General features: G+C 50.4%; 143 protein-coding genes, 1 tRNA gene, 1 CRISPR repeat array and 1 riboswitch (1 of these 146 cut by a window edge). Of the genes, 93 read left to right on the plus strand and 51 right to left on the minus strand.

The genetic code is table 11. The features are described 5' to 3' along the window. Nucleotides 1-263 precede the first annotated feature (263 nt). The 6 genes from HHO50_RS21280 (at nucleotide 264) to HHO50_RS10440 (ending at nucleotide 3,344) form a co-directional block, all read left to right on the plus strand. Nucleotides 264-407, plus strand: coding sequence for a hypothetical protein (locus HHO50_RS21280; protein WP_255478688.1), 144 nt, complete (start codon nucleotides 264-266; stop codon nucleotides 405-407). After that, nucleotides 404-616, plus strand: coding sequence for a type II toxin-antitoxin system RelE/ParE family toxin (locus HHO50_RS21285; protein ID WP_255478689.1), 213 nt, complete (start codon nucleotides 404-406; stop codon nucleotides 614-616). Before HHO50_RS21280 ends, HHO50_RS21285 begins: the two co-directional genes overlap by 4 nt. Next, nucleotides 603-902, plus strand: coding sequence for a helix-turn-helix domain-containing protein (locus HHO50_RS10425; protein WP_181305964.1), 300 nt, complete (start codon nucleotides 603-605; stop codon nucleotides 900-902). The genes HHO50_RS21285 and HHO50_RS10425 overlap by 14 nt, the downstream gene beginning before the upstream one ends. A 99-nt stretch (nucleotides 903-1,001) precedes the next feature. Beyond that, nucleotides 1,002-1,493, plus strand: coding sequence for a RimK/LysX family protein (locus tag HHO50_RS10430; protein ID WP_181305965.1), 492 nt, complete (start codon nucleotides 1,002-1,004; stop codon nucleotides 1,491-1,493). Then, complete coding sequence (gene rimK, locus HHO50_RS10435) at nucleotides 1,490-2,425, plus strand: 30S ribosomal protein S6--L-glutamate ligase (RefSeq protein WP_181305966.1); 936 nt, start codon at nucleotides 1,490-1,492, stop codon at nucleotides 2,423-2,425. The genes HHO50_RS10430 and rimK overlap by 4 nt, the downstream gene beginning before the upstream one ends. Further along, nucleotides 2,403-3,344, plus strand: a complete 942-nt coding sequence (locus tag HHO50_RS10440; RefSeq protein ID WP_181305967.1) for a succinylglutamate desuccinylase/aspartoacylase family protein — start codon at nucleotides 2,403-2,405, stop codon at nucleotides 3,342-3,344. The genes rimK and HHO50_RS10440 overlap by 23 nt, the downstream gene beginning before the upstream one ends. Before the next feature lie 240 nt (nucleotides 3,345-3,584). Here HHO50_RS10440 and metF read toward each other — a convergent pair whose 3' ends face one another. From metF to HHO50_RS10490, 10 genes are all read right to left on the minus strand, one after another. Beyond that, the gene (metF, locus tag HHO50_RS10445; protein WP_181305968.1) at nucleotides 3,585-4,538 is read right to left on the minus strand and encodes a methylenetetrahydrofolate reductase [NAD(P)H]; all 954 of its coding nucleotides are present in this window, start codon (nucleotides 4,536-4,538) and stop codon (nucleotides 3,585-3,587) included. 351 nt (nucleotides 4,539-4,889) lie between these two features. Next, nucleotides 4,890-9,062, minus strand: coding sequence for a methionine synthase (gene metH, locus HHO50_RS10450; protein ID WP_181305969.1), 4,173 nt, complete (start codon nucleotides 9,060-9,062; stop codon nucleotides 4,890-4,892). An 80-nt stretch (nucleotides 9,063-9,142) separates the two neighbouring features. Beyond that, nucleotides 9,143-9,249, minus strand: a riboswitch (SAM riboswitch). A gap of 436 nt (nucleotides 9,250-9,685) precedes the next feature. Then, nucleotides 9,686-10,195, minus strand: coding sequence for a hypothetical protein (locus HHO50_RS10455; protein ID WP_255478690.1), 510 nt, complete (start codon nucleotides 10,193-10,195; stop codon nucleotides 9,686-9,688). A 141-nt stretch (nucleotides 10,196-10,336) separates the two neighbouring features. After that, nucleotides 10,337-11,122 carry a class I SAM-dependent methyltransferase gene (locus tag HHO50_RS10460; RefSeq protein ID WP_181305970.1) on the minus strand — a complete coding sequence of 262 codons (786 nt, stop codon included), beginning with the start codon at nucleotides 11,120-11,122 and terminating at the stop codon, nucleotides 10,337-10,339. Between the two features lie 273 nt (nucleotides 11,123-11,395). Next, nucleotides 11,396-12,058, minus strand: a complete 663-nt coding sequence (locus tag HHO50_RS10465) for an oxidoreductase (RefSeq protein ID WP_181305971.1) — start codon at nucleotides 12,056-12,058, stop codon at nucleotides 11,396-11,398. Between the two features lie 2 nt (nucleotides 12,059-12,060). Continuing rightward, nucleotides 12,061-14,559: a DUF5916 domain-containing protein gene (locus HHO50_RS10470; protein ID WP_181305972.1), complete on the minus strand. Its 2,499-nt coding sequence runs from the start codon at nucleotides 14,557-14,559 to the stop codon at nucleotides 12,061-12,063. 186 nt (nucleotides 14,560-14,745) lie between these two features. Then, nucleotides 14,746-15,582 carry a S1 RNA-binding domain-containing protein gene (locus tag HHO50_RS10475; RefSeq protein WP_181305973.1) on the minus strand — a complete coding sequence of 279 codons (837 nt, stop codon included), beginning with the start codon at nucleotides 15,580-15,582 and terminating at the stop codon, nucleotides 14,746-14,748. 927 nt (nucleotides 15,583-16,509) lie between these two features. Next, complete coding sequence (locus HHO50_RS10480; RefSeq protein WP_181305974.1) at nucleotides 16,510-17,541, minus strand: type IX secretion system membrane protein PorP/SprF; 1,032 nt, start codon at nucleotides 17,539-17,541, stop codon at nucleotides 16,510-16,512. A gap of 12 nt (nucleotides 17,542-17,553) precedes the next feature. Beyond that, nucleotides 17,554-21,333, minus strand: coding sequence for a PKD domain-containing protein (locus HHO50_RS10485; protein WP_181305975.1), 3,780 nt, complete (start codon nucleotides 21,331-21,333; stop codon nucleotides 17,554-17,556). A gap of 209 nt (nucleotides 21,334-21,542) precedes the next feature. Continuing rightward, nucleotides 21,543-23,423, minus strand: coding sequence for a hypothetical protein (locus HHO50_RS10490; RefSeq protein WP_181305976.1), 1,881 nt, complete (start codon nucleotides 23,421-23,423; stop codon nucleotides 21,543-21,545). A 203-nt stretch (nucleotides 23,424-23,626) separates the two neighbouring features. Here HHO50_RS10490 and HHO50_RS10495 point away from each other — a divergent pair, with 203 nt between their 5' ends. The 3 genes from HHO50_RS10495 (at nucleotide 23,627) to HHO50_RS10505 (ending at nucleotide 25,973) form a co-directional block, all read left to right on the plus strand. Further along, on the plus strand, nucleotides 23,627-24,892 hold the full coding sequence (locus tag HHO50_RS10495; protein WP_181305977.1) for a putative DNA modification/repair radical SAM protein: 1,266 nt from the start codon (nucleotides 23,627-23,629) through the stop codon (nucleotides 24,890-24,892). 80 nt (nucleotides 24,893-24,972) lie between these two features. Next, nucleotides 24,973-25,119, plus strand: a complete 147-nt coding sequence (locus HHO50_RS10500; protein WP_181305978.1) for a hypothetical protein — start codon at nucleotides 24,973-24,975, stop codon at nucleotides 25,117-25,119. 17 nt (nucleotides 25,120-25,136) lie between these two features. Continuing rightward, entirely contained in the window at nucleotides 25,137-25,973 is an 837-nt protein-coding gene (locus tag HHO50_RS10505; RefSeq protein WP_181305979.1) for a TIGR03915 family putative DNA repair protein, read from the plus strand. A gap of 878 nt (nucleotides 25,974-26,851) precedes the next feature. Here HHO50_RS10505 and HHO50_RS10510 read toward each other — a convergent pair. From HHO50_RS10510 to HHO50_RS10555, 10 genes are all read right to left on the minus strand, one after another. After that, the gene (locus HHO50_RS10510) at nucleotides 26,852-27,205 is read right to left on the minus strand and encodes a type II toxin-antitoxin system HigA family antitoxin (protein ID WP_181305980.1); all 354 of its coding nucleotides are present in this window, start codon (nucleotides 27,203-27,205) and stop codon (nucleotides 26,852-26,854) included. A 78-nt stretch (nucleotides 27,206-27,283) separates the two neighbouring features. After that, entirely contained in the window at nucleotides 27,284-27,577 is a 294-nt protein-coding gene (locus tag HHO50_RS10515) for a type II toxin-antitoxin system HigB family toxin (RefSeq protein ID WP_181305981.1), read from the minus strand. A 277-nt stretch (nucleotides 27,578-27,854) separates the two neighbouring features. Beyond that, a CRISPR array of direct repeats spans nucleotides 27,855-37,352; the repeat unit is 37 nt; unit sequence GTTTCAATCCTTGTTCTTCTGGAAAAGCTACTGGAAG. Nucleotides 37,353-37,548: 196 nt separating this feature from the next. After that, the gene (cas4, locus tag HHO50_RS10520; protein ID WP_181305982.1) at nucleotides 37,549-38,121 is read right to left on the minus strand and encodes a CRISPR-associated protein Cas4; all 573 of its coding nucleotides are present in this window, start codon (nucleotides 38,119-38,121) and stop codon (nucleotides 37,549-37,551) included. 6 nt (nucleotides 38,122-38,127) lie between these two features. After that, nucleotides 38,128-38,418 carry a CRISPR-associated endonuclease Cas2 gene (gene cas2, locus HHO50_RS10525; RefSeq protein ID WP_181305983.1) on the minus strand — a complete coding sequence of 97 codons (291 nt, stop codon included), beginning with the start codon at nucleotides 38,416-38,418 and terminating at the stop codon, nucleotides 38,128-38,130. Then, nucleotides 38,415-39,413 carry a CRISPR-associated endonuclease Cas1 gene (cas1, locus tag HHO50_RS10530; protein WP_181305984.1) on the minus strand — a complete coding sequence of 333 codons (999 nt, stop codon included), beginning with the start codon at nucleotides 39,411-39,413 and terminating at the stop codon, nucleotides 38,415-38,417. Before cas1 ends, cas2 begins: the two co-directional genes overlap by 4 nt. Before the next feature lie 185 nt (nucleotides 39,414-39,598). Further along, on the minus strand, nucleotides 39,599-40,270 hold the full coding sequence (locus HHO50_RS10535) for a CRISPR-associated endonuclease Cas6 (RefSeq protein ID WP_181305985.1): 672 nt from the start codon (nucleotides 40,268-40,270) through the stop codon (nucleotides 39,599-39,601). A 90-nt stretch (nucleotides 40,271-40,360) separates the two neighbouring features. Further along, on the minus strand, nucleotides 40,361-42,778 hold the full coding sequence (gene cas3 / locus HHO50_RS10540) for a CRISPR-associated helicase Cas3' (protein WP_181305986.1): 2,418 nt from the start codon (nucleotides 42,776-42,778) through the stop codon (nucleotides 40,361-40,363). Next, entirely contained in the window at nucleotides 42,775-43,566 is a 792-nt protein-coding gene (gene cas5b, locus HHO50_RS10545; protein ID WP_181305987.1) for a type I-B CRISPR-associated protein Cas5b, read from the minus strand. The genes cas3 and cas5b overlap by 4 nt, the downstream gene beginning before the upstream one ends. Continuing rightward, nucleotides 43,556-44,479 (minus strand): type I-B CRISPR-associated protein Cas7/Csh2, encoded by a 924-nt coding sequence (gene cas7b, locus HHO50_RS10550; protein ID WP_181305988.1) that lies wholly within the window; start codon nucleotides 44,477-44,479, stop codon nucleotides 43,556-43,558. Before cas7b ends, cas5b begins: the two co-directional genes overlap by 11 nt. A 4-nt stretch (nucleotides 44,480-44,483) precedes the next feature. Further along, nucleotides 44,484-46,361: a TIGR02556 family CRISPR-associated protein gene (locus tag HHO50_RS10555; RefSeq protein ID WP_181305989.1), complete on the minus strand. Its 1,878-nt coding sequence runs from the start codon at nucleotides 46,359-46,361 to the stop codon at nucleotides 44,484-44,486. Between the two features lie 779 nt (nucleotides 46,362-47,140). On the opposite strand from HHO50_RS10555, the gene purN reads away from it, so the two are divergent. From purN to rodA, 7 genes are all read left to right on the plus strand, one after another. Beyond that, nucleotides 47,141-47,752, plus strand: a complete 612-nt coding sequence (gene purN, locus HHO50_RS10560) for a phosphoribosylglycinamide formyltransferase (RefSeq protein WP_181305990.1) — start codon at nucleotides 47,141-47,143, stop codon at nucleotides 47,750-47,752. A gap of 211 nt (nucleotides 47,753-47,963) precedes the next feature. Beyond that, the gene (purH, locus tag HHO50_RS10565; protein WP_181305991.1) at nucleotides 47,964-49,493 is read left to right on the plus strand and encodes a bifunctional phosphoribosylaminoimidazolecarboxamide formyltransferase/IMP cyclohydrolase; all 1,530 of its coding nucleotides are present in this window, start codon (nucleotides 47,964-47,966) and stop codon (nucleotides 49,491-49,493) included. An 838-nt stretch (nucleotides 49,494-50,331) separates the two neighbouring features. Continuing rightward, nucleotides 50,332-51,360 carry a rod shape-determining protein gene (locus tag HHO50_RS10570; protein WP_181305992.1) on the plus strand — a complete coding sequence of 343 codons (1,029 nt, stop codon included), beginning with the start codon at nucleotides 50,332-50,334 and terminating at the stop codon, nucleotides 51,358-51,360. 12 nt (nucleotides 51,361-51,372) lie between these two features. Continuing rightward, nucleotides 51,373-52,278, plus strand: a complete 906-nt coding sequence (gene mreC / locus HHO50_RS10575) for a rod shape-determining protein MreC (protein ID WP_181305993.1) — start codon at nucleotides 51,373-51,375, stop codon at nucleotides 52,276-52,278. Further along, the gene (locus tag HHO50_RS10580) at nucleotides 52,271-52,795 is read left to right on the plus strand and encodes a hypothetical protein (RefSeq protein WP_181305994.1); all 525 of its coding nucleotides are present in this window, start codon (nucleotides 52,271-52,273) and stop codon (nucleotides 52,793-52,795) included. The genes mreC and HHO50_RS10580 overlap by 8 nt, the downstream gene beginning before the upstream one ends. Next, nucleotides 52,792-54,630 carry a penicillin-binding protein 2 gene (gene mrdA, locus HHO50_RS10585; protein WP_181305995.1) on the plus strand — a complete coding sequence of 613 codons (1,839 nt, stop codon included), beginning with the start codon at nucleotides 52,792-52,794 and terminating at the stop codon, nucleotides 54,628-54,630. The genes HHO50_RS10580 and mrdA overlap by 4 nt, the downstream gene beginning before the upstream one ends. A gap of 10 nt (nucleotides 54,631-54,640) precedes the next feature. Next, nucleotides 54,641-55,918, plus strand: a complete 1,278-nt coding sequence (rodA, locus tag HHO50_RS10590; protein ID WP_181305996.1) for a rod shape-determining protein RodA — start codon at nucleotides 54,641-54,643, stop codon at nucleotides 55,916-55,918. A 428-nt stretch (nucleotides 55,919-56,346) separates the two neighbouring features. Here the strand turns inward: rodA and HHO50_RS10595 are convergent, their stop codons facing one another. Beyond that, complete coding sequence (locus tag HHO50_RS10595) at nucleotides 56,347-57,366, minus strand: hypothetical protein (RefSeq protein WP_181305997.1); 1,020 nt, start codon at nucleotides 57,364-57,366, stop codon at nucleotides 56,347-56,349. A gap of 61 nt (nucleotides 57,367-57,427) precedes the next feature. On the opposite strand from HHO50_RS10595, the gene HHO50_RS10600 reads away from it, so the two are divergent. The 4 genes from HHO50_RS10600 to HHO50_RS10615 all read left to right on the plus strand — a co-directional run bounded on the left by HHO50_RS10600 (nucleotide 57,428) and on the right by HHO50_RS10615 (nucleotide 63,940). Next, entirely contained in the window at nucleotides 57,428-57,748 is a 321-nt protein-coding gene (locus HHO50_RS10600) for a 2Fe-2S iron-sulfur cluster-binding protein (RefSeq protein ID WP_181305998.1), read from the plus strand. 268 nt (nucleotides 57,749-58,016) lie between these two features. Then, nucleotides 58,017-58,610 (plus strand): thymidine kinase, encoded by a 594-nt coding sequence (locus tag HHO50_RS10605; protein WP_181305999.1) that lies wholly within the window; start codon nucleotides 58,017-58,019, stop codon nucleotides 58,608-58,610. Between the two features lie 418 nt (nucleotides 58,611-59,028). Further along, nucleotides 59,029-62,304 (plus strand): S41 family peptidase, encoded by a 3,276-nt coding sequence (locus HHO50_RS10610; protein ID WP_181306000.1) that lies wholly within the window; start codon nucleotides 59,029-59,031, stop codon nucleotides 62,302-62,304. 412 nt (nucleotides 62,305-62,716) lie between these two features. Next, nucleotides 62,717-63,940 carry an RtcB family protein gene (locus HHO50_RS10615; RefSeq protein WP_181306001.1) on the plus strand — a complete coding sequence of 408 codons (1,224 nt, stop codon included), beginning with the start codon at nucleotides 62,717-62,719 and terminating at the stop codon, nucleotides 63,938-63,940. A 61-nt stretch (nucleotides 63,941-64,001) separates the two neighbouring features. Here HHO50_RS10615 and HHO50_RS10620 read toward each other — a convergent pair whose 3' ends face one another. Next, nucleotides 64,002-64,280, minus strand: coding sequence for a hypothetical protein (locus tag HHO50_RS10620; RefSeq protein ID WP_181306002.1), 279 nt, complete (start codon nucleotides 64,278-64,280; stop codon nucleotides 64,002-64,004). A gap of 319 nt (nucleotides 64,281-64,599) precedes the next feature. Between HHO50_RS10620 and HHO50_RS10625 the strand changes: the two genes are divergently transcribed. After that, on the plus strand, nucleotides 64,600-66,783 hold the full coding sequence (locus HHO50_RS10625; protein ID WP_181306003.1) for a bifunctional alpha,alpha-trehalose-phosphate synthase (UDP-forming)/trehalose-phosphatase: 2,184 nt from the start codon (nucleotides 64,600-64,602) through the stop codon (nucleotides 66,781-66,783). A gap of 841 nt (nucleotides 66,784-67,624) precedes the next feature. On the opposite strand, the gene HHO50_RS10630 is transcribed toward HHO50_RS10625, so the two are convergent. Together HHO50_RS10630 and HHO50_RS10635 are read right to left on the minus strand one after the other, a co-directional pair. Further along, nucleotides 67,625-69,409 (minus strand): glycoside hydrolase family 15 protein, encoded by a 1,785-nt coding sequence (locus HHO50_RS10630; protein ID WP_181306004.1) that lies wholly within the window; start codon nucleotides 69,407-69,409, stop codon nucleotides 67,625-67,627. 235 nt (nucleotides 69,410-69,644) lie between these two features. Beyond that, nucleotides 69,645-70,958, minus strand: coding sequence for a leucine-rich repeat-containing protein kinase family protein (locus HHO50_RS10635; protein ID WP_181306005.1), 1,314 nt, complete (start codon nucleotides 70,956-70,958; stop codon nucleotides 69,645-69,647). A gap of 528 nt (nucleotides 70,959-71,486) precedes the next feature. Between HHO50_RS10635 and HHO50_RS10640 the strand changes: the two genes are divergently transcribed. From HHO50_RS10640 to HHO50_RS21555, 7 genes are all read left to right on the plus strand, one after another. Beyond that, on the plus strand, nucleotides 71,487-72,236 hold the full coding sequence (locus HHO50_RS10640; protein ID WP_181306006.1) for a phosphoadenylyl-sulfate reductase: 750 nt from the start codon (nucleotides 71,487-71,489) through the stop codon (nucleotides 72,234-72,236). A 20-nt stretch (nucleotides 72,237-72,256) separates the two neighbouring features. After that, nucleotides 72,257-73,165: a sulfate adenylyltransferase subunit CysD gene (gene cysD, locus HHO50_RS10645; protein WP_181306007.1), complete on the plus strand. Its 909-nt coding sequence runs from the start codon at nucleotides 72,257-72,259 to the stop codon at nucleotides 73,163-73,165. Between the two features lie 314 nt (nucleotides 73,166-73,479). Continuing rightward, nucleotides 73,480-74,757 carry a sulfate adenylyltransferase subunit 1 gene (locus HHO50_RS10650; protein WP_181306008.1) on the plus strand — a complete coding sequence of 426 codons (1,278 nt, stop codon included), beginning with the start codon at nucleotides 73,480-73,482 and terminating at the stop codon, nucleotides 74,755-74,757. Between the two features lie 210 nt (nucleotides 74,758-74,967). Beyond that, nucleotides 74,968-75,780 (plus strand): uroporphyrinogen-III C-methyltransferase, encoded by an 813-nt coding sequence (cobA, locus tag HHO50_RS10655; RefSeq protein WP_181306009.1) that lies wholly within the window; start codon nucleotides 74,968-74,970, stop codon nucleotides 75,778-75,780. 10 nt (nucleotides 75,781-75,790) lie between these two features. Further along, a complete protein-coding gene (locus HHO50_RS10660) occupies nucleotides 75,791-77,506 on the plus strand; it encodes a sulfite reductase flavoprotein subunit alpha (RefSeq protein WP_181306010.1) in 1,716 nt (571 codons plus the stop codon). 332 nt (nucleotides 77,507-77,838) lie between these two features. Further along, on the plus strand, nucleotides 77,839-79,518 hold the full coding sequence (locus HHO50_RS10665; RefSeq protein ID WP_181306011.1) for an NADPH-dependent assimilatory sulfite reductase hemoprotein subunit: 1,680 nt from the start codon (nucleotides 77,839-77,841) through the stop codon (nucleotides 79,516-79,518). Nucleotides 79,519-79,986: 468 nt separating this feature from the next. After that, complete coding sequence (locus HHO50_RS21555) at nucleotides 79,987-81,492, plus strand: TSUP family transporter (protein ID WP_181306012.1); 1,506 nt, start codon at nucleotides 79,987-79,989, stop codon at nucleotides 81,490-81,492. A gap of 202 nt (nucleotides 81,493-81,694) precedes the next feature. On the opposite strand, the gene metX is transcribed toward HHO50_RS21555, so the two are convergent. Further along, complete coding sequence (gene metX, locus HHO50_RS10675; RefSeq protein WP_181306013.1) at nucleotides 81,695-82,750, minus strand: homoserine O-acetyltransferase; 1,056 nt, start codon at nucleotides 82,748-82,750, stop codon at nucleotides 81,695-81,697. Nucleotides 82,751-82,806: 56 nt separating this feature from the next. On the opposite strand from metX, the gene HHO50_RS10680 reads away from it, so the two are divergent. Both HHO50_RS10680 and HHO50_RS10685 read left to right on the plus strand, forming a co-directional pair. Continuing rightward, nucleotides 82,807-83,229: an OsmC family protein gene (locus HHO50_RS10680; protein WP_181306014.1), complete on the plus strand. Its 423-nt coding sequence runs from the start codon at nucleotides 82,807-82,809 to the stop codon at nucleotides 83,227-83,229. Between the two features lie 408 nt (nucleotides 83,230-83,637). After that, nucleotides 83,638-84,807: a PLP-dependent aspartate aminotransferase family protein gene (locus tag HHO50_RS10685; RefSeq protein ID WP_181306015.1), complete on the plus strand. Its 1,170-nt coding sequence runs from the start codon at nucleotides 83,638-83,640 to the stop codon at nucleotides 84,805-84,807. A 272-nt stretch (nucleotides 84,808-85,079) separates the two neighbouring features. Here HHO50_RS10685 and HHO50_RS10690 read toward each other — a convergent pair whose 3' ends face one another. Continuing rightward, a complete protein-coding gene (locus HHO50_RS10690; protein WP_181306016.1) occupies nucleotides 85,080-85,976 on the minus strand; it encodes a polysaccharide deacetylase family protein in 897 nt (298 codons plus the stop codon). 298 nt (nucleotides 85,977-86,274) lie between these two features. Further along, nucleotides 86,275-86,466: a cold-shock protein gene (locus tag HHO50_RS10695; protein ID WP_062542753.1), complete on the minus strand. Its 192-nt coding sequence runs from the start codon at nucleotides 86,464-86,466 to the stop codon at nucleotides 86,275-86,277. A gap of 399 nt (nucleotides 86,467-86,865) precedes the next feature. On the opposite strand from HHO50_RS10695, the gene HHO50_RS10700 reads away from it, so the two are divergent. Then, the gene (locus HHO50_RS10700) at nucleotides 86,866-87,936 is read left to right on the plus strand and encodes an oxidoreductase (RefSeq protein ID WP_181306017.1); all 1,071 of its coding nucleotides are present in this window, start codon (nucleotides 86,866-86,868) and stop codon (nucleotides 87,934-87,936) included. Between the two features lie 756 nt (nucleotides 87,937-88,692). Here the strand turns inward: HHO50_RS10700 and typA are convergent. Further along, on the minus strand, nucleotides 88,693-90,492 hold the full coding sequence (gene typA / locus HHO50_RS10705; RefSeq protein ID WP_181306018.1) for a translational GTPase TypA: 1,800 nt from the start codon (nucleotides 90,490-90,492) through the stop codon (nucleotides 88,693-88,695). A 531-nt stretch (nucleotides 90,493-91,023) separates the two neighbouring features. Here typA and HHO50_RS10710 point away from each other — a divergent pair. The 4 genes from HHO50_RS10710 to metG all read left to right on the plus strand — a co-directional run bounded on the left by HHO50_RS10710 (nucleotide 91,024) and on the right by metG (nucleotide 95,130). After that, nucleotides 91,024-91,848 (plus strand): DUF3050 domain-containing protein, encoded by an 825-nt coding sequence (locus HHO50_RS10710; RefSeq protein WP_181306019.1) that lies wholly within the window; start codon nucleotides 91,024-91,026, stop codon nucleotides 91,846-91,848. Nucleotides 91,849-91,911: 63 nt separating this feature from the next. Then, complete coding sequence (locus tag HHO50_RS10715; protein ID WP_181306020.1) at nucleotides 91,912-92,217, plus strand: hypothetical protein; 306 nt, start codon at nucleotides 91,912-91,914, stop codon at nucleotides 92,215-92,217. Between the two features lie 10 nt (nucleotides 92,218-92,227). Further along, nucleotides 92,228-92,581 carry a hypothetical protein gene (locus HHO50_RS10720; protein ID WP_181306021.1) on the plus strand — a complete coding sequence of 118 codons (354 nt, stop codon included), beginning with the start codon at nucleotides 92,228-92,230 and terminating at the stop codon, nucleotides 92,579-92,581. A 503-nt stretch (nucleotides 92,582-93,084) separates the two neighbouring features. Beyond that, nucleotides 93,085-95,130, plus strand: a complete 2,046-nt coding sequence (metG, locus tag HHO50_RS10725; protein ID WP_181306022.1) for a methionine--tRNA ligase — start codon at nucleotides 93,085-93,087, stop codon at nucleotides 95,128-95,130. Between the two features lie 268 nt (nucleotides 95,131-95,398). Here the strand turns inward: metG and HHO50_RS10730 are convergent, their stop codons facing one another. From HHO50_RS10730 to atpD, 8 genes are all read right to left on the minus strand, one after another. Then, nucleotides 95,399-96,277 carry a hypothetical protein gene (locus tag HHO50_RS10730; protein WP_181306023.1) on the minus strand — a complete coding sequence of 293 codons (879 nt, stop codon included), beginning with the start codon at nucleotides 96,275-96,277 and terminating at the stop codon, nucleotides 95,399-95,401. A gap of 165 nt (nucleotides 96,278-96,442) precedes the next feature. Beyond that, nucleotides 96,443-97,435 carry an NAD(P)H-quinone oxidoreductase gene (locus HHO50_RS10735; RefSeq protein WP_181306024.1) on the minus strand — a complete coding sequence of 331 codons (993 nt, stop codon included), beginning with the start codon at nucleotides 97,433-97,435 and terminating at the stop codon, nucleotides 96,443-96,445. A gap of 5 nt (nucleotides 97,436-97,440) precedes the next feature. After that, nucleotides 97,441-98,529: a lactonase family protein gene (locus HHO50_RS10740; protein WP_181306025.1), complete on the minus strand. Its 1,089-nt coding sequence runs from the start codon at nucleotides 98,527-98,529 to the stop codon at nucleotides 97,441-97,443. A 268-nt stretch (nucleotides 98,530-98,797) separates the two neighbouring features. Then, nucleotides 98,798-100,021 (minus strand): MFS transporter, encoded by a 1,224-nt coding sequence (locus HHO50_RS10745; RefSeq protein ID WP_370457577.1) that lies wholly within the window; start codon nucleotides 100,019-100,021, stop codon nucleotides 98,798-98,800. Between the two features lie 174 nt (nucleotides 100,022-100,195). Continuing rightward, nucleotides 100,196-100,756 (minus strand): aminoacyl-tRNA hydrolase, encoded by a 561-nt coding sequence (gene pth / locus HHO50_RS10750; protein WP_181306200.1) that lies wholly within the window; start codon nucleotides 100,754-100,756, stop codon nucleotides 100,196-100,198. 187 nt (nucleotides 100,757-100,943) lie between these two features. Continuing rightward, nucleotides 100,944-102,071 (minus strand): aminotransferase class I/II-fold pyridoxal phosphate-dependent enzyme, encoded by a 1,128-nt coding sequence (locus HHO50_RS10755; protein ID WP_181306026.1) that lies wholly within the window; start codon nucleotides 102,069-102,071, stop codon nucleotides 100,944-100,946. A gap of 240 nt (nucleotides 102,072-102,311) precedes the next feature. Then, nucleotides 102,312-102,560: an ATP synthase F1 subunit epsilon gene (atpC, locus tag HHO50_RS10760; protein WP_181306027.1), complete on the minus strand. Its 249-nt coding sequence runs from the start codon at nucleotides 102,558-102,560 to the stop codon at nucleotides 102,312-102,314. A gap of 171 nt (nucleotides 102,561-102,731) precedes the next feature. Then, nucleotides 102,732-104,237: a F0F1 ATP synthase subunit beta gene (atpD, locus tag HHO50_RS10765; RefSeq protein WP_181306028.1), complete on the minus strand. Its 1,506-nt coding sequence runs from the start codon at nucleotides 104,235-104,237 to the stop codon at nucleotides 102,732-102,734. 365 nt (nucleotides 104,238-104,602) lie between these two features. Between atpD and purL the strand changes: the two genes are divergently transcribed. The 5 genes from purL to HHO50_RS10790 all read left to right on the plus strand — a co-directional run bounded on the left by purL (nucleotide 104,603) and on the right by HHO50_RS10790 (nucleotide 112,336). Beyond that, the gene (purL, locus tag HHO50_RS10770) at nucleotides 104,603-106,822 is read left to right on the plus strand and encodes a phosphoribosylformylglycinamidine synthase subunit PurL (RefSeq protein ID WP_255478691.1); all 2,220 of its coding nucleotides are present in this window, start codon (nucleotides 104,603-104,605) and stop codon (nucleotides 106,820-106,822) included. A 94-nt stretch (nucleotides 106,823-106,916) separates the two neighbouring features. Next, nucleotides 106,917-106,989, plus strand: a tRNA-Gln gene (locus tag HHO50_RS10775). 570 nt (nucleotides 106,990-107,559) lie between these two features. Then, complete coding sequence (locus tag HHO50_RS10780) at nucleotides 107,560-108,924, plus strand: BNR repeat-containing protein (RefSeq protein ID WP_181306030.1); 1,365 nt, start codon at nucleotides 107,560-107,562, stop codon at nucleotides 108,922-108,924. A 70-nt stretch (nucleotides 108,925-108,994) separates the two neighbouring features. Then, nucleotides 108,995-110,146: a glycoside hydrolase family 88 protein gene (locus HHO50_RS10785; protein ID WP_181306031.1), complete on the plus strand. Its 1,152-nt coding sequence runs from the start codon at nucleotides 108,995-108,997 to the stop codon at nucleotides 110,144-110,146. Between the two features lie 6 nt (nucleotides 110,147-110,152). Continuing rightward, nucleotides 110,153-112,336, plus strand: coding sequence for a DUF2264 domain-containing protein (locus tag HHO50_RS10790; protein WP_219921512.1), 2,184 nt, complete (start codon nucleotides 110,153-110,155; stop codon nucleotides 112,334-112,336). Between the two features lie 287 nt (nucleotides 112,337-112,623). Here HHO50_RS10790 and HHO50_RS10795 read toward each other — a convergent pair whose 3' ends face one another. Beyond that, on the minus strand, nucleotides 112,624-115,467 hold the full coding sequence (locus HHO50_RS10795) for a TonB-dependent receptor (RefSeq protein ID WP_181306032.1): 2,844 nt from the start codon (nucleotides 115,465-115,467) through the stop codon (nucleotides 112,624-112,626). Nucleotides 115,468-116,240: 773 nt separating this feature from the next. Here HHO50_RS10795 and HHO50_RS10800 point away from each other — a divergent pair. The 17 genes from HHO50_RS10800 to HHO50_RS10880 all read left to right on the plus strand — a co-directional run bounded on the left by HHO50_RS10800 (nucleotide 116,241) and on the right by HHO50_RS10880 (nucleotide 154,559). Then, nucleotides 116,241-118,583, plus strand: coding sequence for a beta-galactosidase (locus HHO50_RS10800; RefSeq protein WP_181306033.1), 2,343 nt, complete (start codon nucleotides 116,241-116,243; stop codon nucleotides 118,581-118,583). Nucleotides 118,584-119,150: 567 nt separating this feature from the next. Further along, nucleotides 119,151-120,221, plus strand: a complete 1,071-nt coding sequence (locus HHO50_RS10805; protein ID WP_219921513.1) for a glycoside hydrolase family protein — start codon at nucleotides 119,151-119,153, stop codon at nucleotides 120,219-120,221. A gap of 852 nt (nucleotides 120,222-121,073) precedes the next feature. Continuing rightward, nucleotides 121,074-123,281, plus strand: a complete 2,208-nt coding sequence (locus HHO50_RS10810) for a hypothetical protein (RefSeq protein ID WP_219921514.1) — start codon at nucleotides 121,074-121,076, stop codon at nucleotides 123,279-123,281. Nucleotides 123,282-123,422: 141 nt separating this feature from the next. Further along, a complete protein-coding gene (locus HHO50_RS10815) occupies nucleotides 123,423-124,574 on the plus strand; it encodes a glycoside hydrolase family 105 protein (RefSeq protein ID WP_255478692.1) in 1,152 nt (383 codons plus the stop codon). A gap of 11 nt (nucleotides 124,575-124,585) precedes the next feature. After that, complete coding sequence (locus tag HHO50_RS10820) at nucleotides 124,586-126,040, plus strand: glycoside hydrolase family 28 protein (protein WP_181306036.1); 1,455 nt, start codon at nucleotides 124,586-124,588, stop codon at nucleotides 126,038-126,040. Nucleotides 126,041-126,076: 36 nt separating this feature from the next. Then, on the plus strand, nucleotides 126,077-127,378 hold the full coding sequence (locus HHO50_RS10825; protein WP_255478693.1) for a polysaccharide lyase family 1 protein: 1,302 nt from the start codon (nucleotides 126,077-126,079) through the stop codon (nucleotides 127,376-127,378). Nucleotides 127,379-127,544: 166 nt separating this feature from the next. Further along, nucleotides 127,545-129,968 carry a glycoside hydrolase family 31 protein gene (locus tag HHO50_RS10830; RefSeq protein WP_255478694.1) on the plus strand — a complete coding sequence of 808 codons (2,424 nt, stop codon included), beginning with the start codon at nucleotides 127,545-127,547 and terminating at the stop codon, nucleotides 129,966-129,968. 1,146 nt (nucleotides 129,969-131,114) lie between these two features. Next, nucleotides 131,115-132,131, plus strand: a complete 1,017-nt coding sequence (locus HHO50_RS10835; protein ID WP_181306038.1) for a GntR family transcriptional regulator — start codon at nucleotides 131,115-131,117, stop codon at nucleotides 132,129-132,131. Nucleotides 132,132-133,066: 935 nt separating this feature from the next. After that, nucleotides 133,067-136,258 (plus strand): TonB-dependent receptor, encoded by a 3,192-nt coding sequence (locus HHO50_RS10840; RefSeq protein ID WP_181306039.1) that lies wholly within the window; start codon nucleotides 133,067-133,069, stop codon nucleotides 136,256-136,258. A 22-nt stretch (nucleotides 136,259-136,280) separates the two neighbouring features. Beyond that, nucleotides 136,281-137,792 carry a RagB/SusD family nutrient uptake outer membrane protein gene (locus HHO50_RS10845; protein ID WP_181306040.1) on the plus strand — a complete coding sequence of 504 codons (1,512 nt, stop codon included), beginning with the start codon at nucleotides 136,281-136,283 and terminating at the stop codon, nucleotides 137,790-137,792. A 286-nt stretch (nucleotides 137,793-138,078) separates the two neighbouring features. Beyond that, nucleotides 138,079-141,798 (plus strand): DUF4450 domain-containing protein, encoded by a 3,720-nt coding sequence (locus HHO50_RS10850; protein WP_181306041.1) that lies wholly within the window; start codon nucleotides 138,079-138,081, stop codon nucleotides 141,796-141,798. 142 nt (nucleotides 141,799-141,940) lie between these two features. Beyond that, entirely contained in the window at nucleotides 141,941-143,554 is a 1,614-nt protein-coding gene (locus HHO50_RS10855) for an arylsulfatase (RefSeq protein WP_181306042.1), read from the plus strand. After that, the gene (locus HHO50_RS10860) at nucleotides 143,551-144,375 is read left to right on the plus strand and encodes an SUMF1/EgtB/PvdO family nonheme iron enzyme (RefSeq protein WP_181306043.1); all 825 of its coding nucleotides are present in this window, start codon (nucleotides 143,551-143,553) and stop codon (nucleotides 144,373-144,375) included. Before HHO50_RS10855 ends, HHO50_RS10860 begins: the two co-directional genes overlap by 4 nt. 39 nt (nucleotides 144,376-144,414) lie before the next feature. Further along, the gene (gene rhaM, locus HHO50_RS10865) at nucleotides 144,415-144,726 is read left to right on the plus strand and encodes an L-rhamnose mutarotase (RefSeq protein ID WP_181306044.1); all 312 of its coding nucleotides are present in this window, start codon (nucleotides 144,415-144,417) and stop codon (nucleotides 144,724-144,726) included. An 84-nt stretch (nucleotides 144,727-144,810) separates the two neighbouring features. Then, on the plus strand, nucleotides 144,811-147,672 hold the full coding sequence (locus HHO50_RS10870; RefSeq protein ID WP_181306045.1) for a glycosyl hydrolase: 2,862 nt from the start codon (nucleotides 144,811-144,813) through the stop codon (nucleotides 147,670-147,672). 913 nt (nucleotides 147,673-148,585) lie between these two features. After that, nucleotides 148,586-151,504 carry a glycoside hydrolase family 2 protein gene (locus tag HHO50_RS10875; protein WP_181306047.1) on the plus strand — a complete coding sequence of 973 codons (2,919 nt, stop codon included), beginning with the start codon at nucleotides 148,586-148,588 and terminating at the stop codon, nucleotides 151,502-151,504. A 1,102-nt stretch (nucleotides 151,505-152,606) separates the two neighbouring features. Beyond that, complete coding sequence (locus HHO50_RS10880) at nucleotides 152,607-154,559, plus strand: rhamnogalacturonan lyase (RefSeq protein ID WP_304621529.1); 1,953 nt, start codon at nucleotides 152,607-152,609, stop codon at nucleotides 154,557-154,559. Nucleotides 154,560-154,844: 285 nt separating this feature from the next. Here HHO50_RS10880 and HHO50_RS10885 read toward each other — a convergent pair whose 3' ends face one another. The 3 genes from HHO50_RS10885 to HHO50_RS10895 all read right to left on the minus strand — a co-directional run bounded on the left by HHO50_RS10885 (nucleotide 154,845) and on the right by HHO50_RS10895 (nucleotide 160,584). After that, on the minus strand, nucleotides 154,845-157,874 hold the full coding sequence (locus tag HHO50_RS10885) for a DUF6298 domain-containing protein (protein WP_181306049.1): 3,030 nt from the start codon (nucleotides 157,872-157,874) through the stop codon (nucleotides 154,845-154,847). A 169-nt stretch (nucleotides 157,875-158,043) separates the two neighbouring features. Continuing rightward, nucleotides 158,044-159,486 (minus strand): glycoside hydrolase family 28 protein, encoded by a 1,443-nt coding sequence (locus HHO50_RS10890; protein WP_181306050.1) that lies wholly within the window; start codon nucleotides 159,484-159,486, stop codon nucleotides 158,044-158,046. 36 nt (nucleotides 159,487-159,522) lie between these two features. After that, the gene (locus HHO50_RS10895) at nucleotides 159,523-160,584 is read right to left on the minus strand and encodes a family 43 glycosylhydrolase (protein WP_181306052.1); all 1,062 of its coding nucleotides are present in this window, start codon (nucleotides 160,582-160,584) and stop codon (nucleotides 159,523-159,525) included. Nucleotides 160,585-161,798: 1,214 nt separating this feature from the next. On the opposite strand from HHO50_RS10895, the gene HHO50_RS10900 reads away from it, so the two are divergent. The 11 genes from HHO50_RS10900 (at nucleotide 161,799) to HHO50_RS10950 (ending at nucleotide 186,927) form a co-directional block, all read left to right on the plus strand. Continuing rightward, on the plus strand, nucleotides 161,799-164,024 hold the full coding sequence (locus tag HHO50_RS10900; protein WP_181306053.1) for a fasciclin domain-containing protein: 2,226 nt from the start codon (nucleotides 161,799-161,801) through the stop codon (nucleotides 164,022-164,024). 28 nt (nucleotides 164,025-164,052) lie between these two features. Next, nucleotides 164,053-167,334 (plus strand): SusC/RagA family TonB-linked outer membrane protein, encoded by a 3,282-nt coding sequence (locus tag HHO50_RS10905; protein ID WP_181306055.1) that lies wholly within the window; start codon nucleotides 164,053-164,055, stop codon nucleotides 167,332-167,334. Between the two features lie 21 nt (nucleotides 167,335-167,355). Continuing rightward, entirely contained in the window at nucleotides 167,356-168,855 is a 1,500-nt protein-coding gene (locus HHO50_RS10910; protein ID WP_181306057.1) for a RagB/SusD family nutrient uptake outer membrane protein, read from the plus strand. A gap of 20 nt (nucleotides 168,856-168,875) precedes the next feature. After that, nucleotides 168,876-170,534 (plus strand): fasciclin domain-containing protein, encoded by a 1,659-nt coding sequence (locus HHO50_RS10915; RefSeq protein WP_181306059.1) that lies wholly within the window; start codon nucleotides 168,876-168,878, stop codon nucleotides 170,532-170,534. Between the two features lie 106 nt (nucleotides 170,535-170,640). Beyond that, nucleotides 170,641-172,125, plus strand: coding sequence for a fasciclin domain-containing protein (locus tag HHO50_RS10920; protein ID WP_181306060.1), 1,485 nt, complete (start codon nucleotides 170,641-170,643; stop codon nucleotides 172,123-172,125). Between the two features lie 176 nt (nucleotides 172,126-172,301). Then, nucleotides 172,302-175,367, plus strand: a complete 3,066-nt coding sequence (locus HHO50_RS10925; protein ID WP_255478695.1) for a SusC/RagA family TonB-linked outer membrane protein — start codon at nucleotides 172,302-172,304, stop codon at nucleotides 175,365-175,367. Nucleotides 175,368-175,403: 36 nt separating this feature from the next. Next, nucleotides 175,404-177,086: a RagB/SusD family nutrient uptake outer membrane protein gene (locus HHO50_RS10930; protein ID WP_219921516.1), complete on the plus strand. Its 1,683-nt coding sequence runs from the start codon at nucleotides 175,404-175,406 to the stop codon at nucleotides 177,084-177,086. A 350-nt stretch (nucleotides 177,087-177,436) separates the two neighbouring features. Next, the gene (locus tag HHO50_RS10935; RefSeq protein ID WP_181306062.1) at nucleotides 177,437-180,400 is read left to right on the plus strand and encodes a glycosyl hydrolase 115 family protein; all 2,964 of its coding nucleotides are present in this window, start codon (nucleotides 177,437-177,439) and stop codon (nucleotides 180,398-180,400) included. 476 nt (nucleotides 180,401-180,876) lie between these two features. Continuing rightward, the gene (locus HHO50_RS10940) at nucleotides 180,877-183,870 is read left to right on the plus strand and encodes a sugar-binding domain-containing protein (protein ID WP_181306064.1); all 2,994 of its coding nucleotides are present in this window, start codon (nucleotides 180,877-180,879) and stop codon (nucleotides 183,868-183,870) included. A gap of 318 nt (nucleotides 183,871-184,188) precedes the next feature. Continuing rightward, the gene (locus HHO50_RS10945) at nucleotides 184,189-185,493 is read left to right on the plus strand and encodes an acetylxylan esterase (protein WP_181306065.1); all 1,305 of its coding nucleotides are present in this window, start codon (nucleotides 184,189-184,191) and stop codon (nucleotides 185,491-185,493) included. 108 nt (nucleotides 185,494-185,601) lie between these two features. After that, complete coding sequence (locus HHO50_RS10950) at nucleotides 185,602-186,927, plus strand: glycoside hydrolase family 105 protein (protein ID WP_181306067.1); 1,326 nt, start codon at nucleotides 185,602-185,604, stop codon at nucleotides 186,925-186,927. 851 nt (nucleotides 186,928-187,778) lie between these two features. Here the strand turns inward: HHO50_RS10950 and HHO50_RS21430 are convergent. Further along, nucleotides 187,779-188,813, minus strand: a complete 1,035-nt coding sequence (locus HHO50_RS21430; RefSeq protein WP_304621530.1) for a PKD domain-containing protein — start codon at nucleotides 188,811-188,813, stop codon at nucleotides 187,779-187,781. A gap of 629 nt (nucleotides 188,814-189,442) precedes the next feature. On the opposite strand from HHO50_RS21430, the gene HHO50_RS10960 reads away from it, so the two are divergent. Then, a complete protein-coding gene (locus HHO50_RS10960) occupies nucleotides 189,443-190,801 on the plus strand; it encodes a biopolymer transporter Tol (protein ID WP_219921517.1) in 1,359 nt (452 codons plus the stop codon). A gap of 355 nt (nucleotides 190,802-191,156) precedes the next feature. Here the strand turns inward: HHO50_RS10960 and HHO50_RS10965 are convergent, their stop codons facing one another. From HHO50_RS10965 to HHO50_RS10975, 3 genes are all read right to left on the minus strand, one after another. Beyond that, on the minus strand, nucleotides 191,157-192,524 hold the full coding sequence (locus HHO50_RS10965; RefSeq protein WP_181306070.1) for a glycoside hydrolase family 28 protein: 1,368 nt from the start codon (nucleotides 192,522-192,524) through the stop codon (nucleotides 191,157-191,159). A gap of 58 nt (nucleotides 192,525-192,582) precedes the next feature. Further along, nucleotides 192,583-194,004: a glycoside hydrolase family 105 protein gene (locus tag HHO50_RS10970; RefSeq protein WP_181306072.1), complete on the minus strand. Its 1,422-nt coding sequence runs from the start codon at nucleotides 194,002-194,004 to the stop codon at nucleotides 192,583-192,585. Between the two features lie 246 nt (nucleotides 194,005-194,250). After that, nucleotides 194,251-195,537, minus strand: a complete 1,287-nt coding sequence (locus HHO50_RS10975) for a DUF4861 domain-containing protein (RefSeq protein ID WP_181306073.1) — start codon at nucleotides 195,535-195,537, stop codon at nucleotides 194,251-194,253. A 549-nt stretch (nucleotides 195,538-196,086) separates the two neighbouring features. On the opposite strand from HHO50_RS10975, the gene HHO50_RS10980 reads away from it, so the two are divergent. From HHO50_RS10980 to HHO50_RS11075, 20 genes are all read left to right on the plus strand, one after another. Next, a complete protein-coding gene (locus HHO50_RS10980) occupies nucleotides 196,087-197,937 on the plus strand; it encodes a rhamnogalacturonan lyase (RefSeq protein ID WP_181306075.1) in 1,851 nt (616 codons plus the stop codon). A 6-nt stretch (nucleotides 197,938-197,943) separates the two neighbouring features. Further along, complete coding sequence (locus tag HHO50_RS10985) at nucleotides 197,944-198,729, plus strand: rhamnogalacturonan acetylesterase (protein WP_181306076.1); 786 nt, start codon at nucleotides 197,944-197,946, stop codon at nucleotides 198,727-198,729. A 63-nt stretch (nucleotides 198,730-198,792) separates the two neighbouring features. After that, nucleotides 198,793-199,626 carry a rhamnogalacturonan acetylesterase gene (locus HHO50_RS10990; RefSeq protein ID WP_181306077.1) on the plus strand — a complete coding sequence of 278 codons (834 nt, stop codon included), beginning with the start codon at nucleotides 198,793-198,795 and terminating at the stop codon, nucleotides 199,624-199,626. Nucleotides 199,627-199,787: 161 nt separating this feature from the next. After that, nucleotides 199,788-200,936: a glycoside hydrolase family 88 protein gene (locus HHO50_RS10995; protein WP_181306079.1), complete on the plus strand. Its 1,149-nt coding sequence runs from the start codon at nucleotides 199,788-199,790 to the stop codon at nucleotides 200,934-200,936. Nucleotides 200,937-201,040: 104 nt separating this feature from the next. Beyond that, entirely contained in the window at nucleotides 201,041-201,523 is a 483-nt protein-coding gene (locus tag HHO50_RS11000; RefSeq protein WP_181306081.1) for a hypothetical protein, read from the plus strand. 342 nt (nucleotides 201,524-201,865) lie between these two features. Continuing rightward, complete coding sequence (locus HHO50_RS11005; RefSeq protein ID WP_181306083.1) at nucleotides 201,866-203,170, plus strand: rhamnogalacturonan acetylesterase; 1,305 nt, start codon at nucleotides 201,866-201,868, stop codon at nucleotides 203,168-203,170. A 41-nt stretch (nucleotides 203,171-203,211) separates the two neighbouring features. Further along, on the plus strand, nucleotides 203,212-204,741 hold the full coding sequence (locus HHO50_RS11010) for a glycoside hydrolase family 28 protein (RefSeq protein WP_181306084.1): 1,530 nt from the start codon (nucleotides 203,212-203,214) through the stop codon (nucleotides 204,739-204,741). Nucleotides 204,742-205,051: 310 nt separating this feature from the next. Then, nucleotides 205,052-205,990: a glycoside hydrolase family 43 protein gene (locus HHO50_RS11015; protein ID WP_181306085.1), complete on the plus strand. Its 939-nt coding sequence runs from the start codon at nucleotides 205,052-205,054 to the stop codon at nucleotides 205,988-205,990. A gap of 335 nt (nucleotides 205,991-206,325) precedes the next feature. Beyond that, nucleotides 206,326-207,378, plus strand: a complete 1,053-nt coding sequence (gene rhaT / locus HHO50_RS11020) for an L-rhamnose/proton symporter RhaT (protein WP_181306087.1) — start codon at nucleotides 206,326-206,328, stop codon at nucleotides 207,376-207,378. Between the two features lie 79 nt (nucleotides 207,379-207,457). Continuing rightward, on the plus strand, nucleotides 207,458-209,584 hold the full coding sequence (locus HHO50_RS11025) for a bifunctional aldolase/short-chain dehydrogenase (RefSeq protein ID WP_181306088.1): 2,127 nt from the start codon (nucleotides 207,458-207,460) through the stop codon (nucleotides 209,582-209,584). A 405-nt stretch (nucleotides 209,585-209,989) separates the two neighbouring features. Then, entirely contained in the window at nucleotides 209,990-211,264 is a 1,275-nt protein-coding gene (locus HHO50_RS11030) for a sugar isomerase (RefSeq protein WP_181306090.1), read from the plus strand. 108 nt (nucleotides 211,265-211,372) lie between these two features. Then, a complete protein-coding gene (locus tag HHO50_RS11035) occupies nucleotides 211,373-212,764 on the plus strand; it encodes an FGGY-family carbohydrate kinase (RefSeq protein ID WP_181306092.1) in 1,392 nt (463 codons plus the stop codon). Between the two features lies 1 nt (nucleotide 212,765). Beyond that, complete coding sequence (locus tag HHO50_RS11040; RefSeq protein WP_181306094.1) at nucleotides 212,766-213,506, plus strand: (Fe-S)-binding protein; 741 nt, start codon at nucleotides 212,766-212,768, stop codon at nucleotides 213,504-213,506. After that, on the plus strand, nucleotides 213,503-214,891 hold the full coding sequence (locus HHO50_RS11045) for a lactate utilization protein B (protein ID WP_181306095.1): 1,389 nt from the start codon (nucleotides 213,503-213,505) through the stop codon (nucleotides 214,889-214,891). The genes HHO50_RS11040 and HHO50_RS11045 overlap by 4 nt, the downstream gene beginning before the upstream one ends. Further along, nucleotides 214,884-215,471: an LUD domain-containing protein gene (locus tag HHO50_RS11050; protein ID WP_181306097.1), complete on the plus strand. Its 588-nt coding sequence runs from the start codon at nucleotides 214,884-214,886 to the stop codon at nucleotides 215,469-215,471. Before HHO50_RS11045 ends, HHO50_RS11050 begins: the two co-directional genes overlap by 8 nt. 462 nt (nucleotides 215,472-215,933) lie before the next feature. Further along, on the plus strand, nucleotides 215,934-216,203 hold the full coding sequence (locus tag HHO50_RS11055) for a hypothetical protein (protein WP_181306098.1): 270 nt from the start codon (nucleotides 215,934-215,936) through the stop codon (nucleotides 216,201-216,203). Between the two features lie 57 nt (nucleotides 216,204-216,260). Next, on the plus strand, nucleotides 216,261-216,422 hold the full coding sequence (locus HHO50_RS11060) for a hypothetical protein (protein ID WP_181306100.1): 162 nt from the start codon (nucleotides 216,261-216,263) through the stop codon (nucleotides 216,420-216,422). A 369-nt stretch (nucleotides 216,423-216,791) separates the two neighbouring features. Next, nucleotides 216,792-217,388: a glutathione peroxidase gene (locus HHO50_RS11065; protein WP_181306101.1), complete on the plus strand. Its 597-nt coding sequence runs from the start codon at nucleotides 216,792-216,794 to the stop codon at nucleotides 217,386-217,388. 585 nt (nucleotides 217,389-217,973) lie between these two features. After that, nucleotides 217,974-218,906 (plus strand): ribose-phosphate pyrophosphokinase, encoded by a 933-nt coding sequence (locus HHO50_RS11070; protein WP_181306103.1) that lies wholly within the window; start codon nucleotides 217,974-217,976, stop codon nucleotides 218,904-218,906. A 194-nt stretch (nucleotides 218,907-219,100) separates the two neighbouring features. After that, a complete protein-coding gene (locus HHO50_RS11075) occupies nucleotides 219,101-219,688 on the plus strand; it encodes a 50S ribosomal protein L25/general stress protein Ctc (RefSeq protein ID WP_181306104.1) in 588 nt (195 codons plus the stop codon). A 324-nt stretch (nucleotides 219,689-220,012) separates the two neighbouring features. On the opposite strand, the gene HHO50_RS11080 is transcribed toward HHO50_RS11075, so the two are convergent. The 3 genes from HHO50_RS11080 to HHO50_RS11090 are packed head-to-tail and all read right to left on the minus strand — an operon-like array spanning nucleotide 220,013 to nucleotide 222,425. Further along, nucleotides 220,013-221,149, minus strand: a complete 1,137-nt coding sequence (locus tag HHO50_RS11080; protein WP_181306106.1) for a DegT/DnrJ/EryC1/StrS aminotransferase family protein — start codon at nucleotides 221,147-221,149, stop codon at nucleotides 220,013-220,015. Beyond that, nucleotides 221,146-221,805, minus strand: coding sequence for an acetyltransferase (locus HHO50_RS11085; protein ID WP_181306107.1), 660 nt, complete (start codon nucleotides 221,803-221,805; stop codon nucleotides 221,146-221,148). The genes HHO50_RS11080 and HHO50_RS11085 overlap by 4 nt, the downstream gene beginning before the upstream one ends. Next, nucleotides 221,802-222,425 carry a sugar transferase gene (locus HHO50_RS11090; RefSeq protein ID WP_181306109.1) on the minus strand — a complete coding sequence of 208 codons (624 nt, stop codon included), beginning with the start codon at nucleotides 222,423-222,425 and terminating at the stop codon, nucleotides 221,802-221,804. The genes HHO50_RS11085 and HHO50_RS11090 overlap by 4 nt, the downstream gene beginning before the upstream one ends. Nucleotides 222,426-222,641: 216 nt before the next feature. On the opposite strand from HHO50_RS11090, the gene ispE reads away from it, so the two are divergent. Then, the gene (gene ispE / locus HHO50_RS11095; protein WP_181306110.1) at nucleotides 222,642-223,457 is read left to right on the plus strand and encodes a 4-(cytidine 5'-diphospho)-2-C-methyl-D-erythritol kinase; all 816 of its coding nucleotides are present in this window, start codon (nucleotides 222,642-222,644) and stop codon (nucleotides 223,455-223,457) included. Here the strand turns inward: ispE and HHO50_RS11100 are convergent. The 3 genes from HHO50_RS11100 to tgt form a co-directional block, all read right to left on the minus strand. After that, nucleotides 223,434-224,357, minus strand: a complete 924-nt coding sequence (locus HHO50_RS11100; RefSeq protein WP_181306111.1) for a DMT family transporter — start codon at nucleotides 224,355-224,357, stop codon at nucleotides 223,434-223,436. The genes ispE and HHO50_RS11100 overlap by 24 nt on opposite strands. A gap of 294 nt (nucleotides 224,358-224,651) precedes the next feature. After that, nucleotides 224,652-225,728 (minus strand): LptF/LptG family permease, encoded by a 1,077-nt coding sequence (locus HHO50_RS11105; RefSeq protein ID WP_181306207.1) that lies wholly within the window; start codon nucleotides 225,726-225,728, stop codon nucleotides 224,652-224,654. A 119-nt stretch (nucleotides 225,729-225,847) separates the two neighbouring features. After that, nucleotides 225,848-226,978: a tRNA guanosine(34) transglycosylase Tgt gene (gene tgt, locus HHO50_RS11110; RefSeq protein WP_181306113.1), complete on the minus strand. Its 1,131-nt coding sequence runs from the start codon at nucleotides 226,976-226,978 to the stop codon at nucleotides 225,848-225,850. 170 nt (nucleotides 226,979-227,148) lie between these two features. On the opposite strand from tgt, the gene HHO50_RS11115 reads away from it, so the two are divergent. The 3 genes from HHO50_RS11115 to rsmG all read left to right on the plus strand — a co-directional run bounded on the left by HHO50_RS11115 (nucleotide 227,149) and on the right by rsmG (nucleotide 229,802). Continuing rightward, nucleotides 227,149-228,279: a glycosyltransferase gene (locus tag HHO50_RS11115; protein WP_181306114.1), complete on the plus strand. Its 1,131-nt coding sequence runs from the start codon at nucleotides 227,149-227,151 to the stop codon at nucleotides 228,277-228,279. After that, nucleotides 228,270-228,878 (plus strand): RNA polymerase sigma factor, encoded by a 609-nt coding sequence (locus HHO50_RS11120; protein ID WP_062542709.1) that lies wholly within the window; start codon nucleotides 228,270-228,272, stop codon nucleotides 228,876-228,878. The genes HHO50_RS11115 and HHO50_RS11120 overlap by 10 nt, the downstream gene beginning before the upstream one ends. 282 nt (nucleotides 228,879-229,160) lie before the next feature. Beyond that, nucleotides 229,161-229,802: a 16S rRNA (guanine(527)-N(7))-methyltransferase RsmG gene (rsmG, locus tag HHO50_RS11125; protein ID WP_181306116.1), complete on the plus strand. Its 642-nt coding sequence runs from the start codon at nucleotides 229,161-229,163 to the stop codon at nucleotides 229,800-229,802. A 231-nt stretch (nucleotides 229,803-230,033) separates the two neighbouring features. Here the strand turns inward: rsmG and HHO50_RS11130 are convergent, their stop codons facing one another. Next, on the minus strand, nucleotides 230,034-230,686 hold the final stretch of the coding sequence (locus HHO50_RS11130; RefSeq protein ID WP_181306118.1) for a peptidylprolyl isomerase. The gene runs 1,291 nt beyond the window's last position; 653 of the gene's 1,944 nt are visible here — the last part of the coding sequence; its start codon lies off the right edge, out of view; it ends in the stop codon at nucleotides 230,034-230,036.

The raw sequence follows: 230,686 nt of genomic DNA on the forward strand, positions 1-230,686 counted from the left end.
GCGCTCCGGAACGTGCGCCGAGAGCGAGAAGCGCAGCTCCTTCTCATCGGCAAAGTGCTTCCTGCCCTGCATCGGTAAAAAGATTTGGTGCTACATCCTTTAACGTTTATCTTCAGTCGGTTGTGCAACAAGCACAATGTGCAAACATCATGCTACGGCCGACGGCCTAGCACGTTGTTTGCACTAGACCGATATACGTGAGAAAACAGGCTTCAGCGTCTTGAACTTCTTGTGTATGTTATCTTTTAAGATAACTTTGTCGTATGCCTAGACAGATCATCTTCCACGGGGAGTACTTCTTGGACTTCTACAAAGGCCTTGATGCCAAAGTAAAAACCAAGATTCAGTACGTGCTGGAGGTGATAAAGCAGGTGGAGCGGGTGCCTGTGAAATTCCTTGCCCCATGAGCGGGTACGAGGGGCTCTACGAAGTAAGGGTAGAGTACCAATCCAATATTTACAGGATATTCTGCTGCTTTGATGAAGGTAAGATAGTAGTGCTGTTCAACGGATTCCAGAAGAAGACACAGAAAACACCCAAGGAGGAGATTGAGAAAGCAATGCGACTTAAGAATGAGTATTTTAAACTAAAGGGAGATAGCCATGACCGACTATAAAGGAATCAAAACATTCGACGAATTGATAGAGCGGGAGCACGGGAAGGTAGGGACAGACAGCCGTAGCGAATATGAGGAAAGTGCCCAAATGTTCATCTTAAGCGAGATGCTCAAGGAAGCGCGAAAAGAAGCCAAACTGACGCAGGAGCAACTAGCGGAGAAAGCGGGGACTAAAAAAAGCTATATCTCCAGAATAGAGAATGCGCGCGGCGATATCCAACTCTCCACCTTGATCCGGATATTTGAGAAAGGGCTGAACAAGAAGATCGGCTTGACCTTTCTGTAAAAATCACGCTTACCAACGGTTAGAACATCTTGCTGTTTCAGGGCAGATTCTCAGAAATCGGCTCTGAAACGGTTATTCACGTTTCTTGAAATCTGCAGCATGAAGGAAAGCCCAGAGAAGAAGGTTATAGGAAGGCGGGAGATGGTGGATTTCCCCGAACTGGAACTGTTTGAGATAGAAGCCAAGGTAGACACCGGGGCGTATACGTCTTCTATTCACTGTGACAATATCTGCGAGGTAGAATTGCCGGACGGGCGCAAGGCCATCCATTTTGAGTTGCTGCATGACAGCAATCCGGCGTACAACCACAAGGCCTTTGAGTTCACCAACTTTGATTTGCGCACGGTAAAAAGTTCGTTCGGTGATGTGCAGGAGCGCTACGTTATCCGTACTAAAATAAGTATCTATGGCCAGGAGATTGAGACCGAGTTCTCGCTCTCAGACCGCAGTGATTTAAAGTACCCGGTGCTGCTGGGGCGCACCTTGCTCCGGAAACGGTTCATAGTAGACGTCGCCAAGAAATACCTGTCGCTCAAGGCCAAGAAGAAGACCGAGAAAAAAAGAACCAAACCCAAGAACCCTCCTGTATGAAAATTGCGATTCTCTCGCGAGACCCCAAGTTATATTCTACCCGCCGGTTGGTGGAAGCCGCCCAGCAGCGGGGCCATGAGGTGGTGGTGCTTGATCATCTGCGCTGTGACCTGGTCATGGAGAAAGGCGACCCGCACATTCTCTACAAAGGCGAGCTGTTGACCGGTATTGACGCCATCATCCCCAGAATTGGGGCCTCGGTCACGTTCTACGGCACGGCGGTGGTGCGGCAGTTTGAGATGATGAAAGTGAAAAGCGTGGTGGCCTCCCAGTCCATTGTGCGCTCCAGAGACAAACTCCGCAGCCTCCAGATCATGGCCCGGGCCGGACTGGGAATGCCCAAAACCGCGTTCACCAACTACTCCAAAAAAGTAAAGGAACTCATTGCCGAAGTAGGCGGCGCGCCCCTGGTGATCAAGTTATTGGAAGGCACCCAGGGCTTAGGCGTCGTCTTAGCCGAAACCCAGAAAGCCGCCGAGTCGGTGATTGAGGCGTTCTACAACCTCAAGGCCCGCATCATTGTGCAGGAGTACGTAGCCGAAAGCAAAGGCGCGGACATACGGGTGTTTGTGGTGAACGGCGAGGTAGTGGGTGCCATGAAACGGCAGGGCAAAGAAGGCGAGTTTAGGTCTAACCTGCACCGCGGCGGCAGCGCGAGTCTTATCAAATTGAGTAGGGCCGAGAAAACCGCCGCCCTCATGGCCGCCAAGTCCTTGGGTCTGGACGTGGCCGGGGTAGACATGCTCCAATCCAAGCGCGGACCGCTTATTCTGGAGGTGAATTCCAGCCCCGGGCTGGAAGGCATTGAGAAAGCCACCCAAAAAGACATCGCCGGTAAGATCATAGAGTACACCGAGTTACTGGTATCCAAAGGGAAAAAGAAGAAGTCGAAACAAACCAGTGCCCCCGATGGCGGAGATGACCATCAATGACATAGAGATCAAGCCCGGTGACGACCTCCTGATCCGGCTGAACATCTCCAAGCTGCCCAGCGGAACCCAGATTGATATTCCCATCCACGTCTTCCGGGCGAAGGAGCCGGGGCCGGTGCTGCTGCTCATGGCCGGCATGCACGGCGATGAGGTGAACGGCATAGAAAGCATCCGGCGCATGATCCGTCGCCGGATGCTGCAGCCGCTGCGGGGTTCCGTTTTGGCGGTTCCCATTCTCAACATCTACGGTTTCCTGAACTTCTCGCGCGAGGTGCCGGACGGCAAAGACGTGAACCGGAGCTTCCCCGGCAGCCCCACCGGCTCGCTCGCCAGCCGGGTGGCCGCCCGGTTCACCCAAGAGGTGTTGCCGCTGATTGACTATGGCCTGGACTTCCACACCGGCGGTGCCAGCCGTTCCAATTTTCCCCAGATCAGGTGTGAACTGGACAAGGAGCAAAGTGCGGCTATGGCCGAAGCCTTCGGGGCGCCATTTATTCTGAACTCCAAATTAAGACCGGGCTCGCTGCGCGAAGAGGCTTCCAAACTGGGCAAGCCCATTCTGGTGTATGAGGCCGGCGAATCCCTGCGATTCGATGAAAGCAGCATCAACACGGCCATTGAGGGTGCCATGCGCGTGATGCACCACCTGGGCATGACCGACTCTTCCGTCCCCATCTCGCACCCGCCCATCATTTGCCAAAAGACCACCTGGATACGCGCGCGCCGGGCCGGCCTGTTCAGGAGCTTCGTGAAGAACGGACAGGCCATCAGCCGAGGCCAGCAAGTGGGCACCGTGGCCGACCCCTTCGGCTACGCCAGCCATCCCATCACCTCCCCGGTGAGCGGCTACGTCATCGGCCTTAACCACATGCCCGTCGTCAACCAAGGCGACGCCATCCTGAACATTGGGATGATTTAGTTTTTGGCCTGTTTACAATGAAACAGGCCAAAAACGGAAAATGTAGCGTCTTACTATTAGTACGACGTGTCACCATGCAACAAGAGCGCCACTCCTGCAACAGACCCAACCAGAAAGCAGAATCCAATGCAAAGGTGTTTCTGATTGATTGCAACATTTCTGTTTCGTATAACCTCGTCGTAATACTATTACGACGCTACGTTTCAGGGCCGTTTCCTGCAAAACGGCCCCGAAACAGCCTTAGAAAATAGCCCGGGCTACGGCCTGGGTAGCATCAGATTTACTCATGGTATAGAAGTGCAGGCAGGGCACGCCAAATTCCATCAGTTCCTTGCACTGCTGAATGGTCCACTCAATGCCCACCTGTTTCACGGCTTGCGGGGTTTTGGCCGCCTCCACCGCGTTCACCAGGTCTTCGGGCAGGTCAATGTTGAAATAGCGCGGCAGCACGTTCAGCTGATTGCGGGTGGTAAGCGTTTTCAAGCCCGGAATGATGGGCACGTTGATCCCCGCGGCGCGGCAAGCGGTCACGAAATCGCAGAACTTTCGGTTGTCAAAGAACATCTGCGTGATGATGTAGTTGGCACCCAAGTCTACCTTCTGTTTCAGGTATTTCAGGTCAGTGGCCAAGTTGGGGGCCTCGGTGTGCTTCTCGGGATATCCGGCTATGCCGATGCAAAAGTCAGTAGGGACGGGGTTTTCCATCTCCTCGTCCAGGTACACGCCGTGGTTCAGCTGCACCACCTGTTTAATCAGGTCAGCCGCGTAGGAGTGCCCGTACTTGTGCGGCCGGAAACCGGGTTCTGTCTTCACGGCATCGCCGCGCAGCAGCATCACGTTGTCAATGCCCAGGAAGTTCAGGTCCATGAGCGCGTTTTCGGTCTCTTCCTTGCTGAAGCCCCCGCAGATAATGTGCGGCACCGCGTCTACGTGGTACTTGTGCATGATGGCAGAGCAGATGCCCACCGTGCCCGGCCGCTTTCTAATGGTGATTTTCTCCAGCAACCCGTTTTCCCGCTCCTTGAACACGTACTCCTCGCGGTGGTAGGTCACGTTGATGAATGGCGGCTTGAACTCCATGAGCGGGTCAATGCCCTCGTAAATGGATTGGATGCTGGTACCCTTTACCGGCGGAAGTATCTCAAACGAGAAAAGGGTGTTGGTGGCGTTCTGTAAATGCTCAGTAACTTTCATTGAAGTTATTTGTGTGCAGGCCGAGGCCTTGGTATTATTATTTCTGTCACTCTCGCGTTTGGCGAGGGTGAGTATTCATGAGGCGTTCGCCTCATGAATGGTTGTTTTTTTATTTTCTTCCCTTGCCTTCCTCTCTTACTTTCCCACTCTCTTTGTCATCTTGGAAAGATCTTGTGGAAGAACGGTAGTAGCGCTTCTTCAATGCTTTTCTAGTTCGCCCACAAGATCCTTTCAGGATGACAGGAGGGGAATACTAAAGGGACTAATCTTGTAAGAAAGAGAATTCATCTGTTGTTGAAGGCTTGTTTTCTGTTTCGGGGCTGTTTTGATGAAAACAGCCCCGAAACGAAACTAGTAATTCAAGTTAGGCGACAACCACCGCTCTACTTCCTCCACGGTCATGCCTTTGCGCTGGGCGTAATCCGTTACCTGGTCTTTCTCAATCTTGCCTAGTCCGAAGTACCTTGACTGCTTGTGCGCGAAGTACATGCCAGACACCGCCGCGGTGGGGTACATGGCCAGGCTCTCCGTGAGGGTGATGCCGGTATGTTTCTCCACGTCCAGCAACTGGAACAGCGTCGTTTTCTCGGTATGATCCGGGCAGGCCGGATAACCGGGCGCCGGACGGATGCCCTGGTACTTCTCCTTGATTAGCTCGTCGTTGGTAAGGCTTTCCTCCGGTTCATAGGCCCAAATTTCCTTGCGCACGATCTCGTGCAGCTTCTCCGCGAAGGCCTCGGCCAGACGGTCGGCCAGGGCTTTGGCCATGATGCTGTGGTAATCGTCATGGTCGGCTTCAAACTGTTGCACCAGCTCGTCCAGGCCAATACCGGCTGTCACCGCGAAACCGCCGGCGTAATCTGCTAAGCCGGTTTCCTTGGGCGCCACAAAGTCCGCCAGCGCGATGTTGGGAACGCCAGGGCCTTTCTGCCCTTGCTGGCGCAAGGTGCGGAAGTGGGTGAGCACCTGGGTGCGCTGTTCATTCGTGTAGATTTCCACGTCATCGTCGCCCACAGAGTTGGCCGGGAATATCCCAGCCACACCATTAGCCGTTAATATTTTTTCGTCCACAATGCGTTTGAGCAAAGCCTGCGCATCGGCGTACAGTTTGGTGGCTTCGGTGCCTACAACCGGGTCTTCCAGCAGTTTCGGGAATTTACCGTGCAGTTCCCAGGCTTGGAAGAACGGTGTCCAGTCCATGTACGGCACCAGTTCTGCCAGCGGGAAGTTCTGGAACACCTGTACGCCGGTTTTGGCGGGTGTGTACACGTCTTCGGGGTTCCAGGCAATAGGCAGCTTGTTCGCACGGGCCTGCGGCAAGGGCAGGTACTTCTTGTCTTTCTGGCGGCTCAGGTAGCCTTCCCGCATCTGGTCATACTCCAGGCGGGTGTCAGCGGCGAACTTCTCTTTATTATCAGGGCTCAACAGGTTTCCTACCACCGGCACGCTGCGCGAGGCGTCCAGCACGTGCACCACCGTGCCACTGTAGGCCGGGGCCACTTTCACGGCGGTGTGCGCGCGGGAGGTGGTGGCCCCGCCAATGAGCAGCGGAATGGTGAAGTTCTGGCGCTCCATCTCGCGGGCTACGTGCACCATCTCGTCCAACGAAGGCGTAATCAAACCACTCAGGCCGATCACGTCCACGTTGTGTTCCCGGGCGGCATCCAGAATTTTATCGGCGGGCGTCATCACGCCCAGGTCAATTACTTCATAGTTGTTGCAGGCCAGCACCACGCCCACAATGTTCTTGCCGATGTCGTGCACGTCGCCTTTCACGGTGGCCATCAGGATTTTGCCGGCGAAGCGGGAGGCCACCTCACCCCCCTGCCCCCTCTCCCGCGGAGAGGGGGTGTCCGCTGATGGGATTGGGAGCGGTAATGGTTCCCTTTGGAGTTCCTTTCTGATTTTTTCTAACACCTGCGGTGTTTGGTGGAGCACCTCCTCGTTGGTGAAGCGGATAACTCTGAAACCAAGGCTGTTCAAATACTCAGTTCTCAGCGCATCGTATTCTTGCTGCTGCTCATGAATTTCTCCGTCTACTTCTACCACTACGCGTGGATTCAAGCACGCAAAATCGGCGATGAATTCTTCAATAGCGTGCTGTCTCCTAAACTTGAAGTCTTCTAATTTTCGATTTCTAAGAGCTTGCCACAGCACATCTTCTGCCTGGGTAGGCTCATTGCGGTTGTGTCGCGCAAATTCCTTCAAAACTTTCCATTTCTCCGCCGGCGATGTGAAGACAAAGTCTCCCACCGCATTAGCAGAACCCCCCTCTCCGTGGGAGAGGGGCTGGGGGTGAGGTTCCTCCAATGCCGCCACCCGCGCCTTCTCTTCTTCAATGTAAGGCAGCAGATACGCTACCGCTTTCTTCATCACCCGGGCGCTTTTCACCACTTGCGGCAAAAACATCTTGCCTTCCTGGAACAGGTCACCCACCACGTTCATGCCGTCCATGAGCGGGCCTTCAATCACTTCCAGCGGTTTCTGGTACAGGTGGCGGGCTTCTTCCACGTCTTGGTCAATGTATTCCACCAGTCCTTTCACCAGCGCATGCGTTAAACGCTTTTGCACCGGATCATTGCGCCAGGCCTCGTCCCGCACCACTTCCTTGCCTTTGTTCTTCACCGTCTCGGCGAATTCCACCAGGCGCTCAGTAGCGTCTGGACGGCGGTTCAGCAGCACGTCTTCCACGCGTTCCAGCAGGTCTTTCGGGATTTCCTCGTAGACTTCCAGCATACCGGCGTTCACAATACCCATGTCCAGACCGGCTTGGATGGCGTAGTACAAAAACACGCTGTGCATAGCCTCGCGCACGGGATCATTGCCCCGGAACGAGAAGGAGATATTACTCACGCCACCGCTCACTTTGGCCCCCGGCAGGTTCTGTTTGATCCAGTGGGTGGCATTGATGAAGTCTACGGCGTAGTTGTTGTGCTCCTCCATGCCCGTGGCCACGGTCAGGATGTTGGGGTCAAAGATGATGTCCTCGGCGGGGAAACCTACTTCCTTGGTTAAAATATTGTAAGCCCGCTCACAGATTTGGATGCGGCGCTCGTAGTTGTCGGCCTGGCCTTCTTCGTCAAAGGCCATTACTACCACCGCGGCTCCGTAGCTGCGCACTTTGCGGGCGTGTTCTTTGAACGCTTCCTCGCCTTCTTTGAGCGAGATGGAGTTCACGATGGCTTTGCCTTGCACGCACTTCAGGCCGGCCTCAATCACGCTCCACTTAGAGGAGTCAATCATGATGGGCACCCGCGCAATGTCCGGCTCAGAGGCAATCAAATTCAAGAACAAGGTCATGGCGGCCTCAGAGTCCAACATGCCTTCGTCCATGTTCACGTCAATAATCTGGGCACCGTTTTCCACTTGTCCACGGGCGATGGCCAAAGCTTCTTCGTACTGTTCATTCAGAATAAGACGCTTGAATTGCTTGGAGCCGGTGATGTTGGTGCGCTCGCCAATGTTGATGAAGTTAGAGCCTTCAAACACGGTCAACGGCTCCAGACCTGAATAGGTGGGCACGGCCGGAAGTTGCGGCAACGGACGCGGCGGGTACTGTTTCGCGATCTCGGCGATGACTTTGATGTGCGGCGGCGTGGTGCCGCAGCAACCGCCCACAATGTTCACGAAATTGTTGTCCAGGAAATCCTTGATGTGCTGGCCCATCTGCTCCGGCGTCTCATCGTACGCGCCAAACGCATTGGGCAGACCGGCATTTGGGTAGGCACTGATGTAGAACTTGGATGCTTTGCTCAAACTCTGCAAGTGCGGCCGCAGCTGCTTTGCCCCTAGGGCGCAGTTAAAGCCTACGCTCAACAACGGCATGTGCGACACGGAATACAGGAACGCCTCCACGGTCTGGCCGGATAAGGTTCGACCACTAGCATCAGTGATAGTACCGGAAACCATCAACGGCAAACGTTTACCGGTTTGTTGGCTGTATTGGTCAATGGCGAACAGCGCTGCCTTGGCATTTAAGGTATCGAAAATGGTTTCCACCAACAGCAAATCCACCCCGCCGTCTACCAGGCCACGCACTTGCTCGGTGTAGGCTTCCACCAGGTCATCATAGGTGATGGCACGGTAACCGGGGTTGTTCACGTCCGGGGACAAGGAAGCAGTCCGGTTGGTGGGGCCAATGGCGCCAGCCACAAAGCGGGGTTTCTCCGGGGTTTTGGCCGTCCATTCATCGGCGGCTTCACGGGCGATGCGCGCCGATTCAAAATTCAGCTCGTAGACCAAATCCTGCATGTCGTAGTCGGCCATGGCGATGGAGGTACCGCTGAACGTGTTGGTCTCGGCTATGTCGGCGCCCGCCTCAAAGTAGAGGCTGTGGATTTCCTGGATGATGTGGGGTTGGGTAATGGAGAGCAGGTCATTGTTGCCCTTCACGTCCAGGTGGTAGTCTTTGAACCGTTGGCCGCGGTAATCGGCCTCTTGCAGGTTGTACCGCTGGATCATGGTACCCATGGCACCGTCCAAGACTAAAATTCTCTTTTGTACTTCTTCCTCTATTCTTGTCATCTTCTTTGCACACCAAAGGGTTGGTCGCGGCTCAAGAAAGGGCAGGAGGAAGGGTGCAGGGTAGGGTAAGGCAAGGCCTGCACTCATCTCCCCATCGGCCGCAGGCCGATGGTAGGAAGTAGCACCCAACTGAATTGGGTTGCTAAGACATCACAGGGCCTAATCCCTCCGTCTTTCTTGATAAGCACCGGCAAAGGTACGCGCTGGGGTTGGTTTCTGCAAATTGGCAATGAGTGATGGAATGATGGAGAGATTGCGTGAATGGAAAGTGTGTTTTGGGCTTGTTTTGGGAAAACCAGGCCAGAAACGGAACGGTAGCGTCTTTACCCTCTAACAACGTGGTTCTACGCAGTGGCGCAGGTTCAATTCACAAGGAACCGTACCTCGCCAAGGCACTTCTTTTTGCCTAGGAGAAAGGTTTATTTCAGGAAGAGGTTTCCTTGTTTCAGGGAGACACGTCGTTACGTGTAACGACGCTCCATTTTTCTGTTTGGGGCCTGTTTGCAGAAAAACAGGCCCAAAACGGGTCTCGGGTAACTCCCCTCTCCGAAGGAGAGGGGCCGGGGGTGAGGTAATGAAAAAGCCTGCACGAGGCAGGCTTTTCAAGTAGGTTCGGGGAAGCATTAGAATGTGTAGCGGACGGTCAGAGCTCCGTCGCCATACAAGAAAAGACCGTCTCGGTTGATATCGATAAATGGCTTAAAATCGATGCCTACTGAAATCGGAATCTCCGTAATCTGATATTCCAAACCTACAATACCGTCTACTCCCAACGTGGCGAGAGTTCTATTGTAAGAGTCTCTATAGTGTTTGTTGGAGGGCGCATGGTAGTATCTTCCTTTGAAGATGCCAATGTGCGCGCCGGCTCCATAAAACCACTGCAGTCCCTGTATGCCAAAGGCCGAGGCATGTTGTTCCACCAAACCAGTCAACTGAAAGCCTCTGCGGCCAAATTCAGTTCCCAGGATTCCTTCAATCGCCAGGGCGTCTCTGAAGAAATACTTTCCAGAAATACCGGAGGTATACCCTCCCACCCGAAGACCGAGGCCCACGGTTTGGGCTTGGGCGCTTTCCAGATTGGTGAAGGAGAGCAACAGCAATGCCAGCCCAAAAATAAGATGTTTGTTTTTCATAGTAAAAAGATTCTTCACAAAAGACCGTGCAACAGGGTTTGTCTTCTTTAAACTTCTCTGAACCGGTGAATATTTCACCTGTGGATAAAAACAGGTAAAATGCTGTTTAAGTGGTTTTTGGTGGAAGTCTGAGGCCGCAAGTTAGCCCTTTTTATAGGATTGCAGGTACGCCCCGCGGGAGGTGCGCTGCCCAATGAGCCGGAAGAAGCTGATTTGCTGCTCGGTATCTTTTTTAAGGCCTCGGGCAAACGGGTCTTTTTTCTGGCCGTGCTCCTCAAAATCACGCACGTATTGTTCCCGGATCAGGTCGGCGGCGGGCAGGAGCTCGGCGGATTTGATCTGCACCAGACCCGTCTTTTCCCAGAGCTTGCGCCACCAGGCCACCGAGTGGATGTAGTACCAGTAGGCCTGGAAATCCTCGCGCAGAAACTCGGGCACCTGGTCAAGGGTCTCAATCTCATCTTTGAAACACACGTCCACAATCCCGATGTACCCATCCGATTTCAGGAAGCGGCAGATGTAGGGCAAGTACTTGTCATCGGTGCCAAAATAGGTGTACGAGTCAATGACCAGCACCACGTCAAAGAACTCCTCGGGGAACGGCAACGAACGGGCGTCCAGCTGCAGCGGGAACACGTGGTTCTCCAGGTTCTCTTCCTGCACCCGCTGGTAGTTGGCCGTGGCCGAGATGGCTTCGTCTACCGCCCACACCTGCACGTCAAACTCCTTGGCCAGAAAGATGGAGCTGGCCGCCTTGCCGCAGCCCAGATCCAGCACGCGCATGCCTTTCTTGAACGGAATGAGGGAGGTGATGCTCTCCAGGTTGAAGAGCACGTTCTCGCCCATGGAGTGCTCGCGCACCCACGTAGGGTCATACTGGGTACTGCGGGGGAAATGGTGTTGTATCTGGTGCTGGGCCGAGTCCATGGTTTGCGTTGGTTTTGCAGAAAGTACGCGCGAAACGCAAGGAAGTTGGCCCTGAGAGCGGTTTCCGTTTCAGGCCTGTTTTACAGGAAATAGCCCTAAAACGGAACTGTAGCGTCGTGGCACTGACACGACGTGGTTCTACGCAGCAGAAATACCGCTTCCCGCAAAGAACCGTTCATTGCAACAATATGCCCTGGATAAGGGTTTATTTTAGACGGAGGCGTCTCTGTTGCAGGGAGGCACGTCGTTACAGGGTAACGACGCTACGTTCAATCAGGCGAACTGCTGCATCTGCTCATTTGGGTGCACCAGTACGCCGCCGCCGTCTTGTTTGGCGGCCTCCAGCATGGCTTTGGCGACGCTCTTGGCGGGAATGCCTTTGTATTTGCGCAAGGGGCCATTGAACAGAAAACCCGCTCCCTTCATGAATACCTCGGCGGCTTTCTCTCCAAAGCGTACCTCCTGCCGTTCGCCCAACAGCAAAGACGGCTGGAAGATGTGCACGGCCGTGAAGGGTAGTTTCTTTACCGCCTCTTCCATTTCGCCCTTCACCTGGTTATAGAAAATACGGGAATCGGCATCGGCGCCCAGCGCCGACACCACCAGAAACTGCGCCGCGAAATGGGCAGCGGTGATTTTGGCCAGGTTCACGACGTAGGTGTAATCCACCTTCCGGAAGTTCTCCTTGGAGCCGGCCTGCTTGATGGTGGTGCCCAGGCAGCAGTACACGTCATCCGCGATAAGGCTGTGGCGGTGCTTCCCCAGGTCGTCAAAGTCCACGATGATCTGCTGCAGCTTGGGGTGGCTGATGTCCAGCTTCTTGCGGCCCACGGCAATCACTTTGCTGTACCGGGGGCTGTGCAGCAGCAATTGGAGGCAATGACTGCCCACCAGTCCGCTGGCACCGGCAATAAGAGCAGCTTTGGGAGAGACCATGGCTAAGTTCTGGTGTTAAGGGCGCGTTTGAGCACCTGATAGTCCAGGTAATATAAAACCTTAACGGAGAAACTGTTCAATTGTTTGGCCTGTAGCGTGCTGCTCAGGTTCAGGAAGTAGTCGGTGCGTTCGGGCAAAACAGAGTTGTAGATGGCGTTTTTCCAGACCACGCTCACCTCGCTGCCGGGAGCAAATCGCCAACTGTACACCAGGTCAATGTTGAAGGCGTTGAAGTTGCGCGGCTCCGCCGAAGGCGTAAGCGGCCGGTAGCCTAAAGCCGACCCGTTGCCGTTTTCCTGCAGTAGGAAGTACTGATCAAAAGTGGCGTTAGACCAGTAGTGGCGCATGTTCAGGTTCAAAGCGGTGCGGGCGTTGAAGATGTAGGTGCCCGTCAAGGTGTTGTTCACCGTCCGTACTTCTCTTCGGCCAAAGAAAATGCTGTCCTGAATACCATTTCCGGCAAAGCCGAAGTCGCGGGGCGCGTGGTTGTAGTTGAGGCCATAGACCAGTTGCAGGTTGTCATTGACGCGAACGCGGGGACTCACGCCTATCCATTTGTCAAACTGGTCGTACTCCGGGGCCAGGTAGAACCCGAAGTTCACGTCTATCGCCAGTTTCTTGCGGTAGTCGCTGGAAACATAGCTGCTCACTTCCCAACCGGCGGGTTTGCGCCATTTCCTATCCGGCACGCCGTTGTTATAGGAGCGGGGCTCAAAATAATCATAGCCATCCAGGGGCAGCCACACGATGTTAGACCCCAAAGACAGGAATTTCTTGGTGGTGGCGTTGGTCTCCAGAAAATAGGCCAGCTGGGTAAACACCGAGGGCTTGTACAGCATGCGGTGCTGCACGCCCAACGCGTTGTACAGGTTGTTCAGCTTCCAGAACGGTTTGTAGACGTTGTAGGCGACGTGCACCTGCGTTTCACGGGAGTTGTTGTTGTCCAGGTAACCCAGGTCATTGATGTCATAGGTGTGGCTTTCGGCGGTGTGCCGCGCCTGAAACTGGAAATTGCCGCTGGTTTTGCCAAAGCTGGCGGAATACATGTGGCCCAGTTCCATCTTATCTGTGCCTACGGGTATTTCCCCTTTGTTGTAGCGCTGGCTCAGGTTACCGGTGAGGTTGAGGGTGTAGGAGTTCTTCTTATTGGTGAGTTTGCTCATGAGCCCGGTCACGTTGGCGTTGTAGAAACCGGCCCCACGGGTGACGTTGGTGTTGGTGAACGTGATAAACGAACTGTTAGGCAAGCTTTGATCCAGCACCAGCACATTGTAGTTCGTCACCGGGTCGGTCAATACCCGGAACTCCTCGTTGGTTACTCCGCTTCTGAGGGTGGCGTAGGCGTTGCTGGTAACCGCGTTGAACAGGCCAATCCCCAAGCCTTTGTTCGTTCGGCCAGATAATTTGGTGGCGTTGACCAGGCTGGTTTTCTCCGGATTTTCCAAAACCGCCGCATTTTCGCCGTAGCGCTCCCGGTCATAGGTGTAGTTGTAGTAGTTGAGGGGCTGCGCCCCGATACGGCGCGAATAGAAAAGCCCTGCCTTGTTGAACAGCTCGGTGCCTTCGGTGAAAAACTGCCTGTTTTCGTCAAAACGCACCTCAAACGGCGACAGGTTGAGCACCTGCGCATCTGATTGCGTCTGCCCGAAATCGGGTACCAGCGTCATGTCCAGGGTGAAGGCGTCGTTGATGCCGTATTTAATGTCCATGCCGCCGTTCAAGGTCGTCTTCAGGTCTTTTTTGCCGGGCTGGTCTTGCGGGTAATGGTCGGCGTAGCCGGAAAGATAGGGCATTAACGACAAACGCAAAGGAGCTTGCAGACCGCTGATGCCGTGCGCCTCGCCAAACTGGTTCACGAACCCTTGGATGGAGCTGTCCACGAAATTCCAGTACGAATCTTCGCGGAACCGCCGGGTAGAGCGCCAGAAATTGATGCCCCAGGTCTGCACGTCTTTCTTGGGAAACCGGAGGGCCGAGTACGGGATTCTGAGCTCCACGCTCCAGCCTTGCGGGTTTCGGGAAACGGCACTTTGCCAGACGGCATCCCAGGAGTTCTCATTGCCGTTGCTGGTGGCTTTGAAATCGGTCTGCACCCCGGCCGTGGACACCTCAAACCCGAAGGCATTCTGCTTGTCCAGGTACGTGTCAAAGTAGACCCCAAACATGTCGGCGTTTACCTGACCGCCGTCACGTTGACTGAGTTGAGTAAGGATGGAGTCTGGCGCGGTGTCAAAGAGCAGGGCGGCTACGTACACGGCCTCATCGTCGTACAACAGGCGTACTTCGGTGCGCTGGCGGGCCGGTGAGCCGTTGGCCGGATTGGTTTGGATAAAGCCTGTGGCGGGGGCTACCTGTTGCCAGATCTCTTCGTTGGGGATGCCGTCTAGTTTGGGTGGCGTGGCGGTACGGACTGCGGTAAGTTGCTTTGTGATTTTAGGCGCTTGGGCATAGCTGAGGAAGGTACTGCCAATACAAAGCAAGAGCAGACAGACGTATTTCATGGGCAAAGAGAGACAGGTAGTGGAAAGACAGACTAGAGCATGTTTAAATTTCATCTTTGCGCTGCAAACAATCCTAAAAAGAACCTGCGTTCACGGTTGCGTCGCGCCGTAGCGCGGCTCAAAAAACGCTTCCGCAGAACCTTTCTCTGGCCGTTTCCGCCGGTAAACCTGAAATCCAAACAAGCTCTAAGACTTGGTCAAAAGACTGATCCCTTCTGGCAATAATTGCACGGTACCCCGCTTATACAAAGCCCCGATGGCTTTTTTAAAGGTTTTCTTGCTCATGCCCAGCGTTTGGTAAATCAGGTCGGGGCTGCTTTTGTCGGTGAGGGGCAGGTGGCCGTTCGCTTCCTGCAATTTGGCCAGAACGGTCTCGGTGGCTTCCCTAACCTCGTCATACCCTTGTTTCTGCAGGCTTACGTCCAGTTTGTTGTCTTCGCGCACCTGCTTCAGGTAGCCCGGGGTGTATTCACCGGGTTCCAACGTGCGGAACACCTCATTGCGGTACAGCATGCCCAGGTACTTGTGGTTCACGATCACCTGGTAGCCCAACGCTTTCTCGGGGCCAATCAACAACTGCACCTCGTCGCCTTCCTCCAGTTCTATGGGGTCGTAGTTGAGGAAAGGCCCCAGTTTGGTGGAGCCTACCAGGCGGTCTGAGTTTTCGTCCAGGTACACGTACACCAACGCCCACTGGCCGGGGTAGAGCGCCTCGTGCTGGTTTCTGTAAGGCACAAACAAGTCCTTCTCCAGCCCCCACTCCAGAAACGCCCCAAAGTTGTTCACGTCCCGCACCTGCAAACAGGCAAACTGGTCTACTTTGGCCTTGGGCTCCAGCGTGGTGGCAATCAGTCTATCCTCAGAGTCACGGTACACAAACACCGAGATCATGTCGCCTACCTGCGTGCCTTCCGGAATGTACTTGCGGGGCAGCAGCACATCACCGTCGTCTGACCCTAAATACATGCCATGTTCCAAATCCCGAAGGATCTCCAAGTAGTTGTAATCGCCTAAGTGCAGCATACCAGTGGTGGGTTGTAAGAATGAAACAAATGTAGAGAATCTATACGGCACCAATCAAGGATAGGGAAAACTTTGTGCAATGCCGCGCGTTTTGAGGCTGTTTTTGGGAAAATAGGCTTGAAATGGAGTGCCGTGTTGTAGTAGATAAGATTTTGAATGAGATAACGGGGCACGCATTTTGCCTATTGCTGGCGTGGTGGTGGGTTGATGCGGTGCCCTTATGCTTTTGTTGTTGCATGGTTTCCCTTCGTGCGCTCACGGCCGCGGGGCCCCGTCTTCCCCTCTCGCACTGCCCTTTCGGCCTGAGGAGTCTGTTCCTCTTAGCTGAGGTCTGTCCAGGGCCAAAAGCGAGGCGCGCTCGGGAAAGACTGGAGGGGAGAAAGTAGCAATGGACTTCTACCTCTTAAAGCAGAGACTCCCCCTTTGAAGGGGGCGAAGGGGGATGTTTACACCTGCCGGTTCATGCATTTCTATGTTCTTCAATGGGTATTGTCTTTTAGCAATAAGGGCATGTTTAAATTTCAGGTTTGCTGGCGAAAATGGCCAGAGAAAGGTTCTGCGGAAGCGTTTTTGGAGCGGCGTAGCAGCGCTACGGGGCGAGAAGAAGGCGAACGCAGGTTCTTTTTAGGATTGTTTGCAGCGCAAAGATGAAATTTAAACATGCTCTAAGGTTAATTCATTTCTACAAAAACATGGTTCAAGTCTGTGACTTAGACCTACCATGACCGGAAGTTTGCAACTTCCGTGAGCCAGAAAGTTAAAAAGCTGTATTCCCCTTCTTGGAAGTGTAGCTTCCGTGCCAGATCCCGTTTTAGGCTCCTTTTCCTAAAAACAGGTCAAAACCGGAAGTAGAGTACAGAGAGGAAATTTAGACGCAACACTAATTCCGTTTTCAACCTACTTTCTCTAAAACACGCCCAAAACGCCTTACCAGTACTGCGAAGGGGAATAGACGGTGCGCCGGTTGCGGAGCATGAGGCCCAGTACAAGCTCGTGCGAGCCGTAGCTTACCTGGTTCAGGCCCGTAGTGGTGAGGTCATACGCGTAGCCCAGGTGAAACCGCTGTTTGTACTGGAAACCCGCCATGAGCACGGCCGCATCCTCTAGCCGGTAAGAGCCGCCCACCCAGAACTGGTCGCGCCAGAAAACCTTGGCGTTCAAATCTACGGAGAGTGGACTAGGGGCTGCGTACTTCACCACCACCGAGGGGGTCACGCTCAGGAATTGACTGACGGAAATGCGGTACCCGCCGTGCCCGAAGAAATGCCGCTGCTGTTTGGCCGGAACGGTGGAGCGGGTCTCGCGGGAACCGAAAGGCGTAGGCAGCACCTGTGCCACCGAGGCCCCCAGGAAAAACCGGGAACTGTAGAGAAGCGTGCCCACCCCAATACTGGGCAGCATGCGGTTGTATTCATCGGCATTCAGCACGGGGTCTCCGCCTGTGCCCGCAAACGTGAGCATGTCACGGTTCAGGCCGAACTGGGTGAATCCGGCGGCCACACCCGCCGCCAGCTTAAGGGTGGCCGTAAGCGGTTGGTGGTAGGCGTACAGCAACTGCACCTCGGTGCGTTTGAGCCCGGCGGCTTTGTCTGCCTGCACCAAAATCCCCACGCCGTGGTGCGGGCTGGTTTTCTGGGCATTGTTGCGGCGGTCAGGCCGCCACTGGATGCGCCCGTTCTCTATGACCGGCCGCGCCTTGAAGGAGGTAGGCGGGCTCAGGTAATCTAACCGCCCGAGGGGCAGGTGGGCGCTCATATAATAAGAGGTGGGTGCGCCCTCCAGCCCAGTCCACTGGTTCCGGTACCCGGCCCGTACATCCAGGTAATTATCGGTACCGCTCACCGCCGGGTTCAGGAGAAGGGGGTTGAGCATGTACTGGCTGTAGTGTGGAATCTGCTGCGCCAGTCCCAGAAGCGGGAGGCCGAGCAGAAAAAGCAAAAAGTAGCTGTTCTTTCTCATAGGCTCTTGGCGTTACCGCAGAATGGTGAGGGGCCCCGTGATCTTAGGCCGCCCGTTGTGTGGGTCAATGATGTAGTAGTAGGCCCCAATGGGTAAATCACTGCCGTTCCGTTTGCCGTCCCAGGGGCTGGGATACCCTTTGGTAGAGTACACCTGCTGGCCCCATCTATTGTAAATCTCAATGCTGATGCGCGGATAATCCTGGATCCCCTCCAGTTCCCACGTGTCATTGGAACCATCGCCGTTAGGCGAAAACGCCGTGGGAATGTTCAGCCGCTTGATCACCGTCACCGTCATGCTGTCTACATTGGGGCAACCCGCCTCTGAGACACTGCTCAGGTAGTATTTGAAAGTGCCGGTCTGTGAGGCCGTGATGATTGGATTGGCGATGGCAGGATCACTTAAATCTGTGGCGGGGCTCCAGGTGAGTTTGCCCTGTCCGCTGGCCTGTATCTCTGCCCGCTCGCCTTCCACCAGCAAGAGATTGCTGCCGGCACTCACTTCGGGCGTAGGCCGCAGTCTGATTTCCACTTCATCTGTGGCGTTGACGCAAGGACTGTTACTTACTGTCCAGCGCAAGGTATAGGTGCCGCCCATGGTACCGGTGAAGGTAGTGGTAGGGTTGGCCGCATTCGCGAAAGTTCCGCCCGTGCCCTGCACCACCGTCCATTGGCCCGTAGCCGGGGCGGGGGTGTTTGCTTCCAGGCGGGCCGTAACAGCCCCGCAAATTACCCGGTCTGGCCCTGCTAGCGCGATGGGGGCCGGAGAAATGGTGATGGCTTTCGTGATGGTATGGGTGCAGCCCAGTGCAGAGCTAACCGTGAGTTTAACCGGGTAGGTGCCTTCTCTGGCGTAGGTATGGCTGGGGTGCTGCGTACTGGCGGTGGTTCCGTCCCCGAAGTCCCAGGCCCAGGTAGTAAGGTTTCCATTTAAAAGGCTGCTCATGTCCTGGAAAGAAACCACATCGGTCACGCAGCCAACGCTAGGGGAGAAGTCCGCTTTGGGGGTAGGATAGACGGTGATGGAACTGGTAAACGACTGCTCACAGGAATTGGCTGCTTTCACCGCCAATGCTACCGTGTACGTGCCGGGTGCCTTGTACAGGTGCGCAGGGCTGGGCTCAGAGGAAGTGGTGCCATCGCCAAAGTTCCAGGTGTAGGTGAGGGCACCACCTCCACGTATCTGGGTGGTGTTGGTAAAGCGGGCGGGAGTGCCCTCGCAGACGTTGGCCGTCGTAAAGCCTGCGGCCGGATTGGGCATTACCTCAATGGTTTTGGTGAGGGACTCGGCGCAGACAATACCAGACCATACTTCCAAGATGACTCTGTAGGTGCCGGGCTCCTTGTACAAATGCCGGGGGGTGGTTTCCTCAGAGAAAGTACCGTCCCCAAAGCTCCAGCGGCGCTTAATGATCTTCCCGAAGGCGATGGTACTGGCATCCTGAAAATTCACGCCTTGTTCCTGGCAAAAGGAGGAAGCCGTGAAGTTGGGCACAGGAGTGGCCCCGCTGATGGTGTACGTGTGCGAGACACTGTCCTGACAGCCTTTGCCGGAGGTTACCACCAGTTTTACGGTGTACTCTCCTTCTTTGGCATAGCGGTGGCGGGGAGCCGGAGCCGTAGAAGTAGTCCCGTCCCCGAAATCCCAGTGGTAACTCAGCGTGCCAGCCGCTATGGTAGACTCGTTTTTAAAAGCCGCTTCGTCCCGTACGCAGATGTCAGGGAGGCTGAAGGCGGCCACCGGAATAGGATTGATGGTGATGGTCTGTTGGGTGGAATCCTGGCAGCCCTGGTCTGAAAACGCCTTCAGTTTTACGGTGTAGGTGCCCGCCTGCGGGTAGACGTGTTGCGGGTGCTGCTCGGTACTACGGGCGGAGCCGTCACCGAAGTCCCATTCCCACCGCGCCACACGGCCCACTGGTACTGTGCTCTGGTCTTGGAACACCATGGTGTTTTTCGCGCAGGTTTCAGGGGCTATGAATTTCGCCACGGGCGGGGCTAAGATGGTGACCTCGCGGGTGAGAACTTCCGAGACGCAGCCGTTCTTGCTGGTGACGGAGAGCGTAACGTTATAGGTGCCCGGGCTTTTGTACCGGTGAGCCGGATTCTGCTCCGTAGAAGTGGTGCCATCGCCAAAATTCCAGTTCCAGGCCACCATGCTTTCGCCCGTGGTAGCTTTGCTGGCGTCTTTGAAGCGGGTGCTTTCATTGGAACACGCTACCTCGTAAGTGAAATCTGCCACCGGGTTAGGGAAGACCTCTACCTCTATGTACGTAGAGTCCTGCGAGTCGCAGTCATTGCCGTTAGACTTGGTAGTGACCAGAGATACCGTGTATTTCCCTGGCCCGGGAAACGTATGGGAAGGATTCTGCTCAGCGGAGGTTGCCCCGTCACCGAAATACCACTTCCAGGCCAGGGGTTGGTAAATGGCGTATCCTTTGAACCGGATGTTATTGCCGTCGCAGATACTGTCAGAGAGAACCGTGATGTTCTGGTTGAGGTTGGTCACGTTGGCCCCCGCCGAATAGGCGTATGATTCAAAGCTTCCCAGCCCATAGGCAAAGGCATTGAAGCCGCTGTCGGCGGTAAGGGTGTGGTTGCCGGCCATCACCTGGTTCTGGGAGAAGGAATAGGCGGGGTTTGAAGGAACAGGGGAAAAGGAAACAGGCCGGCCATCTAACTTGAAAGAACCGGTATTGGCCGTTTTCATGGTGATGTTGATGTAATGGCTGGAGATCTGGAAATTTGGCGAGGAATACAGCGTAATGTTGTTCAGAGTCTGTTCCACGGGGTTGACGAGCACCATGTCGGGGTCGCTGAGCACGCCGTCGCAGGCCTGTGACTTGGTGTAATGGGTTACCTGTACCGGCTCAGAAGCAGAGATGTAGTTGGCACCGCTGTTCTCAAACTCATGGAACTGGCCCTGGTTTATGGTAACAGATTGGCCGTTCACCGTAACAACCGTGTTGTCTTTAGAGGCCAACACCCGGTAGATATCACCGGCGGTTCTGCTCATAAAAGGGGCCGTCACAAAGTTCTTGCCCCAGGCGCTCACCGGGTACAAATGCTGGTACAGATTGTCTCCGCTGATGTTTCGGCCTGGGCAGGTATAGGGCTCAGGGATGGCGGTATAAGAGCTTCCGGAGAAAACCGCGATTCGTTTGCAGGTGCCTGAGCCAGAGACAGACTCTACCTTCGTACCCGTCAGGTCTTTTAAAGAGCGCACCTGGTACACATCGCCCTTCATCAACGTTGGTGGAGAGAATGTCCTTCCGGCGGGTTTTCCGCCCAGGGTTGTAGCAGTTGGGGTGATTTCAATGGTGGTATTGTCTTCCAGCGCCACCACCATCAGTTGGGAAGCGGCTACGGCGCCTTCCTGAACAGATTGGTTGTAGCTGACCGCGTAATAAGAACGCCCCAGGGTATTGGTGGGCAGCACCAGCGTGGCCCCAGATTTATTGAGGTGGTAAATGTGGGCATAGACCACCACCGGCGCATCTGACGTCACGTGAATCGCCTTTTTCTCAATTTCCTCGCTGGAACCCACATACGCCTGTGAAGGGCTAATGGGAATAACCGTGACCGAATTGGCGGTAACCGGGTAGGAGGCAACTGCTCCCTGGCCTACCGTTACCCGGGCGGTGGTGTTGACATCTGAGGTAACGTACAGGTTCATCTGGGAGATACCACCTTGCGGATTGGGGCCTAATTCATTCTGAATGTGCGCCATGTATCCCAGCCAGAAGTCCCGGCCTTTGTTGGATGTGCTTTGGGCGTTTGCGGTGTAGGCCATTAAAAGCAGCAGACACGCACAAAGGCCCCTACTTAAAGAAGGGTAAAAGTTCACTTTCTATAGCTTACAGGTTTATATGAATGCTCGGCTAGGCCGCGATAAAATCATTTGCTTCTTATATACCTATATGCGGATATTATTATTTGGTTGCCTTGTTTTGGTATTTAAATGAAGATTTTTTGATGTATAAGGCAATTTTTGGGGAGAGTTTATCTGAACTCGGTGATGAGGGGTTGGGTGAAGCGCAGGTCGTTGAAATCATAGTACTGCCGGGTGCTCTGAAACAGTTTGAAATCCTGTTGGCCGTTTAGCTGTGGCAGCCGTGGGTAATAGCCCAAAAGCACCTGAATGGTATTGATGGGGAGGAATTCGTTCCGGAAACGCAGGCCCAGGCCGAAGCCGGTATAGGGCTTTTCCTTCAAGGGGGACTTGTTCTCTACGCTGGTGAGCCAGGCCAGGTCTGCAAACCCGATGATGGCGAGTCTGAACCCCAGCAGCGTCAAGGGCGTGAAGAAGTTGGTTTCATAGTTCAGCACAAACTTGCGGTAGCCCCGCACGTCGCCGGAACTGAACCCCCGTATGCCGTCTTCCTGGTCAATGTCCAGGGCAAACAGGTCTGGGCGGCGCATGCCCAGCGAGGTTCTGTTCCAGATAAAGTGGCGCCAGCGCCAGTTGCGTAGCCGGTACAAGGGCGTGAAATACAAGGCTTCGGTGGTTAGTACGCCCTGTTCCCAAACATTCTTGTGCCGGTAACTCCCGTACTCCAGGCCCCCGTAGAGATACCCAAAGTTAGGCTGGTATTTCCCGAAGGCTCCTTTTACCCCCAGGTACAGGCGGTTTTTCAGGGAGCCGTCTTCATACCCGGCCGTAAGGGCCAACAGGTTTCCGGCCGGAATATCCTCCGTTCGGCCAAACCCGAAAAGGTACTGGTCTTTGTAATACCTTCTAAAACTGTACCCGAACGCGGTGAGGTACAGGCGGGCACTCTGAATGGTGGGGCCGCCCCCCTGGGTGTACTTGATGTTCAAAAAGCGCGCGGCGGTGATCAACTGGCTGGGGTTGTTCTGGGCCAGGTCATACGATTTCAGTTTGAAGGCGCGGCCTATCCAGAAATCCTGGATGTTATAATCCAAAGGAACGTGTTCAATAAACTGGTTCTGTTCGCCTTCCAGTTCGCCCTGCTCATAATAATCGGGAATTAGGGTCTGGTACCAGGCAGCTGAGGCCCCGCCCGCGTATTTGGTGTTGGTGGTGTAGAAATCCCGCCGGAAACTGAGGCTCTGCTGTTTGTAGTAATGGGTGTTCTGGTAAATCAGCTCTGCCGAGATAAAGCTGCGGGAGATATTCTGGATGAAATAACTACCCGAGAATTGCCAGGGCTGCGGTTCTGATAACCCAAACCGGTAATTGGTTCTTATCTGGTGGCCCACCCCCATAAAGTTGATGTCGCGCAGGGCGATGCGCGTACTGGAGGTGCTGGCCGAGCCCGAGCCGCTGATGCTGAACACGTCTTTGGTGATGACGACAACATCTACGCTGTCATTGGTGGAGGTAGAGTCATTGACAAACACCCGCGCATCTAAGAGGTAATCGGTTTGGCGCAACAGACGCTCAGATTCTGCCAGGGCCAACGGTTCCAGCAAATCCCCCTCCCTGAAAAGGATCTGGTTCCGGAGCAGGTTCTGTTTGGTGCGCATGTGCAGGGCGTTCCCCAAACGCTCCAGGCTGTTGTCTGGCAAAGCCAGGGTGTCATTGATGGAATAGCCAAACGCATCGAGCCGTTTGAAATAGATGCTCCGCACCACCTTGTAATTATGTTGGGCATGGGTAGAAGGCAGCAGCGCGTTTTCAATGGGGCCCTCTATCCTTTTGGGCTTGAAGATAACCAAGGCTTTTACCGCCCGGCCTAAGAGGGTCTTCTTTTGGCTGATGCGCTTGAGGGAGGCCAGAAAGTGATTGGTGTCAGTGGTGTCTTCCAGCGGGGGGCTAACTACGGGGGCGGTAGTGACGGGAGGAGTTTCCTGGGCCTGGGCGCAAACGCAACTGCATCCTACCGCGGTGGCTAGCAGAAATAGCAGTCGTGCGTGCACAAAAAATCTTGAGGCCGTCTTCATACCTTATTATCCATCCCTAAAATACGGCAAATTCCACTTAGAACAACATGGAGCTAGTTAATGCTATTGTAATTAGTTTATCAACACCCCTGTTGATAAGTTGTGGCTAAAATCATTAGTTTATTAGCAGCACGTACTGTATCTTGCTAACGTATTCAGGGACTTAAAACGCATAGCACATGCACACTCCGATTCTAGAAAAACTAAGTATTTTGGCAGATTCTGCGAAATATGACGTTTCCTGCTCTTCCAGCGGCGGCAAACGCAAGAACGAGGGGAAAGGGTTGGGCAACGCCGAGGGCATGGGGATCTGTCACAGCTATACCGAAGACGGCCGGTGCGTGTCTTTGCTAAAGATATTGCTCACCAACTTCTGCATTTTTGACTGCGCCTACTGCGTGTCGCGCAAAAGCAATGACGTAAAACGGGCGGCTTTCACGGTGCAGGAAGTGGTGGATTTGACCATCAATTTCTACCGCCGCAACTACATTGAAGGGCTTTTCCTGAGCTCCGGCATTTTCAAGAACGCTGATTACACCATGGAGCGCCTGGTACGGGTAGCCAAGAAACTGCGGCTGGAGCACAAGTTCAACGGTTACATCCACCTGAAAACCATTCCGGGCGCCAGCGAGGAACTGGTGAAAGAGGCCGGCTTGTACGCCGATAGACTGAGCGTGAACATTGAGTTGCCTACAGAGGAAAGCCTGAAAGCCCTGGCTCCTGAGAAAAATTTCAAGGAAGTGCTTACGCCCATGGGCCACATCAAAGACCAACTGGTGCTGGTGAAAGAAGAAAAGAAGCTGTTCAAATCTACGCCTTCCTTCGCGCCCGCCGGACAAAGCACCCAATTGATTGTAGGGGCTACCGCCGAGAGTGACCGCCAGATTCTGACCCTCGCCGATGGCCTGTACCAGAACTACCAACTCAAACGCGTGTACTATTCGGGTTACGTGCCGGTAGTGACGGACAGCCGTTTGCCCCTCATCAGTACACCACCCATCATCCGGGAAAACCGGCTGTACCAGGCCGATTGGCTGGTGCGGCTCTACGGCTTCGGGGTGAATGAACTACTGGATGAGCAGAACCCTCAGTTAGACCTACAGATTGACCCCAAGCTGGCTTGGGCGCTGCGCAACCGGCACGTGTTTCCGCTGGAGATCAACACCGCCGATTATGAGATGATTTTGCGGGTGCCGGGCGTGGGCATCAAATCAGCGAAGAAGATAGTGGCGGCCCGCCGCTTTTCTCACCTCACGTGGGAGCACCTGCGCCAGATTGGGGTGGTGCTGAAACGGGCCAAGTATTTTATCACCTGCGGCGGGCGCAGTTTGGAGACGAGAGAATGGGACGAACAAGCCATCCGGAGAAGAATCATTTTCGGGGAGAAGGGGGGCCGGGCCAGCCTGTGGGGCAGCCAACTGGATTTGTTCCAGCAGGCAAGCTAAGCCAGAACCCAGCAGCACCGCTTCCGCCCTATAAGAGAAAAAGCATTGTTTTTGTAAAACCACATCAAAACCTACCCAATATGCCAACTTTAGCCAATCGCCAGACCGTAGCCCCTGTTTCTTTCCGTTGCAAACTCAGTACTTTGGTGCCTTATCTGCGCCAGCTTTCGGCCCAGCGGCATGAAAACAACGGTGGCAGACGCAGCACCATTCGTGTGGCCTCTTAATTAACATCACCGCGCACATGCATTTCTATACCTATGACGGTTCCTTTGAAGGCCTCCTGACGGTGGTGTTTGAGGCGTATGAGCGCAAAGAATGGCCCACCCAGATTGGCAAAGAAGGAGAGGCCCCGCCCGGTATTTTCGCGACGCACCATTTTGTACCCACGCAGGAAGACAAAGCCAAACGCGTGTGGAAAGGTTTAGGGAAGAAACTGTCCAGAGCTGCCTGGGAAAACGTGTACAAAGCGTACCTCTGGGAGCAGCCCGGTTTTGAGATGCTCATCTTCCAGTTCGTGCGCCTGGTTTTCTCCAGTCCCAAAGAAGGCATAGAGGAGAACTTCGCGGAGACGTACGTGCAGAAAATGGCCGTGGTAGGCAAGCAGATGCACCGGGAAAAGCACCGCATGGAGGCGTTCATCCGGTTTCAGCGCACGCAGGACGGCTTGTTTGTGGCACCCATCAGCCCAGACTTCAACGTGCTTCCGCTGGTGGTGGAACACTTTGAGAAACGCTACGCCGACCAAACCTGGCTTATTTACGATGTACGCCGCCAGTACGGGGCCTATTATGATTTGGAGCAGGTGAGCATCGTCTCGCTGGAAGAAACTCCGTTAGATCTACGGAAAGGGCAACTCTCGCCGGATATTCTGACGTCGGTAGAACCCATGTACCAGCAACTGTGGCAGGCCTATTTTGACCACGTGAACATCCCGGAACGGAAGAATAAGAAACTGCACCTCCGGCACATGCCCAAGCGCTACTGGAAATACCTCACGGAGAAAAAGCCAAGGACACAGGCGCACCAGCCCATCCAGAACAAACAGGTGCCTACCGGAAGGCCGCGGTTGACTTCGTGAGATATAATGTTTTAGGGCTGTTCTTTAGAAAATAGGTTAGAAACTGGATTTCTTGAGGAGTTTGCCAAAGAGATTACGCCTCTTGCTTTCAACGTCTGGTATTGGTAAACAAGCTCTAAGTGCAGCAGTGGTTTTTGTGTGGGCTTGTGCGGTAGAGGAACTTGGGTGACACCTCCACCATCTCTATGCGTTGGGAGTAACACTTGGTCTTCCTCCTGAACCGAACCAGGTTTAATCAGGCTTGAGTAGCCTTACTCCCATTCTCCTTTAAGAATGATACGTGTGCAGCATCATGCCAATCACATCTACGCTAGCGCTACACTTACGGTAAGTTGATCTGGCCTTCCGCAGAAAGAGACCTCACCCCCGGTTTTGCTGATGCGTTTTGGGGCTATTTTGCGGAAAACAGGCCAGAAACGGCATTGGCGTAGACGCCCGCAGGTCTAAAGACGCTATGAGGTCTTTGGAGCAGGCGGCATCGCGGAAGCAGGCTTTAGAAAGTAAACTGGCGCGAGACTCCAGTCTCGTGACATGGGATGAAGCGAGTCTCCGGACTCGCCGGGAACCACCAGCCGGATAGGGGTATTATTCTGGGGTGTCATTCTTATAGGTGAGTGAGGGTAACAGGTATAGGATTCCTTTTTAGAGATAGAGCGCTTCACTGGCGGGAGGCACCTGCGGCTTCCCAGTTGCCGTTGAATAGTGTCTTGCCGCCTCTATCTTTCTATGACGTTTCAATCCTTGTTCTTCTGGATATAGTTGCAGGAATGATGACTCCAGTAGCAATCTACGTGCGCGTCTCCGCATTGCAATCCTTGTTCTTCTGGATAAGCAAACAAAAAGCCCTACCAATCCGGTGGGGCCTTTTTTGTTTTGCTTTAGGCCAGCAGTACCTCTGCCGGAAAGCCTAGACCCTTATGCAGGGATCGGATATGCTGGAGGCTCAGGGGCCGTGACCGGTTGAGCACCTTTGAGACAGTCCCTTTGTCCCCTAAAAATGGTACGAGGTCATTCTGGCTTAAGCCCAGTACCTCCATTCTTATCTTCAGGTACTCGATAGGGTCAAGGGCTTCCGATGGATAGTTCTCTGCCTCATACTTCACAAGCAGCAGGGTAAGGAGTTCCGCTTCATCGTACTCCGGTGTTCCTTCATCTGGATCACCTAACTCACGCACCCTTTTAAGTGCGTCTTGGTACTCTTCCTCAGAGTGGATAACTTTTAAATTCTTCATAACAGCGAGGGCAGACAGACAACAAACAACTTCAAACCAGGAGGGTGACAAGCCCCTCCCTTTATGTAAGACCTTCTATCAGAGGTCTTGGACTTTTACTTTATCATACTCGGCATGGGTTCCGATCCACAAGACCTGAACTCTTTTCGGCCTGAATAACACTATCGCAACGAGCCTGAAGTCATTAGCCTTGATATTAAAGACAACCTTGTTGTCTACGACCATCTCGGCACTTGGGAAATAATTCCGCAGATCGTTCATATTGTTCCAGTTGGAGTTCTTGGTTGTATAGTACCAATCCAGAAGGTATGCTTTTGATGCGGCGTGTTTCTCAAAGTAAGCCTTGATGGTGGGGAAGCTAAGTACGTTCATCTCTGTTACCGTTTGAATTATTGTACGGCAAAGATAACAGATAGTTGACGGTTCGCCAACCATAACAGGGTGAAAAGTTTCTATTTCGCCAACTCTTATTTGCCCTAAAGAAGTCTATCCCCAAAACTGCGACATTCAACCCCTTCTGCATTACTGTGTTATATGGAGAATTTATCAAAGGTGTGCACGATTGAGATCCGCCTCGATGCGGCCCAACGACAGTTGGCGGATGCTTACCAAAAGCTTCAGGATTTGGGAAAGCAAATCATCTTGATCCGTTTCAATCCTTGTTCTTCTGGAAAAGCTACTGGAAGCGGCTTATGATTTCCTTTTTCTGGGTGTCACCGGCAGTTTCAATCCTTGTTCTTCTGGAAAAGCTACTGGAAGACTGTATGCGCATCACCAAAGAGCGCGACAAAGAGGGTTTCAATCCTTGTTCTTCTGGAAAAGCTACTGGAAGTTCTCTTCTATGTCCAGTTCTTCCATCTGCGTAAGATGTTTCAATCCTTGTTCTTCTGGAAAAGCTACTGGAAGCTTAGGTATCTCTCTGGTGGAGTTGCAAAAGGAGAGTTTCAATCCTTGTTCTTCTGGAAAAGCTACTGGAAGTGCGGCGCTTGTTTCTTGCCAGCAGCCGCAAAGGTTGTTTCAATCCTTGTTCTTCTGGAAAAGCTACTGGAAGATAACGGTTTCATGTCGCCAAACACAGCCAGGACAGGTTTCAATCCTTGTTCTTCTGGAAAAGCTACTGGAAGTTCCCCTTCGCCCAGGAGAAGGAGGCCCAGGACGAGTTTCAATCCTTGTTCTTCTGGAAAAGCTACTGGAAGACCTCGGTTCGCTTCTGGATCATAATAAGGAACTTGTTGTTTCAATCCTTGTTCTTCTGGAAAAGCTACTGGAAGTAGCCCACGGCGGGGTTCCAATGGTCTTTTTTTATAGTTTCAATCCTTGTTCTTCTGGAAAAGCTACTGGAAGAGTTTGAGCAGAAGCTTTCCATGGAGTTCGCAAGACGTTTCAATCCTTGTTCTTCTGGAAAAGCTACTGGAAGTCTTTTCCAAATTTCATAGGAGCGTAGTTGAGAGCAGTTTCAATCCTTGTTCTTCTGGAAAAGCTACTGGAAGAACAACTCACCATTGCCATGAAGGCGCTGACTGAAAGTTTCAATCCTTGTTCTTCTGGAAAAGCTACTGGAAGAACAAAGCACACCAGAAGAGTGCTGGAAGTAACACGTTTCAATCCTTGTTCTTCTGGAAAAGCTACTGGAAGTTGCTATTATAGAATCAAGGTTATAGGCTCTTATAGCGTTTCAATCCTTGTTCTTCTGGAAAAGCTACTGGAAGCGATGGACCCTAGAAAGTGGATAGGGCAAGCTTAGAGTTTCAATCCTTGTTCTTCTGGAAAAGCTACTGGAAGGTCAAAAAAGACTTCATTTTTGATCGGTGAAAAAGACTTAGTTTCAATCCTTGTTCTTCTGGAAAAGCTACTGGAAGATGGAGAGAGCTGGAAAGGTGATCAACAAACTCGCGTTTCAATCCTTGTTCTTCTGGAAAAGCTACTGGAAGGCAATATCTTCCATGTGCGCCGGGCTATCCAGAAAAGTTTCAATCCTTGTTCTTCTGGAAAAGCTACTGGAAGCACCGTCCCTTTTTGGTATTCCACCTTCCCATTGTGTTTCAATCCTTGTTCTTCTGGAAAAGCTACTGGAAGCGCTGGTGCGCATACGCCTGGAGCAGCATCAGTTTCGTTTCAATCCTTGTTCTTCTGGAAAAGCTACTGGAAGCCTCCACAACGCTCACACTTTTTCATATTCTGCTCCAGTTTCAATCCTTGTTCTTCTGGAAAAGCTACTGGAAGTATTTCACGAACATTGTGGTGTTAGGCTTAGGCTTATCTCGTTTCAATCCTTGTTCTTCTGGAAAAGCTACTGGAAGATGAAGCTACGGGCCTGCTCTGCCTCCCTCTCCAGGTTAGTTTCAATCCTTGTTCTTCTGGAAAAGCTACTGGAAGACCATTGCGCGCAACTTGCTCTGGTCTGCGTGGGCAGTTTCAATCCTTGTTCTTCTGGAAAAGCTACTGGAAGAAAGAAGTCAGTTTGCTGTTCGCCTGATACCATCTGGGTTTCAATCCTTGTTCTTCTGGAAAAGCTACTGGAAGGTCCCTCTAAGTAATGATGCCATATTTTTATTTCTTTTGTTTCAATCCTTGTTCTTCTGGAAAAGCTACTGGAAGATGGCCCTGCGTACCAGCATCAGGCTGCCCTAGGGTTGTTTCAATCCTTGTTCTTCTGGAAAAGCTACTGGAAGCAAGGAAGACACCGCCGCCGCGCCGACGTTCTTTACGTTTCAATCCTTGTTCTTCTGGAAAAGCTACTGGAAGTCCATGACAACATTAGCCTCTATTCTTTCTCAGACATGTTTCAATCCTTGTTCTTCTGGAAAAGCTACTGGAAGACCTTAAGGGAAGAACTCACCAAACTTGAAAACATTGATGGTTTCAATCCTTGTTCTTCTGGAAAAGCTACTGGAAGAAATTCCCCATCATCAGAGCCTATGTCTGAATTCCAGTTTCAATCCTTGTTCTTCTGGAAAAGCTACTGGAAGCGAATTTGCTAGGTAGTTGCATAATTACAGTTATCTGTTTCAATCCTTGTTCTTCTGGAAAAGCTACTGGAAGTAGCCTTGCCAATGTGGACATCAGCGGCAAGGTGGAGTTTCAATCCTTGTTCTTCTGGAAAAGCTACTGGAAGTTTTATTGATGAAACCAATATCAGAGCTATCATCAGTTTCAATCCTTGTTCTTCTGGAAAAGCTACTGGAAGGCAAATGCAGAAAGAAATCAATGAATTACTTAGAAGGTTTCAATCCTTGTTCTTCTGGAAAAGCTACTGGAAGCCTACGCCTCATTTTCGGGCACAAAGTGAAGCATTAGTTTCAATCCTTGTTCTTCTGGAAAAGCTACTGGAAGAAGGGTTCTCTAGCGATAGAGAACCCTTTTTTCATGTTTCAATCCTTGTTCTTCTGGAAAAGCTACTGGAAGGCCTTTTCTGGAAGAAGTGCTGGAAGAGAAGAAAAAGTTTCAATCCTTGTTCTTCTGGAAAAGCTACTGGAAGTTCTACCAAGCAAAGACAAAGGATTTCAAGTACAGGGGTTTCAATCCTTGTTCTTCTGGAAAAGCTACTGGAAGAATCTCCGGTAAGATTGACTTGGCCGAAGACTTCAGTTTCAATCCTTGTTCTTCTGGAAAAGCTACTGGAAGGCGGAGATATGAGCGAAGCGGAACTAAGGGGTATTTGTTTCAATCCTTGTTCTTCTGGAAAAGCTACTGGAAGCGTTTCTTGTCACGGTAAATTCCTTCCCCTCGTACTGTTTCAATCCTTGTTCTTCTGGAAAAGCTACTGGAAGTCCCCTGCCAAAGAGTGATTTTCTCGCGAAGTAGCTGTTTCAATCCTTGTTCTTCTGGAAAAGCTACTGGAAGTTTAATAAACCTAAATCGGTGAACTCTATTACTCTGTTGTGTTTCAATCCTTGTTCTTCTGGAAAAGCTACTGGAAGTTGTATGTAAATGAATACATATCTTTGTTACGAAGATGTTTCAATCCTTGTTCTTCTGGAAAAGCTACTGGAAGAGTAGAATTTTGTACAAGAGAAGAATTTGAAACACTTCGTTTCAATCCTTGTTCTTCTGGAAAAGCTACTGGAAGGCTTAGGGGGCACCATGAAAGACACCAGTAAGTTTCGTTTCAATCCTTGTTCTTCTGGAAAAGCTACTGGAAGGCTTAGGGGGCACCATGAAAGACACCAGTAAGTTTCGTTTCAATCCTTGTTCTTCTGGAAAAGCTACTGGAAGGACGTTGGCGAAACTGGCAAAAATGCCGCTGAACGCGTTTCAATCCTTGTTCTTCTGGAAAAGCTACTGGAAGCGGCAGTGTGGGAAATAAACTTAATCATTATTTAAATTGTTTCAATCCTTGTTCTTCTGGAAAAGCTACTGGAAGTGTTAGTATGTGCGCAAATCAGATACAAAGCTGAATTGTTTCAATCCTTGTTCTTCTGGAAAAGCTACTGGAAGTTACAACGTGGCCAGAAACGCCGCCTTTGGTTTTGAGTTTCAATCCTTGTTCTTCTGGAAAAGCTACTGGAAGGCGGAGCTGCTGCCAATGGACAAACTTATCAATGATGTTTCAATCCTTGTTCTTCTGGAAAAGCTACTGGAAGCTTTGTCGATTTTCTGGATTTCAAGAGCGTTGGCGGTTTCAATCCTTGTTCTTCTGGAAAAGCTACTGGAAGCGGCGTTTGTTTGTGGCTGGCAACCAGCAAAGGTTTGGTTTCAATCCTTGTTCTTCTGGAAAAGCTACTGGAAGTTCTTCTGAACGTATAAGCTCTGCTGAGGAGCAACTGTTTCAATCCTTGTTCTTCTGGAAAAGCTACTGGAAGTTACGCTCATGCAGACCAGACAAAGTTGCGCGAAATGGGTTTCAATCCTTGTTCTTCTGGAAAAGCTACTGGAAGATTAAGCGTCAGATGTTGAACAGGTTTCTGGAAAGAAGTTTCAATCCTTGTTCTTCTGGAAAAGCTACTGGAAGACCGACTGCGTGAAGGAATTGATTTCAATTCAGCGGTTTCAATCCTTGTTCTTCTGGAAAAGCTACTGGAAGGTTTTAAGTGACTTGCTCGCTGTTCTTTCGATGTTTGTTTCAATCCTTGTTCTTCTGGAAAAGCTACTGGAAGCCTGGACAACACCAAGCAGATCCTTTCCCTGGACGGGTTTCAATCCTTGTTCTTCTGGAAAAGCTACTGGAAGTTGTGAACACATTCAAAATATCCACATCGATAATAACGTTTCAATCCTTGTTCTTCTGGAAAAGCTACTGGAAGAGGTTCAGGGCGCCCAACAGGCATGGAACGCAACCCTGTTTCAATCCTTGTTCTTCTGGAAAAGCTACTGGAAGAATCGGTTTCTGAGTATTTGCAGGACTTGGGAATAAGGTTTCAATCCTTGTTCTTCTGGAAAAGCTACTGGAAGATATCAAAGCAGGGTTTGATGAGTGTATGCGGGTGCGTTTCAATCCTTGTTCTTCTGGAAAAGCTACTGGAAGTTTCTCTTCTCCCAGGAATTGAAAGGTTTCAGGGCGTTTCAATCCTTGTTCTTCTGGAAAAGCTACTGGAAGAGGGGAAAGCCTTCTTTCATTTGCTAGGAAGATAACGTTTCAATCCTTGTTCTTCTGGAAAAGCTACTGGAAGGCGGCTTTGCTCTACCTCTTCACCGCATGGAAAGCAGTTTCAATCCTTGTTCTTCTGGAAAAGCTACTGGAAGTGCCTTTTGCTGCGACTAAGTTCCGCACCTATGAGGGTTTCAATCCTTGTTCTTCTGGAAAAGCTACTGGAAGTTTTTTAGATATTGATACAATCAAGATTCTCTTTTTGTTTCAATCCTTGTTCTTCTGGAAAAGCTACTGGAAGTTGGGGGCATCCTAAGAACTATGACATCAAAGTCAAGTTTCAATCCTTGTTCTTCTGGAAAAGCTACTGGAAGGGCGTTTCTGTTCTGATAACTGGCCCGATTGGAGTTGGGTTTCAATCCTTGTTCTTCTGGAAAAGCTACTGGAAGTACTATTTTCGATGTATTACTTATATAATACGCTGGTTTCAATCCTTGTTCTTCTGGAAAAGCTACTGGAAGGCTTCAAGGTGAAGCCAGGTATTCCGGAAGATGTAGGTTTCAATCCTTGTTCTTCTGGAAAAGCTACTGGAAGAATCGTAATTTTCGTTACGTAAATAGATGGTTTTCAGTTTCAATCCTTGTTCTTCTGGAAAAGCTACTGGAAGCTTTTTGCTGAAGTGGGTCAGCTCATCAAATCCGAGTTTCAATCCTTGTTCTTCTGGAAAAGCTACTGGAAGACAAGGTTATTGCGTTCATGCGAAAAGAAGAAATCAGGTTTCAATCCTTGTTCTTCTGGAAAAGCTACTGGAAGTACAGAAACCTATGTTCATTGGAAAGAGGCTGGTATCCGTTTCAATCCTTGTTCTTCTGGAAAAGCTACTGGAAGGCGGTTCCAGGTGATATGGTTATAGCGGGAAAGCAAAGTTTCAATCCTTGTTCTTCTGGAAAAGCTACTGGAAGAGAGCTGGAAAATGAGAAAACCTATGGAACAGAAAGGTTTCAATCCTTGTTCTTCTGGAAAAGCTACTGGAAGCTTTGTACCCGCCATGATCCAAATGAAAAACGGATGGTTTCAATCCTTGTTCTTCTGGAAAAGCTACTGGAAGCACCTATAAGAACATCTAGCCATGGGCACTGAAAATGTTTCAATCCTTGTTCTTCTGGAAAAGCTACTGGAAGTGGTATTGATGTTGTTTCAGGAACGGTTGGTGGATCGTTTCAATCCTTGTTCTTCTGGAAAAGCTACTGGAAGTATTCACCAATATTTTACACATGGAAAACAACACAGGTTTCAATCCTTGTTCTTCTGGAAAAGCTACTGGAAGAGCAACTTGTTGATGAACGAATTATCAATTTGGAATGTTTCAATCCTTGTTCTTCTGGAAAAGCTACTGGAAGTTTTGCGCGACGCATGGCATAGACCGCTTCAATCTATCGTTTCAATCCTTGTTCTTCTGGAAAAGCTACTGGAAGGCGTTGGGCCGTGAGTTTGCGGCTCCGTAGAAGTGGTAGTTTCAATCCTTGTTCTTCTGGAAAAGCTACTGGAAGACGCGCTGCTTATGCCGAACGAGGGCGTGATGCCGGGTTTCAATCCTTGTTCTTCTGGAAAAGCTACTGGAAGCTGACCAGGGGTGGGGTGAAACCTACTGAGGCCGCGTTTCAATCCTTGTTCTTCTGGAAAAGCTACTGGAAGAATACTGCTTACGCCAGGGCCTGTATGCGTGACTGCGTTTCAATCCTTGTTCTTCTGGAAAAGCTACTGGAAGTGAAGAAACGGCTGAAGTTACTTACGTACCTGAATTGTTTCAATCCTTGTTCTTCTGGAAAAGCTACTGGAAGTATCAAAGTAGAACGAACCCAAACTAGCCTCTGCGGGTTTCAATCCTTGTTCTTCTGGAAAAGCTACTGGAAGTATAGCAAGTTTACCGGGCGGTAGTCTTGGCGGGAGTTTCAATCCTTGTTCTTCTGGAAAAGCTACTGGAAGTTAGAAATTCTGCGGTTTTCATTGTGCTGTTTTTAGGTTTCAATCCTTGTTCTTCTGGAAAAGCTACTGGAAGAACGGTAGCCTTGCCTGGGGAACTCCCTAATTTCGAGTTTCAATCCTTGTTCTTCTGGAAAAGCTACTGGAAGCGCTTCTATTAGCTTCCAATCAAGATCTTCTTTTAAGTTTCAATCCTTGTTCTTCTGGAAAAGCTACTGGAAGATCTATTACCTTTGATTTTTCGGGCGGCACAACCCTGGTTTCAATCCTTGTTCTTCTGGAAAAGCTACTGGAAGATGAGGTGATATTCCCGCTTGTGGAGGCATTCCATGGTTTCAATCCTTGTTCTTCTGGAAAAGCTACTGGAAGTCAAACACCCGCAATCCCCAGTCTACCGGGGCTAGGGTTTCAATCCTTGTTCTTCTGGAAAAGCTACTGGAAGAAATTTTAGAAATGCTTCCTCCCCCTTTTCTGCCTCTTGTTTCAATCCTTGTTCTTCTGGAAAAGCTACTGGAAGAAGTTCTGCACGTATCTGCTCATAGAAACATTAGTGTTTCAATCCTTGTTCTTCTGGAAAAGCTACTGGAAGATTTCGACAACCCCGGCACTCTAAGGGTAGGCTATCGTTTCAATCCTTGTTCTTCTGGAAAAGCTACTGGAAGAATAGTTGGGCGCGGGTATGAACTACATAAAGCTTAGTTTCAATCCTTGTTCTTCTGGAAAAGCTACTGGAAGTTTTGGAATACGTGAGGGGTATTGTATAATGTCAATGTTTCAATCCTTGTTCTTCTGGAAAAGCTACTGGAAGTTCCAGCCCGATTGAAGAGCTTGTTGCCAACATGGAGTTTCAATCCTTGTTCTTCTGGAAAAGCTACTGGAAGAAGCCGCCAAAAAGAAGGCTTTTAAGAAGGTTTTGAGTTTCAATCCTTGTTCTTCTGGAAAAGCTACTGGAAGAGTACTATCTGTACGGCTCTTTGCGCTTTGACTGCCGTTTCAATCCTTGTTCTTCTGGAAAAGCTACTGGAAGAAGAATTTGAAACACTTCTAAAAGTAGCCACCAATTGTTTCAATCCTTGTTCTTCTGGAAAAGCTACTGGAAGTCACAAAAATAGACTTCAACCCAGAGAATGATAAAGAGTTTCAATCCTTGTTCTTCTGGAAAAGCTACTGGAAGAGATTTTATTCTTACGCGTGTACTTTGCGCTGATAAGTTTCAATCCTTGTTCTTCTGGAAAAGCTACTGGAAGAACCGGAACAGATATTTTGTCCCTGACAAAAGCAGGGTTTCAATCCTTGTTCTTCTGGAAAAGCTACTGGAAGAAAGTGATTTGCCCTGTTCTTTGGAAATAAGCCTGGGTTTCAATCCTTGTTCTTCTGGAAAAGCTACTGGAAGCTTTACGGGATGGTGACAGGTCTTTATACCGGCCAGTTTCAATCCTTGTTCTTCTGGAAAAGCTACTGGAAGCCCCTGGGTTTAGCTTTGACAACATTAAGAAAATAAGTGTTTCAATCCTTGTTCTTCTGGAAAAGCTACTGGAAGTCACAGGCTTTGGCGCAAGAAAGCCTGACCATGATGTTTCAATCCTTGTTCTTCTGGAAAAGCTACTGGAAGAGCCCGGCTAGGTAGCAAGAAACAAATAGATGCCTGGTTTCAATCCTTGTTCTTCTGGAAAAGCTACTGGAAGGGTTTCGGCATCTTTGCCGGTGTTCCCTATCAGGAGTTTCAATCCTTGTTCTTCTGGAAAAGCTACTGGAAGAACGGTAGCCCATTCGCCTGTAAGACGGGCAAGGCAGTTTCAATCCTTGTTCTTCTGGAAAAGCTACTGGAAGGAGGCCGGGGCGAAGATACTTAGTTTCATTGGCGGGTTTCAATCCTTGTTCTTCTGGAAAAGCTACTGGAAGGTAGTCTCACCCGTAATAAGGAAATAAGAAGTATCCCGGTTTCAATCCTTGTTCTTCTGGAAAAGCTACTGGAAGTTGTGCAGGAAAACGGGCAACGGTTTATCAGGTTGGGTGTTTCAATCCTTGTTCTTCTGGAAAAGCTACTGGAAGCTCAGCATCTACGCCGTGGGCATGGTACAGGTCATGGTTTCAATCCTTGTTCTTCTGGAAAAGCTACTGGAAGGGTTCTGCGCCGTGGCGTTGCCAGACGTGTACACATGTTTCAATCCTTGTTCTTCTGGAAAAGCTACTGGAAGTGAAGTCGAGTACCGTGCACCGGCATTACAAGTTCAGTTTCAATCCTTGTTCTTCTGGAAAAGCTACTGGAAGATTGGGGCGTTGATATTGATTGGCCGGAAGAGGAAGGTTTCAATCCTTGTTCTTCTGGAAAAGCTACTGGAAGAGTGTCACACAGGCCGTTTATCGGGGGTTCTGCCGTGTTTCAATCCTTGTTCTTCTGGAAAAGCTACTGGAAGCTTTGGCTCGCTCCACGTAGGCAGCGTGCGCCTTTTTGTTTCAATCCTTGTTCTTCTGGAAAAGCTACTGGAAGGTACACCTTCAGGGGGGTATCATATCATTTACCGGAGTTTCAATCCTTGTTCTTCTGGAAAAGCTACTGGAAGATGTTCAGGCTTTCTTCAGCCAATAAGCTTGAGCCGGTTTCAATCCTTGTTCTTCTGGAAAAGCTACTGGAAGTCGTGGTTATTCGGTAACGGTTGATTTTCAGTTAGATATCTGTTATTTGTTAAAGCCCAATTTCCTGTTTTACAATATGTCAAGGAGCATAATTTCATACCTTTATACGGTTTTTCCGAATAAATTTCTTTTTGATAATCAATAAGTTACACCTTGTTTTTGGGTTGCCAAAAATAAATCTGTATCCGGAAAGGATCTATTTGATGCAGATATTCCGGTATGTGCAATCTAAACACCTTTTGCGACACTTGGTAGCCTTGGGGAAATAGTTTTGGTCAATAATCGTGTATATCTGGTTGGCGCAATGCTCCACCTCCTGTTTGTCTGTAATAGTGATGGGTACTTCTATTAGTTTATTCTGGCTCCTGGTGTATACCAAGTACCCGCGGTTTACCTCTTTTCCGAAATTCTTTTCTATGAGCCAAGCATAGCAGTAGAGTTGCGTGCGGTACGTCTCGTATACTTTGTCTTTGTACTGGGCAAACTTATAATCCAGCGGAGCCATGGTGTCGTCTTGCAATAAAAGCACTTCATCAACGCGACCGCGGAGCAGATCGTTGGTCAGGTATTGGTCTGCAAATTTCTCCTGTACGCCAATCTTTTTGCGCAGGTAATCTTTGTTGCGCTCCAACTTCAGGTCGTGTACCTCGCGGCCCCGCATGACTTTGTAGTTCTTCGTCTCGTACTGCGGAATACCCAGCACATACTCAAAGTAGGTGAACCGGGGGCAGTACAGAAATTCAATGATATGAGAAGGAGTCAGGCTCATAATGGTTCAGAAAAACAGGGCTCTTACTTCGTCCGAAATCAAATCCTTGTCAAAGGCTTGCCCCAGAAGTTCTGTCTGCTGAAGCTCTGTTTTGTTCATCGGGAAGATGTAGACGCTGTCTTCTTCCTCATCAATGTAATCTTCTATCTGCAACCGTAACGTGTCTTTCTCATGGGCATTCAGGGAGCCAAGAAACACGGAGAACTGCACCCGGTAAAGCCCCGCCTGCTTACAAAGCTTTGCCACTTTGGTGCGGTTGCGATCGTTCTTGATGTCATATAGTACCCAAATAATCATGCCTTCTGAATTAAGCTGTTGGCAAACGTATGGGCGTCATACTGGATGGTGTTGCTGCGGGTCTGGTTTTTGCCTTTGTAGCGGATGGTTTCTTCATCAAAGTATTTGTTGAAGGCGGCCACCAACAGGGCTTTCCCCTCATTGTTGAGCGAGTAACCGTTGGTGATTTGGTCTGAGTGGATTTTGTTTACCTTCTTGCCCGAGAATAAACGGAAAACAACTGTCTCGGCATAGATGCGGTAGGGTTCTATGAAATCATATACAAAGCTGAGTTGGTTGTAATCATCCCGGTGCAGGAAGCCCAGGTAAGGGTCCAATCCAGCTATGATAAGGGCTTTTTCTATTTTGCTGTACAAGATGCCAAAAGCATAATTCAGGAAAGCGTTAAATGGGTCTTTGGCCGGGCGGCTGCTCCGGCCACTGAACTGGTGCTCCTTGGTGAGTACGTAACTCAATGTCTCAAAGTAAAGCCTGCCGGCCGTGCCTTCCAGCCCCCGCAAGGTGTCGGCGATGTCCGCTACGCGCTCCGCCTGTAAAGATGAAATAGAGATTGCCAACGCCTCCAGCCGGGCAGTTTTGTCGTTCAGGTAATCGGCCTGCGGGGTGCGGTGCTTCTTCAGATCCTGGATAAAGTCCCGCTGGTTTTCTAACTTGGTCAGCAGCCAGGCCTTGGTCCAGTCAACTCCGGTCTTGTTCAGGCTGGCCTCCAGTTGGCATTTGCGTATTTTGGTGGTGCTGCCCAACTTGCTATGCCACACCCGCCCCAGCGGGTGGCCGTCTTTCTCAGTGAATACAATATCCACGTTGTTTAAGATTGCCAGCCTGATGGCATCGGTGCTGAGGGCCGCCCCGGTGGTCATGATAATGCTGGTTACCTTGGAGGCGGCGAAGTGGTGCTTCTTTATATCATTGGTTTCTTTCTCCCTGATGCGCACCTCAAATAGCTCGTCCTTGATATGCACATAGGTACCGTACGTATTAATGTGTAGTTGCATAGACTTATTGAAGACAAAAGAAAAACCTGTTTAGATAATTTAGCATTAGCTGCGCTTGCCTTTTCCCTTGTCATTGGCTTAGGCAGCATTTTACTAGATGTTTGACTGTTTTAGGTCTGTTTTCCGTAAAACTGACTTAAAACAGCTTTGATAGGTAAGTGCTTCACAAGGGTGGTGGGTAGGTGTTAAACCTTTTTGACCGTCCCAAACCCTCTGGATACTGATTTGCCCAGTCCGGCAAAGTCAGGGAGCAAGGCATTGGTGGTGAAGCCGCCGCTGAAAGCCAGCATGTGCTGGTCTTTGAAGCGGGTGCTTTTCTCCTGCACCTGCAGGTTTAGCAGAATGCGCTGTTCCTTGGGCAACAGCAGATCAAACGACTTATAAAACGCCAGAATGTTACTGATAGCGATGCGCTTCAATTGCTCCTGCCGCTCCTGCACCGACTCCGTTTGCAGGTATCGCCGGTGGTTATCCTGGTTCAGCCCCATCCAAAGCGTCTCGTAGCGGTAGTGGTGCAAGTCGCTGTCTACCCCAATGGCCCAGCGTTGGTTCTTGATGTTCTTGCTATAGACTGGGTACACACGCCCATCCAACTGCAACTCCTGCACCTTCAGAAACAACGAGGTGAGCAGTTCTGCCCCTTCGTTAATGCCCAGCAGCATGGGCGTTTGGTTTGTTACCTTGTACTGCACCAGCGGGTACCGGTAATGGCTCTCGCCGCTCTCCAGGTGGTTGTGCAGCAACGGCGACTGGTCTTTGAACAAGCTGCCGAAATACCCCCGCAGCTTGTGCGCATCCCGCGTTTTCAGTTGGATTTCTGGGAAGGTGATGGTGGTGGTGTGGAGCGTTTGTTGCATGTTGCCGCTGTGTATGAAATGTTTTAATTGAAAAAGAGTTTATCTTCCTCCCGTTTTTCAGGATTGGGCAGAATTTGGTCTTCTATCCGATTACAACACATAAGCACCGACTTCTTTATAGCCAATATTTCGGGTGTAATCATCTTCATCATATTGGTAGTATTGTGACGGGTTATTAGAATATGAGATGTAAAAGCCGAAGCATTGTTCTGAATCAAATAAAATTGATTTTAAACCATAAGGAATAGGCACATTAACAACATAATCATAGAACACAGCTTTTATTTTTGAGAAAGCGGTTCTCTTTTCTCTAATGTCAAGTGATTCATTGCTATAAATAGAGATAAATTTCTCCCAAGCTGTTACAGCCTCCTGATTCAATTGTATAAAAACAGATTCTGATTTAGTTTCTTCTATCAGGCTAAAATTTCCTAGATCTTCAAATTGTAAATTGGTTAAAAATTCAAGTTCTTTTGAATGGTAATTATCAGATTGGGTTTTTACTTCTTTAAAGTAACTCTCAATGAGTTGAAGATAATTGCACTCATCTATTTCTTTTACCTGTTTCAGAACGTTTTTTGTTTTCTGAATAAGGTCGCTACCGTAAATGAGAGAAGTGGCTCTGGCTATCTCCTTTATTTGGTAAAGAAATATTGTTCCTCCCAATATACCCTTTTCATTGTAGCGGTTCGCTCTTCCTGCTGCCTGAATGATGGCGTCGATAGGTGCAAGAGTTCTGAAAACAGTATCTACGGAAAGGTCAACGCCTGCCTCTATCAATTGTGTGGAAATGATAACCTGCTGCTTGCCCGATTTCTTTTCTTTTATTCTTTTGATGATATTTTTGCGTTCAAAAGGAGTGATGAGGGTGGATAGATAATAGATTTCCGTTTTGTCTGTTTCAATCATTCTTACCAATTCCTCGAAACAATATAAACACTGTTTTTTGGTATTGATAATTACCAGGATGTCTTTTGTGGGATTGTCATTGATGTAGCTGAATACCTCTTCATTAAATGCATCAATGGTAAGTTCTGTATTTGTTCTATTTACAAGCTTGGTGCGGTTAAAAAACTTGAAGTAATCTTTGTAGGCGGGTATAATTTCCTGAATTTCCTTTCTTCCCACAATAACTTTTTCAGGGTTGAAAATGAGCGGCTGAGTGGCCGACATAAAGATAAAATAACAGTTAAAAGTTTCTCCCAAAAACTCAAATACGCTTTTCAGCAACTGCCAGTAGTGGTAAGGAATAGTCTGAACCTCATCAAGAATAATAATGGAGTTAACAAGATTTGGAATCTTTAGCAGTTTTGATTTATCATTGGAAAAAATAGAATCAATAAGCTGTACGAATGTTGTTACCACCACCTGCGCCTGCCAGGTTTCAATTAGGAACTGACTCTTATCTGGGTCAAACACATCTTCGTTTATTTTATAAGACGGTTCTGCCAGGTGGTGGTGCTTGAGTAGCAGGTTCGTGTTTTCAGAATTTATTATCTGCTTGTAAACATCAAAGTTCTGGTCAATGATAGATGTAAAAGGAATTGCAACTATCAGTTTAGTATCGGGTGCATCCAAGAGCTTTTTCATTTCCAATGCAACCGCGAAGGAAGTAATAGTCTTGCCTAAACCTGTTGGCAAGGTTAAGGAGTAAATGTGCTGGTACGGAGAAAATACTTCTTGCAGGTTATCGATTGCTTCACAATATGCCTGATTCTTCTTCCCGTCAAGTTCTGTTCTGGCAGTTTCGAATTCTTTTTCCTTCCTGAACCTTTGCACAAGGTTTTCCTCGAGTAGTGCCTTTTCTTGTTGATTTTCTTGAAGTATAACATCAGTCTTGTCAGCAAAGAGAAGGCAGCTATAAAGTAATTGGTGGGCGTAGAAGTAACTTATTTTAGTTTCCGAAGGCACATTCTCGTAATCTCCCCAAGTAAATTCATCCATGTAAAAATCAAGCATGTCCTTTTCATAGGACTTGGAAATGATGTATTCCTTAAAATTCTGCAATGAATATTTAACAGGAAGCTGAATTGCAAAATGAGTAAGAATTTCCTGCACTTCCGCTTCTTGAAAGCTGATTAGTTGCTCCTGCAATTCATCTGATTTGCTGGTAATATCAAATTCATCGACAAAATTTTTCAATTTGCCGTGATGCCGTTTTACTCCTGTGAAAACAAAGTGTGCAAATAGTGCTTTTTCAAAATCTGATAAGCTGGTGCTTTTTAAATAAGCTTTGGCCAATTCTTTAACAAACAAAGCAGAAACGAGTGCGTGGTTTTTTGGGCCAATTTGCTCGTGGTCTGGGCTAAGCAGGTAATGCTGGAAAAATTTGGTTCCTTTTCCTATGTCATGAAATGCACCGCAGATAAAGGCTAAGTTCTTTAGTGTTTCCTTTAATTCAGTATTTGCAAATACCTGCCGATTATTTTGGAAGAAAGAGAGGCAACTTTGGGCTACTTCTTCCAAATGCTTAATCAGTGGTTTACCTGGGTGCGAGTAAAGTGTCATAAGAAGGAGATGTTGCCGTATTGCTGTGCTTTGTAAATGTTGTTTAACTTTGCACGGGTAGTTTTTCCGTTCGTTTCCACCAGTACATCTGCATAGTCGGTTACTATTCGGTCTGCCCGCATTTCTATTGGCATAGTGTCTGAAGTATACCTGCCAGCTTCATAATCAAACTGGATAGGGTCGTTTCCTCTGACCTTGGATAAATTTATTGCCGTAACCACATCTTCATAATCGCCTGATTCTACTAATTCTGCCTGGCAAGTATCTATAAATGTAAGCTGCGCAGTGAACTGGCTAAGACCTAGATAAGGTGTAAAGTGCGTTCTGTTTTGCTTTACATTTTCGATTAGTTTCTGGAACAAGCCTTGGTATTCCCAAGAGATGAAAATTCGGAAAGAAGGATTCTTCAGGAGCTCAAACTCAATCTGGGTTCTTCGGTAAGTGTCTTTTATACTGCCTGTGGCGTCCTTGTCGTTGATGTTGAAGTAATCCCTGAAATTTTTCGTACTTACCAGGTTAAACCCAATGTTCGTTTTCTTTACAGGTGCCAGAATCTGTACCGCAATAGATGCGTTTTGTCGGGAAAGTAACTCAGGCAAGGGGATAGCACCTTCCTTATACTTATTGGGTCTTGTCTCGCGCTCTATTCCAACAATCGCCCCTATCAGACCTGCAATGGCAGGTCGTGTAGGGATAGAGTAGGTAAGGGGAGAAGTAGTGGTATTGAACTTTCGGAAATGCCCATACTCACTACTGATGTCAAAGATAAGAAAGTCCTTATAGTTCATCGAGATTCAGGATTTGCGCAGCGGGTTTAAATGCTGTTCCGTTATAGCGCATTATTAGCCTGGAATCTATCTTTAGCTCAACCGACTGAATTTTGTCTTTATGCGCTTTTATCTCTTCCAATACTTTTGTTACATCAAGCTCAAAATCGTCTACCTTGCGCAGGTGCATCTCATTTACATCTGGGTGGTGCAAAGACAGTCTCTGGCGTAAGCTTCCAATATAAAAAGGCTCTTTATAGGTTATGTGCAACAAGAACAAAGGAGCTTGCCCAAACTTGGAGCGAGAGATTAAGTTTTTAGTTCCTTCCCAGATTCCTTCCAGCAGCAGCTCTTTATCATCGGCAGACATTAATGAATATTTCGCTGCTTTTTCGTTGATGATACCGTTAAACCCGATGATGGCATAAGGTACTTTGTATTCAGTTCTGAAAGTTGCCTGCCCTTTTTTATCGCCTGATGCAAATGCTCCTGTACCTTGTTCCGTAATTATTTCTACTTTATTCAGGGAACGCCCCATTTGGAATTGAGTGGGGCCTGTTAATGTAATAGAGTCATTTTTTAAAGGCAACACTCCCCCGAAAGTTCTTACATCAACACACATGTCGAGTACTTTCTCCTTGCTTTCGCCAAAGGCGGTAGCGCGGCGTTTACCATCCGAAATATAAGTCTTATCACCATCTTGGTAGGTTGTTTCGCGTACGAAAATATCTTTGCCATTTTCGCCGTTGAAGCCTTTGTACTCAAACCAGTAATCGCGAATAGTGCGTTTTAAACGAACATCCGACACAATTACGGTGCTGTCCTCGGCATCGTAACGAGGACGATTTTCATTTAAAGGGTCGCCGTTAGGATTTGCATTTTCGATGTCATACAAGAATAAAATCTCGCTGCGGTTGTTGATTGTTTCTGCCATGGGTTTAGATATTTTCTGATGTTTCTAATTCTTTTTTAGATTTGAATTTATTGCCAAATTCCAAGCCTGCAACAAAATAGAAAGATAGTTCGTTGTTGGAGATTTTATTCAGGAGGTGGCTGTTCAGGATAAAGTACTCATCTACAAACTCTCTTAAGTTTCCATAAGCATAGAATCCCTGATATTGGGAGAGCTTACTTAGCGTTTCTATATAAATGCTTTTAAGAAGGTCAGCGCTTAAATTGTAGCCTCTAAGCTTCTTTTCGAAAGGCGTATTGCTCAGGCTTCTATTCTGAATGTTTAGCAGCAGGCGTACCATTATGCCAACAGCGAAAACTCCGACTTTATAATTTTCGTCGAGAAACCCTTTGTTTTGAACGATAAAGGCTTTTAGCTTCTCGAGGTCAAAGCTTTCCTTCTTTTCTTTTACCTCTGTATTGTCTTTTTCCATAAATATGTATTTGTCGTTAAAACTGATGATGCCTAAGTGCTGGAAGTATTTTAAAGTAAGATGTGCTTTAAGAATGGTTAAATAGGTATTCTCAACGTAGCCGTCTGAGCTCTGTATTTTGGAATAGTTTTGCCTGATAACCTGCATGAATTTATTAAACAGCACCTCCTTTGAAAGTGGCTGCCCCAGAAATACCTTCTGAATCAAATTATAAAAATCTTCCTCAAAAAAAGTCTTTAAAATTCCAAAGCTGAACCGTAAGTCGTGAGCTTCCTTTTTTATTATAAATGCTTTTAGGTATAATGGGCTTGAATTGACTATGGCAGGGATATCAACATACAATTTCCTGAAACGCGAGGGTAATATTTCCTCAAGTAGTAGCTTTATTTTAATTGCTTTGTTTTTAGGGTCTTCTTCATAAAAAAGCAGATTCAGGTTAAAGAAATTTTTCTCGTTGGCTATCAATTCCCCAAATCTTTCCTCGCTCCTTTTGATTTGTGAGCCTTTTGATGCTGATTCAAACTTATGTGAAAGAAGCATTTTGATGGCTTTGTCTAAAGCATTTGTATCTGTAGATAAAATCGTTTTAGGAATAATGTAATAAGACTTTCCGTAAAAGTTGCTGTTTAAATTATTTGTAATGAATGTTTTGCCTAACTCAAATTTTAGTGAGCAGTCGGTGCATATAGGATAATTTTTCCAATTATTCTTTTGCTCAAAAAAACCACTTACCATCCCAGGTTTGTCTACTGTAGCATACTTAAAAGGAGATGCGAAGCCATGTAGCGTATTTTTAATCTGATAGCAGATAGAGCATAAGTTGTTTTTGCCCTCTGATTTTACACTATATTTCTCAGATTTATCTTGTGACCCGCTAATAAGAAGTATGTCTTTTATAATATTGAAATCAGCTAAATATTTTTTTTCTCCATCAATCTCAATTATTATAGATAAGCCTGTAGCCAATTTTTCATCTTTGGATAATGTATTATATGTGTTTGATAATTCTTCTTTTATAAAATTTTTATTTTCTTCAAAGCACACCTGAAAAGCTTTAAATAAAGCTTTTTCTTCTTTGTAATTTGCTTCTCCTAGTTTTTTAATTAGTTTTTTTAACTGAATATCTTTGATTGTGTTAATCTTGGTCTCAACTTCATTGAGTTTAGTTGTAAATGTAATATCTCCCCCCCGGGCGGAACCTTTGCGATAAGCAAATTTCAAGAAGTTGGCTTTATTTACCTTTTCTAAATCAATGCCTTTGTATCTACATACATCCGAGTCACCTTCTTTAGAAATGCAAAACACAATGATAGCCATCCCATAATTGCCTTTTTTAGGAAACATGTTTTCAATAAACAGCTGATAAGGTTCTTTGTCAACTGCGATTTTTTGCTCCAATTCACCTATCTGAGATATCGCTTTATCTTGCATGGGCTTTAGTTTGTGCTGTTGATATGCTAATTATTTTGAACCTGTTTAGAGTTTTTCATGAACCGGCATTTAAAGCAATTCTTCTGGGGCAAGCGTCAACCAGCGCCATCGTTTTTAGGCTACTTTTATGAAAACAGGCAGAAAACAAGAGGCGGTTATTTGCATACTGGCGCAAGCATCTGCTTGTACCGCCGTTTTCAGGGTGTTTTTAGGAAAACAGGCGCAAAACTCTAAACAGCTTCTTTGATAATAAGCTAAAGATATGTTTTTCTTCCGAACAAAAATAGTAGTACATTAAAATATTTTTACAATAACAATACTTAACCTTCACTCCTTATTGTAATGGATACGGTTAAATATTACCCGAGCAAACGAAGTAGTACATGTTTCAATCCTTGCTCTAGTGGAAAACCTGCTCTGCTGGAAGAATGGAAGCGTAAGTTTACTAAATTCTCCAATAGAATAAGGATTGAAACGCTATTCATTTCATCAAATCCTGAATTGAACCTGATTCAGACTAAGGGCCGCCTACTCCAAAGACCTCGTCGCGTCCGCAGAACCTGCCAGCATCTGTGCCAGCCATGCAAAGTACAACCCATTGCGCCTCACTCAAAAAGGCGTTTTAAGCCTCCTTTCCCCAAACCAGCCCCAAAACGCATCAACCGGAACTCCCCTCTCCACGGGAGAGGGGCTGGGGGTGAGGTTTCTTTTTTTGCCTCTTTTCCAGAAAATACCCCAGAAACACTATCTTTGCGCTTCCATTGACAGCACCGGCAGTTTTGGGTACCTCCGCAAAGAAAAAAAACATCGTCATTTTCGCTTCCGGCTCCGGGAGCAATGCCCAGCGGCTGCTGGAGCAGTTTGAGCACCACCCGCAGATTCAGGTGGCGGCGCTTTTCTCCAACAACCCCGAGGCCTTTGCCCTGCAACGGGCGCAGAACTATGGCGTGCCCACCGCCGTCTTTGACCGGGCCGCTTTGCGGAGCGGAGAGGTGCAGGCGCAGGTGGAAGCCTATAATCCAGATTTGATTGTACTGGCCGGGTTCCTGTGGTTGTTGCCCGCCGCGTTTGTGCAGGCGTTCCCCCACAAAATCATCAACATCCATCCGTCGTTGTTGCCCAAGTTCGGGGGCAAAGGCATGCACGGCCAGCACGTGCACCAGGCGGTCATCAATGCCCAGGAGGCCGAAACGGGCATCACCATCCACTTCGTGAACGAGCATTATGACGAGGGCGCGCCCATTTACCAGGAGCGCTGCCGCGTGCAACCCGATGATACCTGCGAGACCCTGGCCGCCCGCGTGCTCACGCTGGAGCACCGGCACCTGCCCCGCGTGGTGGAGGAATTGCTCTCTTCCGGCCAAAACAGCCCCCAAACGCCCGCCGCCTAACCCAAACCAAAAGATGAAGCGACTGACACGGCCCTTACTGCTGCCCTTGCGGCAACCAACGTGTCATCTGCGGGCCTTTTCCGGGCTACTTTCTTTGAATTTCCTGTGCCAAACTCAACGCCAGTTCCTGATGAACAAAGTCAAGGAGCGGGATTTCTGTGTTCGTTTTCAATGGCTTCTTCCTCTCTAACCTACATTTTTCGCTACCTATATGAATTCCGTTAAAATCAAATCTGCCCTCATCTCAGTGTACTACAAAGACGGCCTGGAGCCGTTGGTGCGCGAGTTGCAGAAACAAGGCGTGACCTTTTATTCCACCGGTGGTACCCAGACGTTTCTGGAAGGCCTGGGCGCCGAGGTGGTGGCCGTGGACAGCGTCACGGATTACCCGTCCATTTTTGGCGGGCGCGTGAAAACCCTGCACCCCAAAATCTTCGGGGGAATTCTGCACCGCCGCGGTCACGAACAAGACCAGCAGGAAGTAGCGCAGTTTCAGATTCCGGCCCTGGATTTGGTGATTGTGGACCTGTACCCGTTCGAGGAAACCGTGGCGTCCGGCGCCGCAGAAGAAGACGTGATTGAGAAAATCGACATCGGGGGCATTTCCCTCATCCGCGCCGCGGCGAAGAACTTCCAGGATGTGCTCATCGTGTCTTCGCGCGAGCAGTACAGTGAGGTGGTAGAGCTGCTGCAAACCAAAGAGGGCAACACCGACTTAGCTGACCGCAAGCGGTTCGCGGCCAAAGCCTTTGATATTTCCTCGCACTATGACACCCACATCTTCCATTATCTGAGCCAGGAACAGGACTTGGCCCCCGCGTTCAAGCAGAGCCAGCGCCAAAGCCAGACCCTGCGTTACGGCGAGAACCCGCACCAAAGCGGCACCTTCTACGGCGATTTAGAAGCCCTTTTTGATAAACTGAACGGAAAAGAGCTGTCTTACAACAACCTGGTAGACGTAGATGCCGCCGTTCTTTTAATGGCTGAATTCGCTGATCAACCGGCCGTCGCCATTCTCAAGCACACCAATGCCTGCGGCGTGGCCGTCGCCGATTCTTTGCACCAGGCCTACGTGAACGCCCTGGCCTGCGACCCAATCTCCGCCTTCGGAGGCGTGATCATCACCAATAAAACCATAGACCTGGCTACCGCCGAAGAGCTGAACAAACTGTTCTTCGAGGTACTGATTGCGCCGGAGTTTGACCAAGATGCCCTGGAACTGCTACGGTCTAAGAAAAACCGCATCCTGCTGCGTCAGAAGCCCGTGCAAATGCCGTCCAAGCTGTTTAAAACCTTGCTGAACGGCGTAATTGAGCAAGACAAAGACCTAGCCGTTGAAACCGCCGCTGATTTCAAAACCGTGACCCAACGCGGTCCGTCTGCAGAAGAAGTGCAAGGCCTGGAATTCGCCTTGAAGGTTTGTAAGCACACCAAATCCAACACCATTGTGCTGGCCCGCGGAAACCAGTTGCTCGCCAGCGGTGTGGGCCAAACCTCCCGCGTAGATGCGCTGCGCCAGGCTATTGAAAAAGCCCAGGGCTTCGGGTTTGATCTGGAGGGGGCTGTCATGGCCTCAGACGCGTTCTTCCCGTTCCCAGACTGCGTAGAGATTGCCGCCGAAGCCGGGATCACCGCCGTGGTGCAGCCCGGCGGTTCCATCAAAGACCAGGATTCCATCCAGGCCTGCGATGCCCGCAACATGGCCATGGTCATGACCGGCGTGCGTCACTTCAAACATTAATCTCACTCATATTGATCAACAGAAAGCCCGGCCACTCAAGTAGAGGCCGGGCTTCGTTTTTGGCTTCTTTTCTGAAAATAGTTCTAAAACCCAATCACCTAAAGTGTCTTCCGTAACTAGTTAGAACCTCCTGGCGCAAGCGTCCGCTTGTGTCTGCCCGCATGGCAGATCATAAATGCCCGCGGACACAAGCGGACGCTTGCGCCAGAAAACCAAGGAAAGCAGGTAAATACCAGTTGGTGTAAAATGGGTAGTCCTTTAAAGTAATGATTTCACACGCGTCTGAGAGGCGAGCGGGTGTTCTGTTCTAGCATATCATTACTTTGAGGTTGTTTAGAGTTTTCAGACTGTTTTCCTAAAAACAGCCTGAAAACGGCGGTATAAACGGATGCTTGTGCCACTGTACAGATACCCTCTTGTTTTATGCCTATTTTCATAAAAACAGCCTAAAAATGCTGGCCTACATGGCCCCTCGCACCAGAGGAATTGCTTTAGATGCCGGTTAATGAAAAACTCTAAACAGGTTCTTTGCTAGAACTATCCTGAAACCGAGCCGGAGGGAACCAGATTTGGAGAACTTAAAGATCTGCGTTAAGGCAAGCCGATGATCAGCTTCCGTCCATAATATTTCTTCCGTTCTGCCAGTTATGTAGGTGAATGCCGGTGAAATGCGGCTGTTTTGGAGTTTTTCTACAGAAAATAGTCTAAAAGCTGAACTGTCTCACGCGCAAGCGTAATTATTAGCGGGAAATACGTAATTTCGCGCCATTAAAGTACCTTGTAGAGGAAATAGATTTCATATATAGCATTCTAACAGTGAATGCACCACAGACAAATAATGGGATTATTTAATTTTTTTACTTCTGATATAGCGATTGATTTGGGTACGGCCAATACCCTCATCATTCATAATGATAAAATTGTAGTTGACGAGCCTTCCATCATTGCCCTTGACCGCCGAACCAACAAAGTTCTGGCGGTAGGGCGTGAGGCGCAGCAGATGCACGAGAAAACCCACGAGAACATCAAAACCATTCGTCCGCTCAAAGACGGCGTCATCGCTGACTTTACCGCCGCCGAGATGATGATCAGAGGGTTGATCAAGATGATTGACAAAGGCAAGAAACGCCTGTTCCAGCCCTCGTACCGCATGGTGGTGTGTATTCCCTCCGGGATTACCGAGGTGGAAAAACGCGCCGTGAAAGACTCCTGTGAGCACGCCGATGCCCGCGAGGTCTGGATGATCCAGGAACCCATGGCCGCCGCCATTGGGATTGGGATTGACGTGGAGCAACCCATTGGCACCATGGTGGTGGACATAGGAGGCGGTACCACTGAGATTGCCGTCATTGCCTTGTCTGGGATTGTGTGCGACCAGTCCATCCGCGTAGCGGGAGACGTGTTCAACAAAGACATCTTAGACCACATGCGCCGCCAGCACAACCTGTTGATTGGCGAGCGGTCAGCGGAGAAAATCAAGATTGAGGTAGGGGCGGTGTTGACCGAACTGGACAACCCGCCCGCCGACTTTGATATCAGGGGCCGGGACTTGATGACCGGTATCCCGAAGGTGATCAAGGTAACGTACCAGGAAATCGCCATCGCGCTGGATAAGTCGGTGTCTAAGATAGAGGAGGCCGTTCTCAAAGCGCTGGAGATTGCGCCGCCGGAGCTGTCTGCGGATATTTACGATAACGGGATTCACCTCATTGGGGGCGGGGCGTTGCTCAGGGGCCTGGACAAGCGACTGGCCGCCAAGACCAAACTGCCCATCCACATTGCCGAAGACCCGTTAAGAGCCGTGGTGCGGGGCACCGGTGCGGCCGTGAAAAACATTGAAGCTTTCCGCAACGTGCTGTTGAGCTAAACACACGCGCCCATGCGGAAACTCTTTATTTTTATCTTCCGGATTAGGGCTTTTCTGGTGTTCCTGCTGTTGGAGGGCGTTTCTTTGTACCTCTTGTACCGAAGCAACACCTACCACAGTGCGGCCTTCTACCAGTCGTCTAACTATTACGTGGGGCGTGTGCTGGAGATCCAGAGCCAGGTGGCTGATTATTTCCGGCTGACGGAGGTAAACCAAGGCCTGGCGCAGGAGAATGCCCGTTTGCGCGGTCTGCTTACGCAAAGGAAGGAGCAGCAGTTAGATGACAGCTTGGGTACCGTCAAGGATTCCCTTTTTGTGAACGCCACTACAACTGACCCCCAGGATTCTCTCTTGGCGGTGCTGGATACGCTTGGCCCGGCGGTCTTCACCTACCGGCCGGCGCGGGTCACCAGCAATTCTGTGCGCGGGCTGAACAACCACCTGACCCTTAATGTAGGGACAGATGCCGGTATACAGGCGGGCATGGGCGTTTTAACCGCCAACGGGGTAGTGGGAAGAGTCAAAGCGGTGTCCAGGCATTACGCCACCGTTACCTCACTGCTGCACTCCCAAACGCTGATCTCGGTGAAACTGCGGCGGAACAAAAGCCTGGGTTCCATTAGGTGGGATACGGAAGATTCCAAAACGGCCAGTCTGCACTACATTCCGTTGAGCGAGAGAATCTTCAAAGGCGACTCTGTGGTGACTTCCGGGGCCGGGGGCATTTATCCGCCGGGTATTCTGGTGGGGCGCGTGGTAAGTGTGCGCAAAGAGCTTGACAAAAGCTTCTACACCATCTTGGTGCAGCTGAGCGTTGACTTTGAGAAACTGTCTTACGTGTACGTGGTAGAAAACAAACGCAAGCCCGAACTGGACAGCTTGCTGCTTAGATCAGGCATAACCGAAGGGAATGAATAGTTTTAGGTTCATACATGTCATTCAGTTTGTGGTCTTGATGGGCCTGCAGGTGCTGCTCATGCGCAACCTGGTGCTGTTTGAGACTGGGTTCTGCTTTGTCTACATCGGGTTTATCCTGTTCCTGCCCCTTGAGATAGACAAGGTCTTGCTGTTGCTGCTGGGCTTTGTCTGCGGGTTCACCATTGACCTTTTCTATGACACCTCTGGGATGCATGCCGCCGCTACGGTATTGATGGCGTACCTGCGGCCGTCTATGCTCAAATTGCTCACGCCCCGCGACGGGTATGAGGTCTCAGACCATGCCAGTTTGCCTTCTATGGGCTGGCTTTGGTTTCTTACCTACGGCCTGGCGCTTATCTTTGTGCACCATTTCACCCTATTTTTTCTGGAGCTCAACGGATTTAAACTGATAGGTTTTACGTTAGCCAAGATAGTCGCCAGTACATTGTTCACCGGAACCGTACTGGTGATCTTCCAAATGTTATTTTTTGAGCGAAGGGCAAGAGGTTTTAGATGAAGTACTTAGAAGGCCGCAAATACGTCATTCAAGCAATTTTTATAGCGATAGGGGCGGTTTATCTCATCAAGCTTTTCTACATACAGGTACTGGACAGCAGCTACAAAACCGCCGCCGAAAGCAATGCCATGCGCCGGGTGGTGCAGTATCCGTTCAGAGGACTGGTGTATGACCGCCACGGAACCCTGCTGGTGGAAAATACTCCCGTGTATGATTTAATGGTAGTACCCAAAGAAGCCCGTGCCATTGATACCCTCAAATTCTGCCAATTGGTAGGCATGACCTTGCCCGAGTACCGGGAGAAAATCACCGCCGCCAAGAAATACTCTTACGTGAAACCGTCGCCGTTTCTACAGCGGCTCACCAACGCCGAGTTTGCGGCCATCCAAGACAACCTGGTAGATTTCCCGGGGTTCTACATCAATGCCCGTACCGTGAGAAGTTACCCGCATTCCAGCCTGGCGCACGCCTTGGGCTATATTGGGGAGATCAGCCCAAGGCAGTTGGAAGATAGCTCTTACCACGGCTACCGCCAAGGCGATTACCTGGGCATCAGCGGGATTGAGCGGGAGTATGAAAAGTACCTGATGGGCAAGCGGGGGGTAAAATACACCATGGTAAACGTGCGGGGCATTGAGAAAGGCTCTTTCAAAGACGGCGCCTATGACACGCTCTCTGAGGCCGGGCAGAACCTGGTGACCACCATTGACCTCAAATTGCAGGAATACGGCGAGAAACTTATGTCGGGCGGGAAGGTAGGCAGTATTGTGGCCATTGAGCCCCAAACCGGCGAGATCCTGGCTCTGGTGTCGGCGCCGTATTTTGATCCATCGCTGCTGACCGGAAAGGAGTTGGGGAATAACTACATGAAGTTGCTCCGTGACCCTGCCAAACCGCTGTTCAACCGTCCGCTAATGGCCACGTACCCGCCGGGCTCCATCTTCAAACTGGCGCAGGCCCTGATTGCCATGCAGGAAGGCGTGCTCACGCCAGAGACGGGCTACGCGTGCAACTGGTCTCTGGTGAAGTGTTCGCACCGGCACCCGTACGCGTCTAACCTGTACATTGCCATTGAGCACTCCTGCAACCCTTATTTCTACCAGGTGTTCCGCTCGGTGGTGAACCGGGGCAAGTACCGCAACGTGTACGAAGATGCCCGCCAAGGCCTGGACAACTGGAACAAGCACATCAAGACGTTCGGGTTTGCCAGCAGCCTGGACATAGACTTGCCCGGCGAGAAAAAAGGAATGATGCCGAATGCCAACTTCTACGACCGCATCTACAAACGCGACGGCTGGAAATATCCTACTATTTACTCGGTGAGCATTGGGCAGGGCGAGACGGGCGTAACCCCGCTGCAGATGGCGAACTTTGCCGCCACCATCGCCAACCGGGGGTTTTACTACAAGCCCCACATTGTGCGCTCCGTGGGAGAAAATGGAAAACCGCTGCCCGAGTACTTGGTGAAGAATTACACATCCGTAGATCCTATGTATTTTCCGCCGGTGGTGGACGGCATGCAGTTGGTGGTAGACAAAGGAACCGGCAGAAACGCCAGCTTAAAGCACATAGGCGTGACCGTGTGCGGAAAAACCGGCACGGTGCAGAACCCCCACGGCAAAGACCACTCGGTGTTTATTGCCTTTGCCCCCAAAGAGAACCCTAAGATTGCCATTGCGGTGTACGTAGAGAACGCCGGGGGCGGGGCCATTGCCGCCGCGCCCATGGCCAGTCTCATGATTGAAAAATACCTCACAGATACCGTGAAGACCACCCACCGCAAGCGTTGGGAAGCAGACATGATCAGCGGTGGTTTCTACAAATGGTCTGATTAGCGAAAGAGAAATGCGCACTTCCTATAAAATTGCCAACAACATAGACTGGGTCACCATTGGGCTGTACCTGCTCATGGTCACGCTGGGCTGGATGAACATCTACGCGGCCGTCTACAACCCAGAGCACGTCACCAGCATCTTTGACTTCACCCTGAACTCGGGCAAGCAATTGGCCTGGATTGGCACGTCGCTGGTGATCATCATCATGTTGTTCGCCATTGACTACAAGGCGTATGACTCGCTGGCCTACGGTATTTACTGGTTTGTGATTCTAGTGCTGTTGGGTACCTTGCTGTTGGCTTCGCCGATCAAAGGCTCCCGCTCCTGGCTCGTGATCACTGAGTCTGTGCGCTTGCAGCCCGCCGAGTTCGCCAAGTTCGCCACGGCCCTGGCGGTGTCTAAGTTCATGAGCAACATCAACCTGCGGCAACAGAACTGGAAAGACCAGGCCAAACTGGCGGGGCTGACGCTGTTGCCGCCCATCATTATCGTTCTCCAGAACGAAACCGGTTCTGCGTTGGTGTTCGCGGCCTTCACGCTGGCGTTCTTTAGGGAAGGAATGTCGCCCCTGATTCTCATCATTGGCGCGGTAGCCGTATTTGTCTTTGTGCTCACGCTCCTGATTCCGCAGTGGTACCTGGCGGGCATTATTACGGTCTTGATGGGGGCGTACCTCTGGCTCAACTTCCACCGGATTAAGCGGTACCTGCCCACCTACATAGGCATGTGGGCGGTCATTCTGGCGGTGGTGTTCAGTGTGACCTACTTTATTGACAACGTTTTGCAGGAGCACCAGCAGAACCGGATCAAAGTATTGGTAGACCCTGAGATTGATCCTTTGGGTGTGGGCTGGAACGTGACCCAATCCAAGATAGCCATCGGCTCTGGCGGCTTCTTCGGCAAAGGCTTTCTGGAAGGTACCCAAACCAAATTCGACTTCGTGCCCGAGCAAAGCACCGACTTTATCTTCTGCACCGTGGGCGAAGAGCACGGCTGGCTGGGCAGCCTGGTCATCATCGCCTTATTCATGGCCTTGCTGACGCGCATCATCCATGTGGCCGAGCGGCAGCGGTCGGTGTTTGGGCGTACCTATGGGTACTGCGTGGCTTCCATCATCTTTTTCCATTTTCTGGTGAACGTGGGCATGACCATCGGGCTGGCCCCGGTAGTGGGCATTCCGCTGCCGTTCTTCAGCTACGGCGGATCGTCTTTGTGGTCTTTCACCATTCTGCTGTTCATCCTGCTCGCCATTGATGCCCACCGCAAACTAGATCTGGGCCGAGGGTAAGCCGCGTAGCAGGTAGCACGTATCAAGTAGCAAGATATTCTTCTGTTTTTAGCCTGTTTTTAGGAAAGTGGGCTCAAAACAGAAGTGCAGGAGACGCTCGTAGAGCCTTCGGGCACCACAAGTTATTTTGAGCTGCTAACTGCCTCTGGCGCGAGTTTTTAAACTCGTGCCAGAGGATGATGCGAGTCCCCAGACTCGCCGAGAACCACAAGCAATATCGTTGTGCGTAGAGTTAGCGTCAGCGCTCTACGCACCAACGGACAGCCAATCTCCTGATTGGCGAAAAGGGAAGGCAATCGACACAGACGTTCGCAGGTTCTCCGAACGCTACAAGGTCTTGTCAGTTAACAGATAAACTAAAAACGCCTGCCTCTTCTATAGAAGAGGCAGGCGTTTTTGGCTTGTTTTGGCAAAAGTAGGCGAAAAGCTTACGCGAATTTTCGTTCAATCAGCTTCGTCAGTTTTTGCACGTGTTCTTCTTTGCGGCTCCAGTTGTATTTGCTGCCTACTTCCTGCACCAGGTACTGCTTGGCCAGGTCTGGGTTTCCATATTCATCCAGGTTTTTGATGACGGCATGGTAGGCCATGTTGTCGCCTTCAAACAGCTCGTTGATGAACGAGAACCGTTGGTTAATGGAGATGGCCTCTTTCAAAGAACCTATTTTCTGATCCTGCTGCCGGTCGGCCATGGAAACTGCCACGGGTTGTTTAAAGCGTTCGTTCAGGGTGGGCCGTTGCTCAGGGGTAAAGCGCTCGTTCAACTTAGGCTCAGCGTGCAGCGTGGGCCGGAAGCTGGGCTGCGTGCTCACCACGTGCGTACTAACTGCCGGGGCTGGTGTAGGAGTCGGGGCGGCTACCGTTGGGAACAGATCCTCTACCTGTAGCGGCTGCAAGGCATTGAACCTACCCACCAACTCATCCACTGACATCCGCTCGGCTTCGTGTTCGGCCAGAAAGCGGTTGAGCCTGGGAATTACCTGATGGCGGTCAAAGCTGCCGTTGGCCAACGTATCCAAGAACTGGCGGTACACGTCTCTGTCAATATCCTGGTACTTGAGGCTCTCCTGCAATTTGGCCACCGAGAGATCATCCAGGCGCATGAATTTCTCCTCAAACACCGCCACCGGCTCCAATACGGTGCGTAAGGTGTCTTGGATGGCCTTGAGCAGCAGCGGCTCAAAATGCGGGCGTTTGATGGAAATCTTACGGGAAAGCACGTTCATGAACTGTACCAGGGCGTCTTTCACCTCGGGGTGTTCAAAATCAAAGTACGGGCTGCGCAGGTTGGCCATTTCATGGTTCCAGAGCGTGAGCAGCTCTCTAATCATGTACAGGTTCACCTGTTTGATAGGGGTAAAGGAGATCAGTTGTTGGGCGGTAACGTTCTCATGATGAGCAAAATGTTCTTCGCTGAGGCGTTGGGCAAGGGCCTGGCTGTACTGTGCCAAGCGTATTTGATTATATTTGTCTTTCATTGGAGGAAGCATACGCTCGTAAATATAGCGAAATATGGCCGAATTAACGGTTCAAAATCTAGGTGGAGTTGTGGTGAACGTAGCCCAGGGACAAACGGTTCTGGCCGCCCTGCAAGCCGCCAGAATGGATTGGATGCACGCCTGTGGCGGCAAAGGCCGCTGTACTTCCTGCCGGATGATTGTGCTGGCCGGCGCCGAGAACCTGGCCCCAGACACCGCCCCCGAAACGCGTTTCCGCCACAACGGCCGCCTCCGTCCCAACGAACGGCTCACCTGCCAAGCCCAACTCACCGGCCCCGTCACCTGCCGCGTCCCCCAACAAACGAAACTCCCCCACATTTCTTATACTCAATGAGGGATTGGAAGATGTGGAGATTTGAAGATTAGAAGATGTGGAGATTTGAAGATGTGGAGATGTGAAAATGTGAGATTTAATTAGAGTCATTTCCTCATTTTCCAATCTTCAAATCTTCAAATCACTCACTTCTAATAACTGTGTGGAAAAATTGTGCATTAGCTAAGGGCAGGCGGCTAGTACCTTCGCATTAGTTCAAGTGTGTTAGTGGCAGAAGCCTTTCAAAGAAATAGCACATTAGCACCTTAAGAAATTAGCACATTAAGTTATGTTCATAGAACCCCGGGTGGGAAACCGCCAGCAAGGCCAGCGGAGAGGTTGGATAGAAGTGATTTGCGGGTCTATGTTCTCGGGGAAAACCGAAGAGTTAATCCGGCGGCTGAACCGCGCCAAGATAGCCAAACAGTGCGTCGAGATATTCAAACCGGCTGTTGATACCCGTTACCATGATGTAGACGTGGTTTCCCATAATGCTACCAGCATCCGTTCCACGCCCATCCAGTTCGCCAACGACATGCTCCTGCTGGGCAGCGGCTGTGATGTATTAGGCGTAGACGAAGCCCAGTTTTTTGACGAAGCCATTACTGAAGTCTGCGTCCATCTCGCCAACTCCGGCGTGCGCGTGATTGTAGCCGGCCTGGACATGGACTACCTGGGCAAGCCCTTCGGCCCCATGCCCGCCTTGATGGGCGTAGCCGAATACGTGACCAAAGTACACGCTATCTGCGTCCAGTGCGGCGACATCGCCTCCTATTCCTTCCGTAAAGCCGCCTCCCAAGAGAAAGTCCTCCTCGGTGAAACCGACAGTTACGAAGCCCGCTGCCGCCACTGTTTCCAGGAAGGCCTGAAAGGGAAATTCTAAAGTGAGTTCTGAGTCTATAGTTCTGAGTCCTGAGTCAGGCAAAAACCGTTTTAACCCTTAAATTCTGAGAAACAGGGTAAAAACGGTTTTTCCGTTTTTACCAGAAGACAATCCTTTCTGGCATTGGCAGCAATGTGGCACCTAATTTACGGTACCTGATTCTGTAGGGGCAATCCCTTGTGGTTGCCCTTTCCCATTCCTGGGCTATTTTTCAGAGATGTGTACGGACAGGTCGCGACCTGTCCTACTACGCCAGAAAACATTCTTAAGCTAACTAAAAAGGGCAATCACAAAGGATTGCCCCTGCTAGCTTATTTCTTGCCTGTTTTCTGGAAAACAGCCCCAAAACGGAAATTTGAATCCCGTTTAACAAATGGTTACATTTAGTATTCCAATCTAACAAACAACCGCTTACATCATGAAAAAGAGGTTTCTAGCCGTGTTGGCTCTTTGCTGCGCCAGTAGCATGGGTGCCATGGCCCAAACCCAAACTCCCCTTTGGCTCAATACCCCCGCCATCTCACCAGACGGGCAAACCATTGTCTTCAGTTATAAAGGAGATCTTTACAAAGTACCTGCCGCAGGAGGGAACGCCACACCGTTAACCATGCACGAGGGCTACGAGTACATGCCCGTGTGGTCGCCGGACGGAAAGCAGATTGCCTTTGCCTCTGACCGCTACGGAAACTTTGATGTGTTTGTAATGCCTGCCCAGGGCGGCGCAACCAAACGCCTCACGTTCCATTCTTCCTCTGACGTACCCACCGATTTCACCCCAGACGGAAAGAGCGTGCTTTTTACCTCGGCACGGCTAGATGCGGCTTCCAACGCCATGTTCCCTTCCGCCACGTTCTCTGAACTGTACAGTGTCTCTCTGGGCGGCGGAAGAAACGCCATGCTCTTGACTACGCCCGCCGAGGCCGCCAAATACAGCGCCGCCGGCGATATGTTGGTCTACCAAGACAAAAAGAGCCTGGAAAATAACTTCCGGAAACACCAGACCTCTTCCTCTGCCCGTGACCTTTGGAGCTACAACACCAAAACCAAGCAGCACACCAAACTCACCGACAATGTGGGCGAAGACCGTCAGCCGGTGTTCGGGCCGAACGGGCAGGACGTGTATTATCTGAGTGAGCAGCCCAACGGCACCTTCAACGTGCGGAAGATGAGTTTGCAAAACCCCAGGCAAAGCACGGCGGTCACCAACTTCACCAAGCACCCGGTACGCCACCTGAGCGGTTCCAAAGACGGGGTTCTGTCTTTCACCTACAACGGCGAAATCTATACCTTAAAGCCCGGTGCCCAACCGCAGAAAGTAGCCATCCAACTGTATTCAGACATCCGCTCTAACCCCGAGACGGTATTGCCCATCTCCGGTGGCATGACCGAGATGGAGGTATCGCCGAACGGCAAGGAAGTGGTGTTTGTGAACCGGGGCGAAGTGTTTGTTTCCTCAGTGGAAGGCGGCATTACGCGGCGCATCACCAATACGCCAGAGCAGGAGCGGAGCGTCAGTTTCTCGCCAGACGGGCGTAAGATTCTGTACGCCAGTGAGCGCGACGGCAGTTGGAACATCTATGAAACCAGTCTGGTGCGGAGCGCCGAGCCTTATTTCTACGCTTCCACGGTTTTGAAGGAAGAGCCGGTTATTGCTACAGCGGCAGAGGAATTCCAACCGGCATACTCGCCAGACGGCAAAGAAGTAGCGTACCTGGAAGAGCGCGTGACGCTAAAGGTAGTGAACAAGGTTACCAAACAGGTGCGCACCATTCTGGGGAACTCCAATAATTACTCGTACTCAGACGGAGACCAACACTTTGAATGGTCGCCGGACGGCAAGTGGTTTTTGGTGCAGTACAACCAGGCCAAGCAATGGATTGGCGAAGTAGGCATGATTTCAGCCAGCGGCAAAGGAGAAGTAATTAACCTGAGCCAGAGCGGCTACGCCGAGCGCAATCCGCAGTGGATGATGGGAGGCAAGATGATCACGTATTACTCTAACCGCGAAGGGCTGAGAGGCAACGGAAACAACTCCGGCACCGGCGATATCTATGCGCTCTTCACTACGCAAGACGGTTTTGACCGCTTCAAACTGAGCAAAGAAGACTTCACGCTGCTGGAAGACCTGGAGAAACGCGAAACCGAAGCCGCCGCCCAGACCGAGAAGTCTGACCCCAAAGCCAAAGGAAAAAAAGGCGAGAAGTCTAAGACCGCTGCGCCGGTGGGCATGACCCTGGAACTGGACAATCTGCCTCAACGCAAAGCCCGCTTAACCGCTACTTCCTCAGACTTGGCAGACGCCGTGGTGACCGCCAAAGGCGACCGCATGTTCTACCTGAGCCGCTTCGAGAAAGGCTATGACCTGTGGGTCACCAACCTGCGCGACAATGACACCAAACTGCTGGCCAAATTGGGCGCAAGGGGCGGTGACATGGTCATGAGCAAAGACGGAAAGAACCTGTTTGTCTTAACCGAAGGCAAAATCCTGAAGGTGGATACCGAAACCGGCAAGCAAGAGACGCTCAAAGTGAACGGCGAAATGAACCTGAACGCCGCCGCTGAGCGCGCCTACATGTATGACCACGTGATTAGGCAGTTGGAAAAGAAGTTCTACGTGAAAGACCTACACGGCGTAGACTGGAAAGCCAATACTGAAAATTACCGCCAGTTTCTGCCCCACATCGCCAACAACTATGACTTTTCTGATTTGTTGAGCGAGTTGCTGGGCGAGTTGAATGCCTCGCATACGGGCGGGCGTTACAGCCATCGGGCTACTAATCCAGACGCGACGGCTTCCCTGGGTTTGTTCTATGACGAGCAATACACTGGCCGGGGCCTCAAAGTGAAAGAGGTCATCAACCTGAGTCCGTTTGACCGGGCCAGCTCAAAGGTGAAGCCGGGCATGGTCATTGAGAGAATTGACGGCCAAGCCATTGAAGACAACACCGATGTAGACCAGCTCCTGAACCGGAAGTCTGGTAAATACACGCTGGTTTCTTTGTTTGACGAGAAAACCAAGAAACGCTGGGAAGAAACGGTAAAGCCTATCTCGGGCCCCGAGTTGAGCGAACTGCTGTACCAGCGCTGGGTAGAGAACCGTCGCAAAGAAGTAGACCGCTTATCTGGCGGAAGGTTGGGTTATGTGCACATCAGGGGCATGAACGATGCCAGCTACCGCACGGTGTATGAAGAAGCCTTGGGCAAAAACGCCACCAAAGAAGCACTGGTGGTAGACACCCGCTCCAACGGCGGCGGAAACCTGCACGACGACCTCATCAGCTTCCTGAACACCAAGCAATATGCCGAGTTTATTCCCCGCGGCCAGCACCTGTCAGACGAGCCCCGCAACAAATGGACGAGACCATCTATCGTGGTCATGAACGAAAGCAACTATTCAGACGCGCACATCTTCCCGGTACTGTACAAAGAACTGGGCCTGGGTAAAACCGTGGGGATGCCCGTGGCCGGAACCGGTACCTTTGTGTGGTGGGAAACCTTGATTGACCCCACCATGGTCTTCGGGATTCCGCAGATTGGGTACCGCACCTTAAGCGGTGGCAAGTTCCTGGAGAACTCCCAATTGGAGCCAGACTACCTAGTAGCCAACGACCCAGCCGTAGTAGCCCAAGGCCGCGACCAGCAACTGGAGAAAGCCGTGGAAGTGCTGCTGTCAGAATTGCCTGCCAAGAAGTAAAAGATCTTTAGGCGAATTGGAAAGGCAAGCCGTGCGCCAGTATTTTATTGGATCACCCTACAATACCTGCGCGCAGCTCCTACGAGTGTCTACGCCAATACTGTTTCAAGCCTGTTTTCCGCAGAACGGTTCTAAACCTGTGAGGTCTCCAAGACCTCACAGGTTTTCGCGTTTTACGCCCGTTTCCCGTAAAACAGCCCCAAAACGCATCAGCGGGGCTGAGGTCTCCTGCGGAAGATGATGAATTGACCTGAAAGGTTCATGCAGCCCCTGGTCAGGTATTGAGTATAAACCCAAGGAGAAGCCCACTTCCAGAAGAGTGGGTTTTCTGTTTTCTGCTTGTTTTTCCAAAAACAGGTAAAAAACGCAAGGCCGTTTTCACGTATAGCCTTTACCACCAATTTTGCAAACCATGGCTATTGTGCAGAACAACATCACCGTCTTCGGGGAGGAAATCATTGACCAGAGTGCCATTGAGCAGCTGAAACGGTGCGTGGGCGAAGAAGACCTGGGCGTGCTCACCGCCGATGCCCACTACGGGTACGCGCATCCCATCGGCGGGGCCGTGGCCTATAAAAACAAAGTCTCCCTTTCTGGGGTAGGCTTTGACATTGGCTGCGGAAACAAAGCCGTGCGCACCGATATCAGGGCGGCCGATGTGAAAATCTCCCGGGTGATGGACGAGATCGTACGCACCATCGGGTTTGGCGTGGGCAGACCTAATCCCCAACGCATTGACCATCCCGTGTTGGAGCATATCAAAAAAGCCGAGTTCAAGCCCCAGCGCGAACTCCGCAAAGTGGCCACCGAACAACTGGGCACCGTAGGCAGCGGCAACCACTTCGTTGATTTGTTTGAGGACGAGAAGGGCTATCTGTGGGTGGGCGTGCACTTCGGTTCCAGAGGGTTCGGGCATAAGACGGCCTCGGGGTTCATCGCGCTTTCGCAGGGGCTCAGCTTTTTTGACAAAGCCAAGGAAGGCTCCATGGATGCCCCTCCCATTCTGTTTGACATTGATTCTGCGCTTGGGCAGGACTACATCGCCGCCATGCATCTGGCGGGCGAGTACGCTTATGCCGGACGGGATGTGGTAGTGGAGCAGGTCTTGGGCATCTTAGGGGCCAAGGCTACCGAAGTCATCCACAACCACCACAATTTCGCGTGGTTTGAAAAACACCAGGGCGAAAATTACTGGGTGGTGCGCAAAGGCTGTACCCCCGCGTTCCCCGGCCAGAAAGGCTTCATCGGGGCCAATATGTTTGACAATTCCGTCATTATTGAAGGGGTGGAGAACGAACTTTCCGTCCGGGGGTTGTATTCCACCGTGCACGGAGCGGGTCGTTTGCTTAGCCGGAGGGCCGCCGCCGGTAAAACCAAGTGGATCAGAGACAAGAAAGGCGTGAAGCGGAAAACCGTCGTCTCGCCGGGGCTGGTAGATTTTGAGGCCGTTCAGCAGCGCATGAAAGCCAGAGGCATAGAACTCCGGGGCGCCGGGGCCGATGAGGCTCCCGAGGCCTACAAGAAACTGGAAGACGTACTCAAGTACCAAGGCAACACCATCAAGATTCTGCACACGCTTAAACCCTTGGGCGTGGCCATGGCCGGGGAAGATGTGTATGACCCTTACAAAGATTAAGATCGGCGAAGGTAACCACCCCCAACTCCTCCTAAGAGCATGTTTAAATTTCATTTTTGCGCTACAAACGGCCATAAAAAGAACCTGCGTTCGCCTTTTTCTCGCCCCGTAGCGCTGCTACGCGGCTCAAAAAACGCTTCCGCAGAACCTTTCTCTGGCCATTTTCGCCGGCAAACCTGAAATTTAAACAAGCTCTAAAGTAGGAGGGGAGCTTTTGCGCAGCTTCACCCAAAAAAGCTGTTTTGGGCATATTTTTCAGAAAACGTGCCCAAAACGTCCCCCATCCCTGCCAAGCTAATTTTGTAGGGAATTTTAAAAAGTTGCTGTTCGGGATTTCCAATCCCTGACTACGCCGTTAGCAAAAGTTTTCCTATAAGGGGAGCCTTCAAAGTGCCTGCCCTGTTCTAGCCTTTCCTTTGATCTCAGAATTACAAGTTCCTATTTCCCCAGGGGCGGTGAAGGGTTCCCCTCGCCTTGGGCAAGGCAGCGGCTAGGGGTAGGTGGGTATGGTATTTTTCTTATATTTTTAACCTATACGCGTGCAAATGAGTAAATATAAAGAGGGGCTTTGCAGGAAATGAAGGTGGCTTACCGCTTTCGCAGAGGAGGGAAGCAAATCCTCATCCTCGCCCCTTGTCTACTTTACCAAAACATGTACGATGCCTAAAACGATCATCATCTCTAACCGACTTCCCATCAAAGTTCAGCGCACCGAAAACGGATTGGCCTACGAGACCAGCGAAGGAGGCCTGGCTACGGGGTTAGGTTCCATCTATAAAACCGATGACAACATCTGGATTGGCTGGCCCGGTACTTTCTTCACCGATGCCGCCGAGCAAGACCAGGTCACCAAAGACCTGTCTGAACAAAGCATGCAACCGGTTTTCCTGACGGAAAGTGAGATCCGGGATTTCTACGAAGGATTTAGCAACGAGACCCTGTGGCCCTCTTTCCATTACTTCAGCCAATACGCGGTGTATGATGATTCTTACTGGGAGGCGTACCAGCAGGTGAACCGCAAGTTCTGCCAGGCCGTGATGGAGCACGCCCAGCCCGGTGATACCATTTGGGTGCACGACTACCAATTGCTCCTTTTGCCAGCCCTGGTCAGGGAGAAGTTGCCAGACAGCACCATCGGCTTTTTCCAGCACATTCCGTTCCCGTCGTTTGAGGTGTTCCGGCTGCTGCCTTGGCGCGAGCAGATCTTACTAGGCATGCTGGGTGCCGACCTGGTGGGTTTCCACACCTATGACGATGCCCGGCACTTCCTGAGTTCGGTGAGCCGCATTGTGGGCTGGAGCATCACGCAGAGCCTTATAGACAACGGCAACCGCCAGATCATGGTAGATGCCTTCCCCATGGGCATTGACTACGAAAAATACGCTTCCCTGGCCGCTTCTGAAGAGATGAAGGAAAAACTGACCGAGTACCGTGAAGCCCTGCATGACCAGAAAGTGATGCTGTCCATTGACCGCCTGGATTACTCCAAAGGCATTCCGCAGCGCCTCAGAGCCTTTGAATTACTGTTGCACGAGCATCCAGAGTTCCGGGAGAAAATAACGTTGTTCATGCTGGTAGTGCCCTCCCGTGACCAGGTGGAGAAATACCGGGAGTTAAAGGAAACCATTGACGAACTGGTGGGCCGCATCAACAGCTCTTACCGTACCATCACCTGGAACCCCATCCAGTACTTTTATCGCTCGTTCCCCATTGAGGAGCTATCGGCGTTGTACGCCCTGGCAGACATCGCCCTGGTGACGCCCATGCGCGACGGCATGAACCTGGTCTGCAAAGAATTTGTGGCCAGCAAGCTAGACCAGAAAGGCGTCTTGATTTTAAGCGAGATGGCCGGTGCCGCCCGTGAATTGTCAGATGCCCTTCTCATTAACCCCAATGACTTGGGCAAGTTGGTGCAGGCCATGCGCGAGGCCATGGTAATGCCAGAGGAGGAACAGAAACTCAGAATACAGCACATGCAGGCCATTATCAAGCACTATGACATACACCACTGGGTGAACATTTTCATGAACCGGCTGGAGTACATCAAGCTGAAGCAGATGAGCATGGCCACCCAATACTTGTCTGCGGAAGAACGGGACGAGCTTCTGGAGGCGTACCGCAAGGCCAACCAGCGCATTCTGTTCCTGGATTACGATGGCACGCTTACCTCTTTCACCAACAATCCCCAGCACGCCAGCCCAGATGAGGAGTTGCTGCAGGTGCTGGGGTGCCTGGCCCAGGAAGAAAACAACAAGGTCGTCATCATCAGTGGCCGGGACCGGGCTACGCTGGAAGAATGGCTGGGGCACCTGGACGTGGACATCATCGCGGAACATGGGGTATGGGGCCGGGCGCGCGGGAAGGAGTGGCAGATGCTGCATCAGCTCTCCAGCGGCTGGAAAAAAGAAATCAGGCCTATTCTGGAACTGTTGGTCAGCCGCACGCCGGGTTCTTTCATTGAAGAAAAAGACTACTCCCTGGTGTGGCACTACCGAAAAGTAGACCCGGGCCTGGGCGAGTTGCGTGCCCGGGAACTGAGCAACCATTTGCAGTACCTGGCCTCCAACATAAACCTGCAGGTCATGGAGGGCAACAAGGTGCTGGAGATCAAGAACGTGGAGGTGAACAAAGGGCTGGCCGCCTTGAACTGGCTGGAAGAGCACCCGCCTGGGTTCCTGCTGGGCATTGGCGATGACCGCACCGATGAGGATATGTTCAAGATAATGCCGAAGGAGGCCTACACCATTAAGGTAGGGAGCAAACGCTCCCTGGCCCGTTTCAATGTGGACAACACCAAAGAGGTGCGCCTGCTCTTACAGGCCATGTGTGCTGTGGAAGAGTAAACCTGGCTACAAGCCTGTTTTTAGCCTGTTTTTGTGAAAAGTAGGCGAAAACAGTGATGACTCATACCCTTTGTCAGTTCCTTTCTGCACTTTGGCTTCTGCCTGGGTCTAACTTCTTTAGAGCGATTGGTTGGAGCACGCCTTACGGTGTTCCCTTGGGTTGGCCGCTTGTTGCGTAGGTATTGGTGGGCGCTTGGAATATGCTGTTCCCTTGGCTTTTCTGTTTGTTCCGTGGGTGCAAATACTGTATTGTTTCATCTTTGGCGGTATGCGCTCACGGCCGCGGGGCCCCGTCTTCCCCTCTCGCACTGCCCTTTCGGCCTGAGGAGTCTGTTCTTCTTAGTAGAAGTCTATCCATGGCCAAAAGCGAGGCGCGCTCGGGGAAGACTGGAACTGGCGAAAGTAGCAGCAGTTTGCAGGTGGGTTCTTGTTATTTTAATTGGACTTCCGCGCCATAGTAGGTATAGCCCTATTCTCCTGCAGAGGCGTAGAGGTGTGGGTACTCCTCCGCCATTTCCCGCTAAGTCGCATACCATCCAATAACTGTAATAAACCACTGACCTTCCGCAGGAAATAGCCTAACTCCCTTCCCCGAAGAGAGGAGCCCCACTGATGCGTTTTGGGCCTGTTTTGCGGAAACCAGGCCGGAAACGCAGAAACCTATGAGGTCTTGGAGACTTCACAGGTTTAGAGTTAACTGGCGCAAGACTCCAGTCTCGTGACAAAGGATGAAGCGAGTCTCCAGACTCGCCGGGAACCACCGGCCGGATGGTGTAAGGTTGGTAAATAACAGAAAGGGCCCGCCAATTGGCGAGCCCTTTCTGTTAGAGTGCTACTGCTTTTATAACAGGAACGATGGTTTGTCCAGCCGTTTGGAGATGCGGTAGGCGGCGTTCAGCAAACCCACGTGGCTGTACGCCTGCGGGAAGTTACCCCACTGGCTGCCATCTTTGGAGTCTACGTCTTCGCTGAGCAGGCCTAAATGGTTGGTGTACTGCAAGATGTTCTCAAACTCTGCGGTGGCTTCCTCTACGCGGCCCACGCAAGCCAGCGCCTCAATGTACCAGAAGGCACAGATGAGGAAGGTGCTTTGCGGCACGCCGAAGTCATCGGCGTGTTTGTAACGGTAGAAGAGTCCCTCAGGGGTTTTGAGTTCTTTCTCCATAGCCTCCAGGTGGGTTTTGGCTCTTTCCGAGGCAGGATCCAGGTAGTGCATCATAATCAACTGCAGCGTACTGGCGTCCATGTGGTTTTTCCCGATGGCCTGCGTGTACACGCCTTGCGCGGGGTCAAAGCATTCCTCTATCTTGGCGGCGGCTTCGTCCATGAGTTTGGTGGCCAATTGGCCCAGTTCCTCGTCGCCCATGTAGCGGGCCGCGCTGGCGGCCGCCGAGGCTCCGGCCCAGTGGAAGAGGTAGGTGTAGCAATGGTACTGCGCAAAATCCCGGAACTCCCACAAACCGGCATCGGGCTCGTGCATGGTGTCGCGAATTTTGTACAGCGTCTTGTAGATGAGTTTCTGTGACTCAATCCGTTCGGCGTCATTGAAGCGTCGGTCTACATAGAGCGGGAGCAGGGCTACCAGAATCTGGCCGTAGACATCGTTCTGAATGTGCGTGTAGGCATCGTTCCCGATGCGCACGGGTTTGTTGCCCAGGTAGCCGTCCAGTTCCAGTTCAATCTCGGTGAGTTTGCTTTGGGCACTGATGGAGTAGAGCGGTTGGTAGCGCTGCGTGTCTTTGGCCGTGATGTTGGCAATGAAATGGAAATACCGCTCCATCTCCTCAAAGTGCCCGATGTTGTTGAACGCATTGAGGATGTAGTACGTGTCGCGCATCCAGCAGAAGCGGTAATCCCAGTTCCGGCCGCTACCGGGGTGTTCCGGTAAACTGGTGGTAGGCGACGCAATGATGGCGCCGGTGTCTTCGTACTGATGGATTTTCAAGGCCAAGGCACTCCGGATGACCTGCTCCTGGAAGAAGTTGCTGATGCTGGTGTTTTTCACCCACATGCGCCAGTAGCGGGTAGTCTGGCGCAGGAATTCCTCTGAGGTGCTTTCCAGGTTGGCCTCCAGCGGCGCGCCGTAGGTCACCACAAAGTACAGCGTCTCGTTCAGCACAAATGGCTGGTCTTCCAGAATATAGCTCAAAGAAGCGTTGGTCGTCAGGCGCACTTCCTCGTCCAAGCCCAAGAACGCGATGTGGTTGCTGCTGCGGCGGCGCTTTAATTCCAGTTGCCCATAATTGCCCACCGGTTGGCAAATAGCTTTGATACGCGGAGAACCGGACATCGGCTCCACTTTCCTGATGAGCATCAAGGGCTTGTAGTAGCGCTGGTGCTGCCTGAAACGAGGGGCGAAGTCGGTGACGCGGTAAGAACCTTCCTGGCACGTGATCTCGGTGCACAGAATGTTGGTGTTCTCCACGTAATACTGGTGCGACGTAAAGTCCTCGGCATCGGGTTTCAGGGAGAATTCGCCGCCCTTCTGCCGGTCCATCATGGGGCCGAATACAAAACTGCTGTCAAAGCGGGGCCAGCAGAGCCATTCAATATTGGTGTCTTTGTGGATGAGGGCAAGATAGGCGCAGTTGCCAATCAGCCCCATGTCATAGGTATGTTTCGCCATACGGGTTCTACAGATAGGTGGATTGCCAGTGGGTGTCTGAAATTACATGTACCGTATTAAACGTATAGAGGTTTCCTGATTTTTACTTGCCTCGGGTTTTAGGCTCCGTTTTAAGCATGTTTCTCAATAAACAAGCTTGAAACGCTCCTTCTTTTAGTAGGTAGTCTGCTGAACACCTAATGACTGTTCACACCCCCAAACCTTGCACCTATTTCAATTAGTCTTGCATTCCTTCCTATGAATTAGATGCTATTTGCTCCACAATGGTCGCAAAATCAGGCCGGTTCTGAACCTCTGGTTGCATACAATCCTGCTTTAATAGGAGAAGGTTTTGAGCCCGTTCCTGCGCCATGTCCTGAGGAGTGAGATGATCAAGCAACTCTTCCAGCAAACACCCAAAGGCACGAACTTCCAACCGTTCCAAAGCAGAAGCTAAGGCCGTATTGTCCTGGTTATAGACCGTGGCAGCCCCAAAATCTCCAAAAAGCGGATGACCAGTCGCATCTACCAAAGTGTTGTGCGCATAAAGGTCGCCGTGCGAAATGCCGCGGGCGTGCAAATGCGCTGCCGCGGAAGCAATGCCTGCCGAAATGCTGATAGCTTCTTCCAGCGTGAATACCGTACCTTCGGCATAGACATCACGGGTGCAGGATTCAAAACTGGGCGAGCCTCCCAAGTTGCGGTATCCGGCCGGGATCAACCCTAACACCAAGCCTTGCTTCTGCGCGGGGTGCTGCGTGATTTTGCCTAGCACCTGCACCAGGTTGGGGTGCGCTCCGGCCCGCAGACACGCCTGCATCTCATCTTCAGGCAACCCATCACTGGTTACTTCGCCTTTGAAAACTTTCACTGCCACCTGTTGGGTAGAATTTGCCTGGTTTTGCCAATGAGCCCGCGTAATGATACCAGATGCGCCTTCGCCCAATTGCTCCTCCAGCACCAAGTCTTGCCAAGGAATTTCGGATAATTCTGTAGCGGTGGGAACCGGTGGGTTGCAGGGATTCCCCGACATAGCCAGCCAGGAAAGGCGTGGAAGCGCGAGCAACCAATCTGGGAGATGGGTAATCTGGTTAGCCGATATCCTGAAAAGCTCCAGGTTCTGGCAGGAAGCCAACTCTGGGGTAAGGGATTTCAATTTGTTTCCGGCCAGCATCAGTTTTTGCATGCGGGCACACTTGCCAATAGAGGCTGGTAATTCGGCAATCTGGTTGTTGGTCAAAATAAGCCAACGGGTGGTGGGGGGAATTGCGTCTTCGGCTATGTGGCTAATCTTGCAGGCTTTGAACCCAATCATTTCCAGGCGGGGAAGTTTGCCCAGCGCCTCGGGGAACACGGTGAAGTCATTGTCTGAGAAAAACGCGATGCGCAGGTGCTGCAGGCGGGTAAAGGCATTGGGCAGGCAGGTCAGGTGGTTGCCGGAAAGGTCCAGGATCTCCAGGGTTTCGGCTAGGTCAAAAATCGCTGAGGGAACCTCGGTTAAACCGCAGGAAAGTTTTACTCTGGTGGCGCCTGCCAGTTCACCGGCCTGTAATTGTTCTAAGGTGTGCATGAAAACAGAAGATATCCGGCTGTGAAGGTAGCCATTGCGGCGGTATGTATTTTATCTGCAAGGGCAGATTTATAGCCTTTTAATTATTTACAAGTAGGTACATATAAAGCTGCTTATAGGGAAACTTTTCAGGGAGGTGGATTGGTTTTATTCATGAAGCAGGCGTTTTCGCGTTCCTTTAAGGAAATTAGCCTAAAAAAGAAACTCAGTAATTGAGATTGCGTTAATGCTTTAGATTGTTCGTTAGTAGATGCGTAACAATAGGCAGGGAAACCTGCTGATTTTTAATTGGTAAACTCTACTAAATTGATAGGGAAACTTGATTTGTAAAATTCGGCCCCTATCTTTGCGTCATCTTTTAAAACAGCCAGATATCAGACTACATGGTCTATTCTTCTCACATAAAGCGAATGCGCTTCTGCTGTTGCAGCTCCTGCTGCTGTTGTTGCTAATCCTTAGCTTCAACAAAATTCTATTGCCTATACGGCACCCTCTAATTCAATTCTTCTTACTTAGTACTTTCTTGCCATGGCCTCTTCATCACAAGAGCAGGTGTCTCAACTTATACAAGAGACAGAAGGCTTAACCATAGACCAGACTTTCGCGCTGCTGGTGAGCCGTTACCCCAGTGAGGTGACGTTCTCTTCCAGCTTCAGCTTTGAGGATCAGGTGATTTCCCACCAAATCCTGGAGAACCATTTCCCCATCAGTATCTTTACGTTAGATACCGGCCGCCTTTTTCCAGAGACCTATTCTGTGTGGAGCAGAACCAATGAGGCGTACAACACCCGCATCAAGGCGTACTACCCCAACAATGAGCAACTGGAGGATTTTGTGCACAACACCGGCCCTAACTCCTTTTATGAGTCTCCCCAGAACCGCAAAGACTGCTGCCATATCAGAAAAGTAGAACCCTTGAAGCGGGCGCTGGCTGGTAACGCTGTCTGGATTACCGGCCTCCGGGCCGAGCACTCCCAGGGCCGCAGCGATTTGCCTAAGTTTGAGTGGGACGAAGGGAACCAACTCATCAAGTTTCACCCGCTGTTGTATTGGACTACCCAGGAAGTGATGGCGTTCATCAAGCAACACAATATCCCTTACAACAAACTACACGACAAAGGCTTCATCAGCATTGGCTGTGCCCCTTGTACCCGCGCCATCCAGCCGGGCGAAGATTTCCGGGCCGGCCGTTGGTGGTGGGAAGATGCCAGCAAAAAAGAGTGTGGCTTGCACGTATCTGAATCGCCGGCTCCGGTTGCCCCGGAACTGGTTAAGTAGAAAGAATAGACATAGTACCTATGAGTTCATATAAATTAGATTACCTAGATCAGCTGGAATCAGAAGCGATCCACATCTTCAGAGAAGTAGCAGGGCAGTTTGAGCGTCCGGCTCTCTTATTTTCCGGTGGAAAAGACTCTATCGTGTTGGTGCATCTGGCGCTGAAAGCCTTTAGACCCGGCAAGTTTCCTTTCCCGCTGGTGCACATTGACACGGGCCATAACTTCCAGGAAGCCCTTGCCTTCAGAGATTACCTGGCCCATAAGATTGGCGAGAAGCTGATTGTGCGCCACGTGGAAGACACCATCAAAGCCAAAGGCCTCACCGAGCAGAAAGGCAAGTTGCCCAGCCGCAACGGGTTGCAGACCTACACCTTGCTGGATACCATTGAGGAGTTTGCCTTTGACGCCTGTATTGGCGGTGCCCGCCGGGACGAAGAGAAAGCCCGCGCCAAAGAGCGTATCTTCTCGGTGCGTGACGAGTTCGGCTCCTGGGATCCTAAGTTGCAGCGCCCAGAGTTGTGGAACACCTACAACGGCAAAATCAACAAAGGCGAAAACGTGCGCGTGTTCCCCATCAGCAACTGGACTGAGCTAGACATCTGGAACTACATCCGTCGCGAGAAAATCGAACTACCCTCCATCTATTTCGCCCATGAGCGCGAGGTGCTGGAGTTTGAAGGCCGCCTGGTAGCCACCAACGAGTTTGTGCAACTGCACGACGACGACGTGATTGCCCGCAAGGTAGTCCGTTACCGCACCGTGGGCGACATGACCTGTACCGCCGCCGTTGAGTCCAGAGCCTCTACCCTGGATGACATCATCAACGAAATCATTGCCACCAACACCAGCGAACGCGGCCAGACCCGCATTGACGACCGCGCCTCTGAAGCTGCCATGGAAGACCGCAAGAAAAATGGGTACTTCTAGGACCTCACCCCCAGCCCCTCTCCCACGGAGAGGGGAGCCCCGCAGATGCGTTTTCGGCCTGTTCTGCGGAAAAGGGCTGAAAACGGTAAAGTAGAATTCCCCCTCTCCGTGGGAGAGGGGGCCAGGGGGTGAGGTGTTCATGCAAACTAGGAAGGCAGCAGCCAAACAGTAAAAAAAGAATTTCGGCGCAGCCGATACATGAAATATAGAAGAAATGGAGGCCCGTGCTTAAAAGCTGTTTTTAGCTTGTTTTCAAGAAAACAGCCCTAAAACAAACTCATGACTCAGCACTCAAGACTCAGAACTCATTTAAAATGGATATTTTAAGATTTTTAACCGCCGGGAGCGTAGACGATGGCAAAAGCACGTTGATTGGACGTTTGTTGTATGACAGCAAATCCATCATGGTAGACCAGCTGGAAGCCATGGAACGGAGCACCAAGAACCGCGAAGAAGGTCAGGTGGATTTGGCTTTGTTGACCGACGGTTTACGCGCAGAGCGGGAGCAGGGCATCACCATTGACGTGGCCTACAAATACTTCTCTACGCCTAAGCGCAAATTCATCATCGCAGATACGCCGGGCCACATCCAGTACACCCGCAACATGGTGACGGGTGCGTCTAACTCAGACCTGGCCATTATCTTGATTGATGCCCGCCATGGGGTGGTGGAGCAAACCCGCCGTCACTCCATCATTGTGTCGTTGCTGAACCTGCCGCACGTGGTGGTCGCCATCAACAAGATGGATTTGGTGAAGTACTCAGAAGAAATCTACAACAACATTGTGATTGACTACTCACAGGTGGCTAAATCTCTGGGTTTGAAAAATGTGACCTACATTCCCATCAGTGCGCTCAACGGCGACAACATTGTGGAGAAAGCCCAGACCATGCCGTGGTTCGAAGGCGAATCGCTGTTAGGTTTGCTGGAAACGGTGGAGGTACACGAAGACATCAACCTCACCCAGGGCCGTTTCCCGGTGCAGTACGTCATCCGTCCCCAGACCGAGGAATTGCCTGATTACCGTGGGTACGCCGGTAAAATCATCAGTGGCATTTACCGCAAAGGCGACAAAGTGGTGGTGCAGCCCTCGGGCGTAGAGAGCACCATTTCAGCCGTGGAAGTAGGCGGCGAGGAAGTGGAAGAGGCCTTCGCGCCGCAGAGCGCGGTGTTGCACCTGCAAGACGATGTGGACATCAGCCGCGGTGACATGCTTGTGAAGCAGGACGCCCCGGTGCAGGTGGCCCAGGAATTTGAAGTGGTCTTGTGCTGGATGAGCAGCACGCCGCTGGCGCCCCGTAACCGCTACCTGCTCCAGATCAACAGCCGCAACGTACGCTGCGTGGTGAAAGAACTGCACTACAAACTGAACGTGAACACTCTGGAAAAAGAACTATCCCCGGTGTCGGCTGGTTTGAATGATGTGGTGAAAGCGGTCATCAAAACCGCGTCGCCTATTGCGTTTGATTCCTACAAAAAACTGAGGGCCAACGGCGGGGCCATCTTAATTGATGAAACCAGCAACGTGACCGTAGGCGCGTGTATGATCACCACCGAACCCCAGGAGAAGCCTTTCTGGCCTGAAATCTGAGAAAGACCTCACCCCAACCCCTCTCTGCGGGAGAGGGGTTGGTGGAATTGGTTCTTCCTGCCTATATAGCGTTTTGGGCCCTTTTTCCCGAAAGTAGAAGGAAAACGCTGCTCGGCTAAAGTTTGTGAAAGCTCTTGGCAAGCGATAAAAGTAATTAGCAACTTAAACAAAAAGCCCCTCTCTGCGGGAGAGGGGTTGGGGTGAGGTCTTATGCCACAGAAAGGAAAAGTGATCATAGCAGGCGCCGGCCCCGGCGATCCTGATTTGATCACCGTGAAGACGGTAAAAGCGTTGCGGCAGGCCGAGGTAATTCTGGTAGACCGCTTGGTAAGTGCCGAAATCCTGCAAAGCTATGCGGCGCCATCGGCGGAGATCGTGTACGTGGGCAAACAATGCCGCAGCCATGGTACCACGCCGCAGGCCACCATCAATGAACTGTTGGTGGAATATGCCCTGTTGGGAAAACAAGTACTGCGGTTGAAAGGCGGCGATGTTTCCATCTTCTCCAACGTACTGGATGAGCTGCAAAGCCTGGTAGCGCACGGGATTGAGTATGAAATCATACCGGGCATTACGGCAGCGTTGGGAGCGGCGGCGTACGCAGGCATTCCGCTCACGGCGCGGCAGCATTCTACCGCCGTACGCTTCTTGACTTACTACACCTACAGCAAGCTTACTGAGGAATACTGGCAAGAGTTAGCCCAAACCGAAGACACGCTGGTGTTTTACATGTCCAGTGAGCGGCTGGCCGAGGTGGTGGAAAAGCTCACGCGCCACGGCATCTCAGAAGAGAAACAACTGGCGGTAGTGGAGCAGGCTACCACGCCCTTGCAGCACGTGCAAACCAGCAGCCTGTATGCCTATGAAAAGAACCTGGGTGGAAAGGCGTTTGTATCGCCCTCGCTCGTGATCATAGGCAAAGTGGTGAGCCTGCACCAGGAATTCAAGTGGTTCACCAACAACCCAAGTAGAGAACATTACTTCAAGCCGGTCTCTGAACAGATGGGTTTGGTACTTCAATAATATCAATATTATGTTAGCAGAAGCTAAATTAAAGGCCTTGCAAGAACTGGTGAATCAGTCCTCCAAAGATGAATTGATTTGGATGAGCGGTTATTTGTCGGGGCTTATTTCATCACAGGGCGTAATGGCCTCGGCTCCCGCGGCGGGTGCAGTGGCCGAAGCCCCGAAACCTGCCGTGGGCCGAATCACGATTACCTACGGTACTGAGACTGGTAACTCCAAGCGCGTAGCCACAGATCTGGCAAGCAAAGCCAAGAAATCTGGTATCAACGCCAAGGTGGTCAGCCTAGACCAATACCGCCTGAACGACCTGGAAAAGGAGGAATACTTCTTAACCGTCATCAGCACGCAGGGCGAGGGAGATCCGCCCGCCGGGGCCCAGAAGTTCTACGACTACGTGCACCAAACCGATAAAAAGCTGCCTAAACTGAAGTACAGCGTGCTGGCTTTGGGTGACACGGCCTACCCGCTGTTCTGCAAAGCCGGCGAAGACGTTGATACTCAACTGCAACGCTTAGGCGGCAGCCCCTTGGTGCCCATCCAGAAGTGCGACGTGGATTACGAAGATGAAGCCAATGCCTGGTTCCAGAGCGTATTGCAGACGTTGAACCAGACGGCCACTCCAGCTTCGGCCCCGGCCGCCGCACCGGCTCCCGTCAAAAAAGCGGGCAAGAAAATCTACAACGGCACCATTCTCACCAATATCATCCTGAACGATGTGGGCTCCAACAAACTCACGCACCACATTGAGATGGAGGCCGAGGATTTAGCCTACGAGCCCGGCGATGCCTTGGGCGTGGTTCCAAAGAACCGGCCGTTTACCATTGAGGCCATCCTGAAAGTCACCGGTATTTCGCCGGACGAAAAAGTGACGCACCGCAACAGTGAATCTACCGTACGCGAGCTGCTGCACGACAAACTGAACATCACGTTCCTGCCAGAGCGCGTAGTAAAGAAATACGCCGAGGTAGTGGAACAAGACATTCCGGCTACCCGCATTGACCTGTTGGATTTGCTTAGAATTTACCCGGTAAAGGACACCGAGCAGTTCAAAGAAGTACTGCAAATTCTGGAACCAATCGCGCCCAGACTATATTCCATCTCTTCCTCGTTGGAGGCGCACTCCGGTGAAATTCACGTGACGGTGGCTCGCGACGAGTTCAGAATCAACGAGGAGTTGCTGTGCGGCCATTGCTCAGATTACCTGTCAGAGCAGAAAGAAGGCCAACCATTGGAATTCTACATCCACAAGAACAGTCAGTTCAAGTTGCCGGCCGCAGAGAAAGACGTAATCATGATCGGGCCGGGCACCGGCGTGGCCCCGTTCCGTTCGTTTTTGGCCGAGCGCGATGCCACCGGGGCCGAGGGCCGCAACTGGCTTTTCTTCGGCGACCAGCATTTCGCAACGGATTTCTTGTACCAGACCGAAATCCAGAACTGGTACGAGACCGGTACCCTCACCAAATTCAACGCCGCCTTCTCCCGCGACCAGCAAGAGAAAGTATACGTGCAGCACAAGATGCTGGAAAACGCGACAGAGTTCTACCAGTGGCTTACTTCGGGCGCGTACGTGTACGTGTGCGGGGCCAAAGACCCCATGAGCGTAGACGTAGAAAACACCCTGTTGCAAATCATCGGGCTAGGTGCCGGTTCTTCCCCCGAGGAAGCCGCCGTGTACCTGGAGCAAATGAAAGAAGAAGGCCGCTACCTGAAAGACGTGTATTAAAGCACATGCTGTACATGCTTCAAGGTTGAGACTTGGAGCAACCATGGCGCAAGTTTGCAACTTGCGAAAACACGCGTTTCGTCCCCCTTTGAGGGGGTAGGGGGATGACAAAGGCGCTGGAAGAACTCCAAAGCAGTTGTTTCATAGCAACGGATAATGATCTCGGGGAACGCCATGATCAGCACGCGTAATCATCCCCCTACCCTCTTCAAAGGGGGACGAAGAAGTAGTTCATAATTGTGGTTTTAGGCCTGTTTTCCTGAAAACAGACCTAAAGCAGAAAATCAGAACTCAACAGGGGCAATCCTGTTCCACCATAAACACCAGTTACCATGTCAACTGAGAAAAAGAACTTATCTCCTATAGAGAAAATAAAAGAGATCAGCCAAGGCTTGCGCGGCACGCTGAAGGAGAGCCTGAAAGACGAAATCACCGGGGCAATCCGGGAAGATGATACGGCGCTGGTGAAGTTCCACGGCATGTACATGCAGGACGACCGCGACCGGCGCGAGGAACGGGCCAGCAAGAAACTGGAGCGTCTATACTCCTTCATGATCCGGTTGCGGTTGCCCGGCGGTTTCCTGACCCCAGAGCAGTACATTGCCACGCACAACATTGCGGGCGAGAATTCTACGGGCGTGATCAAAATCACCACGCGGCAGACCTTGCAGTTGCACGGCATTGTGAAGTCAAAAACCAAACCCACCATCAAAGCCTTCAACCAGGTGGGGCTTGATTCTATTGCTGCCTGCGGCGATGTGAACCGGAACGTGGTGGCCAGTGCGAACCCCCTGGAGTCGCCGCTGCACGAAAGAATCTACCAGTACGCCGACCGCATCAGTGAGTACCTGTTGCCTAAAACCAGATCTTACTATGACGTTTGGCTGGATGAGGAGAAAATCTACGACAAGGTAGAGGAGGAAGACCCGTTGTACCAAGACCGGTACCTGCCCCGCAAGTTCAAGATTGGCCTGGTGATACCGCCTAACAATGATTCAGACGTGTTCGCCCAGGATCTGGGGCTAATTGCCATCATTGAGAACAATGAACTGCAAGGCTTCAACTTTGCCGTTGGCGGTGGGCTGTCCTTTACCCACGGCAACGCAGAAACTTATCCGCGGCTGGCTACGGAGATCGGGTTTGTGAGCACCCAGGAATCTGACGAGAAGCTGTTCAAAGCCGTGTATGAGGTGTTGACCGTGCAACGCGATTTCGGGAACCGGGCAGACCGTAAATTGGCCCGCCTCAAATACACCGTAGATAACATGGGGCCAGACGTGTTTCGCCAGGAGGTAGAGAAACGCACCGGTTTCGCCTTGGAGGCGGCACGTCCGTATGAATTGAAGACCCGTATTGACCACTATGGCTGGGCGCAGAGTTACAATGGCCTGCACCATTACACGGTGTTCGTAGAAAACGGCCGCATCACAGACCTAGACAACGTGGCCCTGAAAACCGCTATGTTGGAGGTTGCCCAGACCGGCAAAGCCAACTTCCGGTTTACCTGTAACCAGAACGTGATCCTGAGCGACATCACCGCCGAAGACAGAGCCGAAATTGAGCAGATTTTGGTAAAACACCAGGTAATCCCGCACACCCAGGCGGCTTCCCCGGTGCGTAAAAACGCGATGGCCTGCGTGGCGCTGCCAACCTGCCCGCTGGCCTTAGCCGAAGCCCAACGGTATATGCCGGAATTGATCACCAAGATTGACGGAGTACTGGCGAACCACGGCTTGCAAGAGGAGGAAATCATCATCAGAATGACCGGCTGCCCTAACGGTTGCGGCCGCTCGGTTCTCTCTGAAATCGGGTTTGTGGGTACCGCCCCGGGCCGTTACAACCTGAACCTGGGTGGTGATGAGCAAGGCCAGCGCCTGAACAAACTCTACAAAGAAAACCTGGACGAAGCCGAGATTCTACAAGAGCTTGACACCGCTTTCGCGTCTTTCAAGCAAAACCGAGTAGCAGGTGAGCGTTTTGGAGATTTCGCGTACCGCACGTTATTGAATTAGTAAATAACCGTTTCAAGGCTGTTTTCTGTAAAACAGCCCCGAAACGTAAACCTGTGAGGTTTCTAAAACCTCACAGGTTTAAAAAAACATAAGCCTGAGTTAGGAGACTTGTGCCTATGGATGAGATTACAACTAAGGCATCTATGGCGCGGAAGTAAGAAATAATTATGTATCCATTCTCCTTGTCCTCCTGAAAGGATCTCGGTGGCGAACGGCAAGGGCGTTTATGACAGATTTTCCAGTCCGCCCACAAGATCCTTTCAGGAGGACAAAATAGATAGCCTCATTTGTCCCGCTACTTAATTTCGGGGTATAAATGTTTTTCAAGGATCTAACAGATGAACACTCCCCATGCTTCTGTTAGACAGATTCGGCTACCCCGAAGAAGTACGCACCACAGCCCAGGAACATTTGATTAGGTCTTCCCCTGAGTTTCCATCGTTCATACTACCACCACCACCACCATTTATGACCACTACCACTACTAAAGAGCAAAATGAATTGTTTCCGGTTTTTCTGAAGCTGGAGCATTTGTGCGTGTTGGTAGTTGGGGGAGGCAACGTGGGCCTGGAGAAACTGACGGCTTTGCTGCAGAATTCCCCCAGAACCACCATCAAAGTAGTGGCTATCCAATTCAATGAGGCGGTGCTGCAGTTAGCCCAGGAAAACCACAACATTGCCTTAATCCCTAAAGCCTTCAGTGCGGAAGATGTGGCCGGGGCCGATCTTGTGATTGTTGCCGTGAACGACCGTGAAGCTAGCCGAGCCATCAGCCTGGAAGCCAAACGCCAGGGCAAACTGGTGAACGTCGCCGACACCCCCGATCTCTGCGATTTTTACCTGAGTTCCGTTGTCCGGAAAGGCAACCTCAAAATCGCGATCTCCACCAACGGCAAATCGCCCACCATGGCCAAGCGCCTGAAAGAGACGTTCAATGAAACCCTGCCTGAGGAATTGGATCAGGTGCTGGACAACCTGCAGCAAATCAGGAACCGCCTGAAAGGGGATTTCGCGGCCAAGGTGACCCAACTCAATGACATTACCAAAGTGATGGCGGCCAAGCCCGGCAAGCCGAAACAAAGCATAGCCAATGGCCCCAAAAAGTTAGTGGCGCTGGGCGTTGTACTCGCTCTTGTCTTTACGCTGCTGGGTTTTGTACTTTCCTCTTTTGTGCCGGTGCAGGAGGCCGTAGGGCAAGCGGTTCACCTTTCCCAAAGCCTAGACCCGCTTTTCTACTGGATGATTGTGGCCGGTTTTGCCGCCCAGATGGTAGACGGGGCACTGGGCATGGGCTACGGCGTTACCTGTACCACCATTCTAATGTCATTGGGGGTGAACCTGCCCGCCATCAGCGGCAGCATCCATACCGCCGAGGTGTTCTCCAGCGGGGCTTCGGGGTACAACCACTACAAGGTAGGGAACGTGAACAGGAAGCTCTTCAAAGTATTACTGATTCCGGGGGTAATAGGAGCGGTGCTGGGCGCCTATCTGCTGTCGGTGGTGGGGGAGGAGTACGCGGGGTATGTGCGGCCTATTCTGGCTTGTTACACGCTTATTCTGGGGGGGAGAATCCTTTACACCGCCTTCCGGAAGAACAAAGAGCGGAAGAAGATTAAAAAAGCGGGTTGGCTGGCCGGGGCCGGCGGTTTCCTGGATTCTTTTGGCGGCGGCGGTTGGGGGCCGCTAGTGACCAGTACGCTAATTTCCAAAGGCCGCACCCCGCGGTTTGTGATCGGTTCCGTCAGTATCACCGAGTTCTTTGTGGCCCTGGCCAGTTCCATCACGTTCTTCGCCATGCTGGGCATGAGTCACCTGCACATCATTCTGGGGCTGATTGTAGGCGGCCTGATGGCGGCCCCTATAGCGGCCCGTCTGGCCGGGCGGCTGCCCATGAAAACCATGTTCATTGCCGTAGGTTCGCTGGTCATCATTTGGAGCCTCCGGATTCTGCTGAAGGCGGTAGGGGTGTTTTAAGGCTGTTTTTGGGAAAACAGGCGCAAAACGCTTTTCAGGTTTTTATAAACATTGTTGACTCGTAGGGACAGGTCGCGACCTGTCCAAGGGCGCTGGCGAAGAAAGCTGCCGCCGCTATGAAAAAATGCAGCATGCAACACTATTGATTAGGAGAAAAGGTATTGGTAGCTGGAACCGGATTAGGGCAGGTAGCGACCTGTCCCTACGCCGTTAAAAAGGCACCAGATACCGGATTGGCTTTCACTACCTCTGCGAGCCAAGCAGCGTAGTGCTGCGAAATTTTCTGCCCTTCAATAATGAACCCGTCATGGCCATAGTCTGAGTCGATTTCCACGTAAGTGGCGTTAGGCAGATGCTGCGCCAGAAATTGCTGCTCCTGCACCGGACAAAGAATATCGCTGCTGATGCCAATGATCAACGTTTTTTGCGGTATTTTCTGTAAAACAGGCTCTAAACAGCCACCTCGGCCACGGGCCAGATGGTGGCTGTCCAGCGCTTTGGTCAGAAACCAGTAACTGTACGCGTTGAAACGGGCCACCAGTTTGTCGCCCTGGTATTCTAAGTAAGAAGACACGCGGTAATTGTCCAGCTTCTCGGGATCAGGGTCGGTTTGGTTCTGGGCCAGGATTTGGTAATTGCGGTAGGTGAGCGTGCCCAGGGCGCGGGCGGCTTTGAGGCCTTTGCTGCCGGCGGTGGGGCTTGGTTCGCCCCAGGTGCCATCTGCCTCCAGCATGAGGCGCTGCGTGGTGTGGATACCGATGCTCCAGGTGCTTTCGGCCGCCGAGGTGGCCAATAGAAACAGGTTTTCCACTACCTCCGGTTCGGCAATAGCCCATTCCAATACTTGGAAACCTCCCATGCTGCCTCCGGCCAAGATATGAATTTTCTCCAGCCCCAGATGCTCGCGCAGCAGCGTGTGTGCCTTCACCATGTCCCGGATGGTGACCTGTGGGAAAGTTGTATAATAAGATTCCTGGGTCTCAGGGTTAATACTTAGAGGGCCGGTGCTGCCGTAGCAGGAGCCCAGAATGTTGGCGCAGACAATAAAATGTTGTTCAGGATCAATGACCTTACTTTCCCCTACTATACCGTCCCACCAGTCCAACACGTTAGAATTAGCGGTAAGAGCATGGCAAATCCAGACCACATTGCTTTTATTTGCGTTGAGGGTACCAAAGGTGTGGTAGGCAACGGTGATTTCTGGAAGTATTTGCCCCCCTTCTAATTCAAAAGGTTGGGTGTATTGAAAATAATTCATGTAGTACCTTTATCTTTTACAAAGTAAAGGTTCAAAGGCGTAAAACCGTAATAAAAATGATAAGAATTGAGATGAACCGCGTGGGCGGCGACTATGGCTTCGAGGCCCGAGACGCGAACGGCCACGTCATCACCACTGATACCAGCCCCGAGAGCGGCGGCATAAACTTTGGCGTACGCCCCATGCAAATGCTGTTGATGGCCTTAGGCGGTTGCAGCGGCATTGATGTAGCCATGATCCTGAAAAAGCAGCGGCAAGAGCTGACCGGCTTTAAAATGGTCATTACCGGCGAACGCGAAACCGGCAAAGAACCAGCCTTGTGGACGAAAATACACGTGGTGTTTGAGCTGCAAGGCCCCCATGACTTACCCAAAGCCGAACGGGCCTGTGAACTTTCCATGGAGAAATACTGCTCTGTGGCCGAGACGCTGAGAAGGGCCGGAGCAGAGATCACGTGGGAGGTTAGAGTTACTGCGTAACTACGTCCTGAGTTTTTAGTTCTGAGTCCTGAGTTGGGAAAATGAAACCCACCCCTAGCCCTTCCCAAGAGGGGAATTCCTATGAAGGGTTTATAGGCTATCTTTGGGAAATCAGGCTGAAAACAGGAATGTATTCAGACCTCACAGGTTTCCAAAACCTGTGAGGTCTCCCTAAGGCCGCTCATCCCAAAGACCTCGTAGCGTCTTTAGGCCTGCGAGCGTCTGCGCCAGTAGCTTCTGAACTGCGTGCCCCGCAGGTGTGAACATCCCCCTCCGCCCCTGCAGAGGGGAAGTATCTTCTAGCGTAGAAAAGGGAAGCTAGAGTAGCAAAAAAAGCACCAAATAGTTGGCGCTGAGGTGATCCCTAAAAGAGCACATGAGCACATCAAAAAATTAGCACATTACAAAATGGACTACCATCCGCTTACCAAGGCCATAAGAATACAGACAGCGCGCACCAATGAGATGGAGCACGCCACGCCCATGTTCCTGACCAGCAGTTTCCAGTTTGAGAACGCCGAGGACATGCGCGCCGCCTTCGCCGATGAGACCGATGACAACATCTACAGCCGGTTCAGCAACCCCACGGTGCAGGAGTTTACTGATAAGATGTGTGCCCTGGAAGGTGCCGAGGCCGGATACGCAACCGCCTCGGGGATGAGTGCGGTGTTCGCCTCCTTTATGGCTTTGCTGAAAGCGGGAGACCATTTGCTGGCCTGTAACTCCATCTTCGGGAGTACGCACACCATCATTACCAAGTACCTGCCCAAGTACGGCATTGAGTACAGCTACGTTAGCGCAGACAAGCCCGAGGAGTGGGAAGCGGCCATCAGGCCCAATACCAAGATGTTCTACCTTGAAACGCCCACCAACCCGGGGCTGGACATCATTGACCTGGAAGCGGCGGGTAAACTCACCAAGCAGCACAACATCATCTTCAACGTAGACAACTGCTTCGCCACGCCCGTAAACCAGCTCCCCATCCAGTACGGCGCAGACCTTATCGTACACTCGGCCACCAAGTGGATTGACGGGCAAGGGCGCGTGTTGGGCGGGGTAGTGGTAGGCAAAAAAGAACTGATCAAAGACATTTACCTGTTCTGCCGCAGCTCAGGCCCCGCTTTATCGCCGTTCAATGCCTGGGTGCTGAGCAAAAGCCTGGAGACGCTGGATGTACGCATGGAGCGCCACGCCGCCAATGCCCTTTCCATCGCCACCAAACTGCAAGACCACCCCAAACTCTCCTGGGTGAAGTACCCGTTCCTGCCCTCGCACAAAAGCTATGAAATAGCCAGAAAGCAGATGAAAAACGGTGGCGGTCTTTTCTGTTTTGAACTGAAAGGCGGTCTGGAAAGCGGACGCAAATTCCTGGACAGCCTGCAACTCATGTCGCTCACCGCCAATCTGGGAGACACCCGCAGCATCGCCTCGCACCCCGCCAGCACCACCCACGCCAAGCTCACCGAAGCAGAACGGCAAGCCGTCAGCATCACGCCCGGCTTAATCAGAATCTCCGTGGGGCTAGAGTACGCTGATGATATCCTGAGCGATATCTTACAGGCGCTAGAGAAGTGCTAGGCTGTAGTTGTTAGTTGTCAGTTTTTAGTAAAAAAGCGTTTCGGGCCTGTTTTTCAGAAAATAGGCCCGAAACGCTTTTTAATTTCAAAAAGGGATTGTTTGCTTATGGCGCGGATTTACTTCTGCGCCATAAGTGGGCTTTAGACTGTCCCAAAGCTTAAAAGCCTGATTCTGGCCTGTTTTCCAAAAAACAATCCAGAATCAGGCTTTACTTTTTATCCTAACAACTAATAACTGACAACTACAAACTGGTAATAACTGACAACTACAGCCTAGAAGCTGTTCACAATGCTGTTGTGCAGGCCTTTGGTACTCCAATAGCCACTGGCAATAATGCGCCGGATGGTGAATAACGGGTCTTGCGGATCGCGTTTGGTAGCTAGAATATACGCCGCGTCAAACCCGCGCTTCTTCAGCTCAGGAATGGCTTCTGGTCTCCATAACCCAAACGGGTAGGCGAAGTATTTGACAGGCTTTCCGGTGATGGCTTCCAGTTGTTTGGTAGGTTTCTCAATCTGCGTGATCCAGTCTTTGTCTTCGTACTTCTTCACGTTGTGGTGGTCGTAGGTGTGCGACCCGATCACGTGGCCGGCATCTGACAGTTCCTTGATTTGGGCCTTGGTCATGTAGTTGGGCCTCCCTATGGAAACCGTCATGATAAAGAAGACGCCTTTGAAGCCGTATTTCTCCAACTCAGGTTTAGCCACGGTGTACTGGTCTAGCTTGGTGTCATCAAAGGTGAGCATGATAGGCTTGGAGGGCAGCGGCGTTCCTTTGGTGAGGTAATCCTGAAGCTGGTCGGGTAAAATGGTATGATAGCCGCTGTCGGCGAGCATCTTCAGCTGCGCCTTGAAATCGGCCACTTTCACAATGTAGTCCTTTCCCACTTTGCCGTCGCTTGCTTTCCATTCCCGTATTTGGTGGTAACACAGAATGGGAACCTGCTTACGGGCCAGAATGGCTTCGGCGGACGCCGGAACCGCCTCCTCAATGGCGGTTTTGGTCACAGGAGTAGAGGCTGGCGGAGTATTGGCGGCGGCCTCTACCACGGGGGTAGACGAGGCCTCAGCGGCACGTTCTGTTTTCTTTTCTGGCGTAGAACAGGCAAATAGACCTAGGCTGAGGGCAGCGAGCACAAAACACCGGCCGCCTAAATTGGTAAAGGGCATACGTACTAAAAAAGGAATGTCTGTTACGGGTAAAGCCTGCCCGTCTTCTGAGGCTCTCTGGAAGAGGCTGACGGCACCAGGCTTATTTTACTTGTAAGCTACTGAATCTGGCCGAATCTGGCCTCTGTTTTACCTCTGTTTTTCGGAAAACAAGCCGAAAAGGAAGACGCCAAAGGGGTGGGCAGATTAGATGAGCCGCAGGAAGCACAGGTTTGTTTGGCTTCCGCCAGAGTTACATCAAACAAAAAGGGCCTCACTTCAGGTGAGGCCCTTTTGGAGGACTGATGTATATTAAAACTTAAGCAAGTTTCACATTCACCGCGTTCAAACCTTTGCGGCCTTCTTTCAGCTCAAAAGTTACTTCATCGTTTTCTCTGATTTCGTCCACTAGGTTAGACACGTGTACGAAATACTCCTCATTGGAGTCTGCGTCTTTGATGAAACCAAATCCTTTGGAATCATTAAAGAATTTTACTTTACCGTTTTTCATTAATGTGATAATATTATAATAAACAAATGTAGCGATTTAAATCTACATTCTGATCTTTTAGATAAAGTATATTTACGCTACTATGTGTCTGAATGTTCACCAGAGGCCTGAATTCAAGTAAAAGGGAGACTTGGAAGCAAGGTTGAAATTGTAAGATTTTAAAATCAAAAGGCTGTAAATAAGATATTTGATTTTAGGTTTTGCTCTAATTTCATTCTAAACTATTCAATAATAGAAGAAGATTAGCCGCACCAGTACAACTTTGATAGAGATGTAAGGCTTTTGTCATCTTGCCACAAAAAGCACGCATTGGTGCTGTATATGAAAATTCTGGTAAGTACTAAATTGGAATAAAATGTCAAAAAGAGTACTATCCCATTCATTTAAGAAGCAAAGTACATGAGTGAAACACAGAAAACCATTAAAGTAGGGCTCATTGGGTTCGGGATGGCTGGTAAAATATTCCATGCACCTTTCATTCATCTGGTGGACGGCCTGGAACTGGTGAAGATACGGGAGTCACGGGAAGAGAACCTCCAGATTGCCCGTAACCGCTACCCGCAGGCGCAGATCACCAGCCAGGCCAATGACATCATCCATGACCCGCAAATTGAATTGGTGGTGGTGGCAACGCCCAATACCTCGCACTATTCTTTGGCAAAACAGGCGCTGCTGGCCGGCAAGCATGTAGTGGTAGAGAAACCGTTTACCCCTTCGGTGGCTGAGGCCGATGAACTGATCCAACTGGCGCAGCAGCAACAGAAACTGCTCACGGTCTACCAGAACCGCCGGTGGGACAGCGATTTCAAGACGGTGCAGAAAGTGCTCGCCAGCGGAGTGCTGGGCCATGTGGTAGAGTACCAAGCGCAGTTTGACCGGTTCCGTCCGGCACTCAAAGGGAATACCTGGAAAGAGGAAGCCGCACCCGGCGCGGGCATTGTCTATGACTTGGGTTCGCACCTGATAGACCAGGCGCTCGTCCTGTTCGGATTGCCCCAGGAAATCTCCGCCGATGTCAGAATCCAGCGGCCGGAAAGTCCCGTAGCCGATAAATTTGAGGCGACGCTGTACTATGACAACCTGCGGGTGACGTTGTCGGCGGGGTTGCTGGTGCGGGAGTTAAGTCCCCGGTACACCCTGCACGGAAACCAAGGCTCCTTCCTGAAATACGGACTAGACGTGCAGGAAAAAGCCCTGAACGATGGATTGCTTCCGCACCAGACCCCAAACTGGGGCGTGGAGCCGGAAGACATCTGGGGCCATCTAAATACGGAACATCAGGGTCTCCATTTCATGGGCAAGATTGAAAGCGAGACTGGCCACTACCGCAGTTTCTATGAAAACGTGAATCAAGCGATCAGGGGAGAGGTAGCTCTGGCCGTAAAACCCGAACAAGCCCGTGACGTGATCAAGGTGGTGGAGTTAATTATGCAAAGCAGCCAGGAAAAACGAACGATTCCTTTTGGTTGATATCCTTCTTGGTTCCTTTCTGTGCTTCAAACTGGCTTCTCTGGGGTAATGGCAGGTGCATGCAGTTTGCTGTTCCTTTGGCTTGGCTGCTTTTTGCGTGGGTGCAAGTGCTGTATTGTTTCATAGCTTCCGCTAAGCGCTCACGGCCGCGGGGCCCCGTCTTCCCCTCTCGCACTGCCCTTTCGGCCTGTGAGGTCTGCCTCTCTTAGTTGGTGTTTATCTAGGGCCAAAAGCGAGGCGCGCTCGGGGAAGACTGGAACTGGGAAAGTAGCAGAAGCGGTGATAATAGAACCCGTAGAGACAAGGCATGCCTTGTCTCTATCACGCATTCCTTTCCCCTGCAAAGGCGTATTCCCCTCCTAACGGAAAGATGAATGCTTCGCCTAAAACCGATAGTCTTGAATTAGCTGTAAACAGTGGTTTTAGATAGATGCACGAAGGACGCGTGGAACGTAGCCAATATTTCCCTGAGCTCCTAAGAGGAGACTATTATGAGCGAAAGTACCCCTTCTGGAAAGGGAATAACCCCTGGCGTTGAAGATGAATCCTGGAAAGGAGGAGAAACATTACCCCCGTTTTCATCACGTTTTAGGCCTGTTTTCCTGAAAACGACCCTGAAACAGAATGCATCCTTTAGAAGGCTAGCGGGAGTGAGAGGCGGCTTTTCGCTCCTTTTTCTAAAAAACAGGTCGAAAACAAAAAGGCCTTACCGCTATAGCAGTAAGGCCTTTTTATATTATCAGAGAATTCTAGTCCTTAGTTGTTTCCCCAGCGCTTACGCTCGTTCTCATCCAGGTAGATTTTCCGCATTCTGATGCTCTTTGGCGTGATCTCCAACAGCTCATCTTTCTGGATGTACTCCATGGCTTCTTCCAGCGAGAATTGTTTCTTAGGAACAATCTTCACGTTGTTGTCAGAACCAGAGGCCCGCATGTTGGTCAACTGCTTGCCTTTCTGGATGTTCACCGTTAAGTCATTCTGACGAGAGTGCTCGCCAATTACCTGACCCATGTACACCTCTTCGCCGGGCTCCACAAAGAACACGCCTCTGTCTTGCAGTTTGTCAATAGAGTAAGCAGTACCAGGGCCAGTCTCCATGGCAATCAAAGAACCGTTGATGCGGCCCGGGATAGCGCCTTTGAACGGCTCATAGGCTTGGAAACGGTGGTTCATGATGGCCTCACCAGCGGTAGCAGTCAAGACGTTGTTACGCAGGCCAATCAAACCACGGGCCGGAATGTTGAACTCCAGGTGCTGCAAGTCGCCCTTCGGCTCCATGATGGTCAGGTCACCTTTACGCTGCGTTACCAGTTCAATCACTTTACCGGCAGATTCCTCAGGAACATCCACTACTAAGTGTTCCATTGGCTCATGTTTCTGGCCGTCAATTTCTTTGAAGATCACCTGCGGCTGGCCTACCTGTAATTCGTAGCCCTCGCGGCGCATGGTTTCAATCAAGACAGACAAATGGAGAATACCACGTCCGTATACTAAGAAGGTATCTTCCTTATCAGTTTCGTCTACCCGCAGCGCCAGGTTTTTCTCCATCTCTTTGAACAAACGGTCACGTAAGTGACGCGATGTTACAAATTTGCCCTCTTTCCCGAAGAAAGGAGAGTTGTTGATGGTGAACAGCATGTTCATGGTAGGCTCATCAATAGAGATGCGCTCCAACGGCTCTGGGTTCTCGAAGTCAGCCAGGGTATCGCCAATCTCGAAGCCTTCAATACCCGTTACGGCGCAGATTTCACCAGCAGATACAGCGGGAACACTCACGCGGCCCAGGCCTTCAAACACCTGAAGTTCTTTGATTTTCACTTTCTTGATAGAACCGTCGCGCTTGCAAAGGCTCATGTTGGCACCTTCGGTGATGGTACCGCGTTTTACGCGCCCGATCGCGATACGGCCCACAAAAGAAGAGTAGTCCAGAGAAGTGATCTGCATCTGCGGCGTGCCTTCTTCTGAAGGGGCCGGCGGAATCACGTCAATGATCGCATCTAAAAGAGGCGTGATGTTATCGGTTGGTTTCTGCCAGTCGGTGCTCATCCAGCCGTTTTTGCTGGAACCATAGATCGTCACGAAGTCCAACTGGTCTTCCGTAGCGTCCAGGTTGAACATCAGGTCGAAGACCATCTCGTGTACTTCGTCCGGACGGCAGTTTTCTTTGTCTACTTTGTTTACCACCACAATCGGCTTAAGGCCTAACTGTACGGCTTTGCCTAGCACGAAACGGGTCTGGGGCATAGGGCCTTCAAAGGCATCTACCAACAAAAGAACCCCGTCGGCCATTTTCAGTACGCGCTCCACTTCCCCTCCAAAGTCGGCGTGACCAGGCGTGTCAATGATGTTGATTTTTACATCTTTGTAACGCACCGATACGTTTTTGGAAACGATGGTGATGCCGCGCTCCCGCTCCAGGTCATTGTTGTCCAGGATGAGGTCGTCGAAGTGTTGGTGGGCGTCAAAAATTTTTGAGGCGTGGATAATTTTGTCTACCAGCGTGGTCTTACCGTGGTCCACGTGGGCAATAATCGCGATGTTGCGGATACTTTGCATTCAAGAGGTTATTTTCAGTCCGCAAAGGTAGGGGATTTCTTAGTTTTTTCTATACTTTTTATGAAAAAGCCCTTTTGCCCAACCACTTACGGGTATTTGATTATTTGATGCAACAGAAGGGTAGTCCACTAAGTTCCTGTGAAGGCGTTCGGCGCGGTAGAAGTAGGAGGGAAAGCAACAGAAAGCAGTTCCTATTCCTTGCCGTTTGCTCAAACCAAAAACCTCACTTCTTGCCCTTTTCTTAGAAGCGGCCTTCTGCCTGCACAGGACTCAAGCATCTTCTGTGCTGCTAGATTTCCTGGCTCATTTCTGCCGGTTTTTCGCCTTGAAACCCCAAAGAAAGCAAGAACGGTTGCTAGGACTATATTAGATAAAATAAGATTAAAACGAACGTCTGTTTTCTGCGTAATCTCCGGTTCCAGGCGTACCTTTACTTGCTGAAAGAATTCTGCGGGAGAAGTGATGTTTGGAGGCCTGTGCAGGAAAATCCGCGGTGTACTTGTCTATACTTAAAACGATACCCATACTACTATGCCTGTCATTTTGGAGAAAACCGGATTCTCACCCACGCTTCTGCCTTTTTATCAGGAAAAAATAAAAGGACTGCAGCAGGAGTTACGCCCGCACCGTGAGGCGCTCATGCAACACCCCCTCTATGAGTCCATCTATGACCTCGCCGACCTGCGGGTATTTATGGAGCACCACATCTTCGCCGTGTGGGATTTCATGAGCCTGCTCAAGAGCCTGCAACGCCACCTTACCTGCGTAGACGTGCCCTGGACACCCCACGGCAGCCCTGCCAACCGCAGGCTCATCAATGAGATTGTGCTGGAAGAAGAAACCGACGTGGACCCCGAGGGAAACCCCATCAGCCACTTTGAGCTCTACGTGCGGGCCATGGAAGAGTGCGGCGCCGATACCCGCCTGATTCATGAGTTCATGGCCGGCCTGCACCAGGGCAAATCAGTGTTTACCCAACTGGAGACTCTTCCGGTGCCGGGCCACACCAAAGAGTTCGTCAGCCATACGTTTCAGATCATAGAGAGCGGGCAGGCGCACCGCATCGCCGCCGCCTTTACCTTCGGGCGCGAAGACGTGATTCCAGACATGTTCCGCTGCCTCATTGGAGACATGAACCGCCGTTACCCGGGCACGTTAGACACGTTCCAGTATTACATGGATCGCCACATCCACCTAGACGATGAGGTGCACTCGCCGCTGGCCATGAAAATGGTAGCCGAACTGTGCGGCCAGGACGAACATAAGTGGGAAGAGTGCCGTCAGGAAGCCGTGGCCTGCCAGAAGATGCGTCTACACCTGTGGGATGGCATTCTCGCTAAGATCCGGCGCTACTAAGCGGCTTAAATCCTTTACCTGTGGGTTGCGTACTGTAAAACACAGACCTTAACCCACACAACTATGGATTTAGAGAACCTTAGCTCCAACAGCGAGAACATTGAGAACACCGGCTACCTTATTCTGAAAGCCTTCAAAACCAAAGGCACCCAAGCCGAGGAAGTACTAGGCTGGAACGAGATCTACCCGTTCCTGCACCAGGAAGACGAAAAGCTCCACTACCAAGACGTACAGAAACGGGCCGAAGAACATTTGCGCAACCAAGGCTACGCCACGCCAGACCCCGCCGGCCTGCGGTTAACCCCCGTAGGCTACAAGGCGGTGCAGGAGTTGGAAGATGAAGATTTAAGCCAAAGCAACGCCAGATAAGCCATAGACCATGCAGACGTTTTGGAGGAGTTTTGAGAAAAAGGGGCGGAAAACGTCTGTCATGGTGAGTTGCTTTCTATGGGGCGCTTTGGCCGTGGCCTGTACCTCATCCAGAGACAGCCCGGCTTTGGAAGTGACCGAACCGCAACGCACGTACCGGGTCACGCCCACCGCGCGCGACATGAACAACCAGTCCAGCCAGGTGAACCAGAAAAAGAACATAGAAGACCGTAACCCCAACTCGCCCGGTAACCATACCCCAGCCGTGAGAAGCCAGAAAATACTTCCCGGAAGAGCACCGGTAGCACCAGATACCATCCGGCGCCCGCCCATGCCACCAACAGTAGGTACCACCGGGCAATAAGAGGAGAGCCGTTTCAAGGCTGTTTTCTGGAAAAGACCATCAAACCACCACTGTCTTCTAAAAGACGGTGGTGGTTTGTTTTATAGCTGTGTAACCACCCCCAGCCCCTCCTAAAGTAGGAGGGGAGCTTTTTCTCCCACTGCGTTTCCGCCATGATTTTCAGATAGCAGCCTGGAAACAACCCACCCCATCCCCTCCTGGGAGGGGATTCTCCCATAAGCCATCCTTTTAGCCAATCAACTTATCCGTTTCGCCAATCAGGAGTATTGGCCGTCCACGAAGTGCGTAGAGTTAGCGGCAGCGCTCTACGCACAGCAAAAGTATAATGCCTTGTGATGGATGGAAGAGCGAATTCAGAATAACTCGAATAACAAAGAAGTACAGCGGCAAGCACAGCGTATAAATCCAAGCCTTCTTCTGAGCCGCAGCCGTATAGAGTAGGAAAACAAGCGAAACAAAACCTCCCTGCATTTTCGCTATATTTGCCTCTTCAAAGAAAGAATATGGCCCAGACAACCTACCCACAGAGATATACCATTACCGCGGCCTTGCCCTACGCCAACGGCCCTGTGCACATTGGGCATTTGGCCGGCGTGTACATTCCCGCCGATATCTATGCGCGGTATCTGCGTTCGCGCGGCCGCGACGTGAAGTTTGTCTGCGGGTCAGACGAGCACGGCGTTCCTATCACCATCAGAGCGAAGAAGGAAGGCATCACGCCGCAACAGGCCGTAGACAAATACCACGAACTGATTAAAAGCTCCTTTGCAGATTTCAACATTTCCTTCGATATCTATTCCCGCACGTCGTCCAAGACGCACGCCGAGATTGCCTCCGGCTTTTTCCGTAAGCTGTATGACGAAGGAAAATTCATTGAGCAAACCACGAAGCAGTACTTCGATGAGAAAGCCCAGCAGTTCCTGGCTGACCGCTACATTGTGGGCACCTGCCCCAAGTGCGGCAACGAGAATGCCTACGGCGACCAATGCGAAAGCTGCGGAACGTCTCTGAACGCCACCGACCTCATCAACCCAAAAAGCACTTTGAGTGGCGAGCCACCCGTGCTGCGTGAAACCAAACACTGGTACCTGCCCTTAGACCAGTATGAGCCTTGGCTGCGCGAGTGGATTGTGGAAGGCCACAAAGGCGATTGGAAAACCAACGTGTACGGCCAGTGCAAAAGCTGGATTGACCAGGGCCTGCAGCCCCGCGCCGTCACCCGTGACCTGAACTGGGGCGTGCCCGTGCCGGTAGAAGGTGCCGAGGGAAAAGTCCTCTACGTGTGGTTTGATGCGCCCATCGGGTACATCTCCGCTACCAAAGACCTGACACCCGACTGGGAAACCTACTGGAAAGACAAAAACTCCAAGCTGGTGCATTTCATTGGCAAGGACAACATCGTGTTCCACTGCATCATCTTCCCGGCCATGCTCAAGGCCCACGGCGACTACGTGCTCCCCGACAACGTACCGGCCAACGAATTCCTGAACCTGGAAGGCAACAAAATCTCCACCTCCCGCAACTGGGCGGTGTGGCTGCACGAGTACATGCAAGACCTGCCCGGCAAAGCCGATGTGCTGCGTTACGTGCTCTGCGCCAATGCCCCAGAAACCAAAGACAACGACTTCACCTGGAAAGACTACCAGGCCCGCAACAACAACGAGCTGTTGGCCATCTTCGGGAACTTCATCAACCGCGCGGTGGTGCTCACCCACAAATACTACAACGGTGCTGTTCCGCAGCGCGGTGCCTTAGCCCCGTATGATGAGGAAGTGTTGGCCCAGTTGGCTGATTTCCCCGAGAAGATTGCGCTCTCCCTGGAACTGTACCGCTTCAAAGAAGCCTTAGGTGAACTGATGAACCTAGCCCGCCTCGGGAACAAATACCTCGCCGACACGGAGCCCTGGAAACTGATCAAGACCGATGCCGCGCGGGTGGAAACCATTATGAATATCGCGCTGCAGATCTCTGCTAGTTTGGCTATTCTGTCTGAACCGTTTTTACCGGAAACAGCCAATAAACTGGCCAACATGCTACAGTACACCGCCGGTAAATGGAACGAAGCCGGTTCTCCAGACCTACTCCCGGCTGGGCACACCATCGGCGAAGCCGCGCTTCTGTTTGAGAAGATTGAAGATGTCGTGATGGAGGCGCAGGTGCAGAAACTATTGGATACCAAGAAGGAAAACGAACTGGCCAACGCCGTAGCCGCGCCCGCCAAAGAAGACATCACCTTTGAGGATTTCTCTAAAATTGACATCCGGGTAGGGACTATTCTGGAAGCGGAGAAAGTTGCCAAAACCAAAAAGCTGCTAAAATTAAAAGTAGACACCGGCCTTGACCAGCGCACCATTGTGAGCGGTATTGCCGAGCACTTCAACCCCGAGGAGATTATTGGGCAGCAAGTAAGTGTGCTGGTGAACTTAGCCCCGCGCGAGATAAAAGGAATCGTGAGCCAAGGCATGCTCCTGATGGCCGAGAACGCCGATGGTTCTTTGGCGTTTATGCAACCCTCCAAACCGGTGGTGAACGGGGGCGGAGTGTCGTAGGAATTAAAGAATTAAGGTGCGTTTTCAGCGTGTTTTGGTAAAAATGGGCTGAAAACGCATTTCGTGCCGTGGTTGGTGTTCCGTGCCGTTGTTGGTGTTATCACCAACAATCCTTTAGCGGTTCCCCTCTCAAAACTACCATTAAACTGAACGGAGTAGAAAAAGCACCAGCAACGGCGAATACGAAAAAAGACCAATCAGGGTAATTGGGTGTGAAATGCGTTTTCAGCCTGTTTTGGTAAAAATGGGCTGAAAACGCATTTTGCTTTTAGCCTTTACCTTCAATGAACACTTGTTCTTTAGGCGGAAACAGGCGGTCAATGACATTGATTAACCGGGCACGGGTTTTCTTGTTGCGCTTACGCAAGGCCAGATGCTTGTACTCAAACTCCTGGATGCGGGCTATTTCCTGCGCTACGGTACATTTTTTCAGGTGCGATTCCAGGAAGAACTGGCTAATGTGTTCGTTCCACTCGTCCTTATTGCCCCAATAGTGCGCCAGCCAGGGTTTGGCCTCCTGCAACTTATAGGTTTCCTCCAAGGCAACAGAAAGAGCGAATTGCTCTATCAGGCGGGGCGTCACTTCCTGGGCGCACATTTTGTCGCAGACTTCCAGGGCCAAGGTAACGGCCGCCAGGTTTTGTTGGGGAGGAAGCGCGACCACCCCGGCATTCCACATCTGGTGACGCTCGGTTATCATGAATCTGCCGAAGTCCATGCCTTTCACCTGCTGCCACATCCGTTTTTCGGTCTTGCTTTTCAAGGCCGAGAGTTTGCCTTCCATCTGGTGCATGAAGGCGGCCCCTTGCATCAATTGTACCCGTAAATTCTGAGGGTTCTGGTACAGGAAAACGTCAGAGTCTAAGTACATGACCGCATGGTCTGGGTGCTGCCGGATCAATTGTTCAATGGCTTTGATCTTCACGCGCCAGAAGAAATTGTGCGGGCCTTTCCAGGCGGTGAGCTGCTCCTCAGAAATGCTGATGATCTGTACCTGTTGCGCTAAATGCTGGTAATACTGCGGATAATCTGTGAAGACGTAGATAGAAGACAGTTCCTTTTGGTGCGGCAAAAACGACAGAATAGCGAAGTTCGCCTGGTAGTGGTTTTTGATGTTAGGGCCAAACGTAAGGAACAGTAGATTCATGCAACGAAGGTACAAAAAGGAATAAGTTAGACGATAGGCCCAGAAAGTAAAGCGGCGTGCCCAGGCACTACCGGCACAAACCAAAACCCCTTTCTGGTTTTAGGCTGATTTTCCAAAAACCGGCCTAAAACCAGAAAGCGTTCTTTCTCTACTCTATCTCTGGACTTAGGGTTTAGAACTGCCGCCCTCGCTTACCTTCAGCACGATTTTTCCAATGTGCTCGCTGCTTTCCATGAGCGCATGGGCTTGCGCGGCCTGTTCTAAATCAAATACTTTGTACAGCACGGGGGTAAACTTTCCGGCTTGTAGCAGGGGCCAAACGCGCTGTGCTATGTCGGCGGTGAGGGAGGCTTTGAAGTTTGGGTCGCGGGGGCGCAGGGTGCTGCCGGTAATAGTGAGGCGCTTCTGCATGACCTGCCGTACATCAAACGTACCCTGGGTGCCGTGCATGGCGTTGATGAACACCAAACGACCGTCTGGTTTGAGCAGGTTCAGGTTTTTGGGGATGTAGTCGCCGCCCACCATGTCCAGAATCACGTCTATGCCCTCGGCTTTCAGTTCTTCCTCAAAGTCCTGGGTTTTGTAGTTCAGGCACCGGTCAGCGCCCAGTTTCTCGCAGGCTTGGCACTTTTCTGCGCTGCCCGCCGTCGCGAACACTTTTGCGCCCCAGGCCTTCGCCAACTGAATGGCCGTAATCCCGATGCCGCTGCTTCCGCCGTGCACCAGCAGCGTCTCGCCGGGTTGTAGGTGGCCTCTCTGGAAGACGTTGTGCCAGACGGTGAAAACGGTTTCGGGCAGCGAGGCGGCTTCCTCAAAGCTCCAGCCCTGGGGCAGAGACAGACAGTGCCGGGCATCTACCACCGCATATTCGGCGTAGCCACCACCGGGCAACAAGGCACAGACGGCATCTCCGGGTTTCCAGCTTTCCACCTCTTTTCCGCTGGCTTCAACAATGCCCGCTATTTCTAAGCCAGGTATATCAACGGGAGCCCCGGCGGGCGGCGGATAATGGCCTTTGCGCTGCGCCACGTCGGGACGGTTGATTCCGGCGGCGTGCACCCGCACCAACACCTGGTGGGCCTCTGGCGAAGGAGTGGCGCGTTCCTGTATCTGTAGCACTTCCGGCGTGCCGGGTTGGGTAATGACTACTGCTTTCATAGCGGTTATGGCCTGGGGGTTTCTGGAAAAACGGGTACCACCTGCACGTACACCGGTGAAGGAACTGGGGCCGAGTTTCCGGTATAAGTCAGTTTGCCGGTCTGCGTGTCTACCTTGAAGGTGGTGATGTTGTGGGAGCGTTGGTTGGCCACCAACAGAATTTTGCCCGACGGGCTGAAGGTGAAATTACGGGGCCAATTGCCTTGGGTGCTCACGTGCTCCACCAGCGTCAGTTTGTTTGTGGTGGGGTGAATGGCGAAAACCACAATGCTGTTGTGCCCGCGGTTAGAACCGTACAGGAATTTACCATCGGCGGAAACATGCACATCGGCGCAGGCGTTTTCACCGGTGTAATCTGCGGGAATGGTGGAAACGGTTTCTATCTGGGTTAAGGTGCCGGTTGCCGGGTGGTAGGTGAACGTGGTAAGCGTAGCATTCAACTCGTTGATGACGTACGCAAAGCGCTTGTTGGTGGGGTGGAAGGTGAGGTGCCTTGGCCCGGCCCCTGGTTGGGCTTTGAACGCCGGTTGCGCCTGCCGCTCCAGCTTGCCGTTCTGGTTGTCTAGTTTATAGCTGATGATCTGGTCAATACCCAAGTCTACCGCCAGCGCGAATTGGTTGTTTGGGTCAGGAATAATGCAGTGGGCATGGGCCGCGTCTTGCTGCGGGCGGGGGCCTTTGCCCTGGTGCTGGCCTATGTCTGAGGAAGCTCCTAAACGGCCATCAGACTGCACCGGAAAAGCGCTTACGTTGCCCCCCATGTAGTTGGCCACCAAGGCTACTTTGTTTTTATGGTCTAGGCTGATGTAGCAGGGAGCGCCGCCCAAAGAGGGTTGCCGGTTCAGAAAAGTAAGGTCGCCGGTTTTTTGGTCGATGGCAAACGCGCTCACCGCCCCGCTTTTCTGGCCTTCGTACTCGGTGGTTTCGTTCACCGCATACAAGAATTTGCGGTCTGCGTCTAAGGTGAGGAACGAAGGGTTCTCGCCGCCTTTCACGGCCAGCACCCTGGTTAACGCGCCCGTCTCTTCGTTCAGCCGATAGGCGAAAATGCTTTCGGCATCTGGTTTGGCATAAGTCCCTACGTAGACCATCATTTCTTTGTCTGTTGCCCTTTGCTTAACGGAAGTACAGGCCCAGAAGGTTAGAGAAAGTAGAAGAACGAAAGAATACAGTAGTTTCACCGTGTGTAGGGTTTTGTTTTGCAAAAGTTGCTGAAAAGAATGGAAAGGCCTTGCTGTTTTAGGTCTGTTTTCAGGAAAACAGACCTAAAACGCCAATGGTTTTGGTAGAGACGCAATACCTTATGTCTCTTTGGCGGAAAAGAGTTATACGGGATATTTGCTGAAAAGCGGCGGAAGGAAACTACAACTTCCGCACCACCAGGTAGAACCCCACGGCGGCCACCACGCACAAGACGCTGCTCCCCCACCACAAGGTGTCAAACCCGTAGTTGACGATGGTGGTAGTGCCCACGAACGGGCCAATGATGTGCGCGGCAGAGTAGGAAAGGCTGTAGAGCCCCATGTAAGCGCCCCGGTTGTGCGGGCCGGAACGCTGCACGGTGAGCGTGCTCATGAACGGCATGGCCAGAATCTCGGAAAGGCTCATGAGCAACACTGACAGAGCCAGCACCGGGAACCCTTGGGCCACGTTAAGTAAGACAAAGGCCAGCGCCAGCAGAAGCAGGCCAATCACAATCATCTTCCAGAGGGCGTGTTTGTCGCCAATGAGGTACACAATAATCATCTCCAGCAGAAACACCATCAGTCCGTTAAAAGCCAGCAGCGCACCAATCTGCAGCTCAGACAAGCGGTATTCCTGACGCCAGTACAGCGGCATGGTGGAGAAGAACTGAAAGAAGGCTACCGCATAGCAGCAGCAAAGCACGGTGAACAGCAGAAACAACCCGTCACGGTAAGGGGAACGCGTAGCTGGTGCCGGAGCAGCTGTTCCTGGCATAGTTTCCTGGGAGGGTGCGTGGCCTTGCTTGTGCCGGAAGTAAAAGAAAAACAACACGCCGGCGCTCAGGCAGGTAATGCCATCTGCCATGAACAACCATTGGTAAGAAACGGTAGCCAGCACCCCGCCCAGAGCCGGGCCTATGGAGAAGCCCAGGTTGATGGCCATGCGGTTGAGGGAGAAGGCGCGGGTCACGTTCTCGGGGCGGGCATAGGAACTCACCGAAGACGCATTGGCTGGGCGCAGGCACTCTGTTAAGAGACTCAGCAGGAAAATTCCTCCGGCAAAAAGCTCAAACCGCTCCAGCGTGAGCATCACAAAGAACCAGCTGCCGCCCAGAATGAGACTGAAGAACTGCACCTTGAAATGGCCTACTTTGTCGGTGAGCCAGCCGCCCAGGAAGGTGCCGCACATGGAACCCACCCCAAACAGGCTCAGCAGCAATCCTACCTGTTTCAGGCTGAAGCCCAGGGCCTCCGTCAGGTACACGCTCAGGAACGGCACCACCATGGCCCCGCTGCGGTTTATGAACATGACGGCCGCCAGAAACCAGGCTTCTCTGGAGAGGCCGCCAAACGCGTTCCGGTACAGGGTGAAGATGCGGTTCATGGGAGAAATCTGGCGCACAAAAGTAGCCAAATGCGCGCTAGAGAAAAGCTTTCATCCAGAAAAGGAGAGTTTTAGCCTCTACAGGAGCAAGATGATCAAGGGCCACTTTTTCTCATAAGTAGTTCAGGGTTTAGGGGCCGTTTTCAAGAAAGTAGCCTCTAAACCCTGATTCGTTTTACCGGAGAATAGAACCTATTTGTTAAAAAAGTTCATGGTGCGCTCCAGCCCAATCGTCCCGAAGGAAAGGCACATCTCGGCGGCTTTTTCAATGTGGGTGGACAAATCAATCTGCTCATCGGCAGAGAAAGGACTGAGTACATAGTCTACCTGCCTTCCTTTAGAAAACTGCGAGTCTACCCCAAACCGCAGGCGCGGGTATTCATTGCTGCCCAAGGTCTCCTCAATGTGCTTGAGGCCGTTGTGCCCCCCGGCGCTGCCTTTGGCCCGCATGCGCAGTTTTCCGTAAGGCAAGGCCAGGTCATCGGTAATCACCAGCATCTGTTGGGCCGGTATTTTCAGAACGCTCAACCAATGGGCCACGGCTTTGCCGCTCAGGTTCATGTACGTGGTAGGTTTCACCAGGGTGAAGTGCTTTCCCTTGATCTTAAACTCCGTCACAAACGAATGTCGGCTGGTGTCAAATGACACGTCATGCTTTTTAGCCAGGTGATCCAGCACCATAAACCCAATGTTGTGGCGCGTATCGGCGTATTCGGGGCCAATGTTGCCCAGGCCCACCAGTAAATATTTCATATCAGTTGAAGTGTCATCTGCTGGCCTGGAAGTCTCTTTCCCGCCAAACCAATTGACTAAACGTGTAAACATGCGGCAAAGGTAAGGGTGTTAGTGGTTAGTTATTAGTTGTTAGTGTTTAGTAATGGATGATTAAGGTTTTCAAACAAGGGCCTTTCCTCCAATACTAATAACTAAACACTAACAACTAAATAGCGGCTAAACCTTTTTCCAGATCAGCGATCAGCTCTTCTACTTCTTCAATGCCTACGGATAAACGAATTAAACCTACCGTGATGCCCATGTTCTCCTGCTGCTCTTTGGTGAGGCCCCGGTGTGAGGTGCCCAACGGGTAAGAAATGGAAGTGGTGACCCCGGCCAACGACGGGGCAAACGGAATATGCGACAACGCCTGCATGAACTGGTTCACGGCCTCTGCATCATCGGCAATTCTGAAGGATAGCATACCCCCGCATTTGCCGTTTCCCTGCGTTTGCGCCAGGGCATGCTGCGGATGTTCGGGCAAGCCCGGATAGAAAACGGCCTGTACTTTGGGGTGCTGCTGCAGAAACTCGGCTATGGTCTGGGCGTTTCGGGAGTGCTCGCGTATTCTAAGTTTGAGGGTTTTCAGACCTCTAGCCCCCAGCCAACTTTCAAACGGACTCAGGTTCAGGCCCCAGGTGCGCATGATTTGAGCGGCGCGGTTTGCGTCTGCTTCAGCTTTAGCGATTACAACGCCCGCTGTCACGTCGCTGTGGCCCGAGAGGTATTTGGTGACGCTGTGGATGACCAGATCTGCGCCTAACTGCAAGGGCTGGGTAAGGGCAGGTGAGGCGAAGGTGTTGTCTACCACCAGTTTTAGGCCGTTTTTTAAGCAAACCTGCGCTAAACGGCTTAAGTCCATCACCATCATCATAGGATTGCTGATGGTCTCGGCTAACATCAGTTTGGTGTTTTCCTGCACATAGCTTTCCAGCGAATAACTATCGGCTGTAGGCACATAGGTGACCGAGATGCCTAACCGCGAAAGTTCATTGGAGAGGAGGGAAGAAGACCCGCCGTAGATCTCTTCGGCACACAGCACGTGATCCCCCGCCTTCGCGTACACCAGCACCGCCGTCAGAATCGCCGACATGCCGGAGGAAGTGACTACGGCACCCTGCCCGTGTTCCAGCTGGTTTATTTCCTGGGCCAATTCCTCGCTGTTGGGGTTTCCGTAGCGGGTGTACATGTAATGCTTGCCCGGTTCCTGGAAATACGTCTCCAGCGCATTGAGATCCTCAAAGGTGAAAACCGAGGTTTGGTAGATGGGCGTTACTTTAGGCGAGATAGACACGGTGTATTAATTAGGAATTAAGAATCTAAGATGCACTTAAATACAATAATTGGGCAATCAGCAATTGAACAATCAACAGTTGAACAACCAGCAATCAACCACTAGCAATTCTAAAGGTAAGCAGAAAGGAGTGAAAGTTGAAACTGCGTTTTTGCCCTGTTATTCAGAAAACAAGCTAAAAAGCGAAAGCCCGCCTTCTGGGTAGAAGAACGGGCTTTCAACATGAAAACAGGAAAGAATCTAGGCGATGACAGCTTCGGCCAGGACAATGATTTTGTTGTCCAGAACTTCCACCACTCCCCCGTCAATCTGGAACACCAGTTGAGCACCGGTGGCAGGCGTGATGCGAACCGGTCCGTTAGCCAGGGCACTGATGAGGGCGGCGTGGTTGTTCAACACTTCAAACCCACCATTGATGCCCGGAAACTTTACCGAGGTCACGTCGCCTTCAAATACTCTTTTATCTGGGGTGATGATTTCTAAATACATTATTCTGAGTTCTGAGTTCTGAGTTCTGAGTCTTGAGTCTTGAGTCAATTTTGGTCAACTCATATTCTGGACTTAGAAGGAATAAAACCTAATTATATTCTGAGCCTTAAACTCTGAATTAAAGTCATTTACAGACTCAGGACTCAGAACTCAAGACTCAGAACTCAAAGTTTACTTTGCTTCGGCCATCATTTTGGTGCCTTTGGCCACGGCGTCTTCAATGGTACCAACCAGGTTGAAGGCGGCCTCAGGCAGGTTGTCATGCAGACCGTCCATGATTTCGTTGAACCCGCGGATGGTATCTTTGATATCAACCAAAACCCCTTTCAAGCCGGTGAACTGCTCGGCTACGTGGAATGGCTGCGACAAGAAACGCTGCACCCGGCGCGCTCTGTGCACGACTAATTTATCTTCTTCAGATAATTCGTCCATACCCAAGATAGCGATGATGTCTTGCAGTTCTTTGTAACGCTGTAGAATCTCTTTCACACGCTGGGCGGTGTTGTAGTGCTCATCGCCTACCACGTCTGCCGTCAAGATACGTGAGGTAGAATCCAGAGGGTCTACCGCAGGGTAGATACCAAGCTCAGAGATTTTACGGGAAAGTACGGTAGTGGCATCCAAGTGAGCGAAGGTAGTTGCTGGAGCCGGGTCAGTCAAGTCATCTGCAGGTACGTAAACGGCCTGTACAGACGTGATGGAACCACGCTTGGTAGACGTGATACGCTCTTGCATGGCACCCATCTCTGTAGCCAGCGTTGGCTGGTACCCTACCGCAGAAGGCATCCGGCCTAAAAGGGCCGATACCTCAGAACCTGCCTGGGTGAAACGGAAGATGTTGTCAATGAAGAAAAGAATATCTCTACCAGCACCGGTGCCGTCACCGTCCCGGAAAGACTCGGCAATGGTCAAACCAGAAAGGGCTACCCGGGCGCGGGCTCCTGGCGGCTCGTTCATCTGTCCGAACACGAAGGTTGCTTTAGACTCTTTCAAGGCATCTTGGTCTACTTTGGATAGATCCCATCCGCCGTGCTCCATGGATTCCATGAACTCGTCACCGTATTTCACGATACCGGATTCAATCATCTCGCGCAGCAAGTCATTCCCTTCGCGGGTACGCTCACCCACGCCGGCAAACACAGAAAGACCACCGTGGCCTTTGGCGATGTTGTTGATCAACTCCTGGATCAATACGGTTTTACCTACTCCGGCACCCCCGAACAAACCAATTTTACCTCCTTTGGAGTAAGGCTCAATCAAGTCAATTACTTTGATACCGGTATATAATACCTCAGAAGAGGTAGAAAGATCTTCGAAACGCGGCGCGTTGCGGTGAATGGGCAGGTCTACCAAGCTGGCAGGTTGCGGAATACCGTCAATGGCATCGCCAATTACGTTGAACAGACGGCCTAACACGTTGTCGCCGGTAGGCATTGAGATAGGAGCCGCCAGGTCAGTCACTTCCATGCCACGGGTCAAGCCCTCGGTTGCGTCCATCGCGATGGTACGTACGCGGTCTTCGCCTAAGTGCTGCTGGGTTTCCAGTACCACACGGGCACCGTTCCCCTTGGTCACTACCAGGGCATCCATGATGTTGGGCAACTTAGAATTCTCACCCGAGAAGCTTACGTCCACCACGGGACCGATCACCTGGGTAATTCTGCCAATATTCGCCATTTGGTTGGTTTATAATTATTTAGATAGATACTCACTTCTTTCAGGCTGCAAAAATAGGGCATTCTTCCCTCATTTCCATAGAAGTAGGAAAAAAGTTTCATGGGTAATTCTGTCTTGTAAAGATGGCGGGGTAAAGGCGCTAAATATTAGCCTATGCCTGTTTTTGGTCTGTTTTCTAAGAATCTGCCTAAAACCAGAAAGCGGGGTAGTTACTTTCTCTGTAATGTGGAACAGGTAATACCAGTAGGGAATCTCCGTTTTAAAGGTGTTTTCTGGAAAGAAGGCCCAAAATGATCTCAAAAGAGGGCCGCTGCTTCTCAAAGAAATCTTTATTTTTGCCCTGTCTTACCAAATACCTATCCGTCTTGGAAACCCAGACCCTGACTACTGTAGATACCGCCCAGAAACTGGGCCTTTTGCCTGAAGAATTTGACCGCATTAAAGAAATCCTGGGCCGCACGCCTAATTTTACCGAGCTGAGCATTTTCTCGGTGATGTGGTCTGAGCACTGTTCTTACAAGAATTCAATTGTTTGGCTGAAGACTTTGCCCAAAGACTCGCCGCGTATGCTGGCGAAAGCCGGTGAGGAAAACGCGGGTCTGGTAGACATTGGCGGCGGTTTGGCCTGCTCCTTTAAGATAGAGTCCCACAACCACCCCTCGGCGCTGGAACCTTACCAGGGCGCGGCTACCGGCGTGGGCGGCATCAACCGTGACATTTTCACCATGGGGGCCCGGCCCATCGCGCAGCTGAACTCCCTACGTTTCGGGAACCCGAACTCAGATAAAACCAAGCGCCTTTTAAGAGGGGTAGTGAAAGGAATAGGGGACTACGGCAACGCTTTCGGAATCCCGACCGTGGGCGGCGAGCTGTTCTTTGACGATTGCTACAACGTGAACCCCTTGGTAAACGCTTTCTCGGCGGGTATTGTGGAAGTAGGCAAAACTGCCAGCGCCACTTCGCACGGCGTGGGCAACCCGGTGTTCATCATCGGCTCTGCCACCGGGAAAGACGGAATCCACGGCGCGGCCTTCGCGTCTAAAGACATCACCGAAGACTCCGTGAACGACTTGCCCAGTGTACAGGTAGGCGACCCGTTCCAGGAGAAATTGCTTTTAGAGGCTACGTTGGAGATTCTGGCCACAAACCGAGTGGTGGGTATGCAGGACATGGGTGCCGCCGGTATCACGTGCTCAACCTCTGAGATGAGTGCCAAAGGCGAAAGCGGCATGGAAATCTGGCTGGAAAAAGTACCCATGCGCCAAGCCAACATGCAACCGTTTGAAATATTGCTTTCCGAAAGCCAGGAGCGGATGTTAGTGGTGATGGAGAAAGGTTCTGAAGACCTCATCTACCAAATCTGCGACAAGTGGGACATGTCCTGTGCCCAGATTGGCGAGGTAACCGATACCAAACGCCTACGCTACTACGTGAAAGGTGAATTGGTAGCCGATGTGCCCGCTGATGACTTAGTATTAGGTGGCGGTGCCCCCGTGTACCACCGCGAATACCGCGAGCCAGCGTACTACCAGGAAGCGAAGAAGTTTACCATTGACGCTGTACAGGAGCCAACCGATTATAAAGCCGTAGCCGAATTCCTGGCCACGCACCCCAACATCGCCTCCAAACGCTGGGTCTACAAACAGTATGACTCCATGATTGGCACCGCTACCTTGACCACCAACCGTCCCGCCGATGCGGGGATCGTGAAGGTGAAAGGTTCTGACAAGGCCATTGCCATCACCGTAGACTGCAACAGCCGCTACGTGAACGCCGACCCGGAAGAAGGGACTGCCATTGCCGTGGCCGAAGCCGCCCGTAACATCGTGTGCGCGGGTGGTGAGCCCGTGGCCATCACCAACTGCCTGAACTTCGGGAACCCGTACGTGCCCGAGGTGTACTGGCAGTTTGTGGGCGCCATCAAAGGCATGGGCAAAGCGTGTACTGCCTTCGGGACACCGGTAACGGGCGGTAACGTGAGTTTTTACAACCAGTCCTCAGACGAAGGGCCGGTTTTCCCTACGCCAACCATTGGCATGCTGGGCATTCTGGAAGACAAAGCCAACGCCATGACGTTGGCTTTCCAACAGGAAGGTGATGCCATTTATCTATTAGGTGACCCTGCCAATGACATCGCCTCCAGCGAATACCTGTATTCGTACCACGGTGTGAAACTGTCTCCGGCCCCGGCCTTTGACATGGAGAAAGAACTGCTGTTGCAGAAAACCGTGAAAACGCTGATTGAAGATAGACTGATCCAGTCGGCCCATGACTGCGCCGATGGCGGACTGTACATCACGTTGCTGGAATCGGCCATGCCGAATGAGCTGGGCTTTGCCATCACAACAGATACTGATTTCCGGAAAGACGCGTATTTATTTGGCGAGAGCCAGGGCCGCGTGGTGGTGAGCGTTTCACCGGCGCAGCAGGAGGCGTTTGAGAAACAGGTCTCTGGTAACAACCTGACTTTCAAAAAAATTGGCGATGTCACTGCCCGCTACTGTGAGATAGACGGTGAGGTGTTCCATGCCATTCAAGTAATTAAAAACAGCTATGACACCGCGCTGGAGCGGATTATGGAATAAATTTTTTGAAAATATTTCGCCGGAGGTTTGCGCTGAAAGAATTCTTTTCTACCTTTGCAACACCAAACGGCAACAACTAGTTGTCAGCGGAGATTGTCCGATGGTGTAACTGGCAACACGTCTGATTTTGGTTCAGAAGAGTCCAGGTTCGAAACCTGGTCGGACAACTTAGAAAGCCTCTTAGAGAAATCTGAGAGGCTTTTTTGTGCCCAATTGGCAAGTTCCTTGAAGACTACGCTGCATTGAGGTGCAGCCCTGGCAACAGGATTTCCATTGCTTCTCCTTTCTATAGCTTTTGGTTTAGAGATCTCCCGGCCTCGTAGCGCTGTTCCTTTCTCCTCAAATCACTGCACCAAGAATAAGGCATATTATACCCACTTGCATAAAGTGTCTTCCATTACCGGTTACATACCTCCTGTCGCAAGCAGATGCTGCGCCAGTGTACAAATAAACCCCTTGTTTTGAGGCTGTTTTCATAAAAACAGCCTCAAAACGGACGCTCACGCCAAAGGAATTGCTTTAAATGCAGGTTAATGAAAAACTCTAAGCAGGTTCAACGTGAAAATACTCAGGACAGAGCAGGATACTTGTGGCGGTGGATTGTGTCATTTTCGGGTTTGACAGAAGATGGAAACAGAGCGGAAAAGCTTCCAGCCTAAAGAAAAAGAAAACTGCTTCCAAGTAAGTTCCCAGGAACCCTTGTCAACCTCATGCAAGATTGAGTTACCTGCTACCATATGATTTGCCATTTTAATAGTAAACGCCAAAAATCCTTCAGCACGATCACCCTTGCGCTGTTGCTGGGACTCAATGCCTGTAACTCTTTAAGGATTGGGGCAGATGCAGGGGCAAACAAGCCAAAGATAACCCAGGTGGCGGAGGGCGGATGGGCGGACAACTCGGTGAACGTGGTGGCCTTCCGCAAGAACTCGCTGGTCACTTTCAAAGGAACCCAATACACCGGCTGGTATGATGCCGACCGTACCATGGTGCTGGCCAAAAGGAAGGCCGGGGCAGAGGCTTGGGAGATGCTAAAGACCAATTTCAAGGGAAATGCCGCAGATGCCCACAATACCATCAGCCTGATGGTAGATGGCAAAGGATTCCTGCACGTCTCCTGGGATCACCATAACAACCAACTGAATTACGCCCGCAGCGTGAGCCCCGGTTCTCTGCAACTGACCAACAAAGTGCCCATGACGGGTTTGAACGAGAAAGCAGTCTCTTACCCCGAGTTCTACCGGTTGCCCAACGGGAACCTGATGTTCTTTTACCGCGACGGCGGCTCGGGGCAGGGCAACATGGTCATCAACAGCTATGACACCAATTCCCGGCAATGGACGCAGGTGCACAGCAACCTCATCAACGGCGAGAAAAAGCGCAACGCGTACTGGCAAGCCTACCTTGACAAGAAAGGGACTGTCCACGTCTCATGGGTGTGGCGCGAGAGCCCCAACGTGGCCAGCAACCATGACCTGGCCTACGCGCGCTCGTTAGACGGAGGCAAAACCTGGGAGAAGTCTACCGGCGAAAAGTATACCTTGCCCATTACCGAAGCCACGGCCGAGAAAGCCCTGGCCATTCCGCAGAACAGCGAATTGATCAACCAGACCTCTATGGCGGCCGATGAGAAAGGCAACCCTTTCATTGCCACCTACTGGCGCGAGGCCGGTTCCACCATTCCCCAGTACCATCTGGTGTACCATGACGGCAAGGCTTGGCAGAAACTGCAGCTTGATTTCCGGAGAACGCCCTTCAGCCTGAATGGGGTGGGTACCAAGCGCATTCCCATTGCAAGACCGCAGGTGTTGGTGAAAAACTCGGCCGAAAATGCCTCGGTGCTTCTGGTTTTCAGGGATGAGGAAAGAGGAAGCAAAGCCTCGGCACTGATCATCAACAGAATCTCAGACCCCAAGTGGTCTATCATTGACCTCACACCGGAGTCGCTGGGTTCCTGGGAGCCCACCTATGACACCGAACTCTGGAAGGAGAAACAGGTGCTGAATCTGTTTATCCAGAAAGTTGACCAGGTAGACGGAGAGGGACGCTCCAGCATTGGTTCCCAGCCCATACGGGTGGTGGAGTGGAAGCCAAAATTCTAAAAGGCCGTTTTTCGCCTGTTTTTCGCAAAGTACCTATAAACTGGGGTGATCCTCCCGCATATTGTATACCATGATTCAGAAGAAAGCCTCTTTTACATTCCTCCTGCTACTGCTCGGCTTTTGGGTAGTAACTGCCGTTGCCAAGCCAAAGCATCCGTTGTTGCCCAATTCAAAGAAAGAAGTGGCCAACCAACTGAACAAGGCAAACACGTACTGGCAAACTACCAACCCAAACCCCGGCTGGGCTTTCTGGGACATCGCCGCTTACCACACGGGCAACATGGAGGCCTACAAGGTGACCAAAAACGAGCTCTACCGGGAGTATTCTGAGGCCTGGGCCGAGAAAAACCAGTGGATGGGCGCCCAGTCCACCGATAAATCTAAGTGGAAATACACGTACGGCGAGAAGGAGGACTACGTGCTGTTCGGGGATTGGCAGATCTGCTTCCAGACGTACATTGACCTCTACTGCCTGGAGGGTGCGAAGGACGACAAAAAGATCGCCCGGGCCCGGGAGGTGATGGAGTACCAGATGAGCACGCCCAACCACGATTACTGGTGGTGGGCCGACGGGCTGTACATGGTCATGCCCCTGATGACGAAGCTCTACCGGGTAACCGGGAACAAGCAGTATCTGGCGAAACTGCATGAGTACCTGACCTACGCCAACTCCATCATGTACGACCAGGAGGAGAAACTCTACTACCGCGATGCCAAATACGTCTACCCCAAACACAAGAGCGCCAACGGCAAGAAAGACTTCTGGGCGCGGGGCGATGGTTGGGTATTTGCCGGTTTTGCCAAGGTTTTGCAGGATCTGCCCAGAAACGACCCGCACCGGAAAGAGTACGAGCAGCGGTTCAGAGACATGGCCAAGGCGATTGCCCGCGCCCAGCAGCCGGAAGGTTATTGGACTCGCAGTATGCTGGATCCCATGCATGCTCCAGGGCCCGAGACCAGCGGCACCGCGTTCTTTACCTATGGCTTCCTCTGGGGTATCAACAATGGTCTACTGGACAAAAAGGGATACCTACCGGTTGCCGCCAAAGGGTACCATTACCTTTCCAACACAGCCCTGCAGCCGGACGGAAAAGTAGGCTACGTGCAACCCATAGGGGAGAGAGCCATTCCGGGGCAGATAGTGGATGTAAACTCTACCACCGCGTTCGGAGTTGGAGCCTTTCTGCTGGCCGCCTCTGAGATGTACCGTTTCTTAGACTAAGAATTTTTGTCTCATATCGTTTCGGGGCTGGTTTCCAGAAATCAGCCCCGAAACGAGGGGAGCGTATTGGCTTTCCATGACATCAGTATCAGGCATCCTGCGGCTTGCTTGTATTTCTCCAGTTATCTCAATCTGCATTTCTCCATGAAGTACCTCCCTAAAGCTCTTTTGTTGTCTGCTTTCCTGCTCGCGGGTAATCTGCTGAAGGCGCAGTCTGAGGCCAACCCAGTCAAGGCAGAGGCCGGTCAGAAAATCTTCCAAATTGTAAATCCTGATTTCAAGACCAGTCCGCACACAGGCATGGCCAGAAAGCATTGGAAAGACGCGGCGCACTACCTGCTGGCTGGGGCTTTCAGCTACATCAAGACGCTGGATGATCCTATGGTGTTTCCCAAACAGCCGGGCAAGAGCTATCCGCGCGACGGCGTGCACACCAACACTGAAATGCTGGAAGGTCTGTGCCGTACCCTGTTCATGGCGGTTCCCCTGCTCAAGGAAAACCCGAACCTGCAGATCAACGGCATCAAAGTGGCAGACTATTACCGGCATCAGTTGGTAAGATTGACTGATCCCACCAGCCCCACCTATGTGAAACCGCGGGCGAGCAACGGTGGGCCCAACCAGATTCTGGTAGAGTTTGGGGCCTTGGCGATGTCCTTTTTCGGTGCGCCGGAAGTGCTTTGGGAGCCGCTTCCCCCCACGCAGAAGGAAGCCCTGGCCAAAACCATGCTCAGCTACGGCGACGGGCCCACAATAGCGTCAAACTGGCGGTTCTTCAATATTTTCGTGCTGAGCTTTTTCAAAGAGCAGGGCTATACAGTGAATGAAAAGCTGCTGCTGGAGTACCTGGATAAGTCACTGGAGCAATACCGGGGCCAAGGCTGGTACCATGACAGCCCCGCCTACGATTACTACAGCATGTGGGCATTTCAGACGTATGGGCCGCTGTGGTCAGAGTTCTTCGGCAAGAAGCACTACCCAGAGTACGCCGCCAGGCTCATGGCCAACTTCAAAGAGGTGAACGACAACTATCCCTACCTGTTTGGCCGGGACGGAAAGATGATCATGTGGGGCCGCAGCATTGCCTACCGTTTTGCCGCTGCCGGGCCCTTCCCGCTGATGGGCCTGGCCCAGGAGCCGGGCACCAATCACGGCTGGATGCGCAGAATCGCCTCTGGGGCCATGCTTCAGTTCCTGCAGAACCCAGACTTCATAGCGACTGATAATATTCCCACCTTAGGTTTTTACGGGGCGTTTGAGCCCGCCGTGCAAATCTACAGCGCCCGCGCGAGCGTGTTCTGGATGGGCAAAGCGTTCCTGGGCCTGGTGGTGCCAGAGGGTAACCCGTTCTGGACGGAGAAAGAAAATGAGGGTGCCTGGGGAAAAGAACTGGACAAAGGAAAGGTGTACAACAAATTTCAGGAGGGCTCCAAGATCCTGATCACAAACTACCCTAACATTGGGGCCGCCGAGGTACGCGCCTGGTGCCATGAAACGGTAGCCAAAGACTGGCAACTGTTCAGGTCTACCGAGAACTACAACCGCCTCTCCTACAACAGTGCTTTCCCGTGGCAAGCCGATGGGGCCAAGGGCGAGGTGGCCATGAACTACGTCTTTAAAAACAAGAAGAATGAGTGGGAAGCCCTGCGGCTCTACATCTTCAAGAAGTTTGAGGACGGCATCTATTACCGCGACGTGGTGCTGGAAACCAGCGATAAAATCAAGCTGAACCTCGCCGACATCACCCTACCGAACGGCATTCTGAGAATAGACCGAAACATAAGCACCCAAGCCATACAGGTGCGGCTGGGCCACTATTCATTGCCCCAGAAGAACCAACCCATCAAGGAGGAATCAAGAAAAGTGAAAGGCCACCAAGTACAGATCATCGACAATGGGGAGTACCAGCTCGCCATGGTTTCCCTCAAGGGGTGGGACGGAATGGAAATTGTCAAGGCCACGGGGCTTCACCCGGTCAGCCAGGAAAGCTCCGTGATCAACGTGACTGATAGTTTCCAGCCGCAGCAACAGGCTGAAGTTTATGCCACCCTTATGCTCTGGAAGAAATCTGGGGAGAAATGGTCGGATAATGAGTTGGTGCCCGTGAAAAAGCTGGAACACTCCACGAACGATAAGACCGTTACGGTTTCCTTCAGGAAAGGCGAGAAGAAGATGGTGCGGTTTGAATAAGCCTGAAACGGGTGAGTGCTCTGTACTTCTTACTGCCTAAGAGCATGTTTGAACTTTGTCTTTCGTGCTGGAAGCGGCCATAGAGAGAACCTGCGTTCGTGCTTTCCTCGCCTTCGTAGCGTTGCTACGAGGCTCAGAAACATTAGATTAACTAAAAGCCCCATGTTTTCAGTTTAAAATTGAAGACAAAGGGCTTTTAGTTTGTGCCAGGCAAGATCAAAAGTGAGCTATTGACAGAAAGCCGAGTAGCGAGTAGTGGAGTTCCCTTCTCGCTACTCGGCTTTCTGTCATCCTCCGTTTCTGCCGCCGCGCTGGCCACCCTGACGCATGTTGCCTCTTTCACCAGGGCCTCTTTGGCCGGGGCCTCTCTCGCCTGGCATAGGGCCGTTGAACGTGCGGATGTTGTAAGAGAAGGTTAGCATGAAGAAGCGCTGCAACACGGTAGACTGCACATCTTGCACATACGCATCAGAGATACTCCGCTGAACGCTGGTGTTCTGCTCTAACAAGTCATTTACACTTAAGCTGACTTCGCCTTTCTGGCTTTTGAACACCTTCCTGCTGATGCTCATGTTCAGGAGGGTATAACTACCGTTGGGTAAATTGCTATTCAATTGGTTGTTAAGCTCAGTGCGGTACACAAAGCCATTCCAGAACCGCAGATTAGCCCGCAGTTGAGTAGACTGATTGAAAAAGTCATTGTTTCGTGCTGAACCTAGCGTAGTAGTGATAACATTGTAGTTGCCGTTGGTGGAAAAATTGAAGTCTACGTTCTGGCTGATATTACTACTGAGGGAAACTCCTAGTCCCAGGTTAGCCGAGGTGGAGAAGAACATTTCGTTGTTTAATAAACCGGGGGTTCTGTTATACCCCACTGAGCCGGTGAAGTTAATGTTAGATTTGAGTAAGTTTAGGGGTTGGCCATAGCTCACAAAGGTTCGGGCGTTCCAGTTACCATCCAAATTCACCGGCCTGATAAACTGGGCTCCCCGGCGTATCTTGAAACCTTCCAACAAGGGCTCACCCCGGGGATCGTCTTCCTTCAGTTCTAACGTGCTGTTTGTAATGTAGTTATTGGTTTGGGCAGCAGTGACAAAGAACGAGAAAACATGGTTGTTCTCGGTATTAAAGGATCTGTAGCGTACGTTCACTGAGTTCTGGTACGCCTGCACCAAGCCTGCATTCCCCGTCCTGAACCGGAGTTGGTTGGTATTATCCACTACCTCTTGCAACTGGGTAACGGAGGGAGCGTTGGTATTGGTGCGGTAGTCTATCTGAAGGTTCTTTGTTTTGGTAAACTTGTATTCAAACTGGGCCGTAGGCAGCAGATTATGGAACGTGCGGTTTACCTGGTAAAACCTGGGGAACTCCTGTTCGTTCTGCAGGTTCGCAAACTGGTACTGGGCTTCCAGCTGCACGCGTATTTTGTCTGAGTTGTACTGATAACTGGTTTTTGCCTGCTGGGTGAGATAATCGCTTTCCAGAGCGTTACTCAGGCGGGAGTTAAAGTTAGTGTACGCCACCTCTTCCTTGTCATAGGCCAAACGCTCAGAGTCTTCTATCCGGTTGCCAATACTGTACTCTGCCTGCACCCGGGCTTTCTCTCCCACCCGTTCCCCAAAAGACACGTTCCCGCGCCAGTTTAGCCCGGTTCTGTCTGCCTTAATCAGTTGGTCAAGGTAATCACTCGCGTCATTGTCATCTGGCGTTCCATAATCAATCACGTTATTGATCCGGTAGGTGTCACCGTTGTTGAGGTTGTAACCAGTATTTAAGTTTACGGAAAACGTACGTCCTGGCTTGTTAAACCGATGGCTGAAATTAATGTCGTTGCTCAGGTTATAAGAGTAATTATCTGTGTTAGAAAGAATTTCAGAGGTGTTTAAGAGTGCCAAGTCATAGAAGGCAGTGGTACTATCAGCGTCAAAGACAGATCTGCCTACACTGTTGGAGTAAGAATCTCCTTTCTGCATAGAAAACCTGGGGGTGATCAAAAGTCTGTTTCGGTCATTGATTTTGTAATCCAGCCTGAAATTAAATTGATGGTTTTCGTTTCGGTTGGTATTGTAGCTGCTGTCATTGGTTTGCTGGTGGAAGAAGATAGACTTTGAGTAATCCCGGAACACCAGGCGGGTGTTCTCGTTCTTGTTGTTGTTGTAATTGTAATTGCCGCTTACCTCTATCTTCTTTCCCCAGAAGTCTGAGTAGTTCAGCCCGAAATTGTTGGTGGTAGTGATGCCGCTACCGCCACCCGAGCCGCGGCGTCCGCGCATGCCTCCCCCGGGAGCCTCGCCCACTGAGAAGTCCTGCATGTTAATGTTGTTGGTAAGCCCGTTAACGGTGAAACGCCGGTCGCCTTTGAAGATGTTCAGGCTGGTGCCCGCCATGAATTTCCTGTCTGGCCCCACACCCACCGACACCTTCCCGAACTGGCCTTGGCGGCGGTTGGGTTTGGTCACAATGTTGAGGGTCTTGGCGCGGTTGCCGTCATCAAAACCGCTGAACTCTGCCTGGTCGCTTTTCTTGTCAAACACCTCAATGTTCTCAATCACCTCGGCGGGCAGGTTCCGGAGGGCGGTGTTCGCGTCTTCCCCAAAGAACCGTTTTCCGTCCACCAACACCTGCCGTACCTCTTCGCCCTGCGCCTGTATTTTGCCGTCCACCACGGTCACGCCCGGCAATTTGGTAACCAAGTCCTCGGCACTCGCGTCCGCCGCTACTTTGAAAGCCCCGGCATTGAACACCGTGGTGTCGCCTTTCTGGCTCCCCAGCGGTACTTTCCCCACTATCTGAATTTCCTGTAAGGTGTTTGTCGCCTCGGCCAGCAGTAATTGGCCCAGATGAACGGCTGCGTTCTGCACCTGTACCGTTCGGGTCAAGGTTTTAAAGCCCAGGTAGTTCACCTGTAACGAATACTGCCCCGGCCTTACCGCCTGAAACCCGAAGTTCCCGTCTTTGTCGGTTCCAACCGCCGTCCGCACCGAATCAGGGAGCCTGATCAACTGCACCGTGGCACCGGGCAGCGTCTCCTTGTTCTGGGCACTATGGACAGCACCAGTAACCAAATAGCCCTGTGCCTGCGCATAGGTAATGCTTGCCAAGAACAGCAAGAGGAGTACTGGTGTTTTCATAAGAAAAGGTGGTGGATTTTCAAGTTAGACTAAGGAAGGAGCCCAAGGTTTATTTGCTTTATAGAAAGATTGGATATTTATTTTTAAGTTTTCATTCAAAGAGCAGAATTGTAATGCACTTGCTACTGCCAGGCAGTAACAAGTGCTGGTGTCTATGCGTTTTCGGCCTGGTTTGTGGAAAGAACAGCAGAAACGTGTATTGCTAGAAAGGAAGCTGGGAAGAGGCAGGTGCAAATCTCAACCAGTATATTGATCGTTCTACCCTGTATATTGAAGCTGTTACAGTTTTGCGCCTGTTTTCATAAAAGTAGCCTGAAAACGGGGTACCAGCGGACGCTTGCGCCAGTGTACAAATAAACCTCTCGTTTTTGGCCTGTTTTCATGAAAATAGCCTAAAAACGACGGTAAAAGCGGGCACTTGCCCCAGAGGAATTGCTTTTAATACCGGTGAATGAAAAACTCTAAACAGGTTCATCTTACGCTAAAGCCCTCATTGGGTATCAGCAAAATTCTGTTCTTTGACGAAATACCTTCTAAGCATTAAGATGCCTAGTGAAATTTGTTTTGAAGGCGGTTTCACAAAAAGAGGCTAAAAACGTTCCCTCAGACTAGGTAGATTTTTTAGCTCTTTTGCGGAAATGAAGGCAATTAGAAGTAGTTTCACCTACAATGAAAATCAAAATAAGGGTTTGTAAGCAGAAGAAGGCTTAAACAAGCCCGCTGAGCTTACCCAAGTGTCCGTCCCCCCCCCTTTAGCTACCATCTATTCACCCATGCGAAAACTTTATTTTCTAGTACTTCTTCTGCTGCTTACCCTAACAAGCCAGGCACAGCAGATTGGAGGAAAGCCCGGGGACTTCACCCTCGGCAACAAGGAATTCCTGCTCAACGGCAAGCCCTTTGTGATTAGGGCGGCAGAACTGCATTATCCGCGTATTCCGCGCGAATATTGGGAGCACCGCATCAAGTTGAGCAAAGCCATGGGCATGAATACCATCTGTATTTACCTTTTCTGGAACCTGCATGAGCAAAAGCCGGGGGAGTATGACTTCAAAGGCCAGAACGATGTGGCGGAGTTTGTGAAGCTGGCCCAGAAGAACGGCATGTACTGCATTGTGCGCCCCGGGCCGTACGTGTGCGCGGAGTGGGACATGGGCGGATTGCCCTGGTGGCTCCTGAAAAAAGAAGATGTGCAGGTGCGTACGCTGCAAGACCCGTATTTCATGGAGCGTACCAAACTATTCCTGAAAGAAGCGGCCAAGCAGTTAGCGCCCATGCAGATACAGAACGGCGGCAACATCATCATGGTGCAGGTAGAGAATGAGTACGCCACGTTCGGCAACGAGCAGGCCTACATGGAAGCCACCCGTGATGCCGTGCGCCAAGCCGGTTTTGACAAGGTGCAGCTTTTCCGCTGCGACTGGCCCTCCAACTTCAACAAATATAAACTGGACGGCGTGGCCACCACCCTCAACTTCGGGGCTGGTACCAACATAGACAACAGCTTCAAGGCATTTCAGGAAGCGTACCCTACGGCGCCGCTCATGTGCAGTGAGTACTGGTCGGGCTGGTTTGACCACTGGGGGCGTCCGCATGAGACCCGCTCCGTCAGCAGCTTTATTGGGAGCCTCAAAGACATGATGGATCGCAAGATTTCCTTCAGCCTGTACATGGCGCACGGCGGTACCTCGTTTGGGCAGTGGGGCGGAGCCAACGCGCCTCCGTACTCGGCCATGGCCACTTCCTATGATTATAATGCGCCCGTGGGGGAGCAGGGCAATACCACCGAGAAGTTCTTCGCGGTACGCGACCTGCTCAAGAACTACCTGCAGGAAGGCGAAACCCTGGGGGAGATCCCGGCCCCGAAAACAGTGATTACCATTCCTGCCTTTACCTTAGAGAAGAGTGCCGCCCTGTTCTCCAACCTACCCAAGGCCCACAAAACCGAGCGAATCCAGCCCATGGAAAACTTTGACCAGGGCTGGGGGCGCATCCTGTACCGCGGTACCGTGCCGGCATCGGCATCTGGGCAAAGACTGGTGATCACTGACGTGCATGACTGGGCCACGGTGTTCGTGAACGGGAAACCGATAGGAAAGCTGGACAGACGCAGGGGCGACAGTTCGCTAAAACTGCCCACCTTTACGGGTGCTGCGCAGCTCGATATTCTGGTGGAGGCCACCGGCCGGGTAAACTACGGCAAGGCCATCATTGACCGCAAGGGCATCACAGAGAAAGTGGAAGTATTTGATGGTAGTAAGACAACAGAACTCAAGAACTGGCTTGTCTACAATTTTCCGGTAGAATACGATTTCCAGAAGAAGGCCAGATTCAGAAAAGGAATGCCGCAAGGGCCAGCTTGGTACAGAGGAACGTTCAAGCTAGACCAGACCGGCGATACGTTTCTGGACGTAAGCAAGTGGGGCAAAGGCATGGTGTGGGTGAACGGGCAGAACCTGGGCCGGTTCTGGAAAATTGGGCCGCAACAGACGCTGTTTGTGCCGGGCGTATGGCTTAAAAAAGGCAAAAACGAAGTTATTGTGCTGGATGTGGACAAGCCTGAGGCACTCACCATGGCCGGTTTAAAAGAACCCATCCTGGATGCGCTTCGGCCAGACGAATCCCTCCTGCACCGGGCCAAAGGCCAGCAATTGGATTTAACCGGCGAGGAACCGGTGCTCACGGCCTCCTTCCCAGCGGTAAGTGCCTGGCAAGAGGCGAGGTTTGACAAGGTGGTGCAGGGACGCTATTTCTGCTTTGAGGCGTTGAGCGCGCAGAAACCAGACGATCCGTTTACCTCCGTGGCAGAGCTGGAGCTGCTGGACGAGAAAGGAAACCCCATCTCGCGCCTCAAATGGAAAGTAGTCTATGCTGACAGTGAGGAAGTAACCTCCTCCAATAACGCCGCTGACCGTGTCTACGACCAGCAGGAATCCACCTTCTGGCATAGCCAATACGGCGCGGCCAAGCCCAAGCACCCGCACCACTTAGTGCTGGATCTGGGCGAACATGTAACAGTGAAAGGTTTCCGCTATCTGCCCCGCTCAGACAAAAACACGGCCGGTATGGTAAAGGATTACCGCATTTATATGAAGAGCAGTCCTTTTAAGATGTAAGGTGTAGAATGGGATTTTAGTTGAAAGGGAGGCAGTTGCCTCCCTTTTTATTTGGCAAATATCTTGAAAGCGACTTGGTGATGACGCTACGCAAACGTGCTGGTAGTTCCCGGCGAGTCTGGAGACTTGCTTCATCCTGTATCACGAGGCCTTAGTCTCTCGCCAGTTTACTCTACACCTGTGAGGTCTTCAAGACTGCACAGGTTTGCACGTTTTGGGCCCGTTTTCCGCAAAACAGCCTCAAAACAGGTGAATGGGGTTTATGCCTGGCGGATTACTTGTTTCATTGATTAATCTAAGCCATGAAGGTTTCCTGCATCATCCCACTGAACGGAGCAGATAAAAAGCCCACTAGAGCCGTGAAACAATCTTCTTTCTCTCTATTCATGTGCTTGACTGAATTTCCCTCTTCACCGGATACAACAGGATAGTTCCATGCATAGGTTATGGTAGTTTCAGGCAGAGATAATCCTGACAAATACCATTTTGCCAGCTATCTAAAGTAGAACATGCAATGGAATATTTATGGACAGACGCAGATTCTTGAAACTAAGCACTATCTCCCCTTTGCTATTTTCCTGTGCCGGACAACTGGTGTATGCGGGTAGCGGGCATGTCATAGGGGATGATACGGTCTCTGATTTCAGTAAAAGGCTGAAACCTATGGGACGGATACTGGAGACCCAGGGATATTACGTGTGGGGCACCAGTCCTATCATAGGGCCAGATGGGAAAGTGCACGTATTCTACTCCCGGTGGAAGGCAGACAAAGGGATGGGCGGCTGGATAAACCGATCTGAAATTGCCCATGCCGTTGCGGCCACCCCTGAATCACCTTTTGAGTACGTATCTACCGTATTTGCGCCAAGGGGACAAGGATTCTGGGATGGTACCACTTGCCATAATCCGCACATCCAGTTTGTAGATGGCCAATACTGCCTTTTCTACATGGGCAACTCCAATGGAAAGACCGATACCAAACGAATAGGCCTGGCAATTGCCGATTCACCTTATGGGCCATGGAAAAGGCCAGACCAGCCACTGCTAGGGGCGGGAGAACCCGGTGCCTGGGATAATCACTGCACTACCAATCCTGCTTTCCTGAAACATTCCAGCGGCAAGTACTGGCTCTATTATAAATCCTGGAACACGTATGAGTACGCGAACTACACAGATCCTAAAATAAGGGGCAACCGCAAGTATGGGTTAGCCACCTCAGATTCCTTGCAGGGCCCTTACCAGCGGTATAAAGGCAATCCTATCATTGATTACTCTAGCAAAGGGAACAACATACAAGCCGAAGACGGCCACGTATGGTACGAAGGCGGTAAGTATAAAATGCTGATGCGCGACATGGGCATTTTCAATCACCAATACGGGCTGTACGTAGAGTCCAAAAACGGAGTTAACTGGGGTGAGCCTAAAATTGCCTACTACAACACAGATCATTACTTTGCCCAACCTCCGGCCCCCAAGCATCTGTCCAAATATGGTAGGTTTGAGAGACCGCAGCTCCTGTTCCAGAATGGCCGGCCAACGCACTTGTTTCTGGCCTCCCAAGGCGGAAAGTACATGACGTCAAGCCCTTTTATTTTTCAGATTTCCCCTGAAAGTAACACGCCAAAGAATAAAAGCTAAGCGCTTGTTTAAAATTGAGGTTTGCCTGCGAAAATGACCAGAGAAGGGTTCTGCGGAAGGGTTTTTAGAGCAGCGCAGCAGTCTACAGGGCTAGAAAAGGCGAACGCAGATTCTTTTTATGGCCGTTTGCAGCGCAAAGATGAAATTCAAACAAGCCCTAATGACAACATTCTGCTCATAAGCTTAAACCCACTTCTGAAATGAAAACGGGGAAGTCCACTAAAAGTAATGATAAACGAAAAAAGCACTCGCTTGCCTCAGACGCGTATGAGCAATCCGCGGCCGCTGGCTGTGTTATAGGTTGGCCCTGTTTGGGGCCTGTTTTTCCAAAAACAGGCCCCAAACAGGGCCTGCAAGTCTTTGTGCTGTTTGAAAGGAAAGTCATCCGTAATGTTCTGCCTAGCGGCCAGAGGTCGTGAGTAGCCCATACACGTCCGAGAAGCGAGCGAGTGAAATCATCACTTTTTAAGGACTACCGAAAACTGTACCGTTCAGGTGCAGTTTTTTTGCTTCATTTTCAAAATATAGCCTATAAACGGAAATATTCAGCTACTTAACAGGATACGGCAGGATAATATCTGCCCCTGTACTTTTTATGTTTAGGTCTGTGATAAAGTAGTTGGTCTCGGCTGGAAGAGAAGACTGAAAGCACAAAGGGGGAATTCATTAGTACAATAAGTATTGCCCCTGTTTTGAGCATAATTTCCTGAAAACGGCTTAAAAACGGAGGTTCCTGTTAGAGGGCTTGGGTTGTGAAGTAATAAACAGCAAAGAGGCTGGCTTGTGTAGCGCAGTAGAGATTTAGCCTGGCGCAATGGGGTACAACATCAAACCTAAAGTAAATAGTAGTACATGAAGACACCGTTTATCAAGGTCATTTGGGCCAGCACCACAAAATTTGCCTTTGTAGCAGCCGTTACGGCAGGCCTTTTTAGTTGCAGCGCCTCAGATAATACGACTGGTACCAGCAACAGTTCTGGAAAAATAGACCGCAAAGCCTTGGTCACGCGGCACAATGTAGCGCTTACCCGGCCAGATACGTTGGCCTCCCTTTCGGTAGGGAACGGTGATTTTGCCTATACCGTAGATGTGTCTGGATTACAGAGCTTTCCGGAATTCTATGACAGAGGGGTGTCCTTGGGTACTCAGTCTCAGTGGGGCTGGCATGTGATCCCTACTAACCAGAACTACACCATCCAAGACGTAGCCCGCTATGATACCGCCGCCAACGGGAAAGTGATTCCGTTTCCGGTGCAGCACAAAGGAACCGGCCGAAAAGTGGATGCCATGAACTGGCTCCGGACGAACCCGCACCGTTTGCATCTGGGCGTGGTAGGGTTGGTTTTATTAAAAGAGAACGGCCAGCAGGTGCAGATACAAGACCTACAGCAGGTTCAGCAAAAGCTGGATCTCTGGTCAGGCAAAATAGAAAGCAAGTATGTGGTAGAAGGGGTGCCGGTAACCGTAGAGTTGTTCGGGCATCAGGAACAGGACGGCATCTCTGCCCGTGTTACGTCACCACTCATCACCAAAGGCAGGCTGAAAGTATCCTTGAAGTTCCCTTACGGAGCCACTTGCCATGTCTGCCCGGGGTACGACTGGCAGAACCAGGACAAGCACACCACTACACTCGCCCGTTCTGAGGCGAACCCCAACCAGGTACAATTAGCGCGAAAGTTGGACTCTACCGTTTATTACACCAGTGTGCAATGGAACGAAGACGGCCAATTCAGCGAGAAACAGAAACATCAGTTTGAACTGGTGCCCTCGGCTAAAGAAGGAAGCTTGGAGTTCAGCGTGCTGTTCACGCAACGGCAGGCGAAAGATGTTCCTGACTTCAAAGAAACGCAGGCCAGCAGCGAAGAAGAGTGGAAAAAGTTTTGGATGGAAGGCGGGGTTATTGATTTCTCCGGTTCCACCGACCCTAGGGCAAAAGAACTGGAGCGCCGCGTCGTGCTGTCACAGTACCTGACCAAAATCCAGTGCACCGGAGACCTTCCGCCGCAAGAGACTGGCCTCACTTTCAACAGTTGGTACGGCAAACCTCACTTAGAAATGCACTGGTGGCACGGCGTACACTTTGCTCTTTGGAACCGTTTAAGACTGCTGGAGAAAAGCTTGCCTTGGTATACCAAAGTGATAGACAAAGCGAGGGCTACGGCCAAGTGGCAAGGCTACGATGGCGTAAGATGGCAAAAGATGACCGACCCGAACGGAAACGAAAGCCCGTCCAGCGTAGGGCCTTACTTGGTGTGGCAGCAACCGCACATCATCTATTTCGCAGAATTGGTGTATCGTCAAAATCCTACCAAAGAGACGCTGGAGAAATACCAGAACCTGGTATTTGAGACGGCAAAGTTTATGGCCTCTTTCCCTACGTACAGCGAGAAAGATAAAAAGTACCACTTAGCATCGCCTATCATTCCGGCGCAGGAACTGTTCCCGGCCAAAGAAACCAATGATCCGCCGTTTGAGCTGGCCTACTGGTATTATGGATTGACCACGGCGCAGGAGTGGCGCAAGCGCATGGGCTTGCCAGCCGATAAGAAGTGGCAAGACGTGATTGATAAACTGGCGCCGTTGGCTATCAAAGATGGTTTATACCTGCCAAGTGCCACGCATCCGCAGGCTTACACCAATGACTTTTACCGTCGTGACCACCCGGCGGTGGTGGGAGCCTACGGTTACCTGCCCCTCAGCAACAAGGTTGACACTACCATCATGCAGAACACCTATAATGAGATTCTGAAGAAGTGGCAATGGGATACTACCTGGGGCTGGGATTATCCGCTAATGGCCATGAGTGCCGCCCGCCTTAATTCGCCTGAAAAAGCGGTAGATGCGTTGTTCATGGATGCCCAAAAGAACACCTACCTGCCCAACGGCCATAATTACCAGGATGAGCGCCTGCGCATTTACCTGCCGGGCAACGGTGGGCTGCTCACCGCGGTAGCCATGATGGCCGCCGGATGGGATGGGGCACCAAACCGACCTACACCGGGCTTCCCTACTAATGGCAAGTGGAAAGTGAGGTGGGAAGGCTTGCATAAAATGCCTTAGTGGGATGGTCTCCTGCTCTTAGGTGGCTAAGCAAGCTCAAGGCAGAATCACTATTTGATTTAGATAACCAGGTATTCATTAATGGTGAATTTTAGAAGAATGCGGAAACAGAGTCTACTAGGGCTTTTGCTAGCGCTGCTGATGATGATAACAACATCCAGCATACCTCCTGCAAACAAGATTCCTGCCTCGCTCAAGTGGTCTGAACGGATGGCGTTGTCCATCAAGAAAAACAACCCGGAGCCTTGGATGATTGAGTTCTCACAGAAGCCGGTTTGGAGTTATCCGCAAGGCTTGGTGCTGCATTCCATGGAAAAAATCTGGCGGCAAAACCCGAAACAGAACCAACAATACCTGGACTACATCAAAGCCTACGCAGACCTGATGATCGATGAGAAAGGAAACATCAAAACCTATGATGTCTATACCTTCAACCTTGACATGATGAACTCGGGTAAGATCCTTTTTAACCTGTACGAGCAGACCAAAGACGAAAAGTATAAGAAAGCGATTGTCACGCTGCGGAACCAGTTGCAGTGGCAGCCCCGCACCACCCAGGGCGGCTACTGGCACAAACTGCGCTATCCGTGGCAAATGTGGCTGGACGGGGCGTACATGAGTGCTCCTTTTCTGGCCCAGTACGGCAAAACTTTCCATGACAACCAAGCCTTTGAGATAGTAGCCAATCAGTTGATTTTACTGGAACAGCACACGCGTGATCCTAAAACGGGCTTGCTCTACCATGGCTGGGATGAAAGTAAACTGCAACCTTGGGCCAACAAGCAAACCGGCACCTCACCTAACTTTTGGGGTCGCGCAATAGGTTGGTACGCCATGGCTTTGGTAGATGTGTTGGATTACTTTCCGCAGGATCATTCCAAACGAAGCGGCATTATAGGCATTCTGCAACGCCTGGCTCCGGCCCTGCAAAAATACCAGGATGCGGAAAAAGGACTCTGGTACCAGGTGGTAGACCAAGGCCAGCGGAAAGGTAATTACTTGGAGGCCTCGGCCTCCAGCATGTTTGTGTACGCTTTGGCGAAAGGAGCCAACAAAGGGTACTTAGACAAGTGTTTTAAAAAAGTAGCCGAAAAAGGCTACCAAGGTATCATAGACCACCTGATACAAGTGAAACCGGACGGTGAAGTAAACCTGACGCAGGTGTGCGCGGTGGCTGGCTTAAGTTCCGACCGGGATGGTTCTTATGAGTACTATGTGAACGAAAAGATCAGAATAGATGACCCCAAAGGAACAGGCCCCTTTATCTTGGCAAGTCTGGAGTTAAACAAGTAACCCACACCCGTATGCGACTACCTTTTATAAAGCTTCAATCACTTCAACTATTTTTCGCGCTGGTGGCGTTCGCCTGCCTGGCTACCGGTTGTGCGAGTAAAACCGCCCAGAAAGAAGCCGAACAAGACCCCTGGAAGGAAATGGAAAAACTGAGAAAGCAGATCAAAGCCCCAACGTTCCCTAACCGTGACTTCCTGATCACTAATTACGGAGCCGTGGAAGGCGGAAAAGTGAAGAGCACCGAGGCTTTCCGGAAAGCCATTGAAGCCTGCAACAAAAGCGGCGGCGGACGGGTGATCGTACCCACCGGTACTTTTCTGACCGGGGCCATCCACCTGAAAAGTAACGTGAACCTGCACCTACAGGACAACGCCACCATCCTGTTCAGCCGTGACACCCTCGACTATCTGCCCGTGGTGTTCACCCGCTGGGAAGGGATGGAACTGATGAATTATTCACCCTTCATCTATGCCTACGAGCAGGAAAACATTGCCATTACCGGGAACGGAACGCTAGACGGAAACGCCAACAATGAGTACTGGTGGCCTTGGTGCGGGGCAAAGAAATATGGCTGGGTAGAAGGTACCCCCAAGCAGACACCTGACCGCAACCTGCTTCATGAGCAGAACCGTCAGCAACTAGACCCAACCAAGAGAATCTATGGGCCCGGTCATCGTTTGCGCCCCCAGTTTGTGCAGCCGTACAAGTGCAAGAACGTGCTCATCAGCGGGGTGAAACTCATCAATTCACCTATGTGGAACCTGCATCCGGTATTGTGCGAGAACGTGACCATTGAGAACGTGAAAGTGGTCACGCTAGGGCCTAACAACGATGGCTGCGACCCAGAGTCCTGCAAAAATGTACTCATCAAAAACTGCTACTTTGATACCGGTGACGACTGCATCGCGATCAAATCTGGCCGTAACGAAGATGGCCGTAGAATTGGTAAACCCTCCGAAAACATCATCATTGACGGTTGCGAGATGAAAGAAGGACACGGAGGGGTAGTGATAGGAAGCGAGATCTCGGGCGGAGCCCGCAACATTTACGCCGTCAACTGCACCATGGACAGCCCTAATTTAGACCGAGTGTTGCGCATTAAGACCAGTTCGCAACGGGGTGGTATCATAGAGAATATCTTCATGAAGGATGTGAAAGTAGGCACCTACAAAGAAGCCGCCGTGAAATGCAACATGTTCTATGAAGAGCCAGGCAACCACATGCCCGCCATCCGGAATGTGTTGGTGGAAAACCTGTACGTGGAAAACGGCGGCAAATATGCCGTGATGGTGAAAGCCTACGAAGAGTCACCGGTAGAGAATCTAAGATTGGTGAACTGTGTCATCAACGGGGTTGACGAGCCACTCAATGTAGACCATGTGAAAGGCATGAAGCTGATCAACACCAAGATCAACGGCAAAGGCTACAACTCGCAAAACGTGACGGCGGCAAATAAAGGACACTAAACAGCAAAGGCACCAGCCTTCTAACCAAACCACTTTATGAAAAAGCATTGTTTTCTGAAAAACAGCCTCAAAACGGTAGGCCGTACGGCGTTCATTGCCTCCGCTCTTTTCTTTGCCAATGAACTGGCGGCCCAGCAACTAGCTTTTCCGGGAGCCGAAGGGTTTGGCCGTTTCGCTACCGGAGGTAGGGGAGGGGAAGTGTACCATGTGACCAACTTGAATGACAGCGGCCCAGGCTCTTTCAGAGATGCGGTAAGCAAGCCCAACAGAACCGTGGTGTTTGATGTAGGCGGTATTATTAAAATTGCCAGCCGGGTGATTGTTTCGCCTAACGTCACCATTGCCGGACAGACGGCTCCTGGTGATGGCATCACCATTTACGGCAACGGTTTGTCTTACACAGATGCCAACAATACCATCACCCGCTACATTAGAGTTAGAATGGGGAAAATAGGCGAAAAAGGGAAAGATGCCGTTGCTATCGCCAAGGGGCACGACCTTATGTTCGATCATGTTTCCATCTCCTGGGGCAAAGACGGCACGCTGGATATTAACGGAGATGTAAGCAATTTTACTTTGCAGAACTCCATTGTGGGACAAGGCTTGCATACGCACTCCACCGGAGGGCTGCACCAGTCTACCGGCGGCGTGTCCATTCTGCGCAGCCTGTACATTGACAACCATACCCGTAACCCGAAGGTGAAAGGCATCAACCAGTTCGTAAACAATGTGATTTACAATTGGGAAGCAGGAGCCTACATTCTGGGAGGTTCGGCCGGACGCTCCGATGCCAATATTGAGAACAACTATTTCATCGCTGGCCCCGGCACGAAAACCAATCCGCCTTTCTCCAGAGCAACCGAGACGTTCCACCTGTACGCCCAGCACAATATGTACGATGGCAATGTGAACGGTAAATTAGATGGCGCAGCAGTTCCAAAAGAAGAGTATGGCCCAGTAACCTGGAAGCAGGAACCGTTCAATTTCCCGAAGGTGACCACCTTGACGCCCCAGAAGGCCTATGAACTCATTTTGGCTGATGCCGGTGCCTCCCTGCGCCGCGATGAAGTAGATGCCTTCCTGATTGACGAGCTGAAATCATTAGGTACCAAAGGCAAAACCATCAGTGATGAAATGACCCTCCCCACCGCAGGCCCAGGCAACGTCAAAGGCGGGCCTGCTCCTAGAGATACTGACTTAGACGGTATGCCAGATGCTTGGGAAAAGAAAAACAAGCTGAACCCCAAGGATGCAAAAGATGGGAAAACGATCAACAAAGATGGTTACTCCAACCTGGAGATCTATCTGAACAGCTTGGTAAACGGCGGAGTCGCCTAAAGCAACGGCCCAAAGGAAGTAGAAACTTGCTTGTCAGTACATGAGCAGACACCTGTTTTATGGAAGCTCAACACCCTCGTTGCTGTGCCTGTTTATGCCGTGTTTTTAAGAAAACAGCATCAAAATGAAAGTTTGCCGGATTCCCTTTTTACTCTTATTCCTTGTCTTGCCAGCCCTGAGCTATGCTCAGAACGGCGTAGGGAAACTCACCTCCAAGCCAGAGCAGAAACAGAATGTATTTACCTTCTCCACTGAGCAGGCCAAGGTGCAACTGGAGTTCTGTACGCCCGAGATGGTGCGCATCCGCACCAGTTGGGACGGTGCTTTTGAGCCGGATGAAGAGTACATGGTGGTGCAGCATATCTGGGGGCCGGTGAAGGTTGAGTTAAAGAAGAAATGGGGCAACTATATCCTGAGTACCGATCAATTACAGGTGCGGGTAAACAAAGAACCCCTGACCATTGAAATTGCCAATAAAGCCGGCGACATCCTTTCCACGGAAACCTTTGGCCAAAATGGAGGCGCTTATAAAAACGGTAAAGTAGTAGGAACCCGGAAAAAACTGATGCCTGATGAACACTTCTTCGGCTTTGGCGAACGGATGGATTTCACTGACCAACTCGGCAAAGAAGTAAACCTGAATGTGGGCAGAGGCGCACAGAAGCCGCACATCATTGGGGCCTACAACATCATGGAGGCTAACTATGCCCCCGTGCCTTTCTTCATGAGTACCCGCGGCTATGGTATTTTTCTGCATAACCCGTACGCCACCCGCTGGGACATGGGCAACTCCGCCTCAGATTCTTATGCTTTTGAAGCCCAAAACGGGGAACTGGATTACTACTTCATCTATGGCCCCGGCTTTCCAGCCATCCTTGGGCAGTATACTACTTTAACGGGCAAATCGCCTCTGCTGCCTCGTTTTGCGCATGGCCTGCATGTGGGTACGTATAGCGGTGGTACCTGGGGCCATACAGAGCATTCGTCCACCGAGTACGTGGTGGAACTGGTGCGCAAATACAGAGAAATGGGTATCCCCATTGATATACTGCATTTAGATTCTACCTGGAGGCTGTTCGGGAAAAGTGGCGGGAACGGAGCTACTTCCTATGAGTGGCGCGAGACCATGAAGAATCCCCAAGGTATGTTTGACCGGTTATATGCCATGAACTTAAACATGGTGGGCCTTCATATTAGGAGCCGCTATGACAACGGTACCTCCCTCAACCTGCTAGACCAGGCGCGGGAAAAAAGAATGGTGTATCCAGAAGAAGCGAACAAGGGCGGCTTTGTCAATTTCTTTGATGACAAAGCCGTAGACTGGTGGTGGGACAACGCCGTGATGAAAATAGCTTCCATAGGAGCTAAATTCCTGAAAACAGACGAAGGCAGTGGTTTCGGCAGAGTTCCCAGTGAGAGTAATAAGCTTGGGGCAACCAGCCCAGAAGCCCAGAAGCTGCACAACATCTTCCCTATTGCCTATGCTAAGGCGCCATACGAGAAATTCAGCAAGTACAACAACATGCGCGGCATGAACCACACCCGTGAGGGGTACGCCGGTATTCAGCGTTATCCGTTTATCTGGGCCGGGGACTGGCCTAGTGAGTGGCAGTACTTCGGGCCGGTTATCAAGGCCGGGTTAAATATGGGGCTCTCGGGCGTAAGTTACTGGACCCACAACATGGGTGGATTTGAGCACAAGGCAGATCCGGAGCTTTACATCCGGTGGGTGCAATTTGGGATGTTTAGCCCGGTGGCGCACGTGTTCGGAATGGATCACCCTGGGTACAAAGAGCCCTGGAATTACGGGGAAGAGGCTTTGGCTAACTTCACCAAGTACGACAAGTTACGCTATCGCTTGATTCCCTACATCTACAGCAGTGCTTTCCAAACCTACAAGACGGGCGTACCCATGATGCGGGCCTTGGTTCTGGAAAACCAAAAAGACGTGAATACCTACAATGTAGAGGATCAATATATGTTTGGGGACAACATGATGGTGTGTCCGGTTACTACCAAAGCAGCGCAGACGCGCGTTGTGTATTTGCCAAATGGGCAGTGGGTAGACTATTGGACGGGGAAAACCTATGCAGGTAAAAAGCACTACAATATTGTAGCGCCGCTGGATCAATTGCCACTTTTTGTAAAGGCTGGAGCTATTATTCCAATGCAGGAAGAAGTACAGTTTGATGACAAAAAACCGTGGGGGGACATTACCTTGGATATTTATCCTTCTGGTAAGTCATCCTATGAGCTATTTGAAGATGATGGCCTGAGCGAGAAGTATAAAGAAGGTAATTACAGTACTACTGCTATTACTTCCAATGTGTCTGGAGGGAACACAACTATCACCATTGGGGCAGCTAAAGGCAGTTATGCTGTGCCACCACGCAATTACTTGATTAAAGTGCGTCAGGAGAAGGCCCCGGTTACTGTACAAATTGGCGATCAAAAGCTAAGCCCTGCCAACGCTGAGCAATTTGCAAAAGCAACCTCAAACGCCTGGTACTATGACCAGGAAGCAAAAGTGCTGTGGGCTAAAGGCGCAAAGACGGCAGGTGAAACTATTGAGTTTTCCATTTCTCAATGATCTTTAAACCTGATGATCCCACTACTTCCATGATTTGAATTAGGCGTTTCTTACTTAGCTATAGCTTACAAGTAAGCTATAGCTAAGTAAGTATCCCATGGCTTTCTCAGGTAAGATGATGCGCATCATGTTACCTGAGAAAGCCATCTGTTTTTACAGACAACAGTGCATGAAGGCTATTCCCATGGTTACTGCTGGCTTTCTTCCTCATTTTGGCGCGATTTCCAAAATGCGGCTTGAAAACATAATTCATCATCTTTCAAGAAAGAAATCTGACAGATCTTGCTATTCGTTTTTGATTGCCACTTACTGCCGCTAGAACCTTCTCGTCGTTTTACGCTTGGTTTCCTAAAAGCAAGCTTAAAACGAATTACGAAATACCTCCGGTGGTGTAATCAGCCAGATTGTACCCATTGGTCAGGACTTTTAGCGGGTTCTGCTCTGATTTTATGTTTGTACATCTAACCTTATACGGCCTAACCACTATTCTGTAGAACATAAGTAGTGAGATGTTAAAGTTGAGGTCTGTAAGTTAGGTATTATCAAGGCGTTTGCGCGCAGAGATTCCTTTGCTACCAGCTAAATGACCTTAGCTCTACCTTGTAGATTGTGCAACTTTTGCGCAAAATAGGCCTAAAATGTTTTCCTGCAGATTTTAGGGTTTTCTCAACTTTCTGTCCCCAATAGCCCAATATCTTGTTCAAATGATAACAGTTTCATGTTTAAGTGATGATGTTAAGAATCTGTGTTATCGGCTCAGAAATCCACTTTTTTAGTTTTTATAAGTATGTACATGAAAATATCGGGTAAAAACCATTGAAGAATATTCATTTTGATGGTGGTTTATGTGTTAAATATTTATTAAATTTCAATTCAAAGGCAATCAATTAGAGAATCTACAATAATGGGATTGCTCCCAATCATATTTGACGAGGTTCATTAATTCAGTAGTTCTGTGCAATCGATAGCGCAGGCTGCCGGAAGTCCTCTGATTGGTTGTTTTATGAGTTAGATCAAATAAAGTGCAAGTACTAGTTCTCTGGATGAATCAGGACTTGCAGTTTGTGAAAGGCCTCTGGGATTTTCCAGTTGTGATGCTTTAGACTAGTTTTTCAAATATTTACCCCCCCTATTTAGATTAAACTTATGGAACTTCTTGACAGAATCGATTCTACATCCGCCATCCCAAAGTACTTGCAGGTAGTAAATGCGGTTATTGAAGACATAGAGGCCGGAATCCTGAAACGTGGTGAACGTGTCCCATCCATAAATGAAACTAGTGAAATGTATTACCTATCTCGGGATACCATAGAGAAAGCATACAGAGTATTGCGCAAAAAAGGGGTGATTAGCTCCGTGAAAGGGAAAGGCTGCTACATCAGCAATAGCTTTGCGGTAGATAAGGTGCGTGTGCTGTTGCTCTTCAATAAATTGAGCGCCTATAAAAAAGCCATCTACTATTCTCTGCTCAAAACCTTAGGCGAAGAAGCAGTGGTGGACTTGCATATTCACCATTATGACGGCAAAATCTGCAGTACTTTAATCCAGGAGAATATTGGTAAGTATGACTACTATGTCATCATGCCCCATATCTCTACCAACATGGACTCTTTTACCCAGGCCTTAGACAAAATCCCAGAAGACAAGCTCATCCTTTTAGATAAGAATATTGATACGTACAAAGGTAACTGCGGCGCGGTGTTCCAGGATTTTGAGCGTGATATCAGAAGAGCATTACATTCTGGCGAAGACTTAATGAGTAAGTATAAGCGGTTTGTTTTGGTGTATCCCAGAGAGATCTCTTATCCTATAGAAATAGTAAAGGGCTTCCGTCAATTCTGCCGGGAGATGTCCATTGACCATACCGTCATAGGTGGCATCCACCAAGAGCCGCTGGTTGCAGGAACCGCCTACCTGGTCTTAGAAGAGTCTGACCTTGCGAACCTTATCATCGAAACGCGGGCTAAAGGATTGGAACTAGGAAAAGACATCGGGCTGATCTCTTACAATGACACACCTCTGAAGAAGATTTTGGATGATGGCATTACAGTGGTGTCTACAGATCATGAGCTAATGGGTGAAACCGCTGGTTATATGATCAAACATAAACTAAGAGAAAGAGTCCATAATCCATTTACACTCGTTCGTAGAAACTCGTTATAGACAAGATGGGTAGGGCTTCTCTCACGTTCATATAACAAAAAGCAGCTTGGATAAAAATAATCTGGATCACTCCTGACTGTTTTTATCCAAGCTGCTTTTTGTTTAAAGAGTGGTAGGTTTATTAACGTGAACTGGAGAATTGAAAGTGGCTTTAGGGCTAGTAACTGTTGTCCATTTACCCTAATGGCACCTCTTCAACGCAGATCCTCCCGTTGAAGGGAGCGGAGAGGGATGTTTACGCCTGCCGATCCACGATTGCTGGCTGTGTTTTGTCTCTCTTATGCAAAGGCATTGGTTGTAATAAGTTCTGGAATGCGAGCCCTCTTTGTGGACACCCCTCTCCTGCGCTCGCTGCTACAAACTCTCGTTTGGGCAATCCTCAAGGGGAGAATCTGCTCTTAACACGGCAATGCGGATGGGTAGTGAGTCTAATAATTCCCGAGTTTACGTTATATTATTTTCTTTTTGCAAAGAGATTGAGTCTGCCAAATGCCTCTCAGGGACAAATTTTAAACATGCTATAAAGCCCATTGAAGTCTTCTTCCCTATAGAGCAGGATAGAGCAGGATAGAAAGGTTAGAGTAAGGTTATAGCTTTGGTAAAAGGAATGAGGTGTGAGCAGAAATTTTTAAATCTCTGCAGTAAAAATGCACCTCCTTTTACAAATGCTACCTATTTATAATTGTTTTATAAATAGGTAGCAGGTTTTTTCTCTACCATAGAAGCTGTTTAGAGTTTTATGCCTGTTTTTAGAAAAATAGCCTAAAAACGATGGCATAAGCGGACGCTTGCACCAGAGGAACTGCCTTAAAGCCGGTTACTGAAAAACTCTAAACAGGTTCATAGAATAGTTAGGGCATCACCTCTACATCCCTGGATTCAAGAAAAGTGTCAACGGGTTTGTACTTGTTTTTATAATCCAAATTATAATAAAAATGGCTAGAAATTTGTCAAAGAAGAATATGGAGAAGCTATGGCGGTTAAGGTGTTGCCTCGCATTGGTTCCTTTAAGTATGATGGGGGTTGTGCTTCCGTCTGAGGCCTCATCTCATCCATATGCAGACGTTAACTATGCTTTCCAGTGGACAGTATCAGGGAAAGTAGTTTCTAGTACTGGTGATCCTTTGCCAGGGGTAACTGTTTTACTAAAAGGCTCTACCACTGCTTCTTCAACCGGTGTGGATGGTAGTTTTACTTTATCTGTGCCAGAAACACCAGGAACACTGGTCTTTTCTTATATAGGATATACCTCACAGGAAAAGGCTTTCACCGGCCCGGGAACCATAAATGTTACTCTATCTGATGATACCAAAGCACTGGAAGAGGTGGTGGTGGTAGGCTACGGTACCCAGAAAAGAGCAGACATAACCGGTGCCATTGCCACAATGAATGCTGAAAAGCTAAGTGAGCGCCCCTTAGCCAGGGTAGACCAAGCATTGGTAGGTCAAATGGCGGGCGTAAGGGTTCAGCAGACCAGTGGAGTGCCTGGCAGAGGGTTTAGTATCCAGGTTAGGGGAACTGGGTCAATTTCAGCGAATAATGAGCCTCTTTATGTGATTGACGGTTTCCCATTAGCAGTTCAGCCGCAGAATTCCGGAGGAGGATATTCTAGTGGTAATCCCCTAGATAATATAAACCCAAATGATATAGAGTCTATTCAAGTATTAAAAGATGCGGCTGCGTCGGCTATCTATGGTTCCCGGGCATCTAACGGAGTGGTGCTTATTACTACTAAAAGAGGTAAAGCCGGTAAAGCCAAGATAAACTTCAATGTTTATGGTGGTGTAAGTGAAGTGGTTAAAAAGCTTGATGTGCTTAACGGGGAGGAATGGATTGACCGGGCCATAGAAAGCATCAACTACAGCTGGGTACGTTCCGGAGCAGGCAGAACGGCCAACCAAACTACTGAGGAAAGGCGAGTATTACTAAAGCTGCCTGTTGGTTCAGTAAACCGTAACTTAATGATTGATGATAGATGGCTACAGGAAGGATACCCTGGCTTGACGTTTATTGACTGGCAAGATGAATTGTTCCGCCAAGGTAATGTCAAGAACTACCAACTATCGGCCAGTGGGGGTACAGATGCAGTCAACTACTTTGTTTCTGGTGATTACCTTAATCAGCAGGGAGTAGCTGTTGGCTTGGGTTATGAGAGATATTCGGCGCGAGCCAATGTAGAAGTTAAAGCCAATGACAGATTAACGTTAGGTTTAAACTTATCCCCTTCTTATGCAGTCACAAATGACCCTGGGGTAGAAGGTAAAGACCAGTTAATGCACTTGGCAGTTTCAATGCCCCCTGTAGTGGAGGAAAATGCCGGATTGCAAACAGGGGTTGCTCCTTTCAATGTATACACCTGGGGGCCAGCCAGGGTAAGCCCGGTTGCGGTTGCCAGAGAAGCCATTGGAGAAAATAAAGTATTTAGAACACTGGCTACCATTTTCGGGCAGTACAGAATTCTGGATGGACTTAATTTTAGGACCACGTTTAACTTAGACCATGCTGATGCAACTACCAAAAATTGGTTGCCTGCTAAGTTAGCTATCAATAGAAACACTACAGGAAGCCTTACAGGATATCGCAGACAAACCTTCGTAAATGAAAACACCTTAGACTATAATAGAACCTTTGCTGAGATGCATAACTTTTCTGCGCTGGCAGGTATTTCTTATAGCAATTACAGATTTGAAAACTGGCGCTTGAGCGGTGCGGGATATACTTCTAATGAGATTCCAACCCTAAACCAGGCTACGTCATTTTCAGGCACTAGCGCAGAAACCCGGAATGTTTTGTTCTCATACTTTGGTCGGGTTCAGTATAACTACAATGACCGCTACCTGCTTTCGGCCTCTATCCGGAGAGACGGTTCTTCAAGGTTTGGAGATGAGACCCAGTGGGGCGTTTTTCCGTCTGCTTCTGTGGGTTGGAGAGTTTCCCAAGAGAGATTTATGCAGAATATACCGGTTATCAATGATCTGAAGTTAAGAGCAAGCTGGGGTATAGCCGGTAATAACGGGGTTGGTGATTATGATGATATTTCCCGCTTACGGGTAGCCAATTACTCTTTTGGGTCAGGCTTGGCTAATGGACAGGTTCCGCAAAACTTCCCTAACCCTAGGTTAAGTTGGGAAGAATCTGAGACGATAGATGTTGGTTTTGATTTGGGACTACTCTCAAACCGCATATTCACTTCGTTTGACTATTACATAAAAACAAATAGGGATCTTCTATTGAATATTCCTGTTCCAACGGCATCAGGGTTTACTTCCGCTCTTACCAACATTGGTAAAGTGGTAAACAAAGGATGGGAGTTTGAGCTTACTACCCGTAACCTGACTGGTTTATTTGAGTGGAATACCAATCTGAACTTCAGCCACAACCAGAATGAAGTAAAGCAACTCGGCCCTAACAATACCCCCATTGCTGGTGGTGACTGGGATATAAACCATAACCTATTAATGGTAGGCGAGCCTATGTATAGCTTATGGTTGGTACAGCAAGTTGGCCTTTTATCAGCGGAAGACATAGCGGCCGGGTACCCAATGTATGGCAAGCAAGAGCCCGGAGACCCAAAGTATCTAGATGCCAATGATGATGGTAAAATTGATGCAAGCGACCGTGTGCTATCTGGTCATCCTAATCCAGATTATGTTTGGGGCATCAACAACTCCTTTAGTTACAAAGGGTTTGATCTAAGCGTTCTGGTGCAAGGCCAATGGGGCGGGAAAATATACTCCACCTTTGGGCGTGCGGTAAACAGAACGGGTATGGACTTCATTGATAATACCTTAGGTGTGTACCGCGACAGATGGAGATCTCCAGAAAATCCTGGTGACGGTGTGACCCATAAAGCCCCATCAAGCTTTGGTCGAATCAAGAACACAGATTGGTTATATCCTTCTGATTATTGGCGGGTAAGAAACATCACCTTGGGCTATAACCTAGGGGGGCTTATGAAGAGCAAATTAATCAGCGGGGCTAGAGTGTATGTAACTGCTGAAAACTGGTTCGGGAAAGATAAATACACCGGTGGTTTCAACCCAGAAGCAGTTAACAATGGAGGTGATGACTATGGCGCTTTCCCATTATCTAAGTCATTGATAGTTGGAGTGAACCTCACCTTTTAATTAACCTGAAAAGATTTGAATAATGAAAAAAATAGGGATACTACTTTGTTCGGCTTTGCTATTTAGTCTAGGGGCCTGCGAAGACGACTTAGACCAAGCACCAATTTCAGAAGCCAGTGCGGCCAATTTCTACCGTAACACTGAAGATTTTCAAGTAGCGGTGAACGGGATTTACAATGCCTTGGGAAGCTATCCTGTCAGGAGCCTGAACTTGTCTGAGGTAAGATCAGATAATGTGTATGCTCCTGGCGTGTCTGGGGTGAGAGAATGGAACCCCGTTAACAATTTTGAGAAAACGCTAGCCACGAACCCATTGATTTCTGATGCTTGGAATGCCAACTATGTAGGCATTTTAAGAGCAAATACTGTTTTAGATAAAATAAATGAGACAGTTGTGCCCGAGGCAGGCACCAGAGATAGGTTTATTGGAGAGGCAAAATTTCTAAGAGCCTTCTACTACTTTGATCTTGTAAGGTTGTTTGGCAGAGTTCCACTATTCAATAGAGTATTGACTCCAGCCCAAGCCCTTGAAGTACCTAGGAGCCCGGTAGAAGAGGTGTATGCTTTGATCATAGCAGATTTACAAGATGCCATTTCAAAGTTGCCTGTCACCTATAATGCTTCTAACAAAGGTAGGGTGACTGCACCTGCTGCCAAAGGAATATTAGCTTTGGTACACCTAACACGTTCTGGTTCCAAATTACACCCTGCCGGACCTACCTTAGGAGTAAATGAGTATGACAAAGCGCTTACCTTATTGAATGACGTGATAGCTAGTGGGCAGTATTCCTGGGTAAATAATTATGCCAGCATCTTCTCTTATACCAATGAGAACAATCCTGATATAGTTTTTGATGTGCAAGCCATAGGCGGAAGCGCCGGAGATGTAGGGGTAGGTTCAACCCTGCCGTCTGAAATGTACGAAGAGCTCTATGCACGAGGCATAGGTATTCCGTTTCCGGGGGGAATTCCAATAGATGGCCCTAAAACGCCATCTAATGACTTAATCAACTCATACCCTGCAAATGATGTGCGTGATAATTTTATCATCTTACCGTCTTATAGAGATCCTAACGGAGCTTTGGTGAATAGAGCGCAGTATGTGAAATTCTTGGATTTGAGTCGGGCAGGTGTAGACCGCTTTAATTGGTCTATCAATTATCCTGTGCTACGGTACACAGATGTTTTGTTGCTAAAGGCTGAAGCTATCTTAAGGGGAGGAACAGGGGGCAGTCAGGCAGAGGTTGATGCCAGTGTGAATCAGGTAAGAGCTAGAGCTGGTCTGCAGCCACTTGCTAATGTGAATCTGGATATGCTTTTAGCGGAGCGAAGAAGAGAGTTCGCCGCAGAAGGGCTCCGGTGGCATGATCTAGTTAGGACAGGTAAAGTGCTTGATGTGATGAACGCCTGGAGAGCCACAGAAGATGCGGCAAATAAAATAAATGCGGTAACTGTGAATGATATCATTTACCCAATTCCACAAACACAGCTAGATGTTAAAAAAGGGTTGTATGACCAGAATCCTGGTTATTAATACCTGTTTTTAGGAAAATCGTTATTTGGTATAAAGAGCGCACCAGCAAGTGCGCTCTTTTATTTAGAAGAAGCCAAGCCTTTCCCACATACTTCCCAGAAAAGACCAGCTTTCGTTTTCAGCCTCTTTTTCAGAAACAATGCCTGAAACACCTGTGCCGGACATAACAGGATAGTAATTCTATGGAAGACTAATAGCTTTAACAAGTCTGTAGGTTCAATGGCGATTCTTTGAAGAAAATACGCCGCATGTGACGACAGCTAGTTCAAGGGCAAAACTTAGATATATGCTTGAGAAAAGAATTGGTGCATTCCTATTGATGCTATTGGTGGCATGCCAGTCACAGAATGTTCCTTTGCCAACTACCACTTCCATTCCTAAGGAAAATGTAGCTGAGATCCCTGCTATAGATAAACTAGAGCAAGAGCGCCCGCTTCGGTATAAACCTGAAGGAACAGACTTCATTATCATCAACGGTACCAAAAGATTTAACCGGGCTTTATATGGAACAGGGACGGCGTTCAGAGTAGAAACCGGTGATTTGCCGGAGTTTTTGATGTACATGCCCGGCAAAGGCGGAAACCTTAAACTGGGCATAGCAACCGACGCGGGTGACAAGTGGCTCACGAATGCGGCACATATCAAAGCCATCTACAGCCCAGGCACCATGCGGTATGAAATCAAGGATCCTTTGCTGGAGGAGGGGCAACTGAACCTGCAGGTAGTAGCCATGGCGGCAGAAGACGGGATGGTCATGTCTCTGGAGTCAACCACCGATAAGCCTTTTGAGCTCCTCTGGGCTTACGGAGGGGCCAGCGGCCATAAACCATCACGGGACGGCGACATAGGCGCTGACCCCGAGGAAGGATTTTACCTGCACCCAGAGCATTGCAAGGGAAATATATTTGAGTTGAAAAACAATTCCTTTCTCCTGGGTTTTGAAACCGGAAAACTGAGAGGGGATACCTCTAAACTGAAGGTGCAGGAGAAAGGATCACAGATTTTTGGGGTAGTGGCACCGGGTACTGTCCTCAAATTAGGCGATGCCAATCAGCAAAGCTCACCCAAAGCGCTCTTGCAATCCAATGCATCAGGCTTGCCGGTTGTGCTAGGCAGGCAGAAAATACAGGGGAAACAGAAAGTGTACTTCGGCCTGCAGAATAATCTGAGCGCAAAGGCTAAAACCTACCAGGAACTGCCGGAAGCTTTCAACAAAGCCGAGGAGCAGCGCAAAAAGATAGCAGGGCAGGTGAAGATTGTGACGCCTGACCCATACCTGAATACCTTGGGTGGGGCTTTGAGTGTTGCCGCTGATGCCATCTGGGATGGCAAAAGTTACATGCACGGAGCCATCGCCTGGCGTATGCCACTTAATGGCTGGCGCGGGGCGTACGTAGCCGATGCTCTGGGCTGGCACGATAGAGCACGTACCCATTTCAGGGGCTACAGCGAAGCCCAGGTAACGGAGCCTGCCAGCGGGCCCGTGGTGCCTGATTCGTCCAGAAACCTGGCAAGGCAGAAAGAGGAAATTGGCATTTCTCTGTACACCAACGGATACATCTCCCGAAATCCCAGCCCTAAAAAAGTAGCCCACCACTATGACATGAACATGGTGTTCATTGATGAAATGCTCCGGCATTTTTTATGGACGGGTGATAAAGCCTACATTCAGGAAGCCTGGCCCATTATTGAACGGCACCTAGCGTGGGAGAAACGGAATTTTGATGCCGATAACGATGGTCTGTATGATGCCTATGCCAGTTTTTGGGCCAGCGATGCCGTGCAGTACAGTGGTGGTGGCGTCACCCATTCCTCCGCGTACCATTACTTCTCCAATAAAACAGTAGCCAGATTGGCGGCCCTTCTGGGGAAGAACCCTGCGCCTTATAGACAAGAAGCAGAGAAGATAAAAAAGGCCTTAACCACTACCATGTGGATGCCAAAACAAGGCTGGTTCGCTGAATACAAAGATCTGCTGGGACTGCAAAAGCTGCATACCTCCGCCGGGCTCTGGACGGTGTACCATACCTTAGATTCTGAAGTGCCAGACCCATTTCAGGCGTATCAGATGTTGCGCTATGTAGACACGCAGATTCCGCATATCACCATCAAGAACTCAGATTTGCCCAAGGATGAGTTGGTTACCTTAACCACTTCCAACTGGATGCCTTACACGTGGTCGGTGAACAACGTGGCCTTGGCCGAGGTGGCGCACACCGCTCTGGCCTATTGGCAGGCGGGCCGCACCGAAGAGGCTAACAAGTTGATGCGAAGTGTGCTGATAGAAAGCATGTACATGGGCTCCAGTCCGGGCAATTTCCAACAGCTTTCTTACTATGACCATTACCGGGGAGAACTGTACCGTGACTTTGCCGATGGTATTGGAATCAGTTCCAGAGCGGTGGTAGAGGGAATGTTCGGAATTCTGCCAGATATGCTGGCTGGTGAACTGACCGTACGCCCTGGTTTACCAACTGACTGGGATCATGCCAGTATAGAAACGCCGGATGTTGCCTATTCCTTCAAAAGAGAAGGAGACAAAGAAACCTATACCATTGAACCACGCTTCGGGAAGCCGCTAAAGCTTAAGTTTAGAGCATTGGCCTTAAAAGACAAAGTAGCCTCTGTTACGGTGAACGGAAAGGCGATAAAATGGACAAGTTACTTAGAAACAGTAGGCAAACCACAGATTGAGATTCTTCCTGCGGTCGCAGACAAATACGAAGTAAGCATTACCTGGGCAGGTGATAAACTAACTGAAATCAAGCATGATGCCGTAGCTGCCAATGGTGCGCCATTCATCGTTGATTTGGGGAAAGCGCAGGTACTGGAAGTCAGAGATCCACAGAAGATAATGACAAGTTCAACTTCTAACGGGAATAGGGTGGAGGCAAAGATCGCCGGGGAAGCAGGGCACCATTCTTTGTTTGTACTCGCCAAGCAAGGGCAATTAAGTTGGTGGCAGCCCGTTGATTTTGAAGTGCGGAAGCCTTATATTTTGGTGGTTACCAACAAACCAGGAGATGCCAGGAATCAGTTCGTTCTTCAGAATAATACCGCATCTGCGTTCAAGGAAGAAATAACCATTACAACAGGCGTTTTTACCCAGAAGCTGAATTTGGAAGCGTCTCCCTTTGCTTCTTCCACTCCGGTGACCATCCCCATTGAGCAGTTGCAACCAGGTACCAATCAGGTGCGCATAGAAGCGGATGGCAAAGTCATAGCTACCGGGGAGCTCACGAACTGGGAAGTATCCTTGCATCCAGCTACTGCCAAGCAAAAGCTAGAGGTGGTAGATTTAAGCAGGCATTTCAATGATAAGGTAACCCAGATTTTCCAGAATGAATACCTCTCGCCCCGGCCCGCAACGGCTACGCTTCAGTTGCCTAAGCAAGGCATTGGGAACTGGTGTTATCCTTTGGTAACGGCAGAAATAGATGATACAGGCTTGCGGGCCAAAGCAGGGGAAGGCGGCGTTTTCAGTTTGCCCAACGGATTGCAGTTCAAGACGGCTGGGCCAGGAAATAACAAGAACATTCTCTTCACCAGCCAGTGGGACAATTACCCCCATGCCGCCACCGTTCCCTTGACTGGAAGTGCTTCGCACGCTTACCTACTGATGGCGGGCTCCACCAATCCCATGCAGTCGCGGTTTGATAATGGGGAAGTAGTGGTCACGTATGCCGACAATTCGCAGGAGAAACTAACGCTCAGGAACCCAGAAACCTGGTGGCCTATTGAGCAGGATTACTATATCAACGAGTATTCATTCACGGTGAGTAAACCGAAACCCATTAGGGTGCATCTGAAAACCGGAGATGTTATCCAGAACTTCAACTACTCAGACATCAAGGGTTTTGCCTACAACAGCTACATCCCAGGCGGCGCAGCAACTGTGTTGGATCTTCCTTTAGACCCAAAAAAGAAGTTGAAGTCCTTAGAAGTAAAATCCCTGGCGAATGATGTGGTCATTGGCTTGATGGGCGTGACGTTGGTAAGAAAGTAAATAGCCGGACTTGTCATAAGGCTGCAGCAAGCAGGCTACAGCAGGATAATCAACTGTGTGGGCTTTGCTATATTTAGCATGAATGAAACTTTGAAGGTTCATCCGGTAGGTGTTTTCTGTTTCAACCCTAAGGCTTCCTCCTATGATCAAGCAACGCTTCCTTAGCCTTTCTTTGGTAATCGCTTCAAGCTTTTTGTTAGGTCTGGCGCCGCAAAAGGTACAGCCCAACGTTATTATCATCTTAGCTGATGATATGGGGTATTCTGACATCGGCAGCTTTGGTTCTGAGATACAAACCCCGCATTTAGATGCGTTGGCCAAAGGTGGGCTTAAAATGACGCAGTTCTATAACGCCTCCCGTTGCTGCCCCACCAGAGCTTCTTTGCTCACCGGTGTCTATCCGCATCAGGCAGGGGTGGGGCACATGGTGAATGAGCGCGAGCACCCGTCGTACCGAGGCATGCTGAGTGATGAGTGCGTGACCATTGCCGAAGCGCTGAAAGAAGGGGGCTATAGCACCATGATGACCGGCAAATGGCACCTGAACGACCGCAAAGAGCACTGGCCGGTAAAGCAGGGTTTTGACCGGTACTTCGGGTTATTGGACGGGGCAAACAGTTACTTCGGGAACAGACCGTACCGGCCCAACCAGAAGCTCACGTATGCTTTAGACGATGCGCCTTACACTCCCGGAAAAGACTTCTATGCCACCAATGCCTACACAGATTACGCGTTAAAATTCATTGACGAGCGGAAAGAGAAAACCAAGCCCTTCTTTTTATACCTGGCGTATACCGCCCCGCACTGGCCCCTGCATGCATTGGAAGCAGACATAGCCAAATACCGAGGGAAGTACAGCAAAGGATGGGACGTGCTGCGCGAAGAGCGGTTCAAACGCATGAAGGCCGTAGGCATTCTACCCCAAGATGCCAAGCTTTCCCCCAGAGACGAGGAAGTGCCTGCCTGGGAGTCTTTGCCGGTAGAGGAAAAGAAAAAGTGGGAGGAGAAAATGGCGGTGTACGCGGCCATGGTAGATAGAATGGATCAGAACATTGGCAAACTCCGCCAGAAACTGAAGGAAACCGGAGCAGAGAAGAACACCATCATCATGTTCCTGTCAGATAATGGCGGCAGTTATGAAGATATTGATGGGCCAGGTTTTTCCGCTGAAATCAGAGAAGCGAATAAAAAGCCCGCCAGTGATCCTACTTCCTTCACGGCGTATGAATACGAGGGCGCTAGCCTGAGCAACACCCCTTTCCGGAAGTTCAAGCGCTGGGAGCATGAAGGAGGAATCTCCACGCCGTTTATCGCCTATTTTCCCAAAACTATTAAGCCCGGCAGTATCAGCCATCAGCCCGCCCATATCATTGACTTAATGGCGACCACACTGGAGCTGGCGGGAGTTGCCTATCCTAAAACCTATCAAGGAAAAACCATTAAACCAATGGAAGGAGTCAGTTTGGCACCTTTGTTTAAAGGTCAGAAATGGCAGGGGCATGAGGCCATTTTCTTTGAGCATGAAGGCAACCGCGCCGTTCGGCAAGGCGATTGGAAGCTGGTTTCTATGTTCCCGGAAAACAAGTGGGAACTCTACAACATCAAAGCAGACCGGTCAGAGCTAAACGATCTTAGTGCCCAGAATCCGGATAGGGTGAAGGAAATGGAACGTCTTTACAATGCTTGGGCTGCTCGTGCCAATGTGGTACCTTTCGCGCAGTTGTTAGAGATAGATAAACAGAGAAAAAGCAAATGAAGCAGTTCCTCCTTTTGATCGGGTTTTTAGTGGGAATGGGTGCTTGCAAAGAGCGGGCGCCCGAGCACGTACCCACGGGCATGCAGTACATTCCTGAAGGATCTTACCTGAGAACAGTAGGTTTAAACCAGCAGGAGGTAGAAATAGAAGGATTTCTGCTGGACAAGCATCCGGTGACCGTTGCCGAGTTTAGGACGTTTATTGAGAAAACCGGCTATAAAACGGACGCTGAAAAGTTTGGTGATGCCGGCGTTTTTGATCCGGAGAAAAAGACTTGGACATTGGTAGCGGGGGCTTCTTGGGAGTATCCGTTAGGAAAAGGAACGCCCAAAGCAGAAGAGAACCATCCTGTGACGCAAGTGAGCTGGAATGATGCTGTGGCGTACTGCAAATGGGCCGGTAAACGCCTGCCCACAGAGTATGAGTGGGAGTATGCAGCGCGCAGCAACGGCACCAAGAATACCCGTTACAGTTGGGGAAACAAGCTGGTGGAAAATAGCCAGTTCAAGTCAAATGTGTGGCAAGGAAGCTTCCCAAGTAACAACACCGCGGAAGACGGCTACCCCTATACTGCCCCGGTGGGAATCTTCGGGAAAACCGGACACGGACTAACCGACATGGGCGGGAATGTCTGGCAGTGGACTTCAGAGACTTTTACAGAAGAGGGGCAGCCGCAGATGCCCGATGTGATGCTGCTAAAAGGAGGCTCCTTCATGTGCGATTCTACTTTCTGCCACAACTACCAGATCAATGGCCGCACATCGTCTTCCCGTGAGACAGCGCTCTTCCACACCGGGTTTAGATGTGCCAAGTCTATCTAATCCATTGCTTGAAATTAGAAATAGAGAACCATAAAAGATATGCAGCGATTCGCTTTTAAAATGAAACTGAAACCCGGCTGTGCCGCCGAATACCAAAAACGCCATGATGAAATCTGGCCTGAGGTTTCGCAGCTATTGAAAGAGGCAGGCGTAAGCGATTACTCCATTTTTCTGGATGAAGAAACCCATACCTTGTTTGCGGTGCAAAAACAGCAGGGCGCGTCCTCGCAGGACTTAGGTACCACCGAGATTGTGCAGAGATGGTGGGCCTACATGGCCGGCATCATGGAAACCAACCCAGATAATTCACCGGTTTCGGTTCCTCTGAAAGAGGTGTTCTTTATGGAGTAGTCTTAACTTTTAGCAGCTGGTAAGGCATTCGCTCCTGCCAAATCCATTCATCAGTATTTTACCAAACCACCCAGATTATCCTTCATGACTCATAAATTCAAATTCCTCTCTTCGCTTGTGTTGTGCGGTACCATCCTGGCCAACTGTCAGCAGCCACAGGCTTCCAACACCGTTTCTGGCGTACTTTCTGAAAAACAGGCCCAAACCGCTGCCCTTTGGCCGGAGGTAAAAAAAGAAACCCGGCCTTGGACGCGCTGGTGGTGGATGGGCAATGCGGTGGATGAACAAAACATTGACAGGCTACTGGATGAATACGCGAAAGCCGGGATAGGCGGCGTGGAGATTGCGCCCATTTACGGGGCCAAGGGGCATGAAAATAAGTACATAGACTTCCTCTCACCTAAATGGATGGGAATACTGGATTACACCGTGCAGAAAGCGGGCAGTCTGAACATGGGCGTAGACATGACCCAGGGAACGGGCTGGCCTTTCGGTGGCCCGCAGGTGAAGCCGGAATACGCTGCTTCCCGCCTGATTTTGCAAAAGTACGCCCTAAACGGAGGCCAGACGCTAACGGAAACGCTGGAGGTGAAAGACCCTAAGCAAAAGGAGCTAGGCGTGGCGCTGCAGGCCGTCATGGCGTACAGTGACAAAGGCGAAATCCTGAACCTCACCAACAAGGCAACCGCCGATGGAAAGCTGAACTGGAAAGCCCCGGCCGGAAACTGGGAGATTTACGCCGCTTTCAACGGAAAGACCCGTCAAATGGTGAAAAGAGCGGCTCCGGGTGGGGTGGGTTATACCTTAGATCACTTGTCCAAAACAGCCACGGAAGCATATTTGCAGCCATTTACCCAAGCCTTCAACGGCAGCAACCACGGGGTAAGGGCTTTTTACAACGACAGTTATGAAGTGTACGGTGCAGATTGGTCAAGTGGCTTTTTTGATGCGTTCCAGAAAGGAAGAGGCTATGACCTACGGCCGTATTTGCGTGAATTGGTGAGCAAAGAGCACACAGAAACAGTAACCCGCCTAAAGTCTGATTACCGGGAAACCATGAGCGAAATGCTCTACAATAACTTCTATACCCCTTGGAACGATTGGGCGCACAGACACAACAGTCTTACCAAAAACCAGTCGCACGGCTCCCCCGGAAACCTCCTGGATTTGTACGCCGCCGTTGATATTCCGGAATGTGAGACCTTCGGCTCCAGCTATTTCCCCATCCCCGGCCTCCGCCGTGACAGTGCCGATGTACGGAATGTAGATCCAGATCCTATCATGCTGAAGTTCGCTTCCTCGGCGGCGCACGTATCTGGCAAGAACCTGGTGTCAAGTGAGACCTTTACCTGGCTGGGAGAGCATTTCAAAACGTCCTATTCCCAGATGAAACCAGAGGTGGAGCAGGTCTTCTTGTCTGGGGTCAATCACGTGTTCTACCACGGCGTAACATACTCGCCAGAGGAGGTAGCCTGGCCGGGCTGGTTGTTTTATGCCTCTCTGAACATGACACCCGCCAACAGTTTATGGCCGCAGTTCAACGGGTTCAACCAATATATTACCCGGGTACAATCTGTGCTGCAATCTGGCAAGGCAGATAACGAGATTCTGGTGTACTGGCCCATCCATGATGTGTGGAGCAAGCCCGAAGGCATGCAGATGATGATTGGGGTGCACGAAGTGGATGAATGGCTGCATCCTACGCAGTTCTACAAGCAGTCAAAGCAACTGATGGAAGCGGGCTATTCGCTTGACTTCGTCTCTGATAAAATGCTGCACCAATCCAAGGTGAACAACGGCCAGATTATCACGGCTGCGGCGGCGCCGAAGCATAAAGTGTTGGTATTGCCCCAAAGCAAGTACATGGCCGAAACCACCTTTGAAAGAGCTATTCAATTGGCCAGCGAAGGCGCTACCGTCATCATAGAGCAATTGCCCACCGATGTGCCCGGCTTGCATGACCTGAATAACAGAAGACAAAAGCTGAAGCAGTTGACGCAGTCCCTCACTTTCACAGATGCGGGCAACGGCATCAAACAAATGAAAGCCGGCAAAGGCGAAATCCTTTTAGCGAAGGATATTCAAAAGGCCCTCGCCTCTAAAAACATCCACCGCGAGTCTTTGACCGACACCGGCCTGAAATTCACCCGTCGCGACATTGGCACCGGGAAGTACTACTACCTGGTGAACCATACGCCTAAAACCATTGACACCACTATTCCCTTGAACCTGACGGCCCAATCAGTAGTCATGCTAGATCCGCAAAGCGGAAATGCCGGTCTGGCCACCTCTTCAACATCCAATGAGAAAACCAACGTGCGGGTACAAATGAACTCCGGCGAAGCCCTTATCCTTAAAGCTACTACCAATCAGACACCAGAAGTTTTGGCATGGCAATACCTGGAGAATGCCGGTGCTCCTACGGAAGTAAAAGGTACCTGGAACCTGCGCTTCACCCAAGGCGGGCCTGAGCTACCGGCCGCCCAGCAATTGACCCAACTGAAATCCTGGACAGAGCTTCCAGATAAAAAAGCCGAAGCCTTCTCTGGTACTGGCGAGTACACCATCACCTTTGAGATGCCTTCCAAAAAAGCAGGCGAATATGTGCTGGATTTAGGAAAAGTAAGCGAAAGTGCCAAAGTATGGATCAACGGTCAGGAGGTAGGTTATATCAATAGTATTCCGTTCCAGGCACGGGTAGGCCACTACCTGAAGCCCGGTAAAAACACCATGCAGGTGGAAGTGGCAAACCTCATGGCCAACCGCATCCGGCACATGGACCAGAATAAGATACAGTGGCGCAATTACCATGAAATCAACTTTGTGAACATTAACTACAAGCCGTTTGATGCCTCCGGGTGGAAACCAATGCCTTCTGGGTTGCTGGGGCCTGTTACTGTTACGCCGTATAACACCTCCGCCGGTAAAACTACCGGCGCTCTGTGAGAAAGAAGTAGTTTTCCATTGCAACACCTGGAGCGTGTAACCAATAACGGAAATCCGTTAAGAGCTTGTTTAAATTTCAGGTTTGCTGGCTCAACTAGTCAGAGAAAGGTTCTGCGGAAGGGTTTTTTGAGCCGCGTAGCAGCGTTACGGGGCGAGAAAAAGGCGAACGCAGGTTCTTTTTATGGCAATTTGCAGCGCAAAGATGAAATTTAAACATGCTCTAAGTTCTGAAGAACGTCAGGCGCAGCAGAACCCTGGTTATTAATTTAATCAGCATTCAGTGAAAAGGGCAACAGGAAATTGAGTTTCTGTTGCCCTTTTCCTTTGATGGTAGGTGTTTCCTATGCGTGGCAAAGTCATCAACTCTTCACTGTCCAGACCCTGTGACCATCAACCCGGTTTTTTTAGGTGAGTTTTATAAAAAGGAGGCCTAAAAGGGAAGCAGGTCTCTAATGCAGGTACTATGTCAAAAACAGATGGGCTTAGGTTGGTTGCTTGTTCATAATATGCTTACTAGTCGTTTTAGCCCTATTTCCCTGAAAATAGCTATAAATCAGAAATCTATGTTGCCTGGCTGGTGATTTGACATAGCATCTGATAACGCTTCTGTTGCAGCGAGGGAAGGTACTTCTGATTATTATAAAGCATCACCGGATAGAACAGGATACTTGTGTCAAGCCTCTGGCTTATTTTTAAAGCAAATGAGAAGCAACCATTAAAATGAGTAGCAAAGCATGCACATAGAGAAGGCTTGTTTTAGGGCTGTTTTTAGTAAAATGACCCTAAAACAAGCCTTCAAAACGAAAGCAGCAAAGAAGCGTGGGCCGGCGGCGCAATGATTTGCTTCAGTATCATTCCCGGTAAAAACTTAAAATTTAGTATTCATTTTCCATATTACCACAACACGTAGCACATGTTCTTCAGAAGAATCTTACTCCTTAGTTTACTTCTGCTGGGTACGGCAGAGGCTTTCTCTAAAACACCCGAAACCAGACAAGTAAAATACCTCTCCGGCACTGATAACAGGAATACCGTAGCCTGGGACTTCATGGTGACCGGAGGTCGGCAAAGCGGTAAGTGGACTACCATTCAGGTGCCCTCGCACTGGGAGCAGCAGGGCTTCGGGGCGTACAACTATGGGCGCGACTACGTAACCTACGGCAAGAACTTCCGCTTCGCGGATGAGAAAGGAATGTACAAGCACAAGTTCCAGGTTCCCAAGAACTGGAAGGGGAAGGACGTGTACATTGTGTTTGAGGGTTCCATGACCGATACAGAGGTAAAGATCAACGGCAAGTCGGCGGGGCCCATCCACCAGGGGGCATTCTATCAATTCAAGTACAACATCAAGGACAAGCTGGAGTATGGCAAAGACAACCTGTTAGAAGTAACGGTGAGCAAGATGTCGGCTGATCCGTCAGTGAACAACGCAGAACGCTTAGCTGACTATTGGATCTTCGGGGGCATTTTCCGGCCCGTTTACTTAGAAGCATTCCCAACCGAGCATGTGGCCTACACCGCAATTGACGCCAAGGCAGACGGGGCTTTCTCCATGAACGTGCACCTGGTGCATCCGCAGCCGGGGCGCGAGGTGGTGGCTGAGGTGGTGGACGCCACCGGAAAAGTGGTGGGTACCGGCCGCGCTACGGTTTCTAAGGACACGTTGGTGAATATCCAAGCCAAAGTGAACAGCCCGCTGCAGTGGACTGCTGAGACGCCTAACCTCTATACCGTCAAAACCTCTATCAAGTCGGGGAGAAAGAACCTGTATCAGACTTCGGAGAAATTCGGGTTCCGTACCATTGAGATCCGGCAAGGAGACGGCATCTACCTCAACGGCACCAAGATCAAGATGAAAGGCGTGAACCGCCACGTGTGGTGGCCAGAGACGGGCCGCTCCGTGAACCGCGACATTGACCTGATGGATGTGAAGCTGATGAAGGAAATGAACATGAACGCCGTGCGGTGCTCCCACTACCCCCCAGACAAAAGCTTCCTGCAACTCTGCGACTCCTTAGGCCTTTACGTGCTGAATGAATTGGCGGGTTGGCAGAAAGCGTACAGCACCAAAGCCGGGGCGCCGCTGGTAAAGGAAATGGTGACCAGGGATGCCAACCACCCGTCCATCATCTTCTGGAGCAACGGCAACGAGGGAGGGCACAACAAAGAACTGGTAGACGATTACGCCCAATATGACCTTTCTAACCGGCCGGTCATTCATGCGCACCACCGCCCAGGCAACGCGTTCAACGGTATTGACTGCAACCACTACGAAGACTACTACAGCACCAAAAACCTTTTGGAAGGCCCCAATATCTACATGCCCACCGAGTTCCTGCACTCCCAGGATGATGGCGGCGGCGGAACCTCATTGGCTGATTTCTGGGAACTGCACTGGAACAGCAAACTGGGCGCCGGAGGCTTTCTGTGGGATCTGGCCGACGAGGGAATCGTACGCACTGACCTGAACAACATCATTGACGTGAACCGGGTCAATGCCCCTGACGGCTTGGTGGGCCCGCACCGCGAGAAAGAAGGCAGCTTCTTCGCCATCAAGGAAATCTACTCACCGGTGCACATCAAGATGGATAAACTGCCCGCTGCTTTTGAGGGCACCATTCCGGTAGAGAACAGGTACCATTTCACCAACCTGAACCAGTGTACGTTCCAGTGGGAGTTAGCGGATTACCGCAAGCCTGGTGATACGTTCACCGGTTCCGTTACCCGGAAGAAAGGCACCGGTGCCGGGCCGTCTATTGCCCCAACGGCCAAAGGAAACCTGAAACTGAACCTGCCCACTGATTGGAAAAACTATGACGTGCTGATGCTCTCGGCCTATGACCCGCACAAGGAACTGCTCTATACCTGGACTTGGAACGTCAAAACCAATGACAAACTGCTGGACGGTATTGTGCTGCTGACCAAAGAACAAGCCAAGGCCGCCGGCAAACCAGATGCCGCCAACCAGAAAAAGACGGCTGAGCCAGAGTGGAAAGTAGAGGTAACCGAAACGGATTCCACCATCATGCTGAAAGGAGGGGAGATCGCGATCAAGCTGAACAAGAAGAAAGGCACCTTGATGGAGGTTCTCAACACCACCGCCAAAAACCTGAACTTCGGCGATGGGCCGGTGATGGTCTCCGGCAGCGCCAAAGTAGCCAACGTGAAGCACTACAAAGACGGCGACGGGCACGTAGTGGAAGTCAACTATACCGGAGACCTGAAATATGCCAAATGGAAGATGCACGGCAGCGGCTGGGTGAGCCTGGATTACGAGTATAACCTGAACGGCAACTACCCATTCACCGGCATCAGTTTCACCTACCCAGAGAACTTCATTATTGGGGCCAAGTGGCTGGGCAAAGGCCCGTACCGCGTCTGGAAGAACCGACCACAGGGGATGGAACATGGGGTTTATGAAAATTACTATAACGATGTGCAGACCGGTAGTGCGCCGTGGCAGTATCCAGAGTTTAAGGGTTATTTCTCAGACATAGCTTGGATGGAGTTCAACACCGCGGAAGGCAAGTTCATTGTGGCCTCTCCGCAGGAAGGTCTGTTCGTGCGCCGCTTCGACTTCTACGGACTGTCGGGTATAAAACCGCACCCAGAGCTACCCATCGGGAATGTGTCCTTCCTGGATAACATCCCGCCCCTAGGCACCAAACTGGCCCTCAACATCAGCGCCAACACCAGGAACCTAGGCCCCGCAGGCGAGTTGAACAAGGTCTCCGGCCCAATCAAACGCACCCTGTACTTCTACTTCGGTCTGCCTAAGACAGACGGCAACTCCCAGCAGTTTGACAGGCCTGTGGTAAACGAGTTGTTCTAAACAAAGAACCCCTGGTAAGTTGTAGCGCTTATCAGGGGTTCTTCGTTTTACAGCTTTATTTCAACGTTTAGGCCTTTGTTGCAAATGCAAAGAGATGCAGAAGCGAGAAGGTAATGTGTGTTCGCGAATTCTTATTGTTAAAGGTCTGCCTGAAAGTAGTAGCGCAGGTTTTGTCAAAGCAAATGCTGATCTTAAGAATCTGCCAAATAGCAAGGAAACTGCAAAGTAGCAGGTAACGTGAACTTGGGAAATATCTGGATCACTATCCATCCATATTGCCGTGCTAAGGGCAGATTCTCCCCTTGAGGATTGCCCAAACGAGAGTTTGAGGCAGCGAGCGCAGCGCAGGAAGAGGGGTGTTTACACAGGGAAGCACACATTCCAGAACTTATTATAACTCAAGTTGCGACCCGCTCTTTCGGAGTTCCACTCCGGAAGCACTCGGTCGGGGAGTTCCACTCCCCTTCTTTTGCCCCTGGCTCCCGGCGGAGTGGAACTCCGCAGCAGGCAGGTTTGGGAGTGGAACTCCCGAACAGCGACAGCAGCAAAAGTTTCCCTACAAGAGGAGCCTGGGAGGGGTGAGTAGAGCTATCCATTTGTTCAGCTTTTGTAAAGTGCAACTTGGGGTAGTTCCTAACCTCTGCTGTTCCGCCATCCTGCCAGTGGTTCCCGGCGAGTCTGGAGACTCGCTTCATCCCATGGCACGAGACGGGAGACTCGCGCCAGTAGGTTCTAACTCCCTGCTTTCGCGATGCCGCCCGCTCCAAAGGCCTCGTAGTGTGCGCAGCTTCTACGGGTGTCTGCGCCAATGCCGTTTCAAGCCTGTTTTTCGCAAAACAGCCCCTAAACAGAAATCTTGCAGGAAGGTGAGCCCAGGCAGACGCTTTCGCTAGTCTTGTTCCGGAAGATCTAGATAGCTTCTATGTTGAAATGGCACAAAAAGATTGAAGGTTTCTTTTGTTGAGTTGGGCAGGATGGTGCAGGATGATTATAGGGATATGAATAAATAGTTTGTACGCATATCATCTACCGTTTTCTCCCTTCCTACACCCGGTGTTCGTTTGACCGGGTTTTATAAATTTTTACTTTAAAATCCTCTGGTATGAAAAGAAGTTTGCAAGTAATGCATGGACATGGCCCATTGAAAGACGGAGGAGAACACACGGGAAAGCCCATGTACCGTTACCAGCATCAGTACAAGCAAACAGCATTATTGCTGATGTTGTTCTTCGTATGCACCACTGGCTTTGCCCAACGGTATGTGGAGAAGTTAGGGCGGGGGGTGGTAGCAGTAAGAACGAACGGCAGCGAGGTGTTTGTGAGTTGGCGTGTTTTGGGCACTGATCCCCAGGACATCGCTTTTAACCTGTACCGGGGAAAGAAGAAATTGAATGCTTCTCCCATCACAGGAGCTACCAACTTTATAGATAAAACCGCCTTAAATGAATCGTACACCGTACGTCCCATCCTAAGTAAGCGGGAACAAGCGGCTTCTGCTCCGGCTTCGGTCTGGACAGAGCCGTTCAAGCGCCTGCCCCTGCAACAGCCACCCGGTGGTACTACCCCAGATGGCGTAAATTACACCTACAGCCCCGGTGACTGTAGCGTAGGTGATCTGGATGGCGATGGGGAGTATGACCTGGTAGTGAAGTGGGATCCTTCCAACGCCAAAGACAATTCGCATGCTGGTTATACCGGCAATGTCTACCTAGACGCCTACAAGATGGATGGTACCAGGTTGTGGCGGATAGATCTAGGTAAAAACATTAGAGCAGGCGCCCACTACACTCAGTTTATTGTCTATGACCTGGACAGTGACGGCAGGGCGGAGTTAGCCTGTAAAACCGCTGATGGTACGGTAGATGGAGCCGGGGCTGTTATTGGCAACCCTTCCGTAGATTACCGGAATGAAGGCGGATATGTCCTGCGTGGCCCGGAGTACCTCACCCTCTTCAATGGCCAGACGGGTGCCGCCATGGCCACTGTAGAGTATGTGCCCGCCCGCGGCAATGTGGCCAGTTGGGGCGATAGGTATGGCAATAGGGCAGACCGGTTTCTGGCCGGAGTAGGTTATTTTGATGGGCAGCGCCCAAGCTTGCTTATGACCCGCGGCTATTATACCCGGGCGGTGCTAGTAGCCTGGGATTGGCGTAATGGTCAGCTCACCCAACGCTGGCGGTTTGATACCAATGACCCAGGCAACAGCGCCTATGCGGGCCAGGGAAACCATAACTTAAGCATCAATGACGTAGACAGAGACGGCAAAGATGAGGTTTCTTTCGGGTCTGTGACCATTGATGATGATGGCAAAGGTTTATACAACACTGGTTTAGGTCACGGAGATGCACAACACGTAGGCGATTTGGATCCTGATCGTCCGGGTCTGGAGTCCTGGACAGCGCATGAATCACAGAGGCAGTATCAAGGGAATGGGCTCTGGATGCGTGATGCAGCTACTGGTGAAAAGCTATGGGGGGTACCAGCCACTGGTGACATTGGCCGGGCGATGACCGCAGACATTGACCCCAGGTACAAAGGGTATGAGGCCTGGGGACCGGTAGGTGGCCTTTATACCGCAAAAGGAGTGCAGATCTCAACCGCCAAACCCCGCAGCATGAACTTTGGCAGTTGGTGGGACGGGGATCTGCAGCGCGAGCTCTTGGATGGTGCGTCTATAGCCAAATGGAACTACAACGAGGGCACGATGGAAAGAATACTTTCGGCAAGAGACTTTGGGGCCGCCAGCAACAACGGAACCAAAGCCAACCCTGGGCTAAGCGCTGATATTCTGGGTGACTGGCGAGAAGAGGTAATTTACCGAAGCAGCACTAACAATGAGTTATTGATCTTTACCACCACCATTCCCACCACCCACAGGTTGTACACCTTTATGCATGACACCCAATACCGGGCCGCTGTTGCCTGGCAGAACGTGGGGTACAACCAGCCGCCTCACACCAGTTTCTACGTAGGCGAAGGCATGGCAACTCCTCCAACTCCTGTTATTATTCCGGTACCTGCCGCTACTCCTATTCCCGCTAAAGCTAAACGTTGACGTTAATCATGCCAGCAAGCCTCTTCAGTTCGCATCTGTTGAATTCTTTTTTCTGCCAAGTATTCAAGCCTAGCTGATGAAGCTGTTTAGAGTTTTCTGCCTGTTTTCATAAAAGTAGCCTAAAAATGACGCTACAAGCAGATGCTTGCGGGAGTGCACAAATTAGACCTCTTGTTTTTGGCCTGTTTTCATCAAAGTAGCCTAAAAACGCTGACAGAGACATGCCTAGGGGAATTGCTTTAAATGCGGGTTTATGAAAAACTCTAAACAAGTTCGATTTCAATCTTAGAGAGCTTGCTTGTCAGTCTTCAATAACAGGAGCCAGAGTGCCTCGGTAGGTTTTGATATTCCGGCGCCTTTTTTGAATTTCTTCGGAAGTTCGGCTGGTTGTGTTTTTCCGGTTTGCGGATCAAACCACAGACCAGTGTACGCTTTCCTGGGTAGCTTTTGGGTCAGGGTTATTGTTTGACCGGAAAGGGAAGACAGTAGCAGTGTGTTCCTTTCTTTATCTGCCAAAACCCAGTTCTGAGCGCTTTGGGCCAGAAGTCCGTCCTGAGGTTGCATCTGCATGAGGTTCTCTGCTAAATGATGCTGTACAAAGGCATCCAGCGGATGAGCGTCTACCGTTCTGCCTTGTCCGTGCCCGGCGGTTGGGTTGCGCATAATTACTTGGGCACCGCCGGCCATCAGAACGGGAACCGGGCCTGCGCCGCTATGCCACGCCACAATGGCTTTGTCTGGGTATTTGGTATGATACTCCCGTACCTGGCGGTAGACTTGCTCTGGGGTGGTGGGGTCGCCAAACTCTTTGGGGTGCATTTCCCGGAAGGCCAGGTTTCTGCCTCCTTCCGGTGCCCATAAAGAGCCATCCGGCAGATAATGCCAGTAGCGCATGTCTATGACGGCAACCTGTCTGGCAAGCTCCGGATCAGCCAGAACGGCATCTGTTACGTTCTTGCTGGTGTCCAGCACCAGGCGCACTTTGCGGTTATTCTGTTGCTCCCACTCAGCCACCGTTTGCTGGAAGAATTTCTGAAACTCAAAAGGCCCGGAATATTGGAAACTTAGCCCAAAGATGATATTGTCAAACTTCCCTAGCTGATCCAGTACATGGAAGATGTACGCTCGGTGCAGTGCGCGAAGCTTGGGGTTGGTAGCGTCATAGAACTGATTTGCCACGTGTACCCTGGCTTTGGGTTCCAACGGATCGGGTAGGTTCGTCTCATTTATGTTGTTGGCAGGTCTCCACGGGAAGTCAATCCAATGGGAAGCCGTCTCCAGTAAGTTATGGTTGTTATACAGGTGGTGGTACAGCACAATGCCTTCCTGGTCACTGAGCCGGGCAAATTCCCGGGTGCGGTCAAAGTACCAGGGATTGTACGTGCCCACGTCATAACGGCTTAAGCCATCCCAGGCTTTTCCTTGTCCGCTACGGGCCCAGGGAAGTTCGTAGAAGGCCGCCCAAACATTGCTGTTGGGGCGCTCCGCAATAGAATGATCGTCTCGCCTACGGTCATACCAAATAGCGGGCCCACTTTGGTAAAAAGGAGTGCCTTGCGAAGCCACGCGACAAGCCAACCCCGCTAGGTCTTCCGTCAGGCCCGGCCCTACCCTACCCGGAACATAACGCGTAATGCTAAGACCTGCATCTAGCGCATTGGCGGGAGAGGTTTGCCCTAACCACCAGGCATCGTTGACCATTCCACCCCAGAGCGCTTTGTTCCCTAGCACAAACCGGCCGTTTACAATTTGTAAAGGAGAATGGGCTTGTCTCTGCTCAGATGCTGCTGGAGTGAGGTCTTTGGCGGTGAACTCCTTTAGAGAAGCTACACCTGTTTGGGAGCTTTCAACTGCCTGTTTACTTATTGCTGCCAAGGCTTGTTTGCCAAGTCTTTTTAAAAGCTGGTTGGCGTAGAGCGGCTCAGGGGAAGTGATGGCGACCACCGGTGCAGTAGCAGGGCCCTTGGCCACGATTTCTTGCGCAGTACAGTTCCAGATGACAGAGTTGGCCGCCGTCCAGCCGCCGGCCTGTGCCCGTTCCATGTCATAGGTGAGCCTTAGACCCGCTCCGTTTACCTGCACGTTTTCATAAAGTACGCCAGAAGCCCAACTCTCATAAGATCCGCTCGGGCCCAAGGCATTGGTAGCAGTACAATTGAGAAAGACATTAGGGCCCGCTGCGGTAAAGCCGATGGCAAAATCGTTGATTCCCGTATCTGCCGTGCAGTGCTGGACAAGCACCTGCTGGCCCTCTACTAAAAAGCTATGCCTGCGGTAACCGCCAATCTCAGAGATGGGTTGCTCATTCCGGCAGTTTGCCACGGTTATCCTTCGGCCGCGAGGGCCAACCTGCACCGCAGACGAAACAAAATGACGCGCCGTAATTCCTCGCACCCAGGCATCCTGCACCTGGTCTACACTGATGGCAAACCAGGCGTGTTCCTCCTCCTTCGGGTTGGTCTTGGTAAACTCACTCTCCAGAACCAGGTTCTCAATGCCGATGTGCTGTAGCAGTTCCCCAGCTGTTACTTTCGCTAAAGTGCCGCCTCCGTACTGTTGCTCCAGAGCAGTGGTGATAGGGGCATCAACGGTAATCTGTTTTTTTGCTGGGTCTATGGCCGTAACCGTGCGATCCCACACAAGGTCTCGGGAGCCTGCCGTCCAATGAAACCGAAGATCAGGAAACACCCCCTTCAAGGTATCCATGCCCAAGGCGGTGATCCATTCTTTTGCGCTGGGGCGAGTGATGACGACGCGGTCTCCACTGCGCAGCCCTTCCAGATTTGCCAGGGTGAAGGTGCGGCTGCCCGCCGGAACTACTTTATCTGTTATTTTAAGAAAAGAGGCTGTTTTCGGCGGTGTTTTGGTACCCACCACAATCAAACTTCGCCTGTCTCTGCCGGTAGCTGCAAGGGTGGTGGTTTGGTGGCCACTTCCTCTAACTACCACGCCATTTTTGTTTAGCCGGAGTTGGCCAGAGACCAGGAATTTTCCTTCGGCCAGTTGTAACGCGCCCCTGAATCCATTAGGGTGCAGCGGCAAATTGGCCACCTGATCCAGGGCCGCCTGTAATAACCGGGTGTCATCTTGCCCGGTAGGGCGTACGGTCAATACCGCCGGAACCACAGGGAATGAAACACCGCCTCCGCCGTAGCCGGCATGTGAAAAGTCAATAGGGGGGAATGCGGCACCCGGTTTGGTTTGTGCCTGAAGAGAGAGCGACAGGCCCGTAAGTAGGAGCGTAGCCAAGCGCAAAAGTAACCTCGCTGATATTTGCTGCTTGTGGCGAAAGCTGATGGGTAAGGGTGAATTCATTACAGGTTCAGAGGAGTTTCTATACTACTTTCCTTTAAGGGCTTGTTTAAATTTGAGGTTTGCAGGCGAAAATGAAATTTAAACATGCTCAAAACCAAACATCCGGTTTTAGGGCTGTTTTTCTGAAAACAGGCTCAAAACCGGATGTTTGCGTGTTTATGATTGTTCTCTATGGAGTAACGTTTGTGCTGTTCTGCACTTTCAACGGGCTGTTGTCTTTGGTCTGAAGGATTACTTGCTCAAATGTCCAGTCTTTGGCGTAAGAGATTTCTCCGGCGGTGGCAGATTGTATTTTGATATTCTTCAGGGTAAAACCTTGAATAGAAGATTTCTCAATACCGGACGCAGCAAGGGCTTTTCTGGCACCAGAGGCCGTAATGTTGGAGATAGTCACGTTCCTGAACGTAGGAATGCCGCGCTCCTCGGGTTCCACTTTCCGGAGCATGGTTTTCCAGTGTTCAGGAATTGTCTCAGGAGAGTAGCCTTCTGGGAGGGTGGAGTAGCTGTAGCTAGGGTTCCAGTTCATGGAAACCTCAAGGGCGGTACCCACGCCGTCCAGCTCAATGTTTTGCAGGTAAATATCTTCCACGGTGCCGCCCCGCGTAGTGGCCGATTTAAACCGCAGGCCTACGCCCGTTCCCTTCGCTTTCAAGTCATGCGCCAGTACATGCCTGATTCCGCCAGAGGTTTCGCTGCCGAAGGTGATCAAGCCGCCCCCGGCGCGGGAGATGCAATTTCTGATCACCACATATTCTGTGGGGCGGTTTACCCGTAAGCCGTCCCAGTCACGGCCAGATTTAAGGCAGAAGTTATCGTCGTTGCAGTCAATGTCGCTGTTCTGCACCAGCACGTAGGAGGAGGAGTCAATATCAATGCCGTCTGTGCTGGGGCCGTGCCCGTCAATGTTGTTCTGGATGACCACGCCGTCTACGGTCACATGATCAGAGTAAAGGATATGGATAGTCCAGAAACCCGCCTGTTTTAGGGTGATGTTTTCAATGGTGACATTGGATGACTTGGAGACCAGGAGTGTGCGAGGCCGCTTGGCATCATAATCTACAATCCAGCGCAGTTTTTTAGGCTCATACGCTTTGCGCATGTTCCAGTAAAGATCCCAGAACGGTTTGCCCTGCGCATGCACCACGCCCTTGCCGGAGATGGCTACTTCTTCCTGCTCCAATATATTGATGAGGGCTGATGGCCATTTCATCTCGATACCCGCCACCCGGGTATCCATCTCTGGATAATCTGCCAGGTTCTGGCTCCCTAAGAGTTGGACGCCTTCGTCTATCCGCAGGTGAACCCCTTTTTTCAGGTAGATAGATCCGGTTAGATAATTGCCCGGTTTGAACGTGACAATGCCTCCGCCATTTGCCCAGCAGGCATCAATAGCAGCCTGGATGGCTTGGGTGTTAAGCGTTTTACCATCATTTACAGCACCGTACGTGGTTGCGTTAAACTCTTTCTTCTTGCCAGGCATTTTCTTGGCACCCACTTCTTTCACCCAACTGAGGGTAGAACTACCGGTGACGGGTGTCTCTACCTTGCATCTTACAAAAGATAAGAAGAGAGCGCTTAAGGCTAATAAGGTGATGAAACGGTTATTCTTCATAGCGTAAGGAAGGGTGAGCATAGGGTCTTGCCGTGTCTATTGTTTTTTGTTGGGCTTAAGGCTGATATAGGTAGGCTTGTCTCGGTCACAGGTGAGGTGGCCATTTGCATACTCTAGCTCTACCAGCTGAATCACGCTTCTTTTGGCGGCAACAGAAGTACTGGGTGCCGGATTTGCTTTCGATCTCCCGGGGTGGGTAAAGTAAAACAGGTAAGCTTTGTCGCCGTTCACAACCACATCAGGGTGCCCGCCAATGGCCTGGTCATCGGTTCCTTGGCCGGGCTCCTCTAACAGCCGTTCTTCCTGTGCTTGCCAGTTGAGTAGGTCATTGGACTTAAATACCTGTAGGCCTTTCCAGGCGTCAATGATCATCCAGTAGTGGTCTTTCCATTTGAACACCTTCGGGCCTTCGCCTCTGGCCTGTAGGGCTTTGCCTTTGTCCTGCCAGTGATAGAGGTCTTTGCTGTCTGCGTAGTAAATAGATTTACCGTCTCTTTCATTGTTGTACCAAAGGCGCCAGGTGCCATCTGGGAGCCGGAATACGCTGGCATCAATGACCTTATCGGTCACCAGGGGCAAGGTAGATTGGTAGTCCCAGTTAAACAGGTCTTTGCTGGTTAAGTGGATGATGTGGCGCGGATGGTTCCAATCGGTGAAGATGCCGGGCACGTAGGTGAGGTACATGTGGAATACGCCGTCATGTTCTATTACGTCTGGTGCCCAATGGGTGTAGGCGGCAACCGGCCGATAATTGATGTTCGCTGTGTCGCGGTACTTCCAGGTAGCGCCGCCGTCAGTTGACTCGGCTATCCCAATGCGGGTACCATGTACCCAAGTGACTCCCTCGGCCTTTTCATCGGTTGCTCTTCGGTTTGTGTAGAGCATGAACCATTTTTTCTCTTTTTTATGGTAGATCACCACCGGGTCAGCGGCACCATCATAGATGGGGTCTGTAAACAACGGCTTAGCAACCGGTTGGCTGGTTCTCTTCTTTTGCGCAAAAGCACTTAAAGGCAACAGAAAAATCAAAAGCAGCAGACAATGCTTAAAACGCCTGGTTTGAGACTGACGCCACAAAAAGGATAAATCAATAGACATACAGTTAGGTACCTTCAAAATTGGATAGAGAATAAGCTGTTGACCAGGACAGATGTCACAAGTCTTATTTTTAAAAGTAGTTCCTTATAGAAAGCTTTCTATCCTGTGCTGTCCTGTGAAGGCTGTTCAAGGGGAAGAATTAGAAGCATGGACTATGTAAGTACAGGATAGATGCTTGTTCAGACTTACACAAAGGTGTGCGGTCAGCCTTAAGTACGGCTCCTCTAGCTACCGTTAAACAGTTTATGCTTAATTTGGGTAAAACGGCCTTAAAACAGAAGCCTGTCCTGCGTCTCAACATTTCAACGCGATCAAAGGATACAAGAAGTGCTTGACATAGCGCATCTGTGGGGCATCCCTTAAGACTAACATCTTTGCAGTAACTATTCTGGGATTAAAATATTTTCAAGAATAAGGGGTGTTTTCTCCCTTTTATTAACAACACGGCTTCTTAGTCAAAGAAAAAAAAGGAAATAATTAACAAATGGCAGGCCGGGGCAGGACAGTGCAGGATAGTTGTCCTGTGAACACTTATTAGCTTTATAGGATAAAGGATTGCTTGAATAGTTCAAGTGTTTCGTACTTTTATGAAAACCCTATGAGAGAACTCTACTAAGTTAATTTTACCTCTGCACGAATGGATGCTCATGCATTGCATTCTGAAAGCAAGCAGCTTGCCGAAAACCTGCCAAGCGGGAAATGCAACAGCAGCACGACGCTAAATGCGGATGTCACGATAGTGGCAAGAGGACGGGTGATAATGCAAGGCTTCCCCCTTGAGCCTGCCCCAAAGCACTAGTTCCAGCAGGATCACCAGTAGTGAAGCTTATTTCCCAAAACCAGCTCATATTCACAACAACGGCAGGAGACTTATTTTCCTATTTGGTTTTGCAGGCCTGCTATAGATAAGATCACCAAGTGCGTGTGGTTTGCAGGGCTTCAGCTTTCCGGTTCCGTGTGTTTGCCAGAGGTGCTCAAATCCTAACTGTTTTTCGCTTGTTTTTATAAAAACAAACGGAAAACCATCAAAGATTTATCTTGATAGCTGTGCTGCAAGCCAATAGAAGTAATGAAAAAAGATTATTGATTTCTTAGTATGAGAGAGTTTAATTATTAAAAGAAGGCTGTGGTATTTGAGGTGATTTTTACTGCAGAAACCATCATGCATGGTAGATAACAACACAAGATTAAAGCCTTTACTATTAACTATTATTATGATCAAATCTGTAAAAGTTTTATTGTACTTCCTGTCATTGTTAGTTCTTCTAACTAATTGTGATGATAAGGACGAATATTACGCAAGACCCGAAACCCTGGAGCCCCCTATTTACCAGCAATTAGAAGCGAAGGGCAACTTTAAAAGCTTTTTAGCGCTGGTTGATAAGGCTGATTACAAGAATATCCTTAGCGCTGCCGGCTACTGGACACTTTTCGCCCCCAATGACGAAGCTTTCACTAAGTATTTTGCCGCAAATGGTATTGCTGGGGTAGACGCTGTAAGTAAAGAAACAGCCATCAAAATTGTTACCTATGCTTTAGTCTATAACGCCTTTATGACAGACCGGCTAGATGATTACCAGGATAATATAGGCTGGGTTCCTGATCAAGCTTTTAAACGCCGGACTGCTTATTACAAAGGTATATATACCGGCCCTGCAAAAGTAGGAAATCAGGTATTGCAGAATCAGAACATCATTTCCGGAAACAGAAGCGGAGGGTATGTATTTGCTGATAATAATAATAAGTACATCCCGTACTTTATGCAGATCTTTTTCGCAAATCAGCGGCTTGCCGGTACAGATTATACTTTCTTTTACCCAGGTGTAAATTGGAATCAAAACTTCCATGTGGCTAATGCAAAAGTGGTGACACCTAATATTATTGCTGAGAATGGTGTCATCCATGAAGTGGATAATGTCATTCTACCGCTTGAAAACATAGAGGAGTATATAGCCAGCAAACCAGAATACAGTGTATTCCGGGAGTTGTTTGAAAAGTACATGGTGTATTACCAGCAGAGCCCCGAGGCCACGGAGCGAAATCGTATCCTAACGGGCTCAACAGATCCTGTATATGCTAAAATCTATGACGGGCAGTTGGAATTTGCTTTGAATGATGAGGGGTTTGAGGTGCGGGGTGCCAGCCGCCTGAACAACGAAGGCCAGTCAAACACTTACACCATTTATGCCCCTAAGAATGATGTCGTCACAAACTATATAAACAGGGTGATACTCCAGCATTACAATTCATTGGATGAAGCGCCGGTAGAGATCATCCGCGATTTTCTGAATGCGCATATGTTCACCACGGCGGTATGGCCCTCTAAATTTGCGCAGGCACCCCTTAAAACGAGCGAAGAGGCCAGAATAAACCCCAACAGCAACGTAGTAGATGCAAGAATATTGAGCAATGGGTTTTTCTACGGCACCAATAAAGTGCAGGAAGCCAATGTGTTCCATACGGTTTACGGGAAAGCCTACCTTGATCCAAAGTATTCTATGATGATCAGGGCGTTGGCAGGGTATAAAGAAAGCCTTACAACGCCCAACGTGAGATATACGCTGTTCCTGATCTCTGATGCCGCCTTAACCGCCGCCGGATTCTCCTGGGATACCCGGTTCAACTATTGGGTGTACACCCCACCTACAGGAGGAACTGTTGTCAATGGCCCGCAGGCACAAGTGAGGCTGCAGAGAATAATAGACCAGCACATTGTCACCGCGGCCGATAACCGAAACACTGTATTCAATGATCTAAGCGGTGAGGGTATTCTCCAGACCTTCAGTGAGGAATACATCAGATTCAATAACAAGAAAGTATTTGCCGCCGGTAATGTTGACAAAGGAGAGCAAGTTAGCTTGACTGGCCCAGTGCAGACCAGCAATGGGGTTGTCTATTATGTAGATCGTATTCTGAACTTCTCTGAGCTGAAACCAAGCCAGCACCTTGCGGCAAACCCTAATTTCTCCCATTTCTATAATTACCTCAGAAACTCCCCTCTCATGTATGATGCGGCCACGCTAGATGTAAAAGGAACAACCGTAGGAACGCCATATACCTACCTGATTCCTACCAATGCAGCCATACAGCAGGCCGTGAAAGATGGTATTCTGCCCGGCACTACGGCAGGGGTTCCCAACTTTAATCCTGCAACGCCTGAACAGCGTGATCAAGTGGCCAGGTTTCTCCAGTACCATATCATCGCAAAAGAGCAGGTGCCGTTTGAAAACCAGGCTGAGGAGCCAAGGGGTTATGAGACTATATTCCAAAACGTTAGCGGCAATATAGGTATCCTGGGGGTTTCCTACTCCAATGGGCAGATGGTGATCACAGATGCCAATAACAGGAAAGCGACTGTTGTAAAGGCAAACAGTAATGTGTTGTCTAACAGAGCTATCATTCACCAGATTGACAATTACTTACTGTACCGGGAAAATTAAGAGTTTACAGAATCTATAGAGTATTGATATGAAAAGATTTTTAGGGAGTTTCTCTTATTTGATTCTCACTGCAGTTTTTGTCTGCTGCAGTGTGTTGGCCAATGCCCAGGCTGGGCAGACGATTGTGAGAGGAACAGTAACAGACAAGGCCACAAAAGAGCCGCTGATAGGGGTGTCTGTCTATGAGATAGATAACGAAAACCGTACCCTGGCTGGTGTTAGTACCGATATTAACGGTGGTTTTGCCCTGCGGATGAAGAGCCCCCAGAACAAAGTGGTTGTCTCCTACATTGGGTATAAGAACTTTACATTCAATGTAAATAACAGATCTGTGGTCAATGTGGCGCTGGAGTCTACCATGAACATGCTGAATGCGGTAGAGATTGTCTCTGAGCAAAAAGCAAGTACGGGTATGCTGGACGTAGATACCCGTAACCTGACATCTGCGATCAGCACAATAGATGCCAGGGCACTGGCTGAGTTGCCCGCTGCTTCTATTGATGAGGCGCTGCAAGGGCGAATGGCGGGTGTAGACATTGTGGCAAGCACCGGTGACCCAGGGGCGGGAATGCAGATCCGTATTCGGGGAACGTCTTCCATTAACTCTTCTTCTGAGCCGCTGATTGTGGTGGACGGGATGCCCTATGACATAGAGATTGCCTCTGACTTCAACTTTGCCACGGCAGATGAGCAGGGCTATGCGCAGCTCTTGAACATCGCACCTACAGACATCAAAGAAATATCAGTGCTGAAAGACGCCGCCGCTACCGCTGTATGGGGTGCCCGGGCATCTAATGGTGTACTTGTAATTACCACCAAAAGAGGTAGGGTAGGAAAACCAACCGTGAGCTATTCCTTCAGAGGATCGGTTACCAAACAGCCAGACCCGCTGCCAATGCTAAACGGCGACCAGTACTCCCAGTACATTCCGGAAGCTTTTATGAACAGAACGGGTACCCCGCTGAACACCACTACTGTCAAGGAGTTTCAGTATGATCCCAAAGACCCTTATTGGTACCATAATTACAGCCAGAACACCAACTGGATTGATGAAATTACCCAATTAGGACACATCCAAGACCATAACATTTCCTTGTCTGGTGGCGGTGATAAGGCCAGATACTACACTTCTATCGGTTACTTCGGGCAGCAGGGTACCACCATTGGGACAGACCTTTCCCGTATCTCGGCCCGCATCAACCTGGACTTTACCGTGTCAGACAGAATCAGATTCAGAACGGATTTATCTTACACGCACCTGGACAACAACCAGAACTACACCAACACCATCAGAAACGTAGCTTATAACAAGATGCCTAATATGAGTGTGTATGAGTACAATGAATTCGGAGAGCGGACACCTAACTATTTTTCACCGGCAAACAATGTGCAGGGAGGTTATATTGGCTCTGACGACCCGAACCGTAGTTCTGGTACCTTCAACCCAGTAGCTATGGCGCTTGAAGGAGTAAACAGACAGTTAGGCGAGCGCATTATACCCAAATTCAACATCCAATATGATGTGCTGCGAGGCTTGCTGCTTGCCACTTCTGATATTCAGTTCGATATCAATAACAGCAAAACAAAAATGTTTCTGCCGCAGACTGCTACCGGAAGACCCTGGACAGAGACCACTGTAAATAGAGCGTCAGACTCTGATGCTGACAGGTTTAGTGTTATCACAAAAACAAACCTGCTCTATACTCCAAGATTGGGTGATAACCACAGCTTACAAGGTTTACTATCCTTTATGACATTTGATGCCAGAAACGAGGGTTTCGGGGTTATGACATCTAATACAGCCTCTGCTTATCTGCAAGATCCATCTATTCCTTCCAGAATTCAGGGCAATGAACACCGGTTAGGTTCTTCTTCTTCACAAACCAGAAGCGTTGGTCTTTTGCTGAATGTCCAATATGGGTTTCTGGATCGCTATATCATCAACGTAGGTGTTCGCGGGGACGGAAGTTCCAGATTTGGGGAGAATAACCGTTACGGTACTTTTCCTTCTATCTCTGGGCGTTGGAGAGTGTCTGGTGAGCCGTTTATGCAGGGCTTTACCTTTATTGATGACCTAAGCTTAAGGGCTAGCTACGGGGCAAGCGGCAACGAGCCCCGGGCAAGCTACGGTCACTTTGACCTGTATGAAAACTACAACTACAACTACCTGGGCATGGCCGGTTTGTATCAATCCACCATGAGGCTGAATAACCTGAAGTGGGAGACAGTAGTACAGTCAAACCTAGGTATTAACCTGGTTCTGCTCCAGCGGCGTGTTTCCATAGACGCTGATATTTACAAGAGGCGCACAAAAGACATGTTCTTCCAAGACCTGCGGATTTCGTCTGTCTCAGGCTTTACTGATGTGGACATGAACGTGGGCACCATGGACAATATGGGTTGGGAGTTAGGGTTGAACCTGACGGCTTACAAAGCAAGGGATCTTACGGTGGACTTCGGCCTGAACTTGTCCAACAACCAAAACATGATCAGAGAGATTTCAGAATTCTACCCGCGTGAAAGGGGAAATCTGAATGCAAACGGCAACTACCTGATCACTATCCAGGAAAACAACCCATTCGGCTCTTTCTATGGGTACAAGTTTAAGGGTGTGTACAAAGACGCCGAGGCCACTACTGCCAAAGACAGAAACGGGAACGCCATTGTAGGGCCTAATGGGCAGGTGGTGCCTATGCGTTTTGGGTACCCCGCAATTGACTACGTGTTTCAGCCTGGTGATGCCATCTATGAAGACATCAACCATGACGGCAACATAGACTACAAAGATGTGGTGTACCTGGGTAATGCAAACCCTAAACTTACCGGTGGTTTTGGCCCTACAGTAAGTTATAAGAACTGGAGACTGAACATGTTCTTCAACTTCAGATACAAGTATGACGTGGTAAACCAGACCAAAATGTACACAGAGAACATGTATGACTACTCAAACCAAAGCACCGCTATCTTAAGAAGATGGCAGCGCTCCGGGGATGAGACAGACATGCCGCGTGCCTTGAACAGAATGGGGTACAATTGGCTCGCATCAGACCGGTACGTAGAGGATGGATCTTTCCTGAGGTTTAAAACCCTCACCATCAGATACAACCTGCCTAAGCACATCATAGAAAAGCTACGGGCAAATGAACTGAGCGTTTATTTCACAGCAAACAACCTACTTACCTTCACAAAATATACCGGTCAGGATCCTGAAGTTGGTTTGGCAGGGGGCGATCCGTTCAGGATCGGGTTTGATACCTCCAGAACTCCCCCAGTGAAGACTGCGACGCTTGGTGTGAATGTGAGATTTTAAAGTATTAAACAGAAAGATAGAATGTTAAAGGCATACGTATACAAAGTAGCACTGGTGCTAATGGTTTTGGTTTCAAGTGCATGCGACAGCTGGCTTGATCTGAAGCCAGAGAACGGAATTGTAGGGAAGGAATTCTGGAAAACAAAAGAGCAGGTAAATTCTGCCGTGGTAGGAATTTACGCTTCTATGTTGGATCAGGATTTTGCGGAGAAGATCTTCTTGTGGGGAGAACTTAGGTCAGACATGCTCATGGCTAACACAGGCATCAGGTCTAATGAGTTGGAGGTGATGAACGGAAACATAGTAGATACCAACCCCATTGCTGACTGGAGGCCGTTTTATAGAACAATAAACCAGTGCAATACAGTGATAGAGCTTGCGCCAGGGGCCCTTGCCGAGGACAGAACGTTCACGCAGGAACAGCTGAATGCTTATCTGGGAGAAGCTTACGCGATCAGAGCGCTCATGTACTTCTATCTGGCCCGGAGCTTCGGTGACGTTCCATTGAAGCTAACTGCCACCATAAGCGATGACCAGGCGGTTGCCCTGCCTAAATCACCCCAGGCCCAGGTGTTGAACCAGGTGGCAAAGGACTTACTGCAGGCAGAGGAATTCGCCGTTATTAACTACGGAAACAATGCTTTTAACAGAGGCCGAATCACCAGGTACTCGGTAAACGCGATGCAGGCAGATGTGTACCTATGGAAAGAAAAGTACGATAGTGCCATTATTGCTACCGATAAAATCATCAACTCAGGACAATTCGGCCTGGTACAAGGAGTAAATAACCCACAGTGGTTCCAGCAGCTATACGCACAGGGCAACTCAAGCGAAATCCTGTTTTCATTGCAATTCAATGCCCAGCGGACAAACCCTTTCTTCCCAATGTTCAGCACCGTTACTGGTAGAAGGTTTGTAGCGGCAACACGTGTCTTGGAACAAGTTTTCCCCCCAGACCCGGTAGATGTATTAAACGCTGATCTCAGGGCAAATGCTTCTGTTAGAGTAACAACGGGTGAAGTTTGGAAGTACATGGGCCTCACAGAGGAAGAGCGAAGAACCCAAGACCAATCTTATGCGCACTGGATATTCTACCGCTATGCAGATGTGCTGCTGATGAAGGCAGAAGCGTTGGTGGCCCAGAATAACGGGAGAGGGGCAGAGGCGTTGGAATTGATCCGCACCGTTAGGCGACGGGCAAATGCCCTTCCGGGAACCGATAACGCGAACATTGATCCAAATTCAACGAATGACATGATCAATTTCATTTTGGATGAACGTGCCCGCGAGTTCGCCTTTGAAGGCAAGAGATGGTATGATGTGTTAAGGAATGCCCGACGGTCAGGTTATTCACGTCAGGATTTGCTAAACCAAATGGTTTTAAACAGCGCCCCACCAGACAGACAACAGTCTATCTTAAACAAGTATAAAGACCCGAACAGTCATTACTGGCCAATCTACCAGTACGAACTGACTACTAACAAGAGTCTGGAGCAGAACCCTTTCTACATAGGCAGATAGTTAATTTAATTTTTTTAAATATGAAAAATCTAATTTTTCACAAAAGCTTTAAAGCCGTGGCTTTGAGCCTTCTTTTAATAACCTCTTTATGGGGTTGTGAAGAGCAGAATATTGACGTCGCTACAACTAGTGACGTGAACATGCTGGGCTATTTTGAGAAAAACGCAGATCAGTTCTCCAGTTTGATACAAATTCTGGAAAAAACGGAAGTGGCCGGTTTCCTGTCAGCCTATGGTTCCTATACCATGTTTGCGCCAACCAATGAAGCCATTGACGTCTTTCTAAAAGAAAAGGGGGTTACTTCTGTTGATCAGTTAGAGGCTGATGAGTTGAAGCGGATAGTACGGTTCCACCTGGTGGAGGATACCATTGCCACCTCAGAGTTCACGGATGGTAAGCTCCCCAGCATCACCATGCTGGGGCAATATGTAATCACGGGTGCTGAGCTGGAGAATGGGGTTGCCAGAACACGCGTGAACAGACAGGCAAATGTGGTACAGGCTAACATAAGGGTTGGGAATGGAATTGTTCACTCCATTGACCGTGTATTGCAGCCTGCAAGCCAGACGGTGGGCCAAATGCTGGAGAGCAACCCAGAGTACTCCATCTTTACTACTGCTTTAAAACAAACAGGTTTATTTAACCAGTTAAACGGGGCCAATACACAAACTGGATGGTACACGGTGTTGGCACAGAAGAACTCTGTCTACCAGAGTATGGGTATTACCAATTATGAAGAGTTAAAAGCAAAATATTCCCAAACCGGAAACCCAGCTGATAAAAGTGACAGCCTATACCTGAATATGTCCTACCGTATTCTGAATGATAGTAAGTACCTGGCGGATCTAGTGACCGCACCTTCTCATGCCACACTGGCTCCTCAGGAGGTGATCACCTCTATGCTGAAGGGGGAACAGGTATTGATTAATGAAGATGTTTTTAACGGTGTGCGGGAAGAGGGCGCTCTGGTAGACAGAAGAGCAAGCGACAATACGGCAACAAACGGGGTACTACACACGGTTACAGAAAACTTCCAGATTAAAAAGAGAAACCCGGTACGGGTGTACTTTGATGTGGCAGATCAGCCGGAAATAAGAATACTGCCGGCGTTTAGAAGATCTGGCGCACCAGGTGTAGCTTTCCCTATTGGCTCTCTGAAAGATGTTCTTGTGGAAGGTTCCAATAATCCAACTATCACCTATAGGCCTGGCTCAACCGGTGATGCAGACGGTTATGCCTATCGTGACTACTTGGAGGTTCGTATGAGTGCAAACGTGGCCAGAGTGGTGGAATTCACCACGCCCACTATTGTCAAAGGAAGATACAGAGTGTGGGTTGCCTTCAGAACAATATTAAGAACATCGCCGCTACAGGTATATTTCAACGGGCAGGTGCTGCCAAGAACAATTGATATGTCACTTTACTATCCGGGTGGAAACGAAAGAGAGTTGTTGGCACAGGGGATAAAAAGGCACGTGTCTGATACGCCAGGTAACTCTTATGCAAGGCTAGCCGGGACAGTTACCGTTGAAACGACTGGAAGACACAAAATTAGATTTCAAGGCCTTACCAATGACAATGGCGTCCATCGGATTGATATGATCCAATTCATCCCAGAAGATCAGGATCAGTTATTCCCCAAAATAGCAAGAGACGGTACCTTGGTTCAAGAACAATAAGGAGATAGTATTAAAATTAGAATTTACCTGTAAGGTACACTGGCAGTTGTTTTCAGATCTGCCAGTGTACTCTAAAGATGATTTTATCTATAAATAATCAAAACAAATGACCTTGTACAAAAAGATACTCCTATTTGCATCCATCCTGGCAGGATTCTCAGCCTGCCAGGATGGATGGGAAGAGCACACGAGTCTTAATGATCCTGCATTAAACCAGAATATAATGCAGGAAATTAATACCAATCCTAGAATTAGCCGGTTTAATGAACTGCTTGTCCAGACCGGGTTTGATGAGGTGCTTAGATCTTCTAAATCTTTCACGGTATGGGCACCAACCAATGAGGCACTGCAGAATTTAGATCAGACTATTGTGAATAGTCCAGACAGGCTGAAGCAGTTTGTGAGTAATCACATCAGTTACCAGCAGTATTTTACCCATACTACACTGCCTGCTTCTTTCCAGATAAAAACCTTAAGCGGTAAGAATATTCTCTGGGACAAGGCAACTGCTACGGTAGATGCAGCAAAAATAGAGGAAGCCAATAAATATGCCGGAAATGGGGTGTTGCATATAGTTGGTGCGCCGCTTACTCCCAGAATGAATTCGTGGGAATTCTTAAACAACACCACGCTCAGTCCACGCCAGAAAGCCTACATGCTGTCATTGGACGAAAGGGTTTTTGTGGATAGCCTTGCCGTCCAAACAGGAGTAGACCCGGTTACCGGAAAGCCGGTGTACGATCCTGCCACTGGTTTTGTGCAGCAGAACCGTTTTTTTCAACGAGCTTATAATATTGCCAACGAAGATTCTGTGTATACCTTCATCATGCTGACAGATGAAGCCTACAATGCAGAGTTTGGCAGATTCAGGAAGTTTTTTGCAACCAGTACTGCCGACAGTACCGATGCACTGACAAATTGGGCTGTCACCAAAGACCTAGCTTTTAGAGGGGTTTACACAAAGGAAACGTTACCCGAGACCCTGATCTCCAGATCGGGCGTGCAGGTGCATATAGATAGAAATGCGGTTGTGCGTGAGGAGCGTACCTCTAATGGAATTGTTCTGGTCGTGAATAGCCTCACTGTTGCAAACGAGGAGAAAATCAAACCGATCAGGGTAGAGGGCGAGTCAATTTTTGACTTTAGAGTTCTCTGGTTAAGTCATCCTGATAAGGTAGGAAATGTTTCCGTCCAGACCAGAAGAAGCGAAGTAGCGGGTGAAAACTACCGGTACCTGCGTGCTACTGGGCACAGTATCTCTGGTTTATGGCTACGATATGTGATTCCAAATGTATACTCTACTAAATACAAAGTGTATTGGAGCGTCATCAACGATTTTAACTTCGTCACTCGTAATGACATTCGTGCATTAGAACCATTCAATCAAAGAATAGTCCTGGGAACATTAAATGCAACCGTTTTTCCCTATAAAGCAGTAGCGCCTTCCTCGGTACCGGTGCGTCAGGAACTCGGAGAGTATTCAGTGGCAAGATATGGCAACTTGGATGCTTTTCTCAGAAGTGCTCTCTCTACTGATAATACAATCAATCCGCTCACCCTGGATTACCTGGAGTTAGTACCTGTATTTTAATCACATCATAGCTAAGGAATTACATGCATATTTTTTATAAAAGAATAAAAGAGTTATCGTTCCTTTTGGTTTTGGCCGGCACACCGGTTTGCGCTTTTGCCCAGCAGACCGGAGCAGCAGATGCGGCACCTGATAGCGTAGTGGTTGCTCGTCAGCCAGTGGGTGGCGTTATAGTTATGGGTACTGTTACCTCTGCGGCAACCAAGCTCCCTGTGGCGGGAATTAGCGTGAGTGTGCCCGGCTATTCAGCTGCCTTAACAGATGATAAGGGTAATTTCTCTCTCAATATACCATCCTCTTCTTCTTCCCTCATTTTGGAGGGAGAAGGCTTTCAGCGCAAAGAAGTGCCGGTAAAAGGCCGAAGCAATGTAACGGTAAGCTTATATGAAGGAGCTTTTAATTCTTTGTACGATATCGCCGTCTTACCCAATAGCATCAGCAAACCTATAAACCAGGTTACGGGTGCAGTAGTATCATTGGATCCCAGCCAACAAAAATGGAGTACTTCTGCTGAAACTCCGGAAAACTACCTGCAGGGGAAAGTGGCGGGTCTCAATGTAGTGCGTAGGTCTGGTACGCCCGGTAGTGGTGCCAATCTCTTCTTGAGAGGCTACTCCTCGCTGTACACCACCAACCAGCCGCTGATCATAGTGGATGGTATGATGTACGACATGAACGATTATGGTGGCTCCATCATCAGTAACCACTTCACCAACCCGCTCTCTAACATTGACATCAAAGACATAGAGAATATCACGGTTATTAAAGATGCTGCCTCTATTTATGGTTCAAAGGGAGCCAACGGAGCTATCTTGGTCACAACAGCCCGCGCTCAGGAGTTGGTAACAAAGATTGATTTTGCTACTTACGCAGGCGTAAACCTTGTCCCTGATAATATTCCGGTGATGAATGCGTCCAATTACCGCATCTATTTATCAGATGTGCTAAAAAGCAGCGGGCTCACGGATAACCAGATCCAGACGCGGCCCTACATGAATGATGATATCACCAACCCTGACTATTATACCTATCATAACAATACCAACTGGCAGAAGGAAGTATTAAAAAGAAGTTACAACCAGAATTATTACCTGCGAGTGGTTGGGGGTGATAACATTGCGAAGTACGCACTGTCACTAGGGGTTTTAAATAATGGGGGTATTGTGGAAAATACGAACCTTCAAAGGTATAATACCTTGTTCAATGCAGATCTGAACATGACGCCAAAGCTGACAGTAAATACCAATATGGCCTTTACGTACAGTGAACAGAATCTGGCTGACCAAGGCATTGCCGTAAATACAAATCCCATCTACTTAAGCCTGGTAAAAGCGCCGTTCCTTTCCAGAAATGAAATAGCAAACACAGGTGTCACCTCTCCCAACTTATCAGATACTGATATTTTTAATGTAGGTAATCCGGCTGTGATCACTAACAACATGCAGGCCAGGGGAATCAACTATAGGTTCTTTGGCTCGGCTAAATTCAATTACGCTTTTACCAAGAATCTGGTAGCCAGCACCCAGTACGGCCTTACGTATGATAAAATACGCGAGAGCTTCTTTGTGCCGCGCAGGGGTACAAGCGCAGAGCAATTGGAAAACGCGGTTGCGGAGAGCAGAATGGGCGCGCAGGTGCAAAGAATGTTCGGTATTTTCAGTGACACCCGCCTCGCCTACAACAAGACCTTCAATGACATACACAGCGTAGACGGCAGCATTGGCATAAGGTACATAAAAAATGACAGCGAAGCCGACACGGGCTTAGGCTATAACTCGGCAACGGACGAATTAAGGACTATTGGTGCCGGATCTGCTGCCTTGCGCAGAGCGGGTGGCGATATTGGCAAATCGAATTGGTTAAATTACTATGCAGGGGCCAATTATGGCTTGCTAAGCAAATACTTCCTTTCCCTTAATCTGGCGGTTGATGGTTCTTCCCGCTTCGGCACAGAGGCGGCAGATGGCATCAGCTTGTTCAATAGAAAGTTTGGGGTGTTTCCATCTGTAGGTGCTGCCTGGCTTATTTCTTCCGAGAACTTTATGGCGGGCGTTGATTTCCTTGAGATGCTGAAACTGCGGGCCACCTACAGCATTAGCGGAAACGATGATATAGGTGACTACAACGCCCGTCAGTACTACGTATCGCAGAACCTGCTGGATTTTCAGGGTTTGGTAAGAGGCAATATCGGGAACCCAGCCTTGCAATGGGAAACCAACCGGAAAGTAAATGCGGGGGTAGATGTGGCATTGTTCAATGAAAGGCTTTCTGTTAGTGTAGACGCCTACCGTAACGTCACCGATAACATGCTCGTGCGTGAGCAACTGATTTCACCTGCCGGATTCGAGTTTATGTTCACTAACAACGGGAAGATGTTGAACAAAGGGGTAGACCTGACGTTGAACAGCCGGGTGATCAACACTGCCTCTTTCAAATGGGATCTGGGCCTGACGCTTTCCAGATACAAAAACCAAATTACTGCCTTAAACGCAGATCAGTTCATAACCCAATTTGCCGGGGCAAATATTCTCACCAAAGTAGGACAAGAAGCAAATCTGTTCTATGGCTATAGAACTAATGGTGTGTACACTACCAACGAAGAGGCCGCTCAGTCCGGCTTGAGCACAAGAACCCCTAGCGGTGAGGTGGTCGCTTTCCAGGGAGGAGATATGCGGTTTGTGAACTTCAATAATGAAGGTGATTCTCAGGGCATGATTGACGAAAACGACAGGGTCGTGATAGGTAACCCCAATCCAGATTTTACCGGCATGTTCAGTTCCAGGTTTGAGTACAAGCGGTTTTCCCTTGATGCTTACTTCACCTTCAGCCAAGGCAATGATGTCTACAACTACACCAGAGCACAGTTAGAATCTGCCGCGGGCACTACAAACCAAACCGACGCGGTCATCAGAAGATGGAGAGCGGATGGTCAGGTAACCGATATGCCAAGGGCTAATTTCGGTGATCCGCTCGGGAACAACCGCTTCTCTGACAGATGGATCGAGGATGGCTCTTACCTGCGTCTAAGAACCCTGACGTTAAGATATGACCTGCCGCTGAATACAAAATATATCAAATCTGCTTCTTTCTATGCCACCGGTAACAACCTACTCACCTTCTCCAAATACAAAGGCTACGATCCTGAATTTAGCGCAGGAGAAACCATTTTTGCGCAAGGAATAGACTTGGGGATGATACCGCAGTTCAGATCAGTACTGCTAGGGGTAAGAATTGGTCTGTAGGCTATAGAAACTATCAAAGTATTAAGTGATTAACACATGAAAAATAAATTTATCAGGTCAATAGCCCGTGTGGTGCCCATGGTTCTTCTGGGCCTCAGCACTTTCTCCTGTAGCGATATGCTAGACATAGCACCTGAAACAACTGTGGATGAAGAGCAGGCATACCAAAACATTTTTGATGCAGATGCGGCCGTAATAGGAGTGTATGGCAAGTTCATGAATCTGGCCGAACGGCACGTCATCCTGAATGAGCTACGGGGAGATCTGCTGAACGTGACGGCCAATGCCGCTGGTAACCCAGATCTGCTGCAGATCAATTACCACACGGTATTACAGGATAACAATTACGCTAATCCAAGACCATATTACGAAGTGATCATTAACTGTAATGATGTACTTCGCAATTTTGATAAGATGGTTAGGGAGAATAAGATAACCAGAATAGAGTACAACCAGCGGTATTCTGATATCATGGCACTTAGAAGCTGGGTGTACCTGCAATTGGGTATCCAGTACGGACGAGTACCTTATATCACTGATCCGCTGGCGAAAGTAGGTGACCTCACAGATCAGTCTAAGTTTCAGAAAATTGAATTTGAGGTATTGCTGGACAGTTTAATAAATGTTACCGAGAAAATACCCCACAAAGACCTGTATCCTACGGGTAGCTCCCTCCTAACAAACATAGGCGGATTCAACACCGAGAAGTTCTTCGTGAATAAACGGCTGGTGCTAGGGGATTTGCATCTATGGAAGGGGAACTACACGCAGGCGGCTACGCACTACAGAGCTCTTTTAGAAACTGGGGCTTCAGACGCGGCAAAAGGGGCGAGGTACTATGACCAATACAGAGTAAGTTGGCAAAACTCGTTTAACCCTGAAGTAGGCTTTAATGGTACCCAAAACGCGGTATGGAATTATGAGTGGGTGTGGGATTTGCCGTTTACGGCTAATACCAGCCCAGCCAATCCTTTTATCAGGCTGTTTGCGAATGCGGGAGGCAGTTATCTGCTAAAACCCTCACAGGCTGCCATTGATAAATGGGCCGCTGAAACGCGTTCTGATCTGACCCCGGGAGACACCAGGGGAGGATGGGCCGTACGGTACCAGATGGGGCAACCGGTGGTAGGAAAATACTTGCAGAATTTTAGTGCCGCCCTGCCCTTTGAAAACAGGGGCAACTGGTTTTTAGCCCGGGCTTCGTTGGTCCACCTGCGGTTTGCCGAAGCAGCTAACCGGGGGGGGCACTCCAATCTGGCGGAGGCTTTCTTGCAACGCGGTATAAAGGCAGTCTTTTCTGCCCCAAATCTTCCGGCCACCAACCCAGATGTCACCAACACGCAACAAACCTTTCTGCCGGCGCCTTACAACTTTGATGCACGGGAGGGTACCTACCCTTTCTTCAGGGGAGATTGGTACCGCCACATTGGTTTGAGAACCAGGGCAGGTTTGCAAGACATCAATTTCGCGGCCCAAGGTGCGCAAGATCCTTTGATGATCCGGGTAGAAAATGCAATAGTGCATGAAGCTGCCTTGGAATTAGCTTTTGAAGGCCACAGATGGCAGGATTTGTTGCGCATTGCAAGAAGAAGACAAGACCCGGCTTTCCTGGCTAATAAAGTGTATGAGAAATTTGTCAAAGCAAATGACCCCAGGGCAGAAGAAGTAAGAGCAAGATTAATGGATCCCAATAACTGGTACCTGCCATTTAAAATGTAAGGCTTCCTCGTCCTAAAAGTGCCTGATGCTGTTACCTCAAAACAGCTGAAAGGGGTTTGCAGGATAGAACAGGATAGAAAGCGCAAACGGTTCACTTGAATTACGGTTGATGGGGAAACCTTATCTGGTCGCCTACAGCGTGCTTTAAGTTAAACGAAGTTAACCATGGCGTTCAGATCCTCCGTGCTCTACATTTCCAAACCACCTTACAGAAAAGGCGTTTCTGGGCTGTTTTCCTAAAAACAGCCCAGAAACGCCTTTTCTGTAAGGTGAAATGCCTACCTACCTAAGCAGATGCTTATTGTTCACAAGGGTGACTATGCGCCAAGGCCTGTTCTATGTATATTCAAATGAAAAGACAAATAGCACTTGCGGTAATCCTTATCTATGCTTTAGCAGGCAACAGACTTCAGGCGCAAAACACCCAGAATGGGGGGGGCGTCACCGTCACGGCTGAGGCTGTTCCCGGTAGTTTTCCGCTGGTGCAGGCAGGCCAGGCAGCCCCCATTTTCATAGACGCTAAAGATGCGGAGGTGGTGCGGATTGCGGCAGAGGCGTTGAGTGAGGATATGAAGATGGTCACCGGTTTTAAGGCTGAAATCAGAAAAGGAGGCCAAAAACAGCTCTCTAATATTCCCGTCATCATCGGCACTATTGGTCAGTCTGAACTCATAAACCAATTGGTTGAGAAGAAAGCACTGCAGGTACAGGAAATCACCGGGAAGTGGGAAAGCTATAGTGTGGCTGTGGTGGAGAAGCCCTTTGCGAATGTGGCCAAAGCCTTGGTGGTTGCCGGAAGCGACCCCCGGGGAACAGCCTTCGGGGTGTTTGAGCTGTCCCGGAGGATGGGGGTCTCGCCCTGGTACTGGTGGGCCGATGCGAAACCGGCTCATAAGGAAAATCTCTTCGTGACGGCCGGTACGCTGGTGCAGGGCCCGCCCTCGGTAAAATACCGAGGCATCTTCCTGAACGACGAGGACTGGGGGCTCCAGCCCTGGGCGGCGCAGAACATGGACAAAGACATAAAGGACATCGGCCCTAACACCTACGCCAGAATCTTTGAGTTGCTGCTGCGCCTCAAGGCGAATCTCATCTGGCCGGCCATGCACCCCAGCACCAAGGCTTTTTTCCATTATCCGGGCAATCCCGAAACTGCAGATGACTACGCTATCCTAGTGGGCACCTCCCACGCTGAACCCATGCTGCGCAACAACGTGGATGAGTGGAACGAGAAAACCATGGGCTCCTTTGACTACTTCAGCAACCAGAAGGCCGTGCAGGCTTACTGGGAGCATCGGGTGAGAGAGGCCCAAAACCTGGAGGCCATCTACACCATGGGCATGCGGGGCGTGCACGACAGCGGCATGAAGGGGGCTAAAAACACCGCGGAGGCGGCTACCATGCTGGAGAAAATCATTTCCCACCAGCGCGATCTGCTGAAGAAGCATGTAAGCAAAAATGTTACGGCTGTTCCGCAGGTCTTTACCGCCTACAAAGAGGTACTGGAGATTTATGACCATGGCCTGAAACTACCCGAAGATATTACCCTGGTGTGGCCAGACGACAACTTCGGGTACATTCACCGGCTGAGTAACCCACAGGAGCAGATGCGGGCCGGTGGCTCGGGCGTGTATTACCATGCCTCTTACTGGGGGCGGCCGCATGATTACCTGTGGCTCAGTTCCACGCATCCATCCCTGATTAGGGAAGAAATGATGAAGGCCTACCACCTGAAATCAAACCAACTGTGGGTCTTGAATGTAGGCGACATCAAACCGCTGGAGCACAACATTGATCTGTTCCTGGACATGGCGTATGATGCCAAGGCTTTTCAGAACGGTAACTCCGCGGAGCAGCACTTGCAGCAGTGGGTAAGCGAGGTTTTCGGTGAGGAGAAAGCGGCCATTATCAGCCCGGTTCTATGGGAATACTACCAACTGGCGTTTGAGCGGAAACCGGAGTTCATGGGCTGGAGCCGGACAGAACCCACCACCCAAACAAATTACACCGCCTATAATCATTTCTATTACGGAGATGAGGCCCAGAAAAGACTAGACCGGTATGAGGCGTTGGAGAAACAGGTAAAAATCCTGCGCGGCCAGATGGACGCCAAAGACGCAGATGCCTTTTATCAGCTGGTCTATTACCCGGTGGTAGGCGCCTCGCTGATGAACAAGAAGTTCCTGTACCGCGACAAAAGCCACCTGTACGCCCAACAAAACCGCGCCAGCGCGAGTGACTATGCGCAGTTAGCCAAGCAAGCCTATGATGAAATAGCAGTAGAAACAAACTACTACAACCACCAACTGGCTAACGGTAAATGGGAAGGCATGATGTCCATGAAACCGCGCGATCTCCCCGCTTATCAAGAACCTTTAATTCCCGAAATCAAAATCGGCACCTCGTCAAAATGGGGTATCGCGCCGGAAGGGTTTGTGACGGCAGATTCTTCTTTGGTGGCGGGCCCAAGTCTCCAATTGCCAACTTTCCAACCGTGGGGCAGCCAGTCTTATTTTGTGGATTTGTTTCTTTCAGGCAATGAACCAGTTTCATGGAAGGTTACCACCAGTGACAAATGGATTAAATTGACAACTCAAAAGGGAAAACTGAACTCAGGCCTTGGGGAAAAACAGCAGCGCATCTGGGTCAGCATTGACTGGGGCAAAGCCCCCAAGAAACCGGAGTCTACCGGGTACATCACTTTCAAAGGAGCGGGGCAAAAGTTTAGAGTAGCGGTAAAAGCGGCAAATCCTGAAGAGTTTGCTGAGTTGGCTTTCTACAAGGGCTTCATGGAAAACAATGGCCACGTTTCCATCTTCGCAGGAAATTTCAGCAGGAAAACAGAAAGGCAGGCAAAGGGTTGGGAACTGGTGGAAGGCCTGGGCCATAGCGGGAAATCACTAATGGCCTTACCCTTGCAGGTGAGCGTTTTAACCGAACCTAAAAGCCTGAAAGAGCAAGCCCCGGTAGTAGAGTATGATTTTTACTCCCTTTCAGAAGCAGCCCCCACCGTCTCTGTCTTCACGCTCCCCACGCATCCGGTCACCACGGGGTACAGCATGCGCTACGGCGTTTCCATTGATGATAGTCCGGTAGAAGTAGTGGATTTTAAGACCGTGGGTAGAAGTGAGGAGTGGAAGGTGAATGTTTTGGAAAATAGGGCGAAGCGCCAGGTGAAGTTTGCTCCTCTAAACAAAGGAAAGCACACCCTGAAAATCTACCTATTAGACCCCGGCGTGGTGTTGGACTACATCACCATTGATTTGGGAGGACTGAAGCGGGCCTATTCTATTATTCCAGAGACAGTAAAGTAGTGCGCTTTGATCTAGAAAGTTGAATGGAAGCTGCCGCCGTTTTCTGCCCGTTTTCTTAAAAACAGGCAGAAAACGGCGGCAGAAGAAGCAGGCAAATTGAACTATCTCTTTTGTTTTCCTGAAAAAATCTTGTGGGCGAACTAGAAAAGCGGTAAATGAACACCATTGCCGTTTGCCACCAAGATCCTTCCAGGAAAACAAGGAGAGAAGAAAGTATCCTTATTCCTATCCAATTACTTAAGCCCACGCTTGCCCCAGAGGCATTGCTTTAAAAGCCGGGTAATGAAAAACGCTAAACAGGTTCATGGCTTGATTTTTAACGTTTTCGGGCCGTTTTCAGAAAAACAGGCTAAAAACGGAGGCTCTTCAGCGAAGGCCCAATCATTTGGGTAGGAAAGCTGCCCAAAAATGAGAAACAATGGCTTTGATGGCAAAGCCGATCCTATTGGAATCAAAAAAGTTTAACACAAATGAACATGAAGAAAGAACCGTTTCTGTTAACATGGCTTTTGCTAAGCTTGGCCGCGTTTGCCATGGGGGCTCCCCAACCAAACGGGAAAGAAAGGACAATGTATAATTTCAATACTGATTGGAAAGTGCTGGTGGGCGACCCTGCCGGGGCCGAAGCCCCAGGGTTCACTGATCAGTCCTGGAAACAGGTGACCTTGCCTTGGGCCTGGAACGAAGACGAAGCTTTTAAAAAGGACATCCATCACCTCACTACCGCAGTGGCCTGGTACCGGAAAGAATTCAAATTACCCACCGGGGCCAAAGACAAGAAAGTATTCCTTGAGTTTGAGGGCGTAAGGCAGGGCGGAGAGTTCTATGTGAACGGAACCCACATCGGGCGGCATGAAAACGGAGCCATGGCCGTGGGGTTTGACATCACCGCCTTCGTGAAGCTTGCCCCGGCGGTAAACGTGGTGGCCGTGCGCACCGACAGCGATTGGGGATACCGGGAAAAAGCCACCAACTCTACCTATCAATGGAGCAACCAAAACTTCAACGCCAACTACGGCGGCATCCCCAAGAACGTATTCCTGCACGTCACAGACAAGCTGCACCAGACCTTGCCGCTTTTCTCCCATCTTAAAACCACCGGCGTGTATGTCTATGCAGACAATTTTGAGATCGCCAACCATTCCGCGACCATCAATGCGGAGGCTGAGGTGAAAAACGACCATTCTTCGGCTAAGACATTTGAGTACGAAGTGCTAGTAGAAGACCTTGACGGGAAGAAAGTAGCCAGCTTTGCAGGAAGCCAAACCACTCTTGCTCCCGGTGAAACCAAGAAGGTAACCGCCAGCGCGAAGGTCAATAACCTGAACTTCTGGAGTTGGGGCTACGGCTATTTGTATGATGTGTACACGGTGCTGAAAGTGGACGGTAAGCCCATAGACAAAGTGAAAACCCGCACCGGGTTCCGCAAGACCGAATTCAAAAACGGCATGGTGTACCTGAATGACCGGGTACTGCAAATGAAGGGCTATGCACAACGCACCAGCAACGAGTGGCCCGCGGTGGGCATGTCCGTTCCGGCCTGGCTGAGCGACTTCAGCAACCGCCTGATGGTACAAAGCAACGCCAACCTGGTGCGCTGGATGCACATAACCCCCTGGAAACAGGACGTAGAATCCTGTGACCGCGTGGGACTGCTGCAAGCCATGCCCGCCGGCGATGCCGAGAAAGACGTAACCGGCCGACGCTGGGAGCAGCGCACCGAGTTGATGCGCGATGCCATCATTTACAACCGCAACAACCCCAGCGTGGTCTTCTATGAGAGTGGCAACGAATCCATCAGTGAAGAACACATGCAAGAGATGAAGTCCATCCGCGACCAGTATGATCCCCACGGTGGCCGCGCCATCGGCTCCCGTGAAATGCTGGACAGCAAAGTGGCCGAGTACGGCGGTGAGATGCTTTACATCAACAAAAGTGCAGACATCCCCATGTGGGCAACCGAGTATTCCAGGGACGAAGGCCTGCGCAAATACTGGGATGAATTTTCGCCTCCGTTTCACAAAGACGGGGCTGGCCCTCTGTACAAAGGCGAAGATGCCAGAGCGTACAACCGCAACCAGGACTCCCATGCCCGGGAGAATGTGATCAGGTGGTACGATTACTGGGAGGCGCGGCCCGGTACCGGAAAGCGGGTAAATTCTGGAGGCGTAAACATCGTTTTCTCTGACACCAACACCCACTACCGCGGCGAAGAGAACTACCGCCGGAGCGGGGAAGTAGACGCCATGCGCATCCCCAAAGACGGCTATTTTGCGCATCAGGTCATGTGGGATGGCTGGGTGGAACCAGAGAAACACCGTACGCACATCATGGGGCACTGGAACTATGCACCGGGCACCCAAAAAGACATCTTCGTGGTTTCCAGCGACCAGAAAGTAGAACTCTTTGTGAACGGCAAATCCCAAGGTACGGGCGAACAGAGCCATCGCTTCCTGTATACTTTCAAAAACATTGAATGGCAGCCCGGTAGCATCAGTGCCATCAGCTATGGCGCTTCTGGGCAGAAAGTGAGTGAGGCCAAAAAAGAGACCGCCGGTGAGCCAAAGGCCTTGCGTTTAACCGTGATGCAACACCCAGCAGGATTGCAGGCCAACGGCCATGATCTTGCTTTGGTGGAGGTGGAAGTGGTAGATGCGAAAGGCAACCGCTGCCCAACTGCGCTGAATATGATTAACTTTTCGCTGGATGGGCCAGCCCAGTGGCGCGGTGGCATTGCCCAGGGCCCTGATAACTACATTTTGGCTCAAAGTCTTCCCGTGGAGGGCGGCGTGAACCGGATATTGGTTCGTTCTACCACCAAAGCAGGCAAAATCAACGTATCTGCTACCGCAGAGGGACTGAAACCGGCAACCGTGGATTTCAAATCCAAGTCCTTCAAAGATGAGAATGGGCTTGCCACAGTTCTTCCGGGCAGTAATCTTGCTTCTTACCTGGAGCGCGGGCCCACTCCTGCAGGCCCATCTTACACGGTTTCGCGGGTGCCGGTGGCCATTGTGAAAGCAACCGCAGGGGCAAATCAGAAAGAGGCGGCCCATACCTTTGATGATAACGAGCTGTCTCATTGGTCTAATGACGGCCGTTTGGCGAGTGGCTGGGTAAACTATGAGTTGGAAAAGGCTGCCGAGGTAAGTGAAATCACCATGAAACTGAATAACTGGCGCAACAGGAGCTATCCTATTAGGATCACGGTAGACGGTAAAGAAGTGTTCAGGGGGAATACTGTGCGTAGCCTTGGTTATTTCACAGCCAGTTTTGCACCAACGGTTGGGAAGAACGTGAAGATACAGCTTACCGGTACCAACATAGATGGTGATGCTTTCGGGTTTGTGGAAATAACCGGGGTGAAAGAACCAGCCGGTACTACTTCCAAGGCCAAAGGTACGCTTGGCATCGTTGAGATAGAGATCTATGAAAAGCCGAAACTTTCAGCGCCATCTACCAAACTCTAAGAACTGCGGGATAGATCTAAAGTTAAGTTTGGCATCACAATCGGTCATTACTTTGCACCCCCGTTTAGCGCCTGTTTACTGGAAAACGGGCGCTAAACGGGTAACATGAATACTTTGTTTGCTAGTCCTCAAAAAGTAATAATTCCCCTCGCTCGCGTCCCGCCGCTTAGGATACGCAAAGAATTGGCCAGAGGCCGCGGATAGCCCATACTCACGGGACGCGAGTGAGTGTTCTGTCTTAGGGTAATCATTACTTTCCCAATATTGCCTTTTGCAGCACGAAAGACAAAGTTTAAACATGCTCTTAAAGCCACTTGAATGAGAAGAACCTGCTTATTGCTGTCTTTGAACCTCTATCTGCTAACATTACAGCATACAGAAGCTCAAAACTCACCAGCTCCTCTAAAGCTGATTGACTTTGTACTAACGCCTAGCGCCAATGATTGGAAGTATGCGGTGAACCAGACCGCATCTGTGCAGGTAACCGTTCTGAAAAATGATGTGCCCCTGGAAGATGCTACCATCAGCTATGAGTTGGGCCCTGAAATGCTGCCAGCCGAGAAAAAGGGAACCATGCAACTGAAAAAAGGGCAAGGGAAGATAGACATGGGTACCAGCAAGGAGCCGGGCTTTCGGCAGTTGGTGGTGAAGACTGAGTACCAGGGGAAAACTTACAGCAGCCAGGTGAAAGTAGGTTTCTCACCCGAAAAGATTGCCCCAACTGTTACGCTGCCCAGTGATTTCATGGCTTTCTGGGAGGAGGCCAAAGCCGAAGCAGCCAAAGTGCCCATGGACGCAAAGCTGACGTACCTGCCGGAGCATTCCACCACCACCGTAGATGTGTTCCTGGTAAACCTACAGAATTATAAGAAAGGGCAGCGCCTGTACGGGTTTCTAAGTAAACCGAAGCCTCCTGGCAAATACCCGGTGCTGTTCTCGCCGCCCGGGGCTGGGGTTAAACCCACCAGCCCCAGTACCTTCTTTGCCGATCAGGGCTTTATCAGTCTCAGCATAGAGATACACGGCATTTCGCCCTTGTTGGATAGTGACACCTATAAAAACATCAGCACAGCCTTTGGCGATTATTGGTTTAACAAGCTAGATGACCGGGACAACTACTACTATAAAAGCGTTTACCTGGGCTGTGTCCGTTCCATTGACTATCTGTGCAGCCTGCCCGAATTTGACGGCAAAAATGTGGTGGTGACCGGCGGGAGCCAAGGCGGGGCGCTGGCGATTGTAACGGCTGCCCTTGACAAAAGAGTAAAGGCACTTGCGTCTTTCTACCCGGCACTCAGTGATATAACCGGCTACCTGCACGGCAGAGCAGGAGGCTGGCCCCACCTGCTTAGTCCTAGGTACGCCGCTACCACCAACACCCCGGCAAAGCTCAGAACAATTGGGTACTACGATGTCGTCAACTTCGCTAAGCAGGTCACTGTGCCTGGCTTTTACTCCTGGGGCTACAATGACAACACCTGTCCACCCACCTCTGTGTATGCGGCGGTGAACTCCGTGAAGGCACCCAAGACCCTTGCCATTACGCCTATAACCGGGCATTGGCGTTTTGAGGAAACCAACCAAGCGTCTGTGGAGTGGCTGAAGCAGCAGTTGGTAAAGTAAATACCCATAGTGTCACTACTGGAAGGGACTGTTCCTGCCAGAAGCGACCTTTTATGCCAAACTGCTTCTACTTGTTCTTATAATATAGTCTGTTTTAAAGTTTATCTCATGAAAATAAAGTATTACGTTCCTCTTCTGCTTTGTCTGCCTTTGACCTTGTTTGCTCAGAGCAAGACTTCTACCCCAACAGAATCTGTTTTAAGGAACATTGCGGACAGAATTGTCACCAGTACCACTTACAAGTTTATCAATCCTGAAACAAAGCAGACCTACCCTACTACCAAGAAGCTTCCTACCACCAACAAGGTAAGAGTAGAAAGCCAGTACAATGACTGGCATTACACCAACGGAGTCCTGAACATTGCCATGCTGGAGCTTGCCCAGAAAACAAATGACAAGAAGTACCAGAACTTTGTGCACAAGAACTTCGACTTCGTTTTCAACCAAGGCAACCTAGATTACTTCCAAAAGCGGTACAATGAGGCGCTGAAAGAAGAAAACGGACTGAGGAAGGTGCGTGACGTGAGTTGGTACATGTACTTCAGGGGCGTTAGGTTAGATGACAACGGGCCCATGGGAGCCAGCCTGATTGAGGTATACAAACAGCAACCTAACAAGGAGTACAGGAAATACATTGACGGGGTAGCGCATCATTTGATGGAACAGGAGCCGCGCCTGCCAGACAACACCATTGCCCGTTTATGGCCGCACGAGATGACCATTTGGGCCGATGACTTGTTCATGAGTGTGTCTTTCCTGGCCAGAATGGGAAAGCTTACCGGAGACGCGAAGTATTTGAATGATGCCGCCCAGCAGGTCATTCAGTTTGACAAGTACCTCTGGGACGATGCCAAGAAAATCTACTACCACTGCTACCACTCAGATACCAAAGAACACGGGGTAGCCTATTGGGCCCGGGCCAACGGCTGGATGTTTATGGCCCAGGCCGATTTGCTTTCTGTCCTGCCCCAGAGCCATCCCAAGCGGAATGAACTGCTCCAGATTTTCAGACGTCAGGCAGACGGTATTGCCCGCTATCAAAGTGAGTCTGGTTTGTGGCATAACCTGATCGATAAAAAAGATTCCTATGAAGAGGTGTCTGCCGCCGCTATGTATGTTTTCGGGATGGCCACTGGCGTAAAGAATGGCTGGTTGCCGGTAGACTACGGGTATGTTGCTGAGCAGGGCTGGAACGGAATCGTGAAGTACATTGGCACCGAAGGCGATGTAACCGGCGTGTGTACCGGAACGGGAATTATGCCTTCCTTGACGTTCTACTACAAGCGCCCCACCGACAAAAACACACCCATGGGAGAGGGGCCGGTTTTAAGAGCGGGCGTAGCCATGCTGGACTTACCTAAATATGTAGACCCACCCGCAGAGAAGAAATATCCTGATATTCAATCTGGAGAGTGGAGAAAGAGAATCAAGTAGAAAGAAGTGAATGTATACCACTCCTTCCAAGGCGCATCTTGTAGGGAAAAACAAGAAGTGCTTCCCCTAAGGCGTTTTTGGGTCGTTTTGGGGAAAATAGGCCGGAAACGCATCAACCGCTCTTTCGGAGTTCCACTCCGGAAGCTGGCTGCCGGGGAGTTCTACTCCCCTTCTTCTGCAACACCTGCCCGTGGTTCCCGGCGGAGTGGAACCCCGCAGCAGGCAGGTTCGGGAGTAGAACTCCCGAACAGCAAAGAAAGGTTTTCCCCCTACAAGATCAGCTCCCAGGAGGGGGGCATGGCTTTGCAGAGAAGGGAATGCGTGTAAGAGACCAGTCACTGCCTGGTCTCTACAGGTAATGCAACCAGTAACCGCTACTACATTAACTACTTTCGCCAGTTCCAGTCTTCCCCGAGCGCGCCTCGCTTTTGGCCCTGGATAGACATCAGCTAAGAGAGGCAGACTTCCCAGGCCGAAAGGGCAGTGCGAGAGGGGAAGACGCGGCCCCGCGGCCTTGAGCGCATACCGCCAAAGATGAAACAATACAGCACCTGCACCCACGCAGTAGGCAGACAAGCCAAGGGAACAGCAAAAGGCGTGCACCTACTCATATCCACGCAAAAGCAGAAAAGCCAAGGGAACACCGTAAGACGTGCACCCACTAATTATTCTATAAAAACAAGTTCCAGACAGAAGCCAAAGCGCAGAAGTAAACCAAGAATGGTTTATTGTCCATGCAAATCACTTATCTTGAGCATCAAACAAAGAGGGCTTGCATCTATGGCAAGCCCTCTTTGTTTGACCTCTTCTGATTTTAAGCTGTTTTCTGAAAACTGCCGCAAAAAAGCAATTTACCTTACTGCCACATCCCACACTTTAGCCCTACGGGATTTCCCAGCCGGGCCTTCTACCCAAAGGGTTACCACATAAAGCCCCGCCTTGTCATAGGTGTGGGTAGGATGCTGCTCCGTAGAGGTCTTGCCATCGCCGAAGTCCCATTTCCAGGAAGTGATGCTGCCTTCAGATTCGTCTAGGAAGGAAACCAGACGGCGGTCCATGTCTACCACTTTGAATGACCAGTTCGCTTCCAGCTTCTTTTTAAACGTATCCTCCAGCGGCATCAGGCGGAAGGGCAGCAGGAAAGAGGCGTTCCCGTACATGGTGTGTTCCCTGGATAGATTCCAGAAGCCATGTTGTTTGCTGTTCACATCATCATAGTCCAGAACGGCCCAGCTTAACCCAATGTTCTTGTTCTCCACCAGTTGCGTTTCTACGGCCCGGGCGGGGCCTTCGGCTCCAGCGTAATCAAACGGGGTAATCCAGAATTCCAGGATTAGTTTACCAGGCTCGCCGGGGCGGAACTTGTAGTCATAGGCGAAGTTAGCGTACGGAAGGTCTTTGATCCAGGGTTGGCTTCCCCAGGCCAGAGTCCAGTCCTTGCCCTCGGCGGGGGTGAAGATGTGGTAGTTTTGAGCATGCACCCCATGGAAGGAAAAATAGGCGTCCATAGGGGCTAGGCTCTTGTTAGGGTGAAACCGGTCAATGAGCGGCCCGCCAGATTGGTCTCCGTCTACCACAATTTCAAAGATGTCGTTGTGTAGGTCTGGGTGCGTGAAATCCCAGTAGTTGTCATAGGCCTCGTAGAGGAAATACAGGCGGTTCAGCCCTTTTACCCAACCTACTTTTACCTTTACCTCCAGGTTCTTCGGGTCTGGTTTGGGGAATTTACCGGTGTCCTCTATCAGTTGGTCGGTGCCAACGGTATAAGACTCGGGCACCATGCTCCAATCGTCTTTGCTCCCGTCCACCCTAGGGATCATGTTGGCCGGGAACTGGAAGATTTTGAAACTGCGGTTCTCCTGGCCAAAGCTGGCGGTGCTTCCCAAGAAAGCGCAACCTAAGAAGAGTAAGCAAAGTCTAACGGTAGAAGAAACAGGCAGCATAGAAGTGAAAAGCAAGTTCGGCAAAAATATAAGCTAAAGGATGAAGGTGCTGACAAGATTCCGTTTAGGGGCTGTTTTTCGAAAATGGGCTTAGAAACGGAGAGAGAACCTAAATATATACAACCTGTCAGGCATGGGTATCCTGCCCTATCCGGCTAGAAGATTCTGTCTTACACTCCATCTCACTTTCTCTTGAAAGCTGAAGGCCAACTGCGTTTTAAGGATTAAAGCGGTTTAGGGTTTTATGCCTGTTTTCATGAAAGTAGCCTAAAAACGGCGGTACCAGCAGATGCATGCGCCAGTGTACAGATTAACCTCTTGTTTTATGCCTGTTTTCATGAAAGTAGCCTAAAAACGAAGACAAAAGCGGACGCTTGCCCCAGAGGAAGTGCTTTAAATGTCGGTTCAGGAAAACCTGTAAACAGGTCATTATAAATTTACATAAAAAAATCAGGATAGAGCAGGATGCACCGGTCTGTAAAGTATGGTATTATTACGATAGGGCAGCGCATGCCAGCCCTCCACTTGGAGACTGAAAATAGCCCTCTGCTTACATTGAAAAGGTATTCCCCATGCAAACAAGCTCAAGTACCACAAATAAGAAGGGAGGCAGCAGGCTGCATTCCCCGGCGAAACTTGGCATGGGGCTTCTGGCAGCAGCCCTCTGCACGGCTGGCTTGTGCTTTCCTGCTAACGCGCAAAAGATAAACGGCGTAGACTATTCAGACCGGGGCCATGTTGACAAGACCTTTGATATGGCCGGCACCGACATCTTCGGCCAACGGTTTCCTTCAGAGAGCCTTACCATCATAGACCCCGTCACCGGCGTGAAGGTTACGGCGCTCACTACCTCCCGGCACAGCAGTTCCAAGATTTACCAGGATCACCCCAACTGGACTGCCGACGGGAAGTACATTGTCTTTAGCTCTAACCGGAATACGGCGGCGGGCGGCAATATTACGTTTGCGGCTAACGCGGGTACCCCCAGAAGGGAACGGCAGTACTATGCTATCTCCATGGATACCCACGAGATTGTGCAGGTAACCACCGGAACGGGGGCGGGCGATCTGCTTTTAGGTCATAAACGCAATGTGGCTTTCCGGATCAAAGGCAACCAAGTGATTGAGGTAAATCTGGGGGAACTGCTCAAGGACAGTGAAGCCGGGAAAGTGAAATCGCCTGCCAGCTATGAAAAGTTGGTGGCCACTATTCCCAGTGACCTGAAGCCGGGCGGAACGTGTCTGGATATCAATGATAAACGAATTTTTTTCTCCACCAGATATGGGGAAGACGCTTCGGCCATCCACAGCATTGACCTGGACACCAAAAAGACCACCCAACTGACGGAAGTACCTTTCAGAACCGGTCACTTTCAGGCAAACCCGTATGTGTCTGGCGAGATGATGTACTGCTGGGAAACCGGCGGTGATTCTCCTCAGCGCATGTGGGTGTTAACGGTAGACAAAAACGGAAAGGTAAACAACCGCGCCGTGTACAAAGAGAAGGCCGACGAATGGGTAACCCACGAAGTGTTTGCCGGGCCAGATCATATCCTGTTCAACGTAATGGGGCATATTGACCGGTTAAGAAAGAACCCCACGGGAATCATGTTGCACAACATCCGTAACAATGAAACTAAACTGCTGGGGCAGGCCAAGGAACTGGGCGGCTACTGGCACGCGGCCGGAACAAAAGATTTGAAATGGGCGATAGGCGATTCCTTTGACGGCAACATTTACCGGTTAAATATTGAAAAGGGGGGTGCCACCTTGTTAACCGCCGGGCATCGGCCAAACACGCAGAGCCCGTTCTCAAGCCAGGCCCATGCGCACCAATCCATCAGTCCGGACGGCAAGTGGGTGCTGTTCAATTCAAGCATGTTCACGGAAAGTGACATCATGATGGTGCCCATGCATCCGGAAGGGAGATGATCTAAGGAACTAGGTTATGTATACGCCTTAGGGCAACCTTCTACTAATTCAAAATTTGAAGTCGGTGTCAACAAGAAGCATTTCTGTTGACACCGACTTTTTTTGTTAGAAGGTAAACGGCTAGGCTTTTGTAGGTAATACTAATCCTAGTTGTTTTTTTATGCTTATGCACCTATGGCCCGGAAGTTACTTCCGTGACTTTCTATACGGTCTAGGCAAGTCATGGAAGTAACTTCCGGGCCATAGTGTCTACTGCTGTTTTTAGTCTGTTTTTCTGAAAGAGCCACTAAAACGTAAGGGATTTAACACTTCATAATTCTCAAACGGGGCTGCTGCTTAAGCGCAGTGTGTCTTATCAATGTGCATTGGTGAAGTTTTCAACATTCTCGTGTATGTGCTTTTCGCCGTGAATGGTGCTGGCCGTGACATTTTTTACCGTAACATTTTCAATGGGCAGCTCTTTTTGACCTAATATTCTGGAAAGGAATTTGACGTCTGTTGCTGCCAGATTATCAAGGAAGATATTGCTGATAGGAGTGAGCCTACGCTCCACCGTAGGAACCAGGTTGCGCCATTGGTAGAGCACATCGGTTTCAATCCCCAGAATCCCCTGGTCTACTTTACCGGCCTTGATGTTGCTGATATGGATGTTCTTGACATAGCCACCCATGCGTTCGTTGGTTTTAATGAACACAAGGTGGTTTAACTTGGCACCGTCCACCACACGGCAGTTGTCCATGAATACATTTTCAATCCCACCAGATAACTCACTGCCCAGGGCCAATAATTGATGGCCGTTTTTCACCACGCAATTCCGGATGACAATGTTCTTGGAAGGAGTTTTCAACCGCCAGCCCTCGGGGTTACGACCCGATTTTATGGCAATGGCGTCATCTCCCTGATCAAAGGTGCAGTTCTCAATCAACACGTTCTGGCTCATCTCTGGGTCAATGCCGTCGTTGTTATGGCCGTGCGCGTAGACTTTTATGTTCCGGATGACTACATTCTTGGACAGGTAAGGGTGGACAGTCCAGAAAGGGCTGTTTTCAATGGAGATTCCTTCCAATAAGATGTTTTCGCTTCTATTGAACTGAATAAACTGCGGCCGGAGATGTGCGGTGTCATTCACCATCTGCCGGTCTTTTACTGGGGTGTATTGAGAAGCTAAATTATATAAACGTTTAATGCTTTCCATATGGGGTTTGGGCCTTGAAAACCAGGTTTTCCAAACATCCATCTTAGCCTTCACTTTGCCCTCTCCTGTGATCGCAATGTTTTTGCACCCATACGCATAGATCAAGGGAGAGTAGTTATAGCATTCCATCCCTTCCCAGGTTGAGGAAACCGCGGGCAAGTAATCAGCGGGATCTTCCGAAAAAAGCAGGACGGCTCCTTTGGTCAAATGCAGGTTTACATTGCTTTTCAGATGCACCTTGCCGGTCAGCCATTCTCCTTCAGGAATCACCACTACGCCGCCGCCCATTTTAGACGCTTTGGCAATGGCTTGGGCAATAGCCTGGGATGTTTTCTGCTTGTCTCCCTTTACTGCCCCGAAATCGGTAATCGGCATTTTCTGGCACTTGCTAAAATCAGGGACTTTGATAGCCGGCATGTTAAAAGGTGCTTTCACCTTTATTTCGTTTAGCGTTACGCGCTCATTTTTCTTAAAAGAGGCTAAAAACAAGGAGCAAAGTAGCAGGAAGTACAGCGGTGCGTTTTTCATAAAATAGGTTCTAACCCGTTTAGGAGAGTGATGCGTTTTAGATGCGGAGCCTTTATGCTTACTTTGAAGAAAACTGGACAGAACTGTCGTTTATCTCATATTTGCTGCCCTTCAGTAAGTTGATGATCTCAGCCCCGGCTAATAGTACCGGGCCATACCCATGCGCGGCATACACGTTGATGGGGCGGTAAAAGTAGAAAGCCGGGTCAAAGGCCATTCCGGTGCCCACGCAGGTTCCTTCCACTTGTCCTTTGTCGTTGACTTTGGTGGCCACGGCATTCCAGGCGAGGAGAACCATGGGGCCGTATGCCTGCTTGTCAAGCCAGCCTTTGTTGATGGCGCGGGCAATGGAGTAGGTGTAGATAGCGGTGGCCGAAGTTTCTAAGTAAGAGTTGTTGCGGTCAATAAGTTGGTGCCAGAAGCCTCCGCCGGCCTGGTAGGCGGCCAATCCTTTCACATGGGCGCGTAATTGCTCCAGCACTTTGGGGTAGCCAAGATGGTTCTGGGGCAGTACATCAAGTAATTCAACCAAGGTCATGACTGCCCAGCCATTGGCGCGAGCCCAGTGGAACTGGGGGTGTGGCTCCATGCCCTGCACCCAGCCGTGCATGTACAAGCCTTTTTCTTTGTTGAACATGCGCTCAGAGAACTGGATTACCTGTTTCACGGCATCATCATAGTAGCGTTGCTCACCGGTGAGTTTTCCCATTTGTGCCAGCGCGGGCACGCTCATAAACAAGTCATCGAGCCAAAGGGTGTTGGGCAAAGGTCGGTTGCGGGCTAAGGTGCCATCCGCCAGGCGGAATTCTTTGTTGCTGATATAATCAAGGTAGTTGTTGATGAGCGGGCGCAGGTCTGATTTAACCAGATTCGCGCGGGTGGCTTTGATCATGGCTGCGGCCATTGCTCCGGCATCATCCAGCGCATGGGGCATCAACACCTGTCTCATTGGGGTTTCCAACTTCGGATTTTTCTGTAGCTCTTTGCGGTAATAAGGAGCCAGATCTGCCAGGAAGCTTAATCTCTGGGTGGTGTAGTTGGTGAAGCGTGGATCACCCGTGGCTTGGCCGGCCAATAACATACCCGCGTAAGTCACACCCCACTCATAACTGGTGAGCCGGAAATCGCCTTGCTCAATGGCGGAGTTCTCGTTGAGCTTCTTTAGGTCTGTCACCTGCTTTCCCGTTTTCTTATCTACTACCCGGGCAGGAGTAGCGGCATCCAGATAAGAATGAACGCGGTTCAACACTTTGGTGACATCCTCTACTTTGGTGGTGCCATACGGCGTAGGATAATCGGGCTGCATGGCATGCAGGGGCGTGGTGGTATCAGACACCTTGGGGGGCGTGGTCTGCGCACTTGCCGCTTGCCAAGCACCTAGGAAGGCAAGGGTGAAGAAGGCTTTTCGGGCTTTATTCTTGAGCCCTTGAAGCTGTTGCGTGGGTGCAGCAGCGAGTATATTGGTCTCTTCTGATTTCATGGTGTAGCTAGATTTTCAGGTTTCTATTCTTTCCCGTTTCATAGAGAAGAATGGGTATCGTCTGTTTTAGGAAGATGCTTACAAAGTAGAAGAAAATCTAGCCGAAGCTATCCTGTACTGTCCGGTGTCAGAAGAGAGGAGAAGTTATTCTGTTTGAGTTATCACGAATAAGAAGATAGGAGCAGAGCAAAAATAAGAAGGCCTCTCCTTGATTGGGAGAGGCCTTTTAGCAGGGAGCTGCTTTTTCTATTTTACCTGTACCTCTACTTCAGCCGATAATTGCTTGGCCAAGTCTTGCACATATTGTTGGAAAGAAGCCGCGTTTTTGAAAGCTTCGTTGCTCAGTTCCCATCCGCCCACGGCATAATAAGTAACGGGTTGGTTATCCTTCACTTTCATCTTAGCGAAATACCCTTGCGCCAGCCTACCCGAGGTAGGGGCCTCTACAAAGCCTTGGTAAGTATCTCTAGGTAAGATGAGCGCAAGACCCAAGATCCACTCTTTGTTGTAGGTCTCGCGGTCATGCGTCAGTAACACTACCCATTGGTCATCAATATTGATTTCCTTCACCTGGTCGGTTCTGTCCAGGTTATTCATCCCGATGAGCAATAGTTCATCACCTTGCAGGCCTGAAATTCTGGCGGTGTTCTGGTAGGCGTACATGCCGGGCCAGATAGTGGGGCTTTCCTCAATTTTGTACCTGCGGTTGGTGCCGTCTGGCTGCCAGGCGTTGTACTGCAGATGCGTTACGGAACGTACCGGCCCTTCCGCCAATATGTTGAAACTGGTGCTCTGCACATTGTTTACGGTGTCATTAGGTAAAACGCCCAAACGGTAAAAGGAATCCCCAACCATCAGAGCCAAACCGCCAATCCCGGCTGAGTTGCCAACCGCCATGATGTCGCGGCCCCAATCTGCCATGACATGGTAATTGTCTTCCACGGCACCGGTTGCGCTGATGCCCACCGTCTCAGGAGACAGGTAAGAAACCTTCTTCCCGAACAGGTCTTTGGCATTGCGGCCATCAAAGTAATGCCGGAACGCTACCTTTTCGTTTTCCCACGTGGGGCCATCGGTCTGGTAGGGCTGGTACCCGTAGCCAGGGCTTTTGGGCAGTTGGTTCGCATACAAGGTATCGCTGGTTTTGGGCTGCACCGGCGTGTCTTTAGAGGTGCGTTTCCCAAATCGTACATTGGTGCGAGCCACGTAGGAAGGCTTGGTTTCCGACCAGGAAAGTTTCAGCGTCTGCTTTCCGGTAGAAGGAAGGTTGGTGACAAAAAACAGCTCATCCCATTTCTTATCGCCATTCAAATCATCGGTCTGGGCTGCCACCGTGTCTCCGTTTTGGGTTAATAAAACTGGGAAAGCACCGTGCGCCGGAGAAATCTTGAGTTTATCTCTTTTGATGGAAATGGCTTTGTCTGTCAAAGCAACCGAAGATTTGTTGGTGAGCACAATCTCTTGGGTTGAAACGCAGGAGACCAGGGAGCTGCTTAACGCAAAAAAGGAAAATAGGAGGAGTTTTCTTTTCATTACAAACGGGTATGATTGATGAAGAGTGATTTTGGGGTCTTTTTCAGAAACGAAAGGTAAACAAGATTTGGTGGCTTTGCCCCATCCTGTTGTGTCCAACAGAACGGGGCAAATCAGCAACGTCTATCAAACTCCTGCTTACCGTTTGTTTCGGTGGGTAGGAGATGCTATCAATTTTTAGATGGTAAACCTTGCCAAAGATAGAACCACAGGCTTGGCATACTATCCTGTTCTGCCCTGTTTTGAATGGAAGCCCCTCGTGTCTGGGGTAAGAATGTGCCTGATGCTATTCTACTAAAATTATCTGGAGGAGGCTAGCAGGATAGTGCAGGATAGAAAGCGGAAAAGGATAACATAAATTTCGGTTGATTGGAAAACCTTGTATGGTATTCTGCCTCGTGCCTGAAGCAGAACGGTAACTATTAGAGCTTTCAATACTCTCACGATCTGCAAAGCCAGGCAAGGGAAACGGGAGCAATCGTTTCTGGGCCGTTTTCAGGAAATCAGCCCAGAAACAGGTTTTTTGGTCAAGTGCTTTATATAAACAACATGAATCCTCGCACCTCTTTAGGCAAAGCTCTTTTCCTCTTTCTGGTACTTCAGTACGCAGGGCAAGCGGTGGCGCAAAGGCAAATGGAGTACCTGGACAGAGGCGTGGTGGCAGTACGCACAGGGGCAGATTCGGTGTATGTGAGTTGGCGGTTACTGGGCACGGAGCCAGACAATATTGCTTTTAATGTGTACCGCACTACCGGGAAAAGCAAGGCCGTCAAGCTAAACAAGACGCCTATCACCCAAAGCACCAATTACGTGGACACCAAGGTAGACGTAACCCAACCTACTACTTACTTTGTGAAGCCGGTTCTGAACGGGAAAGAGCAAAACATGTCTGAGTTAGTGGAGGTGTGGGCGCAGAACTATCTTTCCATTCCCCTGAAAACTCCCCAGGGATACACGCCCAATGACGCTTCGGTGGGGGATCTGGATGGGGATGGAAAATATGAGGTCATTTTACACCAGGCCGGGCAAGGCCGGGACACGCCTTCCAGGGGATTTACGGATGAACCCATTTTTCAGGCCTATAAACTTGACGGTACCCTGCTCTGGACTATTAATTTAGGGAAAAACATAAGGGAAGGCGCGCACTACACCCAGTTCATTGTCATTGACCTGGACGGCGACGGCAAAGCCGAGTTCGCCTGCAAAACCGCCGATGGTACCACCGACGGAACCGGAAAAGTAATAGGTGACAAATCAAAGGACTGGCGCGATGCCGACGGGAAAATACTCCAAGGCCCTGAGTTCTTCACCGTGTTCAACGGCCAGACGGGAGCCGCCATGGCTACGGTAGATTACATTCCCGGCCGGGGGAACCTGGGAGGCTGGGGCGGCGTGGGCGGCAACGGCGAGAATGACAACAACGGGAACCGGGTAGACCGCTTTGTGGCGGGCGCCGCGTACCTGGACGGGAAACTGCCCAGCGTCCTCATGTGCCGCGGCTACTACGGCCGAAGCGTGATTGCCGCCTGGGACTATAGAAACGGGAAGCCTACCTCCCGTTGGGTTTTCGATTCAAAAGACGGAAAGAACCCTTATTCGGGTATGGGCAACCACGGGCTCAGCATCGCAGATGTAGACCAGGATGGCAAGGACGAAGTAATCTACGGCTCCATGGTGGTAGATGACAATGGGCAAGGTTTGTTTACCACGGGTTTGCGCCACGGCGATGCCTTGCACGTGACTGATCTGGACATCTCCCGTCCAGGGTTGGAGGTATTCGGAATCCATGAGAATGAGCATAATACCTCTGGCCCGGGAGCTGCTCTTTACGATGCTAAAACCGGGGAGATCCTATGGAAAGGACTGGAGGGCACGGATGTAGGTAGAGGCGTTGCCGCCGATATTGATCCTTCCAATCTCGGCGCGGAAATGTGGTTTTCGGGCTCCAATGGCTTGTTAAACCTCAAAGGAGAAAAAATAGGCCCCAATCCAACCTCCACCAACTTCTTGGTCTGGTGGGACGGTGATCTAACCCGCGAGCTGCTGGACGGAAACCATATTGACAAGTACAAGACCGGCCGCCTGTTCACTGCGCAAGGCTGCTCCTCCAATAACTGGACAAAATCTACCCCAGCCCTAAGCGCTGATATTTTGGGCGATTGGCGGGAGGAAGTCATCTTCAGGACAACCGACAACAAGGAACTGCGCATCTTTACCACCACCGCGCCAACCACCCGCCGGTTCCCCACCCTCATGCATGATCCGCAGTACCGCATGGCCATTGCCTGGCAGAATGTGGCCTACAACCAGCCGCCGCATCCCAGTTTCCACCTAGGGGAAGGCATGAAACCTATTAAGCGCACGCCCATCACCGTTACCAGAAGTAAAAACAGTAAATAGAAAACCATGCAGCAAAATAGACTTCTTACCTCAGCCCTTGTCATTTTCTTTGTTTCTATCCTGCTGTCAGGATTCACCCAGAAAACCAAACCAACGCTGTATATCATCGGGGATTCTACCGTCCGGAACACCAATGAAGGCTATGGCGGCTGGGGTTCCTACATTGCTGAACTGTTTGATACCACCAAGATATCGGTGAGCAACCAGGCCATGGCCGGCCGAAGCACCCGTACCTTTATCAAGGAAAAACGCTGGGACAAGGTGCTGTCCACGCTTAAACCCGGCGACTTTGTCATCATGCAGTTCGGCCACAATGAAGGCAGCGTGCCCGATACCAGCAAAGCCGGTTACCGTGGGGTGCTAAGAGGAACGGGCGACGAAACAAAGGAGCTTACCTGGGAAGACGGTGAGAAAGAAACCGTGCACACCTACGGCTGGTACCTCCGCAAATTTGTGAAAGAAGCCAAAGAAAAAGGTGCTACGCCAATTATCGCTTCCATGATCCCAAGAAACCAATGGAAAGACGGCAAAGTACCGCGGGCGGACAAGGATTTCGGGAAATGGGCTATGGAAACTGCCCAAACAGAGAACATCCTGTTTATAGACCTGAACAAGATCACGGCTGAAAAATATGAGAAGATGGGCCCCGAGAAGGTAAAGACCTTGTTCCCCACGGATCACACCCATACCAACCCCGAGGGAGCCCGCATCAACGCCGCCTCTGTGGTAGAGGGACTTAAAATGAACAAAAAGCACCCTTTGAATAAATATCTGAAGAAAAAGAAATCCTGAGGTCTATTCTATAGATTCCAGCATCTCTACTACTTACTGTAATTCATCATCAAAACGCTTGTCATGCCACACTTTCAAACCAAGGAGAGTACCCCTGTCCTTCTGCTTTTTCTCTTTTTGCTGCTTTCTGCCTCCTGCGCGGTGTTAAAAACCAACAAGCAGAAACCCACCCTCTTCCTTATTGGGGACTCTACGGTAAAGAACGGCAGAGGCAATGGCGGTGGAGGCCTGTGGGGGTGGGGCAGTTTCTTAGCCGAGCATTTTGATACCACCAAAATAGCGGTACAGAACCATGCCCTGGGCGGAACCAGCAGCCGCACCTTCCGCACGCAGGGGCACTGGGCCAAAGTGTTGCCAAACGTGAAAGCCGGAGATTTTGTGATGATCCAGTTTGGCCACAATGACAGCAGCCCGCTCAATGACACGCTTCGGGCCCGCGGAACCATCAAAAATAACAGCGATGAATCGCAGGAGATAGACAACCTCATCACCAAAAAGCACGAGGTGGTGCATTCTTATGGTTGGTACCTCCGCCAGTTCATCACAGAAATCCAGGCCAAAGGCGCCACCGCCATTGTGTTATCGCCGGTGCCCAGAAATACCTGGAGAAACGGAAAAGCAAACCGCAACGATCAGGATTACGGCAAATGGGCCGCTGAAGCCGCTAGCCAGAAGAATGCGCCTTTTATTGACCTGAACAAAATCATTAGTGAGCGCTATGAAAAAGAAGGCGAGGCAAAAGTAAGAAGCACCTACTTTAACACTACTGACCACACGCACACCATTGAAGAAGGAGCTAAGGTAAATGCCGCCGCCGTGGTGGAGGGAATCAAGCAGAATAAGAAGCTGGAGTTAAACAAATACCTGCAAAAATCTGGCAGAACAGCCCGTCTATAATTCGCACCAGCAGTGGCTGTTCTTGCCTGAAGATTTTTTTGTTTTAGGCACGTTTTAGCTAAAACAGGGTCAAAACAGCCAAAAAGAAGTGAAGGCCAGGTGCCGAGAACCCCTACTAATTTCGTTATCAAAAGAGTTATTTCAATACAAACGCCCCAACAATGACAAACAGAGTAATCTCCTTCAAAAGCCTTTTCCTGTTCAGTTTGCTCATCATATTTAGTGTAGCACAAGCCCACGCAGGCAAATTACCCAAGAAGAAAAAGATCTTAAAAACCCTGCGGCTCACCAATGACTATTTCATGCAGAAGTGGCCAGATCCCGGGAAAGAGATTGTGACTAACAAAACCCGTCCCAGCAATATCTGGACCCGCGGAATCTACTACATTGGCCTCATGGAACTGTACCGCACAGACCCGCAGCAACGTTATTATGATTACGCGGTGGATTGGGGCCAGAAACACAAATGGGGCCTGACAGGTGGCGATCATGTGCGTCATGCTGATTACCAGACCTGCGGCCAAACGTACATTGACCTGTATAAAATAGATCCGAAGCCAGAGCGCATTCGTTCTATCAAAGCCTCTATGGATAACATGGTGAACAGCACCAAAGTCAATGACTGGGATTGGATTGACGCCCTGATGATGGCCATGCCCTTGTACACCCAGTTAGCGCAGGTTTACCCGGAAAGTGCCGACAGCTACTACAAAAAAATGCACGAAATGTATCTGGCTACCAAAAACCAGATTGGAGGGGGGCTATACAATCAGGAACACGGCCTGTGGTGGAGAGATAAAGATTTTGTGCCGCCGGTTAAGTCGCCAAACGGTAAAGACATTTACTGGTCCAGAGGAAACGGCTGGGTAGTAGGTGCGCTGGTACGGGTTATGAGCATGCTGCCGAAAGACCACCCCAACTACCTAGAATATCAGAAAACGTACTTAGAAATGATGAAAGCACTCGTACCGCTTCAGCGGGAAGATGGCTTTTGGAACGTGAGCTTACATGACCCGAATCATTTCGGCGGGAAAGAAACCTCCGGTACCGCATTGTTTGCCTATGGCATGGCCTGGGGCGTGAACAATGGCCTTCTGGATAAGAAAATATACACCCCCATCATCACTAAGGCCTGGAATGCCATGACCAAAGAAGCGGTGCATCCAAACGGATTCTTGGGGTATCTGCAAGGCACCGGGAAAGAACCCAAAGATGGCCAACCGGTAAGCTACACCAGCAAACCAGATTTCGAGGATTATGGCCTGGGTTGCTTTCTGCTGGCCGGCACCGAGATCATGAAGATGAAGTAGCGGGTTAGGCAAAAGAGCCACTTTCAAATAGTGGAAGGGCTCTTTTGCCTTTCTAAGTAATTTAGTTGTGATGCGCCTGTGGGGCGTTACCAATAAGAGATAATATGAAAATAACTTTATTACTGTTTCCAATCTCTGTCCTGACTTCATTCATGCAGCCTGACTCAAAGTTTTGGCAGGCAGGTGAAGCATTAGTTCAAAGCCTTCGTAGCCAGTCGCCTAAATTTGACAATGTGTCCTTAAGAACCTACGCCTATGAGGACTTGAATTCAGATAATCAATATGAAATAATAGAAAAAGTAAATAAAGTAGAGGAGGAAGCTACGGGTTTATTAAATCTTGAGCTTTCCCCAGCCTTTGAACTTCATAGAATTTTCACCTATAGCGGAGGTAAGTTCCAACGCGATTACAGCAAGTTCTCCTGGTATTTGGAAAAAAGAGTCCATTTTTACGAATCTTGGAGAAGGCAGATATTGAACCCAATTAGTTTATCTACAGATTCACAGCAACTGATAAAGGCTAACAGAGCGGACTTCTTGAAGGAGGTTGACCGATTGATAACTCTAACCAAAAGCTTGAAAAAATGACTCCCTTTGACTAACGGTCTTGACCCCCATTCACAGAAGACCGCTAGGCTACTCCATAACATGAACTCGGGAATATTCTGGCTCATTACTCGCCCGCAACACCGCCTCAAAGGGAGAATCTGCGTTGAATAAGCACTTTGGTGTTACGAACCAGCCGTTCGTTTTAGGCTTATTTTTATCAAATAAGCTTAAAACGAATTGTAACTCTAGATTAATCTTCAAGGTGTGCGTGTTCTCAACGCCCCTTCTTTCAAATTGCAGAATTAGCTAAGGATTCAAGCCGGTCATTAAAACTTACCTGCTGTAAGCAAAGGGCTAACAAATAAGAAATAAAGAACCAACATGATAAAAGTGAACAGATTGGGTAGACTGACGGCAGCCCTCTTACTGATGACCACCGCCGCTGTGGCCCAGAAGAGTTCTTTTAAGTTTGATTTCGGCAGTGGCAAAGTAGCCAAAGGGTACACCGGCGTTTCTGCCAATAACGTTTACTCAGAGAAAGCTGGCTATGGGTTTGACCCGGCTACTTCTGTAAAGGCGGTAGATCGGGGCGGGAAAGATGCGCTGAAAGGAGACTTCGTGACGAGTGACTCGCCCTTTTACTTCTCTGTGGATGTGCCTGAAGGCAACTACAAAGTCACCGTTACGCTGGGCGATCTGAAAGGGAAGTCCACTGCCACCGTCAAAGCAGAATCACGGCGCCTGATGCTGGAGGACATCCAGACCAAACCAGGAGAATTTGTGACCAAGACTCTCATTGTAAATATCAAAGACCGAAAGATAAACGGCACCAGGCAGGTGAGCCTGAAACCGAGGGAGCTGACCAAACTGGACTGGGACAATAAACTCACCTTGGAGTTTGACCTTCAGCCAGCCTTGGCCGCCCTGGAGATCACCAAAGTGGAGGATCAGATCACCGTTTTTCTGGCGGGGAACTCCACCGTAGTCAACCAGAATGAGGAACCCTGGGCCTCTTGGGGGCAGATGATTCCCCGCTTCTTCAAGCCGGGGGTTGCCATTGCCAACCACGCGGAGTCCGGGTTGTCGCTGGGGAGCTTTATCAGCAGCAACCGGTTGGAGAAAGTCCTGAGTGTGATTAAGCCCGGCGACTACCTCTTTGTGGAGTTTGGGCATAACGACGAGAAGGAGAAGGGGCCAAATGCCGGCCCTTACAAATCCTACACCGAGCGGCTACAACTGTTTGCCAAAGAGGCGAAGCAGAAGGGAGCCCATCTGGTTATTCTTACCCCAACTGCCCGCCGGTCTTTCAATGAGCAAGGCCAGATGACCAATTCGCACGGTGACTATCCAGACGCTGCCAGAAAAGTAGCCCGGCAAGAGAATGTCCCGCTTATAGACCTCACCGCCCAGACAACCACTCTGTATGAGGCGCTGGGGGTGGAAGGCTCCAAGAACGCGTTCGTGATCTATCCGGAGCAAAACCTGAACGACAACACGCACTTCAATCCCTATGGCGCCTACCAGATTGCCAAAATAGTGGCAGAGGGCATAAAGGCGAACAAACTTAAGTTGGCAGACTACTTAGTAGAGATGCCGGCCTATGATCCCGGCCAGCCTGATCCTTTTAAAAGCTTCAGTTGGCCAGCCAGCCCGCAGTCTAGTTTAGTAAAACCAGACGGTAATTAACGCTAAAAGCGACATCTTCTAAAGGACAGCCTCTCTTTTTCATGCGCAAGCTTACACAACTCGTACTGCTCACGTTTCTTCTTGTTTCTGTCAAAGTTTCTGCCGCGGTTCATTATGATGTGCGAGGTTTTGGGGCGACTGGTGATGGGAAAACACTTGACTCAGATGCCATCAATAAAGCCATAGAAGCCGCTTCAAAACAGGGAGGCGGTACCGTTTATTTTCCTGCCGGAACGTACCTGAGCTACTCTATCCGGTTAAAAAGCCACATCAGCCTGTACTTAGATCAAGGGGCAACTATTCTGGCCGCTGCACCCCAGGGAGACAAAGGCTATGATGCACCCGAGCCTGCCACAAATGACAAGTACCAGGACTTCGGCCATAGCCACTGGCACAATAGTTTGATCTGGGGCGAGAACCTGGAGAATATCTCCATCTTAGGGCCCGGCACCATCTTCGGGAAAGGCCTGACCAGGGAGGGCCCACACAGAGCACCCGTAGGGAATAAAGCCATTGCGTTGAAGCTTTGCCGCAACGTGATCCTGAAAGACTTTACCATTCTGTACGGAGGGCATTTCGGGATACTGGCTACCGGGGTAGACAACCTTACCATTGATAACCTTAAAATTGATACCAACCGTGATGGCATTGACATAGATGCCTGTAAAAACGTGCGCATCTCCAACTGTACCATCAACTCGCCCTGGGATGACGCTATTTGCCTCAAAAGCTCTTATGCCTTAGGTTATGCCAGGGCAACCGAAAATGTAACCATCACCAATTGCCAGGTGAGTGGCTTTGACCGGGGTACGCTCTACAATGGCACGTACCTCCGGAACGAGCCGCACCTGGTGCCTGATCATGAAGGCCCCACCGGCAGAATCAAATTCGGTACAGAATCCAACGGAGGTTTCAAGAACATCGCCATCTCTAATTGTGTGTTTGAGTACTGCCGCGGCTTGGCCTTGGAAACGGTAGATGGTGGTTTGCTGGAAGACGTGACCATTACCAACGTCACCATGCGGGACATCGTGAATTCGCCTTTGTTTCTGCGGTTAGGCGCCAGAATGCGCGGGCCAGAAGGTACACCGGTTGGGGCCTTGCGCCGGGTGACCATCAGCAACTTAAACGTGTACAATGCAGACTCCCACTTTTCCTCTTTGATTACTGGCTTACCAAACTACGCCATTGAGGACATCACCTTGAAAGATATTAGAATCTATTACCGCCCGATGGATTCTGCGGCTACCCAAATTCCTGAGACCGTTCCCGAGAATGAAAAGGTGTACCCTGAACCGGCAAAATTTGGGATTATCCCCGCCTACGGATTCTTCATCAGGCACGCCAAGAAGGTGCACCTGGATAACGTGGAGCTTCGGTTTTTAGGCAAAGAAACGCGCCCCGCTTTTATTCTGGATGATGTGACGGGCATTGAGTTAAACAATGTAGAAGCACAGAAAGCAGAAAAATCTCCCTTGCTCGTGCTGAAGAACGTGACGGATATTAGGGTCTCAGGAAGTGCCTCACTAAAAAACATGAAGAAGAAAAGAGTAAAGAAGAAAAGCTTCTGAGGGGTAATGTGCCGACCCTTCTAATTGAAGCTGTTGAGCGTTTCAGGCCTGTTTCTGTAAAACTAGCCTGAAAACGACGGTACAAGCATCTGCATGCGGCAGTGTACCGCTAAACCTCTTGTTTTTGGCCTGTTTTTATAAAAGTAGCCTCAAAACGAAAGTATAAACGGATGGCTTGCCCCAAAGGAATTGTTTTAAATGCCGGTGAATGAAAAACTCTAAACAGCTTCATTGTACAATCAGAAGGGTATCTATCAAAATAAGTATTCACTCAACCAGCTACCACTCGCTTAAAATTGCCTTTACCTGTATGAGAAGAATTTTCTGCTCTGTTTTATTACTGTTTTTTCTTGGCTCCTGTACCGTGCTGCAAAAGCAGTCTTCGCAAGAGGAGGTGTATTTGTTCTCTTACTTTAAAGGAAACGGAGACGGCCTGCACCTGGCCTACAGCATGGATGGCTACCAGTGGCAAGCCCTCAAGAACGACTCTATTTTCCTGAAACCTACCGCGGGCACCGACAAGCTCATGCGCGACCCTTGCATCATTAGGGGAGGAGACGGCAAATTCCACATGGTGTGGACGGTGAGTTGGAATGAAAAGGGAATAGGCTACGCCAGTTCAGAAGACCTCTTGCATTGGTCAGAGCAACAGTTTATTCCCGTAATGGCGCATGAAGCCAAGGCCCGCAACACCTGGGCCCCGGAAATCACCTATGACGGGCAAAACAAAGAATACATGATTTACTGGGCCACCACCATTACGGGGCTTTACCCCGAAACCCAGTCGGAAAAAGATGCCGGTTACAACCACCGCATCTACTACACCACCACCAAAGATTTCAAACGTTTCAGCCCTACTAAGCTGCTGTATGAGCCGGGCTTTAATGTGATAGACGCTACCATTGTCAAAGACCGCAACAGATTTGTCATGTTCCTGAAAGACGAAACGCGGGAACCCGCTCAGAAAAACTTAAAGGTGGCTTACAGTAAAAAGTTAACGGGCCCTTACAGCGCCGCCGGTGCTCCTATCACAGGTAAATATTGGGCAGAAGGCCCTACTACTTTAAGGTTAGGAGATAAGTGGATGGTCTATTTTGATAAATACACCCTGAAGAGCATGGGTGCCGTGCAGTCTGAAGACTTGAAAACCTGGGAAGACATCTCAGACAAAATCTCTTTCCCCAAAGGCATGCGCCATGGTACCATCTTCAAAGTGACAAAACCAGAATTTGAAAAGCTGTTGCAGTAATTTACGAGAGAAACCAATTATATCTTCACACAATAAAAGGTTTGATTGACTAATTCTTTTGGATAGCATGAATTAGCAGGTGAAAATCCCCTGTTTTTGTTTACTACTTTAATTAGTGATGAACAAAAATAAGGGCTTTTTAGGTGAAAATTTCATGCTAAGCTGAATGCCCATTCAGGAAATAGCATCAGCAATAAACTCAGTTGGTTACCTGAGATTCTACACCTGCTGCCCTAAAGAAATGCGAAAAAATCACCTGCTTGCCATGACAGTACAGGATAGTGTTGGTATGACATTATTCTATCTTGAGTCATCATTCATTCTAGACCCACGTTATGCAGGCAATTCTTGGCGTTATTTTCCACTTCATTGGCGGTTTCGCCTCCGGCAGTTTTTACATCCCTTTTAAGAAAGTAAAAGATTGGGCTTGGGAGACCTACTGGTTAGTAGGGGGTATCTTCTCCTGGCTTATCGCTCCCTTGGTGGGGGCTTACCTTACCGTTCCAGCTTTTATGGATATCATCGGCGCAGCCGAATCTGACACGGTTTTCTGGACGTACCTCATGGGACTGCTTTGGGGGATAGGTGGGCTCACCTTCGGGTTGGGGATGCGCTATTTGGGCGTGTCACTGGGGCAGACCTTCATCCTGGGCTTTTCGTCGGCATTTGGATCTTTGGTGCCGCCTATCTACAGAGACATTGTGGGCTCCAATGATGGAGAGACCTTCTCGGGCATGATTGCCAGCACCGGCGGACAGGTGGTACTGTTGGGTATTCTCATCTGTCTGGTGGGTATTGCCATCAGCGGCAAAGCCGGCATGATGAAGGAAGGCGACATGACCACGGAGGAAAAAGCCGTGGGCGTGAAGGAGTTCGACATCAGGAAAGGGTTTACGGTGGGGGCTATCTCTGGTATCCTGAGTGCCTGTTTCAACTACGGCATAGAAGCGGGTAAACCAATGGCATTGGAGGCGGTGCAGAACGGCGGCAACCCGTTGTTTCAGAACAACGTCACCTTCGTGGTGATTCTCTGGGGCGGCCTTACCACCAACTTTATCTGGTGCATGATCCTGAATGCGCGTAACAAAACCTTCGGCGACTATGCCAAGAAAAGTGCCCCCTTGCTTAGAAACTATCTGTTCTCGGCCTTGGCCGGCGTAACCTGGTATATGCAGTTCTTCTTCTACGGCATGGGCGAAAGCAAACTGGGCAACGGCGCCAGCTCCTGGATTTTGCACATGGCCTTCATTATTCTGATCTCCAACGTGTGGGGCATGGCTTTGGGCGAGTGGAAAGGGGTGCAGCGCAAAACCTTTAGAACTATTCTTATGGGTGTAGCGGTGATCATGCTCTCCATTGTAGTGGTAGGCATAGGAAACTCTTTGTAAGTAGTAAAACCGTTTTGAGCCTGTTTTTACTGAAACAGGCTCAAAACAGTAAATAAGTATTCATTCAAAATTTCTAGATATGTCAGAAGTAACGTCAAACACGACATTTAAGCACGTAAGCTATCTGTGGGACGAGGCCAAAGCGGCCGAGATGGAGGGCGACGAGGTAGCGCTGTTGATTTACCGCTCTAACCTGTTGGGCGCTGATCTGCGCTTGACCAACTACGGCGGTGGCAACACATCCTGCAAAACCACGGCCAAAGATCCCCTAACCGGTAAAGAGACCGAGGTAATGTGGATCAAAGGCTCGGGTGGCGACATTGGCACGTTAAAGAAAAGCGGGCTGGCGGCGTTGTACGTAGACCGCCTCAGAAGCCTGGAGAACGTTTACCGCGGCATAGAGCACGAAGACGAGATGGTGGAGCTTTTCAACCACAGCATCTTTGACCTGGCTTCCAAAGCCCCTTCCATTGATACGCCTCTGCACGGTTTCCTGCCGTTCAAGCACATAGATCACCTGCACCCAGACGCGGCCATTGCGATTGCGGCGGCCAAAGACGGCAAGCGCATCACCGAAGAATTGTTTGGTGGCGCTATTGGCTGGGTAGACTGGCAACGCCCGGGTTTCGACCTTGGTCTGCAACTGCGCCAGTGCCTGGAGGAAAACCCTGGCATCAGAGGCATCATGCTGGGTTCGCACGGTCTGTTCACCTGGGGCGACACGGCGTATGAAAGCTACATGAACACCCTGGAGGTAATTGAGCAGTGTGCCGAGTACCTGGAAGAAAGCTACGCGAAGAAAGGCCCGGCCTTCGGCGGAGCCAGAATGGAGAGCCTGCCAGCCGCTGAGCGTCTGAGACAAGCGGCCGCGTTGGCCCCGGTATTGCGCGGTTTCTGCTCCAGCGAGCGCCACATGGTAGGCCATTTCACCGATGATGCCCGCGTGCTGGAATTCACCAACTCTAATGATTTAGCCCGGCTGGCCCCCATGGGAACCAGCTGCCCAGACCACTTCCTGCGCACCAAAATCAGCCCGCTGGTTTTAGACCTGCAGCCAGGTGAAGATTTGTCTGACGTGAAAGCGTTGAAAGAGCGTTTAGCGCCTGTTTTTGCCGAATACCGCCAAATGTACACGCAGTACTATGAGTCTTGCAAGCACGCCAACAGCCCAGCCATCCGTGACGCCAACCCGGTGATCATCCTGTTCCCGGGCGTGGGTATGTTCTCTTTCTCCAAAGACAAGCAAACCGCGCGCGTAGCTTCTGAATTCTACCTCAACGCCATCAACGTGATGAAAGGCGCTGAGGCTATTTCAGAATACACGTCTTTGCCGCGCCAGGAGGCCTTTGACATTGAGTACTGGTTGCTGGAGGAAGCCAAGCTGCAGCGCATGCCTAAGCCCAAAGCCCTTTCCGGAAAGATCGCTCTCATTACGGGTAGCGCCGGTGGTATTGGGAAAGCTATCGCGAAGAAATTTGTGGAAGAAGGCGGTGTGGTCATCCTGAACGACATGAACGAGGAGCGATTGAATAGCGCCGGTGAGGAGTTCAGAAAGCAGTACGGCAAAGATTCTTACGCCACCGCTACGTTGGATGTGACCAAAAGTGATGAGATTCAGGATGCGTTTGCCGTGGCAGCCCTGGCGTTTGGAGGGATTGACATCGTGATCAACAACGCAGGTCTGTCTATCTCCAAAACCATTGAAGGCCACGCCGAGAAAGATTGGGATCTGTTGTACGATGTACTGGTGAAAGGCCAATTCTTCGTGACGCAGGCTGCGGTAGAGGTGATGCGCAAGCAAGCCATCGGGGGTGACATCCTGAACATCGTGAGCAAGAACGCGCTGGTGAGTGGCCCTAACAACGCCGGGTACGGTAGCGCCAAAGCCGCCCAGTTGCACCTAAGCCGCCTGAACGCCGCTGAGCTGGGGGCCGATGGCATCAGGGTAAACGTGGTGAACCCAGACGCGGTGATTTCCGACAGCAACATCTGGGCCGGTGGCTGGGCCGAAGGTCGGGCCAAGGCATACGGCATCACGGTGGAAGAACTGCCTGCTTACTACGCCAAACGCACGCTGCTGAACCAGATCATCTTGCCAGAAGATATCGCCAATGCCTGCTTCGCCTTCGTGGGCGGCTTGCTGAGCAAATCTACGGGCAACATGCTCAACGTAGACGGCGGGGTAGCCATGGCTTTCCCTAGGTAAACTTTCCAACTTTCTGTTTTGGGCCTGTTTTTCAGGAAATAGGTCTGAAACGGAAAGAATTTTTTGCATCAGTTGCTTTTTGAATTGAGGATGAAAACAGATAGTTGTTGTTCTAGCATGGCTCTTCCGGAGTTCCTACTCCGGAAGTAGGCTGCTGGGGAGTTTCACTCCCCTTCGTCTGCAACATCAGCTCTTGGTTCACGGCGGAGTAAGAACTCCGCCACAGGCAGGTTCGGGTGTAGGAACACCCGAACCTGCCTGTGGCATTTCAAACGGAAAGGCAAGTTATTGTTGCTTTACCCTATTTTACCAATCTAACCCGTTTCCGGTCTGTTTTTCAGAAAACACCGCCAAAACGCAGTATCATCCTTTCCTCCCAGAGGTGAGGCCCTAACAAACAAAGCCATGCAAGTAGAGAAATATAAAATAGACGAATTCAACCACAGCCAGCAGGCAGCGCATACCCGCAAATTTGAGTTTCTGGCCGAAGGCCTTTCAAACGTAGAAGGCGTGCTGCAGAAGCTGGTAGATTTCCAGATCGCCATCCCTTCCTGGGCACTGGGCACCGGCGGAACCCGTTTCGGGCGTTTTTCCGGCGGCGGGGAACCCAGAAGCCTGGAGGAGAAGATGGAGGATGTAGGTTTGCTGCACGCCTTGAACCGCTCCAGCGGCGCCATTTCCCTGCACATTCCCTGGGACATTCCCCAGGACTACAAAGCCACCAAAGCCCTGGCCGCGCAGTACGGACTGAAGTTTGACGCCGTTAACTCCAACACGTTCCAAGACCAGCAGAATCAGGTGCAGAGTTATAAGTTCGGGTCTATGCAGCACGTGGACAAAGGCGTACGCCAACTGGCCATCGACCATAACATAGAGGTAATCAAGCATGGCGTGGAGCTGGGTTCTGAGTCACTGACCGTTTGGTTGGCCGACGGTTCCAGCTTTCCGGGCCAATTGAATTTCCGGAAGGCCTTCCAGAATACGCTGGAGTCGCTGCAGGAAGTGTACGCGGCGTTGCCGGATAACTGGAAAGTGTTTGTGGAATACAAAGCCTTCGAGCCGAACTTCTACTCCACCACCGTGGGCGACTGGGGACAGTCTTTGCTGTACGCGAACAAGCTCGGGCCTAAAGCCTATACGCTGGTAGATTTAGGCCACCATTTACCAAATGCCAACATTGAGCAGATTGTGTCTTTGCTCTTGATGGAAGGCAAGTTGGGCGGTTTCCACTTCAACGATTCCAAGTACGCCGATGATGACCTGACCACCGGCAGCATCAAGCCGTACCAACTGTTCCTGATTTTCAACGAACTGGTGGAAGGCATGGACGCCCGCGGCATGAACCACGCCACGGATCTGGGCTGGATGATTGACGCCTCGCACAACCTGAAAGACCCACTGGAAGACTTACTGCAATCCGTGCAGGCCATCATGATCGCCTACGCGCAGTCCTTGATGGTAGACCGAGTTGCTTTAACGGAGGCCCAGCAAAACAATGATGTGGCCCGGGCCCAGGAAATTTTGCAGGATGCTTTCCGTACCGATGTCCGGCCGTTAGTGGCCGAGGCGCAGGTAAGAGCGGGCGGCGCGGCCAACGCAATACAGTTGTATCGTCAGTTGAAAGTACGTGAGAACCTTATTCAGGAAAGAGGTCTGAAAACCGTATCCTCTGGTTTATAAGCACTCTTCTTTTACCATTAATACACTGCAGTGATGAGAGCATGAAAGCGAACCAATTGCTTTCATGCTCTCATTCACTCATTCTCTCAATCAGTCATTATAGCAGGCATGCAGAAGATACCGGTAATCGCCGTCTTTGACGTAGGCAAGACAAACAAAAAGCTGTTCCTCTTTGATGAGCACTACAGGATAGTGTACGAGCGGTCGGCTAAGTTTACAGAGACGGTGGATGAAGACGGTGACCCTTGCGAGAACCTGGAAAGCCTGCGCTTGTCGGTGTTTGATTCCCTGCGTGACGTGTTCAAGCGGCCCGAGTTTGAGATCAAGGCCATCAACTTTGCTACCTACGGGGCCAGCTTTGTGTACGTAGACGAGGAGGGAAAACCGCTCACCCCGCTGTACAATTACCTGAAACCGTACCCCCAGGAGCTGCAGAAACAATTCTACACCACTTACGGCGGCGAAGAGAAGATCTCAAAAGAAACGGCCTCGCCGGTGTTGGGCAGCTTGAACTCAGGCATGCAACTGTACCGGCTCAAGTACGAACAGCCCGAGGCGTTTAAGCAGGTGAAGTACGCGTTGCACTTGCCGCAGTACCTCAGTTCCCTAATCTCCGGCGAGTTTTACACTGACATCACCAGCATCGGCTGCCACACCAACCTTTGGGATTTCACCAAAGGCGATTACCATGCGTGGGTGGAGCAGGAAGGTTTACTGGAGAAACTAGCTCCAATTAGAAAGGGTGATGAAGCGTTTCCGGCCTCTTTTCCCGGAAATAGCTATAAAGTAGGCATCGGGCTGCATGATAGCTCGGCGGCGCTTATTCCATATCTGGTGAATTTCCAGGAGCCGTTCGCGCTTATCTCTACCGGTACCTGGTGCATCACGCTCAATCCGTTTAACGCCTTGCCGCTTACCGCAGAAGAGTTGAAGCAGGATTGCCTGAGCTATCTGCAGTACAAAGGGAAGCCCGTGAAGGCCTCCCGGTTCTTTGGAGGGTATGAGCATGAGCAGGAGGTGAAGCGCATCGCCATCCATTTTGACATGAGTACGGCCGTGTTCAAAACCGTGGAGTATGACCCTGAGATTATCCAGAAACTACAGCGCGAGCAAAAAGCCTCAAAGGAGTCACAAACGAAAGCAACCGCTTTGCGTACCTCAGGTTTCGCAGAGCGGGATCTAAGTTCGTTTGCCTCGGGCATAGAAGCCTACCACCAGTTCATCATGGACTTGGTACAGCAGCAGGCGGTTTCCAGCAAGTTGGTGCTGCAGGGCACCAATGTCAAGCGGATTTTTGTGGACGGCGGCTTCGGGAAGAATTCCATCTACATGAACCTGCTGGCTTCGCACTTCCCCGAAACAGAAGTGTACGCCGCCTCTTTGGCCCAGGCAACGGCTATCGGGACGGCCATGGCTATCCATCCCATTTGGAATACCAAACCTTTCCCGAACGACATCATTGAATTAAAGTATTACGCGGTAACGCACCAGGAGGCATAATATGACGGTAGGGCTTTTTATCCCTTGTTACGTTGATCAATTTTACCCCAACGCAGCCATTGCTACGCTGGAATTACTGGAGAAGGCCGGGGTAAACGTGGTTTATCCCGTGCGGCAAACCTGTTGCGGACAGCCTATGGCTAACTCAGGCTTTGAACATCTAACCAAAGACTGCAACGAGCTGTTCGTGCAGAATTTTGCTCAGTTTGATTACATCGTATCACCCTCGGGTAGCTGTGTCTTGCACGTCAAAGACCACCTGCATTCAGACACGCACGAAGACCAGGCGCAAGCCATCCGCGGCAAAGTTTATGAGTTAGTGGAGTTCCTGACGGATGTGGTGAAAGTAGAGAAACTGACGGCCCGCTTTCCGCACAAAGTAGGTCTGCACCAAAGCTGCCACGGTCAAAGAGGTTTGGGCTTGGCGCAGATGTCGGAACTGGTGGCACCCGCTTTTTCCAAACCGGAGAAGCTGCTGAGCATGGTGCAGGATCTGGAATTGATTCCGCTGTCCAGAAAAGACGAGTGCTGCGGTTTCGGAGGCACTTTCTGCGTGGCCGAGGAAGCTGTTTCGGTGAAAATGGGAAAAGACCGCGTGGCAGACCATCTACAGCACGAGGCGGAATTCATCACGGGTGCCGATATGAGTTGCCTCATGCACATGGAAGGCATTCTGAGAAGGCAGAAAAGCAAGGTAAAGGTGATGCACATCGCTGAAATTTTAAACGCGCAGGAGGGATGAGTGTAGAAGGACACACCAAAGACCACGCGGCGCTCGCCGATGATTTCAACCAGGACGAGCCCCGCGTAAACTGGCATGACGAGACGCTCTGGTTTATCCGGGAGAAGCGCGACCGGGCCGCCTTCGCTATTCCAGACTGGGAGATGCTGCGTGAGACGGCCTCGCAGATTAAATTTCATACGCTCTCCAACCTGAGCCAGTACCTGGAACAGTTTGAGGCCAACGCCCAGGCTAACGGCATCATTGTGCATTGGGCGGCAGACGCCGAGGAGCATAACCAGATTGTGCATTCCATCCTGCAGAAGCACGGGGTAACCCAAATGGTGAAAAGCAAATCCATGCTCACCGAGGAATGCCACCTGAACGACTACCTGGAGCAGCAGGGCATTGAGGTAATTGATTCAGATTTAGGCGAAAGAATTGTGCAGCTGGCCAAAGAACCACCCAGCCACATTGTGCTGCCTTGCATCCACTTGAAAAAAGAAGAAATCGGCGATATTTTCCACCAGCACCTGGGTACCGAGGCCGGTATGTCTGACCCGCAGATATTGACGGAAACGGCCAGACAACATCTGCGCGAGACGTTCCTTACCCGCAAAGCTGCTCTCACCGGTGTGAACTTCGCCATAGCCGAAACCGGTGAGTTCGTGGTCTGCACCAATGAGGGCAACGCCGATATGGGTGCTCACCTGGCAGATATACACATTGCCAGCATGGGCATTGAGAAGCTAATTCCCAGGCGTTCTGATTTAGGGGTGTTTTTGCGATTACTGACCAGAAGTGCCACCGGCCAGCCCATCACTACCTACTCCAGCCACTTCAAAAAGCCCCGCCCCGGACACGATGTTCATGTTGTGCTGGTAGACAACGGACGCAGCGTGCAATTGGGCCGGGAAGATTTCCGGAACTCGCTCAAGTGCATCCGCTGCGGGGCCTGTATGAACACCTGCCCCGTGTATAGAAGGAGCGGCGGGCACAGTTACCAGAGTGCGGTGGCAGGGCCCATCGGTTCTATTCTGGCCCCCAACCTGGACATGAAGAAGCACGCCGATCTGCCGTTTGCCTCCACGCTGTGCGGCTCCTGCTCCAACGTGTGCCCCGTGAAGATTGACATCCACAACCAGCTCTACAAATGGCGACAGGTGATTGTGAAGGAAGGCTACGCTGACCCAAAGAAGACCTTAGGAATGAAGGCCATGAACATGGTACTGTCTTCGCCCCAGACGTTTAAGCTGTCTGGCAAAGCGGGCCGGTGGTTTATGAAGACCGTTCCTTTCCTGGTCAGCAATAAAATGAACCCCTGGTACAAACAACGCGAAATGCCTCAGCCACCTAAAGAATCATTTGGCGAGTGGTACCGCAGAAACCGGAAATCCAATGAATAGCAGAGAACAGATACTGGCCGCCGTGTCTAAGAACCAGCCTGCCTTGACGCCAATGCCAGAGGTGCCGTTTTTCCAATTAGAAGCAACGGATTTGGTGGAGAAGTTTACCCAGGTAGCGGTGAGTATTGGGAGTGGGGTTTTTCAGGTAGAGAGTTATGAAGAGATTCAGGAGATTCTTTCCAATGATTTCAAAATCCATCACCGGATTATCTCCCATGTGCCGGAGCTGGCACCGTTCGCCGATACCACGCCCCTGGAAGACCGGCACCGGCACCAATTAGAGAACGTGGATCTGGCTATTGTGAAAGGCCACTTCGGGGTAGCGGAAAACGGCGCTTCCTGGGTGACCGAAGAGGTGATGGGATTGCGCGTGGTGCCGTTCATTTGCCAGCACCTGGCCATCATTCTGCCTAAAGACAGCATTGTTCCCTTGATGCACGATGCTTACGCGAGAATTGGAAGCGCGGAATATGGCTACGGTGTCTTTATTGCCGGGCCTTCCAAAACGGCAGACATTGAGCAGTCCTTGGTGCTTGGCGCGCATGGCCCCAGAACGCTGACAGTGTTTTTGATGGGGTAACAGGTAAGTTGAAAAGCCAAAGGCAAAAAGTATAATATTTTCAGACCTGTACCAAAGGAACCCCAAACTAAGTAGCAGGACAAAAGAGAAGAGATAGTTATCTCCTTCAATTACTTGAATAGAATAATATAATTCATTTTCAGCCTACTATAGCATAATCACAGCCAAAATGAAACCTGACAGCTCAGGCCTGGAGGTGGTGATCTTTGGCAACAAAAGATATAGGGAAAGGAAGATGTGCTGTGGCTAAAGCAGCCAATATCCAAGAAAGATAGGGTACTTGGTTCTCGTTCTACTATTCTCTAACAATAATACAGTATCTACCCTGCTTATTCTGATTGCTGAGGTGGAAATGAAAGAGGCACAGTATCAGGAAGTTTAGTGACAATTAAGCTAATGTTCCAAATATTGGGTGAACATACATGAATAGGGAATATTTTATAAAAAAAGGAATGTTGAGCTATGGATTCACCCAAACAAATAATAGCTATTGCTTCAAGGTATGGTATTGTAATACAACATACATTCTCTGACCTATACTCAGCAATTATATTTCTAAAAAAAGGAGCAAGAGAAGGCAAGCACTTGGCATTAGGGGCCTTTGATCCCTCCAATGGGGTGGTTTATACCTTAGATGATCTTAGTGCTGATCCCTCGCCTAAAGTGCTGAATGAAAGCTTGAAGAACTTCATTGATATGGGAATAAATGCTTTGAGGGTAGAGGTGTATTAGGCAATTGCTAGCATTATTTTTAGAAACAGGTAACGGCTCAATATGGTGTTGCAGATCATGGCAACGGGATCTGCCAACTGGCACAAGTTTACTGTAGTGGTGGGCAGAATGGAAATCCTCAGCTCCAAAGGATTGCACCCGGTCAACCCAGAAAGTGTGGTGAGCAACGTAGTAGACAATTTCCGGTTGAGCCAACAAACGCTGACTTCGCTACACTGATGCTTTGGAAAATCTGGCGAGAAATGGACGGATGCGGAGTTGCAATCTGTGAAAGAGAGGCTCACCTTCTTTGCGCCCCGGGTAGTCAACTTAGCTTGACAGCCGCGAACGGCAACCTGCGGGGCAACTTAAAGCAGTTTCAGGAGGAGAAAAAAGGTTGCCCTGTTGTTTTTCGGGTGTTTTCAGGAAAACGATGCTAAAACAATTCTTGCGTAAGAAGGTATTGCTATAGCAGGCTATCTTGGAACCAAAACCAACTTTACCATGACTTCATCGTCCTTCAGGTAGAAGACGGTACCCAAGTGGGGGCGTATGCCGCCTTGCCGTGAGGAAGTTTCTCTTTGGCCGAACACTATTAAATACAGACCCATGGATTTGAAAAAGAAGATCTTAAAAATGCTGTACCCGCTTATTATGCGGTTGTCTAAATCAACCGCGAAGGGCAGGGTGTTGAAGAACGAGAAGAAGGTGGCACCTGTCCAGCCGTTTTACGCATTGAAAGCCGTGATGAACAATGGCGCACCGCTTGATTTCAGCCAGTTCAGGGACAAGAAAGTACTGCTGGTGAATACGGCCTCTAACTGCGGCTACACCGGCCAATATGAAGAATTGCAGCAATTGCACGAGCAGCAGAAGGATTCTTTGGTGATCATCGGGTTTCCGGCCAATGATTTCAAGGAGCAGGAGAAGGACACTGATGAAACCATCTCGCAGTTCTGTCAGGTGAACTTCGGGGTGACGTTTCCCTTGGCCAGGAAAAGCGTGGTGGTGAAAAGGGAAGATCAGCACGCGGTGTACAACTGGCTTTCTGATGCCCGGAAGAATGGCTGGAATGAGCACGAACCAGATTGGAACTTCAGCAAATACCTGATAGATGAGCAGGGCGTTTTAACGCATTATTTTGGGCCGGCTATCTCTCCCGTGGGGGAAGAAATCACGGCTGCGCTCCGGCAGAAAGCTACGTAGTAAAGCTCTAATCCGATCATAGAATAGCCCCTAAGCGCCAGATGTTGCCAGAGTTTAGGGGCTACTTTTCTGATTTCGGCCTTAAACCAGGCCAAGGTGGCTTTCAGGTTCCCCATCCAAATCACGGCTCTTTATATTATACCAAATCCCATAGGGCATCTTCCATCACTGGTGATATACCCCCTGGCGCAAGCGTCTGCATAAACCTTTGTCTACAGAGAATTTCTGTTTTCAGGCTATTTCCTGAAAATCGGCCCGGAAACGGGGGCATAAGCCTCTTCTTGCGCTAGGCTAGAGGTATCTCCGCGTTGCTTCTGGGGCAGGTGGTGGAGCTTCTGTTTCGGCAAAGCGGTAGAGGTGGTAGCTTTTGAAATTGCTGCTTTCAACCTTTCAGGAACGGGAAATAGCGTTCCTGAAAGGTAAGTCATTGATTCTAAAAGTGTTCAATATTTTTGATAAAAAGTGGCAGGTCAGTACTTGTACCAATAAGTTCCTGGAAAAGTACCTCTTATTTTTTGCAACTTCGTTTGAGCCTACCAAAATTAGGAGTAATTTTGCAGCTTCATTCGGCTAGCACTTCTCCTCATGAATCCTACGGTTAAGATTTTCTCCGGTACCGCCTCAAGATACTTTGCTGAAAAAGTGGCGGATGCCTATGGTTTGCCCCTGGGTGACCTGACTGTGCAGCATTTCTCTGACGGAGAGACTTCTGTGCACTTCAATGAGTCTGTACGGGGCTGTGAGGTGTTTTTGATTCAATCCACTTTTCCGCCGGCAGATAACTTGTTTGAGTTGATGCTGCTGGTAGATGCCGCCAAAAGAGCTTCGGCGCACAAAGTGATTGTGGTGATGCCGTACTACGGCTACGCCCGCCAAGATAGAAAAGACAAGCCGCGGGTGTCCATCGGGGCCAAAGTGATGGCCAACGCCATTCAGTGCGTAGGGGCTGACCGCTTAATGACCTGCGACTTACACGCCGGGCAGATCCAGGGCTTCTTTGATATTCCGGTAGACCACCTGGATGGTTCGGCCATCTTTGTGCCGTACCTGCGCAGCCTGGACTTAGGCCAGGATTTGATTTTCGCCTCGCCAGATGTGGGAGGGGTGGTAAGAACCAGAAGCTTCGCCAAGGTCTTTGGGGTAGAGATGGTGGTCTGCGACAAACACCGGAAACGCGCCAACGAGATTGCCTCTATGCAGGTGATTGGCGATGTGGAGGGCATGGATGTGGTGCTGGTGGATGACTTGGTAGACACGGCCGGAACCATTACCAAAGCCGCGGAGTTGTTGCGTGACAAAGGCGCGAAAAGCGTACGGGCCATTGCTACCCACGGGGTGTTGTCTGGCCCGGCGTATGAGCGTATTGAGAGTTCTGTGTTAGAAGAGTTGGTGATTTCAGACACTATCCCGTTGAAGCAGCAGAGTCCTAAAATCAAAGTGTTAACGTTCTCTGACCTGTTTGCCCGGGCCATCAGCAACGTGGTAACCCATGATTCTATCTCCTCGCTGTTTATCTAGTCTCTAGTGGTTAGTTGTCAGTGATTAGTTGTCAGTGATTAGTTGTCAGTTGTCAGTCTGAAATAGGAATACGGTTACCCTCCAGCAGAAAGGCTACTGCTGTAGCAAGGAACAAAAAAGAGGTCTTGTGTCTTGCATCTTGATACTTGTGTCTTTTTTAAGAGTTTTTTCATTTTTTATTTATATTCATTTTTATGCAAAGCTTAGAGATTATAGGGTTTAAAAGAGCAAATCTCGGTAAATCCGAAGCCAAAGCGCTTCGTGAGGAAGCTCAAGTTCCATGTGTGTTGTACGGTGGTTCAGAGCAAGTTCATTTCTCATCACCCGCTATCTTGTTCCGTGACTTGGTTTACTCTCCAGAGGTGTACCAGGTTGACTTGAACATTGAAGGCACGCACTACAAAGCCATCATGCAAGACCTGCAGTTCCACCCGGTAAACGAAATGTTGCTGCACGTGGACTTCCTGTTACTGCAAGACGAGAAAGAAGTGAAAGTTGATGTGCCGGTACGCTTCGTGGGTACTTCTCCGGGCGTAATGGCCGGGGGTAAACTGGTGACCAAGCTGCGCAAGCTGCGGGTGAAAGCACTTCCTGCTAACCTGCCAGATTCAATTCCGGTTGACATCTCTGACCTGGAGTTGGGTAAGTCAATCAAAGTGAACAAAATCACTCCTGAGAACTACACCATCCTGACCAACCCACTTTCACCAGTGGCCACGGTAACCATCCCAAGAGCTCTGAAAAGCGCTCAGACCGAAGAGAAAAAAGGCGGCAAGAAATAATTCCTGCTTCTTGGGAGTCTTTGGAAATCCTGTTCTGCCCCGGCAGGGCAGGATTTTCTGTTTTAAGCCCGTTTTAGCAAAATCAACGGGAAACATGCCGGGAAGAGGACTGTATCTAAAGCTAAATGGTAGGGCAAACCCTTGGAGGTGGCCCAATTAGGAGGAAACCACACCCATTTCAGGGTTTCTTTCCCAAAAACAGGCTAAAAACGCTTTTCTCCCATAGTTAATGCTGATCTGGAAGGCGTGCGGACACAAGCGGATGCTTGCACCAGAAACTTTCATCTTTTCATAGAAGGAGGTTCTGAGGCTGTTTTTCTGAAATCACCCCAAAAACGCTTTTCTCACCACATCTGCCACGCGCTCCAGATCTGAAGCAGTCAAGTTGGAGCCGGAAGGGAGGCACAGCCCACGGGCGAAGAGGTCATCACTCACATGGTTTCCGTAATAGTCACAGCCGCGGTACAAAGGTTGCCGGTGCATGGGGTACCAGAGCGGGCGGCTTTCCATGTGGGCGGCTAACAACCGGAGGCGAAGCGCTTCTGGGGTAAGTAAACAGCCTTTTTGGATGGTGACACACGTGAGCCACCGGTTGGAGTGAAATCCTTCGGGTTCCAGGGGCCATTCCAGTTCTTCCACGTCTTCCAGTAACTGCCGGTACGTGTCAAATACCTTTCTTTTTTGCTGGATTCGCTCTTCCAGAACTTCCATCTGTCCACGGCCAATGCCCGCCGTGATGTTGCTCATGCGGTAGTTGTAGCCCATGGTGGTATGATGGTAGTGCGGTAAGTTATCTTTGGCTTGCATGGCCAGCCAGCGGGCCTGTTCTATCAGTTCAACATCATCAGAAACCAACGCTCCACCGCCGGAAGTGGTGATAATCTTGTTTCCGTTAAACGAGAAAACACCCATCTTCCCGAAGCTTCCCAGTAATCGTCCGTTATATCTGGAACCCAAGGCTTCGGCGGCGTCTTCAATAATGGGAACCCCGTACCGCTGGGTCATCTCCTGAATTTCCTGCAGGCGGGAAGGCATGCCGTAAAGGTGCACCAACATCAGAGCTTTAGGAAGTTTGCCTTTCTTCTGGCGGTCTCGTAAGGCATCTTCCAGGGCAGTAGGGCAGAGGTTCCAGGTAGTGGGTTCGCTGTCAATGAGAACCGGGGTGGCGCCAACGTACCGGATGGGGTTGGTGCTGGCTACAAAAGTGAAAGTGGAGCAAAAGACTTCATCGCCAGGGGCAACACCCAAAGCCAGCAAAGCCAGGTGCAGGGCGGCGGTGCCCGAAACCAATGCCGCAACGGCGGAGACCCCGGTATAGGCGGCTAGTTCCTGTTCAAAACCGTTGACGTTGGCTCCGGCCGTGGTAATCCAATTCTGCTCGAAGGCTTGTTGAATATAGTGCTGTTCTCGGCCTCCCATGTGCGGAGGCGAGAGGTAGATAAAATCTGGGGTTTGGCTCATGCAAGCTGTTCAATGATACGGGCTGGCACCCCCACGGCGGTGCAGTAACTGGGCAAATCTTTCGTGACTACGGCACCTGCGCCAATGGTGGTGAAAGCCCCTATTTTCTGGTTCTGTAAGATGGTGCTGTTGGTGCCGCCGTACACGCCAGTACCCATCTTCACGCAGCCGCTTACCGCCACTTGGGGCATAAGGGAGCAAAAATCACCAATCACCGCATTATGCCCAATAGTACAGGCCAGGTTCAATAGTACATGCCTGCCCAGCGTGACATTGGTGGTAAGCACGCAGTTCTGGCAAACAATAGTGCCCTCACCCAACTTATTTCCCTGCTCCGGCCTACAGATTACCGAAGGGTGCACCAACACCGGAAAATGAATGTGTGGATTTATTAATCTATCGGCCACATCGGTTTTGGCTTGGCAGTTTCCAATAGCCAATACGGCGTTCAAAGGGCTTTCAATGGAGTTTAAGTCCTCTACGGTGCCCAGGTACGGGTAACCACAGATCTCAGGTTGGGTGGGAGAAGCATCGTCATAAAAACCTGTTATTTCCCATTTAGGCGAGACATGGTTGATCTGGTGAAGAAGCATCAGCACCTCGCGGCCTAGGCCGCCGGCACCAACAATCGCGATTTTCTGTTTTTCCAAGGTCATAGGGAAGAAGTATTAGAGGAGCCGGTAAAGCGCTCCATGGTGGCGGTGCCCGGGGCCGAGATGCCTTCGGGTTTAATCAAATGCTTGACGGTGCGCCACAGAATAAGCGCATCTACCCGCAGAGACACGTGCTCTACGTACCATAGGTCATGCCTGAATTTCTCTTCCCAACGCAGCAGGTTTCGGCCGTTGACCTGGGCCCAACCCGTCATGCCGGGTTGCACCTCGTGCCGACGCGCCTGCTCGGGGGAGTAAAGCGGGAGGTACTCCATAAGCAACGGCCGCGGCCCTACCACGCTCATCTGCCCTCGTAACACGTTCAGTAGCTGAGGTAGTTCGTCCAGCGAGGTCTTCCGGATGAATTTTCCCAAAGGCGTGAGCCGCTGGGCATCGGGCAGCAGGTTTCCGTGCAGGTCGCGCGCCGGCGTCATGGTCACGAATTTATAGAACGTAAATGGTTTTCCGTGCAAACCCGGGCGTTGCTGCCTGAACAGAACTTGTCCGTCAAACCCTACCCACAGCACCACCGCTACCAGCAGCATGACCGGCCAGAGCAGCAATAGCGCACTGCCCGCCAAAGACAAATCTAACAAGCGTTTCCCGTGGGGCAGATAGGGCATAGATGGTTGACAGTTGTCAGTTATTAGTGTTGCGGTTTATAAGAGAATCAGAAGTAGAACCTGCGGTACTAAACCGTGCTGCTTTTTTGGTCTGTTTTCAAGAAAACATCTGAAAACCCGAAAGGTACCAATTTAGCCGTACATCTGCCAGAAGCCATTGGTGCAATGGCTGAAAACAAACACTAACAACTGACAACTGTTTTCTAACTTGCGCCCATGATTCAATTCCCGAGCGCAAAGATAAACCTTGGTCTGCAACTGGTAGAAAAACGCCCCGACGGGTTCCATAACCTGGTCTCCTGCTTTTACCCCGTAGGCTGGGCCGATGCCCTGGAAATTCTTCCCTCCTCAGACGGAGGGGCTACCTTCACCCTCTCGGGGCTTCCGGTGCCCGGCGATCCGACCGCCAACCTGTGCTGGAAAGCCTATGAGCTCCTTCGCCGAAATTTTGAACTGCCCCCCATCCAGATGCACCTGCACAAAGCCATTCCCATGGGGGCGGGCCTGGGCGGCGGCTCCGCCGATGCGGCTTTCACCCTCAAGATTCTGAACCAGCAGTTCGGGTTGGATTTGGGGGAGGAGGCGCTGGAAAACTACGCCCGCCAGTTGGGCAGTGACTGTGCCTTCTTTATCAGGAACAGACCAGTGCTGGCCGTAGAGAAAGGTGACGTGTTTGAACCGATGGAACTGGACTTAACCGGCTGGCACTTACTGCTGGTCTATCCCAACCTGGCCATCAGCACCGCCGAGGCGTACGCCGCCGTTTCGCCCCGTTTCCCCAAAAAGAGCCTGAAAACGCTGCTAGCGCAGGAGGTCTCCTCCTGGAAAGATGAAGTAGTGAATGACTTTGAGCAAAGCTTGTTCCCTAAGTATCCAGTGCTGGCAGACTTGAAGACTCAACTGTACGAGATGGGTGCCGTGTACGCGTCCATGTCGGGGTCGGGGTCTACCATGTATGGGTTGTTCCAAACGCCGCCTGCCCAACCGTTGCCTTTCCCCCAGGAGTACTCAGTTTGGCAGGGCGTCCTTTAACTTCCGCTGCCGCCTATTCAGCACGCTTTCCAGAATGGGGTGCAGAAACACACTGAACAGAATAATAGCCGCCCCGTAGTAAAAGCCCGCCGACATCTGCTCGCCTTCTTTAAAGATAAAGAAAGCCAATAGAATGCCGTACACCGGTTCCAGGTTCACGGTCAGGTTCATGGTGTAGGCGCTGAATTTCTGCATGAGCCGCACGGCAGCCGTGTACGCATACACGGTGCACACCACCCCCAATATGCCAATACTGAATACGTCCAGCCACGTCAAGGATAACTGGAGTTCACCGGTATCGGTCAACCATTCGCGGTAGATGGGCAGAAACAGGCAGGTCGCCACCCAGGCCCCGGCCATCTCGTAGCAGGTAATGGTGGTAGCGGCGTGTTGTTTGGTGAGTTTACTGTTGATAATGGTGAAACAAGAGGCCAGAAAAGCCGAGGCCACCGCCATGGAAATGCCCACGGCATGGTCAAACTCGAACCGGAAGATGATGTACAGCCCCACCATAATCAGCAGGGCCAGTGCCACCTCATGCGGCTTGATTTTCTTATTAGTGAAAATGGGTTCCAGAATAGACGTCCAAAGGCTGGAAGTAGCCATACCCGCCAAACAGATAGACACCGAAGAAACCCGCGCCGAGGCGAAGAACAGAATCCAGTGCGCCGCAATCAGGAAGCCCACACTCAGGATTTTCACAATGTTACGCCGGCCAATCTTAAAGGATTGTTTCTTGAGTTTAATGACCACGGCCAACGCCACCGCCGCCAGGATTGTCCGGTAAAACACCAGCTCCACCGCCGGAATAGAGATGAATTTCCCTAAAATGGCCGTAAAACCCCACAGCAGAATGATGAAGTGAAGTTCTAGAAAGTCTTTGAGCCGAGGAGTTTGCACTTTTAATTAGGAATTAAGAATTGGGGGTGTTTTGGGAAAAGTAGACCGAAAACAGAATGTTTTATTTCTCTAGTTTCTACTGGCGCGAGTCTCCAGACTCCCTTCGTGTTGAAGCATTGATTTTCTCAAATAACGCGGAAGTTACTTCAGTGCCATAATTATATGTTTGCATTCCCGTTGGTGGTTCCCGGCGAGTCTGGAGGCTCGCATCATCCTTGGTCACGAGACTAGAGTCTCGCGCCAGTAACTGTCCATGTCTCTACCAGCTAATAACTGACAACTAAAAACTGACAACTATCTGGGCACCGTTCGGTAGAGAACAACGCCAATCACGGAGAAAACGGCCAACGGAACGAAAGCGGCCACCTGGGGCGGAATACCACCCACGGAGGCCAAACTTCGGCTCATCATCACGAAGATGATGAAGACAAACGCCAGCACAAAGCCCAAGGCAATCTGCAGACCCACACCGCCGCGCACTTTACGGGAGCTTAGAATTACCCCAATAATGGTGAGTACCGTAATGGCGAAGGGGTAGCTCATGCGTTCGTATTTCTCGGTCATGTACATCTCCACATCGGTGGCCCCGCGCAGAATTTTCTCGTCAATAAGCTTGTTCAGTTCGGCGTTGGTGAGGGTTTCCTTCAGGCGGTAGGTGCTGGCAAAATCTTTGGGCAGCAGGTTTAAGGTGGTGTCAACAGCGCCGCCATGTACCACCGTTTCCTTGTCGCCGTTGAAGGTGCGCAGGGTGTAGGCGTCCAGGTGCCATTTCTGTTTGGTGCTGTCCCACCGGATAGATTCTGAGGATAATTTTCTGATCAGCTCCTGCTTTTGGATGGTCTCCAGGGTGAACTTGTAGCCTATGTTGGCGTGGTTGTTATAGCTTTCCAGGTACGCGTACGTATCTGGCCCAATGCGGAAGTGCACGTTTCGGCCCTCAAACGTGTAGGGGTTCTTCACGTACTTGATCTCAAAGGCCACGCGCGTTTTGTTGGCGGTAGGAATCACGTACGACGCGAAAAAAAAGATGAAAATCCCGATGATAATTGACCCGATGATGTAGGGCACCAGCATCCGCTTAAAGGAAACCCCGCTGCTCAGAATGGCTACAATCTCAGTATGCGAGGCCAACTTGGCCGTCACAAAGACCGTGGCAATAAACACCGTAATGGGGCTGAGCATGTTGATGTAGTGCGGGATCATGTTCATGTAATAATCAAACAGGATGATCTTCACGGAGAGGTTATGCTGAATGAAGTCATCATTCTTCTCCACAAAGTCAATCACGCAGATGACCGCAATCAAGATGATCACCACAAACACAAACGTGGTCAGGAACTTCTTGAGAATGTAATTATCTAATAGCTTCAGTTTCACCTTAATCAATTATGAATTAGGAATTAAGAATTAAGAATTGATTCTCCACCAAAACAGCTGGGTTCATCACCTTCAAATTCTTAATTCCTAATTGTTAATTCCTAATTCCTAACTTAGAGTCTCGTCATTAGTTTCTTCACCATTTCATCTTTCCAGGTACGGAAGGTGCCCGCCATGATCTGCTCGCGCGCCTGGCCTACCAGCCACAGATAGAAAGTGAGGTTGTGCACACTGGCAATCTGGGCTCCCAGCATCTCGGTGGCATGCATGAGGTGGCGCAGATACGCCTTGGAATAAAACGTGCTCACGTACCCACCCAGTTCCGCGTCAATGGGAGAGAAGTCTTCCTTCCAGCGTTCATTTCTTATATTGATGATGCCTTGGGTGGTAAACAGCATACCGTTCCGCGCATTACGGGTAGGCAACACGCAGTCAAACATATCTACGCCCAGAGCGATGTTTTCCAGAATGTTAGCCGGGGTACCCACGCCCATGAGGTAACGCGGTTTATCAGCGGGCAGTATGTCACAGACCAGTTCAGTCATCTCGTACATCATCTCGGCAGGCTCACCCACTGATAAACCGCCAATGGCATTGCCCGGACGTCCCTTAGCCGCAATCGTCTCCGCCGATTGGATACGCAGGTCTTTGTAGGTGCTGCCCTGTACAATAGGGAAGAGGGTTTGCTCGTAGCCGTACTTGCCCTCAGTTGCGTCAAAACGGTCAATGCAGCGTTGTAGCCAGCGGTGCGTGCGCTCCATGGAGTTACGGGCGTAGTTGTAGTCGCACGGGTAGGGCGTACACTCGTCAAAAGCCATGATAATGTCCGCGCCAATGGTGCGCTGCGTGTCCATCACGTTCTCTGGGGTGAACAGGTGGCTGGAGCCGTCAATGTGCGACCTAAACTTCACGCCGTCTTCAATGATCTTGCGCGTGCCCGAAAGCGAGAACACCTGGTATCCGCCGCTGTCGGTGAGAATAGGCCCGTCCCACCCGTTGAATTTATGTAAGCCGCCCGCTTTCTCCAGCACGGTTAAACCGGGCCGAAGGTACAGGTGGTAGGTGTTGCCTAGAATGATCTGGGCTTTTACGTCTTCTTTGAGCTCGCGCTGGTGCACGGCCTTTACGGTGCCGGCGGTACCCACCGGCATGAAAATAGGGGTTTGTATGGTGCCGTGGGCGGTGGTCAATACACCGGCACGGGCTTTGGAAGCGGGATCTTTCGCTACTAAATCAAAGGTCATGGACTACGGGTAAAGTGCTGGAGAAGCCTTCTTTACAGAAGAACGCGGCGGTCTTTCAGAAACCCGCGCTTCTCCAAACGGCAAAGATACAAACAACCTTTTGTTCTGCCGCCCCGTGGGTAAGTCTCTCCCAAATATTTGTGCTATTTTTGGCTTCAGTTTTCTTCGCCTTGGACGTTACATTTTACCTTTCTGCTTCTCTGTTCTACCTGCTGGTAGCCTGTGTGCTGGTGCAGTTGTTTTACGAACTCTATTATTTCCTGCCGCTCGCCTTTCACCAAGAGCAGGAAGAAGTTAACCCCTCGGCCTTGCCGCCTTTGTCTATTTTGGTAGCCGCCCACAATGAAGTAGGGAATCTGCAGAGATTATTGCCCCTTCTAATACAACAAGAGTACCCGCAGCCGTTAGAAATCATAGTGATAGATGATCGCTCCTGGGACGGATCTCATGTATTGGTGAAAGAATATGAACTGGAGCACCCCCACGTACGTCTGCTGCGGGTAAAGGAAACGCCGCCTCTTATGAGCCCAAAAAAATACGCGCTCTTTCTGGGGATAAAAGCCGCTCAGTATGAGCATCTTTTGCTCACCGATGCCGACTGTAGACCCCTTTCAAACCAATGGGCGCAGCAAATGGCCAGTGGGTTTTTAGGTGGAAACGACATCGTTTTAGGCATTTCTCCGTATATGCAGATATATGGATTCTTAAATCATTTAATCCGGTTTGAAACCTTCTTGACGGCAATGCAGTATCTGTCCTTTGCCATGAGAGGCCAGGCGTACATGGGAGTGGGAAGAAATCTGGCTTACACCAAATCAACGTTCTTACGTAACAAGGGCTTTGCCTCCCATATCAGATCCCTGGGAGGGGACGACGATTTATTTGTGCAGGAAGCTGCCAAACACTCTGCCGTCCAGATTGTCATTGACCAAGGCGCCCAGACAAGCAGCACCCCGGAAACCCGGTGGCGCGACTGGTGGCGCCAGAAACGAAGACATTTGGCGGCAGGGCGGCAGTACCAGAAGAAGGAGCAGTTCAGACTCGGACTTTTTGTCTTGTCAAATGGGCTATTTTATGTAATATCACCTGTTCTTTTAGGGTTACAGTATCAACTGCTTTGGGTTGGCCTCATTATTGGGGTAAGGTATGCCGCCCTCTACGGCACCTATTTGCCAGTAGCGCGCCGTTTGCAAAACCCTTTGGCCTGGTGGCTGTTACCAATACTGGAACTAGGGTATTACCTCAATTATATAGGGATCGGGATCTCTGTTTTAACGACTAAAAAGGTAAGATGGAAGTAAATAAACAATTCTCCGCGAAAGCGAAACACGATTTTAAACTGATCCAGTCAGCGGTAGAAGACGGAGATGAGAAGGCTTACGCCGAGCTGATGCAGATCTACAAAAAGCCGGTTTACCACGTGGTTCTTAAGATGGTGCGCAACGCAGATGATGCCGAGGATCTCACCATTGAAGCCTTCGCGAAAGCCTTCCGCAACCTGCACAAATTCAACCCGGAGTATGCTTTCAGTACGTGGCTTTTCCGTATTGCCACCAACAACTGCATTGACTTCATCCGGAAGAACAAGATCAAGACCATGAGCATTGACTCAGCCATCAAGATCGACAACGGCGATGAGATCACCATTGATTTCAAAGACAACAACCTGAACCCGCAAGAGTCTGCCATCAAAAACCAGAAGATTGAGATCATGCAGTACATTGTGAGTAAACTGCCCGACAAGTACCAGCGCCTGGTCACCCTGCGTTACTTTGACGAGCTGTCTTACGAGGAGATCGCCACCGAACTCAGCGCCCCGCTGGGCACCGTAAAAGCCCAACTGCACCGCGCCCGCGAGTTGCTCTATGACATGGTGAAAAACAAGAAGCACCTGATCTAGCTGGTATCAAGTAGCAAGTATCACGTAGCAAGATTTTAAAATTGAAATGTTCGCAGAAGGCAGCCCAAGTGGCTGCTTTCTGTGTTTATAAGCAGTTTTATTGAAAAATAGGCCTTAAACGGAATATGTGCATCCCGCAAGTTTGAGCGAAGCTCAAACTTGCGGGATGCATGGTTTTGGTGCTCTTTTCCTGAAAAGAAAGGCAAAACAGAACCCAAGTCTTTTGCATTCTGACAAACTCAGGACTCCAGACTCAGAACTCCTTTTCTTATCTTTGCCCCTATGAACCCAACATCCGCCGATATCTTACTGCACTACTTCCCAGACCTCACGCCAGAGCAACAGCACCAGTTTGCGCGGCTGGCGGAGCTGTATGTGGAGTGGAATTCCAAAATCAACGTGATTTCCCGCAAAGACATGGATAACCTGACGGTGAACCACCTGCTGCATTCCCTGGGCATTGCCAAAGTGGTGCAGTTTCCGGCGGGAACCTCAGTGATGGACGTAGGAACCGGCGGCGGCTTGCCCGGTTTGCCTTTGGCGATTCTGTTCCCCGAGGTGAAGTTTCACTTGGTAGACTCCATAGGCAAGAAAATCCATGTGGTGGAGGAAATTGCGCAGGAACTACGGTTGCATAACGTGAAAGCCACCCACACCCGTGCCGAGCAGGTGCACGAAAAGTATGATTTCATTGTGAGCCGCGCCGTGGCTAGATTGGCTACCTTTTACCAATGGATTCAGTTCAGCTACAAGAAAGACTCGGTACCCGGCCAGGGACTGTACTACCTCAAAGGTGGTGACTTAACCGAAGAATTGGCTGAGTCTGGTCTGTTGCATGAAGTGTTTGACTTGAGTACCTATTTCCAGGAAGAATTCTTCGAGACGAAGAAAGTGGTGTACGTGCCGCTGCATCCAACGGCGTAAAGCGTTTCAGGCCTGTTTTTCAAAAATCAGCTCTGAAATAGGATTACAAATAAAAGCCGAGGCCTCTTCAAGTGGAGAGGCCTCGGCTTTTTGCTATTCAGGATTTACCCATCCTTTTGTCATCTTGGGAAGATCTTGTGGGCGCATTGCAGTAGCGGTTATTCATCGCTGTTCTAGTTCGCCCACAAGATCCTTTCAGGATGACAAAGAAGAGGAAAGTCTTGCTATTATCTACCGCACCAACTCCACCTTTTCAATCATATCGCCGATGTTCAATTGATGCACCACGTCCATGCCTTTGACTACGCGCGCGAAGATGGTGTAGCGGCCGTCCAGGTGCGGGGTGGGAGAGTGGGTGATGAACCATTGGCAGCTTTCGGTGTCTTTGCCCGCACTGGCCATGCCTACGTAGCCTTCCAGGTAATTCAGATCAGCAAACTCAGAGCGGATGGCGTAATCCGTGGAACCCCAGCCGTCGCCGCGCGGACAGCCGCCCTGTGCCACGAAGTTGGGCACCACGCGGTGGTAGTTCTTGCCGTTGTAAAAGCCTTGCTCCAGTAACTCCACAAAGTTCGCCACCGAGCCCGGCGCATCTTCTACCAGCAGTTCAAACGTGATATCGCCTTTAGACGTACGTAGCCGCGCCTTCTGGTTCTTTTGCAGCTTGTTCACCGTGGCCCAATTAATAGGATGGCTGAACGGAGTGGCGGGTGTAGGCGCTGAGGTCTTGCCTTCCAGGTAGTCCAGCGTTTTCTGTAGTTCCAGGTAGGTCTCCATGTCGCGGGGCAAAGTGAGTTTGTCGCGGGCTTGGGTCAGGAAAGAGCGGTCTGCATAGGCATTCTTCAGGTTCAAATCCGGATTCCGGAGGGCACCGGCGGCAATGC

The sequence above is a fragment of the Rufibacter sp. XAAS-G3-1 genome (assembly GCF_013623775.1).
Lineage (GTDB): Bacteria > Bacteroidota > Bacteroidia > Cytophagales > Hymenobacteraceae > Nibribacter.

Excerpts from the sequence above, each read along its gene's own strand:
- HHO50_RS11010 (WP_181306084.1), top strand. The coding sequence starts at position 203,212 with ATGCGCAAGCTTACACAACTCGTACTGCTCACGTTTCTTCTTGTTTCT.
- HHO50_RS10995 (WP_181306079.1), top strand. The coding sequence starts at position 199,788 with ATGACAAACAGAGTAATCTCCTTCAAAAGCCTTTTCCTGTTCAGTTTG.
- HHO50_RS21555 (WP_181306012.1), top strand. The coding sequence starts at position 79,987 with ATGACCACTACCACTACTAAAGAGCAAAATGAATTGTTTCCGGTTTTT.
- HHO50_RS10625 (WP_181306003.1), top strand. The coding sequence starts at position 64,600 with ATGCCTAAAACGATCATCATCTCTAACCGACTTCCCATCAAAGTTCAG.
- HHO50_RS10825 (WP_255478693.1), top strand. The coding sequence starts at position 126,077 with ATGAAAAAGCATTGTTTTCTGAAAAACAGCCTCAAAACGGTAGGCCGT.
- metG (WP_181306022.1), top strand. The coding sequence starts at position 93,085 with ATGGCCCAGACAACCTACCCACAGAGATATACCATTACCGCGGCCTTG.
- metH (WP_181305969.1), bottom strand. The coding sequence starts at position 9,062 with ATGACAAGAATAGAGGAAGAAGTACAAAAGAGAATTTTAGTCTTGGAC.
- HHO50_RS10730 (WP_181306023.1), bottom strand. The coding sequence starts at position 96,277 with ATGAATCTACTGTTCCTTACGTTTGGCCCTAACATCAAAAACCACTAC.
- HHO50_RS11060 (WP_181306100.1), top strand. The coding sequence starts at position 216,261 with ATGGCAACGGGATCTGCCAACTGGCACAAGTTTACTGTAGTGGTGGGC.
- rhaT (WP_181306087.1), top strand. The coding sequence starts at position 206,326 with ATGCAGGCAATTCTTGGCGTTATTTTCCACTTCATTGGCGGTTTCGCC.
- HHO50_RS10880 (WP_304621529.1), top strand. The coding sequence starts at position 152,607 with ATGAAAAGAAGTTTGCAAGTAATGCATGGACATGGCCCATTGAAAGAC.
- cas2 (WP_181305983.1), bottom strand. The coding sequence starts at position 38,418 with ATGATTATTTGGGTACTATATGACATCAAGAACGATCGCAACCGCACC.
- HHO50_RS10915 (WP_181306059.1), top strand. The coding sequence starts at position 168,876 with ATGAAAAATCTAATTTTTCACAAAAGCTTTAAAGCCGTGGCTTTGAGC.
- HHO50_RS10815 (WP_255478692.1), top strand. The coding sequence starts at position 123,423 with ATGATGATAACAACATCCAGCATACCTCCTGCAAACAAGATTCCTGCC.
- HHO50_RS10665 (WP_181306011.1), top strand. The coding sequence starts at position 77,839 with ATGTCAACTGAGAAAAAGAACTTATCTCCTATAGAGAAAATAAAAGAG.
- HHO50_RS10715 (WP_181306020.1), top strand. The coding sequence starts at position 91,912 with ATGGATTTAGAGAACCTTAGCTCCAACAGCGAGAACATTGAGAACACC.
- metX (WP_181306013.1), bottom strand. The coding sequence starts at position 82,750 with ATGAATTATTTTCAATACACCCAACCTTTTGAATTAGAAGGGGGGCAA.
- HHO50_RS10870 (WP_181306045.1), top strand. The coding sequence starts at position 144,811 with ATGACTCATAAATTCAAATTCCTCTCTTCGCTTGTGTTGTGCGGTACC.
- ispE (WP_181306110.1), top strand. The coding sequence starts at position 222,642 with ATGATTCAATTCCCGAGCGCAAAGATAAACCTTGGTCTGCAACTGGTA.
- metF (WP_181305968.1), bottom strand. The coding sequence starts at position 4,538 with ATGAAAGTTACTGAGCATTTACAGAACGCCACCAACACCCTTTTCTCG.
- HHO50_RS11085 (WP_181306107.1), bottom strand. The coding sequence starts at position 221,805 with ATGACCTTGGAAAAACAGAAAATCGCGATTGTTGGTGCCGGCGGCCTA.
- HHO50_RS10970 (WP_181306072.1), bottom strand. The coding sequence starts at position 194,004 with ATGAAATCAGAAGAGACCAATATACTCGCTGCTGCACCCACGCAACAG.
- HHO50_RS10820 (WP_181306036.1), top strand. The coding sequence starts at position 124,586 with ATGCGACTACCTTTTATAAAGCTTCAATCACTTCAACTATTTTTCGCG.
- HHO50_RS10965 (WP_181306070.1), bottom strand. The coding sequence starts at position 192,524 with ATGAAAAACGCACCGCTGTACTTCCTGCTACTTTGCTCCTTGTTTTTA.
- HHO50_RS10690 (WP_181306016.1), bottom strand. The coding sequence starts at position 85,976 with ATGCCCTTTACCAATTTAGGCGGCCGGTGTTTTGTGCTCGCTGCCCTC.
- HHO50_RS10510 (WP_181305980.1), bottom strand. The coding sequence starts at position 27,205 with ATGAAGAATTTAAAAGTTATCCACTCTGAGGAAGAGTACCAAGACGCA.
- HHO50_RS11035 (WP_181306092.1), top strand. The coding sequence starts at position 211,373 with ATGCAGAAGATACCGGTAATCGCCGTCTTTGACGTAGGCAAGACAAAC.
- rsmG (WP_181306116.1), top strand. The coding sequence starts at position 229,161 with ATGAACCCAACATCCGCCGATATCTTACTGCACTACTTCCCAGACCTC.
- HHO50_RS10680 (WP_181306014.1), top strand. The coding sequence starts at position 82,807 with ATGATAAGAATTGAGATGAACCGCGTGGGCGGCGACTATGGCTTCGAG.
- rhaM (WP_181306044.1), top strand. The coding sequence starts at position 144,415 with ATGCAGCGATTCGCTTTTAAAATGAAACTGAAACCCGGCTGTGCCGCC.
- HHO50_RS10780 (WP_181306030.1), top strand. The coding sequence starts at position 107,560 with ATGATTTGCCATTTTAATAGTAAACGCCAAAAATCCTTCAGCACGATC.
- HHO50_RS11090 (WP_181306109.1), bottom strand. The coding sequence starts at position 222,425 with ATGCCCTATCTGCCCCACGGGAAACGCTTGTTAGATTTGTCTTTGGCG.
- HHO50_RS11000 (WP_181306081.1), top strand. The coding sequence starts at position 201,041 with ATGAAAATAACTTTATTACTGTTTCCAATCTCTGTCCTGACTTCATTC.
- HHO50_RS10895 (WP_181306052.1), bottom strand. The coding sequence starts at position 160,584 with ATGTCTATTGATTTATCCTTTTTGTGGCGTCAGTCTCAAACCAGGCGT.
- HHO50_RS10610 (WP_181306000.1), top strand. The coding sequence starts at position 59,029 with ATGAAAAAGAGGTTTCTAGCCGTGTTGGCTCTTTGCTGCGCCAGTAGC.
- HHO50_RS11030 (WP_181306090.1), top strand. The coding sequence starts at position 209,990 with ATGCAAGTAGAGAAATATAAAATAGACGAATTCAACCACAGCCAGCAG.
- pth (WP_181306200.1), bottom strand. The coding sequence starts at position 100,756 with ATGAAATATTTACTGGTGGGCCTGGGCAACATTGGCCCCGAATACGCC.
- HHO50_RS10465 (WP_181305971.1), bottom strand. The coding sequence starts at position 12,058 with ATGGTCTCTCCCAAAGCTGCTCTTATTGCCGGTGCCAGCGGACTGGTG.
- mrdA (WP_181305995.1), top strand. The coding sequence starts at position 52,792 with ATGAAGTACTTAGAAGGCCGCAAATACGTCATTCAAGCAATTTTTATA.
- HHO50_RS10480 (WP_181305974.1), bottom strand. The coding sequence starts at position 17,541 with ATGAGAAAGAACAGCTACTTTTTGCTTTTTCTGCTCGGCCTCCCGCTT.
- HHO50_RS10600 (WP_181305998.1), top strand. The coding sequence starts at position 57,428 with ATGGCCGAATTAACGGTTCAAAATCTAGGTGGAGTTGTGGTGAACGTA.
- HHO50_RS10795 (WP_181306032.1), bottom strand. The coding sequence starts at position 115,467 with ATGAAAACACCAGTACTCCTCTTGCTGTTCTTGGCAAGCATTACCTAT.
- HHO50_RS10635 (WP_181306005.1), bottom strand. The coding sequence starts at position 70,958 with ATGCACACCTTAGAACAATTACAGGCCGGTGAACTGGCAGGCGCCACC.
- rodA (WP_181305996.1), top strand. The coding sequence starts at position 54,641 with ATGCGCACTTCCTATAAAATTGCCAACAACATAGACTGGGTCACCATT.
- HHO50_RS21285 (WP_255478689.1), top strand. The coding sequence starts at position 404 with ATGAGCGGGTACGAGGGGCTCTACGAAGTAAGGGTAGAGTACCAATCC.
- HHO50_RS10555 (WP_181305989.1), bottom strand. The coding sequence starts at position 46,361 with ATGCAAGATAAAGCGATATCTCAGATAGGTGAATTGGAGCAAAAAATC.
- HHO50_RS10910 (WP_181306057.1), top strand. The coding sequence starts at position 167,356 with ATGTTAAAGGCATACGTATACAAAGTAGCACTGGTGCTAATGGTTTTG.
- HHO50_RS10930 (WP_219921516.1), top strand. The coding sequence starts at position 175,404 with ATGAAAAATAAATTTATCAGGTCAATAGCCCGTGTGGTGCCCATGGTT.
- purH (WP_181305991.1), top strand. The coding sequence starts at position 47,964 with ATGAATTCCGTTAAAATCAAATCTGCCCTCATCTCAGTGTACTACAAA.
- HHO50_RS10440 (WP_181305967.1), top strand. The coding sequence starts at position 2,403 with ATGGCGGAGATGACCATCAATGACATAGAGATCAAGCCCGGTGACGAC.
- HHO50_RS10890 (WP_181306050.1), bottom strand. The coding sequence starts at position 159,486 with ATGAAGAATAACCGTTTCATCACCTTATTAGCCTTAAGCGCTCTCTTC.
- HHO50_RS11065 (WP_181306101.1), top strand. The coding sequence starts at position 216,792 with ATGGATTTGAAAAAGAAGATCTTAAAAATGCTGTACCCGCTTATTATG.
- rimK (WP_181305966.1), top strand. The coding sequence starts at position 1,490 with ATGAAAATTGCGATTCTCTCGCGAGACCCCAAGTTATATTCTACCCGC.
- HHO50_RS11055 (WP_181306098.1), top strand. The coding sequence starts at position 215,934 with ATGGATTCACCCAAACAAATAATAGCTATTGCTTCAAGGTATGGTATT.
- HHO50_RS10920 (WP_181306060.1), top strand. The coding sequence starts at position 170,641 with ATGACCTTGTACAAAAAGATACTCCTATTTGCATCCATCCTGGCAGGA.
- HHO50_RS11050 (WP_181306097.1), top strand. The coding sequence starts at position 214,884 with ATGAATAGCAGAGAACAGATACTGGCCGCCGTGTCTAAGAACCAGCCT.
- HHO50_RS10500 (WP_181305978.1), top strand. The coding sequence starts at position 24,973 with ATGCCAACTTTAGCCAATCGCCAGACCGTAGCCCCTGTTTCTTTCCGT.
- HHO50_RS11005 (WP_181306083.1), top strand. The coding sequence starts at position 201,866 with ATGATAAAAGTGAACAGATTGGGTAGACTGACGGCAGCCCTCTTACTG.
- HHO50_RS10660 (WP_181306010.1), top strand. The coding sequence starts at position 75,791 with ATGTTAGCAGAAGCTAAATTAAAGGCCTTGCAAGAACTGGTGAATCAG.
- HHO50_RS10860 (WP_181306043.1), top strand. The coding sequence starts at position 143,551 with ATGAAGCAGTTCCTCCTTTTGATCGGGTTTTTAGTGGGAATGGGTGCT.
- HHO50_RS11040 (WP_181306094.1), top strand. The coding sequence starts at position 212,766 with ATGACGGTAGGGCTTTTTATCCCTTGTTACGTTGATCAATTTTACCCC.
- HHO50_RS10900 (WP_181306053.1), top strand. The coding sequence starts at position 161,799 with ATGATCAAATCTGTAAAAGTTTTATTGTACTTCCTGTCATTGTTAGTT.
- HHO50_RS10985 (WP_181306076.1), top strand. The coding sequence starts at position 197,944 with ATGCAGCAAAATAGACTTCTTACCTCAGCCCTTGTCATTTTCTTTGTT.
- HHO50_RS10740 (WP_181306025.1), bottom strand. The coding sequence starts at position 98,529 with ATGATGGTCTACGTAGGGACTTATGCCAAACCAGATGCCGAAAGCATT.
- typA (WP_181306018.1), bottom strand. The coding sequence starts at position 90,492 with ATGCAAAGTATCCGCAACATCGCGATTATTGCCCACGTGGACCACGGT.
- HHO50_RS10455 (WP_255478690.1), bottom strand. The coding sequence starts at position 10,195 with ATGAAAAACAAACATCTTATTTTTGGGCTGGCATTGCTGTTGCTCTCC.
- HHO50_RS10605 (WP_181305999.1), top strand. The coding sequence starts at position 58,017 with ATGTTCATAGAACCCCGGGTGGGAAACCGCCAGCAAGGCCAGCGGAGA.
- cobA (WP_181306009.1), top strand. The coding sequence starts at position 74,968 with ATGCCACAGAAAGGAAAAGTGATCATAGCAGGCGCCGGCCCCGGCGAT.
- HHO50_RS10875 (WP_181306047.1), top strand. The coding sequence starts at position 148,586 with ATGTTCTTCAGAAGAATCTTACTCCTTAGTTTACTTCTGCTGGGTACG.
- HHO50_RS10850 (WP_181306041.1), top strand. The coding sequence starts at position 138,079 with ATGCTTGAGAAAAGAATTGGTGCATTCCTATTGATGCTATTGGTGGCA.
- HHO50_RS11075 (WP_181306104.1), top strand. The coding sequence starts at position 219,101 with ATGCAAAGCTTAGAGATTATAGGGTTTAAAAGAGCAAATCTCGGTAAA.
- cysD (WP_181306007.1), top strand. The coding sequence starts at position 72,257 with ATGAGTTCATATAAATTAGATTACCTAGATCAGCTGGAATCAGAAGCG.
- cas4 (WP_181305982.1), bottom strand. The coding sequence starts at position 38,121 with ATGAGCCTGACTCCTTCTCATATCATTGAATTTCTGTACTGCCCCCGG.
- HHO50_RS10515 (WP_181305981.1), bottom strand. The coding sequence starts at position 27,577 with ATGAACGTACTTAGCTTCCCCACCATCAAGGCTTACTTTGAGAAACAC.
- cas1 (WP_181305984.1), bottom strand. The coding sequence starts at position 39,413 with ATGCAACTACACATTAATACGTACGGTACCTATGTGCATATCAAGGAC.
- HHO50_RS10845 (WP_181306040.1), top strand. The coding sequence starts at position 136,281 with ATGAAAAAAATAGGGATACTACTTTGTTCGGCTTTGCTATTTAGTCTA.
- HHO50_RS10615 (WP_181306001.1), top strand. The coding sequence starts at position 62,717 with ATGGCTATTGTGCAGAACAACATCACCGTCTTCGGGGAGGAAATCATT.
- HHO50_RS10950 (WP_181306067.1), top strand. The coding sequence starts at position 185,602 with ATGAAAATAAAGTATTACGTTCCTCTTCTGCTTTGTCTGCCTTTGACC.
- HHO50_RS11045 (WP_181306095.1), top strand. The coding sequence starts at position 213,503 with ATGAGTGTAGAAGGACACACCAAAGACCACGCGGCGCTCGCCGATGAT.
- HHO50_RS11120 (WP_062542709.1), top strand. The coding sequence starts at position 228,270 with ATGGAAGTAAATAAACAATTCTCCGCGAAAGCGAAACACGATTTTAAA.
- HHO50_RS10905 (WP_181306055.1), top strand. The coding sequence starts at position 164,053 with ATGAAAAGATTTTTAGGGAGTTTCTCTTATTTGATTCTCACTGCAGTT.
- HHO50_RS10430 (WP_181305965.1), top strand. The coding sequence starts at position 1,002 with ATGAAGGAAAGCCCAGAGAAGAAGGTTATAGGAAGGCGGGAGATGGTG.
- mreC (WP_181305993.1), top strand. The coding sequence starts at position 51,373 with ATGCGGAAACTCTTTATTTTTATCTTCCGGATTAGGGCTTTTCTGGTG.
- HHO50_RS10810 (WP_219921514.1), top strand. The coding sequence starts at position 121,074 with ATGAAGACACCGTTTATCAAGGTCATTTGGGCCAGCACCACAAAATTT.
- HHO50_RS11025 (WP_181306088.1), top strand. The coding sequence starts at position 207,458 with ATGTCAGAAGTAACGTCAAACACGACATTTAAGCACGTAAGCTATCTG.
- HHO50_RS11070 (WP_181306103.1), top strand. The coding sequence starts at position 217,974 with ATGAATCCTACGGTTAAGATTTTCTCCGGTACCGCCTCAAGATACTTT.
- HHO50_RS11080 (WP_181306106.1), bottom strand. The coding sequence starts at position 221,149 with ATGAGCCAAACCCCAGATTTTATCTACCTCTCGCCTCCGCACATGGGA.
- HHO50_RS10855 (WP_181306042.1), top strand. The coding sequence starts at position 141,941 with ATGATCAAGCAACGCTTCCTTAGCCTTTCTTTGGTAATCGCTTCAAGC.
- HHO50_RS21280 (WP_255478688.1), top strand. The coding sequence starts at position 264 with ATGCCTAGACAGATCATCTTCCACGGGGAGTACTTCTTGGACTTCTAC.
- HHO50_RS11015 (WP_181306085.1), top strand. The coding sequence starts at position 205,052 with ATGAGAAGAATTTTCTGCTCTGTTTTATTACTGTTTTTTCTTGGCTCC.
- tgt (WP_181306113.1), bottom strand. The coding sequence starts at position 226,978 with ATGACCTTTGATTTAGTAGCGAAAGATCCCGCTTCCAAAGCCCGTGCC.
- HHO50_RS10505 (WP_181305979.1), top strand. The coding sequence starts at position 25,137 with ATGCATTTCTATACCTATGACGGTTCCTTTGAAGGCCTCCTGACGGTG.
- HHO50_RS10980 (WP_181306075.1), top strand. The coding sequence starts at position 196,087 with ATGAATCCTCGCACCTCTTTAGGCAAAGCTCTTTTCCTCTTTCTGGTA.
- HHO50_RS10485 (WP_181305975.1), bottom strand. The coding sequence starts at position 21,333 with ATGGCCTACACCGCAAACGCCCAAAGCACATCCAACAAAGGCCGGGAC.
- HHO50_RS10925 (WP_255478695.1), top strand. The coding sequence starts at position 172,302 with ATGGGTACTGTTACCTCTGCGGCAACCAAGCTCCCTGTGGCGGGAATT.
- HHO50_RS10960 (WP_219921517.1), top strand. The coding sequence starts at position 189,443 with ATGCAAACAAGCTCAAGTACCACAAATAAGAAGGGAGGCAGCAGGCTG.
- cas7b (WP_181305988.1), bottom strand. The coding sequence starts at position 44,479 with ATGGCAGAAACAATCAACAACCGCAGCGAGATTTTATTCTTGTATGAC.
- cas5b (WP_181305987.1), bottom strand. The coding sequence starts at position 43,566 with ATGAACTATAAGGACTTTCTTATCTTTGACATCAGTAGTGAGTATGGG.
- HHO50_RS10570 (WP_181305992.1), top strand. The coding sequence starts at position 50,332 with ATGGGATTATTTAATTTTTTTACTTCTGATATAGCGATTGATTTGGGT.
- HHO50_RS10885 (WP_181306049.1), bottom strand. The coding sequence starts at position 157,874 with ATGAATTCACCCTTACCCATCAGCTTTCGCCACAAGCAGCAAATATCA.
- HHO50_RS10640 (WP_181306006.1), top strand. The coding sequence starts at position 71,487 with ATGGCCTCTTCATCACAAGAGCAGGTGTCTCAACTTATACAAGAGACA.
- atpD (WP_181306028.1), bottom strand. The coding sequence starts at position 104,237 with ATGGCGAATATTGGCAGAATTACCCAGGTGATCGGTCCCGTGGTGGAC.
- HHO50_RS10835 (WP_181306038.1), top strand. The coding sequence starts at position 131,115 with ATGGAACTTCTTGACAGAATCGATTCTACATCCGCCATCCCAAAGTAC.
- HHO50_RS10685 (WP_181306015.1), top strand. The coding sequence starts at position 83,638 with ATGGACTACCATCCGCTTACCAAGGCCATAAGAATACAGACAGCGCGC.
- HHO50_RS10495 (WP_181305977.1), top strand. The coding sequence starts at position 23,627 with ATGCACACTCCGATTCTAGAAAAACTAAGTATTTTGGCAGATTCTGCG.
- HHO50_RS10940 (WP_181306064.1), top strand. The coding sequence starts at position 180,877 with ATGAAGAAAGAACCGTTTCTGTTAACATGGCTTTTGCTAAGCTTGGCC.
- HHO50_RS10840 (WP_181306039.1), top strand. The coding sequence starts at position 133,067 with ATGGCTAGAAATTTGTCAAAGAAGAATATGGAGAAGCTATGGCGGTTA.
- HHO50_RS10425 (WP_181305964.1), top strand. The coding sequence starts at position 603 with ATGACCGACTATAAAGGAATCAAAACATTCGACGAATTGATAGAGCGG.
- HHO50_RS10470 (WP_181305972.1), bottom strand. The coding sequence starts at position 14,559 with ATGAAATACGTCTGTCTGCTCTTGCTTTGTATTGGCAGTACCTTCCTC.
- HHO50_RS10535 (WP_181305985.1), bottom strand. The coding sequence starts at position 40,270 with ATGCAACAAACGCTCCACACCACCACCATCACCTTCCCAGAAATCCAA.
- HHO50_RS10800 (WP_181306033.1), top strand. The coding sequence starts at position 116,241 with ATGCGAAAACTTTATTTTCTAGTACTTCTTCTGCTGCTTACCCTAACA.
- HHO50_RS10580 (WP_181305994.1), top strand. The coding sequence starts at position 52,271 with ATGAATAGTTTTAGGTTCATACATGTCATTCAGTTTGTGGTCTTGATG.
- HHO50_RS10630 (WP_181306004.1), bottom strand. The coding sequence starts at position 69,409 with ATGGCGAAACATACCTATGACATGGGGCTGATTGGCAACTGCGCCTAT.
- HHO50_RS10710 (WP_181306019.1), top strand. The coding sequence starts at position 91,024 with ATGCCTGTCATTTTGGAGAAAACCGGATTCTCACCCACGCTTCTGCCT.
- HHO50_RS10785 (WP_181306031.1), top strand. The coding sequence starts at position 108,995 with ATGATTCAGAAGAAAGCCTCTTTTACATTCCTCCTGCTACTGCTCGGC.
- cas3 (WP_181305986.1), bottom strand. The coding sequence starts at position 42,778 with ATGACACTTTACTCGCACCCAGGTAAACCACTGATTAAGCATTTGGAA.
- HHO50_RS10650 (WP_181306008.1), top strand. The coding sequence starts at position 73,480 with ATGGATATTTTAAGATTTTTAACCGCCGGGAGCGTAGACGATGGCAAA.
- HHO50_RS10735 (WP_181306024.1), bottom strand. The coding sequence starts at position 97,435 with ATGAAAGCAGTAGTCATTACCCAACCCGGCACGCCGGAAGTGCTACAG.
- HHO50_RS10475 (WP_181305973.1), bottom strand. The coding sequence starts at position 15,582 with ATGCTGCACTTAGGCGATTACAACTACTTGGAGATCCTTCGGGATTTG.
- HHO50_RS10700 (WP_181306017.1), top strand. The coding sequence starts at position 86,866 with ATGAGTGAAACACAGAAAACCATTAAAGTAGGGCTCATTGGGTTCGGG.
- HHO50_RS10460 (WP_181305970.1), bottom strand. The coding sequence starts at position 11,122 with ATGGACTCGGCCCAGCACCAGATACAACACCATTTCCCCCGCAGTACC.
- HHO50_RS10695 (WP_062542753.1), bottom strand. The coding sequence starts at position 86,466 with ATGAAAAACGGTAAAGTAAAATTCTTTAATGATTCCAAAGGATTTGGT.
- atpC (WP_181306027.1), bottom strand. The coding sequence starts at position 102,560 with ATGTATTTAGAAATCATCACCCCAGATAAAAGAGTATTTGAAGGCGAC.
- HHO50_RS10990 (WP_181306077.1), top strand. The coding sequence starts at position 198,793 with ATGCCACACTTTCAAACCAAGGAGAGTACCCCTGTCCTTCTGCTTTTT.
- HHO50_RS10935 (WP_181306062.1), top strand. The coding sequence starts at position 177,437 with ATGAAAAGACAAATAGCACTTGCGGTAATCCTTATCTATGCTTTAGCA.
- HHO50_RS10945 (WP_181306065.1), top strand. The coding sequence starts at position 184,189 with ATGAGAAGAACCTGCTTATTGCTGTCTTTGAACCTCTATCTGCTAACA.
- HHO50_RS10975 (WP_181306073.1), bottom strand. The coding sequence starts at position 195,537 with ATGAAAAGAAAACTCCTCCTATTTTCCTTTTTTGCGTTAAGCAGCTCC.
- HHO50_RS10720 (WP_181306021.1), top strand. The coding sequence starts at position 92,228 with ATGCAGACGTTTTGGAGGAGTTTTGAGAAAAAGGGGCGGAAAACGTCT.